The 230,686-nt window shown below is 34.5% G+C and carries 192 protein-coding genes, 3 tRNA genes and 1 riboswitch (2 of these 196 only partly in view); of the genes, 97 read left to right on the top strand and 98 right to left on the bottom strand.

Going from position 1 to position 230,686, the window contains the following annotated elements; genetic code table 11:
• A protein-coding gene (locus WFZ86_RS06275) for a sensor histidine kinase (protein ID WP_342691145.1) crosses the window boundary here: on the bottom strand, positions 1-760 show its 5' portion. The gene continues 422 nt to the left of window position 1, outside the view; only the first 760 of its 1,182 coding nucleotides appear in the window; it begins with the start codon at positions 758-760; the stop codon falls past the left edge of the window.
• Between the two features lie 150 nt (positions 761-910).
• A complete protein-coding gene (locus WFZ86_RS06270) occupies positions 911-2,272 on the bottom strand; it encodes a sigma-54-dependent transcriptional regulator (protein WP_342691144.1) in 1,362 nt (453 codons plus the stop codon).
• Between the two features lie 229 nt (positions 2,273-2,501).
• Between WFZ86_RS06270 and WFZ86_RS06265 the strand changes: the two genes are divergently transcribed.
• From WFZ86_RS06265 to WFZ86_RS06195, 15 genes are all read left to right on the top strand, one after another.
• Positions 2,502-3,740, top strand: coding sequence for an efflux RND transporter periplasmic adaptor subunit (locus tag WFZ86_RS06265; protein WP_342691143.1), 1,239 nt, complete (start codon positions 2,502-2,504; stop codon positions 3,738-3,740).
• A 43-nt stretch (positions 3,741-3,783) separates the two neighbouring features.
• A complete protein-coding gene (locus WFZ86_RS06260; protein ID WP_342691142.1) occupies positions 3,784-4,485 on the top strand; it encodes an ABC transporter ATP-binding protein in 702 nt (233 codons plus the stop codon).
• Positions 4,486-4,512: 27 nt separating this feature from the next.
• Positions 4,513-6,939, top strand: a complete 2,427-nt coding sequence (locus WFZ86_RS06255) for an ABC transporter permease (RefSeq protein ID WP_342691141.1) — start codon at positions 4,513-4,515, stop codon at positions 6,937-6,939.
• A gap of 2 nt (positions 6,940-6,941) precedes the next feature.
• Positions 6,942-9,371 (top strand): ABC transporter permease, encoded by a 2,430-nt coding sequence (locus WFZ86_RS06250; protein WP_342691140.1) that lies wholly within the window; start codon positions 6,942-6,944, stop codon positions 9,369-9,371.
• Positions 9,364-10,665 (top strand): TolC family protein, encoded by a 1,302-nt coding sequence (locus tag WFZ86_RS06245; RefSeq protein ID WP_342691139.1) that lies wholly within the window; start codon positions 9,364-9,366, stop codon positions 10,663-10,665. Before WFZ86_RS06250 ends, WFZ86_RS06245 begins: the two co-directional genes overlap by 8 nt.
• Before the next feature lie 127 nt (positions 10,666-10,792).
• Positions 10,793-11,920, top strand: a complete 1,128-nt coding sequence (locus WFZ86_RS06240) for an Mrp/NBP35 family ATP-binding protein (protein WP_342691138.1) — start codon at positions 10,793-10,795, stop codon at positions 11,918-11,920.
• A 59-nt stretch (positions 11,921-11,979) separates the two neighbouring features.
• Positions 11,980-12,219 carry a NifU family protein gene (locus WFZ86_RS06235; protein WP_342691137.1) on the top strand — a complete coding sequence of 80 codons (240 nt, stop codon included), beginning with the start codon at positions 11,980-11,982 and terminating at the stop codon, positions 12,217-12,219.
• 262 nt (positions 12,220-12,481) lie between these two features.
• Positions 12,482-12,952: a hypothetical protein gene (locus WFZ86_RS06230; protein WP_342691136.1), complete on the top strand. Its 471-nt coding sequence runs from the start codon at positions 12,482-12,484 to the stop codon at positions 12,950-12,952.
• A 19-nt stretch (positions 12,953-12,971) separates the two neighbouring features.
• Entirely contained in the window at positions 12,972-13,289 is a 318-nt protein-coding gene (locus WFZ86_RS06225; RefSeq protein ID WP_035717200.1) for a 2Fe-2S iron-sulfur cluster-binding family protein, read from the top strand.
• Positions 13,290-13,529: 240 nt separating this feature from the next.
• Positions 13,530-14,123 (top strand): RNA polymerase sigma-70 factor, encoded by a 594-nt coding sequence (locus tag WFZ86_RS06220; protein ID WP_342691135.1) that lies wholly within the window; start codon positions 13,530-13,532, stop codon positions 14,121-14,123.
• A gap of 73 nt (positions 14,124-14,196) precedes the next feature.
• Entirely contained in the window at positions 14,197-15,300 is a 1,104-nt protein-coding gene (locus WFZ86_RS06215) for a FecR family protein (protein WP_342691134.1), read from the top strand.
• 9 nt (positions 15,301-15,309) lie between these two features.
• Positions 15,310-18,669, top strand: coding sequence for a SusC/RagA family TonB-linked outer membrane protein (locus WFZ86_RS06210; protein ID WP_342691133.1), 3,360 nt, complete (start codon positions 15,310-15,312; stop codon positions 18,667-18,669).
• Positions 18,670-18,771: 102 nt separating this feature from the next.
• Positions 18,772-20,232, top strand: a complete 1,461-nt coding sequence (locus WFZ86_RS06205; RefSeq protein WP_342691132.1) for a RagB/SusD family nutrient uptake outer membrane protein — start codon at positions 18,772-18,774, stop codon at positions 20,230-20,232.
• A complete protein-coding gene (locus tag WFZ86_RS06200; protein ID WP_342691131.1) occupies positions 20,219-21,685 on the top strand; it encodes a hypothetical protein in 1,467 nt (488 codons plus the stop codon). The genes WFZ86_RS06205 and WFZ86_RS06200 overlap by 14 nt, the downstream gene beginning before the upstream one ends.
• Before the next feature lie 34 nt (positions 21,686-21,719).
• Positions 21,720-22,895 (top strand): cytochrome-c peroxidase, encoded by a 1,176-nt coding sequence (locus tag WFZ86_RS06195; RefSeq protein WP_342691130.1) that lies wholly within the window; start codon positions 21,720-21,722, stop codon positions 22,893-22,895.
• Positions 22,896-22,952: 57 nt separating this feature from the next.
• On the opposite strand, the gene WFZ86_RS06190 is transcribed toward WFZ86_RS06195, so the two are convergent.
• The 3 genes from WFZ86_RS06190 to WFZ86_RS06180 all read right to left on the bottom strand — a co-directional run bounded on the left by WFZ86_RS06190 (position 22,953) and on the right by WFZ86_RS06180 (position 25,780).
• A complete protein-coding gene (locus WFZ86_RS06190) occupies positions 22,953-23,711 on the bottom strand; it encodes an SGNH/GDSL hydrolase family protein (RefSeq protein ID WP_342691129.1) in 759 nt (252 codons plus the stop codon).
• A gap of 21 nt (positions 23,712-23,732) precedes the next feature.
• Positions 23,733-24,515 carry a DUF3050 domain-containing protein gene (locus WFZ86_RS06185; RefSeq protein ID WP_342691128.1) on the bottom strand — a complete coding sequence of 261 codons (783 nt, stop codon included), beginning with the start codon at positions 24,513-24,515 and terminating at the stop codon, positions 23,733-23,735.
• An 86-nt stretch (positions 24,516-24,601) separates the two neighbouring features.
• On the bottom strand, positions 24,602-25,780 hold the full coding sequence (locus WFZ86_RS06180) for an acyl-CoA dehydrogenase family protein (RefSeq protein WP_064715446.1): 1,179 nt from the start codon (positions 25,778-25,780) through the stop codon (positions 24,602-24,604).
• 145 nt (positions 25,781-25,925) lie between these two features.
• Here WFZ86_RS06180 and WFZ86_RS06175 point away from each other — a divergent pair, with 145 nt between their 5' ends.
• A complete protein-coding gene (locus WFZ86_RS06175; protein WP_342691127.1) occupies positions 25,926-27,656 on the top strand; it encodes an AraC family transcriptional regulator in 1,731 nt (576 codons plus the stop codon).
• 51 nt (positions 27,657-27,707) lie between these two features.
• Here WFZ86_RS06175 and WFZ86_RS06170 read toward each other — a convergent pair whose 3' ends face one another.
• A complete protein-coding gene (locus WFZ86_RS06170; protein ID WP_342691126.1) occupies positions 27,708-27,956 on the bottom strand; it encodes a hypothetical protein in 249 nt (82 codons plus the stop codon).
• 243 nt (positions 27,957-28,199) lie between these two features.
• On the opposite strand from WFZ86_RS06170, the gene WFZ86_RS06165 reads away from it, so the two are divergent.
• The 6 genes from WFZ86_RS06165 to WFZ86_RS06140 all read left to right on the top strand — a co-directional run bounded on the left by WFZ86_RS06165 (position 28,200) and on the right by WFZ86_RS06140 (position 34,522).
• Positions 28,200-29,765: a vitamin K epoxide reductase family protein gene (locus WFZ86_RS06165; RefSeq protein WP_342691125.1), complete on the top strand. Its 1,566-nt coding sequence runs from the start codon at positions 28,200-28,202 to the stop codon at positions 29,763-29,765.
• Positions 29,766-29,845: 80 nt separating this feature from the next.
• Positions 29,846-30,070, top strand: a complete 225-nt coding sequence (locus WFZ86_RS06160; RefSeq protein ID WP_342691124.1) for a hypothetical protein — start codon at positions 29,846-29,848, stop codon at positions 30,068-30,070.
• 365 nt (positions 30,071-30,435) lie between these two features.
• Complete coding sequence (locus WFZ86_RS06155) at positions 30,436-30,654, top strand: hypothetical protein (protein ID WP_342691123.1); 219 nt, start codon at positions 30,436-30,438, stop codon at positions 30,652-30,654.
• Between the two features lie 19 nt (positions 30,655-30,673).
• Entirely contained in the window at positions 30,674-30,904 is a 231-nt protein-coding gene (locus tag WFZ86_RS06150; protein ID WP_342691122.1) for a hypothetical protein, read from the top strand.
• Between the two features lie 94 nt (positions 30,905-30,998).
• On the top strand, positions 30,999-33,191 hold the full coding sequence (locus tag WFZ86_RS06145; RefSeq protein WP_342691121.1) for a peptidase domain-containing ABC transporter: 2,193 nt from the start codon (positions 30,999-31,001) through the stop codon (positions 33,189-33,191).
• Between the two features lie 5 nt (positions 33,192-33,196).
• Positions 33,197-34,522, top strand: a complete 1,326-nt coding sequence (locus WFZ86_RS06140) for an HlyD family secretion protein (protein ID WP_342691120.1) — start codon at positions 33,197-33,199, stop codon at positions 34,520-34,522.
• Here WFZ86_RS06140 and WFZ86_RS06135 read toward each other — a convergent pair.
• The 3 genes from WFZ86_RS06135 to WFZ86_RS06125 are packed head-to-tail and all read right to left on the bottom strand — an operon-like array spanning position 34,497 to position 36,362.
• Positions 34,497-35,210: a tRNA1(Val) (adenine(37)-N6)-methyltransferase gene (locus WFZ86_RS06135; protein ID WP_342691119.1), complete on the bottom strand. Its 714-nt coding sequence runs from the start codon at positions 35,208-35,210 to the stop codon at positions 34,497-34,499. The two genes, WFZ86_RS06140 and WFZ86_RS06135, sit on opposite strands and share 26 nt — an antisense overlap.
• A 57-nt stretch (positions 35,211-35,267) precedes the next feature.
• Positions 35,268-35,792 carry a ribosome maturation factor RimM gene (gene rimM / locus WFZ86_RS06130; protein WP_342691118.1) on the bottom strand — a complete coding sequence of 175 codons (525 nt, stop codon included), beginning with the start codon at positions 35,790-35,792 and terminating at the stop codon, positions 35,268-35,270.
• 15 nt (positions 35,793-35,807) lie between these two features.
• Positions 35,808-36,362, bottom strand: coding sequence for a 30S ribosomal protein S16 (locus WFZ86_RS06125; RefSeq protein WP_064715449.1), 555 nt, complete (start codon positions 36,360-36,362; stop codon positions 35,808-35,810).
• A 195-nt stretch (positions 36,363-36,557) separates the two neighbouring features.
• Between WFZ86_RS06125 and WFZ86_RS06120 the strand changes: the two genes are divergently transcribed.
• A complete protein-coding gene (locus WFZ86_RS06120) occupies positions 36,558-37,049 on the top strand; it encodes a DUF6252 domain-containing protein (protein WP_342691117.1) in 492 nt (163 codons plus the stop codon).
• 130 nt (positions 37,050-37,179) lie between these two features.
• The gene (locus tag WFZ86_RS06115; RefSeq protein WP_064715451.1) at positions 37,180-37,521 is read left to right on the top strand and encodes an RNA recognition motif domain-containing protein; all 342 of its coding nucleotides are present in this window, start codon (positions 37,180-37,182) and stop codon (positions 37,519-37,521) included.
• An 84-nt stretch (positions 37,522-37,605) separates the two neighbouring features.
• Here the strand turns inward: WFZ86_RS06115 and leuB are convergent, their stop codons facing one another.
• From leuB to leuC, 4 genes are all read right to left on the bottom strand, one after another.
• Positions 37,606-38,667, bottom strand: coding sequence for a 3-isopropylmalate dehydrogenase (gene leuB, locus WFZ86_RS06110; RefSeq protein ID WP_342691116.1), 1,062 nt, complete (start codon positions 38,665-38,667; stop codon positions 37,606-37,608).
• Between the two features lie 68 nt (positions 38,668-38,735).
• Positions 38,736-40,259 carry an alpha-isopropylmalate synthase regulatory domain-containing protein gene (locus WFZ86_RS06105; protein WP_342691115.1) on the bottom strand — a complete coding sequence of 508 codons (1,524 nt, stop codon included), beginning with the start codon at positions 40,257-40,259 and terminating at the stop codon, positions 38,736-38,738.
• Positions 40,260-40,369: 110 nt separating this feature from the next.
• Complete coding sequence (leuD, locus tag WFZ86_RS06100) at positions 40,370-40,966, bottom strand: 3-isopropylmalate dehydratase small subunit (protein WP_342691114.1); 597 nt, start codon at positions 40,964-40,966, stop codon at positions 40,370-40,372.
• Positions 40,967-41,075: 109 nt separating this feature from the next.
• Positions 41,076-42,470: a 3-isopropylmalate dehydratase large subunit gene (gene leuC, locus WFZ86_RS06095; protein WP_342691113.1), complete on the bottom strand. Its 1,395-nt coding sequence runs from the start codon at positions 42,468-42,470 to the stop codon at positions 41,076-41,078.
• Positions 42,471-43,169: 699 nt separating this feature from the next.
• On the opposite strand from leuC, the gene dnaE reads away from it, so the two are divergent.
• From dnaE to WFZ86_RS06070, 5 genes are all read left to right on the top strand, one after another.
• A complete protein-coding gene (gene dnaE / locus WFZ86_RS06090) occupies positions 43,170-47,714 on the top strand; it encodes a DNA polymerase III subunit alpha (protein ID WP_342691112.1) in 4,545 nt (1,514 codons plus the stop codon).
• 175 nt (positions 47,715-47,889) lie between these two features.
• Positions 47,890-48,834, top strand: coding sequence for an outer membrane beta-barrel protein (locus WFZ86_RS06085; protein WP_342691111.1), 945 nt, complete (start codon positions 47,890-47,892; stop codon positions 48,832-48,834).
• A gap of 210 nt (positions 48,835-49,044) precedes the next feature.
• Positions 49,045-49,362 carry a thioredoxin gene (gene trxA / locus WFZ86_RS06080; RefSeq protein WP_024980008.1) on the top strand — a complete coding sequence of 106 codons (318 nt, stop codon included), beginning with the start codon at positions 49,045-49,047 and terminating at the stop codon, positions 49,360-49,362.
• A gap of 243 nt (positions 49,363-49,605) precedes the next feature.
• Complete coding sequence (locus WFZ86_RS06075) at positions 49,606-50,544, top strand: DUF58 domain-containing protein (protein ID WP_342691110.1); 939 nt, start codon at positions 49,606-49,608, stop codon at positions 50,542-50,544.
• A gap of 86 nt (positions 50,545-50,630) precedes the next feature.
• Positions 50,631-50,704, top strand: a tRNA-Asp gene (locus WFZ86_RS06070).
• Positions 50,705-50,920: 216 nt separating this feature from the next.
• On the opposite strand, the gene WFZ86_RS06065 is transcribed toward WFZ86_RS06070, so the two are convergent.
• A complete protein-coding gene (locus tag WFZ86_RS06065; protein ID WP_342691109.1) occupies positions 50,921-51,421 on the bottom strand; it encodes a DUF456 domain-containing protein in 501 nt (166 codons plus the stop codon).
• Between the two features lie 227 nt (positions 51,422-51,648).
• Here WFZ86_RS06065 and WFZ86_RS06060 point away from each other — a divergent pair, with 227 nt between their 5' ends.
• Positions 51,649-52,125 (top strand): hypothetical protein, encoded by a 477-nt coding sequence (locus WFZ86_RS06060; protein ID WP_342691108.1) that lies wholly within the window; start codon positions 51,649-51,651, stop codon positions 52,123-52,125.
• 143 nt (positions 52,126-52,268) lie between these two features.
• Here the strand turns inward: WFZ86_RS06060 and WFZ86_RS06055 are convergent, their stop codons facing one another.
• Together WFZ86_RS06055 and WFZ86_RS06050 are read right to left on the bottom strand one after the other, a co-directional pair.
• Positions 52,269-53,372, bottom strand: a complete 1,104-nt coding sequence (locus tag WFZ86_RS06055) for a glycosyltransferase family 2 protein (protein WP_342691107.1) — start codon at positions 53,370-53,372, stop codon at positions 52,269-52,271.
• On the bottom strand, positions 53,369-54,346 hold the full coding sequence (locus WFZ86_RS06050) for a hypothetical protein (RefSeq protein ID WP_342691106.1): 978 nt from the start codon (positions 54,344-54,346) through the stop codon (positions 53,369-53,371). The genes WFZ86_RS06055 and WFZ86_RS06050 overlap by 4 nt, the downstream gene beginning before the upstream one ends.
• Before the next feature lie 138 nt (positions 54,347-54,484).
• On the opposite strand from WFZ86_RS06050, the gene ruvC reads away from it, so the two are divergent.
• The 8 genes from ruvC to WFZ86_RS06010 all read left to right on the top strand — a co-directional run bounded on the left by ruvC (position 54,485) and on the right by WFZ86_RS06010 (position 59,309).
• The gene (ruvC, locus tag WFZ86_RS06045; RefSeq protein WP_159691043.1) at positions 54,485-55,039 is read left to right on the top strand and encodes a crossover junction endodeoxyribonuclease RuvC; all 555 of its coding nucleotides are present in this window, start codon (positions 54,485-54,487) and stop codon (positions 55,037-55,039) included.
• Between the two features lie 98 nt (positions 55,040-55,137).
• Complete coding sequence (locus WFZ86_RS06040) at positions 55,138-55,509, top strand: four helix bundle protein (RefSeq protein ID WP_342691105.1); 372 nt, start codon at positions 55,138-55,140, stop codon at positions 55,507-55,509.
• Positions 55,510-55,620: 111 nt separating this feature from the next.
• On the top strand, positions 55,621-56,757 hold the full coding sequence (hemW, locus tag WFZ86_RS06035; RefSeq protein WP_342691104.1) for a radical SAM family heme chaperone HemW: 1,137 nt from the start codon (positions 55,621-55,623) through the stop codon (positions 56,755-56,757).
• A gap of 238 nt (positions 56,758-56,995) precedes the next feature.
• The gene (locus WFZ86_RS06030) at positions 56,996-57,373 is read left to right on the top strand and encodes a GxxExxY protein (RefSeq protein WP_342691103.1); all 378 of its coding nucleotides are present in this window, start codon (positions 56,996-56,998) and stop codon (positions 57,371-57,373) included.
• 57 nt (positions 57,374-57,430) lie between these two features.
• Positions 57,431-58,186 carry a cyclase family protein gene (locus WFZ86_RS06025; protein ID WP_342691102.1) on the top strand — a complete coding sequence of 252 codons (756 nt, stop codon included), beginning with the start codon at positions 57,431-57,433 and terminating at the stop codon, positions 58,184-58,186.
• Positions 58,183-58,590 carry a GNAT family N-acetyltransferase gene (locus tag WFZ86_RS06020; RefSeq protein WP_342691101.1) on the top strand — a complete coding sequence of 136 codons (408 nt, stop codon included), beginning with the start codon at positions 58,183-58,185 and terminating at the stop codon, positions 58,588-58,590. The genes WFZ86_RS06025 and WFZ86_RS06020 overlap by 4 nt, the downstream gene beginning before the upstream one ends.
• Positions 58,591-58,592: 2 nt before the next feature.
• A complete protein-coding gene (locus WFZ86_RS06015) occupies positions 58,593-58,943 on the top strand; it encodes a DUF4260 domain-containing protein (protein WP_342691100.1) in 351 nt (116 codons plus the stop codon).
• Between the two features lie 6 nt (positions 58,944-58,949).
• Positions 58,950-59,309 carry an MmcQ/YjbR family DNA-binding protein gene (locus tag WFZ86_RS06010; RefSeq protein WP_342691099.1) on the top strand — a complete coding sequence of 120 codons (360 nt, stop codon included), beginning with the start codon at positions 58,950-58,952 and terminating at the stop codon, positions 59,307-59,309.
• Between the two features lie 71 nt (positions 59,310-59,380).
• On the opposite strand, the gene WFZ86_RS06005 is transcribed toward WFZ86_RS06010, so the two are convergent.
• From WFZ86_RS06005 to WFZ86_RS05960, 10 genes are all read right to left on the bottom strand, one after another.
• Positions 59,381-62,677: an Ig-like domain-containing protein gene (locus tag WFZ86_RS06005; RefSeq protein WP_342691098.1), complete on the bottom strand. Its 3,297-nt coding sequence runs from the start codon at positions 62,675-62,677 to the stop codon at positions 59,381-59,383.
• Positions 62,678-63,264: 587 nt separating this feature from the next.
• Positions 63,265-63,843, bottom strand: coding sequence for a hypothetical protein (locus WFZ86_RS06000; RefSeq protein ID WP_342691097.1), 579 nt, complete (start codon positions 63,841-63,843; stop codon positions 63,265-63,267).
• 423 nt (positions 63,844-64,266) lie between these two features.
• Positions 64,267-65,337 (bottom strand): glycosyltransferase family 4 protein, encoded by a 1,071-nt coding sequence (locus WFZ86_RS05995; RefSeq protein ID WP_342691096.1) that lies wholly within the window; start codon positions 65,335-65,337, stop codon positions 64,267-64,269.
• 394 nt (positions 65,338-65,731) lie between these two features.
• Positions 65,732-66,964, bottom strand: a complete 1,233-nt coding sequence (locus WFZ86_RS05990) for a glycosyltransferase family 4 protein (RefSeq protein ID WP_342691095.1) — start codon at positions 66,962-66,964, stop codon at positions 65,732-65,734.
• Between the two features lie 313 nt (positions 66,965-67,277).
• Positions 67,278-69,659 carry a hypothetical protein gene (locus tag WFZ86_RS05985; protein WP_342691094.1) on the bottom strand — a complete coding sequence of 794 codons (2,382 nt, stop codon included), beginning with the start codon at positions 69,657-69,659 and terminating at the stop codon, positions 67,278-67,280.
• A gap of 509 nt (positions 69,660-70,168) precedes the next feature.
• Positions 70,169-70,546: a hypothetical protein gene (locus WFZ86_RS05980; RefSeq protein WP_342691093.1), complete on the bottom strand. Its 378-nt coding sequence runs from the start codon at positions 70,544-70,546 to the stop codon at positions 70,169-70,171.
• Positions 70,547-70,568: 22 nt separating this feature from the next.
• Complete coding sequence (locus tag WFZ86_RS05975) at positions 70,569-71,003, bottom strand: response regulator (RefSeq protein ID WP_342691092.1); 435 nt, start codon at positions 71,001-71,003, stop codon at positions 70,569-70,571.
• A 126-nt stretch (positions 71,004-71,129) separates the two neighbouring features.
• Positions 71,130-74,948: a PAS domain S-box protein gene (locus tag WFZ86_RS05970; RefSeq protein WP_342691091.1), complete on the bottom strand. Its 3,819-nt coding sequence runs from the start codon at positions 74,946-74,948 to the stop codon at positions 71,130-71,132.
• Positions 74,949-74,951: 3 nt separating this feature from the next.
• A complete protein-coding gene (locus WFZ86_RS05965; RefSeq protein ID WP_342691090.1) occupies positions 74,952-76,091 on the bottom strand; it encodes an FIST signal transduction protein in 1,140 nt (379 codons plus the stop codon).
• 6 nt (positions 76,092-76,097) lie between these two features.
• Positions 76,098-77,447: a sigma-54-dependent transcriptional regulator gene (locus WFZ86_RS05960; RefSeq protein ID WP_342691089.1), complete on the bottom strand. Its 1,350-nt coding sequence runs from the start codon at positions 77,445-77,447 to the stop codon at positions 76,098-76,100.
• A gap of 264 nt (positions 77,448-77,711) precedes the next feature.
• Between WFZ86_RS05960 and WFZ86_RS05955 the strand changes: the two genes are divergently transcribed.
• Positions 77,712-78,386 (top strand): PH domain-containing protein, encoded by a 675-nt coding sequence (locus WFZ86_RS05955; protein ID WP_342691088.1) that lies wholly within the window; start codon positions 77,712-77,714, stop codon positions 78,384-78,386.
• Between the two features lie 67 nt (positions 78,387-78,453).
• Here the strand turns inward: WFZ86_RS05955 and WFZ86_RS05950 are convergent, their stop codons facing one another.
• Positions 78,454-79,554, bottom strand: coding sequence for a DUF4407 domain-containing protein (locus WFZ86_RS05950; protein WP_342691087.1), 1,101 nt, complete (start codon positions 79,552-79,554; stop codon positions 78,454-78,456).
• A 268-nt stretch (positions 79,555-79,822) separates the two neighbouring features.
• On the opposite strand from WFZ86_RS05950, the gene WFZ86_RS05945 reads away from it, so the two are divergent.
• Together WFZ86_RS05945 and WFZ86_RS05940 are read left to right on the top strand one after the other, a co-directional pair.
• Positions 79,823-82,639, top strand: coding sequence for a TonB-dependent receptor (locus WFZ86_RS05945; protein WP_342691086.1), 2,817 nt, complete (start codon positions 79,823-79,825; stop codon positions 82,637-82,639).
• Between the two features lie 242 nt (positions 82,640-82,881).
• Positions 82,882-83,934: a phytase gene (locus WFZ86_RS05940; RefSeq protein ID WP_342691085.1), complete on the top strand. Its 1,053-nt coding sequence runs from the start codon at positions 82,882-82,884 to the stop codon at positions 83,932-83,934.
• 92 nt (positions 83,935-84,026) lie between these two features.
• Here WFZ86_RS05940 and pckA read toward each other — a convergent pair whose 3' ends face one another.
• Both pckA and WFZ86_RS05930 read right to left on the bottom strand, forming a co-directional pair.
• Positions 84,027-85,628: a phosphoenolpyruvate carboxykinase (ATP) gene (gene pckA / locus WFZ86_RS05935; RefSeq protein ID WP_342691084.1), complete on the bottom strand. Its 1,602-nt coding sequence runs from the start codon at positions 85,626-85,628 to the stop codon at positions 84,027-84,029.
• 69 nt (positions 85,629-85,697) lie between these two features.
• Complete coding sequence (locus WFZ86_RS05930) at positions 85,698-86,093, bottom strand: DUF423 domain-containing protein (RefSeq protein WP_342691083.1); 396 nt, start codon at positions 86,091-86,093, stop codon at positions 85,698-85,700.
• 153 nt (positions 86,094-86,246) lie between these two features.
• On the opposite strand from WFZ86_RS05930, the gene WFZ86_RS05925 reads away from it, so the two are divergent.
• From WFZ86_RS05925 to WFZ86_RS05905, 5 genes are all read left to right on the top strand, one after another.
• Positions 86,247-87,617, top strand: a complete 1,371-nt coding sequence (locus tag WFZ86_RS05925; protein ID WP_342691082.1) for a saccharopine dehydrogenase family protein — start codon at positions 86,247-86,249, stop codon at positions 87,615-87,617.
• 317 nt (positions 87,618-87,934) lie between these two features.
• Positions 87,935-88,108 carry a hypothetical protein gene (locus WFZ86_RS05920; RefSeq protein ID WP_342691081.1) on the top strand — a complete coding sequence of 58 codons (174 nt, stop codon included), beginning with the start codon at positions 87,935-87,937 and terminating at the stop codon, positions 88,106-88,108.
• Positions 88,109-88,428: 320 nt separating this feature from the next.
• A complete protein-coding gene (locus WFZ86_RS05915; protein ID WP_342691080.1) occupies positions 88,429-89,481 on the top strand; it encodes an SDH family Clp fold serine proteinase in 1,053 nt (350 codons plus the stop codon).
• The gene (locus WFZ86_RS05910; RefSeq protein ID WP_342691079.1) at positions 89,453-89,632 is read left to right on the top strand and encodes a hypothetical protein; all 180 of its coding nucleotides are present in this window, start codon (positions 89,453-89,455) and stop codon (positions 89,630-89,632) included. Before WFZ86_RS05915 ends, WFZ86_RS05910 begins: the two co-directional genes overlap by 29 nt.
• 436 nt (positions 89,633-90,068) lie before the next feature.
• Positions 90,069-91,406 carry a hypothetical protein gene (locus WFZ86_RS05905; RefSeq protein ID WP_342691078.1) on the top strand — a complete coding sequence of 446 codons (1,338 nt, stop codon included), beginning with the start codon at positions 90,069-90,071 and terminating at the stop codon, positions 91,404-91,406.
• A gap of 45 nt (positions 91,407-91,451) precedes the next feature.
• On the opposite strand, the gene WFZ86_RS05900 is transcribed toward WFZ86_RS05905, so the two are convergent.
• The 8 genes from WFZ86_RS05900 to WFZ86_RS05865 form a co-directional block, all read right to left on the bottom strand.
• Complete coding sequence (locus WFZ86_RS05900) at positions 91,452-91,709, bottom strand: hypothetical protein (RefSeq protein ID WP_342691077.1); 258 nt, start codon at positions 91,707-91,709, stop codon at positions 91,452-91,454.
• A gap of 27 nt (positions 91,710-91,736) precedes the next feature.
• Entirely contained in the window at positions 91,737-92,546 is an 810-nt protein-coding gene (locus WFZ86_RS05895) for a hypothetical protein (protein WP_342691076.1), read from the bottom strand.
• Between the two features lie 156 nt (positions 92,547-92,702).
• The gene (locus WFZ86_RS05890) at positions 92,703-92,843 is read right to left on the bottom strand and encodes a hypothetical protein (protein ID WP_342691075.1); all 141 of its coding nucleotides are present in this window, start codon (positions 92,841-92,843) and stop codon (positions 92,703-92,705) included.
• A 644-nt stretch (positions 92,844-93,487) separates the two neighbouring features.
• Positions 93,488-94,441 (bottom strand): IS1595 family transposase, encoded by a 954-nt coding sequence (locus WFZ86_RS05885; RefSeq protein ID WP_425402860.1) that lies wholly within the window; start codon positions 94,439-94,441, stop codon positions 93,488-93,490.
• Between the two features lie 633 nt (positions 94,442-95,074).
• Positions 95,075-96,385, bottom strand: a complete 1,311-nt coding sequence (locus WFZ86_RS05880) for a M56 family metallopeptidase (RefSeq protein ID WP_342691074.1) — start codon at positions 96,383-96,385, stop codon at positions 95,075-95,077.
• Entirely contained in the window at positions 96,382-96,756 is a 375-nt protein-coding gene (locus WFZ86_RS05875; protein ID WP_342691073.1) for a BlaI/MecI/CopY family transcriptional regulator, read from the bottom strand. The genes WFZ86_RS05880 and WFZ86_RS05875 overlap by 4 nt, the downstream gene beginning before the upstream one ends.
• 3 nt (positions 96,757-96,759) lie before the next feature.
• On the bottom strand, positions 96,760-97,191 hold the full coding sequence (locus WFZ86_RS05870) for a toxin-antitoxin system YwqK family antitoxin (protein WP_342691072.1): 432 nt from the start codon (positions 97,189-97,191) through the stop codon (positions 96,760-96,762).
• A 262-nt stretch (positions 97,192-97,453) separates the two neighbouring features.
• Positions 97,454-98,842 (bottom strand): dipeptidase, encoded by a 1,389-nt coding sequence (locus WFZ86_RS05865; protein ID WP_342691071.1) that lies wholly within the window; start codon positions 98,840-98,842, stop codon positions 97,454-97,456.
• A gap of 155 nt (positions 98,843-98,997) precedes the next feature.
• Here WFZ86_RS05865 and WFZ86_RS05860 point away from each other — a divergent pair.
• Positions 98,998-99,079, top strand: a tRNA-Leu gene (locus WFZ86_RS05860).
• Positions 99,080-99,116: 37 nt separating this feature from the next.
• Here WFZ86_RS05860 and WFZ86_RS05855 read toward each other — a convergent pair.
• Positions 99,117-99,821, bottom strand: a complete 705-nt coding sequence (locus WFZ86_RS05855) for a hypothetical protein (RefSeq protein WP_342691070.1) — start codon at positions 99,819-99,821, stop codon at positions 99,117-99,119.
• A 288-nt stretch (positions 99,822-100,109) separates the two neighbouring features.
• Here WFZ86_RS05855 and WFZ86_RS05850 point away from each other — a divergent pair, with 288 nt between their 5' ends.
• On the top strand, positions 100,110-100,607 hold the full coding sequence (locus WFZ86_RS05850) for a hypothetical protein (RefSeq protein WP_342691069.1): 498 nt from the start codon (positions 100,110-100,112) through the stop codon (positions 100,605-100,607).
• Between the two features lie 95 nt (positions 100,608-100,702).
• On the opposite strand, the gene WFZ86_RS05845 is transcribed toward WFZ86_RS05850, so the two are convergent.
• The 8 genes from WFZ86_RS05845 to WFZ86_RS05810 all read right to left on the bottom strand — a co-directional run bounded on the left by WFZ86_RS05845 (position 100,703) and on the right by WFZ86_RS05810 (position 107,701).
• Positions 100,703-102,463 (bottom strand): DUF885 domain-containing protein, encoded by a 1,761-nt coding sequence (locus tag WFZ86_RS05845; RefSeq protein ID WP_342691068.1) that lies wholly within the window; start codon positions 102,461-102,463, stop codon positions 100,703-100,705.
• A gap of 49 nt (positions 102,464-102,512) precedes the next feature.
• On the bottom strand, positions 102,513-102,875 hold the full coding sequence (locus WFZ86_RS05840; RefSeq protein ID WP_024982192.1) for a nuclear transport factor 2 family protein: 363 nt from the start codon (positions 102,873-102,875) through the stop codon (positions 102,513-102,515).
• 65 nt (positions 102,876-102,940) lie between these two features.
• On the bottom strand, positions 102,941-103,843 hold the full coding sequence (locus tag WFZ86_RS05835) for a pseudouridine synthase (RefSeq protein ID WP_315155358.1): 903 nt from the start codon (positions 103,841-103,843) through the stop codon (positions 102,941-102,943).
• A 241-nt stretch (positions 103,844-104,084) separates the two neighbouring features.
• On the bottom strand, positions 104,085-105,041 hold the full coding sequence (locus WFZ86_RS05830; protein WP_342691067.1) for a geranylgeranylglycerol-phosphate geranylgeranyltransferase: 957 nt from the start codon (positions 105,039-105,041) through the stop codon (positions 104,085-104,087).
• 21 nt (positions 105,042-105,062) lie between these two features.
• A complete protein-coding gene (locus WFZ86_RS05825; protein ID WP_342691066.1) occupies positions 105,063-106,001 on the bottom strand; it encodes a mevalonate kinase family protein in 939 nt (312 codons plus the stop codon).
• Positions 106,002-106,014: 13 nt separating this feature from the next.
• Positions 106,015-106,317, bottom strand: a complete 303-nt coding sequence (locus WFZ86_RS05820; protein ID WP_342691065.1) for a type II toxin-antitoxin system RelE/ParE family toxin — start codon at positions 106,315-106,317, stop codon at positions 106,015-106,017.
• The gene (locus WFZ86_RS05815; RefSeq protein ID WP_342691064.1) at positions 106,317-106,538 is read right to left on the bottom strand and encodes a hypothetical protein; all 222 of its coding nucleotides are present in this window, start codon (positions 106,536-106,538) and stop codon (positions 106,317-106,319) included. The genes WFZ86_RS05820 and WFZ86_RS05815 overlap by 1 nt, the downstream gene beginning before the upstream one ends.
• A 44-nt stretch (positions 106,539-106,582) precedes the next feature.
• A complete protein-coding gene (locus WFZ86_RS05810) occupies positions 106,583-107,701 on the bottom strand; it encodes a diphosphomevalonate decarboxylase (RefSeq protein ID WP_342691063.1) in 1,119 nt (372 codons plus the stop codon).
• Positions 107,702-107,906: 205 nt separating this feature from the next.
• Here WFZ86_RS05810 and WFZ86_RS05805 point away from each other — a divergent pair, with 205 nt between their 5' ends.
• A complete protein-coding gene (locus tag WFZ86_RS05805; protein ID WP_342691062.1) occupies positions 107,907-108,332 on the top strand; it encodes a QcrA and Rieske domain-containing protein in 426 nt (141 codons plus the stop codon).
• Between the two features lie 62 nt (positions 108,333-108,394).
• Complete coding sequence (locus tag WFZ86_RS05800; protein ID WP_342691061.1) at positions 108,395-108,871, top strand: TspO/MBR family protein; 477 nt, start codon at positions 108,395-108,397, stop codon at positions 108,869-108,871.
• A gap of 11 nt (positions 108,872-108,882) precedes the next feature.
• On the opposite strand, the gene WFZ86_RS05795 is transcribed toward WFZ86_RS05800, so the two are convergent.
• From WFZ86_RS05795 to WFZ86_RS05755, 9 genes are all read right to left on the bottom strand, one after another.
• Entirely contained in the window at positions 108,883-110,088 is a 1,206-nt protein-coding gene (locus WFZ86_RS05795; RefSeq protein WP_425402859.1) for a BaiN/RdsA family NAD(P)/FAD-dependent oxidoreductase, read from the bottom strand.
• Positions 110,085-110,828, bottom strand: coding sequence for a glycerophosphodiester phosphodiesterase (locus WFZ86_RS05790; protein ID WP_342691060.1), 744 nt, complete (start codon positions 110,826-110,828; stop codon positions 110,085-110,087). The genes WFZ86_RS05795 and WFZ86_RS05790 overlap by 4 nt, the downstream gene beginning before the upstream one ends.
• A gap of 246 nt (positions 110,829-111,074) precedes the next feature.
• The gene (locus WFZ86_RS05785) at positions 111,075-112,739 is read right to left on the bottom strand and encodes an alpha-amylase family glycosyl hydrolase (protein WP_342691059.1); all 1,665 of its coding nucleotides are present in this window, start codon (positions 112,737-112,739) and stop codon (positions 111,075-111,077) included.
• Positions 112,740-112,742: 3 nt separating this feature from the next.
• A complete protein-coding gene (locus WFZ86_RS05780) occupies positions 112,743-115,106 on the bottom strand; it encodes a glycoside hydrolase family 31 protein (RefSeq protein WP_342691058.1) in 2,364 nt (787 codons plus the stop codon).
• 34 nt (positions 115,107-115,140) lie between these two features.
• Positions 115,141-116,979, bottom strand: coding sequence for a glycoside hydrolase family 13 protein (locus tag WFZ86_RS05775; protein ID WP_342691057.1), 1,839 nt, complete (start codon positions 116,977-116,979; stop codon positions 115,141-115,143).
• Positions 116,980-117,045: 66 nt separating this feature from the next.
• A complete protein-coding gene (locus WFZ86_RS05770) occupies positions 117,046-119,352 on the bottom strand; it encodes a glycoside hydrolase family 65 protein (protein WP_342691056.1) in 2,307 nt (768 codons plus the stop codon).
• 60 nt (positions 119,353-119,412) lie between these two features.
• Positions 119,413-120,072 carry a beta-phosphoglucomutase gene (gene pgmB / locus WFZ86_RS05765; protein ID WP_342691055.1) on the bottom strand — a complete coding sequence of 220 codons (660 nt, stop codon included), beginning with the start codon at positions 120,070-120,072 and terminating at the stop codon, positions 119,413-119,415.
• A gap of 13 nt (positions 120,073-120,085) precedes the next feature.
• On the bottom strand, positions 120,086-121,414 hold the full coding sequence (locus WFZ86_RS05760; protein ID WP_342691054.1) for an MFS transporter: 1,329 nt from the start codon (positions 121,412-121,414) through the stop codon (positions 120,086-120,088).
• A gap of 532 nt (positions 121,415-121,946) precedes the next feature.
• Positions 121,947-122,972: a LacI family DNA-binding transcriptional regulator gene (locus tag WFZ86_RS05755; protein ID WP_342691053.1), complete on the bottom strand. Its 1,026-nt coding sequence runs from the start codon at positions 122,970-122,972 to the stop codon at positions 121,947-121,949.
• A gap of 236 nt (positions 122,973-123,208) precedes the next feature.
• Here WFZ86_RS05755 and WFZ86_RS05750 point away from each other — a divergent pair, with 236 nt between their 5' ends.
• The 4 genes from WFZ86_RS05750 (at position 123,209) to WFZ86_RS05735 (ending at position 131,782) form a co-directional block, all read left to right on the top strand.
• Positions 123,209-126,148, top strand: a complete 2,940-nt coding sequence (locus tag WFZ86_RS05750) for a SusC/RagA family TonB-linked outer membrane protein (RefSeq protein ID WP_342691052.1) — start codon at positions 123,209-123,211, stop codon at positions 126,146-126,148.
• Between the two features lie 16 nt (positions 126,149-126,164).
• On the top strand, positions 126,165-127,757 hold the full coding sequence (locus tag WFZ86_RS05745) for a RagB/SusD family nutrient uptake outer membrane protein (protein ID WP_342691051.1): 1,593 nt from the start codon (positions 126,165-126,167) through the stop codon (positions 127,755-127,757).
• 26 nt (positions 127,758-127,783) lie between these two features.
• Complete coding sequence (locus WFZ86_RS05740; protein ID WP_342691050.1) at positions 127,784-128,827, top strand: SusE domain-containing protein; 1,044 nt, start codon at positions 127,784-127,786, stop codon at positions 128,825-128,827.
• A 75-nt stretch (positions 128,828-128,902) separates the two neighbouring features.
• Positions 128,903-131,782: an alpha-amylase family glycosyl hydrolase gene (locus WFZ86_RS05735; protein ID WP_342691049.1), complete on the top strand. Its 2,880-nt coding sequence runs from the start codon at positions 128,903-128,905 to the stop codon at positions 131,780-131,782.
• A 128-nt stretch (positions 131,783-131,910) separates the two neighbouring features.
• Here the strand turns inward: WFZ86_RS05735 and acs are convergent, their stop codons facing one another.
• The 8 genes from acs to WFZ86_RS05695 all read right to left on the bottom strand — a co-directional run bounded on the left by acs (position 131,911) and on the right by WFZ86_RS05695 (position 141,138).
• Complete coding sequence (gene acs, locus WFZ86_RS05730) at positions 131,911-133,818, bottom strand: acetate--CoA ligase (RefSeq protein WP_342691048.1); 1,908 nt, start codon at positions 133,816-133,818, stop codon at positions 131,911-131,913.
• 20 nt (positions 133,819-133,838) lie between these two features.
• Entirely contained in the window at positions 133,839-134,198 is a 360-nt protein-coding gene (locus WFZ86_RS05725) for a response regulator transcription factor (RefSeq protein WP_315171006.1), read from the bottom strand.
• Positions 134,195-136,906 (bottom strand): ATP-binding protein, encoded by a 2,712-nt coding sequence (locus WFZ86_RS05720; protein ID WP_342691047.1) that lies wholly within the window; start codon positions 136,904-136,906, stop codon positions 134,195-134,197. Before WFZ86_RS05720 ends, WFZ86_RS05725 begins: the two co-directional genes overlap by 4 nt.
• 268 nt (positions 136,907-137,174) lie before the next feature.
• Positions 137,175-137,402, bottom strand: coding sequence for a DUF6814 family protein (locus tag WFZ86_RS05715; protein ID WP_342691046.1), 228 nt, complete (start codon positions 137,400-137,402; stop codon positions 137,175-137,177).
• 11 nt (positions 137,403-137,413) lie between these two features.
• Complete coding sequence (locus WFZ86_RS05710) at positions 137,414-138,946, bottom strand: MFS transporter (protein WP_342691045.1); 1,533 nt, start codon at positions 138,944-138,946, stop codon at positions 137,414-137,416.
• An 18-nt stretch (positions 138,947-138,964) separates the two neighbouring features.
• Entirely contained in the window at positions 138,965-140,344 is a 1,380-nt protein-coding gene (locus tag WFZ86_RS05705; protein WP_342691044.1) for a porin, read from the bottom strand.
• A 92-nt stretch (positions 140,345-140,436) separates the two neighbouring features.
• Entirely contained in the window at positions 140,437-140,856 is a 420-nt protein-coding gene (locus WFZ86_RS05700; RefSeq protein WP_342691043.1) for a transposase-like zinc-binding domain-containing protein, read from the bottom strand.
• Between the two features lie 209 nt (positions 140,857-141,065).
• Positions 141,066-141,138 (bottom strand) — tRNA-Phe (locus WFZ86_RS05695).
• Positions 141,139-141,260: 122 nt separating this feature from the next.
• Between WFZ86_RS05695 and WFZ86_RS05690 the strand changes: the two genes are divergently transcribed.
• The 6 genes from WFZ86_RS05690 to WFZ86_RS05665 all read left to right on the top strand — a co-directional run bounded on the left by WFZ86_RS05690 (position 141,261) and on the right by WFZ86_RS05665 (position 146,990).
• Complete coding sequence (locus WFZ86_RS05690; RefSeq protein ID WP_342691042.1) at positions 141,261-141,995, top strand: type III pantothenate kinase; 735 nt, start codon at positions 141,261-141,263, stop codon at positions 141,993-141,995.
• A complete protein-coding gene (gene bamG, locus WFZ86_RS05685) occupies positions 141,988-143,235 on the top strand; it encodes a BamG family beta-barrel-assembly machinery protein (RefSeq protein ID WP_342691041.1) in 1,248 nt (415 codons plus the stop codon). Before WFZ86_RS05690 ends, bamG begins: the two co-directional genes overlap by 8 nt.
• Before the next feature lie 22 nt (positions 143,236-143,257).
• A complete protein-coding gene (gene lptC / locus WFZ86_RS05680; RefSeq protein WP_342691040.1) occupies positions 143,258-143,812 on the top strand; it encodes an LPS export ABC transporter periplasmic protein LptC in 555 nt (184 codons plus the stop codon).
• A 12-nt stretch (positions 143,813-143,824) separates the two neighbouring features.
• Positions 143,825-144,019, top strand: a complete 195-nt coding sequence (locus tag WFZ86_RS05675; protein WP_342691039.1) for a hypothetical protein — start codon at positions 143,825-143,827, stop codon at positions 144,017-144,019.
• A gap of 213 nt (positions 144,020-144,232) precedes the next feature.
• Positions 144,233-146,332, top strand: a complete 2,100-nt coding sequence (locus tag WFZ86_RS05670) for a peptidylprolyl isomerase (protein ID WP_342691038.1) — start codon at positions 144,233-144,235, stop codon at positions 146,330-146,332.
• 247 nt (positions 146,333-146,579) lie between these two features.
• Positions 146,580-146,990 (top strand): hypothetical protein, encoded by a 411-nt coding sequence (locus tag WFZ86_RS05665; protein ID WP_342691037.1) that lies wholly within the window; start codon positions 146,580-146,582, stop codon positions 146,988-146,990.
• On the opposite strand, the gene WFZ86_RS05660 is transcribed toward WFZ86_RS05665, so the two are convergent.
• Both WFZ86_RS05660 and WFZ86_RS05655 read right to left on the bottom strand, forming a co-directional pair.
• Positions 146,987-147,907, bottom strand: coding sequence for a GYDIA family GHMP kinase (locus WFZ86_RS05660; RefSeq protein WP_342691036.1), 921 nt, complete (start codon positions 147,905-147,907; stop codon positions 146,987-146,989). The two genes, WFZ86_RS05665 and WFZ86_RS05660, sit on opposite strands and share 4 nt — an antisense overlap.
• 25 nt (positions 147,908-147,932) lie before the next feature.
• The gene (locus WFZ86_RS05655) at positions 147,933-149,249 is read right to left on the bottom strand and encodes a hydroxymethylglutaryl-CoA reductase, degradative (protein ID WP_342691035.1); all 1,317 of its coding nucleotides are present in this window, start codon (positions 149,247-149,249) and stop codon (positions 147,933-147,935) included.
• 335 nt (positions 149,250-149,584) lie between these two features.
• Here WFZ86_RS05655 and WFZ86_RS05650 point away from each other — a divergent pair, with 335 nt between their 5' ends.
• The 5 genes from WFZ86_RS05650 to WFZ86_RS05630 all read left to right on the top strand — a co-directional run bounded on the left by WFZ86_RS05650 (position 149,585) and on the right by WFZ86_RS05630 (position 157,250).
• Positions 149,585-151,756 (top strand): S9 family peptidase, encoded by a 2,172-nt coding sequence (locus WFZ86_RS05650; RefSeq protein WP_342691034.1) that lies wholly within the window; start codon positions 149,585-149,587, stop codon positions 151,754-151,756.
• Between the two features lie 37 nt (positions 151,757-151,793).
• On the top strand, positions 151,794-153,485 hold the full coding sequence (locus WFZ86_RS05645; RefSeq protein ID WP_342691033.1) for a peptide MFS transporter: 1,692 nt from the start codon (positions 151,794-151,796) through the stop codon (positions 153,483-153,485).
• 64 nt (positions 153,486-153,549) lie between these two features.
• Complete coding sequence (locus WFZ86_RS05640; protein ID WP_342691032.1) at positions 153,550-155,208, top strand: peptide MFS transporter; 1,659 nt, start codon at positions 153,550-153,552, stop codon at positions 155,206-155,208.
• Between the two features lie 9 nt (positions 155,209-155,217).
• Complete coding sequence (locus WFZ86_RS05635) at positions 155,218-156,729, top strand: peptide MFS transporter (RefSeq protein WP_342691031.1); 1,512 nt, start codon at positions 155,218-155,220, stop codon at positions 156,727-156,729.
• Positions 156,730-156,782: 53 nt separating this feature from the next.
• Entirely contained in the window at positions 156,783-157,250 is a 468-nt protein-coding gene (locus WFZ86_RS05630) for a thioredoxin family protein (RefSeq protein WP_342691030.1), read from the top strand.
• 13 nt (positions 157,251-157,263) lie between these two features.
• Here WFZ86_RS05630 and WFZ86_RS05625 read toward each other — a convergent pair whose 3' ends face one another.
• From WFZ86_RS05625 to surE, 6 genes are all read right to left on the bottom strand, one after another.
• Positions 157,264-159,300: a ComEC/Rec2 family competence protein gene (locus tag WFZ86_RS05625; protein WP_342691178.1), complete on the bottom strand. Its 2,037-nt coding sequence runs from the start codon at positions 159,298-159,300 to the stop codon at positions 157,264-157,266.
• A 43-nt stretch (positions 159,301-159,343) separates the two neighbouring features.
• A complete protein-coding gene (lpxB, locus tag WFZ86_RS05620) occupies positions 159,344-160,456 on the bottom strand; it encodes a lipid-A-disaccharide synthase (RefSeq protein WP_342691029.1) in 1,113 nt (370 codons plus the stop codon).
• 192 nt (positions 160,457-160,648) lie between these two features.
• Complete coding sequence (locus tag WFZ86_RS05615) at positions 160,649-162,361, bottom strand: hypothetical protein (protein ID WP_342691028.1); 1,713 nt, start codon at positions 162,359-162,361, stop codon at positions 160,649-160,651.
• Positions 162,362-162,375: 14 nt separating this feature from the next.
• Entirely contained in the window at positions 162,376-163,362 is a 987-nt protein-coding gene (locus tag WFZ86_RS05610) for an SDR family NAD(P)-dependent oxidoreductase (RefSeq protein WP_342691027.1), read from the bottom strand.
• Between the two features lie 160 nt (positions 163,363-163,522).
• A complete protein-coding gene (locus tag WFZ86_RS05605) occupies positions 163,523-163,798 on the bottom strand; it encodes a hypothetical protein (RefSeq protein ID WP_342691026.1) in 276 nt (91 codons plus the stop codon).
• The gene (gene surE / locus WFZ86_RS05600; RefSeq protein ID WP_342691025.1) at positions 163,791-164,570 is read right to left on the bottom strand and encodes a 5'/3'-nucleotidase SurE; all 780 of its coding nucleotides are present in this window, start codon (positions 164,568-164,570) and stop codon (positions 163,791-163,793) included. The genes WFZ86_RS05605 and surE overlap by 8 nt, the downstream gene beginning before the upstream one ends.
• A 182-nt stretch (positions 164,571-164,752) precedes the next feature.
• Here surE and WFZ86_RS05595 point away from each other — a divergent pair, with 182 nt between their 5' ends.
• Together WFZ86_RS05595 and WFZ86_RS05590 are read left to right on the top strand one after the other, a co-directional pair.
• Positions 164,753-167,005 carry a carboxy terminal-processing peptidase gene (locus WFZ86_RS05595; protein ID WP_342691024.1) on the top strand — a complete coding sequence of 751 codons (2,253 nt, stop codon included), beginning with the start codon at positions 164,753-164,755 and terminating at the stop codon, positions 167,003-167,005.
• Between the two features lie 77 nt (positions 167,006-167,082).
• On the top strand, positions 167,083-167,898 hold the full coding sequence (locus tag WFZ86_RS05590) for a DNA/RNA non-specific endonuclease (RefSeq protein WP_342691023.1): 816 nt from the start codon (positions 167,083-167,085) through the stop codon (positions 167,896-167,898).
• Position 167,899: 1 nt separating this feature from the next.
• Here WFZ86_RS05590 and rodA read toward each other — a convergent pair whose 3' ends face one another.
• From rodA to purH, 6 genes are all read right to left on the bottom strand, one after another.
• On the bottom strand, positions 167,900-169,135 hold the full coding sequence (gene rodA / locus WFZ86_RS05585; RefSeq protein WP_342691022.1) for a rod shape-determining protein RodA: 1,236 nt from the start codon (positions 169,133-169,135) through the stop codon (positions 167,900-167,902).
• Positions 169,136-169,150: 15 nt separating this feature from the next.
• Positions 169,151-171,100, bottom strand: a complete 1,950-nt coding sequence (gene mrdA, locus WFZ86_RS05580; protein WP_342691021.1) for a penicillin-binding protein 2 — start codon at positions 171,098-171,100, stop codon at positions 169,151-169,153.
• Positions 171,097-171,603: a rod shape-determining protein MreD gene (locus tag WFZ86_RS05575; RefSeq protein WP_342691020.1), complete on the bottom strand. Its 507-nt coding sequence runs from the start codon at positions 171,601-171,603 to the stop codon at positions 171,097-171,099. The genes mrdA and WFZ86_RS05575 overlap by 4 nt, the downstream gene beginning before the upstream one ends.
• Complete coding sequence (gene mreC, locus WFZ86_RS05570) at positions 171,596-172,429, bottom strand: rod shape-determining protein MreC (RefSeq protein WP_342691019.1); 834 nt, start codon at positions 172,427-172,429, stop codon at positions 171,596-171,598. Before mreC ends, WFZ86_RS05575 begins: the two co-directional genes overlap by 8 nt.
• A 64-nt stretch (positions 172,430-172,493) precedes the next feature.
• A complete protein-coding gene (locus tag WFZ86_RS05565; RefSeq protein WP_342691018.1) occupies positions 172,494-173,522 on the bottom strand; it encodes a rod shape-determining protein in 1,029 nt (342 codons plus the stop codon).
• A 44-nt stretch (positions 173,523-173,566) separates the two neighbouring features.
• Positions 173,567-175,093: a bifunctional phosphoribosylaminoimidazolecarboxamide formyltransferase/IMP cyclohydrolase gene (gene purH, locus WFZ86_RS05560; RefSeq protein WP_342691017.1), complete on the bottom strand. Its 1,527-nt coding sequence runs from the start codon at positions 175,091-175,093 to the stop codon at positions 173,567-173,569.
• A 163-nt stretch (positions 175,094-175,256) separates the two neighbouring features.
• On the opposite strand from purH, the gene WFZ86_RS05555 reads away from it, so the two are divergent.
• A complete protein-coding gene (locus WFZ86_RS05555; RefSeq protein ID WP_342691016.1) occupies positions 175,257-176,504 on the top strand; it encodes an ABC transporter permease in 1,248 nt (415 codons plus the stop codon).
• Positions 176,505-176,510: 6 nt separating this feature from the next.
• Here the strand turns inward: WFZ86_RS05555 and WFZ86_RS05550 are convergent, their stop codons facing one another.
• The 5 genes from WFZ86_RS05550 to tamL form a co-directional block, all read right to left on the bottom strand.
• Positions 176,511-176,876 (bottom strand): hypothetical protein, encoded by a 366-nt coding sequence (locus WFZ86_RS05550; RefSeq protein WP_342691015.1) that lies wholly within the window; start codon positions 176,874-176,876, stop codon positions 176,511-176,513.
• 80 nt (positions 176,877-176,956) lie between these two features.
• Complete coding sequence (locus tag WFZ86_RS05545) at positions 176,957-177,142, bottom strand: hypothetical protein (RefSeq protein ID WP_342691014.1); 186 nt, start codon at positions 177,140-177,142, stop codon at positions 176,957-176,959.
• A gap of 81 nt (positions 177,143-177,223) precedes the next feature.
• Positions 177,224-178,078, bottom strand: coding sequence for an acetyl-CoA carboxylase, carboxyltransferase subunit beta (gene accD / locus WFZ86_RS05540; RefSeq protein WP_342691013.1), 855 nt, complete (start codon positions 178,076-178,078; stop codon positions 177,224-177,226).
• A 110-nt stretch (positions 178,079-178,188) separates the two neighbouring features.
• Positions 178,189-179,256, bottom strand: a complete 1,068-nt coding sequence (gene fbaA, locus WFZ86_RS05535) for a class II fructose-bisphosphate aldolase (RefSeq protein ID WP_342691012.1) — start codon at positions 179,254-179,256, stop codon at positions 178,189-178,191.
• 63 nt (positions 179,257-179,319) lie between these two features.
• Positions 179,320-181,875 (bottom strand): translocation and assembly module lipoprotein TamL, encoded by a 2,556-nt coding sequence (tamL, locus tag WFZ86_RS05530; RefSeq protein ID WP_342691011.1) that lies wholly within the window; start codon positions 181,873-181,875, stop codon positions 179,320-179,322.
• Positions 181,876-181,913: 38 nt separating this feature from the next.
• On the opposite strand from tamL, the gene WFZ86_RS05525 reads away from it, so the two are divergent.
• Complete coding sequence (locus WFZ86_RS05525; protein ID WP_342691010.1) at positions 181,914-182,654, top strand: TrmH family RNA methyltransferase; 741 nt, start codon at positions 181,914-181,916, stop codon at positions 182,652-182,654.
• On the opposite strand, the gene porT is transcribed toward WFZ86_RS05525, so the two are convergent.
• A complete protein-coding gene (gene porT, locus WFZ86_RS05520) occupies positions 182,641-183,360 on the bottom strand; it encodes a type IX secretion/gliding motility protein PorT/SprT (RefSeq protein WP_342691009.1) in 720 nt (239 codons plus the stop codon). The genes WFZ86_RS05525 and porT overlap by 14 nt on opposite strands.
• Positions 183,361-183,381: 21 nt before the next feature.
• Complete coding sequence (gene ubiE / locus WFZ86_RS05515) at positions 183,382-184,113, bottom strand: bifunctional demethylmenaquinone methyltransferase/2-methoxy-6-polyprenyl-1,4-benzoquinol methylase UbiE (protein WP_342691008.1); 732 nt, start codon at positions 184,111-184,113, stop codon at positions 183,382-183,384.
• A 196-nt stretch (positions 184,114-184,309) separates the two neighbouring features.
• Between ubiE and WFZ86_RS05510 the strand changes: the two genes are divergently transcribed.
• On the top strand, positions 184,310-184,627 hold the full coding sequence (locus WFZ86_RS05510; protein ID WP_342691007.1) for a hypothetical protein: 318 nt from the start codon (positions 184,310-184,312) through the stop codon (positions 184,625-184,627).
• Positions 184,628-184,702: 75 nt separating this feature from the next.
• On the opposite strand, the gene WFZ86_RS05505 is transcribed toward WFZ86_RS05510, so the two are convergent.
• Positions 184,703-185,188, bottom strand: coding sequence for a dihydrofolate reductase (locus WFZ86_RS05505; protein WP_342691006.1), 486 nt, complete (start codon positions 185,186-185,188; stop codon positions 184,703-184,705).
• 8 nt (positions 185,189-185,196) lie between these two features.
• Positions 185,197-185,526, bottom strand: a complete 330-nt coding sequence (locus WFZ86_RS05500) for a 2TM domain-containing protein (protein ID WP_342691005.1) — start codon at positions 185,524-185,526, stop codon at positions 185,197-185,199.
• A gap of 234 nt (positions 185,527-185,760) precedes the next feature.
• Here WFZ86_RS05500 and WFZ86_RS05495 point away from each other — a divergent pair, with 234 nt between their 5' ends.
• Positions 185,761-186,057 (top strand): isoamylase early set domain-containing protein, encoded by a 297-nt coding sequence (locus WFZ86_RS05495; RefSeq protein ID WP_342691004.1) that lies wholly within the window; start codon positions 185,761-185,763, stop codon positions 186,055-186,057.
• 31 nt (positions 186,058-186,088) lie between these two features.
• On the opposite strand, the gene WFZ86_RS05490 is transcribed toward WFZ86_RS05495, so the two are convergent.
• The 5 genes from WFZ86_RS05490 to WFZ86_RS05470 form a co-directional block, all read right to left on the bottom strand.
• Complete coding sequence (locus WFZ86_RS05490) at positions 186,089-186,913, bottom strand: thymidylate synthase (RefSeq protein WP_342691003.1); 825 nt, start codon at positions 186,911-186,913, stop codon at positions 186,089-186,091.
• Between the two features lie 17 nt (positions 186,914-186,930).
• Complete coding sequence (locus WFZ86_RS05485) at positions 186,931-188,217, bottom strand: metal-dependent hydrolase family protein (RefSeq protein ID WP_342691002.1); 1,287 nt, start codon at positions 188,215-188,217, stop codon at positions 186,931-186,933.
• Between the two features lie 75 nt (positions 188,218-188,292).
• A complete protein-coding gene (locus tag WFZ86_RS05480) occupies positions 188,293-188,916 on the bottom strand; it encodes a bifunctional nuclease family protein (RefSeq protein ID WP_342691001.1) in 624 nt (207 codons plus the stop codon).
• A gap of 249 nt (positions 188,917-189,165) precedes the next feature.
• A complete protein-coding gene (locus tag WFZ86_RS05475; RefSeq protein ID WP_342691000.1) occupies positions 189,166-190,134 on the bottom strand; it encodes an electron transfer flavoprotein subunit alpha/FixB family protein in 969 nt (322 codons plus the stop codon).
• Positions 190,135-190,252: 118 nt separating this feature from the next.
• Entirely contained in the window at positions 190,253-190,999 is a 747-nt protein-coding gene (locus WFZ86_RS05470; RefSeq protein ID WP_342690999.1) for an electron transfer flavoprotein subunit beta/FixA family protein, read from the bottom strand.
• A 658-nt stretch (positions 191,000-191,657) separates the two neighbouring features.
• Between WFZ86_RS05470 and WFZ86_RS05465 the strand changes: the two genes are divergently transcribed.
• The 6 genes from WFZ86_RS05465 (at position 191,658) to WFZ86_RS05440 (ending at position 200,800) form a co-directional block, all read left to right on the top strand.
• On the top strand, positions 191,658-192,956 hold the full coding sequence (locus WFZ86_RS05465) for a YCF48-related protein (RefSeq protein WP_342690998.1): 1,299 nt from the start codon (positions 191,658-191,660) through the stop codon (positions 192,954-192,956).
• Positions 192,957-193,195: 239 nt separating this feature from the next.
• Entirely contained in the window at positions 193,196-194,176 is a 981-nt protein-coding gene (locus WFZ86_RS05460; protein WP_342690997.1) for a pyruvate dehydrogenase complex E1 component subunit beta, read from the top strand.
• 128 nt (positions 194,177-194,304) lie between these two features.
• A complete protein-coding gene (locus tag WFZ86_RS05455) occupies positions 194,305-196,806 on the top strand; it encodes a DUF5686 and carboxypeptidase-like regulatory domain-containing protein (protein WP_342690996.1) in 2,502 nt (833 codons plus the stop codon).
• 85 nt (positions 196,807-196,891) lie between these two features.
• Entirely contained in the window at positions 196,892-197,500 is a 609-nt protein-coding gene (locus WFZ86_RS05450; protein WP_342690995.1) for a DNA-3-methyladenine glycosylase family protein, read from the top strand.
• A gap of 103 nt (positions 197,501-197,603) precedes the next feature.
• A complete protein-coding gene (locus tag WFZ86_RS05445) occupies positions 197,604-198,134 on the top strand; it encodes an inorganic diphosphatase (protein WP_342690994.1) in 531 nt (176 codons plus the stop codon).
• 113 nt (positions 198,135-198,247) lie between these two features.
• The gene (locus WFZ86_RS05440; RefSeq protein WP_342690993.1) at positions 198,248-200,800 is read left to right on the top strand and encodes a sodium-translocating pyrophosphatase; all 2,553 of its coding nucleotides are present in this window, start codon (positions 198,248-198,250) and stop codon (positions 200,798-200,800) included.
• A 163-nt stretch (positions 200,801-200,963) separates the two neighbouring features.
• On the opposite strand, the gene WFZ86_RS05435 is transcribed toward WFZ86_RS05440, so the two are convergent.
• Together WFZ86_RS05435 and WFZ86_RS05430 are read right to left on the bottom strand one after the other, a co-directional pair.
• The gene (locus tag WFZ86_RS05435) at positions 200,964-201,578 is read right to left on the bottom strand and encodes a deoxynucleoside kinase (RefSeq protein ID WP_064715574.1); all 615 of its coding nucleotides are present in this window, start codon (positions 201,576-201,578) and stop codon (positions 200,964-200,966) included.
• On the bottom strand, positions 201,578-202,378 hold the full coding sequence (locus tag WFZ86_RS05430; RefSeq protein WP_342690992.1) for a hypothetical protein: 801 nt from the start codon (positions 202,376-202,378) through the stop codon (positions 201,578-201,580). The genes WFZ86_RS05435 and WFZ86_RS05430 overlap by 1 nt, the downstream gene beginning before the upstream one ends.
• A 111-nt stretch (positions 202,379-202,489) precedes the next feature.
• Between WFZ86_RS05430 and WFZ86_RS05425 the strand changes: the two genes are divergently transcribed.
• Both WFZ86_RS05425 and WFZ86_RS05420 read left to right on the top strand, forming a co-directional pair.
• Complete coding sequence (locus tag WFZ86_RS05425) at positions 202,490-203,386, top strand: GLPGLI family protein (RefSeq protein WP_342690991.1); 897 nt, start codon at positions 202,490-202,492, stop codon at positions 203,384-203,386.
• Positions 203,387-203,583: 197 nt separating this feature from the next.
• Positions 203,584-206,286, top strand: coding sequence for a carboxypeptidase-like regulatory domain-containing protein (locus WFZ86_RS05420; protein WP_342690990.1), 2,703 nt, complete (start codon positions 203,584-203,586; stop codon positions 206,284-206,286).
• A gap of 184 nt (positions 206,287-206,470) precedes the next feature.
• Here WFZ86_RS05420 and metK read toward each other — a convergent pair whose 3' ends face one another.
• The gene (gene metK / locus WFZ86_RS05415; protein ID WP_342690989.1) at positions 206,471-207,721 is read right to left on the bottom strand and encodes a methionine adenosyltransferase; all 1,251 of its coding nucleotides are present in this window, start codon (positions 207,719-207,721) and stop codon (positions 206,471-206,473) included.
• A gap of 731 nt (positions 207,722-208,452) precedes the next feature.
• Between metK and WFZ86_RS05410 the strand changes: the two genes are divergently transcribed.
• The 10 genes from WFZ86_RS05410 to WFZ86_RS05365 all read left to right on the top strand — a co-directional run bounded on the left by WFZ86_RS05410 (position 208,453) and on the right by WFZ86_RS05365 (position 219,118).
• On the top strand, positions 208,453-209,730 hold the full coding sequence (locus tag WFZ86_RS05410) for an O-acetylhomoserine aminocarboxypropyltransferase/cysteine synthase family protein (RefSeq protein ID WP_342690988.1): 1,278 nt from the start codon (positions 208,453-208,455) through the stop codon (positions 209,728-209,730).
• Positions 209,731-209,764: 34 nt separating this feature from the next.
• Positions 209,765-209,974 (top strand): hypothetical protein, encoded by a 210-nt coding sequence (locus WFZ86_RS05405; protein WP_342690987.1) that lies wholly within the window; start codon positions 209,765-209,767, stop codon positions 209,972-209,974.
• A 131-nt stretch (positions 209,975-210,105) separates the two neighbouring features.
• Positions 210,106-210,210: riboswitch (SAM riboswitch) on the top strand.
• A gap of 77 nt (positions 210,211-210,287) precedes the next feature.
• Positions 210,288-211,253, top strand: coding sequence for an alpha/beta fold hydrolase (locus WFZ86_RS05400; protein WP_342690986.1), 966 nt, complete (start codon positions 210,288-210,290; stop codon positions 211,251-211,253).
• A 225-nt stretch (positions 211,254-211,478) separates the two neighbouring features.
• A complete protein-coding gene (thrA, locus tag WFZ86_RS05395) occupies positions 211,479-213,890 on the top strand; it encodes a bifunctional aspartate kinase/homoserine dehydrogenase I (RefSeq protein WP_342690985.1) in 2,412 nt (803 codons plus the stop codon).
• A 225-nt stretch (positions 213,891-214,115) separates the two neighbouring features.
• Positions 214,116-215,204 (top strand): PDDEXK nuclease domain-containing protein, encoded by a 1,089-nt coding sequence (locus tag WFZ86_RS05390; RefSeq protein WP_342690984.1) that lies wholly within the window; start codon positions 214,116-214,118, stop codon positions 215,202-215,204.
• Between the two features lie 91 nt (positions 215,205-215,295).
• A complete protein-coding gene (locus tag WFZ86_RS05385) occupies positions 215,296-215,721 on the top strand; it encodes an OsmC family protein (protein WP_342690983.1) in 426 nt (141 codons plus the stop codon).
• Between the two features lie 124 nt (positions 215,722-215,845).
• Positions 215,846-217,021 (top strand): trans-sulfuration enzyme family protein, encoded by a 1,176-nt coding sequence (locus WFZ86_RS05380; RefSeq protein ID WP_342690982.1) that lies wholly within the window; start codon positions 215,846-215,848, stop codon positions 217,019-217,021.
• A 114-nt stretch (positions 217,022-217,135) separates the two neighbouring features.
• Complete coding sequence (locus WFZ86_RS05375) at positions 217,136-217,735, top strand: Uma2 family endonuclease (RefSeq protein WP_342690981.1); 600 nt, start codon at positions 217,136-217,138, stop codon at positions 217,733-217,735.
• Between the two features lie 323 nt (positions 217,736-218,058).
• Entirely contained in the window at positions 218,059-218,514 is a 456-nt protein-coding gene (locus WFZ86_RS05370) for an alpha/beta hydrolase (protein WP_342690980.1), read from the top strand.
• Positions 218,515-218,707: 193 nt separating this feature from the next.
• Positions 218,708-219,118: an RrF2 family transcriptional regulator gene (locus WFZ86_RS05365; protein WP_159687688.1), complete on the top strand. Its 411-nt coding sequence runs from the start codon at positions 218,708-218,710 to the stop codon at positions 219,116-219,118.
• A 74-nt stretch (positions 219,119-219,192) separates the two neighbouring features.
• Here WFZ86_RS05365 and WFZ86_RS05360 read toward each other — a convergent pair whose 3' ends face one another.
• The 3 genes from WFZ86_RS05360 to WFZ86_RS05350 all read right to left on the bottom strand — a co-directional run bounded on the left by WFZ86_RS05360 (position 219,193) and on the right by WFZ86_RS05350 (position 220,443).
• Positions 219,193-219,567 carry a TM2 domain-containing protein gene (locus WFZ86_RS05360; RefSeq protein WP_315174966.1) on the bottom strand — a complete coding sequence of 125 codons (375 nt, stop codon included), beginning with the start codon at positions 219,565-219,567 and terminating at the stop codon, positions 219,193-219,195.
• Between the two features lie 184 nt (positions 219,568-219,751).
• Complete coding sequence (locus WFZ86_RS05355) at positions 219,752-220,066, bottom strand: DUF2752 domain-containing protein (RefSeq protein ID WP_315174964.1); 315 nt, start codon at positions 220,064-220,066, stop codon at positions 219,752-219,754.
• Between the two features lie 2 nt (positions 220,067-220,068).
• Entirely contained in the window at positions 220,069-220,443 is a 375-nt protein-coding gene (locus WFZ86_RS05350; RefSeq protein WP_315174961.1) for a TM2 domain-containing protein, read from the bottom strand.
• Between the two features lie 55 nt (positions 220,444-220,498).
• On the opposite strand from WFZ86_RS05350, the gene WFZ86_RS05345 reads away from it, so the two are divergent.
• Positions 220,499-221,374, top strand: a complete 876-nt coding sequence (locus WFZ86_RS05345; RefSeq protein WP_342690979.1) for a hypothetical protein — start codon at positions 220,499-220,501, stop codon at positions 221,372-221,374.
• Between the two features lie 318 nt (positions 221,375-221,692).
• Here WFZ86_RS05345 and WFZ86_RS05340 read toward each other — a convergent pair whose 3' ends face one another.
• Positions 221,693-222,475 (bottom strand): sulfite exporter TauE/SafE family protein, encoded by a 783-nt coding sequence (locus tag WFZ86_RS05340; protein WP_159687685.1) that lies wholly within the window; start codon positions 222,473-222,475, stop codon positions 221,693-221,695.
• Positions 222,476-222,848: 373 nt separating this feature from the next.
• Here WFZ86_RS05340 and WFZ86_RS05335 point away from each other — a divergent pair, with 373 nt between their 5' ends.
• From WFZ86_RS05335 to WFZ86_RS05305, 7 genes are all read left to right on the top strand, one after another.
• Positions 222,849-223,550 carry a phosphoadenylyl-sulfate reductase gene (locus WFZ86_RS05335; protein ID WP_342690978.1) on the top strand — a complete coding sequence of 234 codons (702 nt, stop codon included), beginning with the start codon at positions 222,849-222,851 and terminating at the stop codon, positions 223,548-223,550.
• A gap of 117 nt (positions 223,551-223,667) precedes the next feature.
• Entirely contained in the window at positions 223,668-224,567 is a 900-nt protein-coding gene (gene cysD / locus WFZ86_RS05330) for a sulfate adenylyltransferase subunit CysD (RefSeq protein ID WP_159687674.1), read from the top strand.
• A 92-nt stretch (positions 224,568-224,659) separates the two neighbouring features.
• Positions 224,660-225,904, top strand: coding sequence for a sulfate adenylyltransferase subunit 1 (locus tag WFZ86_RS05325; protein WP_342690977.1), 1,245 nt, complete (start codon positions 224,660-224,662; stop codon positions 225,902-225,904).
• Between the two features lie 111 nt (positions 225,905-226,015).
• Positions 226,016-228,106 carry a nitrite reductase gene (locus WFZ86_RS05320; protein ID WP_342690976.1) on the top strand — a complete coding sequence of 697 codons (2,091 nt, stop codon included), beginning with the start codon at positions 226,016-226,018 and terminating at the stop codon, positions 228,104-228,106.
• Between the two features lie 11 nt (positions 228,107-228,117).
• The gene (gene cobA / locus WFZ86_RS05315; protein WP_342690975.1) at positions 228,118-228,939 is read left to right on the top strand and encodes a uroporphyrinogen-III C-methyltransferase; all 822 of its coding nucleotides are present in this window, start codon (positions 228,118-228,120) and stop codon (positions 228,937-228,939) included.
• A gap of 285 nt (positions 228,940-229,224) precedes the next feature.
• The gene (locus WFZ86_RS05310) at positions 229,225-229,806 is read left to right on the top strand and encodes a precorrin-2 dehydrogenase/sirohydrochlorin ferrochelatase family protein (protein WP_342690974.1); all 582 of its coding nucleotides are present in this window, start codon (positions 229,225-229,227) and stop codon (positions 229,804-229,806) included.
• A gap of 236 nt (positions 229,807-230,042) precedes the next feature.
• Positions 230,043-230,686 carry the 5' portion of an NAD(P)/FAD-dependent oxidoreductase gene (locus tag WFZ86_RS05305; protein WP_024981950.1) on the top strand. It continues 412 nt past the right edge of the window, so 644 of the gene's 1,056 nt are visible here — the first part of the coding sequence; its start codon is at positions 230,043-230,045; its stop codon lies off the right edge, out of view.

The following is a 230,686-nucleotide window of genomic DNA, read 5'->3' as shown; positions in this document are numbered from 1 at the left end:
GTTCTGATTTTTCTTTTTTAGGTGTCGGTAACATGGCCAATATTCTATAGCTTTCAACGAATTCTTGAAGGTGGTTGCTCCGATTATGCATTGTTATTACACTCTGTTTTATATCTTCTAAATCCTCGTTAGATAAACTATCTTGCTGAATGAGTTCATTTAAGTTTTGAGAAAGTGAGCGTATTGGAGTGAGTGAATTTAAGAGCTCGTGTGAAATGACTTTCATTAGGTTGATCCAAGCTTCTTTCTCTTTCTTATCGACTACTTTCTGTATGCTATCTAGTAAAATGACGTAATATTCGTTGTTTAGTGTTTTGGTAGCAGAAGTTTGAATTACAAAAGTTTGGGTTTCTTTTTTGTCAACTTGTATTTGTATCGGACTTTTCATTTCCTTAAATTCTTGGCCTTCGATAAACTCACAAAGAGATGGTAATAACGTTTTAAGATAGTGCCATTTGGTTACTTTAGGCACCAGAAAGTGCTTGGAAAAATAGTTATTCATCAAGAAAACGGTCCAATCGCTTTCGCTTTTTTCCAAGATGAGGATGCCACTTTCTATGTTGTTTAAAATGCTGCTATATACTATATCTTTTGAGAAGGTATCGTTTTCTTTGTCTTTTAGTTTTTCATACAATTGATAGATAGCAGTATAGTTTGTGTTGGTGGATAGTTTGGAGAAGTCTGAAGTGAAATCGTTATTCAGGATTAATGAAATGATTCTGTCATAGAATTGCATGGCATTTTTAAGAAAAAAATACATTTCTATCAGTAGTAAAAAACTAAGAAGAGATGACAGAAAACAAGAATATAATAAGTTTTTTGAAAAAAGAAAAAAACTTAGAACTACTCCAGAAAAAAGGACGAGTAGTCGTAAGAATAAATAGTGATGTGTTTTTTGTGTTTTGAACATTTACGAATTATTAATATTATATTTTTCCATTCTTCGATATAAAGCGGCTCTTGATAAACCTAATTCTTCTGCTGATTTACTTATATTACATTCGTTTTTAGTTAATACTTTTTCGATGGTTATTTTTTCAATTTCCGATAATTGTAAATCTTCCTGATTTTCTTCATAACGAGTTATGATCTCAAGATCTAAATCTGAGACTTTGATGATGTCATTTTCACAAAGAATAATGGCGCGCTCAATTCGGTTTTCCATTTCACGAATGTTTCCATTCCAAGCGTGTTCTTTGATTTGATGAAGTGATTTTTCGTCGAAAGTGATTTTTCCTTTTTCGTATTTAAGAATCATTTTATTTAGTAAAAATTCAGCTAACGGAATTTTATCTTCTAAACGTTCGCGTAAAGGAGGTAGCTTGATTTCCATAGTATTAATACGATAGTATAAATCTTCCCGAAAATGTTTAGTAAGAACTTCTTGTTTTAAATCTAAATTAGTAGCTGTAATTATTCGAACATCAAGTGCTCTTGGTTTTGATTCTCCTAGTCGGGTGACGGTTTTGGTTTGAATGATTTGTAGCAATTTTGCTTGTAAATGACTGGGAACATTGCCAATTTCATCTAGAAATATGGTTCCGTTTTGTGCTTTTTCAAACCGACCTGCGGTATCGATTTTAGCATCTGTAAAAGCCCCTTTGGCATAACCAAAAAGTTCACTTTCAAATAAATTGTCATTGAGTGCCCCTAGATCAACATGAACAAAGGCATTGTTGCTTCTATCGGATTGTTGATGGATGTAATGTGCTAAAACAAATTTTCCTGTTCCGTTTTCTCCAAGAATTAAAACATTTGCATCCGTTTTTGCTACTTTTTCGGCTAACGAATATGCCTTTTTAATAAGTGTTGAATTGCCAATAAAAAATCGATTACTAGTCATCTCACTTACTATTTTTTTTCTTTTTTTTCGGGCTTCAATACGTGAGTTCTCAACGGCTTGTTTTACAGTTTGTACTAATTTTTCATTTTCCCATGGTTTCAAAACATAATCAAAAGCACCAGATTTTAAGCCCTCAACAGCGGTCTCGACTTTGCCAAACGCGGTCATTAGAATTACAATAGTGTGAGGTGAAATTTTTTTTATTTCCTTTAAGAAATAGAGTCCTTCACGACCATCTTCAAAACCAATGCGATAATTCATGTCTAGAAGCACAACTTCTATTTCATTTTCGGCAAGTAGTTTTAGAATGTTTTTTGGGTTATTGGCCGTATAAATGTTTTCGAAATGTTTTTTCAAAAGCATTTTTGCAGCGAAAAGTATATCTTCTTGGTCATCGATAACCAAAATTTGGGCATTTGTTTTTTTCATTTTAAGCTACTATTAGCATTCTTGACGGTTAAATACACCACTGTTTCCATGTTTTTAGTTCTAATTTTAAAAAATTAAAATTCCGCAGGTGTTCATTTCCGATCGAACACTGTTCGTAAATGAACACTACTTGTTTTTGATTTTTTTCAAGAACCAATAAAATCAAGCCCTTGACTGTTTTTAAAAATATGGCATGAAATTGTTGATGTACCAGACAAAGAAAATTATAATGGACACAATCATCACTCGTAAAAATAACAAAAAAAAGTATCTAACCCTTGCAGTAATTGGAATTGTAATTTTGAGTTATGGGGCTTTTGCAATGATTAATAAAAAAAGAAGCCTCAATGTAAAAAAACAAGAGATAACCATTAAGGCTGTAGCACAAGATTTTTTTGAAGATTTTTTGGTTTTTCAAGCTCGGGTGGAGCCTATGAATTCTATGTTAGTTAATATAATAGAAGGAGGTTCAGTTCAAGAAATATTTGTGAGTAATGGAGATAATGTTACAAAGGGACAAGCTTTAGCCCGATTGTATAATCCCAATACGGAACTGAATTATATGCAGCAAGAAACAGCAATTATTGAACAAATAAATAATTTGAATAAAGCCAAATTAGATTTGAGAAATCAAGAATTAAATTTTGCCAAAGATTTGGTGGCAATAAGTCATGATTTTCAAGATGCAAAAAGCTTGTATGATTTGAATAAAAAGTTATTCGAACAAGATATTTTGTCTCAAAATGAATGGGACAAAACACAAGAGAATTACCGTTTTCAAAAAGAGCGGATCAATATTATAAAGCAAAGTATGACCAAAGAGAAACAAGCCAATCAAATTCAGATTGTACACCTTAATCAATCCATAGGAATTATGGAAAAAAGCCTAGCTGTTTTGCGATCCAACAAGAAAAACTTTTTAATAATTGCACCAGTCTCTGGACGACTGTCTTCGTTTGAACCCGTTTTAGGACAGACTTATCAGCAAGGGCAAACTTTAGCTAAAATAGATGTTATGAAAGGATACAAATTGATGGCGCAAGTGGATGAGTTTTATCTTTCTAAAATCAATCAAGGACAAAAAGGGAATGTCGATTTTAACGGTAAAGAGGTTGAAGTTGTCATTAATAAAGTGATACCAGAAATAAAAAACGGACAATTTTTGGTGGAACTGAATTTTGCACAAGGGGAGAAAATGGATTTGCGACAAGGATTGAGTTTTGGAGTGAGATTAACGCTATCTGAAAAGACAAAATCTATAGTACTCTCAAAAGGAAGTTTTAATCAAGAGACTTCAGGCAAATGGATTTTTGTTGTAAACGGAAATAAAGCAGAGAGAAGAAAAATTACAATGGGTAGAGAAAATCCTTTATATTTTGAAGTTCTCAAAGGGCTTCAGCCTGGTGAGCAAGTAATTACATCATCCTATAAGGATTATCTTGAAGCTGAAATATTAAACATAGAATAATAGTAGTCAATAAAAATAAATAAATCACTAATCAAAAAACACTATGATACACATTACAAATCTTTCGAAAATATTCCGAACAGAAGAATTAGAAACCAAAGCGTTGAGCGACATTTCAATTACAATCAATCAAGGTGAATTTGTTACCATAATGGGAGCATCTGGGAGTGGCAAATCAACACTGTTGAATATTGTAGGTCTTTTGGATAGTGCCACAAGTGGTAGTTATGAGTTGCTTAATGAGCAAATGATAGGGCTAAAAGAACGAGAAAAATCTAAAGTTAGAAAACAGAACATTGGTTTCATTTTTCAAAATTTTAATTTGATTGATGAACTAACCGTTTTTGATAATATCGAATTGCCATTGATTTATAATAATGTTTCGGCAGCTGAAAGAAAGAAAAAAGTAATGGCGATTGCTGAGCGATTAAATATTTCACATCGTTTAAAGCATTATCCTCAACAACTTTCTGGAGGACAGCAGCAAAGAGTAGCTGTTGCACGTGCGCTAATTAATGATCCAAAAATTGTTTTGGCCGATGAACCAACAGGGAATTTAGATAGTAAGAATGGTAACGAAGTAATGGAGTTGCTTACTGATTTACACGCTCAGGGAGCGACAATATTGATGGTAACACATTCTGATTACGATGCTTCTTTTTCGCAAAGAACGATTTTAATGAAAGACGGAATGGTGCTTTCTGAAAAAGTAAATAACAAAAATGTAGCTGTTTTTACTTCCTAAAATCATCAATCAAAAAACGAATAAATCATGCTAAAAAATTGGACAAATATATTTTTATATCACATCAAAAATAATAAGCTTTTTACCATTTTAAATGTTCTAGGACTGAGCATTGGTATTGCAGGATTAATTTTTGCTATTTTATACTGGAATGATGAACATAGTTATGATGCTTGGAATCCTGAAAGGGAAAAAGTATTTAAGGTTTTTTCAGACCTCGGGAAAGAGGTTATTTGGACTTCAAATCCTGCAACATTAGAAACCTATTTAAAAAAGGATTCACGTATTGAAAGTTTTGTTTACCATGATTGGTATCAAGCAGAAACTTTTAAATATAATGGGAAAGTACATACAATAAGTAAAAGTTTCAATACTCAAAATGATTTTTTCAAACTATTTCCTTTTGAAAATAAGTTAGGTACTATTACTACCGCTTTATCAAAAGAGAATAGTGTTGCGATGAATGAAAATACAGCAACACTATTATTTGGAAAAGAAAATCCTATTGGAAAACAAATTCTTTATGGTACTAAATTGTTAACCGTAACCTGCGTTTATAATGTTCCAGGTAATTCGTCTGTCAATCCAGCAATTGTAATCAATCAGATGAAAGAAAGATTACTTGAAGAGAAAGATAATTGGGGGACTTTCAATCAGTCATTAATGATTAAGCTAAAAGATCCAAAAGATAAAGAAGCGATAACAAAAAAGATAAACGATTTATATTATAGTCACAAAGCGGTCAGAGAGGCAAAGGAGGAAGGAATGACTATTGATGAATATGTTGAAAAATATGGTGTAATAAAGACCATATTGAATCCATTAAGCACTTTAAGATTACATGCTGTTGCACCAGGAGCTCCAGAAGGAAAAGGTAACTATCAGTTTTTATTGATAATGGTAGGATTGTCAATATTGATTTTGTTGCTTTCTATAGTAAACTATGTTAATCTGGCTACTGCCAATGCAATAAAACGTGCCAAAGAAGTAGGAGTTCGTAAAATTATTGGTGCTTCAAAAATGGATATTATAAAACAATTTATTTTTGAAACCGTAGTAATAACCTTATTTTCTATTCTCCTTTCTTTGGTAATTGTAGAACTGTCGTTGCCTTATTATAATGAATTTTTAGGTAAAAAGTTAGTTATTTTTGGAGATCAATTTTATTTACAATTACTATTAATTTTTGTTATTGTAATTGTTGTAGCAGGAGTTTTTCCCGCTGTTTATGTGTCCAATTTTGAAGCGCTAAAAGTGCTGAAAGGAAATTTTGGACGAAGTAAAAGTGGTATTTGGTTGCGTAACGGAATGTTGATTTTTCAATTTTCAATCGCATCATTCTTTATAATAGGCTCCTACATTGTTTATCAACAAGTAAATTATCTTTCGAATAAAGATTTGGGTTTCAAAGGAGATCAAGTTGGAACGGTGTATTGGAATAAGTCAAATCTAGCCGTAAATGGAATTGTAACCAATACAATTATTTATAATAAATATAAAACACTAAAAACCGAGTTAGAAAATATTGAAGGAGTACAGAAAGTATCAACCGGGACGTTCCGATTTGGTGGAGGTAATGATTCAAGTAGTAGTTTTTCTTATAATGGGAACAGCATTCAAGCTCAGAATATGGCTGTCGATTATGATATGCTTTCTGTTATGCAGATTAAAATTGTAAAGGGCAGAGATTTATCTGAAAAGTTAGCTTCGGACACTATTAATTCGATTTTGATAAACGAGACTACTTTGAAAATGATGAATGAAAAAAATCCGTTAGGAAAAACTATTGATTGGGGTGATAAGCAGTTTAAAGTGATTGGTGTCGTAAAAGATTTTAATCTATTTAGTCCACAAGGGAAAGTGCCACCAATGGTATTTTTTCATCTAAAAACGGTGGATTGGATGATGGAAAATATCAGCGATTTGTATGTGAAAATTGACAGTGAGAAATCAGAAAAAACCATTTCAGACCTTGAGAATTTTTGGAAAAAGAAGGTTGATGCTGAGTTTCCTTTTGAGTTTAGTTTTGTAGATAAAACCTTTGCAAGAACTTTTGAAGCCTACGTCAAACAAAAGAATTTATTTTCTTTGTTGAATGTAGTTGTCATCTTAATTGCTCTTTTCGGATTGTTTGCTTTAGCATCGTATTCGATAGAAAGACGCATGAAAGAAATTGCGATCCGAAAAACACTTGGAGCAGAAACCAATGTTCTACTAAAAGAATTATCAAAACAATACATCATTTACTGTATCCTAGGGTTTTTACTGGCGCTATTTCCAGTGTATTATTTGCTCAATATGTGGTTGGAGAATTTTGCTAATAGAATAACTATTTCAATAACTCCATTTATTATAGGATTCTTTACCTTATTGGCTTTAACATTGATAGTGGTACTTTCTAGAGCATATAGTGCCACAAAAGTTGCTGTTTTGAAATACTTAAAATACGAATAGCCATGCTGAAAAATTGGACAAACATATTTTTATACCACATCAAAAACAACAAGCTTTTTACCGCTTTAAATGTTTTGGGATTGAGCATTGGTATTGCAGGATTAATTTTTGCTATTCTGTATTGGAACGACGAACATAGTTATAACGATTGGAATCCAGAGAAAGAAAGAGTTTTTCTAGTGGTTAATGATCTTGGAGATGATGTTATTTGGGCAAATTCACCAGGGCCTATTGGTACTGTTTTGCAAAAAAACACCACTGAAGTTGACTCACATTGCTACATGAATTTAGGTTATTATGAAGAACGTGTTCAGTATAAAAATAAAAAAGAAAAATTTGTGATCACTGATGCACAAAAGAACTTCTTTGAATTTTTTCCATTTGAATTTATAAAAGGAAACCCGAAAAATTGTCTTTCTAAAACTAGTGTTGCTATTTCAGATGAGGTTGCAAAAAAACTATTTGGAAATGAAAATCCAATGAACAAAATCATTGACTATTCAGGCAAAAAATTAGCAGTTAAGGGTGTTTATATATCAAACAAGAAATCAGTAATTGCTCCCGAAATGGTAACTAATTTTATTGATGATAAGCTAAATCCAGAAAGTAATCCTTGGGGTAATTTCAATTTTGGCCTTTTTGTAAAACTTAAAAATGTCGATTCAAAACAAAAAGTTGAAGCAGTAATTGAGGAATTGCATTATAAAAACAATTTACTTCGATGGGCAAAAGATGAAGGATTAACCCCCGGAGAATATTTGAAAAAATATGATGAAGAACCTATGAAAATAGTTTTAGAATCACTAAAAGATTCTCGACTTCATTCAATTACAAATGATTATCCTGAAGGCAAAGGAAATTTTCAGCTTTTAATCATTATGATGGGATTATCCCTTTTAATTTTAGTTCTTTCTATTGTAAATTACATCAATCTTGCTACAGCAAATGCTATAAAACGGGCAAAAGAAGTAGGCGTTAGAAAAATTATTGGAGCTTCAAAATCAAATATTATCAAGCAATTTATTTTTGAAACAATATTGATTACTGCATTTTCAATTCTGCTAGCATTAGTTATTGTAGAATTATCATTGCCATACTATAATGAATTTCTTGGGAAAAAATTAATCATTTTCGGAAGTCAATTTTACTTGCAATTGCTGCTAATTTTTATCATTACCATTGTTGTAGCGGGAATTTTTCCTGCCGTATATGTATCTAATTTTGAGACTTTAAAAGTATTGAAAGGTAATTTTGGTCGAAGTAAAAACGGCATTTGGTTGCGCAACGGAATGTTGGTCTTTCAATTTGCAATCGCTACTTTTTTTATTGTTGGTTTTTATATTGTTTTTCAACAAATAAAATATATTTCTAATAAAGATTTAGGATTTAAAGGTGATCAAGTACTTTCCATAAATTACAGAAATAAATACGACTGGAGAGAAAAAGGATACGAGAAAAAAATATACGATAGATACAATATGGTTAAAACCGAAATTTCAAAAATTAAAGGTGTTGAGCAAGTAGCTACAGGTGCTTTTTCATTTGGAAATGGTTCGGGAAGTTCTTCAAGTTTTCAATATAAAAAGGCAAATATCCAAAGCCAAAATATGGGTGTTGACTTTGGAATGTTAGAAATGATGCAAATCAAAATCAAAGAAGGAAGAAGTTTATCCGACAAATTTGCTTCTGATACTATTAATTCAATGTTGATAAATGAAGTGTCAATGAAAATGATGGGTGAAAAAAAACCAATAGGAAAAGAAATAGATTGGAATGGAAAAAAATTAAAAATAGTAGGCGTTGTAAAAAATTTCAATTTATACGGTCCACAAGCTGAAATCCCGCCAATGGTGTTTTTTCATTTTAAAACTATTGACTGGATGTTGCAAAACAGTAATAAAATTCATGTGAAAGTAAAGAGCGAAAACATGGAACAAACTATTGCCAATATTGAAAAATTCTGGGTTAAAAACGTTGATAATGAGGATCCTTTTACCTATGATTTTGTAGATAAACAGTATGCTCGAACCTACGAAACATATGTGAAGCAAAAGAACTTATTCTCCTTATTGAATGTAGTTGTCATCTTGATTGCTCTTTTCGGATTATTTGCTTTGGCATCATTTTCAATTGAAAGACGTATGAAAGAAATCGCTATCCGAAAAACACTTGGAGCAGAAACCAATGTTCTACTAAAAGAATTATCTAAACAATACATCATTTATTGTGTTATTGGGTTTTTACTGGCTTTATTTCCAGTGTATTATTTGCTTAATATGTGGCTAGAAAATTTTGCTTTTAGAATTACTATCTCAGTGTTGCCTTTTTTACTTGGTTTTGTAATTCTATTAAGCTTAACATTAGTTATAGTGCTCTCTAGAGCGTATCAAGCCACACGATTAGATGTACTGAAATATTTGAAATATGAATAAAATAATCTTTTTATTAATAGCTTTCTTTTTTTACTGTTTTTCTCTTTTGGGGCAAGAGCAGCATTGGTCTCTGCAGCAATGTATTGAAGCAGGAAAGAAAAATTCTATCGCCATTAAAATTCAGCAATTGGATATTAAAAAAGCACAGAAAGAACATAATTCAGTTGGTAATCAATTCTTACCTACAGTTTCTTTTACTGGAAATCAAAGTTATAATTTTGGTTCAACCATTAATCCTTCCACCAATGGAAGGGAAAGTTCAAATATCCAAAATGATAATTTTAATTTGAATGCACAAATGAGTTTACTTGATTTTAAAGCTATTGCGAATGCTCAAAAGAGTAAAATAGCTATTGAATTGTCAAAAGAAACTTTAAAAATTGTTGAGAACGAATACCAACTTCAAATCTTGGAGAGTTATTATCAAACACTTTTTACCCAAGAATTACTTAAAATTCAAGAAGAGCAATTCAAGAATTCTGAATTTAATCTGGAGAGAGTGAAAAAAGAGGTTGATATTGGTTCCAAATCAAAAAGTGATTGGTATGATATGCAATTAAGTTTCGCTCAGGAAGAGAAAAGGATATTAGAGACAAAACAATTGTTACTGTATCAAAAGAAGCAACTTTTTCAGTTAATTAATATTGAAAATACAGCCATAGAAGCTGTGCTCTTGAATGTTTTGATTGAAACAACTTTTAGCCAAACAATAACTATTGATAATAATCCAAAGTTGAGATATGCGAAGTTAAATTATGAAAGTAGTTTAGCAGACGCTAAAATTGAAAGAGCTAATAACTTGCCTTCTTTGATTTCCTTTTATAGTTTTTCTACTTTTTATTTTAAAACACTTAATCGACTCAATGTTCAAACGGTTGATTTTGGTAAACAAATCAAAGATAATAAGAATCAACAAGTTGGAATCCAGCTTGATATTCCCGTTTTTAATGGTTTTCGTAATTCGAAAAGATTGTCTGCCTTGAAAATTGAAGCCGAAAAAACAAGATTATTAATTGAACAAGAAACTTTAAAAGTTAAAAATCAGATTGATCTAGAGAATCAGAATAAACAAAATTATATAAAACTCTCTGCAAAGTTGCAAGAAATGAAGGGTTTTGCCGAAGTTTCTTTTAGGTCGTCTCAAGCCAAGTTTTCAACGGGTATCATTGATGCTGTAGTTTTTTCGACGGTAAAAAATCAATTACTTACCACGGCTTATGATTGGTTAAAAAATCAGTTGCAAGTAAAGTACGTTGATCAGAAAATTGCACTTCTTAAAGGTGAAATGTATTAAAATGGTTTTCCCTATTTTTCTATCAATATTTTCAATTCAATCCTAATTGATTCCATAAATTTCCTATTATCTTTGCAATCCAAAATCCATCTTATTAAAAGATTAGCGATTGTATAAAATAATAATAATGAAATTAGATAGAAAAGAAATACTAAAAGCATTAGAAACGATTACTATTGCTGGAGAAGGAAAAAATATGGTAGAAAGCGGAGCTATCGCAAATGTAGTTACTTTTGGTGATGAGGTAGTGGTGGATTTAGTATTACACACACCCGCTATGCATATAAAAAAACGTGCAGAAGACGATATTAAAAAAACGATTTTAGAGAAAGTTTCTGCCGAAGCTAAAATCAAAATCAATAGCAAAGTTGAAGTGCCAGATAAACCAGAAATTAAAGGTAAAGCCATTCCTGGTATCAAAAATATTATTGCTGTAGCCTCTGGTAAAGGAGGAGTAGGAAAATCTACTGTTACGGCTAACTTAGCTGTTTCCTTGGCTAAAATGGGGTTTAGTGTGGGAGTTTTAGATGCTGATATCTACGGTCCTTCTATGCCTATTATGTTTGATGTAGAAAACGAAAAACCAATTTCTATTGAGGTTGATGGAAAATCAAAAATGAAACCGATTGAAAGTTATGAAGTAAAAATGCTTTCGATTGGATTCTTTACCTCGCCTAGCCAAGCCGTAATCTGGAGAGGTCCGATGGCATCTAAAGCCTTGAATCAAATGATTTTTGATGCGAACTGGGGTGAATTGGATTTTATGTTAATTGATTTACCTCCAGGAACAGGCGATATTCACTTGTCTATCATGCAGTCTTTGCCAGTAACCGGTGCAGTGGTAGTAAGTACGCCTCAAGCTGTTGCTTTGGCTGATGCAAGAAAAGGTGTTGCCATGTTCTTATCTGATGCAATCAATGTTCCGGTTCTGGGAATTATTGAAAATATGGCTTATTTTACACCGGAAGAACTTCCTGAGAATAAATACTATATCTTTGGTAAAGAAGGCGCTCGAGATTTGGCTGCCGATTTAAATGTTCCATTCCTAGGAGAAGTCCCAATTGTACAATCTATTCGTGAAGCGGGTGATTATGGGCGCCCAGCAGCTTTACAAACGGATTCTATTATTGGAACTGTTTTCGAAAGTATCACTCGAAATGTAGTGCAAGAAACGGTAAATAGAAATGAGAATTTACCAGCTACCGAAGCCATAAAAATTACAACAATGGCGGGTTGTTCAGCAGTAAAAAAATAATAATTAAAACTCAACCTTCAGGGCTTTTCTTTGAAGGCTGAATGGTTAAATAGTTCACTATGACAACAGAAGAAATAACCGAGAATGTAATTAAAGCATTAGACGAAATCAGACCATTTCTTAAATCGGATGGAGGTGATATAACGCTCATCTCTATAGAGGAAGACAAACATGTAAAGGTTAGACTCGAAGGTGCTTGTACCAGTTGTAGCGTCAATCAGATGACTTTGCGTGCTGGTGTAGAAACAACGATCAAAAAATTTGCACCTCAAATTGAGACCGTAGTTAATGTGATGTAGTAGTTCCTTTTTTGGTAGTATAGTTTATAAGTTCTTTGGAGGGAGTAGGTTTTGCAGTATTAAGATCTAAATTTAAAGTATAAGCTATTTTTATAATTGAATAAATATAACGATGTAGTTCGTAATCTTTATTGATTTCGTTTTTTGGTTTCGTTTTTTTTCTTGTTTTGATAGAAAAATGTGCGAATAATTCATTTTTATTTTTCCCCTTTATTTGGGTAAAAATTTATATTTGATTTATTAACCTTAAACCTAACTAATTATGAAAAAGCAGTACTTACTTTTTATTTTGTTATTGTCAATTTGTAACAGCTATGGACAGGAACTTATTCAGGAAGCAGAGGTTTCAAAAGCCTATGTTGGATATGCTGATGGATGGCAAAATACATCTTTTAAAACTCCAGTAAAAGTATTTTCTAATCGATTAGGCTTTTTAAAAATTTCTGGAGCTAATTTTTTAATTGAGTTCAGTGGAGATAAAGCCAAACTTGAGGAAAATACAGCTTTTGATTCAGCAGAATTAACTGCTCAAGAGCTTGTAAGTTCAAAAAACGAAAAAAATGGTTTGGTAAGTACTACCTATAAAGGTAAATTGGTTTATAATACCTTTGATGGTGTCTATTCTCCAGATGTTTCTGTCGTGTATACGATCAATCAAGCGGATATACTTCGTTTGAAAATTAGTAATAACAAAAATAGTAAACAATATATTTTTGATCTTGTGATCAAATAAATAATAGGAATTATAAATAATGGATGTTTTAATAAAGATTAAAGATAGAGAAGGGGTTGTTCACGAATTACAAGCGCCAACAGATATGGCAATGAACATTATGGAATTGTGCAAAGCTTATGAGTTGCCAGTAGAAGGAACTTGTGGAGGGATGGCCATGTGTGCATCTTGCCAGTGTTATGTGCTCAATGATGTTGAACTGCCACCTATGGGCGATGATGAAGAAGCCATGCTGTCCGAAGCTTTTTATGTAAAATCCAATAGCCGTTTAGGTTGTCAAATTCCAATAACGGAAAGTCTTGAAGGACTTGAGTTAGAATTGGCTCCAGAAAATTAAAAATCCCTTTATGGGATTTTTTTATGCTTAGAAATACAGTTATTTTTATAAATTATTTTTTGTATCTAACGTATCTTAATGCAATAAAACTCATAAAAAAACAACTTCGTACTTTTAAGAATCTTAAAGTAATTGTTTTATTTAGAATTAATATAAATAATATTATATTTGCATCGGAATTCTGGCCAATACCACAAGGGCTTTATCCAATTTCTTTAATTACTCTTAGAGTCAAATATAATGAATAGCAATAGTCACTTTGAATCCAAAACCTTTACTGCATTTAAAGAAGGAGATCAGGCGGCATTTTCTTATTTCTATTCTAAGTATTTTTTAAAAATACAATCTTTTAGCCTTCAATTTCTTTATGATTCAAATGATGCTGAAAATCTAGCACAAGAGGCTTTTGTCTATTTATGGGAAAAGAGAGAGGGTATTGAATCTATCGGTGGTATTCCTTCCTTTTTATACACTTTTACTAAATCAAAATGTCTCAATATGATTAGACATAAAAAAGTAAAAGATAAATTTCAAAGCAATTTTTTAAATGAGAAGCAGAGAGAATTAGATGTTGAGATACTAAATACAATTCAGTTAGATACTTTAGAATTGACCGAATTAGAAAGTATAATTCAAGAATCTATTAGCAATTTACCGCCCAAAACCAGAGAAATTTTTATAAAAAAACGGTTTGAAAATAAAAAAAATGCCGAAATCGCTCAAGAAATGGGAGTGAGCTTGAAAGCTGTTGAAGCCCATGTAACTAAGGCTTTAAGGATTTTGAAAGCCAAATTGTCTGATTATTTGTTCTTGATTATTTGTTTTTATTTATAATAATTAAAAATAGAAGATAGGGTATTTTAATTTTAAGGTGTACTTATAATGGAAGAAGTTTTAAATCACATATATGTCATCGGAAATAATAAATAAATACCTTTCTAACGAGGCTTCAGAACAAGAAGTTCAGGAGCTTTTTGATTGGATTGATGCATCAGAAGAAAATAAGAATCAATTTATAGCAGCAAAGAAACTATGGGTCTTGACTACTCTTTCTTCTGATGTACCAATTGAAACGGTTCCTGTAGTTCAGTTGATGTCTAAAAAAAGTTTCAGAACGTATTTTCAATATGCTGCAATATTTTTGGTACTTCTAGGATTAGGATCAACTATTTTTTTATTTAATACTAAATCTAAAGCTTCAAAAGAAGTTGTTTTGGAATTAGGCGACGGCCGTTTAGAATTTTTTTCTGGAAAAACTCAGACGATTTTGTTAAATGATAAAGGCGATTTGGTTGCTAAAAAATTTCCAGACAAAATGGTTTACTTTGGTAAAGTTCAGGATGAAGAAGTTGTTTATAATACACTTTCGGTTCCATATGGAAAACGTTTCAAACTTCAATTATCAGATGGCACCGTTGTGAGTTTAAATTCAGGAACTACCTTTCGTTATCCAGAGCAGTTTGGGATAAGCGAAAATCGAAATGTTTACCTCTCTGGAGAGGCATTTTTTGAAGTAGCCAAAGACAAAGAACATCCATTTGTCGTTCATGCAAATCAGGCATCGGTTGAAGTTCTTGGTACTACATTTAATGTGAGCGCCTACCCCGAAAACCCTACCGTTAATAGTACATTAATTGAAGGAAGTATTCGAATGTATGAGGTACTTAATCCATCTAATGCTGTTTTGTTAAAGCCCAATCAAATGGTAACATGGCAGAATAATTCTAAGAAACTTGTTTTAAAAGAAGTCGACCCCACATTATATGCAGCGTGGACAAAAGGTGAACTTGCTTTTAAAGATACTCCATTTTCTATTATTGCTAAAATTCTTCAGCGAACCTACGATGTAGAAATTATCAATGAAAATTCTGATTTGGCCAGACAGAATTTTACGGGTACCATTAGGATTAGCGAATCTAGTGTCGAAAATATTTTAGACTTGCTAAAACGCGATACGCCTTTTAATTATTCCATTCAACAAAAAACAATTACAATTACCAATCTTCGTTAAATAAGCAAAATGACATTTACGACACAACCTATTTTAAGAAAAATTCTGTTTTTCTTGGCCATTTTCATATTTGGTTTTAAAGGATTTTCTCAGAATAAATTAATTACGATACAAGTTAAAAACAAACCATTAGGTTTAATTATCAAATCTATTGAAGAACAAAGTGATTTTAAAATAATCTATAATACCCGTAAAATAGACGCGGAGCAATTGGCAGAATTAGAAGTTAAAAATGCCACTTTAGAAATGGCTTTAACACAGTTATTAAAAGGTAAAAAAATTTCGTTTTACATTCAGAAAAAGCAGGTTTTATTAACGAGTTCAATTTCGGATATATTAGATACCAACGGACAGGAAACACAAAGACTAATTAGTGGCATGGTTTATAGTGCTAAAGACAAACTTCCGCTTCCAGGGGCTTCAATCCGTATAAAAGGAACTGGAATGGGGGCAGTAACCGATTTTAACGGAGAGTTTGTGTACCAATTAAAAGGAAACAATATTCCAGATTTGGTACTTGAAGCAGGTTTTTTAGGGATGGAAACCCAGTCTCAAAAAGCCGATAATAAAAAATCTTTTGTTTTTTATCTTCATGAAACTACAGATGAATTGAATCCAGTAGTGATTACGTCATCTTATGGTACTACAAAATTGAAAGAGGAAATTGTAGGAAGTATTTCAACTTTAGAAGCTAAAGATATTGCGATAGCACAAGCCTCTGAAAGTTTCGACAAAATGATTTCTGGACAAATTGCAGGTGTCTTGGTTGAAAATACAACAGGTGTTGGCGGTCCAGTAAAGATTAATATTCGCGGGCAAGGGACATTATCTTCATTAACTGGAGCAATTACAGGAACATCATCTCAGCCTCTTATTATTGTTGATGGTGTAGTAATGAGCGAAGAATATGCGATAGATAGTGGTGATTTTGATGGATCTGGAATTTATGCTGAAAATTTAGCTAATCCATTAATGAAAATTGCACCCGAAAATATTGAAACTATCTCAGTCTTAAAAGATGCGGCAGCAGTAGGTATTTATGGAGCTGATGGTGCAAACGGTGTAATTTTAATTACGACAAAAAAAGGGATAAAAGGAAAAACACAATTTGGTTTTTCTAATCAGCTTGGAATTTCTTCTGCAATTAATCAAATTAAATATTTGAACGGAGAGCAGTATACAGCAGTACGAAACGAATATTTAAAGAACACCACGACAAATTATGTCCCAGTTACTTATAACGGAGTTAATACTGACTGGTTTGATTTGTTGAATAAAGCTGGGATTTATAATAAATACAATTTTAATGTTTCTGGATCATCTTCAAAATTTTCGTATCGGACAAATGTTAGCTATACAAAAATTGACGAGCCTCAAATGGGAAATGAATCAAAACAGTTAAATGCTGGAATCAATTTAGGGTTTGGTTCTGGTAAATGGGATGTCAATTTAATGCTGAATCCTAGTTTTGTTCAGAAAGATGCGCCTAATATCTTTTACAGTTTTGCTTATCTTCCTACACTTTCTCCTTACAATACAGATGGCTCTTTTGCAAATTTAGGCGTGAGCGGAGCTACTGCTGGGAATCCATTGGCTGCCATAGAGCAAAATAAAAATGAAACACAGACATTTGGTTTGTTGGGAAGTTTTAATGTATCCTATAAACTCAATGATAATATCAAGTTCTCTACTCTTTTTGGGATGGATTATAGTGATAAAGATCAAGATCGATACTTCTCTGGAGCTAATGAAAGCGGTCAGTCTAATGGGTCATTTACTCTTAATGGTATTCTATATCCAGCTTGGGGACGACGTTTATTAAATGAAAGGAATGCAACAAAATGGAACTGGCAAGGACAAGTATTGTTTAATAAAAACATTGCAGAAAATCATACTATTGATGGCGTGATTGGTTTTGAATTGAGTGAGGATAAAACCAATTTTGAGTATTCCTCTGGGGTTGGATTTGTAAATCCAAATGTAATAAATCCAATTACTGACGCAATAAGAGATGATAATGCTGCTACACCAAATGTTGATGAATCTAAGGCTGGACAATCTTATAGAAGTGAAATCAGCTATAATTCTAGAGTTTCATTGTTCTCACAGTTAAATTATAACTATAAAAAACGATATTATTTACTAGGCAATTATCGTCGTGACCAAAGTTCTGTTTTTGGTGACGATACCGATGTGGCGCATAACGGAGGATTGGGTGCAGCATGGATTGTAAGTAACGAAGACTTTTTGAACGCTTCATCATGGATTGATTTCTTAAAGCTAAAAGCTAGTTATGGTACTACCGGAAATTCTAGAATTGGATCTTACCGATCTAAAGGTTTGTACAATGTTTCTCAAAACGAGTATAATGGAGGCATTGGTGCAACTACAGGAGCTGCTCCAAATGGAAATTTGAGCTGGGAAAAAAATACCAAGTTCAATGCTGGTTTTGACTTTACTATTTTCAACAGAATTGAGCTGACTTTAGAATACTACAATGACAATAAAAGTGATTTGATTACAACAAGAGAAATCCCTACAGAAACGGGCTACAGCTCTGTGCAATTAAACGCTGCAAGCATGTACAATAGAGGTTTAGAGCTTACAACTAGGATCAAATGGGTGAAAAACAATGCTTTTAAATGGACAACCGTATTTAATATTGCGACTGTAGACAGTAAAGTAACTGAATTAAAGGGATTAGGAGAAGATTATTCTTTAGCGAATTTAGCTTTAGCACAAAAAATCGGGTATAGTACTAGTACTTTTTGGGGAATCAAATGGGTTGGTGTAGATCCTGCAACGGGTAGAGATCTTGTCGAAAAAAATGGTAAAATATATGATACCAAGACTTACAGTGATCTATACACTATTGCAGATTGGGAACCAATTGGAGACAAACAGGCAGATGCTTATGGTGGTTTTTATAATGATTTTACTTTTTTTGACAAATTAACCCTTTCTATTAGAGGGGAATATCAAATTGGCGGTGATTTTTTTGTGTCGGATGCTTTGGTAGATAAATATTCTAACACATTTAACAGGAATCTTTCGGTAAATGCTTATGATTACTGGAGAAATCCAGGAGATGTCGTTTCGCAGGCTGCAGTTACGTCTTCACCTCTGATGTCAAATTTAAGTAAATATGTATATGATGCTACTTATGTCAGAATCAGTAATATTAATTTGAGCTATAATGTGCCGATAAAAAACACATTCTTGGACCATCTTTCTGTTTTTGCTGATGCTTCAAATGTAGCATATTGGTACAAAGAAAAGAGCCCAAAAGGAATGAATGGAATAAGAGAATACAGTTTTGCTTACCCTCAGGCTAGAACTATCTCGCTGGGAGTTAATGCTAAATTTTAAAATTTTGAAATCGCCATAAATCTGAAGTTTACCTATATAAACACCAATGAATAATAAGGCGATAGTAAATATGAACTAAAGACAAATAAAATTTTATACCTAATGAAATATTCAAAATACTTTTTTATTTTTTTTCTTGTTTTTTCCTTGCAAAGCTGCAGTGACTTCTTGGATCAAGAACCCGGAACGCAAACCTCTATAGATGAACTTCTACAGCATAAGAAAGGAGTTTTACAAGCTTTAACTGGGCTTTATTCTGAGTTAGAGGCTAATGTACGCGGAGAGCGTTTTGCTGTGTATGCCGATTTACAAGGAGGGAATATTAAATTTTCTCCAACTTCTTCAGGAAGTAATAGAGGTCAAATTTCCCCTCCATCAAATCTTGAAGAGGTGTATGCTTTTGATGATTTGGCGCTAACTAGTAATTTTAAAACATTTTATGATGGAAGTTATGATATCATAAATCAGGCGAATTTAATCCTAGAATATACTCCTGCTTTAAAAGATGCTACAGATGCAGAGAAAAATCAAATCATTGCTGAAGCATTAACCATTAGAGCTTATGCTCATTTTCTGTTGTCTTTAGTGTATAGTCAAGAGTATAAGTTTACGGCTGATGCTTCTCATTTAGGAATCGTTTACGCTACAGCCTCTGTTAAAGAGGGGATTCAATATCCTGCAAGAAAAACTGTAGCAGAAACGTATTCATTAATTATAAATGATTTAGAAACTGCAATTGGCAGTTATGCATCTAAGTCACTTCTTCCTGGGCAAGTGTATTCTTTATTTAATCGAAATAATACAAAAGCTCTACTCGCCAGGGTTTATCTTCAAAAAGGGGATTGGAATAATGCTTATGCAACAGCAAATGATGTAATTATAAATTCTGGCGTATCTTTAACTAGCGCTGCTGATTATGTTGGACAATGGACACGTACTAATCTTCCCGTATCTGAAATTTTATTGGAATTTTCTGTTCCAATAGATTCCGAAGGAATTGTTTCTTCATCCATGTCACAAGTTTATGGCTATACAACATCTACAAGTTATCAAAAATATGTGGCTTCAGATGATTTAGTTAATTTATACGAAAACAACGATTTACGAAAACAATTATTCTTAGGTGTATCACTACAGACTTTAGTAAATGGTGTTTTGACACCTGTGAATTATAATTTTACTAAAAAATTTCAAGACAATGCGGGTTATGTAGCTTTCAGACTTAGTGAAATGTATTTGATTCGCGCTGAAGCTGCTTTAAAGACGAATAGAGCCGAGGTGGCAATGGCAGATATAAACATTATTAGAGCTCGTTCCAATGCTTCTCTGTTAACTAGCACAACCAATCTTGAAGAGAATATCCTCTTAGAGAGAAGAAAAGAACTTTGCTTTGAAGGCCATTTGTTTTTTGATTTAGTGCGTCATCATAAAAATGTTACAAGAAATGACGGCTGTATTTCCTCAAATTGCAATATGACCTATCCTTCCTTAAAATTTGTATTGCCAATACCCACATTCAACACTAGTCTTAACCCTAATTTAAAACAAAATGACTCGTATTAAGATATTATGCCTATTGTTTATAGCAGTGTTATTTTTTTCCTGCTCTAAAGATGATTATAAATTAGGCACTCAAGTTGATCCTCACATAAGATTTCATTTCTTGGTTAAAAGCGATAATACACCGGTTGAATACCCAACGGTAAACGGAAGTTTAGTGCCTCAATCTAGTTATGTAAATACTTCTGTCAAAACTTTAAAAGTGCCAGTTGCATTAACGGCATATAATTTAAAAAATACAATAACTGCCAATTTTAGTGCAGTTTCATCAATTGGTGATAACCAAAGTTTCACAGTTAATCCAGTGAATGAATTACGCTTTAATGGATCGAAATTAACGGATACTATCGCTGTGTCTTTCAATAAGAGATGGACAACAAACCAAAGCATAACTTTGAAATTAGAAACTATTTCAGATCCTGAAATTCATATTGGAAATCTCAATACAGAATATACAAATGATACTTTCAAAATCGATTTGGCGCCCATCACAACAAATTATACTTTCCCTGTTAATCAATTTGTTGTTAAGGGCGAAGCTGGCGAAACTATAGATTTTAAAGTGAACTTTCCTAATGGTTTCTTCCCTTCTGAAATAGAAAAAGCTTCCATCTTTAAATTTCAAAATGGTTTTGAATATGTTTTAACACGCGATGATTTTGGAGATAATAGAAGTTCAATTACTTATCATTTAACCCTTCTAAAAGATATTCAAAATAATGATGCTCGTTATGAATCAAAAATTACTTTAGTAAATAGTCCAAACTATAACGCCACAGGAAATCTTACTTTGACGGTTGTAAAACCAATAAAATCAACTAGAGATATCCAAGCATATCCTGCATCTAAATTTACAGACCCTACTAATGCCTTTTATTTAACATATGGTGAGCATTGGTTCAATAACAATGGGAATTGTTCTTGGCAAACTTTTAATGCTCTGACTTTTCCTGTTATTGTTGCAAAAGATCATGAAAACGCGATTTTGTATAGCGATAAAGGAACTGCCAATCCAAATGATGATGTGTATCACGATGCTTTCAAAATTGGATTTAATGTCGCTAGCGGAACAAATACCGTAAATTCTTTTGGTTTAAAAAGATGGTTTTCTAACGAGAGCAATTCAGCTGCTATATCACCTGGATTTAATATTACGTCTGCTTTAGAGTTTTTTCCAGCAAATGGAAACAGCAAAACTCAGGGAACAGTTCTGGTAATTCCTCAGGATATTACCATTGGATCGAGCGCTACAAATACTTATCAGATTGCTATTTCAGGAGAAGGAACGTATAAAGAAATAAGCAACGGGTTGTTTGAAATTTCATTTGAATTAAAGTTAACAAATGATAAACTATTTGGAGGAACGGTTTCTACACAATACAGAATGTACAACAACAGAACCTATACAAAACCAGCAGCTTTAAGTATTCCATGCCCTAAAGAAGTTACGCTTTAGGTTTCGGGCTTGGAACTGTTATGAAATATGAAATATGAAACCCATCAAATTAAAAAAAAATATTAAAGTGAAAAAAATAATCTTCCTTGTGTTATTGCTCGTGTGTATGACGGCTTATAAAAGCATTGATCAACCTAATTATATTGCTATTCAGGAATTACGCAAGATGTATTCCAGTGGAGATACATCAAAATGGCCTCAAGCAGAATTACATGAAAGTATAGATAAATCCAAGTTTAAAGATATTGGTGTTTTGCCAGATGTTATTTATCCCAGTTATAATCCTTACTCCAAGGAAAAAGAAAGTTTAGGTAAGATTTTATTTTTTGATCCGAGGTTATCTAAAAGTGGGCAAATTGCTTGTGCTTCTTGTCATAATCCAGAATTAGGTTGGACGGATAATTTAACACGTTCTTTTGGCCACGATCGTCAAACAGGTAAAAGAAATGCAATGACAATTTTAAATTCTGCTTATGCGACTTCGTTGTTTTGGGACGGACGCGCTAAAAGTCTTGAAGATCAAGCTCAGTTTCCTATCAGTGATCCATTAGAAATGAACCAAGATTTAACTTTAGCCGTAAATACAATCGCTAAGATTAAAGGTTATAATTCTCTTTTTGAAGCTGCTTTTGGGGATAAAAAAGTTTCACTACAAAGAATTCAATATGCTATTGCCACTTTCGAACGATCAGTCAATAGTCCCAAAAGCAAATTTGACCAGTTTGTAAGCGGTAAGTCTGATGTTTATACTGATCAACAGGTAAACGGTTTGCATTTATTTAGAACTAAAGCACAATGCATCAACTGTCATAATACCCCGTATTTTAGTGATAACCAGTTTCATAATGATGGACAAACGTTATTCGGAACTAAAAATGAGGATTTTGGTCGCTATGCCATTACAAAAGATGTGAAAGATATTGGCAAATTTAGAACACCAACATTGCGGGAAGTACTCAACACAAGACCATGGATGCATCATGGTCATTTTCCTTCCTTGTTAGATGTTGTAGAGTTCTATAATTTAGGAAATCCTTCTCCTGTACAGAAAAAGTATTTGGGAACGGCAAGAGATTCTTTAATTCCAAAAGTAGATCCGGCTCTTAAAAAATTAAACTTGACTAAAGGGGAAATAGTAGATTTATTGGCATTTATTGAGACTTTAAGTACTCCAAATTCTAGGATTACTATTCCTATCTTACCGAAATAAGGTTATCGATTTTGTTTAGTTTTTGATTTTATGCTCTTAATGAATAGGTTATTTTTATCAGTTTTTTTGAACAATTACTTTAGCTTTTGGAGCTATTCTGTCAATAAATAAGGAATAGGCTTTTTCCGAAGGATGAAGTCCGTCAGTGGCTACCAAATAAGTTTCTTTTAGTCCTTGTCTCGTAATGTCGGTGATGTTGATAAAAGTGATACCATTGGCATCGCAATAACTTTTTGCGAATGCATTATAGCGATCAATTTCTGTTGAAATTTTGGTTGTATTTCCAGATTGTTGGCCAAATTGTGTGTAAGCATAATCAGGAATTGAAACCACAATAACATTGTCCTTATTCCCTTTGGCTAAAGTGATGGCTGTTTGTGCCAATTGGGGAAACTCTCTTTCATAAATCCCAAATTCTCTATTTTGATATTGGTTGTTTACTCCAATAAGTAGGGTTACCAAGTTATAATTGGTTGTTGGTTGCTGTTCTTTAATTGTATGGATTAAATTAGAAGTGGTCCATCCTGTTTGTGCAATGATTTTTAGGTCTACGGATAAATTAGGGATTGTTGTTTCAAGGTTTTTCTTTAACTGTTCCGGAAAACGACAAGAAACACATACGCTTTGTCCAATCGTATAACTATCTCCAAGAGCGATATACGATACTTTTTTATTTACGGGTTCTGATGGTTGCTGAGGTGTTGGATTATTTTGTGGTTGGGGAGCAATCGTTGTGTTTTCGCTAGAACATTGGCTGGAAAACAGCACTACGACCACCAAAATAAAGAGCTGTAGTACTGTTTTTATATGTTTCAAAAAGTGTCCCATTATATGTTTTTAAGCAGTTTCCATCTTAAAACTCAATTGTTCTTCAATACCATTCCAAAGTCCTATTCTTTTTTCTAAGGCTAAGATGGATATGTTTTCTACCTCTTCCCATTTTTTTGGGTCATTGCCGCAAAGCTCGGTAATCATTTGCATTGCCATTGGTCCGTGTTCGTCTGCATCCAATTCGATATGTCTTTCGAAATAGTAAATCAATTGTTTTAAATCCGTTTCTGGGAAGTTTTTTTGGAAGTTTTGAAGGATTTCTGTGAACATACTAGGAATTAAATCTTCTCTTCCGAAGGTGAATGCAGCGGCTATTTCATGTGCTTTGCCATGTTCAATTACCTGAAAAGTAAAATCTAAAAATGATTTCGTATTCGGGTATAGTTGACTTTTTTTAATGGCTACAAAAATGTTCTGTATGGATTGTACTTCTTCAAGGAAAGTAGTAATTCCTGTGGTAGTTGCGCCACAAGCATGCATGGCTTCTAGGTACATTTCAAAGTGGCTTATGTGTCTTCCGTCCATGCTAAGGTCGGTTTCTTCGGCTAAAACAATTTCGTTAATCAAATAGCGTGTTTCTGGATTGGTAGTAGCAAACCATGGAGTTGTTGTACACGTTAATTTGGATTGTAAGGATTTCAAAAGCGACATAAAATCCCATACAGCATACACGTGGGTTTCTAAAAAACAATGTAAATCTTCTAGAGTTTGTACTTTTTTATACAAACTATGGTTTAAAAGCTGTTCTTTTTGAGTCGCTATTTTTGAATTGATGTAGTCAATGTTCATTGGAATTTTTTTGTAAAATTAAAAAAGCTTCCTGTTTCCAAGAAGCTTTTATCATTGATTTTATCAATACTTTAATATTTGTTTATTTATTTAAAAGCTGCTATTCCAGTGATATCCATCCCTGTTATAAGGAGATGTATGTCATGTGTACCTTCGTATGTAATCACTGATTCTAAATTCATCATATGTCGCATGATAGAATATTCTCCCGTGATTCCCATTCCACCAAGCATTTGTCTGGCTTCACGAGCAATATGTATTGCCATATCAACATTGTTTCTTTTGGCCATTGAGATTTGAGCCGAAGTCGCTCTGCCTTCATTTCTCAAGACGCCTAATCGCCAAGTTAACAATTGTGCTTTGGTGATTTCTGTAATCATTTCGGCCAATTTTTTTTGTTGCAATTGGGTTCCTGCGATAGGTTTGTCAAATTGAATACGCTCTTTAGCATAACGCAAAGCTGTATCATAACAATCCATAGCGGCTCCAATAGCGCCCCAAGCAATTCCGTAACGAGCAGAATCAAGACAACCTAGAGGTGCGCCTAATCCTGATTTGTTTGGTAACAAGTTTTCTTTTGGAACTTTTACATTATCAAAAATCAATTCTCCTGTAGCCGAAGCTCTCAAAGACCATTTGTTATGCGTTTCTGGAGTGGTAAATCCTTCCATGCCACGCTCTACGATTAAACCGTGAATTCGTCCTTCTTCATTCTTTGCCCAAACTACAGCAATATCTGCAAAAGGTGCGTTAGAAATCCACATTTTGGCACCATTTAATAAATAATGATCACCTTTATCTTTAAAGTTGGTGGTCATTCCGCCGGGATTAGATCCGTGGTCAGGTTCTGTCAATCCAAAACAGCCCATGAATTCTCCAGTAGCTAGTTTAGGTAAATATTTCATGCGTTGTTCTTCGTTGCCGTATTTCCAAATTGGATACATCACTAAAGAAGATTGTACAGATGAGGTAGAACGAACGCCAGAATCCCCGCGTTCAATCTCTTGCATGATGAGTCCGTAAGATATTTGATCCAATCCAGCACCACCATATTCAACAGGAATGTAGGGGCCAAAACCTCCAATTTCTCCTAAACCTTTGATGATTTGTTTAGGAAATTCTGCTTTTTGAGCATAGTCTTCTATGATAGGGGATACTTCTCTTTTTACCCAAGCTCGTGCAGCGTCACGTACTAACTTGTGCTCTTCGGTTAATAAATCGTCAAGATTGTAATAATCAGGAGATTGAAATAAGTCTGGTTTCATGGTTCGAAAATTTTATGGCAACAAATCTACATAAAGAAATATAACATTTCAATTAATAATTGTGAAATTTTACGTATTTTGATATTTTAATGTTTAATTCATTTTATAGATTACCAATGAAATTCTTGTAATTTTTTTTAAAAAAATGAGTTCCTTTGTTGGTTCAAAAAAACAACAAATGAAAGTCTATCTGTTATTATTCTTTAACTTTATTATTTCTAATGGTTTTTCACAATCAAAATCTTTTTTCAGTGCAAAAGAGTACGCATTACTTCAAAATGAAATAAGAAAGTCTACGGTAGATGATGCTTTAAAACTAGCCTCTAAACTTGAAAAATCTCAAGTAACTGAGCAAAAGCTATTTGCAAAAGCGACGATATCTTATTTTTTGCAACTTAAGGGGGAACAAAAAATAGCTGATCAAAAAATGGAGGAAGCGGTTTTGTTGTCTAAAACTATGCCTGATTCAAAGGAAAAATGGCAGTCTTTAGCTTATATCAATAATTATACTGGTTTAATTTATTGGCAAAGACGCAAACTCAGCGATGCATTAGTTAAACTACAAAAAGGAATAGAGTACTCTAAAAAAACAGGAGATATAAAGCAAATCATAAAACTCGAAATAAATGTTGCAACGATTAATAATGAAATTGAAAATTACTACTTAGCAATTAATTCTCTGAAAAAATCAGATAAAATGATTAAAGAGAATAATTTTTTATTTGATGAAGATGAGACTTTGCTTATTAAATCGGCTTTGTTTTTGAATTTAGGAAAGAACTACGAATTCTTATATAAAAGCAATAGTGAGAATAGGATTTATCTAGATTCAGCTTTGATATGTTATAAAAGGGCTATAGCCTATTCTAAACCTTCAATTATCAATAAATTAAGAGCTCAAAACAATATTGCTGGATTGTATTTAGAACAAAATAAATACGACGACGCTATCAAAATCTATCAAAATGTTTTAGTAGAATGCTCAGAGAATCATCTAGACAATGATTTTTATGTGGTTTCTTATAATCTAGGGTATTCGTTTTTTAAAAAAAATAAGTTTGATAAGGCTCTTGTTTATTTTGACAAGGTTGATTCCCTATTTCAAAATGATAAATCGAAGGTTAATGAATACATCAAGTCGAAATACTTCCAATCTAAAATTTATGAAAATTTTAAAAATTATGAGAAAGCATCTGAATTCGCCTCACTTTATTTAGAAAACTTGGAAAAAAATGAGTTAAAACTGAATGAAGAAAAAGAAATTATTAATAATATTCAAAATGATCAATCATTAAAAAAAGAAATGATTGAATTAAAAGAAAAGTACAAATTCCAAATTTTAATAAAGAAACTCGTTTTCTATTTTGTATTATTTATAACAGCATTTTTGATTTATATAATTATTAAAAATTACAAATCAAAAAAAGTAATTGAGGCTAGGTTTAGTTTGGTTTTAAATGAGTATCGTGAAAGGGTTGAGGAACTTAAAAAGAAGAATGCGACATTGGAGCAAGAGACTCAGACCATACAATCTATTCCGCAAGGTTTAACGCTAGATGAGGAAAAGGAAGCAGAAATATTAAAAAAACTTAAGGATATAGAATTAAAGAAAGTGTTTTTAAACCAAGATTTTACACTTCAATTTGTGGCAAAAAAAATTAAAACAAATACAACTTACTTATCTTACATTGTAAATAAAAATTTTGAAAAATCATTTAGTGAGTATGCAAATGAGTTAAAAATCAATTATGTTATAAATGAAATGATATCTAATGCTAAATATAGAAAATATTCTACGCAAGCAATTGCTGAAAGTGTAGGCTATAAAAATGCAACATCATTCGCCAGATCATTTAATAAAAAAAACTGGACTTAGTCCAGTTCAATTTGCGCAAAAATTAGATACTCACGATATTTCCATCTAGTTTTATGGTTTAATTACAATAGGTTTAATTATCTCTACAGCTAGTTTAATAACACCAGTTGATAGTGGTGATGAACTAGGTCCACCTGTCCCATTATTTGGTTCTGGATCTTCTTCTGTTAAAATAATATCGTCATTAGGGTCATTTGTTTCGTTCCAACCTTCAGGTAAACCACCTTTGACGTTAATCTTATTTGCATTTGTTAAACTGTATTTTTCAAATGCATAAATTGTCAGTTTGTTTTTTTTCATAATAGTTTCTTTTTGAGTATTCCAAATTTATAAAATCAAATGATGTGTTTTGAGGTTGAGTAAGTCTTGTTAGATTGATATGATTTAAGTTGTTGTTTTATAGGTGTTTTTGTTGTTTTTTTACGTTGTTAATTTATAAATTGTATCGCTTATAATTTACAAATAGTAAACTAGTCTGTTTTGTTTTAATATAAAATAAGCCAAGTTTTGTCTCAGAAATCAATTTTAAATGAGACAAGCATTATGCTAAATGTAGTTAAAAAATATTTGGACATAAATTATTACTATGATCAAAAAGAATTATTTGAGGAGTCTTTTTTATCCCATCCCAATTATCCAAGTCTGTATGCAATCACAGATTCTTTAAATTATTTATCAATTGACAATATAGCTGCAAAAATTCCAAAAGAGCAATTTGTTGAATTGCCAGATTTGTTTTTGTCTTTCTTCGAAGGAGAATTAGTTCTTGTAAGAAAAAACAATTCTTCGGTTGTGATAGAAAAGGAAAAGGGAAATTCAGTACCCCTTTCTTCTAATGAATTTCTTGAAAAATGGAATCAGGTTATAGTGTTGATTGAACCTAATTCTAAATTAAATAATTATCAAATTCAAAAAACATATTCAAAATGGTTGTTGTATTTATTATCTGTTATTTCATTTATTTTATTATCAGTATTTTTAACTAGTTTTTCTCTAGAACGGCTGATTCTTTTGACTACAACCGCTGTAGGTCTTGCGGTAAGTGTATTAATTCTTCAAGAAAAATTTGGGATAAAAACAGAACTTGGTTCAAAATTATGTAATATCTCAACAAATACTTCATGTGATTCAGTAATTACCTCAAGCAATAGTGTTATTTATAAAAATATAAGTTTTTATGATTTGCCCATTTTGTTTTTTGGGATTAATCTCTTCGCAATCTTATTAGATAATGAATCAGCTGGTTTTGTGATTTCTTTCCTAAGTATACTTGCAATTCCATTTTTACTTTATTCAATATGGCTTCAAAAAGTTAAAATAAAAAAATGGTGTTTTTTATGTTTGTTAGTTTCATTGATTATTGTAATTCAAGCAGGATTTTTTCCATTTATAAATACAGCTTTTTTCCAAATTACTTTAGTCTCAATTGTAAATTATCTTCTCGCTTCCGCTATGGTTGTAACCGCGTGGTTTTTTTTCAAGTTTTTGTTTGAAAATAATGGAAAATTAAAAGCAGAATTAAATAGTCATAAAAGATTCAAAAGAAATTTCAAAGTTTTTGCATCCTTTTTGAAAGAGATTGAAGTTTTAGAAGGTCTTCAAGGTTTAAAAGGGATAAAATTTGGGAGTTCAGACAGTATTATTAAAATAAAACTTTTCTTAAGCCCAAGTTGTGGCCATTGCCATAAAGTGTTTAACGATGCAAAATCAATATATGAAAAGTATCCCGATAAAATAAGTCTAGATATAGTATTTAATGTTAATCCTGAAAATGTCGAAAACCCATATTTGCCTGTAGTCGAAACTATTCTTGCCTTAAACTTTACAAATAAAGAAAACGCTATAGATGCGTTAAATGACTGGCATATTAAAAAAATGGGATTAAATGAATGGAAAGAAAAATGGCCAATCATAAATAATAGTATGCTAGTTATTGGTCAAATTCAAAAACAATACGAGTGGTGTATTACAAATAATTTTAATTACACCCCAGTAAAAATCGTAAATGACATGCTTTTTCCTAATGAATATGAGTTAAGTGATTTAAATTATTTTATTAATGATTACTTGCATGTAAAGGAAAACAGTGAAAATCTTAAAATAGTATAAAAGTATTCTTGGCCAAGAATAGACAGAGACTCAACTGTCTTTAAATGATTGAGAATGAATTAAATTAATAATTTTTTTTTATGTTAAGAAACATTTTAAAATTAAATGGAATTCAAGAAATTTCTAAAGAAGAACAAAAAAGTATTAATGGTGGTTATATTCATGATATGGGTAGGTATTCGTCATGTAGCTATCATGTATTGAGAATGACTGAAAGCCAATGTTTATCTGATTTATCATTATATCCTATTTACCTAGGAGGTTCTAAATGTTCTCTTTTAGGAACTGGTCCTTGTAATGAATAAGAATAAGGGAATGAGACTGTATAAGCAAATACATAAAGCCCAAGTGTCTTAAAATGAACCGGGTATTAACTATTTATTAAAAACAATTATTATGTTAAAAGACATTTTAAATTTAGAGAACGTTCAGACTTTATCAAAAAGTGAACAAAAAAAGATCAAAGGAAAGGGAGGTTATCCAATTGAAACTTGTTGGTGTGATTCACTTCAAATAGAGATAGAAATTCATTTGTGTTACACGTGTCCATAAGTGAAATATCTTTTTCATAAATAAATGAAAGTGAATAGTTTGTAATACGAGGAAGTTGTAATGCTTTAGGATTACTTACCATTAACTATAAATAATTTAAACAATTAAATAAATAATCATGTTAAAAAACATTTTAAACTTAGAAGGAGCTCAACAATTGAGCAAAAATGACCAAAAAACAATCAATGGAGGAATTAGAGCTGATCAGTGTATAGTTACAGTTTTTAGTCAAGCTGAATGCGATGAATGGATGGGAAAATGGACAGCGCCTAATAGATGCTTAATTACTAAGCCAGTAGCAGGGCCAGGTGAGAATTTCGAATTTATTCTTTGTTAATTCATTAAATTATTAAATCATGTTAAAAAACATTTTAAACTTAGAAGGCGCTCAACAATTATCGAATAATGAGCAAAAAGAAATTAACGGAGGTATTCCTTCTGGATGCGCTTATCAAACCTGGTCAGGTGGGAGTTTAGCAAACTGTAAAGTAACTAATCCAGGGGGATTTAATTACTCTTACATGTCAGGGACTTGTAGAGCATTTTTTTGTTCTCCAGTAGATCCAATCGAAATTTTTGTACCATAATTTTGTAAGGAAAGAGAAACTTTTGTTTCTCTTTCCTTGTTATTCGATTTTAATATTTAGCTACATTTGTATATAACAAACAAACCAAAATTTTTTGAAAAAGTTTCCATCATACATTCAAGCGGATGCAAAAGATTGTGGACCTACCTGTTTAAAAATAGTTTCGAAATACTATGGTAGAACAATTAATATTCAGCAATTACGCGATTATTCTGAAACTACCCGAGAAGGTAGTAATTTGCTTTTTTTGAGCGATGCCGCAGATCGTGTGGGCTTTAGAACTTTAGGAGTAAAACTTGATTTAGAAAGTCTTAAAGAGGCGCCTTTGCCATGTGTGCTTCATTGGAATAAAGAGCATTATGTGGTTTTGTATGATATTAAAAAAGGGCAATTTCGTATATCAGATCCAGGTTTTGGGTTAATAGAGTATAATGAAAATGAATTCTTGAAATTTTGGATTGGTAACAATGCTGATGACAAAACTCAGGAAGGAGTTGCTTTATTGTTAGAAACTACACCCAAATTTTTTGAAACTGATTTTGATAAGGAAGAAAAGAAAGCTTTAGGTTTTGGTATTCTTTATCAATATTTATGGAAATATAAATCCTTTTTAGTGCAGTTAAGTATTGGCTTACTAGCAGGAACTTTATTACAATTAGTTTTTCCATTTCTAAATCAGAGTTTGGTTGATATAGGTATCCAAAATCAAAACATGGGTTTTGTATATCTTATTCTCTTTGCGCAAATTTTTTTATTTGTAGGGAGAACAGGAATCGAACTCATACGAAGTTGGATTCTACTACATTTATCTACAAGAATTAACATATCGTTAATTTCTGATTTTTTCATTAAGCTGATGAATTTGCCAATTTCGTTTTTTGATGTGCGAATGACAGGAGATATCATGCAGCGTATCAATGACCATCGTAGAATTGAAAGAATTTTGACTACTTCATCACTAAATGTGATTTTTTCTGTCATTAACATGATTGTCATGGGTGGGGTTTTGGCCTATTATAATCTTCAGATTTTCTTTATATTTTTTGTAGGTAGTTTATTGTATTTTATCTGGATTACTTTGTTTTTAAAACGTAGAGAAGCCTTGGATTATAAGCGGTTTTCAGAAGTGAGTCAGGAGCAAAGTAAAGTTATGGAGCTTATTAACGGTATGCAGGAAATAAAATTGCATAACGCTGAAAAACAAAAAAGGTGGGGTTGGGAACATGTTCAAGCAAGGTTGTTTAAAGTTTCTATGAAAGGTTTAGTGCTTGAACAAACTCAAAGTATAGGATCTTCTACTATAAACGAATTGAAAAATATCATGATTACTTTTGTTTCAGCAAAATTAGTTATTGATGGGCAGTTGACTTTCGGGATGATGTTAGCAATAAATGGAATCGTAGGTACATTAAATGGTCCAATAGCCCAATTAATTGGTTTTGTTAGAGAATTGCAAGATGCTAAAATATCTTTAGCACGCTTATCAGAGATTCATGAAAAGGAGGATGAGGTACAACAAGAAGAATTTCAAATGCATGACGTACCAAGTAATCAAGATATTTATATAAAAAATTTAACTTATAGATATTTAGGTTCAGATGTGCCTGTTCTAGAAGACTTAAGTTTGGTGATTCCTGCTAAGAAAGTAACTGCAATTGTGGGTGTTAGTGGAAGCGGTAAAACTACTTTAATGAAATTACTTTTAAAATTCTATGAACCAGAGAAAGGAGAAGTCCTTGTGGGTAATGCGCAACTTAAAAATATTTCTCAGAGGGCTTGGAGAAATTGTATTGGAGCGGTTATGCAAGAAGGATTTATCTTTAATGATACTATTGCAAATAATATTGCGGTAGGTGTTGATAAAGTCAATAAAGACCGCTTAGTGTATGCAGCAGATGTGGCTAATATTAGCGATTATATTAATGGTCTTCCATTAGGATACAATACTAAAATTGGCTCAGAAGGAGTAGGAATGAGTACTGGGCAAAAGCAGCGATTGCTTATTGCTAGAGCAGTATACAAAAACCCAGAAATGTTGTTTTTTGATGAGGCTACTTCGGCTTTGGATGCTAATAATGAAAAAGTAATTATGAGTAAATTAGATCTTTTTTTCAAAAACAAAACAGTAGTGGTTATAGCACACCGCTTGAGTACCGTAATGAATGCAGATCAAATTGTAGTACTCGATAAAGGAAAAATCATTGAAGTAGGAAGCCATTCTGAATTGGTAGAACAAAAAGGAAATTATTTTGAATTGGTTCGAAATCAATTGCAATTAGGAAATTAATAACCATGGAAGAAAATAATACTACTTTCGAACTAAGAAGTGAAGAAGTTCAAGATATTCTTACTCGTGTTCCACATTGGATGATTCGTTGGGGAACCGTTTTGATTTTTGCTGTCATTATGATGCTCTTTTTTGTGTCTTGGTTTTTGAAATATCCAGATATCGTTCGTACAGAGGTGGTAATTACGACTAATATTCCGCCTGAGAAGATAGTGGCTAAAACTACAGGAAGAATCGAGGCTATTTTAGTAAAAGATAAAGAGGTAATTATACGGAATGCAACACTTGCTATAATTGAGAATAATGCTAATTATAAAGATGTATTTGTTTTGAAGAACTGTATTGAGCATTTTGATTTAAACGGGACTGCAAAATTTCCTTTTCATTTATTAGATAATGCACAATTAGGAGATGTAGAAAACGCATATGCTATTTTTCAAAAAGAGTATATTGCCGAGGAGTTGAATTCTCAATTGCAACCTTTTCAATTGGAGAATAATTCGCAACGTTTAGAGAATGCTCAGATAAAAGAACGTTTACGATTATTAGAGCAACAAAAAACAATTAATGAAAGTGAATTACAGCTTCAAAAAAATGATGTCAATCGTTATGAAATTCTATATAACAAAGGAGTGGTTTCTACACAGGATCTTGAAAATAAAAAATTAGGATATCTTCAGGCTGACAAGAATTATAGGAGCTTATTGTCTTCAATTTCTCAATTAAAGTCATCCTTGATTGACAATACAAGGTCAAGTCAAAGCTCACAAATAAATGGAACAAGAGAAACTGTAAACCTAGATCGTAATGTTACCCAGGCTTTTTACCAATTAAAAAAAGCAATAAAAGATTGGGAATTGACTTACACTTTAAAATCCTCTGTTGGCGGAACTGTTTCTTTTTTGCAAGTTTGGAGTAAAAATCAGACTATCGTTTCAGGAGATAATGTGTTTTCTGTTATACCCACAATAAAAGAAGGTTATGTTGGTAAAGTAAAAGCAGCTTCATTAAATTCTGGTAAAATTAAAGTAGGGCAAAAAGTAAATATTCGCTTGTTTAACTTTCCAGATAGGGAATTTGGTGTTTTGAGCGGTAAAGTAAGTAATATTTCTCTGGTACCAGACAAAGATGGTAATTTACTAATAGATGTGTCTCTGCCAAAAGGATTGGAGTCTTCTTATAAAAAGCAAATCCCTTTTCAGCAAGAAATGAAGGGGTCAGCAGATATCGTGACCGAAGATTTGAGATTAATTGAACGTTTGTTGTATCAGTTTAGAGATGTGTTTAATAGGCAAAGTGAAATACCTACATCTTCAAATAAAAATCCTTAGTTAGTTTAATATATTCTGGGGTGTAGACGTGTCTTGCGGCTTCGATAGTCAATTCATCAATTGCCAAGTCAGTTGTTTCATTTCGGCTAAAAGCCAGTAAGCTACGTTTGATTTTCGTAGTTGGCGTTCCTTTGATACGAGTAATTTTCAAAGGATATAATTCGAATTCGTTGGCCAAAGCAATAAAGTTTTCTTCTTCTTTAAAAGGAATGATTACGGCGAATATTCCGTTTTCAGAAAGTAATAAATCTGCCGCTTCTAGTAATTGCTCAAAAGGCATGGCGTCTTGAAATCGGGCTAAATCTCGTGATTCGTTTTCGGTTTTGTAATCTTCGGAATAGAAAGGAGGATTGGAGACAATCAAATCATATTCGTCTTCAGGTTCTTCTATGAATTCGTCTAAACCGGCATGAAAACAGAACAAACGATCGTTCCAAGGTGAATTTTCAAAATTATCGGTTGCTTGCTCGTAAGCAGCTTCGTCAATTTCTAAAGCGTCAATTTGCTGTGCTGCGCTTCTTTGTGCCAACATCAAAGCGACAATTCCAGTTCCAGTGCCAATGTCTAAAACGCTGAAAGGATGATTGTCAATAGGAGCCCAAGCGCCCAATAAAACACCATCGGTACCAATTTTCATAGCGCAACGGTCTTGTTCAACAAAAAAGTTTTTGAATTGGAATTTAGACATAACGATTTCAGATTTTTGAACTACTGAATACTAAAAACTGTAGACTGAGTACTTCGATTAAAGGTACATCTCAATCAATCCCTCAGGCAAATCCATAATGATTTTTTTATTTTCACGGTCTACTTTTACCAAGAAATGGTCAATCATTGGGATTAAGATTTCGGCGTCGCCTTTTAGTACTTCAAATAAAGGTTGTGCAGTGGTGTCGTTGATAGATTGAATTTCTCCAACATAGCCTAAGCGTTGGTCTTCTACTTCAAAACCAATTACTTCGTGAAAATAGAATTTGTTGCCGCTTAATTTGGGCAACATTTTTAAGGGAAGATAAAGGTCGCATCCAATAAGTGCATCGGCTTGTTCTTCGGTAGCGATGTCTTCAAAACGGATGCGTAGAAAGTCGTTTTTGTGAAGGGAACTACTTTCAATAAAAAAAGGAACCAAGTGTTTGTTGTGATCAACAAACACTGATTCCAAGTTTTCGTATAACTCAGGTTCGTCCGTGTCTAGATAAGCTAGGACTTCCCCTTTGAAACTAAATTTTTTAGCGATTTTACCTAAATAGAAACAGTCCTCTTTACGCATTGTCGCTTGTTAAAATTAAGCCTCAGTTGTTTCGTTATTCTCTTCTGCAGCTGGAGCTTCTTCAGCTTCAACTTCAGCAACTTCTTCAGCAGGAGTTGCAGCAGCAATAGCAGCAGCTTCAGCTTCAGCTTGTGCAGCTAAACGTTTCGCGTTAACTTCTTGTTCTGCTTTCAAAGCTTTTGCTTTATCAGCAGCTTGAGCTTTAGTCAAACCTTCTTTTTTAGCAACAACTTTGTTTGCTTTTTCCTCTAACCAAGCTGCCAATTTAGCATCTGCTTGTTCTTGAGTCAAAGCTCCTTTGCGAACACCTCCATCAAGGTGGTGTTTCAATAAAGCACCTTTGTAAGAAAGAATTGCTTTAGCAGTATCGGTTGGTTGAGCACCATTGTGCAACCATTTCACTGCACTATCCAAATTTAATTCGATAGTTGCTGGGTTAGTGTTTGGATTGTAAGTACCGATTTTCTCTAAGTATTTACCATCTCTTTTTGAGCGAGCATCTGCTGCTACAACCCAGTAAAAAGGTTTTTGTTTTTTACCGTGTCTTTGTAATCTAATTTTTACTGACATAATCTTGTGATTAAATTTTGAGGTACACGACCTCGATTAATTAAGGGTGCAAAGATACATTTTTTATTTAAAAAAACTATAGTGGGCTATAATATTCATATTTAGATTTTTAATAAGGGCTACTTGTGTCTTTTTTTATTGTTTGAAATAAAAAAACTATAGATTTGTACCGAATCAAATTCACTAATTAATAGAATGAAAAAAATACTTTTTTTTGTTGCTTTAGCTTTAGTTATGAGTTCTTGCTCAGACGATGTGGTTTTCAATAATCCTTCTGTTCAAGGTTTGAAGGACAATGTTTTTTGGCGTGCTTTACAAAGCAAAGCGGTTGTGTCTAATGATGGTACAGTTGCAATTGAAGCTGTAACATTGAAGGAAAATTTAACTTTGCATCTTTCTTCTGTTCAAGAAAAAACGTATTTATTGGACAATAGTGCTGTGGATTATGTTACGTATACTTCTAGAGAGTCTTCGCCCGAGATTTCACTCACCTCTAAAAATGGAATGGGAAAAGGGAAGGTCATTGTTTCAGAATACGATGAAGTAAATAAAACAATTACTGGAACTTTTACTTTTGTAATCACTACTCCTGTAACAGGAACGCAAGAAGTTAAAGAATTTTATTTTTCGCAAGGTGTTTTTTACAAAGTTCCAGTATCTCCAGAAGTGGTGACTTTGGTCAAATAGTCTAGTTATTAATTTGTTACGATACTAATGAAATTGTTTTTTTTTCATAATTATTACATAAATCTTATAATAGATAGTAGATTAGAATAAAATAAGACTACATTTGTTGCATTATTATAAATAAGTACATATGAACATTTTTGTTGGAAGCCTTCCATTCAGTATTGAGGAAGCAGATTTAAGAGAGTCTTTCGAAGCTTACGGAGCAGTAGATTCAGTTAAAATTATAACGGATAAATTTACTGGTAGAAGTAAAGGTTTTGGTTTCGTAGAGATGCCAAATGACGCGGAAGCTCAAAAAGCAATTGACGAATTAAACGGTGCTACCGTTCAAGGACGTGCAATTGTGGTAAACAAATCTGAGCCAAAACCAGAAGGCGAAAGAAGAAGTTTCAACAACAACCGTGGTGGTGATTCACGCGGAGGTTACGGAAACAACCGCGGTGGTGGTGACAGAGGAGGAAGATATTAATATTTTTTTCTAGTATAAAAAAAGGGAACAATTGAAAAATTGTTCCCTTTTTTGTTATTTACTTTTCTTTCGATTGAAAGCGATTTATAAATTGGCCACTAACCAATCACCCACTTCGCTTGTTTTATAGGCTTTACTTCCTTTGGCAGCTAAGTCTTCGGTGACAATACCTTCTTCCAAAGATTTGTTGACTACGGCTCTTATGGCTTGTGCTTCTTCTTTTAATCCAAAGGCGTCTTCGAACATCATTGCGGCAGATAAAATAGTAGCCAATGGGTTTGCAATGTTTAGTCCTGTTGCTTGTGGGTACGACCCGTGAATGGGCTCGTATAATGAAGTGTGTTCTCCAACAGAAGCTGAAGGCATTAATCCCATAGAACCTGAAATTACAGAAGCTTCATCGGTTAATATGTCTCCAAATAGATTTTCGGTAATCAATACATCATAAGAGTTAGGCCATTGCACCAAACGCATAGCGACAGCATCAACAAATTCATAACTCACTTCTACTTCTGGATAATCTTTGGCCATAGTTTGAACCGTTTCTCTCCAAAGGCGAGAGGTTTCTAAAACATTGGCTTTATCTACACAGCATAATTTCTTAGAACGTGTCATCGCTAATTCGAAACCTTTTTTAGCCAAACGTTGTACTTCAGCTCTTGTGTACACACAATTGTCAAAAGCAGTTTCTCCATCATCTCTTCTTCCTTTTTCACCAAAATAAATTCCACCAGTAAGTTCTCTTAAGAAAACTAAATCTGTTCCTTCGATACGCTCTCTTTTTAAAGGAGAATTGTCAATCAATGAAGGAAAAGTAAATGTTGGACGTACATTGGCAAATAAACCTAGTTTTTTACGCATTAAAAGCAAACCTTGCTCAGGACGAACGGGTGCGCTTGGGTCATTATCGTATTTTGGGTGTCCAATAGCGCCAAACAAAACCGCATCGGCTTTCATGCATATTTCGTGTGTTTCGTCTGGGTAAGGAACGCCAACAGCATCTATGGCACAAGCACCTGTTAAGGCTGGTGTCCAAGTGATGTCGTGGTTAAATTTTTTGGCAATAGCATCAGCTACTTTTACGGCTTCGTTAATGACTTCTGGTCCGATGCCGTCTCCGGCTAAAAGGGCAATATTTAATTTCATGTGTTGGAAATTGTGATAGTTATGTAATGAATCCAAATGGTTGAGATTTGGAGTTTTATTTTTGAAATTTATACGGTTACAACATTAAGCATTTTTTGCGTAGCTACAATGGCTGCTACAGTTTGGTCGGAGTCTAATCCTCGTGTTTTGAATTCCTTTCCGTTTGCTGTCCAGGTGATAACCGTTTCACACAAAGCATCGGAGCTACTTCCTGGAGGGATTCTAACGGCGTAATCAACGAGCTTAGGTAAAGTCATTTTTTTGCTTTTGTAAATTTTGTTCAGAGCATTCATAAAAGCATCAAATTGTCCGTCTCCTTGTGCGTTTTCTTCGATTATTTCTCCATCAATTTTAAGACAAAGTGTAGTTGAAGGGCGCATTCCTTTAGCATGAACCAAAACATAGGATTGCACCACAACACGTTCTTGATAGGACTGACTGTCCAAAACATCGGAAATGATATAAGGTAGGTCTTCTTTGGTGACCGTTTCTTTTTTGTCGCCCAATTCAATGATGCGTTGTGTAACGAGTTTTAAATCTTCGGCATTGAGTTGTAGTCCAAGCTCTTGAAGGTTTTTTTCGATATTGGCTTTGCCTGATGTTTTTCCAAGCGCATATTTTCGTTTTCTTCCAAAACGCTCTGGTAATAAGTCGTTGAAATACAGATTGTTTTTGTTGTCTCCATCAGCATGAATACCAGCGGTTTGAGTAAAAACATTATCTCCAACAATGGGTTTGTTCGCCGGAATTCTATATCCAGTAAAAGTTTCTACAAGTTTGCTAACTGAGTATAGAGAAGTTTCTTTGATATTGATTTTTACTTGAGGTAAAAAATCATTGATAACGGCAACGGTACTCTCCAAAGGAGCATTTCCGGCGCGTTCTCCCATTCCATTTACAGTTACGTGTAAACCGCTGATTCCTGCTTTTATGGCTTCCATAACATTGGCTACACTAAGGTCATAATCGTTGTGAGCGTGAAAATCAAAGTGAATGTCAGGGTATTTTTGTGTTATTTTAGAAATGAATTCAAAAGTATCCGAAGGAATTAAAACACCTAGTGTATCGGGTAATAAAATTCTTTTAACGGGTTGTTGAGTGATAAAATCCAAGTATTGAAATACATAATCAGGAGAATTGCGCATACCGTTACTCCAATCTTCGAGGTAAACATTGGTGGCAATTCCGTTTTGATTCGCGAGTTCGATTGCTTGTGCAATTTCTGCAAAATGCTGTTCAGGTGTTTTTTTTAATTGGTGGGTTAAGTGGTTCAAAGAACCTTTGGTTAAAAGATTTTGAACTTTGGCCCCTGCTTTTTTCATCCATTCAATAGAAATCCCTCCATCAACAAATGATAAAACTTCTATTCTGTCAGTATATCCCTTGTTAATAGCCCAGTCCATAATACCTTTTACCCCTTGAAATTCTCCTTCACTCACACGTGCCGAAGCAATTTCGATGCGGTCAATGTGTAATTCTTCTAATAATAATTGAGCAATGGTTAGTTTTTCTGCAGCCGAAAACGATACGCCCGAAGTTTGTTCTCCGTCGCGTAAGGTCGTATCCATTATTTCAATCTTTTTCTGTTCCATTGGGGAATTATTTTCGGATTAAAGTATCCTTTTTTTTATTTAAAGCGAATCCTATATCATTTTAGAAACGATATAGGACAGCACTATTGGGTTGTAAGTAACTTAAGGTTCTATATCAATTGTTTACTGGCAAAATCAACAATTTCTTCTTTGATATTGTTTAGATAATCGATGTCATCAAAACCATTAATCATGTTGTTCTTTTTGTATCCGTTGATGTCAAAAGATTCTTTTTGACCAGTAGACAATAAAGTAATGGTTTGTTCAGGTAAATTGATTTCTAGCGCTGTTTTTGGATCTGCTTCTATTGCTTTAAAAATAGTATCAGCAAATTCTGGGCTTACTTGTACTGGTAAAACTCCAATATTTAAACAGTTTCCCTTGAAAATGTCTGCAAAGAAACTTGAAACGACCGCTCTAAATCCGTAATCATAAACTGCCCAAGCAGCGTGCTCTCTTGAAGACCCAGAACCGAAGTTTTTTCCTCCAATTAAGATCTTTCCAGAATAAGTAGAATCATTTAAAACGAAATCGGCTTTTGGTGTGTCGTCTCCATTATATCTCCAGTCACGAAATAGGTTGTCTCCAAAACCTTCACGTTTTGTGGCTTTCAAGAAACGAGCAGGTATGATTTGATCTGTGTCTACGTTTTCTATCGGTAGTGGCACTGCACTACTGGTAAGGATGGTAAATTTATCGTATGCCATTTGACTTTATTTTGGTTTAGCCCTCAATTTCCGAATGGGAGTAGTAAGAGGACTTATGTTGTTGTAAAATATTTTTAGTTCTTTGGTAATTTCCCTTTGCGGTGAAAAATTACATCAATTCCCGTGGATCTGTTAGTTTTCCTGTCACAGCTGCAGCAGCGGCCATTATTGGAGAGGCTAACATTGTTCTTGATCCAGGACCCTGACGGCCTTCAAAGTTTCTGTTAGAAGTACTTACGGCATATTTTCCAGCTGGAACTTTATCATCGTTCATTGCTAAACAAGCCGAACAGCCTGGCTGACGCAATACAAAACCAGCTTCTGTTAGAATGTCTAAAAGTCCTTCTTCTTTTATTTGTGCTTCAACAACATGTGAGCCAGGTACTAACCAAGCCGTAACATTATCTGCTTTTTTGCGGCCTTTAACAATTTCTGTAAAAGCTCTAAAATCTTCAATACGACCGTTGGTGCAGCTTCCTAAGAAAACGTAATCGATTGTTTTGCCAATCATAGTATCAGCTTCATTGAAGCCCATATAGGCCAAAGATTTTTTGTAGGTTTCCTCGCCACCTTCTACTTGATCTGCACTTGGAATAGATGCTGAAATTCCAATTCCCATTCCAGGATTGGTTCCATAAGTAATCATTGGTTCAATATCAGCAGCATCAATAGTTAATTCTGCATCGAAAACTGCATCGGCATCCGTTTTCAAAGTTTTCCAGTATTCAACTGCTTTAGTCCAAGCTTCTCCTTTTGGGGCATATAATCTGCCTTCCAAGAAATCAAATGTTTTTTGATCGGGAGCAATCATACCTCCACGAGCACCCATTTCTATACTTAGATTACAAACTGTCATACGGCCTTCCATTGACATTTCTTCAAAAACATTTCCAGCATATTCAACAAAGTAACCGGTTCCTCCAGAAGTTGTTAGTTTTGAAATGATGTACAAAGCCACGTCTTTTGGTCCCACACCTTTGCTCAAAGTTCCGTTTACGTTGATACGCATTTTTTTGGGTTTCGGTTGCATAATGCATTGCGTAGAAAGTACCATTTCTACCTCCGAAGTTCCGATTCCAAAGGCAATGGCTCCAAATGCACCGTGAGTTGAAGTATGTGAGTCACCACAAACAATAGTAGCACCTGGTAAAGTAATTCCGTTTTCAGGTCCTACCACGTGAACAATTCCATTTTTTTGGTGTCCTAAACCCCAATGGGAAATACCGTATTCTGCAGCGTTATCTTCTAATGCTTTCAATTGATTAGCCGATAGAGGATCTTCTACTGGTAAATGTTGGTTTATTGTCGGGGTGTTGTGATCGGCAGTGGCAAAAGTACGTTCTGGATATAATACCTTAACGCCTCTAGCTTTTAAACCTAAAAAAGCAACGGGACTAGTCACTTCGTGAATGAAATGACGGTCAATAAAAAACACATCTGGTCCATCCTCAATTTTACGCACCACGTGCGAATCCCATACTTTGTCGAATAATGTAGTACTCATTGTTAACTATTTTTTTAAGTGTATTGGTCTTTTTTGTTGGGTTGCTACCCAAAAAGTATAACTTGGAAGGCAAATGTAGCAAACGAATAAAAAGTGTCAATTTTGAAATTTCATTATATACGATACCCAAATTCTTTTTCTACGGCAGATTAGAATTAATAACTTTCTTTTTTAAGGAAAAAATTGGATTGGTTTTACTATTGATTTGAAAAAAGGAAACGTCTTTTTTTAAAATTAAAATCCTTTTTAGATATGGGATTTTTGTTGTGTTATTTTTAAAACAAACCGTTTTTTCAATGATTTCACTGCGTTTTTTCTATCTAAATCTCGTTTTTTGATTAAAAACAGTCAGCAAAGTGCTGTTTTTGTGCTAAGTGAAAGTGGTGCTATTTAGAAGTAAAATCGATAAAATGAGTTCTTTAAAACACTTTTTTTTTAATTGAAAACTACGACATCCAAAAATGAGATTTGCTGTTTTTTTAATGAAAATGGTGTAGATTTATTTGGCTTTGGTGCTAAAATTTTAACCTTGATTTAGATTGGAATAAAAAAACAAATTGCCTCTAGTTTCTTTAAAAAAAAACTAAATTTGAACTTCCGCCAATTTGTATTGTACTGTTTTTTATACTCCATAAAACCAATGTTTTAAGGAGTTTCAAAATTGGATTTTGGAATTTTTAATCTTTGTTATTTTAACTTATGTACTTAATATTCGATACCGAAACCACCGGATTACCCAAGCGTTGGGGCGCACCCTTATCTGACACAGATAACTGGCCAAGATGTATACAAATCGCTTGGCAGTTGCATGATGACATGGGGAATTTGGTGGAGCATCAAGATTATTTGGTGCAGCCAGAAGGGTTTAATATTCCTTATGACGCTGAGCGAATCCACGGAATTTCTACCGAATTGGCGCAAGCAGAGGGAATTCCATTGGCGGAAGTATTAGAGAAGTTCAATATAGCTTTAGGCAAAGCCAAATTTATTGTAGGTCAAAATGTAGGTTTTGATGTCAATATTATGGGTTGCGAGTTCTATCGTTTGGGTGTAGCTTCGCCTATGGGGGAGATGCTGATTCTAGACACGTGTACAGAAGTAACCGCTTCCTTACTAAAATTGCCTGGAGGTCGAGGAGGTAAATTCAAATTACCGACGCTTACCGAGTTGCATCAGTATTTGTTTGACCAACCGTTTGCAGAAGCACACAACGCTACTGCCGACGTTGAGGCAACCACAAGATGTTTTCTAGAATTAATTAGAAAAGAAGTTTTTACCAAAGAAGAGTTGGAGGTGGAACCCATTTACTTCAAGGAATTCCAAAGTAAAAATCCAGACCCTTTTCCGCTAATTGGATTAAAGCACATCAATCTTAAGAAGGCTTCTGATGCGATTCGGGAACAACTTAAAGCCTCAGGTGTTGTTACCGATGCACCAATTTTAACCGAAACAGAAAAGAAAGATTTTTCGGCAGCAGCTTTTGCTCATTTGCATAATCACACACAGTTTTCTGTTTTGCAATCCACCATTGCGATTGGTGGTTTGGTGGCGGCTACAGCCAAAAATAAGTTTCCTGCAATAGCCATGACGGATACGGGTAATATGATGGGTGCTTTTCATTTTGTGAGTGCCGTTATGAATTACAACAAATCGGCGTCGGCTAAAAATAAAGCATTGGTAGAAAGTGGAGAAGAGCCTACTGAAACCGAAATAAAACCCATTGTAGGTTGTGAATTTAATATCTGTGACAACCATTTGGATAAAACCAAAAAAGACAATGGCTATCAAGTAGTTTTATTAGCAAAGAATAAAAAAGGCTATCACAATCTTGCCAAAATGGCTTCTATTGCTTACACCGCTGGTTTTTATTATGTCCCAAGAATTGACAGAACTATAGTCGAACAGTACAAAGAAGACATTATGGTGTTGTCTGGAAATTTATACGGAGAAATTCCAAGTAAAATTCTGAATGTAGGGGAGAACCAAGCAGAGGATGCATTGCTTTGGTGGAAAGCACAATTTGGAGACGATTTGTATCTCGAAATCATGCGCCACAATCAAGAAGATGAAAATAGGGTGAATAAAACACTCATTGAATTCTCTAAAAAACATCAAGTCAAGCTTATTGCCACCAACAATACCTATTATTTAAATAAAGAAGATGCCAATGCACACGATATTTTGTTGTGTGTAAAAGATGGTGAAAAACAAGCTACGCCCATTGGTAGAGGGCGAGGCTATCGTTATGGATTGCCAAATCAGGAATATTATTATAAGTCAGGTGAGGAAATGAAAAAACTCTTTGCCGATTTGCCTGATGCGATTATCAACATTCAAGAAATTGTAGATAAAGTTGAAATTTACTCCTTGTACCGTGACGTACTGTTGCCTAAATACGATATTCCACAAGAATTTGTGGTGGCAGAAGATGAAGCTGATGGTGGCGTTAGAGGTGAAAATGCCTATTTGCGACACCTTACGATGGAAGGAGCAAAGCGACGTTATGGCGAAATCACGGAGTCGATTCAAGAACGATTGGATTTTGAATTATTGACCATTTCCAATTCGGGTTATCCAGGTTATTTCTTAATTGTACAAGATTTTATCGCCGAAGCACGAAAAATGGACGTTTCTGTGGGACCTGGTCGTGGTTCGGCAGCGGGTTCGGCGGTAGCGTATTGTTTAGGAATTACCAATATTGACCCCATTAAATACGATTTGCTTTTTGAGCGTTTCCTAAATCCGGATCGTGTGTCCATGCCCGATATTGATATCGATTTTGATGACGAGGGCCGTGGTCGTGTAATGGATTATGTTATCAATAAATATGGTGCCAATCAAGTAGCGCAAATTATTACCTACGGTAAAATGGCTACGAAGTCGGCTATTCGAGATACGGCTCGTGTTTTGGATTTGCCTTTGTTTGAAGCGGATAGAATTGCGAAGCTAATTCCAGGGATGATGCCATCAAAATGGAATTTGGCGCGTTTTATTTCTGAAAAAGAAGAGGACGTAAAAAAAGCGTTGCGTTCGGATGAGTTTGATAGTGTAAAAGAATTGATTGCCATTGCCAATGGAGGAGATTTGGCTGGAGAAACCATTCAGCAAGCCAAGATATTGGAAGGTTCGATGCGAAACACGGGTATTCACGCTTGTGGGGTGATTATTACGCCATCAGATATTACCAATTACGTTCCAGTAACAACAGCTAAAGATTCGGATTTGTATGTTACCCAGTTCGACAACTCGGTGGCTGAAAGTGCAGGATTGTTGAAAATGGACTTCTTGGGGTTGAAAACCCTAACATTGATAAAGGACACGGTTAAGTTGGTCAAATACCGAACAGGAATTCAGCTCGACCCCGATACGTTTCCTATTGATGATGTCAAAACCTATGAGCTGTTCCAAAGAGGAGAAACAGTAGGGATATTCCAATACGAGTCACCCGGAATGCAAAAATACATGAAGGACTTGAAGCCTACTGTTTTTGGGGATTTGATTGCGATGAATGCCTTGTATCGTCCAGGGCCGTTAGAGTATATTCCGTCTTTCGTTCGAAGAAAAAATGGCGAAGAAGAAATCAAATACGATTTAGAGGCTTGTGCTGAATATTTGTCTGAAACCTACGGAATTACGGTATACCAAGAGCAGGTGATGCTTTTGTCTCAATCTTTGGCTGGTTTTACCAAAGGTGAGGCCGACGTTTTGCGTAAGGCAATGGGTAAAAAACAAAAAGACGTATTGGACAAAATGAAGCCGAAGTTTGTGGAACAAGCAGCTGCCAAAGGTCATGATGCAACGGTTTTAGAAAAAATCTGGAAAGACTGGGAAGCTTTTGCGAGTTATGCTTTTAATAAATCGCACTCAACTTGTTATGCTTGGATTGCGTACCAAACGGCTTATTTGAAAGCGCATTACCCTGCTGAATACATGGCCGCAGTACTTTCGAATAATATGAGTGATATCAAACAAGTTTCGTTCTTTATGGAAGAATGTAAGCGTATGGGATTGCAGGTTTTAGGACCTGACGTGAATGAGTCTTTCTATAAGTTTACCGTAAATGAAGAATATGCCGTTCGTTTTGGAATGGGAGCCATCAAGGGCGTTGGTTCAGGTGCTGTGGCAACAATTGTTGAAAACAGGAAAGACGGTAAATACAAATCTATTTTTGATTTAGCCAAACGTATCGATTTGAGAGCGGCGAATAAAAAGGCCATCGAGAATTTGGCTTTGGCAGGAGGATTCGATTCGTTTGAAGGTACCACACGAGCACAATATTTTCATGACGATGGTGATGGTATTACCTTTTATGAAAAAGCAATGCGTTATGGGGCGAAATACCAAGAGAATGAAAATTCTTCGCAAGTGAGTTTGTTTGGTGAAACCAGCGAAGTGCAAATTGCTGAACCAGTTGTGCCGCCATGCGAAGATTGGAGCACGATGGAGAAATTAGCCAAAGAGAAAGAAGTAGTTGGTATCTACATTTCAGGTCATCCATTAGATGATTATAAATTTGAGATGAAGTACTTCTGCAATGTTAGGTTAGAGGCTCTTAAAAATTTAGAGCAACATGTTGGAAAAAACTTGACGTTTGGTGGTATTATTAATAACGTCCAGCATCGAGTAGCCAAAAATGGAAAAGGATGGGGAATGTTTACGCTCGAAGGTTATGATGAAAATTTTGAGTTCCGAATCTTTGGAGAAGAATACTTGAAGTTTCGTCATTTCTTTATCCAAAACAATTTCACTTATATAAAGATACTAGTTAAAGAAGGTTGGGTCAATCAAGAAACAGGTAAACGAGCCGACCCTAGAATTCAGTTTGTTGAGGTAAAACAATTGCAAGATGTATTAGAGGCGTATGCTAAGAAATTAGTCTTACTTTTAAATATTAAGGATATAGAGACTGAGTTTATTTATAGGCTCAATCAGTTGTTTTTACAAAATAAAGGAGAGCATACGGTAACCTTTGAAGTAATGGAGTTGGAACGAGTGCGCAGAATGGTAGAAAGAACGACTGCCATTGAGGGAATAGAGGATGCTGATTTTGTTGATGGTAATGAGACTGAAGAAGGAGAGAATCTTGAGAATCCTGTGTCAAGTACTGCGACAAAAGTAGAGGAAATAGAGGAAATTAAAGTTGTGACCAAACTAGCTATGCCTAGCCGAAAAGTAAAAATTAAAATTTCGAATGAGCTTTTATTTGAATTAGAGAAAATGCAAATCAACTTCAAATTGAATTAATTTTAAGAGTTAAAAAAATAGAACATGCCATGTAATTTAACATAATAAAAATGGATTAAAAATTCTTTTCTTAATAAAAATATCAAGAAAACGTTTTCGAGGGTTCTAGAATTGTTGGTCTCTTTGAAATGACTTAAATTATTATAAGTTTGCAGCGTTAAACAAAATTACTATTATGAAAAAGAATTTATTTTTATTTGGTTTCGTTTTGATCGCTACTGCTATGATGGCGCAAACCGAAAAAAGTGAGAGCTGGTATTTTAAAATAGGCGGGTCTTATTTTATGCAAACTGCGGCTACTGAATTTCCTACAGTTGGGGGTAATCTTCCATTAAGTAAGGTTTATCAAGGAGGGAAGTTAGTTTCAGAAGAAAGTGTAACTGGGTCTTTTGGAGAAGGTTTTAGAACAGGATTAACAGCTGGATACAGATTTAACAAACGTGTTGGGGTAGAGATGGGTGTGAACTATTACTCTAGCAAAGATAAAACGATGGCTCAAACTAAATCTGATTTGCCAATCACGCCTGAAGGTGTGTATAGTTTTAAATCAGTAGGTCAAATTACTGCATTTGATTTGGCGCCATCTTTAGTGTTGTTTTTAGGTGAGCACAAAGGATTTGAACCATATACAAAAGTTGGGATTTTGGTTCCTATTCACGGTGATTTAGAAATTACTTCAGATGCTTACGCTCCAATTGCGTTTAGTGCGACAGGTGTTCCTACAGCTTTTGGTAATGTGCATAGTGTTGATGTAGTGAAACCAAATCCAACGATTGGTTTTTCTGCTGTAATGGGAACTTCTTATAAAATTGGAAAAAATCTATCGCTTTTTGCGGAGTTAGAATATCGTAACTTTACAGTTCACGGAAAAACAAAAGAGACTACCGAGTTCACAGTAAATGGTGCGGATGCTTTAGCGACTAGAACAAAAGCTCAAATACATACTAATTATAGAGATAGATTGGATGTTAATTCTAATAATCCTTTATTTAATCCTAATACGGCAACAGTAATTGATAGAAAAGATACAACTAGGCCTAATGAAGCATTGGATGAATTAAGTTCATATGTTGGAATTAGTGGTTTAGGATTGACTTTAGGCTTGAAATACAGTTTGTAATCCTTACTAGGGAATTATTAAGATTGAAAAGAGTTGCTCGGATAGAGCAGCTCTTTTTTTGCAAATAAGCACAAACAATGGAATGATAGCCAAAACTAATTTACAGATGCTTTGGGATTGATTTTTAATTCCTAAATTTGAGCCTTATTTAAGAAAAATATCAACCGACGCCGAAATCAGTAGAGGAGGAGTCACTTAAACAAATAGAAAATGGCTTTAGCAATAACAGATGCTACTTTTGAAGAAGTAGTTTTGAAATCAGACAAACCTGTAATGGTTGACTTTTGGGCTGCATGGTGTGGGCCATGTAGAATGGTTGGACCTATCATTGATGAATTAAGCAATGAATACGAAGGAAAAGTTGTAGTAGGAAAAGTAGACGTTGATGCTAATCAAGAATTTGCTGCCAAATACGGAGTTCGTAACATTCCAACGGTTTTGGTTTTTCATAACGGCGAAGTAGTTGGAAAACAAGTAGGGGTTGCTCCAAAACAAACGTATGCAGATAGTTTAGATGCTTTGTTGTAATCTAGAGATTCTAAAACATAGAAAGGTTTGATGAAAGTCAAGCCTTTTTTTATGCCCAAAAATGAGTGTCCGTTGCTCCAAAAGGGTACAATGTTTCTCTCTAGCCCCGATGGGAGCGGCATCCTGTGACTCTGGGGTTCAGAGTCACAGATATAGCGGACAGCGGGAACAATGATGGTAAAAAAAGCCTTTGTTTCTGCTTCAAAAAAAGAATCTAACGTTGATTTTTGATATATTTGGAAGATGAAGATGGAATCACAAATAGATAAGATAAGTAGGTTTCAGCATTTGGAATTGCTGGCCAATCAAGTCGTAGAGGGCTTTATATCGGGTATGCATAAAAGTCCGTTTCATGGTTTTTCGGCAGAGTTTTCGGAACATAAAGTGTATAATGCTGGCGAAAGCACTAAGCACATGGATTGGAAATTGTATGCTAAGACGGATCGTTTGTATACTAAGCGGTATGAGGAAGAGACGAATATGCGTTGTCATATTATTATTGATAATTCGTCGTCTATGCATTATCCGAAACTAACAAGCGGCCAGTTGTTTTATGAGAATAAGATTGGTTTCTCGGTTTTAGCTTCGGCGGTGTTGATGAATATTTTAAAAAAGCAACGTGATGCGGTGGGGTTGAGTGTTTTTTCGGATTCGTATGAATATTATGCTCCTGAAAAAGGTAGTGATCGTCATCATAGAATGTTGTTGAATACGCTCGAAAATTTACTCGAAAACCAAACGCCAAAGAAAACGACTGATACGGTTACTTATTTGCATCAAATTGCAGAAAAAATGCACCGTAGATCGATGATATTGCTTTTTACGGACATGTTTCAGTCAAATGAGGCGAGTTCCTCGGATGAGAAGTTATTTGCAGCCTTGCAGCATTTGAAGCATAATAAGCATAAAGTGGTTCTTTTTCATGTTATGGATTATAAAACAGAACTGAATTTTGACTTCGATGCGACTCCAAGACGATTCGTAGATTTAGAATCTGGTGAAGAAATTGCTGTTTTTGCCGATACTATTAAAGAATCCTACGAGAAAAAGATGCAGGAATACTTCGAAAAAGTAGTTATGACGTGTGCACAGAACAAGATTAAGTATATTCCGGTGAGTGTGGGTGAAAATTTTGAAAAAATTTTAACGACCTATTTAATTGAAAAACAAAACTTTGGATAATAATCGTTATTTTTATTTAAATTTTTTTTCAAAAACGCTTGGAAAACTAGAAATCTGTTGTATCTTTGCCACCGCAATAACGCAGAGGTTTGGTAGTTCAGTTGGTTAGAATACATGCCTGTCACGCATGGGGTCGCGGGTTCGAGTCCCGTCCAGACCGCAATATTGGGGAAAGCACTTCAGAGATGAAGTGCTTTTTTGCCCAAATACGGTATCTAAAGTTAGTTGTGTTGTTTGCTGCGAATTTGTAACTCGTAGCGCGGTTTAGTAGTTAGACCAATGAAAAGCTTTTCGCCTCGGCGAATGGCTTTTTTGATTTTAGAGTGTTTTGTGTTTTTGAAAAAATTCTCTAAAGCGTGTCTTAACTTTTCAAATCTTACAGTAAGTTGGCTTTATGTTGCCAAACTATCCAAACAAAAACACCTAAGTGTACACTGCAAACAATAAACTTAAGAAAGCTTGAAGCTAGAAAGCCTATAAAAGAACCAGTGGCAGCTTTTAAAGCACGTTGGTGATCTTTGTTATCATATAGCATTTCGCCAATAAAAGCGCCTAAAAAAGGCCCGATGATGAATCCAAAAGGAATAGGTGTTAGTAATCCAATCACTAAACCGATATTGGTGCCCCAAATACCATAGGTACTTCCTCCAAATTTTTTGGTTCCCTTGGCTGGAATCACATAGTCTAAAATGGTTAAAAGCAAAGTAAGTCCTAAGCTGATGCTCAAAATCCAATAATTTACAGGAATTGCATCGGTACAATATAATAAAAGTAAGCCTATAAAACTCAGACTAGGACCAGGGAGTAATGGTAAAAAGCTGCCTAAAATTCCTAAAATAACAAATAAAAACCCGACGCTTAAAAGCAGTATGTCCATAAATTTATTTTTAGTAATTTTGAAATCAGATTTGTGGTATTTTGGGAGTATTGTAAAAGTATTAAATTTCTTTGAAAAAGAATTTTATTAAGAGCAATATTGCGGTTCTTAAGTATAAAAAAATGGTTGTAGAGAACTATAAAATCATTTACAACTCAAACTACAGTCGAAGTTAATTATAATAAAGTGTATTTTTGTTTAATATTAGTCCAATCCAAACAACTGCTTTGAGTAAAAGTTACTGTTATCTATTGTTGCTGGTGTTCGCCTCTTGTCAATATTTTGAGAAGCAAGTTCCCTCTGAAAAGGAATTGCTTCAAAAGGAATTGAAATCCATTAATTGGAAAGAAGTTGACGAATATCCCTCTTTGGTAGATTGTGAAAGCGTGACCGACAAGAAGCAACAACAGCAGTGCTTTTTTGAACGATTGACACAATTGATTCAAGAAAAATTGAGTGTAGACACCTTGGCGGTACTGTATCCAGAGCTTGATACCATCGAAGTCAAAGTCACCGTTTTTCCCAATTCAACACTAAAATTTGAACCCCAATTTTCCAAGGATTCTGTGGCTTACGATACCATCAAAATTGATAGTATTCTTCGCGCCCGTTTGGTCGATTTTCCTAAGGTAAATCCCGCGATTAAACGGGGAATTCCTGTGAAAACACAATTTATTTTGCCAGTAATTTTAAAAGTAGAATAATAGCTTATCCTGAGTTGAACTGTACTGAGCCAAGTCGAAGTGAGGAGCTATTTCCAGCTGTCCACTATATCTGTCGCTCCGAACCCCGGAGCCACAGGATTCCGTTCCCATCTGGGCTATGGCAGTCGAGTGTAACCAAACGATTATTTTTCAAATCGTCTCCCTTTCCATTCGTAAGAACCAAAAACAGCATACAAAGCCACACTAGTGCTGAAAAAAGGATAAAGTAAGCTACTGGCTAATCCATAGCGTATTTTGGAAGGACTCAAAAAACGATGGGTGGTGTAGAGCAATATCGAGTCTACAATAAATTTAGCAAGCCAAAGTAATGCTACATAGAGAAAAGGAATCCAACCCAAAAATCCCAATACCAATACCAGAATCAAACTAAGATTACCTGCAAAAACGACTAATCCTAATCCTATTCCAAACCGACTCTGGTAGGAGCTGGTTTTAGAAGCCCATCGCACGCGCTGATGAAACAAGGCTTTCCAGCTATCCGTAGGTTGTGTTCGGACAATGGTGTCCTTCGATTTTAAATAATGTACTTTTTCTGGAAATTTAGTTATGGCTTTTTGTAATAAGAAAACATCATCGCCACTAGCTATTTTGTCATTACCGGCAAATCCATTCAATTTTTGAAAAAGTGATTGGGTATAAGCAAAATTGGCACCATTACACATAAAACCTTTGTTAATCCCAAAACTTCCAATGGTAGCCCCTTGTAAACTCGTCAAATCCAATTGCTGAAAATGATGCAAAAACGAAGGCTTGCAGTCATAAGTTACCGCCCCAGCAATCATTTCAACTTTATGATTTTGGATATAATCATCCAGTGTTTGTAACCAATTTTCGGGAACAATACAATCGGCATCGGTGGTCACTATCCACTCGTTGTTGGCCAAAGGAATGCCTGTGGTAATAGCGTCTTTTTTGGGTGAATTCGATTGTCGAATAGTGTTGATGATGCTCACTGAGAACTGAGAACTGAGAACTGAGAACTTTTCTTCTGATGCATCATCAATCAATAGCACTTCAAATAAATCCGTTGGATACTTTAGTTTGGAAATGCTTTCTAGTAAAATCGGCAAATTTTCGGTTTCATTGCGAAAAGGTACTAAAATAGAGAACGTGGTTTTTGGAGTCACCTCTTGTTTTTTATACAACGGGACTTGAGTAAAACCATAAATCAGCCAACTTATAGTCAGCACATAAACGATTACTATGCTTAGTAAAACAAAAATCATTGTTTTTCTTTGAGATTAATGTTTCCACCTTCCGGGGTTAGGGGGCTTTTAAATTTCAAAACAAAATAACTTCCAATGGCTACTGGTAATACTACATTCAAAAACCACATCAAAGTCGAAATGAAAACCACAATCCACTCGTTAACGCCCAAAATTCCAAAGAAAAAAACCGCCACACTTCCTTTTACCGCAAAATCCAAAAACTGAAAAGTAGGTAAAGACGAAGCCAGAAAATAGACCGAAGCAATCGCAGCCATCATTGTCAAATAGGGTAAATCCACATCAAAAGCCAAAAACAAAAAATAGTATTGATGCGAGAAAACCAAGTAGCGACACGTACCTAACAGTATGTTTTTTTGATGAATCGCTTTTGGGATTTCGTTGATTTTGTGAATTAGTTTTTCTATGGAGTAACCTTTAATGTTGATTTTCTTTGAAAAGAAAAAAATCAGTACGATTAGCAAAAGCCCTCCAAAGAGCAATAGCACGGTTTTGGGTTTGATAATGGCGAAAATAGCGTTGAAATACAACAAGCCGAAAATGCCAAAAACGATACTCAAAATCATTTGGATTCCGTTGCAAATCAGATTTAAAAATATGATTTTTTTGGTTGATTTTTTGTCGAAATACAAGGCTTTTCCAGCGTATTCGCCCACGCCGTTTGGGGTAAACAAACCCGCAGTTAAAGCGGCTAATACTTGTTTGGTAGATTCGCCTATCGAAATAGGATGCAGAAAACGGACTAAGTTTTGCCATTTCAAAATTTCGAAATAGCGATTCAAGACACTAAACGAGAGAATGAAAAGAATGCCTCCCACGGATTGATTTTTGCGAAACAGCACGATAAACTTCTCCCAATCGAGCTGGTCATTATTGGCGAGTTGGTTGTAGATAAAATAAAACGCTCCCCCAACTATCGAAAGTTTGACTAGAAGTACAAGGAATTGTTTAGTTTTGTGTGGAATTGAAATCATACCGTAGAAACTATTGCGCAAAGAAACGCAAAGAGACACAGAGTTTCACAAAGAATCTTGAATTTTATCCAATAAAGAAAGCTTTGTGAATCTTCGTGTTAGCTTGGAGCAACTTAGCGTAACAATTAAACAAAAAAATTGTCAAACGAACGCATCATATTAGGCATCGACCCAGGAACTACCATAATGGGGTTTGGATTGATTCGGGTTATCAACAAGAAAATGGAATTCATTCAGCTCAATGAGTTGATTTTGTCCAAATACGACAACCATTACCAAAAATTGAAAGTCATTTTTGAGCGCACTATTGAGTTGATTGAAACGCACCATCCCGACGAAATCGCGATTGAAGCGCCTTTCTTTGGCAAAAACGTACAATCGATGTTGAAATTAGGGCGCGCGCAAGGTGTGGCGATGGCTGCTGGACTTTCCAGAGATATTCCCATTACCGAATACGAACCCAAAAAGATAAAAATGGCCATCACAGGCAACGGAAACGCCAGCAAAGAACAAGTGGCCAAAATGCTACAACAACTTTTAGGACTAAAAGAATTGCCCAAAAACCTCGACTCAACCGATGGTTTGGCTGCGGCAGTTTGTCATTTTTTTAATTCTGGAAAAACAATCGGAGAAAAAAGTTACTCGGGTTGGGATGCTTTCGTGAAGAATAATGAAGATAGAATTAAGAAGTAGTGTTCAGTGTTCAGCTTTTAGTGTTCAGGTTGTGTAATGTAAAAAAATAGTGATTAGTTTTTAAGTGTTCATTTAAAGTAATTAGTTAGATAAAACAGATGAAATTTCAAGATTTATTAAGTTATAAAAAAGGGTTTGATGTTGCTATGGCCGTTTTTGAATTATCGAAAAGTTTTCCAAAAGAAGAAACCTATTCTTTAACAGATCAAATCAGAAGAAGTTCGAGAAGCGTAACAATTACAATTGCTGAAGCCTATCGAAAAAGAGAATATCCTAAATATTTTCATAGCAAATTGACCGATGCTGATGCCGAAAATTCTGAGACACAAGGTTGGCTTGAATATGCATTAGCTTGCAAGTATATAACAATAGAGTCGTTTAATAGTTTAACTGAAAGTTCCAAAGAAGTTGGAAGATTGATAAATTATATGATACTAAATCCTGAAAAGTTTGGAGTAAAAAAAGAGTAATCAGTATTCGGTAAATAATATTCAGTGAATAAACTGAATATTATTTACCGAATACTGACCACATTTTTCTGACTACTGATCACTAAATCCTGACCACTGAACACTTAATCTATGAGCGGCATCTACATCCACATTCCTTTTTGCAAACAGGCTTGTCACTATTGCGATTTTCATTTTTCGACGTCAATGAAGAAAAAAGAGGAGATGGTTTTGGCTTTGGTTAAAGAAATAGAACTGCGTAATAATGAGTTTCAAGACGAAGTAATTGAAACGATTTATTTTGGAGGAGGGACCCCAACCAGATTGCAAATAGCAGATTTGAGAATGCAGATGGATTCGATTTATGAAAACTATAAAGTTGCAGAGAATCCCGAAATCACCCTCGAAGCCAATCCAGATGATTTGTCGGAAGACTATTTGGTCGAACTTTCAAAAATTGGAATTAACCGATTAAGCATCGGAATTCAGTCTTTTTTTGAAGCCGATTTAGCGATGATGAATCGCGCGCACAATTCGGAAGAAGCCCAAAAATGTTTGGAGCTTGCCACCCAATATTTCGATAATATTTCGATCGATTTGATTTATGGTATTCCGGGGATGAGTAATGCGCAATGGCAACAAAATATCGAAACCGCTTTGCGTTTTGGTGTACCTCATATTTCGAGTTATGCCTTGACGGTAGAGCCCAAAACTGCTTTGAATACACTGATCCAAAAGGGTAAAATAGACGCTCCTAAAGACGAAGTAGCCGAAGCGCATTTCCAAATACTAATCGAAACCCTCGAGAAAAATGGTTTTATTCATTATGAGTTGTCCAATTTTGGAAAAGAAAATTATTTCTCGAAGAACAATTCGGCGTATTGGTTGGGCAAAAAATACATCGGAATTGGTCCTTCGGCGCACAGTTATGATGGGATTTCGAGAAGTTGGAATGTGGCGAATAATGCTTTGTATTTGAAAGCCATTCAACAAGATCAATTGCCCAATGAAGTTGAAATTTTATCGACGGCCGACCGTTATAACGAATACATTATGACAGGATTGCGAACGATTTGGGGCGTTGCATTAGATAAAATTGAAAGAGAATTTGGGCTTGATTATTTGGACTATCTAATTAAACAGTCAGAGAAATTCATAAAGGATGAGTTGCTTTCTATTGAAAACAACATTCTAAAACCTACCCCAAAAGGAAAATTCTTGACGGATGGAATCGCGAGTGATTTGTTTTATATAAATTCGGAGGTTTAACCGCAAAGAGCGCAAAGGGTTACGCAAGGTTCACAAGGATTTTTTTGGTAAAATAATATTATAGACGATGTTTTTAAATTTGAATAAGCTTAACCACAAGGGGCGCAAAGGGTTATTCAAGGTCAGCAAGGATTAAATTTTTTCTTATATTTATTTTAAAAACAACAAAGACAAAGCTTAGCGACCTTTGCGTAATCCTTTGCGTTCTTTGCGGTTAAAAAATCACAATAACTAAATTATGACTGAAAACGAATTATCAAGAGTTGTTTTTGATTGTGCATTAAAAGTCCATCAAACGTTAGGCCCAGGACTTTTGGAAAGTGCTTATGAAGAATGTTTGTTCTATGAATTAAAAAAATCAGGATTAGCCGTTCAAAAACAGAAACCATTGCCTTTGATTTATGAAGAAGTTAAATTAGATGTTGGGTATCGCATTGATATAGTAGTTGAAGATAAATTAATACTAGAAATAAAATCAGTGGACGCCTTAAATGAAGTTCATTTTGCTCAATTACTAACTTATTTGAAATTAACGAATTGCAAATTAGGTTTACTTATGAATTTTAATGTTGTATTAATCAAAAACGGAATTAAAAGAGTGGCAAATAATCTTTAGATAAATAATTACTTTGCGAACTTTGCGTAAAACTTTGCGAACCTTGCGGTTAAAAATATGAAAGCAACCATCAACAACGAATATACAATCGACCTATCAAAACCCATTGATATTTCGATTCCTTTGACCAATACAGACGAAAATCCTATTGCTTGGTATATCGAAAAACCCGTCATAGAACCCGTGGTTTTTGGGGATTGGGTAGGGAAAGTATCCGAAGGAAGCTCATCGACCAATTTTAATAACATCTTTTTCAATCCGCACGGGCACGGCACGCATACCGAATGTTTGGGACACATCACACGTGAATTTTACAGTGTGAATCAATGTTTGCAACAGTTTTTCTTTCGAGCCGAATTGATTTCTGTGGTTCCAGAAGTGCAGGGCGAAGATTTAGTCATTACTAGAAATCAGCTAAAAAAAGCACTTGGCGGTACAATGCCAGAAGCTATAATAATTAGGACTTTGCCCAATTTCAAACGAAAAAAACACCTAAACTATTCGAATACCAATCCACCGTATCTGACGGAAGAAGCGGCGCATTTTATACGTGAAAACGGCATTCAACATTTGCTAATCGATTTGCCTAGTGTAGATAAAGAGAAAGATGAGGGGAAATTATTGGCACACAAAGCGTTTTGGAATGTAAAAGATGTGAATAACCTTAATGCAGATGCAAGATTGAATTGCACCATCACCGAAATGATTTACGTGCCCGATGAAGTACTAGATGGTGCTTATGTGTTGAATTTGCAAATCGCTTCTTTTGAAAATGATGCCAGTCCAAGTAAACCAATTTTATACCAAATATGATTCACGTTTCTACCGATAAAGCAAAGTTGGATGTTCTTTTTATTCAAAATTTTTTGAAGGATATTTATTGGGCGGCAGGTCGAACAATTGCTGAGGTTCAAATATGTATTGATAGTTCGGTGTGTTTTGGTATTTATGAGAACGATACCCAAATTGGGTTTGCCAGAGTAATTACTGATTATGTGGTTTTTGCCTATGTTATGGATGTTTTTATCGCTGAGGAGTATCGAGGGAACGGATATGCTTCGATTTTGATACAAGCTATGATAGAAGATCCTCAATTGCAACAAGTGAAAATCTGGCGATTGGCCACGACAGATGCTCATTTTTTATATCAAAAATTTGGATTTACATCCTTAGCTCATCCTGAAAAAATGATGGAAAAAATGATGGAAAAAATATAGTAATGGAAAAGATTATAAAACTAGAAGAGTTGGGGTTATTGCTCCTTGGAATTTATTTATTCAATCAGTTGGAGTATGCGTGGTGGTGGTTTTTGGTGTTGATTTTAGCGCCTGATTTTTCGATGATTGGCTATTTGTTTGGAAATAGGATAGGGGCGATTTGTTACAACATTGCACATCACAGAGGTATTGCAATTGTATTGTATTTTGTAGGGATATATACTTCTACTACTATTTTGCAGCTTTTGGCAGTGATTCTATTTGCTCATTCTGCTATGGATAGGATGTTAGGATATGGGTTGAAGTATGAAAAGGGATTCAAGTATACGCACTTAGGAGAAATTGAAAAATAAATAGCGATGAATTTAGAAACATTTTATGAATACTGCTTGTCAAAAAAAGCAGTAACAGAGCATTTCCCTTTTGATGAGGAAACACTAGTATTCAAAGTAGGAGGCAAAATGTTTGCATTGTCCTCATTAAAACAATGGGAAAAGCAAGAGCCTTCGGTTAATCTTAAGTGTGATCCTGAGCGCGCTTTAGAATTGCGTGCCAATTATGATGCCATTAAAGAAGGGTATCATATGAGTAAAATACATTGGAACACCGTTGCGATTAATCAAGATGTACCAGATACTATGCTTAAATCATTAATAGATCACTCGTATGACTTGGTTTATAAAAGTCTTACAAGAAAAATTAAAGAAGGATTGGTTTAGATGAAATACATACATGAAAATTGAAATAAAAATGCCATAGCTTTACTACTATGGCATTTTTGGGTTTAAAACTAGTTGATAATTAGTTTTGTGCTTTTGACTTCATTACCTTCAACTTTTATTATGTAAGTTCCTGATTTCAAATTTTCTGTCGAAGCTATTGGAAGATTAAATGCTCCGGAATCATCTATTAAGATTTGATTGGAGTAAACTACTAACCCTGTTAGGTTATATATCTGTATACTGATGGTTTCATGGATTTGAAAATCTGAACCTGAGAGCGTAACAATATTGTTTTTTGCTGGGTTTGGATATGCAAATATCCTGGATATTTTTGAGTTTGTAGTAGCAGACGGACTATAAGTTTTTGTAGTACTACTACTGATAGGACTCGCAGTACATTTACCACCTATAACCCATCCCCATCCACTTTGTGAGTGTGTAGCAGTAAATGGATCGCCCGCAGAACTATTCCATGAGTTGTTCGAAGTATAATTTTGGTTATTAAATACTACAACCGTGCCAATAGTATAGTTTGTATTTGCCTGCCAGGTTGGACAATCAGAAGGTGTAACAGTAATAGTACAAGTTGCTTTGAAACTACCGTCTTGAGTTGTAGCAGTAATATTTGCAGATCCAACAGCAATACCAGTTACAACCCCATTGTTGCTTACTGTGGCGACAGCAGTATTATTTGATATCCAATTTATATTTTTATTAGAGGCGTTATTAGGGGTAATAGTTGGAATTAATGCACTTGATGCACCAACACCTAATGAGGTTGTTGGAGCCATGCTAATTCCCGTTGTGTTAACGGGAGTTGTACTTCCTCCTATGATTTCAATCCAGTTGATATTAAAACCTCCAGTTAAAGCGTTAATACCTAAATCATAAGATCCTCCATTTAAAGACATTTGAACGCTAACTGTTTGCCAATTTTGCCATCCAGAAGTATTCGGGATTATGGTAGAACCAAATACTATTGCGCCTGCATTTGCATCCAAACGGACTTGGGTATTGTTATTTGGAGAAGACACTCTGAAATTTACAGTGTAAACACCTGTTGAAGGTATGTTTACTGCATATTTCATCCAATCACCAGTGCCAATCCATCCCATATTTAATCCTCCTTCGGAACAAGCTTCTGATTTTGGGGCTGTTGATTTTAAATTATAAGATTCTGCTTCAATTTTCAAAGAGAAAGAGGGAGCATTTGATACATCTACGGTACATGTTGCATAGCATTTACCATCTGCACTAGTTGCTGTTATGTAAGCTGATCCTGTATTTATAGCATTTATAAGTCCAGTTCCACTTACAGTAACAATTGCTGTATTACTTGATGTATAAGTTACACTTTTGTTAGTGGCATTTGTAGGGAGTATTGTTGCTAATAATTGACTTGTTGTTCCCTTTATCATACTTAAAGTTCCTGGATTGATGTTTACTCCAGTACAAGGAATATTTAAAACTGTTATAGTGCTAGTTGCTTTTAATGAACCATCTGTAGTTGTAGCAGTTATTATAGCTGTTCCAGGTGTAATACCAGTTACAATACCACTAGTGTTTACTGTAGCCACAGCTGTGTTGCTTGAGGACCAACTTACAGTTAAATCTGTTGAGTTTGTTGGTAAAACATTAGCAATTAATGTGGTAGTCGAGCCTGTAAATATAGAGGTAGTTGTTGGAGTAATACTTACACTTGTTGGAGGTATGGCGGTACCAAGAGTTCCATAAACTTCAAATTCATAAATAGAAAATCCATAAACAGATGTTCTTGCAGTACCATTGATTTTAATATAGCGGCAAGTTCCATTTATTGCAAGATTATCTATTCTTGCTCCTGTTGCCATGTTTGTTTGAGTAGCAATAGTAGTCCAGTTAGTTCCATTTGATGAAATTTGTATGGTATACTCTTTTGCGGATGCAACCTCCCAGTTGATAGAAATACTTGAAATTGTATAAGAGGCTCCCAGATCTACTTGTAAAGATTGAGGGTCATTTGCAACACTTGACCAACGAGTTGAAGTATTTCCATCGACAGCATTTGAACCAATCACACTAACAGTTGCGCCAGTTTCAACGGATGAAACTGTAACGGGTTTGTTTAAAGCTATATTTACTAGGTTTTTAACTGTTATGTTTGATGTGCCTGTAATGTTTTTTCCGTCTTTGTCTTTAGAAGTTACAGTTATTGTGGCTGATCCGACACCGATGGCTGTTACAACACCTGCCGCATTTACGGTTGCAATTGCTGTATTACTTGAAGACCAAGTTGCATTTGTTTCAGTAGTATTTGCAGGTACAAAAGATTTTGATAATTGTGTTGTTCCTCCTAAAGTTAAAATGGTTGCATTTGCCGGACTAATAGAAACAGAAGTTGGATATATTTTTGTAACAACAGGAGTTGGCCAACTTAATAATTTGCTTTTGTAATAATTACCGACACAAGTTAAACCGTCCAAATTGTTGGTAAATATGGACCAAGCTTCCACTTTGTCATTAGCAGACCAAGCACACATGCTAATACCATTATCTTGGCACCATTTGATAGCAGTAGAAGTATTCGTATTTTCGCAAAATTTGGCACCGTACTCAGTAACAAACACTGCATTACCCATATCCATTGCTGCTTTTACATTGTTTTGTAATTGAGTTAGATGAGATGGTTCGTTGTCAAAATAACCATGAAAAGTAAAAGCAACATTTTTGCCAGGGTCATTAATAGTGTATGAGTTAGGATATTGTGACCATGTTTGAGAGCCACATATTATTAATTTACTTGTGTGACCGTATTTTGCTTCTTCACTACGAATATGATTGGTTAATTCTTGGCAATATGCTTGAATGGTTGATGTAGGTGAATTTGTAGGCTCATTCCATACTTCGTACATTACGTTGTTGTACCGACCATAATCTCGAATCATATCCGAAAAGAATGATTTTGCCTGTTGTTTGTAAGGAGTTAAGTCACCTTCACTATGCCAATCAATGATTACATATATACCTCTAGCAATGGCAGCCTCAATAATGTTTCGAACATCTTGAACATTACCTTGTGGACCAGGTAATCCTGGTGGATCTACATGGGTAGGAACACCATAAGCAGCACGTACGATGGAAGATTTCATATTATCAACCAAATAATTTACAGTATTGGCGTTATAGTATTTTGTAGACCAACCACTCCAGAACATACTAACGCCTCCTAGACTGATTTGAGTTCCGTTTTCAGCACAAACATGTGCGTTTTTAACTTGTAGACGACCGAAGCTATTTACAATGTTGGCACCGCCTTGAGCAGATGCTTTTCCAAAGAGCCCTCCTATCAAAAGGGAAAAGATAAACGATAGATAAAAATTTTTCATAAATTAGTTAGTTTTAGATTTGGGAAAATAATACTAAGTGTTGCAACTGAATATAATTCAGTGTTTTAGGTTAATAAATATATTTTATTGTAAATATACACCGAATGAAGTGTTTTTAAATGATTTAGTACTATTACAAAAACACATCAAAAATGTGTTTTTGACTATTAAACCACTAATTAAATACGCTTTTTGTCAAATAAATATGAAAAACGTTTTTTAAAATTTATCTAAAAGCGTCAATACGAATTAATTTTTTTCATGGTGTATTGTTATGCCAAATTGCTTTTGAAATTACAAAAAGGAAAAAAGTAATATTGTAAGAAGTAAGATTTACTAATTCAAGCAAAAGCTGCTTTCGAGGAAGTAATGAAATAAAATATCGATGAATCTAAAGTGTGATTCAAAGTTATCTTTGAAATAGTTTTCTTGTTTATTAAAATTATAAATGGGCATAGTATCATAACATCTTGATTAATCAAGACGCTATGATACTATGCCCAAAGTATTAAAGACCAACTAATCGTTTGATTGGTCTTTAAAAGCTTATGAGAAATGCAGCTTGAAATTACTGCTTTATCAAATGATTAGACGACGATATGTCCCCAGTTTTCCCCAGATTTAATGCGGAAAATTTGCATTTCACTGACACCAAATTGCTTGGCAATCATTTTAATCCTAGTTTTTCTGTTAGGATTTTGCAACATTTTTTTGATACGCATCACTTTGGTCACCGTCAATTTTCTACCATCAGACTTGATGTTGTGTTCAAGCAAATTTTTTCTTGCTTGAATCACGTGTGGACTTTTTCGGTTGTGTTCCAAAAATTCTTCGCGTGTAGCCCATTTCAAGTTTCGAAGAGAATCGTTATCACGCACATAATCTAAATGTAACACGTGAACCTGATCTTCGGAATGTTTAGGGATAAAATGCTCCGCAATGAGTTTGTAAAAAAAGAGATGTCGGTTGACTGGTTTCTCACCAGAATTGATTTTGTAGCGAAAGATACGGTAGCCGTCTATCATGCTTCCTTTTAATTCGCGACCTTCTTCAATTCGGTCTTTAAAACTAATCAGCCTTCCTCGGCTGGTAATTGCATAGCGCAATTGCAAGGATTCGTGTACGTCGAATTCTTTAATTTGTTCGTTTGGATATAATCGAATCATATGTGGCTTAGATTGATTTAAAACAAATATAGCTAAATATTTATTTGGTTAATAAAAAATAAAAAGAGAAGAGGTTTTTTTTTTAAAGAAAAAAATGCTATTAATTTCTAGTTTTTTTTAGAATTGATTTCCATTCTAGTAATGTATTGGTCAAAAGTTAAAATGGAATAATGAACTATAAAGACTCCAAGCTTAGTAAAGAAAATGATTGAAGTTTAAAAATGGTTAACCAAACCGAAACAGAAACCCAAAATCCAAATAGAAAAGCACAATGATAGTTTTGTTTTTGTGGGTTAATCCTCTTCGTAGTAAGAAATGATGCTAATGCGATTTCTCAGCTTTGAAAGAAGGATTTACCTGATTGTAGATGGGGGGCAAAAAGGGTGATGCTTGAGTATTGAGAATAGGTTTCTTTTTGGTTTTTTAATTAAGAAGAATTCTAGTAGACTCGTTTTCGAAATAATCTTCGCAAAAAAATCGACTGTATTCTATGGCTGTTGCACTCATTTTTTGGTAAACCGCATTGTTTTGAAGTACTTCATTCAATCTTTTAGACAGCAATGGAATATTTTTGCTATCAATTAAATAGCCATTTTCGCCTTCTTTTACTAATTCGACTACTCCGCCTACAGGAGGTACAATTGTAGGTAATCCATAAGCCATAGCTTCTAGAACTGTTAAGCCAAAGGTTTCTATCGATAATCTAGTATCGGACAAATTTAGTACAATACTGGCTTCTTTATAAAAGCAATGTGTGTCTTTTTGAGTAGGATAAATGAATAAATTTTCGGGGAGTACTTCTTTTTTAAAATAATTGTCAATTTCTTTTTGCGAAGCATTCACTACCAACTTGAAAGTGTATTTTCGATTCAAATGTGCTAGATGTAAAAATTCATTCACGCCTTTGTAAGCTTTCAGTGAGCAAATCATCAATACAATTTTATCGATTTTTTGGCTAGGTTTAATACCTTTACATTGTTTCAAAAAGTCTTTTTCGAGTACGTTGTAAATGACGTTGGATTTTATCTTCAATGGTTCTTGATTGGCTAAGAAATTTGAAACATACACAACTTCGTTGGCTGTCCATTTTACAACTTCAAAAAGAAAAAATTTAAAAATTTTTGGAGTCATACTAGTATCATGTATGTGGAACATGATTTTGCATCCTCTTATTTTTCCTGCGATTGCAGCTCCAAAAGGCAACACAGTGTTGATATAAAGAATATCGGTTTTTTTTAAATTAAAAAGAAGTTTAAAAAACAGTATAAATTGACTAATAATAATAGAGATCAATCTAAAAATTGGATTTTTAAAGGATGAATACCAGTAATGATGTGTAGTAGATTGAGGTGTATTTGACAATAAACCTTTTCTGCCTCTTCCCATGTAAAGTTCGGTATTGATATTGTTTTTGGTCCAACCTTTTACTAATTGTTTCAAAACTTTTGAACTTTCACTAAAATCGTTTAATAAATGTATGGCTATAATTTTCATAATGTAGTTTTGATATTAATGTTATGTAAATAGTTTTTTCTCTTAGTTACTTGTAATGGTTTTATGCCATTGTTCTTTTTAGCTATGCCAAGAATTATGCTAGAGTTATAAAAACCAGTAAACACTGGGGGTTCCTTTTTTTTGGCACTAAAAAAATTCCAAATTTTGGATTATAGAATGGTAATTGGAAAAAATTAAATTAGTTTTACTTTTAGAATGAATTTGATAAATAAGTGGGAATAATCTATTCGAAGAGAGGGAGTTTTCTTTCTAACATTATAGTTAAAAACAGCTTAAATTATTGAACGCAGCTTTTTATAATGCTTCGCTTACTGGTGCAGATAGACAAGTCTCTTCATATTAGAAGTGTTTACAGCAACTCATGCTTCGTTTACTATTCTTCAATTTGATTGTAGATGTTGTGTAAATAAGATTCTCTACTTTCCCAACTGAATTTGTTTTCATAGTGTTTTCGTGCTCGATCGCTCATTATATTTGTAAGATGTGGAATTTTGTAAAGTTTGAGCAGTGCTTGTTTTAAAGCGATTATTGTATCAGCGTAGTTTTGTTCTGGGACACTAATGCCTAATGATTCGTCAATGTAATGTCCAAGTCCCTCATTCTCTAAGCAGATAATTGGTAACCCAAACGAAAGCGCTTCTGCGACAACCATTCCAGAAGCTTCATGGGATGGGAACAGGAATACTGTTGCTTCTTGGTATTGTTTCATCAACGATTGATGATCCATCCATTCGGTCATTTCAACGAAATCATCGGCTTGATTTTCTTGAATGATTCTTTGGTATAATTTTCTTTCTGGACCCGTTCCTACAAGAGTGAGTTTACATAGTTTTTGTTCTGTAATAGGTAAAGATTTTACAAATCCAATAAAAGAATGTAACGCTAAGTCAAAACCATTTGTCGCTACAAAGCGCCCCACACTTAAAACACGAAAGTAATTATTCGTATCTTTTTTCTCAGTGTAAAAATCTTTTGATGCTACTGAGGGATAGATGGAGTAATTATTTCCTTTTAGTCCTAATGTTGCTGGGACACTATGATTCAAGCACCAAATATGTGCGCTATTATCAATTGTTTTATGCAAATCCCAAGAGTATTTCCAGTATGTTTTTTTTATTAACCAACTCAATTCATTGGTCAAATGTTGCTTTTTGGAATAAAGTTTTAGATATTGCTTTGGAATACGTTGGGGGTGTCCAACGGGCCCCCAAACCATAGGTTTTTTCAATTTCCATAGAAAAACAGGCATCCAGTCATTATGAAAGTTGAGGTTGTGTACAATATCATAACAAAGCGTTTGCCTTTTTATGAAAGATACAATGCCACGCTGCCACATATAATAATGTAACAAGCCTCCTTTTTCTCCTTTTTTACAAAAACGCATCCAATAGGGTAAGTCAAAATATAAGAAAGTGATATTGCTGAATATTGGATTTATATTCTCGCTAAGGTACTTTTCTATGGCGGCTTGATTGTTTTTCCTAGTTATGGCAATGACTTTTTGATAGCGTGCAATTTGAAGGATAAAGTTCCATTCCATTCCGTCTTCTAATCTTTTATAAGGGTTTACGGCATAACAAGTGACTAAAATTGTTTTGATTGACATAGTTTCGGGTTGTTAGTATTTTGGTGATTACTTCACTAAGTTGTAGTGCTCCCTTGAAAGGATTTCGATAGTATTCTGTAAACCAATTTAATCAACGGTTGTCATTATGCTGATTATAAAGAAATTCGAGTTTGCATGTCATTTTACCAAACAACATCCCCTTTGGATTTATAAATAGAAACTGGATTTTTCTGTAACAAATAAATTAACCCAATTTATTCCAAAGGGACTGATGTAAGGCAGCGGTATTTATCAGGATTAAATTAAAATGCGTATTTATTAAATCGAATAATTTTATCTTGTTACGATGTCATTAGTTCATTATGGTTAGCGTTTTTAATACTTGATTCATAGTGATATCAGAGTCTACGATATTGATAGATTGATATATACTTAAACTCCTTCTTTTTTGTTGTCTTTCGAACAACTGTTTGTAATCTGAAGTAAGTTCCTCAATAGCATTTTTAATAGGTTCTTGTTTTTTTTTCATAATGGTAGAAGCATCTGAAAAAAGAAAGAAATTAAAATCAGGTAGCATTAAAAAATCATAACCAAAGACGGTCAGTTTTTTTGGCAAAAGGATATCACTTTGTTTGTGGTCATTGATAAAATCAAAATAGTATCGATCATACACCACGACATATCCACGAATAATGTATTTGAAATAAATCACAAATTGGCCAATGATGTAATTCAAATAGTAATAAGAAAATGGAAGCAACGAATCAATAGTAGTTTTGTTTTTTTCTTGACTAGAAGGAATATTTATAGTTGCTAATTGTGTTACTTCTTTTGATAGGTTCCATTTACTTAACAATGGTAGTATTGAGGGGCGTTGACGTAAGACTACTACTGGTTTACGAAGCTGTTTTTGTATACGTTGGGCTATTTGTTCAATAGCTGTTGATTGTTCAGTATCATCTATACCGTTAAAAGTAATGACATATCCGCTGTTGTTGGCATAATTTTTCAACGTATCAAGAACATACATAAGCATATTATTGAAATATAAAAAGGATTGGTTTTTAGGATTTTTCTTGATGAATTGTAATAATCTTGATGTGTCACTATTGTTGTTTTGAATGCAATAGCTAATCTGCAAGTCTAATACGTTTTGAGATTTTTCTAGTAATGGTATATAATGGCTATATCGGCTAGGCACGTTGGTGTTGTTTAACAAACACGATAAAGCTGTAAATCTAGCAGAATCTATAGTGCGCGCTTGCTTAATTCCAAAAGGGGACAATGGATTGTTTTTATAAACCTCATGCGCATTCATAACCTCTAATCCTCGAACTTTTATTTGCCAAATTAAATCCAAAGCCAAAATACTTCCATCTATAAGAATAGCTTGAATTGCATACATGAACGATTTTTTTTGAACCGAAACATGACTCACCAAATGATGATTCATCAGGAGGTGAAGTAATTTTTTAGCTCCTTTTTTTTCAATAACAAGATCAATTTGTGATGTTTCACTAAGTTTTTCGGGAACATAATTTGGGAACTTTAAGGCACCATATTCAGTGTTTTGAATACTGTCAAAGATTTCCATAATTACTAATTCTCTGGGTACTTTTTCTTCTTCAAAGAATAAATCTAATCCTTCATTCCATAGATTCAATAACCTTTCGATTTTATTTTGCCATTTTTCTTGTGCTGCATATTCTTTTAGGTAATGCATACAGTTGGTTAAGAAATACCATTTTAGTTGTGTCTTGAACGTATCTAAATCATTATGGAAAAGACAGTTTCCTTGGCTATCTACGCATTGTTCTTTTAAGTCTTTGTATATGCTAGACCAATTTTTGCTATCAACTAGTACTCCTTGTTGAATAACAAAATGAAAATAATCAAATGCAAATGGACGATCTAATCGCGCTAATTCCCAATCATACAAAGCGATAGTGTCGCCTTGTTGAAATTGATTCCAAGGGGTGAAATCTCCTTGTGAGAACCCAATTGTGACTCTTTGTTTATTGGTTACTGTATTTAATAAAAATTCTATTTTGCGTACCAAGTTTTGAGGGATTCTTGAGTCTTGAATCTCTAAAAAGTTAGATTTTAATTGATGGAACCAATTCCAGTTTTCTACAATAATGGTTTGTTTTTTTATCAAGGCCATTTCATTCAATACTTTCAAATGGCTATCTGAAATTTTGGTCTTTCTTTTGCCGTTTATTGAGACATCAGAAAGTTGTATAATTTGTTTGTTAATTTTACGTACCAATGGGGTTGTAAAACCTTTTGGGGTTAGTTGCAATTCTTTCATTACTTTGTATTCGTTTTCTATTAATTGAGCTGCATTTTCAGTAGAAGCAATTTTATAGAAAGTCTTATTAGCATATAAAATAGCTTTATTGTTTGAGCCTACTGTGCCTGTAAATAACGCCCAACTGCTTTTGCAATCAAATAGAGGATTTTTGTCAACAGAATAGAACCATTTTTTTTGCTTGAAAAAAAGACGTTGTAATTGTAATGCAAAAACGATTTGAATTAATTTTGCATAAAGCCAAGAACTTTTGCTACCTACATTGTAGAATTTTAAGAAAAGAGGTTCATTATTCTCGGAGTTCCAAATCCATCTTGGCGAACCATCTCGGTTAGCGATATAGGATAGTAATATACTTTCTTCGTTTCCAGTTATTTTTTTTGGAGAGAAATCGTAGCCAGTTAATTTTAAAATAGTTTTCATCTTCATAGTGTTTTGTTCTATACCTATTTGAAAAACTATGCCAAAACAAAAAACCCTTGATTTCACAAGGGTTTTAGCGTTCTCAGGGCTGATTGTTTTTCCATATTTTGGAAAAAAGTTATTTTTTGGAAATTTTTAAAGACCAATCTGATCTTCTTTTTTGGTGAAATAGTATTTAAAACGAGGTAAGGTGGTATTGCTTTTTATATAGTGTATAGACAAGCTGTCTGTTTGATAAATTTAGTCTGTTATAATTGCTTTCACTAAAAAACATCTAATTCAGTAAGCTAATAAATGTTAATTAGAATCATAATTTCGATAAGCATAAGTCGAGTTTGTTTGTTCTTTGAGTTAAAACGAGTAAAGTTGTGAGGGTTAATCTTTGTATAATCAAAGTTTTCAAAAAGATAATCTAAGATTTCTTATGAGGATTTTTTGTCACAGTTTTGAGGATTATTTGCTGTGGCGTAAATGCACTATACATAATATTTTTGGGAGTCAATAATGGACTAGTATAACTGCGCTAAAAATTTTCCTTCATTTTTAGGAAAAGGGGTTACAATACTTTCTTTATAAATAAGCAAACACTCTTTTTTAGAAAGTAATTGAAAACCTTGGCGCTTATAAAGACCTTTTATACTTACAAATGTTCCATCTATTTCTATTGAGAAATTTTCGGAAAATTTAGTAGAAAGCACTTCAGCTTTGTGACACATGTCCTTATCTAGAGGAAGTCCTTTGGTGGTTTTTGTTGTCCAAGCAAATGATTCGAGTGCTTTAATTTCGGGAGCAATTAGTTTTTTTTGGTCTTTATATTCAAAAATGTTATAGGTTTTATAACTGCTTAAGAGTATAAGTAGTAGAGTTAATGGTATCAATGTTTTCATAATTGTATTGCAAGGTTATCATTTATAAAAAGCCCATGAGTTTCTTGAATATTGTTGGATTTGAATAGTTTAATTCTGTTTTTACTTGACTAATTTTGTTGATTATTTGTGTGATTTTTTCACACACAAAAGCGTTTTTGGTTACATAATCAAAAGCACCATGTTTTAAAGCATCAACAGCAGTTTTGATATTTTCTTGACCCGAAACCATCACGACATAAACATTAGGATTGTATCGTTTGATTTTTTTTAATACTTCAAATCCTGTCAAATCATCCATATTATAGTCTAAAAAAATGATGTCGGGATTTTGATCAAGATTGCTCAGGCAGTCTTTACCATTGCTGAAATAAGTAATATCAGTATAGTTCAGGTTCGACAAATATTGTTCATATACATTGGCACAAAAAATATCATCGTCTACAATAAAGAATTTGAATTGAGTTGAATTTTCCATAGAATAAAATTTTTATATTGACTATACCAATTTCAAGCCAAAAAGCACCAACCCTTATAAATAAAGGGATTGGTGCTTTTTAGCTTGTTCTTTTTTTCCAAAAATTGGAATATTATTCCAATAGAATTACTGTTTTAATTCATTTTCTTGGAGCTGTGTGATGGCTTGTGTTAAAACGAGTTTTATGTTATAAAGTAAAGTCGTTACTTCCTTTAGGTTTGATTTTGTCTTAATTGATTTTTCTAGTGTTGTAATATTTGTTAAGGCACTGTTTATTCCTAGACTTTCTACACTTGGTTTTAGTTTGTGTATCAAGCGATTGATGTTCGTAAAGTTGTTTTCTTGTAGTGAGATATCCAGATCTATCAAAATTTGAGAAGTTTGCTCCACAAATATGAGTATCATTTTTTGGACAAAATCTTCATTTCCTCTACTCAAGTTTCTCAATACAGTTAGGTTATAAATGTTAGGAACGCGGTCTGTTGTTTTTAAAGAAAGACTATTTTTTGGACGGTTTACAGTGAGTTTAGCAATAGTTTCTACCAATAAAAATTCATCAAATGGTTTGGTTACATAGTCATCCATGCCCGCATTTTTGCAGTTTTCAATTTCTGATTTGAAGGCATTTGCGGTCAAAGCGATAATAGGTGTATTGAGTTTGAATTCGTTTCGTATAATTTTCGTAGCTTCAATTCCGTCCATTTCTGGCATTTGTATATCCATTAAGATAATATCAAAAGTTTGATGTTTTAAAAGTTCAAGTGCTTCAATTCCGTTTTCGGCTTCGGTTACAGAACAATTAAAATAATACATAGAATTTTGAATCACCATGCGGTTCATTTTGTTGTCTTCTACCAATAAAATCGAAAGTCCCGAGATATTTACATTGACTTCCTTATGGTATTCTTTTACTTTGTCTGGATTTCCTTTTTCTAATGCTAGTGTAATAAAAAAAGTGGTACCTGCACCTTTTTCGCTTTCTATTTTTATATCGCCATGCATTAATGTAACCAATTCTTTGGTTATAGCCATTCCTAAACCAGTTCCGCCAAACTTTCTAGTGATGGCTTTGTCTTCTTGGGAGAATTTTCTAAAGATGGTTTCGATGTAGTTTTGATCCATCCCAATTCCGGTGTCGGTAACTTTGATTTGAATTTTTTGAAAATTAGCTAGATCAGCTATGACTTCGCATTTCAAATCTATTCTTCCATTTTGGGTGAATTTTATTGAATTTCCGACTAAGTTAAATAGAATTTGTTCTATGCGTAACGAATCAGCTTTTAACACTGGATGAACTTTTGTATCAATACTAGCCGAAAGTTTTAATCCTTTTTGTTCGGCTAAAGGATGTAATACTTTGATAACTTTGTCTATCGATTCTTCAAAAACAAAATCTTCATTTTCGAGTTCCATTTCGCCGGCTTCTATTTTAGAAATGTCTAAAATGTTATTTAGTATAGCTAGTAAATGTCTAGAAGCAATCGTGCTATTGTCAATGTATTTTTTTTGTAAATCGCTAAGTTCTTGCTTGCCCAACTCTCTCAAGAACCCAATAATAGCGTTGAGTGGTGTTCGAATTTCATGACTCATATTGGCTAAGAATACTTCTTTGGCTTTAGATGCTTCTTCCGCTTTCTGTTTTTGTTCATTCAGTTCGATCTCGAGTTGTTTTTGATCCGTTATATCGAGATGAATTCCCACTGAACCTACCAAATTTCCTTGATCATCATAATTAGGAGCACCGCTTATGGCCCACCATTTGAGTTCGCCTCTTTTGTCTTTTATAGGGATTTGATATACATCCGAAATGCCTTGTGTACGTAATTCTTTTTTATGTTGCATTTTGTCGAAATACTCACCAAATACAAAAATTTCCGACGGATTTTTGCCTATCAAATCCTCAATATCATAGCCAGACATTTCTGCAAAACTATGATTCACAAACTGAATAATTTCTTCATTATCAACTTCTATGAGTCCAAGGTTCATGTTAGAGATAATGTTGCGGTATTTTTCTTCTTGGTATTTTAGTTTATTCTCTGCTTTTTTTCTTTCAGAAATATCTTGAATGAAGGAGCAAAAAAAGGATTCCCCATTTAATTTTAAAGGAATAATGGCGATTTCTACTGGGAACTCTTTTCCTTCTCGGTTAACGGCAGGGAGTTCAATGTTTTTATTCAATGCGGGGCCTTCTCCAGTGGCTAAATAATGTTTCATGCCATTATTATGCCCTTGGTGATGTTGCTTAGGAATGATAGTTTCGGTTAGGGGTTTGCCCATTACTTCTTCTTTTTTCCAACCAAAAATAACCTCCGCTTGGTTGTTCCAAAACGTTATTTTCCCTTTTTGATCAATATTGATAATCGCATTCAATGAGGCATTCATGATGTTTCGGTTGCGTTCTTCACTTTGTTCCAAAAGTATTTGGTTGTGAATGCGCTCCGTAACATCGGTATATTTCCAGAGATGTCCTTTGTATTCTTGTGCGATGATAATAGGAATGTAGTCTCTTTCGTAAAATAAGTTGGTTTTGGTTTCAATCAATTCTCGAACCACAATTTTTTTTGCTGTAATAATTTCATTTACCCGTTCTACAAATTCTTCTTCATTTTTAAAAAGGAGTTTGGTATTACTGATTAGTTCTCTGCAGTCTCTTCCAATCATTTCGTTTGGCGAAAGGGTAATGTTGCGCATGTCACAAAAAAGCTGATTGGTAAACACAATTTTACGATCCATATCTTCGACCATAATACCCGATTGAAGGTTGGCCAAGAGCGTTTTTAGTAAAACTAAATTTTCTGAAAGTTGGTTTTCGGCTTCTTTTCTTTTGGAAATATCTTGTAAAAAAGCACAAAAGAAGGTTTCACCATTTTGAGTAATTGGGATGATGGATATTTCAGCTAAGAATTCGTCTCCTGATTTTTTAACCCCAATAAGTTCAACATTTTTATTCAAAAATTCGTTATATCCTTCTGTTAAATATTGATAAATAGAATGTTCCCATTGTGTTTTGTTGCGCTCAGGAATCATGAATTCAGTAAAAATTTTGCCTAATACTTCTTTGGCTTCATAACCAAAAATTGCCCGAGCCTGTTCGTTCCAAAATGTTATTTTGCCGGTATGATCTACAGTAATGATTGCATTCAAAGAAGAATTCATTACAATTCGACTACGCTCCTCGCTTTGTTCTAATAAAATTTGATTTTCTATACGTTGGGTCACATTGGTATATTTCCAGAGGTGTCCTTTGTACTCATTGGCGATGAATATGGGGATATAATCGCGCTCAAAGAAACGACCGTCGACCATTTCTAAAAGTTCATTGGTCACTACTTCTCTTTTCGAGAGTGTTGTTACAATTCCTTCGCTAAACGAGTCTGGATCTTTAAACAAATGTTTCGATTGTTCTGCAGAGTTCGTGCAATCTATACCAACCATATCGTCAGGGCTTACTGGTATCGAAAATATTTTGCAAAATAGATGATTGGTAAAAAGAATCGTTCTGTTTTCATCTTCAACCAAAATTCCAGATCGGAGGTTGGCTAAAAGTGTTTTTAAGAGTTCAACAGTTCTCAAAAGGTCTTTTTCAGTATTCTTTCTATTTTCTATTTGCTGATTTAAGTATTTTGAAATGAATAAAATATCATCCACAGCATCATCTGCTTTAATACTCTTATAATCGTCTTCTAGAGCTTCTAAACTATCATATAAATTGGAAATAGATTGCTGCTTAAGTTCATACTCTTTTTTGAGATTTTGATGAATTTCATTGTATTCTTTTTCGCTTTCTATAAAAGAGTGATTCATTAAATCTCTGTCCCTTTCATAGGAGGCATATGACTCGTTTACAGCATTCAAAAAGGTCACCATTGATGGATTTTGTATGCAATCAGGAGAAAGATGTTTATTAATTTGCTTTTGTAAAAGTTTATGAAAAGTAGTCATAAATCAGAGTTCATTTAAACAAGTGATGGTCATGGTTTGGTTGTGTAATTCACAACCCGAAAAAGGGCGAAGTGGTGAAATTTCTCCATAGGAGTAAAAGCCCGTTAGTAAAGTGGTGTTATTGAAAATATCAGAAACAGCTTCTACTTCTTCGTCAATTCTATTGTTAAGGATTACTTTTCTTCCTACGCAACTTATTAATAAAGCCACTTTGGGTGACATAGTATTCATTCGTAAGCAATGATTAGCCGCATCGCTAGCTGCGTCGATGAGTTTGTCAAAATTGGCTTTCATGAAACGTACTTTGCTGCCAAGAGGTAAATCTCCAGCAAAAGTCATTGATTGGTTTTGTTCATCTATAGACAAAATGGTGCGTACAATGACATCTTCTTTATCGTTTAGCTTTATCGAAAGAGGGAATAATAAGGCAGAGCCAGGTAATTCTTGAGCGTATTTTCCTAAGTAGTTTTTGTATAGCTCTAATGCGCTTTTATTGTCAATTTCATAAAGAATGTTTTTGTCTGATTTGGTTACGGTACGCTCCAATCCAAAGCTTTCCCACCCACCAATCGAACCATGCGATACTTGTAGTTTCTCGCCATAAAAACCTATGGCTGCGATTTTGCCTGAAGTGGGTACTTGATTTAATCCTACATAGGTCTTTTCGAATTTAGAACCGTCCCCAGCCAATCCTCCAGTAACTAGAATTTTACTTTCGGTAGCTTCATTAATGCCTTTTACCAGCTCGCTTCCGTTTACTTTTCCACCATCTGAGAGTACAAAGATTAGTTTAAGTTCTGCTTTTGGGAGTTGTGCTACTAGTGCTTTTCCAGCATCAAAACTGCTAGTATAATCTTCAATATTTACCTCAGAGGTGTTGATTTTTGTATCGTCAAACTGCATAGCAACCAGCGAAATCGTGTTGTCAAGAACTTCTTTGTCAAAAATTTCACCCGCTGACGAGGCCATGGCTAGAACAGCGTTGGGAAATTTTTCCCTAATGGCATTGTAATGAGATTGATCCGCAACTAAGTCTCTGGCACCAAAACCAATAACTAAATTTGTCTTTTCTACAGACAGTTGTTCATTGTTGATTTCTTTTGTAAAATCTTGATTTTCGTACAAAAAGGATGCTACTTTCATGATTAGTTATTTTTTTAGTTCAACGGTTTGTAAAAGATTATAAATAGTAGATTTTCCGATGTCTAATTTTTTGGCGGTTTTGAGGACATCATTATTGTTTTTTTTCAAAAAATGAAGAATAATTTCTTCCGTGTATTGCTTTAATGTTTTCTCTTGAGAGAGGAACATATCATTCGAGTTGATACTAATAAAACTCAAATCATCATCAGAAATTTCATTTCCGTCACACATTACGCAAGCCAAATCGATTACCGATTTTAGCTCTCGAATATTACCAGGGAAAGCGTATTCCAAGAGTTTATCTTTGGCATTTTTAGTTAAAGAAAGAGACGACATTTTGTTTTCTTTCACAAATAAATCAATAAAATGTTTGGCGAGAAGCAAGGTATCGTTCTCTCGTTCTCTTAGCGGTGGAAGTTCTATAGGCAATCCGATAATTCGATAGTAGAGATCTTCTCTGAAATTCCCTTTTTTTACTTCTTGTGCCAAGTCTCTATGAGTAGCAATAATGAGTCGTGCATTGAATTTTATTTTGGTAGTACCACCAAGCCGAACGACTTCTCTTTCTTGTAGAACACGTAGAAGCTTGCTTTGTAGGTTTAAATCCAATTCGGCTATTTCATCAAGAAAAATAGTACCGCCGTCGGCTTGTTCAAATTTTCCAATCTTTCTTTCATTTGCACCAGTGAAGGCTCCTTTTTCATGACCAAAAAATTCGCTTTCTACTAACTCTCGTGGAATAGCAGCCATGTTTACGGCAATAAAAGGTTTGTTTTTTCGATCAGAATTATAGTGTATGGCGTTGGCTACGACTTCTTTTCCAGTTCCAGTTTCGCCTGTAATAGAAACGTTGATGTTGTTGTTTAGGGCCTTATTTATTTTAGCAAATACATTTTTTATAGCACTACTTTGACCAATAATAGTTTTCTCGAAACTGAATTTTTGTTCAAGCTTTTCTTTTAAGATTTCAACTTCTTGAACAAGATTGCGGTTTTCTTTTATTTTTAGAATAGAATTCCACAGCAAATCTTTGGTATGATTACTTTTTACTATATAGTCCGTAGCACCAGATTTTAAAAAATCAACAGCTACCTCAATATCTTCTTGTCCACTAATAATTATTATTGGAATACTGTTGTTGATTTCTTTTATTTTTTTAAGTAATATATCACCTGTAATATCCGGAAGACCAAAATCCAGACAAATAATAGCTGGTTTTAGGTGTAAATTGTTAAGGCATTCTTTGCCTGACCCATATAAAAAAACATTGAAATCAGGATTTAACTTTAGATGGTATTTTAAAGTTTCTCCAAAGAAAGGGTCGTCTTCTACGATGAAAATTTTTAATTCTTCCATGTCTTTTAAGGATAATTACCGTCTAAATTAGTAAAAATTAACATATTATGGTGTTTTTTTTTGTAAGATTATTTTTTGACACCAGCAATTGTTTTTAAAAAATCTTTCAACTACTTTTAATAATTATTATATTTTAGTGAAGTAATGGTTTGGGATAATCAAGAATCCAATTAAGGCATTACTTTTGTTAAGGTATTTTAGTGATACCCCTAAATAAGGTTTTGATAAACAAAGAAATAATTATTCTAGTAACATTGTATTATAATGAAAGAACAAATCAAAAAATTTTTGAACGAAGAACAAGATCCAAAAGCTATCGAAAAAGTAACGGCAAAGTTGAATGATATTTTGATGACAAACGAAGAGGTAGGCTATATTGCTGTGCAAAAGAAACCAGCTTTAACCGTTTTGCCTGATAGTATCGTTTTGACTAATAAAAGAATCATCATTTGCCAACCCAAAAACTTAGGACTTTCGATGCATTTTATTGATTACACTTGGGATGAGATAGATGGGGCTTTTGTAAAAGAGAATATTTTAGGTTCAGAGTTTACTTTTTCCACCAAAACAGAATTGCAAGTAACAATCGATTATATTCCAAAAATTCAGGCACGCAAAATTTATACTTACGCCAAAGAACAATTGGATAGTTTGAAAAATGGAGCAGCCACTCCTATTGTCGATGCAGTCATTGCTCCCGAAGCTGAAATTATTGAAGAAGTAGAAACTGAGGAAGTAACTAATTTTGCTGAGATTATGCCAGCAACAACCACTATCGAGGCTAGTTTTGTAACCGAATCAGAGCCTGTTACTAATGCAGGCTTGAATCAAGACGAATTGTTTGCGAAATTACAGAATTATAAAAAATTATTAGACAACGGTTTGATTTTGCAAGGCGAGTACGATGCTTTCAAGAAAGAAATTTTGAGTCAGATGTAATTAAAGTTTTATATTATTCCCACAAAAAAACATCCGTAAGGATGTTTTTTTGTGGGAATATATCTGATTATAAAGTACTTTTTTGTTTTTCTACAAAAGTATTCGATTGTAATTCCAGTAGATCTGTTGCGTTTTTTCGTTGCAACTCATATAATTTTTTATCTTCTGCAATATCCGCATACACTTTGTCGTGCATACTGGCGCTGGTTTGTACCAAAAGAGTGCGTTGGTATTTGTCTTGTTCTATTGTCGCTTTCAGCGCTGTTTCGAGCTCTTCTAGTTTATAATCATATTCGCCTTTGGGAGATAATAATTTGGCAATAATAGGCGAAGTTTCTATGGCTAAAAACAGCAACATAATGAAAAAAGAAGGCAACCAAGGCAAACTATTCAAAGCATTGATTCTCGCCATTAGCCCATCAAAACCATCAATAATAGGTTGGGTTTGAGTCACCTTTTTGTCTAAATCGGCTTCCAATTTTTTGTTTTCTTTTTCTAGCACCGCAATTTTAGCCAAATTGGTTTTTTGTAAGGTATCCAATTCTTTTTTAGACAAATCATGTTTGGTAATTTTTTCTTTAAACACGGGGCCTTTGCCTAGTTTTTTGGTGCCTGCTGTTCCTTCGGCTTCAGCAATATAGGTTTCATAAAGCGTATTGACTTCTTTTTCTTTCTTACTGATTTCGGTTTTCAAATTGGTAATCTCGGCTTTGTTTTTATCCAAATCGGTTTTGAAATAATCAGCGACTTCTTTTTTGTTTTTCAGAGCCATCGCATTTTTCTCTTTTAAAAGGACCGTGTTGATTTCTTTTTCAAAGATTTTAATTTCTAAAGGTTTTGAAATTACAATTGCAATGATAATTGCTAATAAAATACGAGGAGTGGCTTGCAAAAATTCGGCACTAAGTTGGTCTCTTTTTCTGATGGTCGATACTATAAAACGATCTAAGTTAAAAATAAGTAAACTCCAAACTACCCCAAAAACGATTGCTGGATATACATTATCGAAAACAGTAAATAGGGCATAGGCACTCGCCAAAAAAGCCATCACAGCAGTAAAAAAAACGGTGGCTCCAATACCCACAAATTTGGTTTTTTCACCTTGGGAGCAACCTTCTAGTAGGTTTTTGTCAGCTCCTGAACATAAAATAAAAAAGGATTGTAACATGATTGATTGATTTTTTGATTGATGAATACAAATTTAACGCCAAAAATGATTCAAACGATAAAATACTGATTGTATTTTAGTTACAACAGGGTTTTTTTGGGCATTTTACGTGGATGTTATGGCTATGTTGCAACTAGGTTATAGTTATGTTAGAGTTTTGTTACGAATATCACTTCGTATGATTGATTCATAACAAATTGTTAAAACCTACGTAAAATTGTATTAAATAGAACAGTCTAGTTTTGCATTTTAACCATTAAATACTTGTATGAAAACAAAATTACTGTTGCTGTTTTTATTTACTTTTCTATTTTCTCAGGCTCAAAAGGGTGTGATTTCTGGGAAAGTGATTGATGTTGATGATAAGTTGCCTTTGCCCGGAGCATTGGTACAAATAGTTGGTATGAATAAATATGCGGTTACTGATTATACCGGGCGTTATGAATTTTTGAATTTATCCCCAGGAGATTATTCTTTGCAAATAAAATACATGGGATATGCTTCTATCACTAACGAAGTACAAGTTAACGAAGGAAAAAATGCAGTTATTGATTTTAGTTTAAAAGCTGCAGGAACAGAATTGAATGAAGTAGTGGTTGGGGATATCTTAAAAGGACAAGCAAAGGCTTTAAACCAACAAAAGAATAATAAAAACATTGGTAACATAATTTCCTCTGACCAAGTAGGTCGTTTTCCAGATGCGAATATTGGAGATGCCTTAAAAAGAGTTTCAGGTGTGACAATGCAGTATGATCAAGGAGAGGCAAGAAATATCATCATTAGAGGTTTGGCCCCTTCTTTGAACTCAGTTAGTTTGAATGGTGACAGGATTCCTTCTGCCGAAGGAGACAATCGTAATGTTCAAATGGATTTAATTCCATCGGATATGATTTCTACTATCGAGGTAAACAAAACCCTTACTTCTGATATGGATGCTGATGCTATTGGTGGTTCTGTAAATTTAATTACGAGAGCAACGCCAAACAAAGAGCGTATTTCTGCGACATTGGCGGGTGGTTATTTGCCTATTCGTGAAAAAGGTAGTTACACTGCTGGTTTTGTATATGGTAATCGTTTTTTGGATTCCAAACTTGGAGCAGTTTTAAGTGCTTCGTATAATAATGTGGATTATGGATCTGATAATATCGAAAACGAATGGGTTAAAGATGAATTTGGTAATGAATTTCTTCAAGCTGCTGAAATTAGAAAATATGATGTGCAAAGAATTAGAAGAAGTTCTTCTTTGGCTTTAGACTATAAGTTTGATGATAACAACTCTATTTTTGCTAATGCCATTTACAATTGGAGAGATGATAAAGAAAATAGATTTAGAACGACTTATGATGATATTGAAGCGGTTTATGATGCTGTTGATGCCCAAAAAGTTATCGGTTTTGAAGGAAGGGTAAGACGCCAAACCAAAGGTGGAGTTGACAATAGTAGAAATGATAACCGAAGACTAGAGGATCAACGCGTTCAAAACTATTCTTTACGAGGTGAGCATTTAATTAAATCTTCGCTTGATTTAGATTGGTCTGCCAATTACTCTAAAGCAAGAGAATACCGTCCAGGGGAGCGATATATTGAGTATCGCCAAAAAGGGGTTGATATGGCTCAAGATTTTTCTGAAAGCAAATTTCCATTATTGACTACTTCAGGTGAATCTATTGATCAATTTAAATTTGATTCGGTTACGGAAAATACAGACGATACAAGCGAAAGTGAGTTTGGAGCAAAAGTTAATATTCGTGTACCGTTTACTGTAGTTCCTTCTCAAAAAGGAAGACTTAGAGCAGGTTTAAGATTAAGAATAAAAGAGAAATCAAGAGACAATAAGTTTTTCGCTTACGAGCCAGTGAATAGTGGCATGGAACTTTTGACTGATGTTAACACGGTTACTTTTGATGGAAAAGGATTCAATCCGGGTGCCAAATACATCCCAGGAACATTTGTTTCAGCTGCTTACTTAGGAAAATTAGATTTGAACAATGCTTCATTATTTGATAAAGAAGAAGATCCAGCAGAATTTTTGACAGTAAATTACAACGCCAAAGAAAAGATATATGCTACTTACTTAAGATGGGATCAGGATTTTAATGATAAACTTTCGATGGTTCTTGGATTTCGTGTAGAAAACACTAAAATTGATTATACAGGAAACCGAGTATTGGACGAAGAAACTTTAGAAGGACAAATTAACAATACTAATTCGTATACTAATCTTTTGCCTAGTTTAACCTTGCAATACAAAGCCAACAAAGATTTGGTAATTAGAGCGGCCGCTACTACTGCTTTGGCAAGACCTGATTATTATGCTTTAGCGCCTTATGTAAATAATATTGCTGCTGATAGAGAAATTGCTGCAGGAAATCCAAACTTGGATGTAACCTTTTCTAATAATTATGATTTGATGGTAGAAAATTACTTCAAATCTGTCGGAATCATTTCTGGAGGTGTTTTTTATAAAAAGTTAGATGATTTCATTTATAATTTTAGTGATAATCAATATACCACCGAGAAGTTTGCAAAAGATTTTCCAGGACAGGTAAATCCAATTCCAACAGGTGAAAATTGGTCATTTATTCAGCCAAAAAATGGAGACAAAGTAAACGTTTTTGGTTTTGAAGTAGCATTTCAACGTCAGCTAGACTTTTTACCTGGTGATTTCTTGAAAGGATTTGGTATCTACTTGAATTACACTTATACCAATTCAGAAGCCAAAGGAATTGCAGATGAAGATGGAAATGAACGTAAAAATATCAGTTTACCAGGAACTGCACCTCATATGTTTAACGGTTCTTTGTCTTGGGAAAACAAACGTTTTTCGGCTAGAATTTCTACTAATTTCACCTCAGATTATTTAGACGAGTTAGGTTCTGAGGCATACAATGATAGTTATTATGACAAACAGTTCTTCTTAGATGCTAATGCCTCATTTAAGATAACATCAAAATTGCGAATTTTTGCAGAAGCGAATAATTTAACCAACCAACCATTGCGTTATTATCAAGGTGTGGTTGCGAATACTAAACAAGTTGAGTACTACCAAGCTCGATATAATTTCGGCTTGAAGTTTGACTTGTAGTTTGTTGTCAATAGGTGTTTTGTTAGACAAACAGGAAGTATTTCCTGTTTGTTTTTTTAATTTATCTCCTATTTTTGAGCATTATTATTAATATCCGATGTATATGATTGGTTGATTAGGATTAAATTGAAGTAGGATAAGTTTTTTTGTTTTATCTAAAGTTTATTTTAAGTTTTGTTAGTGCAAATTAGATTTAGATACTTTCTTTAGAGATTAGCTAATATTGATAAAAAAAATATAAAATGAATAAATATAGTAGTTTGATAGTTGTTGCGGTTTTTGCAACTTCTTGTTCCAGTTCATTAGCTCCTTTGCGAAAAGATGGGCTAAAACCAACAGTAGTAACCGAAACTGTTTTGCATGATACCGATGATCCAGCCATTTGGATTCATCCAACAAACCCTCAAGAAAGTCTTGTTATTGGTACAGATAAAGATACTGATGGTGGTTTGTATGTGTTTAATTTACAAGGCAAAATCATAAAAAAATCAGAAACCATCAAGAGACCTAATAATGTGGATATTGCTTATGGTTTACAGATTGATGGTGTACTTACTGACATAGCAGTTACAACAGAACGCGAAACGAATAAAATTCGCATTTTTAGTCTGCCTGACTTGAAGCCTTTGGATAACGGTGGTATTCCTGTTTTTGAAGGGGAATTGGAAAGAGATCCAATGGGAATTGCGATCTATACACGTCCATCAGATAAAGCTGTTTTTGCCATTGTAGGGAGAAAATCTGGGACTTCAGGTTCTTATTTATGGCAATATGAATTGAAAGGTACTTCGAATGCTAAAGTAGAAGCTACATTGGTACGTAAATTTGGTGCCTACAGTGGAAAAAAAGAAATCGAAGCTATTGCAGTTGATAACGAATTGGGAGCAGTTTATTATTGCGACGAGCAATTTGGAATTCGAAAATACAAAGCCGATCCTTCTTTAAATGACAATCAAGAATTAGCGTTGTTTGGACAAAAAGATTTTAAATCCGATCATGAGGGAATGGCTATTTATAAATCTTCTGCTACTACGGGATACATTTTGGTTTCTAATCAGCAGGCCAATTCTTTTATGGTGTATCCAAGAGAAGGAAGTAATGGCAATCCTAATGAGTATCAACTATTAGCAGAAATACCTGTTTCTACCATAGAATGCGATGGTGCCGATGTTACGGCTATTAATCTCGGTAAACCTTTCGATAAAGGATTATTTGTAGCCATGAGTAACGGAAAAACGTTTCATTTCTACGATTGGAAAATCATTCAAGAAGCTATTGATAAGAATAAAAAATAGAAGGCTGTGTTTGTAATAAAAAAAGAGCTGTTCCGCAAAGAACAGCTCTTTTTAGTTTTGGTTAGTTTATTTTGGTTTAGTTTTGGTAATTTTTATGCTTTTGGAGCACCAGCCAAAATTTCTTCGTTGGCAAATTCTTCAAATTTCTCAAAGTTTGCTTTGAATTTTTGAGCTAGTTCTACCGCTTTTACGTCATATAGCGCTTTGTCTTCCCAAGTATTTCTAGGATTTAAAATTTCGGCTGGAACATTTGGACATTCTTGTGGTATCGCAATTCCAAATACGTCATGATTTACAAACGGAACCGCATCCAATTCTGCATTTAATGCTGCTGTAATCATAGCACGAGTGTATTTCAATTTCATTCGGCTTCCTGTTCCATAGGCACCACCTGTCCATCCTGTGTTGATCAACCATACGGTAACATTGGCGTCTTTCATTTTTTTGCTTAACATCTCAGCGTATTTAGTAGGATGTAATGGCATGAATGGAGCACCAAAACAAGCTGAGAAATTAGGCTGTGGTTCTGTCACTCCTGCTTCAGTTCCAGCTACTTTTGCAGTATAACCAGATATAAAGTGATAAGCTGCTTGACCAGGAGTAAGTTTTGATATTGGAGGAATAATTCCAAAAGAATCAGCTGTCAAAAAGAATATATTCTTTGGGTTTTCACCAATAGACCCTGGTTGAATATTGTCGATATGCGTAATAGGATAGCTTACTCGAGTGTTTTGAGTAATAGATACATCATCAAAATCTACTTCGTTAGTACCTGCTTTAAACACAACATTCTCTAAAATAGCTCCTCTTGTGATGGCTCTAAAAATATCTGGTTCATTTTCTTCTGACAAGTTGATGACTTTTGCATAACAACCTCCTTCAAAGTTGAATACAGTATTTTCGTTTGTCCAACCATGTTCGTCATCACCAATTAGTTTTCTTTCTGGATCGGCAGATAAAGTTGTTTTTCCTGTTCCTGAAAGACCAAAGAAGATAGCAGTATCTCCATTTTTGCCCACATTGGCACTACAGTGCATAGGTAAAGTGTTTTTGTAAACAGGTAAGATAAAGTTTAATGCAGAGAAAATTCCTTTTTTCATTTCTCCTGTATACCCTGTACCTCCAATAAGTGCAATTTTTTTAGTAAAATCTAAAATAGCAAAATTACTCTGACGTGTTCCGTCTATCGCTGGATCTGCATCAAAGCTTGGTGCACAAATCACGGTCCATTCAGGAGTAAAGTTCACTAATTCTTGTTCGGTTGGTCTCAAAAACATATTGTAGCAAAATAGATTTGCCCAAGGCGTTTCGGTTACTACTCGTACATTCAATTTATAATTAGCATCGGCACATACATAAGCATCTCTTACAAAAACTTCTTTGTTAGACAAGTGAGTCGTTACTTTTTGGTATAAAGCATCAAATGCTGCTGGTTCGAATGGGATATTAACTTTTCCCCACCATACTTTGTCTTCTGTAATGCTGTCTTTTACGATAAAGCGGTCTTGTGGTGAGCGACCTGTAAAACTTCCCGTGTTGATGGCTAAGGCTCCAGTAGAGTTTTCTATTCCTTGACCAGAAGTAATGGTTAAATCGTGTAATTCATCTGGAGTTAATTGATACTGAATTTTGGCATTCTCAATTCCTAATTTTTCTAACGAAATCGATTTCGTAAAAAGGGTGTTAGTGTCCATAAAATTGATGTTGGTTTTTATTTGTTTCGATGTAAAAGTATAGATTAATTTTAAATAGCTTTTTTTGTTTTAAATTTTCCTTTTATTGTTTTTTAAAAAGTCAAATAGTAAAACGACCCAAGCTGAAATCAGAAGGACTCCTCCGATGGGAGTAATAAAGCCAATTTTTTTAAAATCGAAGGATGTTAAAGAGTTTGTCGCTAATAAATAGATTGAGCCCGAAAATAAAAGTACTCCAGATAGCGTAAGATAATAAATGATTTTTTGTGACTTTATAGACAAGCAAGAGCTTAGACCAATAAATAAAAGAAATAAAGCATGATACATTTGGTAGCGAACACCTGTTTCGAAGGTAACGAGTTCTTCAGTTGAAAGTACTTTTTTTAAGGCGTGTGCACCAAAGGCTCCTAAAATGATGGCTATCATTCCTAAAAGGGCAGCAGTCGAAATTACTTTTTTGCTCATAGTTCCTATTTAGAATCTACTGCAAAAGTATTTATTACATTTCAAACAAAAAGGGTTATTTCTGTTTTATTTTTAAATTTTTCATGTTTTAACATAATCTGTTTGTTGTGAATACAACAAAATAGTATGTTTGTGTTAAATAAATATATTTTTATGAGAACTATACTCATTATTGGTGCAGGTAGATCTGCTTCGTCGTTGATTCAATACTTACTTTCTAAGTCAGAAACAGAGCAATTGCATCTTGTTATTGGAGATTTATCGCTAGAATTGGCTCAGAAAAAAACCAACAATCATCCCAATGCGACTCCAATAGCTTTAGATATATTTAATATGCAACAACGACAAGATGCGATTCAAAAAGCCACTATCGTTATCTCTATGTTGCCCGCCCATTTGCATATCGAAGTTGCCAAAGATTGTGTTTTGTTCCAAAAACACATGGTTACCGCATCTTATATTAGCGAGGCGATGCAATCTTTGGATGCAGAAGTCAAAGCCAAAGGATTGATTTTTATGAATGAAATTGGTTTGGATCCTGGAATCGATCATATGAGTGCCATGAAAGTTATTGATGAGATCAAAGAAAAAGGAGGTAAAATGCTTTTATTCGAATCCTTTTGTGGTGGATTAGTCGCACCTGAATCGGATGACAATATTTGGAATTACAAATTTACATGGGCACCAAGAAATGTGGTGTTAGCAGGTCAAGGTGGTGCGGCCAAATTCATTCAAGAAGGCGCTTACAAATACATCCCCTATTGCAATTTGTTTCGTAGAACCGAATTCTTAGAAGTGGAAGGGTACGGCAGATTCGAAGCTTATTCTAATCGAGATTCTTTAAAATATCGTTCAGTTTACGGATTAGATGATGTGCTGACTTTGTATCGCGGAACCATACGTAGAGTTGGTTTTTCCAAGGCATGGAATATGTTTGTGCAATTAGGAATGACCGATGATAGCTATATCATGGAAGGTTCTGAAGAAATGACCTATCGACAGTTTGTGAATTCCTTTTTGCCTTATCATCCCACCGATTCAGTAGAGCTAAAAATGCGACACATTCTCAAAATCGATCAAGACGATATTATGTGGGATAAACTAGTGGAGTTGGATTTATTCAGCCGTATCAAGAAAGTAGGTTTGAAGGATGCAACACCTGCTCAAATTTTAGAAAAAATTCTTTCTGATAGTTGGACTTTACAACCCGAGGATAAAGATATGATTGTGATGTATCATAAATTTGGTTACGAATTGAATGGTATAACTTCTCAAATCGATTCCAAAATGGTGTGTATAGGCGATGACCAAATGTACACGGCTATGGCAAAAACAGTTGGACTTCCCGTTGCAATGGCTGCATTGTTAATTTTAAATGGTAAAATACAAACTAGCGGTGTCCAGCTTCCTATCCAAAAAGAAGTTTACGAACCCATCCTTAACGAATTAGAATTATACGGCGTTGTTTTTAATGAACAAGCCATGCCTTATATGGGCTACAATCCAGATAAAGTTTTCAATTAGTTTTCTTTTTAATTATTTTTTTTGATTTAATTTGTTAACCGCTTCTCTAAACTTGTACTTGAAGAGAAGCGGTTTTTTTTGGAGCAGTAGTATTTTGCTTTTTTGGAAACATCGTCCCGTGATCCGCTATATCTTTTTCTTTTTAAAGAAAAAAGAAAAAGGATGCCGCTTCTCCCGGGGCTAGTAGGAAGCATTATTCTTTCTAGGTTAGAAATTAAATTAGACACCTATATACTTGAGTGTACCAACTCCAAATCAGTACCCAAAACATAGGATTGGTTTTTAAATGATATATATATAATACAAAAATATACATTATGAAGCCACTATCACAACATATTCAAGAAACACTTAATAATGAATCATTAAAAGAAGCTTTCAATGAAAAGCTTGTAGATGAAGAGTTGGATGCTTTAACTCGTACAGCACCTGCAACTAAGGTTGAGAAGAAAGACGGGAAGTCTTTGGTGGATACTGCGGTTGGAGGATAGTTATATATTATAAATTGCCCAACAAAGAACAAATAGATTATGTGTTAATCTGTAATTTTTATCCTTATATTTATTTTTAATTTTATTAATCAAATAACAAGTAAAACTACGTGTTCTATTTAAATTAACTATATGTATATTTACATTTATATGAGACATCGAATGTTCTATTACCATTAATAGTAATTTAATATAATTAAATTGTCAATCAGATCATAAATAAATAACTATTTTGATTGTATAAATCATATATTTGCGCTACATTTATAATGTATTGTGTTATTTTTAAGTACTTTAGGTTAATTAAGTAAAAAAAATGCATGAGTAAAAAATTAAAAATTTTAGATTTAATTGAAGCTTTGTCGGAAATAAGAGAAGGAATTCCTCAATTCTTATTTGCAGACGCAATTCATCCAAACACTATGATCCAAGTTAGAGATGAAATACTTTCCTATAAAAAAGAATTTCCTGATACAAATGAAATAGATTTTATAATTAATTCTCCAGGTGGACAACCTGCAGATGCGTATAGGATTATAAGAACCTTAAGAAATAATTTTGAAACAGTAAATGTAATAGTTCCTTTTTGGGCTAAAAGTGCTGCAACCTTACTTAGTTTAGGTGCTACTAAGATAATAATGGATGAATTTGGAGAATTTGGACCGTTAGATATTCAAATTGCTGTCGAGAGAGATGATAGTCCTGAAATTGATAGAGAAAGTGCGCTAAATGATGAATATTCAGTAAGAAGAATTGAAGCGAGATCACAAGAATTATATTATCAGATGTTTACAAATTTATATTCTAGTAATGACATCAAAATAAATAAAATCGAATTATCAAAACAGCTTTTAGAATATTTAGCTTCTTTTTACAAGCCTTTGTTGAGTCAAATTAATCCTTACCATTTAGGAAGAAAAAAGAGAATGTTGGAAATAGGTCATCATTATGCAGACAGGATACTTTCTACTTATTATCCTACATTGCCAGAAAGAAACAAAACTTATTTAATTGATTATTTAGTAAATGGATGCCCTGATCATGGATATGTTATTGATTATAACTTAATCTCACAGTTTTTAACAAATGTATTAAAATCCAATGAATTAGGCATAGTTTATGAGAGTCTACTAACAGAAATTTCTACAGAATTAATAACGCTTGAAGATTTTACCTTTATAGGTTTTGTAATCAAAGAAGAAAAAGAAAAAGAAGAAGAAGAAAAAATACTACCGATTCCTAAAGAATTATTAAATAACGGATTAGATCATGAAACTGTTGAACAACAGCAATCTAAAGATAAAATAATCTCCAAAAAAGCTACTACTAAAAAAATCAATCACAATGGAAAGAAAAATGATCCCACCAACTGATACCTCTGCTTTAAAAAAAGCTTTGTATGAAGATCCGAATGCTGGCTTCAGAATTAAGATCGAAAATTCTAAAAGACAATTTGAAAAACCAAAAGAAGATAGGTTTAAGAATACATTACCATCTCAACAGAAAAATAATTTATTTTTTTAAAGTAATAAAAATAGCCACTCATTGAGTGGCTATTTTTATTACTATTACAGATTATTTATTGCAATCTAAATTCTATATTTTTTTTGCCCTCTTGTTTATGTTATTCATAATGTAAAATAGCAAGTTTGTCACAAATGAAACTTTTATTTATAAGAGGAAAAACATTCTATACTTTCATTGTTCTGCCTCGTTCTTTTTATTTATTTTTGTATTGTAAAAATATTCGTGCTTAATTACGTTATTGCTAAATCCGAATTACCACTCTGAAGCCCAACGGCTTCTCGATTTAACAAGCAAATAATGTATATGAGGTACGCCGTCATGGCGTGGCTTGTATCATTGCTTGTTTAAGGGTGTGGTAATCCTGGATTTAGTGTGGTGCAATGTCCACGCCTATTTTTTGAACTAAACATTTATAAATCCTAATTACCACACAATGAAAAAGCACTATCAAAAGTACTGCATGCATTTGGCATGCACCATTATTTCAACTTCCTCATTTTTATTTACTACACGGGTATCAGCTCAGGAAAAACTAGCCATCACTCCCGAAATGACAAAACAAATTGTAGAAAAGTATAAAATAGAGCCGTTTAAGATTTACCCGGTTGTAACAAAAAAAATTGAATATTATTCGTATGTTGATGGAGAGATTGCAACAAATGAATATAAAAATGAGTTACGGAAACTTGAACAATACAAACCCGCATTTGATGAATACAACAATGCTTTAAAAGCAAATTTAGAAAAGGAGCAAGCTATCAAAACTATATCACAAAATATTGATACGTTTTTATCTTCTAATGAAAAATATGATGTTAAAGAAAGGTTGCTGATTGATTCTCAAACATTAGCCGACAAATATGATATAAAAGTTGAAGTTGTTGATGACAGGATGAAGCTTAGTAGTTTTATTAATACTCCAACTGCAGGATTTCAGAAACAATCAATGCGATTTATCCATCTTTATGAAAAAGGCAAGCGAGCAAACAAGACTGATTTAAGAGCCTTTAAAACAGAAATTCAAAAAATCAAAATATCGGAGCCTGAGATAACCAATAATTATAGATGGTATTTAGATTCACAAAAAGAATTATCTACAATTCAAAAAACTGAAACGGGAAAGATATTATCAGACAAACTTTCCAAGAAATTAGTATATCTTATTGAAGAAAACTCTGTTGATGTAACAGCTTTATCAGGGGATTTCACAAAATTACCTGACAATTATATGCTTGTTGATAAAGAAGTTGCAAACACATTTATAAAAAACGAACTTATCACAGAAAAACATGATAATTACACTAAATTAAGAGGAAGCTTTGACAGATTTCCGATTATTAAAAAGTTAGATACTGATGAAATGTTTTATGTTATGTCCGATAAATTCATTGGACAATTAGAAATTGTACTTAATGAAATAAAATTTAAAAATCTTGGAAATACAGATGAATATAAAACATGGAAAAGTAAATATTTGAGTTTATTGCAATCAGCACAAACAAATGTAAATTCTTGCAATGCCATCATTAAAAAATATACTTACTTGAATCGTATAGGTCAAAAAAGATATGATTCGGATAAATTCTCGAAACAAGAAAAAGGAAGCTTTAATCAGAATCTGGATTCCTTAAAAGCGAAATTAGAAAAGATTAGAGTGTTAGAAAGTGAACGAGATAATTTATCATTTTATAATGAGAAAGCATCTGATGCAGAAGCTGTCAAGTCTTACAGCATTTCGAATTTTTATAATAGCACGAGTAGATGTTATTAAAACAAAAACTCCCGCTCAATGAGCGGGAGTTTTTGTTTTAATAAGTTAAATTAATTCCCAATCTATGGATGCAGTATTTTCGTTTTTAACATCTGCAATCCATGCATGTCTATAATTTTTAGTGGCAAATTTTTTTAATTCGTCTCTATCTAAATCAAAGTTGTCTTTTATAGCAATAAACATTTTATGATCTCTACCATCAGCCTTGACGAAATAATTATTGTCAGTAAATTTGACATTAGAAAAACCGTTTTTACCTAACCATTTTTCAACTACAACTTTTTTTTCCTCTATACTATTCATACATTTTTATTTAAAATGTTAATACTCTTACTCTATTGTAATATTCAAAGCTTTCGCAGTGAATTTTTTGATTGTTGTTTTGTAACCTTCCAAACTATGATGACTAGGTTGTTTATATATTTTCTTTATATCAATAAAATCTTGATATGAAGCATTTATTTCTTCAAAATAGATATGTTCACGTTTCAATACCAAAATTTTCATATGATCTTCTGTGTACACAGGTGAAATTGACGGCAAATATAAATCAAAAATTTTTGTTGAACTTAAAAACATTTTATTAACAGAAAGTAATGACCCTAAAAAGCGTTCAAATTTTTTAGCTCTAATCCATTCATCGGAAAAAGCAGTTGAACCTTTAAAATTTAATTCCCAATATGTATCTATATCATAGTCTTTAATCTCTTTTAAATATAAAGCTACGTAAAAATCTGCTTCGATATCTATCAAACTCATAAAATCTGATCCAAAATAATCTTTAATTTTTACAGCATCGTCTTTATTTGGTACTTTTTGAACAACGAGATGAAAGTATTCATGTAAAATTACAACCTCAAAGAAATCATATCCCCAAGCATTAAGATTAAGAGGATTGAATGAAACTTTTTGAGCCCCATCACTATTATAAACTTTCATAATCCAATCTCCTGAGCCTGGTGGTTCTATGGTTACATCTTTAATATTAAATAAAGATTCTGTAACTTTTTCATTAATTAACCATTTATTGAATTTTTCTAATTCTTGTAATAATCTATCCCTGTCGTTTGGTGGGATTTCTAACTGATCATCAAAATTAGCTAATTCATCGTGAGGATTACCCTTATCTATATCTTTCATAAAAAACAAATATAATTTTTAAAAGTACTTAAATGTTATTTGTAAAGATATAATAAATAAGAAAATATTAACAATAAAAACAATATAGACACCTGATTATTGTTAATAAATTGTAATATTCTAAAGAAAAATTTTCAATTATAAAAAAAACCGCCTTTACTCAGACGGTTTTTCTTTTTCTACAGTTTCATTCTCATTAACAACTTCTTCATTGTTGTCAATTAGATTCTCTATAACTGTTTGTTCCTCTTCTTTAGTAGCAAAGCTTTCTTGGATATGATCTGAAAGATTTTTCATGGTATATTTGTTTAAAATTATAGTTTATATATAATTAAACAAATATCACTGTTATGACCTGAAGGAATTCGAGGTGGTAATTGTTACATTGATGTAATAAAATATGCTACATAGTAATATATTGTATTACTATGTAGCATATTTTGCTACTTTTAATTACTTTTGTAAAGAAACCACCAGAGCCTGCAAACAGGTCTAGTGGTTTAAAAGTTAATTACTTTTTAAATGCAAGGACTAATTTTCTAATTTCCTTGACAAGGTGGGTGACCTGAGATAATATCAAAGACCCACACATTGCATATAGTATTTTCATAAGACCGAAAATAAAAGGGATTTATAATTCCAACTTTAAAACCAAAAGTCGCAAGCTTTTGGTTTTTTTATGGCTTCAGATGACTTACTCGTCTGCATTACAAATATACCCTATTATTAGAGAAAAATCTAATGCATGCATAATGCTAAAAACGATGTAATAATTACGAAAAAATGCACTTTAATTGCACCCCCTAATGCAATATAGTATTCGTTTTCATTCGTTTTCGTGCACTTTTTTGCTTTCTAATGTTTTAGAATTGTTATCAACATAATTGTTAACAATCATGCGAGTTATTACTATATATTTTTATATAAATCTTCATCATTTACTAAGCAATTAACTGCTTATACATTAAACGTTCATTTGCATTTAATAAGGATAAATTAAATCTTTCACCATCTGTGATCTTACGTGTATTATATCGATATGCAAATTCATCACAATATCTATGTAGGTGTTTCGGGCTTGTTACATGATAAACTCCAATAATACCTCTTTTTAAATGACTCCAGAATCCTTCTATAGTATTAGTATGGTATGGTCCCATTTTATATACACCTTTGTTATGTTTAATAACTTTGTGTTTGTAATCTTTTGAAAGACCATTGTAAGCTAACCATCCATCAGTTACAACAATTGAGCCTTCTGTAACCATTGCTCTAATTATTGGTTTTAATGTCTTGCCTTTAGTATTTGGTACAACCTTCGTATATACAAGACCATTACAAATCATACCAAATACAGGAACTTTTGTTTTAAGACTTCTACCTTGTGTGTTTTTTACTCTTTTCTTTTTGCTTTTATTTTTACCTCCAACATAAGTTTCATCAATTTGTGTAAGCCCATCAAAAGGAACTACAATAGTGTCTATGAAAGAATTACGTATTCTACTTAACATATACCAAGCTGTCTTTTGTGTAACGTCTAAATCACGATGTAACTGTAAACTGCTAATTCCTTTCTTATGTGAAGTGAATATGTAAATAGCCATAAACCATTTACGCAATGATATATGTGAACTTTCAAACATTGTTCCAACTCTTACAGTAAATCTTGATCTACAATCTTTACATTTGTAAAGTCCTTTGAATACTCCTCTTGTTTTTAATTTGTAGTGATATTCGTTTTTGCTTCCGCAATGAGGGCAAACTGGTTCGTATTGCCATCTTAGTTTTTCTAAAAATTCTCGACATGCAGTTTCAGTATTCAGTTCGTCAATCATATGCATCATAGATTTAAAAACCTTTGCATTATCTAATTCATTATCAATTATATGGGTCATTTATGTTTTATTAAAATTAATAAATATTGATTAAGCGTGTACAAATCGCACTACAACTTGTTAACAGATTTCGAAATCAAAGTACTGTAAATCTGAGGCTTAACTCAATGATGTTGTTTAATTTCTTATAATTGAAAAACCAACTTACTGCCAGGTAAGTTGGTTTTCAAAAACAATTAGAAAATTAGACTTAGTAAATACTCCAAGATTATTGAAAGTAAAGCTTGAGGCATGTGTTTAAAAAGAATGGTTTTCCAATTTGACTTAATCAGATTGAATAAGGTTTTCAATTGATTTTCGATTTGCTGTCTCACAGCGGAAATGTAATTGCGCATAGTTTAATTGATTTAATAATTCAACCAATTGAACTACATTGTCAAAAATTTTAATTCAGTTTTGAAAAGTTTGAAAACCAGTTCGTAATGAGCTGGTTTTGTAGCGTTTAATGTGTTTTTATTTGATTTTAAAATGATGTAAAACAAAAAATCCAGCTCGAAGTGAGCTGGATTTTTTGTTATAAACGCGAGGTAAACGCTATTTTGAGTATTTTTGAGAATGAATATATACTAAAAACAAAACCTATGTTTTAAGGATGTGCTGTGTTGGTACATTCAAGTATATAGGTATCTTAAATTATTCTTGTATTGCTATTGGTAAACTGTATTCAACACGAACAGGAACACCAGCTTTTTTAGCAGGAATCCATTTTGGAGAAAGTTTGATTACACGAGCAGCTTCTTCTCCAGTGCCAAATCCCATATCTCTCACGATATTTACATTAGTGATAGTTCCATCTTTTTCGACTATAAATGTTGTGTATATTTTTCCACTGCCTTTGAAACCATCTGGTAGGTTGTAATTTTGTCCAACAAATTGGTAAAACTTCTCCATGCCTCCCGGGAAATTGGGTTTTTCAGTTACCTGTGTGGTGTTTAGAATTCTTGTTATTGGTGCTTTAGGAATTACTTTTTTTATGGTAGCTTTATTTGATTTGTTACTACTTTTTTGAATCAAATTGTTTTTCGGTTCTTTTGTCTTTTCATTTCCTTTGATTGTTTTCTCTTTTTGGTTTTGTTTTTTCGTTTGTACTTGTGCTACACTATCAATGCAGAAATAGCAGAAAAGTGCCGTAAAAATTGGTAATAGCGCCAGCTGTTTGCCTAGTATTATTCGTTTCGAAGAATTTCGACTCATCATTAGAAAGCGTTTTTTGGTGACTTGAAAATTTAAATTACTGGCTAGATACAAAGGAGGGTTGCAACTCGCTTTGGATAACAATAGCGATTGATAAAATGGAATGTTTTTGTACGATTGCACCACTTTTTCATCAGCTAGGAATTCATGATTGAGTTGTATGGCTTTTTTGTATAAAATAAACAAGGGATTGAACCAAAAGATAGTTTTTATCAATTCTATAAATAGAACGTCTAAGGTGTGCTTTTGATTGACATGGGTCATTTCGTGTGCAAACAATTCTTTTTCAATTTTACGTTCTTGGTATTCCGCTTCATTGATGAAAATGGAATTCATAAAAGTATGTGGTAATACGGGTTCTTGAAGCAATACTAAAGTTGCGTTTTGAAACGATAGTGTTGCGTTATTCTTTTTTAATTGATAAAAAGTGATAATATTTCGAGTAAATCTAAATATCAGAATCGCAGTTACTAAGACATAAATACCCCATAGTGTTTGTTCTAGATAGCTTGTTTCTTCAGCAAGTATCATAGTTCCACCTGAAAAGCTCATTGGAATTGGAGCAGCAACAGGAGTAGTGATTTCTTCAATAATTTCAATCGAAATAAAAGGAATTAGAAGTGAAAAAAGTAAACTAGTTAATAGGTAAAACCGATTGAAGTGGTGCATCTTTTCTTTTTCTAGAAAAAGCTGATATACTACCAATAGGATAGTCGCAGCGATAGTTGAAGTTAGCAAGTACTGTATCATGATTTCTTTTTTTGGATTTCGTTATCGATGATTTTTTTTAATTCCTCAAGTTCTCTGGCGGTTAGGTTCGTTTCTTTGGTAAAAAACGAAGCAAATTGAGAAGCTGAATTATTGAAGAAATTACTAATTAGGCCATTGACGTGTTTAGAGAAATAATCGTTTTTGTCAATCAATGGGTAATACTCTCTAGAGTTGCCATATTCTCTGTAAGCTACAAACTGCTTGTCAATCATTCTTTTTAATAAGGTAGCAATCGTTGTTGTAGCAGGTTTTGGTTCTGGGTAGGCTTCAAGTAGGTCTTTCATAAAGGCTTTTTCGAGTTGCCACAAATGCTGCATCACTTGTTCTTCGGCGTTGGTGAGTTGTTGCATAGTTTATTGTTTTGTGTTTTTTATTTCTTTTTCTGAGATAAGTTCTCCATGGTCATACAAGCGGGTCATGATTAAATTTTTCTTGGTGTCGAAATACTCCCATTGGCCGGAGTAAAACCAATGAATGTCTTTGTCTTTTTCAATCAATTTTGTAATTCCTTTGGCTTGAAGCGCTCCATTCGGATGGTAATGGAGGACTTTGCAATACTCTTTCTTATAGGTTTCTTTTTTGATGATTTTGCCATTGGCATAATATTTCCATTTTTTGACTGGCTCTCCTTCTTTATATCTTCCAATGGATTTGTATCGAATAGTGTCCAAAGTATACTCTTCGATCCATTTGCCGTGCATTTTCTTGTCTTTCTTTTGATTGATGTGTTGTACTTGGCAACTACATAAAAGAAACAGTACAAATAGTAAGATTGGTTTTGTCATTGCTCTACAGAATAATACATTGCTCTACAAATGTAGAATAAAAAATAATATGTGCAACAAAATGATTAACTTTTTTTAAATGAGTGGTTTATAAACGGTTTTGCGTAAGGGGTAGGAGCGGCATCCTTTTTGGGACTCGCTTTTTCGGCGAGGGCCAAAAAGATATAGCGGATGACCCGACCCGCTTTTTCTGCGGGTTACGCCCAAAAAAAAACATCCGCTCATTCTGGAGAACGAGCGGATGTTTATGTAAAAAGAGTGTTTATTTGCTTAACTCTACAAAATATTTATAGAAAAGTGGAATGGTTTCGATTCCTTTAAGGTAATTGAAAATTCCGAAATGTTCGTTTGGTGAATGAATCGCATCGGAGTCTAAACCAAATCCCATCAGGATAGTTTTGCTTTTCAATTCTTTCTCAAACAAGGCTACAATTGGAATACTACCTCCAGAACGAACAGGAATGGCTGGTACACCAAAGGTTTCGGTGTAGGCTTTATTAGCGGCTTGATATCCAATGCTGTCGATAGGAGTCACATAACCTTGACCACCGTGATGAGGTTTAACCACTACGCTAACTCCAGCTGGAGCAATACTTATAAAGTGTTTCGTGAACAAATCGGTAATCACTTCCCAATCTTGATTAGGTACTAAACGCATCGAGATTTTCGCATAAGCTTTGCTAGCAATGACCGTTTTGGCGCCTTCTCCTGTATAACCTCCCCAGATTCCATTTACATCTAGAGTGGGACGGATTGAATTACGCTCATTTGTTGTGTAGCCTGTTTCGCCATATACATCGTTAATGTCAAGTGCTTTTTTGTAGTTTTCTAAGCTAAAAGGTGCTTTGCCCATTTCGGCTCTTTCTTCCAGAGATAATTCTTCTACATTATCATAGAAACCTGGAATGGTGATATGATTGTTTTCGTCGTGAAGCGAAGCAATCATTTTGGATAAGATGTTGATTGGGTTGGCTACAGCTCCACCGTATAAACCAGAATGTAAATCACGGTTTGGACCAGTCACTTCGACTTCTACATAACTCAATCCGCGTAATCCTGTAGTGATGGATGGTTGCTGATTAGAAATCATTCCCGTATCTGAAATTAAAATCACATCATTTTTTAATTTCTCGGTATTGTTTTCTACAAACGTTTTCAAGTTGACGCTACCTACTTCTTCTTCACCTTCTATCATAAATTTGACATTACAAGGTAATGTATTGCTTTGAACCATGTATTCAAAAGCTTTCACGTGCATATACATTTGGCCTTTGTCATCGCAAGAGCCACGAGCAAAAATAGCCCCTTCTGGGTGAATAGTAGTGGGTTTAATTACGGGTTCGAAAGGAGGAGATGTCCACAATTCAATAGGATCTGCGGGTTGTACATCGTAGTGTCCGTAAACTAAAACCGTTGGTAAATTAGTGTCAATGATCTTTTCACCATAAACAATAGGATAACCTGCTGTTTCGCAAATTTCAACGAAATCACAGCCTGCTTTTTCTAAACTAATTTTTACTGCTTCTGCTGTGTCTAGTACATCTTGAGAAAAAGCGGTATCAGCACTAACTGATGGAATTCTTAATAATTCGACTAACTCATTGATAAAGCGTTCTTTATTTTCTTGAACGTAACTTGTTCTGTTTTCCATTTGGATGATTAATTTTATCAATTCAAAAGTACAAAAAATAGATTATTAATTTTTTACAAAATTTACTTTGAAAATTGGAACTTATGCTTATATTTGCACCCACAAACAGTAGTTCACCGAACGCCTCTTTAAAATAAAAGTTTAGTTATGTAATCGCGGATATGGCGAAATTGGTAGACGTGCCAGACTTAGGATCTGGTGCCGCAAGGCGTGTAGGTTCGAGTCCTATTATCCGCACAAAAAAGCTTCTCATTTGAGAAGCTTTTTTTATGTTTTAAAGTGTGCTCAAAAAATGAGTGGTTTTTATCATGTCACTTTCATCAGATAAATCAATTTTATTGTCTTTTAAATAGGATTTGATTTCATTGGTATGTGAAGGGTATAAAGCAAGTAATTTTGATTTTGACGAAGGAAATTCAATAATTTTTTTGTCTTTTTGCTCCAATAGATAAGTGCTTTTAATTGAGGTAAATTGTGGTTTGCTGTTCAATTCAAAAGAGGTTTTTGCTACTTTACCTTCTTTAAAATCGATTTTATCACGTCGTAACAAAGCCAACTTGTTGTTGTTTATTAACTCAAAAGCATAAGCCAAAGCCTCCTCACTTTTTTTATCTACTATGGTAATTAATCTAAGTTTTTTACGATCATAATTCATGTATATAACACCATAAGCAGGATCTTTTGATACAGTGTATATTTCATTAGGATTTTTTTCTACTTCGATTACATCGTCAAAAGCATTGTATCGTAAATTCATTTTTGATTTTACTCCCTCTATTTCAGAAGGAACGAATTCTTTGTAGATGTAAGGAGTACCTTCTATATCTTTAAAGAAAGTCGCTCTATAATCTTTATTGGCTTGTATTACGCTTAAATTATAGTAGATTGGTGCAATGTTTTGATCGGTACCACCTAAAGTTTGAGCGAAAGAAAAGTTGCTAATAATAATAAATAAACAAATTAGTGCATTTGGTTTCATGGATGTCGATTTTGTTTTTTGTTAATATTGTACAAACTATAATTCAATATTACATATATTTTGATTAATAAACCATCTATTTTTGTTTATTATGATTCAATTTATTTTTTGTTCAAATAAAAAAACAGTACATTTAGCACTTCAACGATAAAATATCACACTTTGTCGATTATTTAAAACAAATTTACATAACTAGCCCTGCTTTTAACTGACGTTTCCATGACGAATCTGGTAAATCATTTTAAAAATTTAATCTCAAACGATTTGTTTTTGAAATTGTCGATTTACTTGGATGAAAGAGATTCTCAGCTAAGAAAAACCATTGAAGCTAGCATTTGTACTGTTTTAGTTGGAATCATGAAGACTAAAGATTTTGATAGTTTTTTACTTTCATTGAATGAACTAGATACTGCTTTTGAACATCAATTAAATGACTGTTATTCAAAAGAAAATTTGTTTTCCTCTGGACTAGTGTATTTAGAAAAACTTTTTCCATCCAAAAAAGAAAGAATTTCAGAGATGATTTCTAATGAAATTTGTGTAAAGAGTGAAACAGCTCGAGCTATTTTGAATTTGGCATCTATTTTAGTTATAAATAATTTAAAGAAAGATCCACCGAAAAATTTACTTCCGCTTTTAGAGTCTCAAACCGAAAATTTATATAGGTTTCTGCCAAGAGGTGTTAAGCTTATTCTTGGTTTGCCAAATGAAGAGTATACTCCAAATTCCTCTTTTGAAAAAGAATCCACCCTTTTTGGTTTCTCATTTTTTCGTTTAAGAAAGTAGTGTTTTTTTATATAGATTTCTAATTTATAGTTAATTATAGTAGCCATTAAAGGGATATTGATTACTTCAATATCCCTTTTTTTATATGTAAAAAATTATTTTTTTTCAATCCAATTATTAATTTTTGTTTCTAGTAAGGCTAAGGGCAAGCAACCCGATTCTAATACTTTTTCATGATATTTTTTAATATCAAATTCATTTCTCATTTTGGTTTTTGCACTTTCTCGAAGCTCTTTTATTTTGAGCTGTCCCATTTTATATGAAAGAGCTTGACCTGGTATAGCCATGTAACGTTCTATTTCTGCAATTATGCTAGCTTCGTTCTCGGCTTCGTTTTCTAGTGAATATTTGATGGCTTGCTCTCTGGTCCAGCCTTTGCTGTGAAGTCCTGTATCGACCACCAAACGGATGGCGCGATGCATTTCGTTGCCTAACATCCCAAAATATTGATATGGGTCTTTATATAATCCCAATTCTTTGCCTAAACTTTCTGTATATAATGCCCAGCCTTCTCCATACGCGCCAAACCAATTGTATTTTCTGAAATCAGGTAAATTAGAATTTTCTTGTTGTAACGATACTTGAAAATGATGCCCTGGGATGGCTTCATGTAAAAACAAATCTTCATCACCATACACATTGTAGTTTTTAACATCTGGAATTGGGACGTAAAAAATTCCCGGACGGCTACCATCTGCTGTGCCTTGATTATATTCGGCACTAGCAGTTTTTTCTCGAAAGGCTTCGGTTCTTCTTACTTCAAATTTAGTTTTGGGTTGTAGTGAAAATAACTGATTGACTTTTGGTTCAATAATTTTATGAATGCGATTGAAATTAGCAATTACTTCTTCAGGTTGATTAAAAGGCATCAATTCTTTTTTGTTTCTCACTTCATCAAAAAAGGCTAATAAGCTTCCTTTGAATCCCACTTGTGCTTTTACTTTCTCCATTTCTCCTCGAATTCGCGCTACTTCTTTCATACCCAATTCGTGAATGGCTTCTGGAGTGGTGGTAGTTGTAGTCCACTGTTTGGCATAGCTTGCGTATAATTGCTTACCAAATCGCAGACTGCCTATTCCACTCGTAGTCCTTGAAGCGGGTAGGTATTTAGTTTTTAAAAAAGCAGTCATTTTTTGATACTGTGGAATCAGTTTTGTGGTAATTACCGAATTGTATTTGTTGGCAATATCTTGTTTTGTACTAGCAGAGAAGGTAGATGGTATTAGTTTTACCGCTGAATAAAATAAATTATCCTCAACTTTCGCGGTAGGCATTTGTTCAAATTGAGGAATCATTTTCTGTGTTAAAGCTTTGGGTAACACTACTCCTTCTTTGATGCCTTTTTTCATGTAGACCATTGCTGAATCAATCCATTGACTATATAATTCCATTCTTTTTAAGAAGTTGTTATAGTCTTTTTCGGTTTTAAAAGGTTGAGCTCCAGTACCACCAGCCATTTGTCCGATTGTTAAATGCGTGCCTTCAAACTGGCTGATAGGTATTAAATTAGTTGGGTATTCTAACATCTCTTTGCCCATAGCAATTTCCCATTTTATAATCTCAAAACTGTTAAGCTCTTCCTCTGAGAGTGAGGTGGTATCTATTTCGTTCAACGCTTTTTCGTATTTTTCATAAAAAGCTTCTTGTTTTTTTCGGAACGAATCGGTCATTTCAAATTGCAATTGGTCATTGTATTCGTTTTGACCATTTTGTGTGGCGCCAAGTGGATTTAAAACATTTTTGTCATCAAAGTAACTCTTGGTTAGTGCAGTAAAATCAGTAGCATTCGCTTCTTTTTTGCAGCTAATAAAAAGTATAGATAGCGCAAAAGTTAATAGGAATAGGTTTTTTCTCATTTTGATTAGTTTAAAACAACAGTAAAGCTACTTTATTTTTTTGTTAATTTTATCCGTGATAGACTCTCGAAGCTATAATTTTTTCGTTTTTAACTTCTAAAACTTCGGCTACAAGCATATTGTCTTCATTGTCGACCATTCGAATGTATTCCATAAATACTCGATCGCCATTAGCAGTAAGCGAGGTTACTTTGTAGTGCAAACTCGGAAGTCTTTCAAAAGCCTCCTGCCACCATGCTCTTAAGGCATGTTTTCCGGATATTAGACCTTGGGTTTCAGGTTGACGTACTTTGAGTTTTGGACTAAAGTGTATGGCTTCGTCATCATAAAGCGACAACAATTTTTCTAACTCTTTATTATTAAAACAGTCAAACCATTTGAAAGCAATAGAGTTTAATTTTTCTGGACTCATAAGTTTTGAATTAAAAAATCCCATTGCAATTGGATTGTAATGGGATTGTTTAGTATTTATTTTTGTTAAACGTTTTTCAAATTGATGATTTCTTGATCCGTTAGTAATCGCCAATTCCCTCTTGGCAAATTTTTCTTGGTCAAACCAGCAAACGAAACACGATCGATGCGTAACACATCATAACTGAATTGTTCAAAAATAGAACGTACTACTTTTACATTGGCAGAACGTAGTTTTAAACCCACTTCGCTTTTTGCCTCGTTTTCTATGTAGCTAACATCTTCTACAAAAACACGGTGTCCATCAATAACCAAACCTTTGTTGATTTTTTCTAAATCTTCAAATTTCAAGTTTTTATCTAAGGAAACTTGGTATATTTTGGAGGATTTCTGATTCGGTAAAGTGAATTTTCGAATCATATCGGTGTCATTGGTAAATAATAACAAGCCTGTAGTATTTTTGTCCATTCTGCCAATCGGTGCAATTTTGGCTGTAGTAGAACCTTTTACCAATTCCAAAACATTACGGTATTCTTGACCTTCATCAAGTGCAGTGGTAAAGTTTTTAGGTTTGTTCAATAAGATGTACACTTTCTTCTCTGGCGTTAAAACTTTTCCGTCAAAGTTCACTACATCTGTTGGTTTTACTAGGTATCCCATTTCGGTTACGGGAACACCATTTACCTTTACATTACCAGATTGAATGTAAATATCCGCATCACGTCTCGAACAAACGCCTGAGTTAGAGATGTATTTATTCAAACGAATTTCGTCTTTTTCTTTAAGTCTTTTAGCTACTTGATTGGGTTTTTTAACCACTTTGTCTGCTTCTTCAATTTTAGCAGTAGGTTTTGCTTTTTTAGGCCCTTGTGCCCTTTTTTGCATCGCAGGTTTTGGCTTATTCGAATTGGGTCTTGAACCTGCTGGCCTTGCTCCGCCTCGTTTGTTGTTGCCTTCCTTATTATTCATAATAATCTCTAATTTGGTGCAAAGATACTATTTATATCCTTGTGAAACGATTTTCGATAATTAGAAAACGATAACTAACTAATTTATAGTAGTTAAGTAGGATTTTTTAGTAAGGAGATTTGTTTTAGGAGCTGTTTCCTGCTGTCCACTATATCTTTACTGCCGAACCCCGGCAGTAAAGGATGCCGTTCCCATCAGGGCTAGGGAATCCTGCAATAAATAAGGTTTTGGATCAAAGAAGTTACTGCTTCAATAACCAATTTTTGCCGTGCCAAAGTACACTTGGGTTAATCAAAACAATACAAAAAACTCCCGCTACAATCAAAAATTTCAAGATGTTGTGCAATCTAATGTAGTGCGGTTTGTTGTTTGATTGCCACAATAAAAGCAGAAAAAATAACAGTACAATTAAACAGCTATAAAAGTAAATATCCATATACCCCACATCATACAGCTCTATCAAAATATATACAGGAACCAACGTCAATAGCGTTAATCCCGTACTGATTTTTTTGGACCAATTTTCTCCATAAAAAACAGGAATAGTGTGATAATTATTAGCCAAATCGCCTTTCAAATTTTCTAAATCTTTTATCAGTTCCCGAATCAAAATCAATAAAAATAAAAAGGAAGCGTGGGCGAAGATTACTGCAAAATGATCTTTGTGACTTTCCAAGTCTTCAATCGAAGTGGGTTGATAATAATACAAAAGAATGGCGAAAAACGGCCAAACCGCCAGCAAGGCCGCTGATAAATTTCCGGCAAAGACAATTTTCTTCAGCTTATGTGAATAAAACCAAATCAAAAAAATGTAAAGTGAAAAGAATAAAAAGGCGCGCCAAGAAATGAATAGTGCCATTAATGCTACGATGAAATTCAAGGCAAAATACACTTGAAGTTTCGTTTTCTGACTCACCAAACGATCCAACATCGATTTGTTAGGTCGGTTGATTAAGTCCTTTTGACTGTCATAAAAGTTATTGATGATGTATCCTGAGGCTATGGCAATTGCTGAAGCAAATACTAAAATAAAGATATTAAAATCCAATAAAATACTGAGTGCACGTTGCTCTGGCGCCATAATAAAAATAGCTGACAAATATTGCGCAATAATTATGATTGGAATGTTGTACCCTCGAATAACAGAGAACAAACTAACGATTTTTGATAACAATAGCTTTTGCTCTCGTTGCATCATGAATGGCTTCTGAAAGTTTTTTTAGAATTGGTACACTACTTCAAGTTTGTAGTCTTTTAAAGATGCTTTGGCACGTTCCAAGTCTTGAGTAAAACCAAGAATGTAACCGCCGCCTCCAGAACCGCAAAGTTTTAAGTAATAGTCATTCGTCTCAATTCCTTTTTGCCAAATACCATGAAATTCTTCTGGAATCATTGGTTTAAAATGACTCAACACTACTTTAGATAATTTTTTAGTGTTGGTAAACAAGGATTTGATGTCGCCACCTAAGAAATTTTCTACACAAGCATCTGTGTATTTTACAAACTGTGTTTTTAGCATAGTTCTGAACCCTTGGTCTTTTAGGTTTTCCATAAAGATATTTACCATAGGAGCTGTTTCTCCTACAATCCCAGAATCTAGTAAAAACACAGCGCCTTTACCGTCAAAACTTTGAGTTGGAATACCTGTGGCTTCAATATTATCTTTAGAATTGATTAAAATCGGAATGCTTAAGTAGCTATTCAACGGGTCTAAACCAGAACTTTTTCCGTGAAAAAAGCTTTCCATTTGAGAGAAAATAGTTTTTAAAGCTAATAATTTCTCACGCGTTAAGTTTTCTAAAACAGTGATTTTATGTTGTGCGTATTTGTCATAAATAGCAGCTACCAAAGCTCCACTACTTCCCACACCATAGCCTTGTGGAATGCTAGAATCAAAAAACATTCCCTCGTTCACGTCTTTTTGTAAAGTAGCAATGTCAAATTGTACCAAATCAGGTTGCTCTGTTTGTAAGGACTCTAAATAGCTTACAAATCGTTTCAAGTGACCATTGGACGCTATCGCCTCTTGCGAAGGATTGTCCTCTTTTTTAAGGGCACCATTGTAAAAGTTATAAGGAATCGATAATCCTTTGGAATCTTGAATGATTCCGTACTCTCCGAAAAGTAATATTTTGGAGTAAAATAAAGGTCCTTTCATACGTATAGTGCTATTATTTTATTTTCTTAATTTTTGTTGGGTCTTGTCTAGTGTCAAACACAGCCACGACAACGATATGCTTTTGGTTAAAATGATAAAAAAGACTAGTTTGTTTGGTAATTACTCCTTTTCGGATTTTTTTATTAAGACGCGAAATAGGAAATAATTCTGGATTCTCAACTAGTAGTTGTAAGGTATCATTTATTTTATTTGCAAATTTTATTTTCGTGTTTTCATTCCATCTTGATTGTAAATAATCAAAAATAGTTATCATCTCCAATTGAGCCTTTGGAGTGATTACAACCGTTCTTTTCATTACTTCAAATAAGGTTTGATAAATTCATCAAACGAAACGAATTCTCCATTTTCATATTCTTTCAATGACTCATTGATTTCAAACTGTTGCTCTTGTGTCAGTTCTTCCCAAAAATCTTTTTTCGAAGCATTGAAAATCTTTTTAATGGCGGCAACAATAGTTACATCTTGCGTTGCTTCCAATAATTTTATTAATTCCAGTTTTTCTAATTCAATATCCATAACCGTTTCATTAGAGATAGGTGTCAAAGATAGCAAAAAACAGTTTACAATGTTGCAGCACCAAACCCAATTTGGTCACAAAGGTACTGACCATTTTGACAATAGCCAACTAATTCACTTTGAATAAATTGTAAAACAGATTCTTTTACGTTTTCAGGGTACAAAACGTGTACATTTGCCCCTGCATCTAAGGTAAAGCAGACAGGTATTTTGGTGGCCGCTCTGAATTTCCAAATGGCGTTGATAATCTGTAGCGTGTTAGGTTTCATTAGAATGAAATACGGCATCGAAGTCATCATCATCGCGTGCAAGGTCAACGCCTCGCTTTCTACAATTTTGATGAAAGCCTCCAAATCACCATTCTCGAAAATTGGAATTAATTGGTCAATATTCTCATGTGCTTGTTCAAAACGACGTGCAGCGAAAGGATGATTGTGCATTAAATCATGACCCACTGTACTCGATACTTGTTTTTCGCCTTTGTCAACTAACAAAATAGTGTCTTGGTAGTTTTCAAAAACCGAATGTACTTTTCCTGAAAAAGGTACACCAAAAAGGTTCGAACTTCCTTCAATATTGGCTTGGTTTCCCCAAACTACCAAATTTCCTTTCACGCTTCTGCAAGCACTTCCTGAACCTAAACGTGCCAGAAAAGAAGCTTTTTGATAAAAATAATCTTCGGTCATTTCAGGGTTTAATGCTTTTTCAATACTCATAAAATTCATAGCCAAAGCCGCCATCCCCGAAGCCGAAGAAGCAATTCCAGAACTGTGCGGAAAGGTATTTTGTGTATTGATTGTAAAATGATAGTCTTTTAAAAAGGGCATAAATGGAGCAATTCGCTCTAAAAATTTCTGAATCTTTGGCTTAAATTCCTCTTTGGGCTGACCTTCAAAAAGCAAGTCAAAAGAGTAATCGATTGGATTGGTTTCGTTGATAGAAGTCGAAAGGTCTTTCTTTTCAAAAGCTACACTAGTAATGGTTTTACAGTTATTTAGTGTAAAACTGATAGAAGGATTGGCTGGTATTTGATGTCCCAAATCGTCTCTTTTTCCCCAGTATTTGACTAAAGCAATATTACTTGGTGCACTCCATTGAAAAATGCCTTTTTCTATGTTGTGTGTATAGGCCGATGTTGGAATAAAAGCGTTGGTTGTAGTCATGAAAAATAAATTTGAGCAAAGATACTTTTTTTGATTTATAGTACTTTAAAATTATTTTTTATAACTTTCTTCTTGCTATTTTTATTTTGTAAATAATCAATTTTAATTCGATACTATTTATTTGTAATTTAGGCTGTTGATTTATTGCTGTTTATCTCTTTTGGTTTTTTGCATTCATTTAGTTTTAAATTTAAAAACAGGAAGTATGACTAGAAAAGAATTTTTTGCTCGTGTAGGTTTTGGTGCTGCAGCTGTATTAGTTCCAGTTTGTATAACAGGTATAGCTACAAGTTGTTCCAGTGATAATTCGATTGGGGGTAATCCTCCACCAACAGGAGTTGATTTTTTGGTCGATGTGAGTACTGGCTCATTAGCGACTAATGGTGGATTTATGGTTACCAAAGAAATTGTAATTGCTCGTACTTTGACTGGTGATTTTCTTGCGGTTTCAGCTTCATGTACCCATGCAGCTACCAATGTAAATTATAGCGCTAGTGGTAATAAATTTGTTTGTCCTACTCATGGATCTGAATTTAGTAGTACAGGCGTAGTGACATCGGGTCCAGCTACCAGAAACTTGACAGTGTACAATACCACATTAAATGGGAACTCGCTAAGGGTTTTTTCTTAAGTAATAGTCTGCTATTTATTTTACAATTTATACATTTGGAGAAATTTCTTTATAGTCTTCAAATGAATAAAATTACTCGAATCCTTACCGTAGTTGTTACTTGTCTTGCAATAGGCTATTTTTCTGGAATGGTTACACGTCAGGCTATATTGGATTGGTATCCTACGCTTGTAAAACCTTCTTTTAATCCACCGAATTGGGTTTTTGCGCCTGTTTGGAGTTTGTTGTATGTGATGATGGGTGTTGCCGCGGGTTTGGTTTGGGATAAAATCGAATGGAATCGACCGATTATCAAAAAGGCTTTGACGCTTTTCGCGATACAATTAGCGTTGAATGCCTTGTGGTCGTATTTGTTTTTTGGTTTGCATAATCCTTTTTTAGCGGGAATCGAGATTGTCTTATTGTGGTTGATGATTTATGAAACCTATCTTCAGTTTGCTAAAATCAATAAAATTGCAGGCTATTTATTGTTGCCTTATTTTGCTTGGGTAAGTTTTGCTACGGTATTAAATATAAGTATTTGGTGGTTGAACAAATAGTTTTTTTAAATTTAACCCACCGCATTCGCCACAATAAACCCACTCGTCCAAGCATTTTGGAAATTGAATCCGCCTGTGATGGCGTCGATATTGACAATTTCGCCTGCAAAATAAAGGTTGGGGTGAATTTTACTTTCCATAGTTTTAAAGTTGATTTCCTTTAAATCAATACCACCAGCAGTAACGAATTCTTCTTTGAAAGTACTTTTACCATTGATGGGGAAAACACTATTAGTGAGCTGTTGTGCCAAGTGTTGCAACTGGGTTTTGGACAAATCGGCCCATTTGGTTTCATTGCTGATACCAGCGGCAAGCACCAAACTTTCCCATAAGCGGTTGGTGAGTTCAAACGGTGATTTTTTGGCGACTGTTTTTTTAGCTTGTTCTTGTTTTAGAGTTTTCAATTGCGCGATGGCTTCTTCGGTATCGATAGTATTGAGCCAATTCACCAAAAGCGTAAATTGATAGTTTTTGTCGTGCAAAATGCGCGCACCCCAAGCGGATAGTTTCAAAATAGCGGGGCCACTCATTCCCCAATGGGTAATTAAAAGTGGTCCAGTAGCTTCGAGTTTGGTGTCCTTCACTCTTACGGTTACTTTTGCTGAAACACCTGGCAATTCTTTGATTCGGGGGTCTTTGGTGTTAAAAGTGAATAAAGAGGGCACGGGTGGAATGATGGCGTGGCCAAATTCCTGTAGCATCTCCCAAATTTTCGGGTTACTTCCCGTAGCTAAAATCAAATTTTCGGCTTGATAATTTTGATTTTGGGTGTCAATTTTCCAGTAGTTATCTTTTTTGAAAATAGATTGCACACTCTGACCTGTGAGGACTTTGATGCCCAACTGTTGGGTGGCTTTTAGAAAACAATCAATGATGGTTTGAGAAGAGTTCGAAACGGGAAACATTCGGCCGTCGTCTTCAATTTTGAGGGCTACACCGTGGCGTTCAAACCACTCGATAGTGTCCCCAGAGCAAAATTGATGGAAAGGACCTCGCAATTCTTTTTCGCCTCTTGGATAAAATTTTACGAGTTCGTTAGGTTCAAAACAAGCGTGGGTCACATTGCAACGACCGCCACCTGAAATGCGTACTTTGCCTAGCACTTCGGCGCCACGTTCTAAAATGGCTACTTTGGCTTTTGGATTTCTTTCTACAATGTTGATGGCAGTAAAAAAACCTGCAGCGCCACCTCCCACAATTAAACAGTTGTACATCATCGTAATCTTTCGGGAAAATTACAAAAAATTCCATCGACACCCAATGCGATTACTTTTTTAATGTCTTCAGGTTCGTTGACGGTGTACGTATTGATTTTAAATCCTTCTTGGTGAATGCGTTTTACATTTTCGGGTGTGAGGGTTTTGAACCACGGATTGATGGATTGTGCCTTTAATTGCCGTGCCATTGGGAGTGCGTCTAGCGGATTTTCTTCTGTTAAGACGTCAATGGCTATTTTGGAATCGAGTTTTCGATAGGTTTCTAATTCGTTCCAAAGGAAACTGGAGATGATGAAATCGGTTTTATTCCAACCTTTTTTGCCAAAAGCAGAAACAATTTTATGTGTAGCTTCGGCGGTATTTTTGCCTTTTAATTCGATATTCAAAGGGACTTTTCGGTCGATGGTGGTGATGATTTCTTCTAGCGTTGGAATGTGATGTCCGCCTTTTACGATTACTTTTTGCAAGGCTTCGAAGGTGTAGTTTTCTATCGGACCTTTTGCATTGGTGAGGCTATCCAAAATATCATCGTGAAAGACCATAACTTCTCCTGTTTTGATGACAAATACATCAATTTCGATGCGGTCGACGCCCATCGCTAATGCTTTTTTAATCGCGGGAATGGTGTTTTGGGTTTCGTGTCCCATAGCGCCTCTATGGCCTATGTTGAGTGGTTTGTGCATAGTAGTACAACTGGTTAATCCAATAAAAATAAGCCAAAGATACGGTTGAAGTTTCATTTTTTTCTTTTGGTCTAAAATAGGAAAAAGCAATTACTTCTTGATTAAATACGAGGTTATCATTGTTTTATGTTTTTTGTAAAATTAACCGCAAGGTTCGCAAAGATTTACGCAAGGAACGCAAAGTACAAAAGCATTGCTTCTTGTTTCTTCTTGGTAAAAAAAAACACCACAAATTCGCAAATTATACTCCCTACTTGGGAAATGAATTTGCGAATTTGCGGTGTTTAAACTTTTATGAAATTTCTATTTTTTGGCCTCTAAAAGCACAAAAGTAAAAGTAGAATTGATCGTTACTTTTCCATTGGTCACTTTTGCTTCTTGATTAGAATAAGCATCGCGAAGAAGGGTTCCCTCTGCGAAAATTGTGCCTACGGGTATTTCTTTGGTTCCAAGATTCACATCTAAAGCAATGACCACTTGGTCGGTGAAGTTTCCATTTGAAAAATAACGGCTAAAGGTATAAGGAGTAGCCGAGATTTGTTTGTGAACTCCAGCTCCGATTGCAGGATGGTTTTTTCTGAACTGTCCTAGTTTTTGCCAATGCGCCAATGTTTTTTGGGTTTCGGGATTGGTTTTGATGGCTTTCCAATTCATAAACGAGCGTAAAGTGGCATCGCCTTGTGTACCTTCGATTACCAAGGAACGCCCAGATTCATCACCATAATACACTTGAGAAATTCCGGGAGAAAGCAATAGTTTTGTCCCGCTTTCGATGGTTTTTTCTCTTTTGGCATCGAATGGACCACCATCGTCGTGAGAGGATAAATAATTCAGCACGCTATACCCTTGCAACTCGTTGTTCAGCTTGGAAGAGTATTTAGAAAAAATGAATTCATAGTCTTTTTGAGCATCCCATTTGAACTCAAAATTGATCATATTGTTGAAGCCATTTTGGAAGTAATTGATTTTTTTGTCTCCAAAATCAAAATCTTGTCCACCACTAATACCGTAGTTATATACCTCGGCAATGGTGTAAAAAGAGTTGTTGTCTAATACTTTTGACGGGTTGTTTTTCTTCCAAACCTCAAAAGCATAATTGCATTCTTTTTGGAAGGCTGCCCATACTTTTTCGTCTGTATGTTTTACGGTATCGGCACGGTAGCCATCAATTCCAAATTCAACGATATAATCTGTCAACCATTTGATGATGTAGTATTTTGGCGCTCTTGGATAGCCGGTTCTTTTGAAAAAAGCATCTAATGAAGCCATTTCTTTTTCGTAACGGCCTTCTTTTTTCCATTTTTGAATTAAGAAAGTAGGAAGGGCTACTTCTTTTTCGCTTTCGGTTTTTACGTCTGGAAGATTGGCTACTAGCGTACAAGCGGTAGTTCCTTCGAAAGTTTTGTAATCGCATTGAGGAGAAGTTCTAACCCACTCGCTTGGCCATACGGGATCATTTGCTGTTACAGGTCCGGTGTGGTTAATTACGCCGTCTAATACAATTCGGATTCCTTTGGCGTGCGCTTTTTTAACTAAATCTGCTAAGTCTTTTTTGGTTCCAAAATTAGGATCTAAAGCCGTCCAATCTTTGGCCCAATACCCGTGGAAACCATAGCTTAAACCCGTTCCTTCGTCTACACCATCGTGAATTTGTTCTACAATTGGTGTCAACCAAATGGCATTAATTCCTAGTTTAGTAAAGTAGCCTTCTTCTATTTTTTTGGTGATTCCTTTAATATTTCCTCCCTCAAATCCGCGTAGTTTTCCCGTAGTTTTGGTTCGGTCAAAATAAATTTCTTTCTTATTGTTATCGTCATTAAAACGGTCGGTTAGTAGGAAATACAAATTGGCACCTTCCCAAACAAAGGGAGTAGTTTCTTTTTTTGAAGAACCCTTTTTTTGAGCATTAGTATATCCGCAGAATAATGAGGATAGGGCGAGTGTTATGGCTAAAGCTTGTTTTTTCATTATTTATTGAATTTGAATGATGGTTGATTTGTCTTTGGTTACAGGAATCGAAACAGTGATGGTGTTCGATTCTTTTGTAAATGGTGTTACGACTCCGTTTACTTTTATTTGAGTGGTAGTAGTAGCGTTGTGCAACACCAGATTCGCTTTTTTGTCTTTTGAACTATAGGTTTTTCCAACTTGTGTTGCTACGGTAATGGTAGTCACTTTGTCTTTAGAGTTGGCTTTGAAATTGAGTATTTCATAATTCCCTTTTTCAAAAGCATTCGCCGTTAATCCGTCGTCGTTGTAGAGCTTGCCTTCGCTGTTTGGTGTTTTCTCATCCATAAAATAATGCAAGTCAAAAGTGTCCAAACTATATTTTGTGGTATTTTGAATGGTTTTTATTCTTGGAATAAAAGCGCCTCCGCGAACAAAAACTAGAATATGATCTGTGGCAGTAGCTACTTCGGCAAAGGAACCGCCAATGTATTTGCTGTCGTTGTAAAAATCGAACCAATTGTTGTTTTTTGGAAAGTACACCGTAGCCGATGTTTTTCCAGAATCAGTTATGGGTTGCACTAAGAAATCATTCCCCCATAAATACGTGTTAGCTGTAGTTTGTAATTGTTGATTATCGGGTTCTTCAAAGAATAAAGGACGCATCAATGGTGTTCCTTTTTGGTTATTCTCGAAAGCCAAAGTGTAATTGTAAGGCAGCAATTGGTATCTCAATTCCACTTGTTTTTTAGCATTGGCTTTGGTTACAATATCTTTAAAAACAGGTTCAGAAGCCACATCTTCTTGCGCGTGAGGTCTGAAAATAGGTTGGAAAACACCGTATTGTAGCCATCTAGTATACAATTCATTGTCAAAATAATCTCCTGCAAAACCGCCTAAATCCGAATGCATATAGCCCATTCCTTGCATTCCCATTTGTAAAGAAATTTCGGTTTGAGGTTTTAATCCTCCCCAAGAACGGCTTACATCTCCAGACCAAGGGATCATACCAAAACGTTGTGAGCCTGAATATCCAGCACGCATTAAGATAAAAGGTCTAGTGTTAGTGAATTCTTTTTGATACCCTTCTGCAATGAGTTGGGCCCAATTGTGTCCGTAAATATTATGTACTTCATCTGCCGAACCGCCGCTTGTAATTGCGGCAGATGGGAAAACTTCGGGTTCGCCCAAATCGCCCCACAAACCACCAACTCCTTGATTGATCAACGTTTTGTAAATATTCCAAAACCATTGTTTTCCTTCAGGTTTAAAAATATCGACTATTCCAGTGTTGCCAAAATAAAAATCATACGTAAATGGTTTTCCTTCTTTGTCAACGGCTAAGACTTTTTTGTCTGTGGCTTCTTTCCATTTTGACGAAGTCGTTAAAATAAATGGTTCGGTTATTACTACTGTTTTAACTCCTTTTTTATTTAAATCGTCCATCATTTTAGTGGGATTAGGAAAATTGTCTTTGTCCCAATCTAAATTTCCCATCGTTCCTTGCACGGTTTTTCCAAACCAATATAAATCCAAAATAATGGCATCTACTGGAATTTCGTCTTTGATGTATTTGTCGATGGTTTTATTGACTTCGTCTTCGGTATGGTAACCAAAACGGCTAGAAAAATTACCCAAAGTCCAACGAGCAGGTAATGGTTGTTTTCCTGTCAAGTTGGTGTAGTTGTCAATCAAATCTATCCAATTGTCCCCTGCAATTACTTGATAGGTCTTTCTTCCAGAAATGGTTTCGTAAGCTAGAGTGTTGTTTTTTTGGCTGTCCAAATCCAAATAGCCGATTGGTGCATTGTCAAAATGAACCGCATATATTTTGGATGAAAGGACCAAAGGCATAGTGAAATTCATCAATTCAGAACGTGTTTCATAACCATAATGCGCTCTGTTGTACAACTGAAGGCGATTGCCACGACGGTTCATTCCTAAAACTCTTGCGCCTCCTCCATATAAAACCTCGGTAGCGTCTAAGTTGAAATCTAGAATTTCATTGTTTTCTTTTTTGAAATAGCCTGTTTTTTCCGAAATCAGTTCTTTGTTGTTGAACCAATAACTTATTTTGAAAGGAGATTTTTGAATAATGACTTTAATTCCTTTTGTTGCCAATTGTAATTCGGTAGTTGTTTCGTTGATTTTTCCAATCCCTTTTTCGGGCTTTACTACTACTGCGTGAGAAACAGGATTTTGTTTTTCTCCGTTGGGCACAAAAGAGGTTGCTATAATTTTATCCGAATAAGGCTGAATAAAATAGACTCCATCCGAAGTTGTGATCTCTAGTATTTGATTGTTTTTCTTGTAACTCTCGAATTTTCTATTGGCATTTTGTGCCAATGCGATACTAGAGATTAAAAGAAATAGAATTATTTTCTTCATGGTATTTCATTTAAAATAATAAAGAAGCTCCTTTTTAATTGAGTTCTAAAATGATAGCGGTTTCTCCTTCGAGAGTAAGTTCTTTGGTCAAATCGATTGTTTTGTTGTCTAACACTGATTTTCCGGAAGTGGTGTTTTGAAGGTTTTCTTTAAAACGGGCTAAATTTATTGTTTGAGATTTGCTGTTATTGTTCAAAACAACCATAACTGTTTTTTTGTCCGTGTGTCTAAAATAGACATAGACATTGTTTTCTGGGATGTAGTGGGTTGTTTTGCCAAAATGAATGGCGTCATTGGTTTTTCGCCATTGGAATAATTTGGAAGTAAACACAAAGAATTTTTCTTGTTCTGGCGTTCTTCCTGAAGCTGAGAAAGCATTATTTGTATCTCCTTTCCAGCCTCCCGGGAAGTCCTGACGAATAGCTGCATCACCATCTTTGTCTTTATTTCCTGCCATTCCAATTTCAGAACCATAATAAAGTTGTGGAATCCCTCTACTGGTAGCTAATAGCGTCATAGCCATTTGGTACTTTTTAAAATCATTTTTGTAGATTTCATTGAAACGCATCGTATCGTGATTTTCTACAAAAGTTAGAATGTTATTGATGTTTGGATACAGAAAATCGTTAGTAAAATTATCATATACTTTCACTATTCCTTTGTCCCAAGATGCCTCGTTTTCGTTGAATACAGTACTCACGGCATCATGTAAAGTAAAATCCATTACTGAGGGTAAGTACGAATTGTAATTTTGTATCGCACCTATTTTACTGTCTTTTTGCCAATATGCCATTTGCGCTTGTTGGTGCATCCAAACTTCGCCCACAATGTTGAAGTTGGGGTATTCGTCTGTAATGGCTTTGGTCCATTTGGAGATCCCTTCTTTGTCGCAGTAGGAGTATGTATCTACTCTAAAACCATCTAAATCGGCATATTCTATCCACCAAATTGCATTTTGAATAAGATAGTTTAAAACTAGAGGATTGGATTGATTTAAATCTGGCATTGATTTTACAAACCAGCCATCCATACACATTTTGGCGTCTATTTTTGATGCATTGCTGTCAAATTGAGTGGTCATTTTATAATTGGTTTGTGCGTAACCCGGAAATTGATGTAACCAATCATAAGTTGGTAAATCTTTGATCATCCAGTGTTCGGCTCCCCAGTGATTGGTCACGTAGTCCATGATTAATTTCATGTCTCGTTTGTGTAATTCTGCCGCCAGTTGAACATATTCTTCATTGGTGCCAAATCTTGGGTCAATTTTGTATACATCAGATTGACCATAGGTATGATACGAATAAGCTTTGTCATTGTCTTCACAAAGAGGAGTTGGCCATATTGCTGTAGCCCCAAGTTCTTTGATATAGTCTAAATGCTGAATCATCCCTGCGATATCGCCTCCATGTCTCCCGCCTGGTTTAGTTCGGTCGTATTTTTCAGTAACAGTTGGATCGCTATCATTTTTTGGGTTACCATTTGCAAAACGATCCGACATGATAAGGTAAACGACATCTGAGGCATCAAAACCTTTGCGTTGTGAAGAATTTGTTTTTCTTTCTTTAATACTATATTTTTTTGTAAAACTTGTTTTTTTGTTTTTGCTGAATGTGAAGAGAAGTTCTTGAGCAGGAATGTTTTTGGTGTCAATAGTGACAAAAAGATAATTAGGATTTTCAGTTTTTTTGATTTCTTTTATGGGAATGTTATTCGAAACTGAAACCTCATTTTCGGCAATATTTTTGCCATAAAATAAGATTTGAACTTCTGATTTATGCATTCCAGTATACCAAAATGGGGGTTCCACTCTACTAATTTGAGCGAATAATGGACTAGTCATGATAAGACAAAATAGGAGTATTTTTTTCATTTTTATATAAATTTTAAACCCTTTCAAAGTAAACTCTGAAAGGGTTAGTATTTGTTTTTGAACCGTCTAGTTTTTTACTAACTGATTGGGTTGAACCACAATGGCGTTTCCGTTTACAAAAACAGTAAGTTCTTTGTCACCTTCTAATGAAAATTGAGTTTCAGTATGACTAACATCAATTTTTACTATTTGGTGTCTGAAGTTAATTTTAAAGGAATAACCTTCCCATTCTTTTGGGATTTTTGGAGCAAAATGTAAGGCGTCATTTTTGATACGCATTCCTCCAAAACCTTCTACAATACTCATCCATGTTCCTGCCATAGAGGTGATGTGGCAGCCTTCTTCCACTTCTTTGTTGTAGTCATCTAAATCTAGACGAGAAGTTCTTAGATAGAAAGCATAAGCCATATCCATTTTGTCTAATTTAGCCGCTTGGATAGAGTGAACACATGGCGAAAGAGAACTTTCGTGAACTGTAAATGATTCATAAAATTCAAAATTCTTTCTTAATTCTTCGGTAGTAAAATGATCTTCGAAGAAATAGAATCCTTGAAGAACGTCCGCTTGCTTGATGTATGGTGAACGCAATACTCTATCCCAAGACCATTTTTGATTGATTGGTCGTTGTGATTTGTCTAGGTCTTTTACTGGAACCAAATCTTTGTCTAAGAAACCATCTTGCTGCAAGTAAATCCCTAATTCTTCTGATTTTGGAAAATATATATTGCCAGCAACTTTTTTCCAATCTTGTAATTCAGCATCCGATAGAGTTACTTTTTCAATCACACGTTTGTGGTCTGATGGGTACTCAGTCGCTACTTTTTGGATTTGTTCGTAAGTATAATCAATACACCATTTAGCAATATAATTGGTGTAGAAGTTATTATTAATGTTGTTCTCATATTCGTTAGGTCCAGTTACTCCTAGAATAACAAATTGGTTTTTGTCTTTTGAGAAAGAAGCTCTTTGGTGCCAGAAACGAGCGATTCCAATCAAAACTTCTAATCCTTTTTCAGGGATATAAGAATAATCTCCTGTAAAGCGGTAGTAATTAAAAATGGCAAAAGCGATAGCTCCATTACGGTGAATTTCTTCATGCGTAATTTCCCATTCGTTGTGGCACTCTTCTCCATTCATGGTAACCATTGGGTATAAAGCAGCTCCGTTTTTGAATCCTAAATTATCTTTAGCATTTTCGATGGCTTTGTCCAATTGATTATAGCGATACGTCAATAAGTTGCGCGCTACTTCTTGGTCTTTGGTCGCCATGTAAAACGGAATGCAATAGGCTTCAGTATCCCAGTACGTTGATCCACCATATTTTTCTCCGGTAAATCCTTTTGGCCCAATGTTTAAGCGAGAATCTTTTCCTAGATAGGTTTGATTCAGTTGGAAAATATTAAAACGAATACCTTGTTGTGCTTTTACATCACCTGCGATAGTGATGTCCGACATTTCCCAAATTTTAGCCCAAGCTTCAATTTGTTCTTGTAACAACAACTCGTATCCTTTAGTTAAAGCCGTTTGGATTACTTTTTCGGCAGCCGCTAATGTATTGTCATGGTTTAAAGAAACGGTATAACCACCAATTTTTTGGATAGAAGATACTTCTCCTTTAGCCACCAATGTATCATATGTGTACTGTACTTTGTCGTTTGTAGATTCAATAGATGAAGCAGAAATGTGAGAAGCAACACCATTAATCAAAATGGTATTGTGCATAAAAGTGGTGACCTTAAAATGTGTTTTGAAAGTTTGAGCGGTTACAAAAGCATCATGAGTCGCTTTTTTAACTTCTAATGGTTCCCAAAATTTTTCTTCCCAATTGGCATCCTCATTGGTTATTCCTGCATCAATATAGGGTTTGTAAACTATTTTTGCGTCTTTGTTTAGTGGAGTGATTTCGTAATTAATGAATCCTGCTTCGTCTAAATTTAAACTTAAAAAACGACGCACATTTACAGCAATCTCAGTTCCGTTGGCCAAAGTAGCTTCGAAGGAACGGTTGTACCATCCTTCTTTCATGTTTAATTCTCTTTTGAAATTTTTAACTTGAGAACAAGTAAATAAATCAAAATTTTCACCATTAATTTCTATATCAATTCCAATCCAGTTTGGGGCATTTAATACTTTGGCAAAGTATTTTGGGTATCCGTTTTTCCACCACCCCACTTTAGTTTTATCTGGGTAGTAAATTCCAGCAATATAACTTCCTTGAAAAGTTGGTCCGGAGTAACTTTCTTCAAAATTCGCTCTTTGTCCCATAGCGCCATTTCCTATACTGAAAAGACTTTCGGATGATTTTACTCTTTCGACATCAAATTCTTCTTCAATGATGGACCAATTGTCTGGTTTTATATAATCTTGGTTCATTTTAATTTATTTTAATTTCTATTGTTATTTACTGTAGGCTTTTAAAGATTAAAAAACTCTTTATTTTTCGATTAGCTCGCTCAAAAATGGAGTTCCAATAAAGGTAAAGTCTTTAAAGTTGTGTTGCGCTTCATACAAAATAGTATCATCGCCAATTCCAATACTCGTCATGTTAGCAATATTAGCAGCTTGAACTCCCGCTACAGAATCTTCGAAAACAATAGCTTCTGAAGGAGAAGTATTTAATAATTTTGCTGCAATCAAAAACACTTCGGGATCTGGTTTTGCATTCGAGACATCATTTCCGTCTACAATGGCATCAAAGTAGGATAGTATTCCTGTTTTTTCTAGAATAGGTCTAGCGTTTTTACTGGCCGATCCCAATGCAATAAATTGTTTGTTTTCTTTGAGGTAGTTCAAAACAGGCAATACTCCGGGAAGAATCTCGCTTTCGTCCATGTCTACTAGGTAAGAAAGGTACTCTTCATTTTTTTGAACCAACCATAGCTCTTTTTGTTCCTGAGTAGTTTGTACGTCTCCTAGTTCTAATATAATGTCTAGTGATCGTACTCGGCTAACTCCTTTTAATAATTCATTATGTTCGTGTGTAAATTCGATATTTAAGCTGTCGGCAATTTTCTTCCAAGCTAAATAATGGTATTTTGCAGTATCTACAATTACACCATCTAAATCGAAAATAAATCCTTTTTTCTTTTTCATTTTAAAATATATTTTAGTGGCCTGTGTTTTTCTCTTTAATGAAAATAACTCCTAAGCCTGCAATCAACATTGAAGTTCCAGCAATAACAATAATGGCCATTGGGAAACCTCCAAAAAGGGCAATCAAAGTACTTCCTAATAATCCTGCTGCAATTTGTGGTAAAGTAATCGTGGCATTGAATAATCCCATATAAACTCCCATTTTATCTGCGGGTAATGATCCAGAAAGCATGGCATAGGGCATAGCTAAAATAGCTGCCCAAGCTAATCCAACGCCAACCATAGATAATAGTAATGTATTTTTGTCTTCTATTAAAAACATGGATATTAATCCTAAGCCTCCTAATATTAGAGAGAAAGAATATGTTTTTTTACGCCCAATAGATTTTGCAATAGAAGGTATAAGTAGCGAATAAATAGCGGCTACTGCACTGTAAAAGGCAAATAAAACACCTGTCCAATCTCCTGCTTCATTAAATCCTACTGATTTTGCATCGAGTGCATCGGGACCCCAAACCTGATTGGCAATAGCTCGCGTAGTATATACCCACATTAAAAACAAAGCAAACCAAGAAAAAAATTGTACGAACCCTAGCTGCCAAAAGATTTTTGGGGCAGTAGTAATAAGTTTGATAATGTTTGTTTTTTCTTTTTTAACCTCAGCATCCAAGTCAATTTTGTTGTAAAGCGCATGTTCTTTTGGGGCATATTCTTTGGTTTTGAATACTGTCCAAAGCACACTCAATAATAAAATAGTGCCTCCAATATAAAACGACCAAATTACAGAGTCGGCTACTTTTTCACCTGGAGCAGGAACATTTGCAATTCCTGATTTGGTTAAAATCCATGGAAGTAAAGAGCCAAATACTGCTCCAAAATTAATTAAAGCACTTTGGAGCGAATACCCTAAGTTGCGTTGGTCATCATTAACCATGTCGCCCACCAAGGCTCTAAAAGGTTGCATAGTCACATTAAAGGATGTGTCCATCAATAATAACATTAATCCTCCAAAAAACAATGGAGGTAACAAATAAGCAAAATACTCAGCATTAGGCATAAAAAACATAGCTAGTGCCGATACTATTGCTCCAAAAAATATAAATGGGATTCTTCGTCCAAGTTTGGTCCAAGTTTTATCGCTCGAAAGTCCAATGATTGGCTGAACAATTAGTCCCGCCAATGGGGCTGCTAACCAAAAATATCCAATACTGTGAACATCTGCTCCAAGAGCTTCTAAAATTCTACTGGTATTTCCATTTTGAAGTGAGTACCCAATTTGTACTCCCAAAAAGCCAAAACTTAGATTCCAAATTTGCCAAAAACTTAATTTTGGTTTTTCCATATGATCCATTTTAAAAGTTAAATATTACAAACGCTATCGTGTTTGTTTAGGTCTAATGCTGTTTTTGCACAAGCTTATTCGTTTTAAACTTGAAGGCATAGTTTGGTAATATTATTTCTTTTTTAATGGGGTGCTTAATTTTAAAAAACTAGTCTAAAAATCTATCAATTATAGATTATAGAAGTATTGAAAATTTTGAGTACCATTAGAATTCATACCTATACCAAAGTATTCTTTCAGTCAAATTTATTCAGTATCTTTCCTAATTAATTAGAAATTTGAAAGTTACAAAAAAATAAGTTTGTTTTGCTTTTGTTAAGCAAGGTTTGGTTGATTAGGAAATGTTTCCGAAGAGAATTGATTTAAAATATAATCAATGTGGAAGGAAACAATAAAGAACAAAACTTTACTTAATTTTCGAAGTAAAAGAAAAAGTTTTGACAAGTGTAAATATAGAGAATTATTTACTTGAGGGTTTAGTTCTCAAGTAAATAATTAGTACTCCAACGTTTTTTGTTGATAAATCATCAATTTAATCAGTAGATTCTCTTTCGATCAAATGAGTTTCTATTATTTCGGTTTTGTAGATTTCATCTTCATCATCATGTTCTTCAGACTCTAGTCTTTGAATGAGCATTTCGGCTGCTTTTTTACCCATTTTGGCCCCACTTTGACTCACGGTAGTAATGGTTGGGGTAGAGTATTTGGATATAATTCCGTCAGTAAAAGCAATAATGGCTAGGTCTTTTGGAACGTTGAGTCCAATTTTATGTGCAGTTTTTAAAATAGTAACCGCAAAAAGTTCATTAACCGCAAATACAGCATCTATGGCTTTGTCTTCTAATAATTTGCCAATAGTGATTTCGGAAGTATCAACATCTTCTATTTTAATGATGAGTTGTTCGTCAAAAGGTATCGAATTGTCTAATAAAGCTTTGGTATATCCATCAGTTCTTAGTTTACCAACGCTTACATAATCTACAGTGGTTACTAGTGCAATTCTTTTTCTTCCTAGTTTAATCAGATATTCAACCGCTTCATAGGCTGCTTTTTTGTCGTCTATGATGACTTTGTCGCAATGTACTTCATCGGTTATTCTATCAAACATCACTACAGGCATTCCTTGGTCAATGACTTCGGTGATGTGATGAAAATCTTTTTTGAATTGGGTTTCTTTGGATAATGACATAATAAACCCGTCAGTACTTCCGTGTGCCAATAATTCCATATTCATTACTTCTTTATCAAAAGAATCATCAGATAGACAAATGATAACACTGTATCCTTTTTCGTTGGCAACTTGTTCGATACCATTAATTACTGTTGAGAAAAAGTAATGTACAATTTCCGGTATAATAATACCTATAGTTTTGGTTCTTCTGTTTTTTAAACTTAAAGCAATATTGTTGGGTTTATAATTGTAAAACTTTGCAAAGGCTTGGACTTTTAAACGGGTTTCTTCACCAATTTCTAAACTATTACGCAGTGATTTTGATACAGTTGAAATAGATACATCCAGTTCTTTCGCAATTTGTTTTAATGTTACTTTTTTTTTCATCGGTTGTTTTTCTAAAAAAATGATATTCTATTTTAGAGTAGGTTTTTTATTTATTTATAGTAAAATTTAGTTAAAAATAATAAATATATTTCAAAGTTTTCAACACTATCACGTTTTCGTAACCGTATCTGATTTTTGTCATGTTGTTGGTGTTATTATTCTGTTAATTTTGAAATTCGAAGTAAAAGAAAAGCTTAATTAAAAACCAAAATTAAACATTAATTTAAACAAAAAGTATGAAAACAATTTATAAAAAGTTGTTATTTTTATTGTTACTCCTTCCTTTCAGTCTTCTGGCTCAGAATACTGTTACGGGGTCTGTTGTTGAAAAAGCAACAGGACAACCAATACCAGGAGCCAATGTAAATATACAAGGAGCTGCAAATGGTGTTTCTACCGACTTTGATGGTAAATTTAAATTATCCAATGTTAAAAAAGGGGATAAGATTGTATTTTCTTTCATAGGATTTAGAAATGTTGTTTTAACTTATGATGGACAAGCAGCATTGAATGCTTCTTTAGAAGAAGATGCAAACGAATTGAAAGAGGTTGTAGTTCAAGTAGGGTACGGTTCTGTTAAAAAGAAAGATGCGACAGGATCTGTAACTGTTTTAGGTGCAAAAGACTTTAATAAGGGGCCAGTTACTTCAGCTGACCAAATGATTCAAGGTAAGGTTGCGGGTCTACAAATTACTAATGGAGGAGGTTCTCCTGGTGAAGGAGCAACCATTCGTATTCGAAGTGGATCTTCTTTAAATGCAAACAATGACCCTTTGTATGTAATTGATGGTGTACCAGTAGCGGCAGGAGGAGTTAGTGGAGGGAGGAATCCATTGACTACAATTAATCAAAATAACATTGAATCTATTACTGTTTTGAAAGATGCTTCGGCAACCGCTATTTATGGTTCTAGAGCATCAAATGGAGTTATTATTATCACTACTAAAAAAGGGAAAGCTGGTGATTTGCAAGTGAATTATAATGCAACTTTTCAAGTTTCAGAAGTTACAAAAACGGTAGATGCTTTGTCTCCAACTCAATTTAGAGATTTGGTAAATACTAGAGGTAATACATCACAAATTGCTTTGATGGGTACATCAAATACGGATTGGCAAAAAGAGATTTATAGAACGGCTTTAGGAACAGATCACAACGTATCTGTAAGTGGAGGTGCTGATAATATTACCTATAGAGCTTCTGTTGGTTATGCTAATTTGAATGGGATTTTGTTAAAGGATAATCTGCAAAGATCAACAATCTCAACTGCATTGGTTGGTGATTTTTTTGATAAGCATTTGAAAATTCAAGTATCAAACAACACTTCAATTATGGACAGTGACTATAGTAACAGAGGTGCTATTGGATCAGCTGTGCGTTTTGATCCAACGCAATCGATTAAGAATGCTGATGGAACCTATTTTCAATGGTTATTATCTCCAACGCAAATTAATACTTTGGCTGGAAAAAACCCTGTTTCTTTAATAGAACAGCAAAATAATTATGGAACTTCATTTAGAAGTATTGGTAACTTACAAATTGATTATAAATTACATTTTTTACCTGAATTAAAGGCAGTAGCAAATTTTGGTTATGATGAATTGAGTGGTCGTTCTTTTGGAGATACAGACGCAAATTACCTTAATGGATTACCAGGGTCAGGGTTTAAAAATTCTTATTTAAACTTTTCTAAAAGGAATAATAAGTTAATGGATTTGTACTTTAATTATAACAAAAAAGTAGAAGCTATTAATACTCAATTTGATGTTACAGGAGGTTATTCTTATCAAGACTTTAGAGATAACAATGGAGGTTTTTCGATAAACTTTCAAAATAATCAGAATACACCAAACATTTCTGTACCTTCAAGAGTAAATTTACAATCTTTCTTTGCGAGAGCCAACTTTACTGTTGCGGATAAATATATTTTGACCGCTTCATTAAGACGTGATGGTACCTCTAGATTTACAAAAGAAAACCGTTGGAGTAATTTTCCTGCATTTGCATTAGCATGGAAAATGAGTGATGAAAATTTTCTAAAAGAAGTAGAGGCTGTTTCAACACTTAAATTAAGAGCAGGTTGGGGTATAACAGGTCAACAAGATATAGGTGTGAGTTATCCTTCTATACCATTATATTTAGGATCTAATCCGCAAGCACAATACCAATTTGGTAATGTATTTTATGCAACGTTCAGGCCTCAGCCTTATAACAGTAATTTGAAATGGGAACAAACTACAACGATTAATGCTGGTATTGATTTCGGATTCTTTAGTAACAGAATTACTGGAACAATTGATGTTTATCAAAGAGATACTAAAGATTTGCTGTTATACACTCAAAATCCTCCTTTCTTTGGCTTTTCAAACTACGATAATTACAATGTTGGATCAATTAGAAATAGAGGTATAGAAATTTCGGGAAGTGTTATTCCTGTTAAAACTGATGATTTAGAATGGTCAATTGGAGGAAATATTACTTTCCAAAATTCAGAAATAACAAAATTGGCTAGCAATGATCCTAATTCTCCAGGCTATAATGTAGGAGGGTATGATGGTGGAACTGGTAATACTATTCAAAATCATCAAATTGGGTATGCTCCATCTTCATTTTACGTTTACGAACAAGCGTATGGAGCTGATGGAAAACCTCTTGATGGAGTATTTATTGATAGAAATCAAGATGGTGTAATAAACGAACAAGATAAATATCGTTTCCACAAACCTGCAGCCGATGTATTTTATGGATTTAATACTAATTTGACATACAAAAACTGGGATTTTACTGCGGCTTTTAGAGGCTCATGGGGTAATTATATGTACAATAATGTAGATTCAAGTCAAGGTTCTTTAGCTAATGTATTTATTAGAAATACTGATTTATCTAACTCAGTAGTAAATGTACTTGAAACTGGTTTCACAACTAATGATACTAAACGATATGAATCTGATTATTATATCCAAGATGCTGCATTCTTGCGTTTGGATAATGTTAGTGTCGGGTACACTTTTAATCAAAAACCAGATTCTAAGTCATTGGTAAAATTGACTTTAGCAGCTCAGAATGTATTTGTAATTACAAAATATGAAGGGCTTGATCCAGAGATAGCTGGTGGTATTGATAATAATTTATACCCAAGACCTATCACTTTTACGTTAGGTTTAAACGTTAATTTCTAATCCAAATTTAAGAAAAATGAAAAACTCAATAAAATTATTAGGATTGATGTTGGTGATGATGGTTGTTTTATTTCCATCATGTACTAATGATTTAAATCAATCCCCTGAGGGCAATAATGATGCTGTAAATGGAGAGGAATTTTTTAAGAATCCAACTTCTTATAAACAATTTTTAGCAAAATTATATGCAGGATATGCCACAACTGGTCAACAAGGTCCAGCTGGATCAGGTGATATTGCTGGTATTGATGAAGGAGCCAGTCAATACATCAGAGGTTTTTGGTTAATGCAAGAATTAACTACTGATGAAGCAGTTATTGCTTGGAATGATGGAACAATACATGATTTTCATAACCAAAGCTGGTCTTCATTGGATACATTTATTGCTGCAACTTTTGCTCGTTTCTCTTTTCAAATTGTAAACTGTAACGAGTTTTTGAGACAAACTACAGATGAAAAATTAGCAACTAGAGGAATAGACGCAGCAACAATTGCTGAAATTAAAACTTATAGAGCAGAGGCTCGCTTTTTGAGAGCCTTGACCTACTGGCATTTATTAGATGCGTTTGGTGGAGGTTCAATTGTTACAGAAAACGCACCAACAACTTTTTACTATCCAGATTATGCTTCTAGTGCAGAGATTTTTAAATTTATTGATGATGAGATTACTGCTTTTACACCTGATTTAAAAGCGCCTAAGACCAATGAATTAAATCGTGTTGGACAGGCTGCAGCTTGGATGTTGCAAGCAAAATTGTATATGAATTCAAAAGCATACATAGGAACAGATAAATACGCTGAAGCACTGCCTCTAATTAATAAAGTTATAGCTACGGGTTATTCAATTAATCCAAGTTACAAAGATTTGTTTTTAGCAGACAATGATAGCAATGGTGCTCAAAATGAATTTATTTTTGCTATTGCTTTTGATGGTTTGAATACTAAAACTTATGGAGGTACTACCTTCTTGGTTCATGCTTCTGTTGGAGGAGATATGAAGCCAGAAAATTATGGAGTTAACGGTGGATGGGCTGGTATTAGAACTACTTCCGCTTTTGTAAATAAATTTAATGGCACTTCTGGTGATGTTAGAGGCAATTTCTTTACAAATGGACAATCTAAGGAAATCAAAGAAATTGGTAACTTTAAAGATGGTTATGCTATTCAAAAGTTTAGTAATTTGACCAAAGCTGGCGTTCAAGGTTCTGATAAGGCGGGTGATTTCGTGGATACAGATTTTCCAATTTTCCGTTTAGCTGATGCTTATTTAATGTATGCTGAATGTAATTTAAGAGGCGCAGGTGGTGTCAATACAACTGCTTTACAATATATAAATGCATTAAGAACAAGATCTAATGCTCCAACTATTTCTCTTGGTGAAATGAATCTTGATTTTATTTTAGATGAAAGAGCAAGAGAATTACACTGGGAAGGACATCGTAGAACAGACTTAATCCGTTTTGGTAAATTTACTGGCGGTGCTTACTTGTGGCCTTGGAAAGGTGGTATTGCTACTGGAACTGCTACTCCTTCTTTCAGAAATGTATTTCCAATACCTGCTAATTCAATTGCGGCAAATCCTAAACTAAAACAAAACCCTGGATATTAATTTAACTAACAAAAAAAATTAAAACAATGAAAAATATATCGAAACTAATTTTAGCTTTATTTGCACTAGTGATGTTCTCATGTAGTGTTGAGGATGTACAAGATCGTCCTGTAATTGAAGCAAGTGACGCTCCTGTAATAACAGCTCCTACAACAGGTTCTAGTTATGTAATTACTCCAGCAACTTCTGATAAATTATTGGATCGTTTTGCTTGGGCACCAGCAAATTTTAATGCTGATGTAGTTGTTACTTACCAAGTTGAAATTGCAAAATTGACTGATAAAGAGTTTACAAAACCTCAACTAGTTCAATCTTCTAAAACTAATAATGTTGCTGTAACTGGTGATAACTTAAACAAAGCAGCCATTGATTTAGGATTGACACCATTCGTTCCTACAACTGTACTTGCTCGTGTAAAAGCGGTTGTTGGTACACAAGTTATTGGTTCAGATCCAATTGAGATTGCTGTGAACCCATTCAAAGTTGCTCCATTATTAGGTCTTGTTGGTAATCATCAAGGATGGAATCCAGCTGGATTGACAAGTGCTTATCAAATGAAACCTTCTGCTAAAGGTAATTCTGACTTTGAAGGTTATGCTTATTTAGATGGTGGATTTAAATTTTTAGAAGCTGATGATAACTTGAAATTTGATTGGGCTAACGTAGCATATGGAAGTGGTGGATCTGGAGTTCTTGATGCTAAAGGTGGAGATGTTACTGCTGCTGCTGGTTATTATTATGTGAAAGCTGACACTCAAAAATTAACTTATAGTCTTTTGAAACAAGATTGGGGAATCATCGGAGATGCAACACCAGGTGGATGGGGTACTAGTACTCCTATGACTTTTGATAAAGCTACTAATACATGGGAAATTACAGCTACTTTAACTGCAAATGAGTTGAAATTTAGACCAAACAATGACTGGCCTGGTAACTTTGGTGATAATGGAGGCGATAACATATTAGAAGGTGATGGTGCTAATATTAAAATTCCATCTGCTGGTACATATAAGATTACTCTTGATTTAAGTAAATCTAGAGCTTACACTTACACTTTAGTAAAACAATAAAATAATAGTAGTTATAAAAAGGGTTGTCTCTATGGCAACCCTTTTTTTCATTAATTTTTTATAAATTCAAATAGAATGAGAAAAATTTTACTTTTAGGGTTCATCCTGCTAGGTAGTATTGCTTTTTCACAGCAACAAAACGTTTCGTATACTATTACTCCTGCCACTTTTGAAGAAACTACTTCAATTACGATAACCATCAATGGGTCTAGTATTAATGAAGCAGCGTGGGGAGTTACAGGAAATGCTTTGTACATGTGGGCTTGGGCTTTTGACACCAATGATACTACACCTAAAGGAACACCATTAAACGGTTCTTGGACTGCTTCAGATGAATCGGCAAGATTTACCTATAATGCGGGTTCGGATACCTATACCAAAACAATTACTCCAGCCACTTATTACAGTGCAACGGGTATTGGTAAAATCGGTTTTTTAATTAAAGCAAAAGATGGTAGTGGGGATAAAAAATCCCAAGATATTTTAGTTGAAGTTGGTTCTTTTCAAGTAACATTAAATACACCAGCTCAAAACAGTACTACTATTTTAGCCTCTGGAGGTAGTTTGAATATAACAGCCTCAAATACTAATGGTGTTGCGAATTACAATTTGAAAGCCAATGGGACATCTATCAATACTGCTGCGGCTACAGCTAGTTATGCTTTTAATCATACCAATATTACTGGAAATCAAAACTATGAATTAGAAGTAACTCAAGGTACAACAACAATTGTAAATAGGTTTGCTGTAGTGGTAAATCCAAATACAATTTCTCAGACAATTCCAGCTGGTTTAGTAGACGGAATTAACTATAATCCGAATGATGCTACCAAAGCTACTTTGGTGTTGGATGCTCCATTAAAAGATTTTGTATATGTTGCAGGTAGCTTTAATAATTGGCAACCTACTGCAGCTTATGCAATGAAAAAAGATGCAACAGCTGGTTCGACTAAATTCTGGTTAGAACTAACTGGACTTACTGCGGGAGTTAATTATACTTACCAATATTGGGTAGTGGATCAAACTCCTTTGGCAGGTTCTCCAAGTTTAGTAAAAGCTGCGGATCCTTATTCTACCTTGGTTTTGTCACCTTATGATGATTCAGGAATTCCATCAGCTTCTTTTCCTAATTTGCCAGCCTATCCTTCTGGACAAGAAAGAGAAGTAACATGGTTTAAAACAGGTCAAACACCCTTTGTGTGGAGTCAAGCAACGACTAATTTTGTGAAACCAGCTAAAGAAAAATTAGTGGTTTATGAAGTGTTGGTTCGTGATTTTGATGCCAAAAGAAATTATCAAGACCTAATTGATAAAATTGATTATTTCAAGAATCTAAAGGTAAACGCTATTCAATTGATGCCTGTAATGGAATTTGAAGGCAACGAAAGTTGGGGGTATAATACTTCTTTTCATATGGCTTTGGATAAATTTTATGGAACACCTGAGAAGTTAAAAGAGCTTATTGACTTATATCATCAAAACGGAATAGCAGTAATTTTAGATGTGGCTTTGAATCATGCTTTTGGAAGAAATCCTATGGTTCGTATGTGGATGAATGATCCTGACGGTGATGGGTTCGGTTCTCCAACTACAGAAAACCCATATTTTAATACAGTGGCTAAACATAGTTATAGTGTAGGAGAAGATTTTAATCATCAGCAAGCTCGCACGAAATACTATGTAAAACGTGTTATTAAACAATGGATAGAAGAATTTAAAATTGATGGCTTTCGTTGGGATTTAACCAAAGGGTTTACTCAAAATGCACAAGGATCAGATACACAAACTAATGCTTATCAGCAAGATCGTGTTGATGTCTTGAAAGAGTATGCTGATTATTCTTGGTCTTTAGATCCTACTCATTATGTGATTTTCGAACATTTAGGAACAGATACTGAGGAAAGACAATGGGCGGATTATCGCATCAATGACCCAATTAGTAAAGGAATCATGACTTGGGGTAAAATGACGGATGAGTACAATGAATTGACGATGGGCTGGCCTAACAAGAATATTGCAAGAATGTCTAGTAGTAGTAGAGGATTTGCTGGACAACGCTTAATGGGTTATGCCGAAAGTCATGATGAAGAACGTTTGATGTACAAAAACCTACAATTTGGAAACAGTGCTGGAAGTTATAATGTTAAAACATTGAGTACTGCGTTGTCAAGAATGTCGGCATTGGGTGCAGTTTCTCTTTTGGTTCCAGGGCCAAAAATGATATGGCATTTTGGTGAACTAGGCTGGGAGCAGTCCATATTTGCTTGTAATAATGGAGTTGTGAATACACCTTCTGATGCTACAGCTGGCGATTGTAAATTAGATACCAAACCACAACCTCAATGGACAGGTAATTGGTTAGGTGCATCAGATCGTGGTAAGATTTATAACGACTGGGCAAAAATGATTACTTTAAAAATCAATGAGCCAGTATTTTTGGGCAGTGTAACGATTTCTAGCACAAATAGTGTTACCCCAAATATTAAAATTACCAATGCTGCACTAGCAAATACGGAGTTAAAAGACGTGTTGATTATTTCAAATTTTGGCGTGGTAGCCAATGCTGTAGCCACTGGTTTTCCTTATACAGGAACTTGGTATGATTTGATGGATAATACGACCTTAAATGTTACCGACGTAAATCAAACGATTACCTTGCAACCAGGAGAATATAAAATTTTGGGTAATAAAACAGCTACTTTGGCCATTGCCGATTTTGAAAAAGAAGCTACCATAAAATTGTATCCTAATCCTGCGTCAAACTATTTTACCTTGAATACTGAAACCACAAAAGTTGAAATTTATTCTATATCAGGTCAAAAAGTAAAGCAATTTGATGCGATTAAGTCTGTTGATCAACAGTTTAATATAAACGATTTGAGTAGAGGTTTTTATTTAGTAAAAGCATACAATGATAAAAATCAAACACAAGTCTTGAAGTTGATTAAAAGCTAAAAATTTGTTTTAAAAAGAAGTACAATCCATCATGAGGAGTATAGTGTATTTATTTTGAGTGTTCTTTGTTACTTTAAAACATAAAAACGGTTGTTTCATTAGTCATGAGACAACCGTTTTTTTTTAAACTAAAGTTTTTCATTTTTTATTTCATCGACAATTTCTGGATTTAATAAAGTGGTCGTGTCACCAAAATTAGAGAAATCCCCCTCAGCAATTTTACGGAGAATTCTACGCATAATTTTTCCTGAACGTGTTTTAGGCAATCCACTAACAAATTGTATTTTATCCAATTTTGCTATAGGTCCGATATGATCTGATATGTATTGATTAATTTCTTTACTCAAATTGTCTCGATCGCGATATTCTCCTGTTTCTTTTAAAATGACAAAGCCATATAAAGCATTTCCTTTTATATCATGAGGAAAACCTACAATAGCTGATTCTGCGACAGCTGGATGTTCATTTATGGCATCCTCAATTGGAGCTGTACCTAAATTATGTCCCGATACTATTACCACATCGTCCACACGGCCGGTGATTCTATAATAACCAACTTCATCCCTTAAGGCACCGTCTCCAGTGAAGTATTTTCCTGGAAATGCGGAAAAATAAGTTTCTTTATAGCGTTGATGATCCCCCCAAATGGTGCGTGCGATACCAGGCCACGGAAATTTGATACACAAACTTCCCGTTATTTGATTGTCTTCAATCTCATTTCTTTTATCGTCCATAAGAACGGGTTGTATACCTGGTAAAGGGAGAGAAGCATAGGTGGGTTTTGTGGGGGTTACAAAGGCTATAGGGGAGATCAAAATTCCTCCCGTTTCGGTTTGCCACCAAGTATCTACGACAGGACAACGTTTGCCTCCCACATGGTCATTGTACCAATGCCAGGCTTCTTCATTAATAGGTTCCCCAACGGAACCTATAACTTTAAGCGAAGCCAAAGGGTATTTTTGTACATACTCTAGTTTCTCTTTTGCCAATGCTCGAATGGCGGTGGGCGCTGTATAAAAATGAGTTACACGATGTTTTTCTATGGTTTCCCAAAAGCGACTAAAAGTTGGATAAGAAGGAATGCCTTCAAACAAAACGGTTGTCGCTCCATTTAACAAAGGCCCATACAAAATATAAGAATGTCCCGTAATCCATCCTATATCGGCAGTACACCAAAACACATCATTGTCTTGGTAATTGAATACATTTTTGAACGTATAGGCGGTATAAACCATGTAGCCAGCCGTTGTGTGTACCATCCCTTTTGGTTTTCCGGTAGAACCTGAAGTGTATAATATAAATAAGGGATCTTCAGCATCCATAATTTCAGCCACATTATTATCCGAGGCTTTGTCTAATAAAGGTTGTAGCCATAAGTCTCGCCCTTCTTGCATAGTAATTTGTGTGTTTGTTCTTTTGGCTACCAAGACCTTGGTTACAGAGGGACATTTTTTTAAGGCTTCGTCAATAATTCCTTTCAAGTCAATGGTTTTGTTGCCGCGATATCCTCCATCAGAAGTGATAACCATTTTGCATTCACTATCATTGATTCTTGCGGCGACAGCTGAATCTGAAAAACCTGCGAAAACAACAGAATGTATGGCGCCAATTCGGGCACATGCTAATACAGCAACCGCCAATTCAGGAATCATTGGGAGGTAGATACATACGCGATCTCCTTTTTGAATTCCTTGACTTTGTAACACATTAGCCATCTTGTTTACTCTTTCAGAAAGCTCGTTATAGCTAATATGTAACGCCGACTCATTTGGATCTTTTGGCTCAAAAATAATAGCGGTACGAGTACCATTTTTTGCTAAATGACGATCGATGCAATTTTTTGTAATATTCACTTTTGCGTTTACAAACCATTTAATATCGGCTTGAGACATATTAAAATCGATTACTTTTTCCCATTCTTGATACCATACAAAATTTTCGCTAGCTATTTTGTTCCAAAACTTTTTAGGCTCTCGAATTGATTTTTTATAATGTTTAAAGTATTCTTCTAAGGTGTTGATTTTGAAATAACTCATAGTTGTATTTTTTTGGTTTTTTAAATCAATTCGTGTACTTGCTCTATTAATTTTTTTATTGAAAAAGGTTTCAAAACATAGAGATCTGCGCCAAGAGCTAACCCTTTTTCAATATCCTTTTCTTTGTTTTTTGCCGTTAAAAAAATCACTTTGCAATGTGTTAATCGTGGGTCTTTTTTTATTTGTTCTAGGGTGTCATATCCATCTACTAGAGGCATCATCACGTCTAGAATGATGACATCCGGAAGTTGGTCTTTCAATATTTCTAGCGCTTCTTGTCCGTCTCGCGCAATGTAAACTTGAAAGTTATTTTTTTTAAAGGTATATTCTAACGTCATTAGAATATTTGGTTCATCGTCTACTAAGAGTATTTTTTTCATAAACTGATGGGTTCAGAGGTGTTATAGTTTGGTAATGTAAAAGTAAAAGTGACGCCTTCTAGATTAGCATTAGACGCCCATATTTTTCCTTTGTGGTGCTCGATAATCTGTTTGCAAATGGCAAGTCCTAGCCCGCTTCCTATAGGCTTTTTTACATTTTGATTTCTGGATTGGTAGAATTTGTCAAAAATAGCTTCATAGTCTTCTTCATTAATTTTTTTACCATTATTGTGGATGCTTACAACGACAAATGATAGCTCCTCGCTAACCGAAATTGTTATTTCTCCATTAGGTTGCGCACAGAACTTTATGGCATTAGAAATTAAATTATGCACTACCTGAATTATGCGTTCTTCGTCATAAAACGCCCTGATGTTTTGGGATGGTGTTTCAAATATGACGTTAATTTTTTTGTTTTGTATTAATTGTTGCAAGGACTGTAGCGTTTTATTGATGGTTTCAGTCAAATTGTTTTTTGATAAATAAATTTTTTGTTTTCCAGTTTCGAATTTTTCTAAATCCAAAATTTTATCAATCAAACGATTCAAACGGTCCGATTCCGAAATTATATTTTGAAGAAATTGTTGTCGCATTTCAGTTGGGATATCTTCATCGTCATGCAATATTTCACTCGCCGCTCGGATGGCAGTTATAGGTGTGCGTAATTCGTGAGTAACTGTATCTAAGAATTCATCTTTTTGAACATCTTTGTTACGAAGCTCTTGATTGGCTTGTTGGAGTTGCACTGATGTTTTTTGAAGAGCATTAGTTGTTTCACTGAGTTTTTTATTTACAATAATATTTTCTTGTGATTCTTCTAGTATTCTTAAAACTTCTGGCAAGGCTATTTTTTCTTCTTTGACTACGCTGGCAATAAGTATTTTAGAAGAAGCTGTTCCAATATGTCCTGTCAGTAAATTTTCGGCAAATTTGATAAACCTAGCATCAGCCGTTACAATATTTTTGTCAATATTGTATTTGGTGTGAAATAAGGAAAGCGCTCTTTTGGTTCTTACTTCTCCTAAAAATCGCTCCAAAACTTTTTGAATATCGGCTACATAAGCCACTCCTTTCCATACAAAGGCGTTTTCTAAATTACTACTATATTTTTCAATATCGACAAACATTTCGGCATAATTGCGTTCGCGATAGTTGCCTTTAAAACTCACTGAAACAATCATATAGCCTGTTGAATTAAAGAATAAACTCCAAAAAACGGCTTGTGGAATTGGATCTAAATAATCTAAACCAAAAAGCTGAAAAGGTTTTAGTAAGGTTATTCCCCATGGACCATTTTGAATAAATGAGCTGCTAATTTCATTTATACCCAAGGCAAAAGGAATGATTAAGGTATAGCAACAAGTTATAAAGCCAAGAAACAAGCCAGTTATTGCTCCTTTGCTTGATCCTCTTCGCCAAAAAAGCGCCCCAAAAAAAGCGGGTGCCAGTTGTGCAATAACTACAAAAGAAACTAAACCGATGGAATAGAGCGAATAGTCTAAAATAAACACTTTGTAAATAATATAAGCCAAAACAATAAGGGCGAGAATACCGATACGACGGCTATTTACAATTCTACTACTGTTTTTTTCTTGTAATTTGTTTTCTAATGAACCAATGAAACCATAGGGGATTAAAAGGTTGTTACTGACCATAGTGGCTAAGGCAATAGAGGAAACAATGATCATGGAGATAGCTGCCGAAAATCCCCCTAAAAATACTAAGACTGTTAATGTGTTATTGTTGAAGAATTGCGGAATTAATAATGAAAAAGTATCCGAATTTAAATTTTGACCGTGAAACAAAATTGTGCCACCCCAAGCAATTGGAAATACAAAAACGTTGAAAAGCAAAAGATACAATGGAAATAGCCAAGCAGCTGTTTTTAGATGTTTACTATGATTGTTTTCTACAATGCTAGTATGAAATTGTCTGGGTAACAAAAACATGGCGAACATTGAAATCAAACATAAAAAAAACCAATTTAAGGCATTTTCAATACTACCAATCGTGTTTTTTTCTTTAAAGTCTGAAAGCGTTACTGCTTTGGTATAAATATCATCAAATCCGTCAAAAACAACATAAGTTACATAACAGCCCAAAATGATAAAAAACACTAATTTCAAAATAGATTCTAAAGCAACTGCTAAAACAATTCCGCGCCTTTTTTCAGAAGCATCCACATAACGAGTGCCATAATAGGAAGCAAATAGCCCCAAGGCCAAACATACATAAGTAGTTGTGTCTAAAAAAATGTTTTCTGTAGATTGTGTTCGTGTTACAATATGAAACGTATCCGAGATAGCTTTGAGTTGTAAAGCAATGTAGGGCAAAACTCCAATTACACATACCATAGTAACTAGAGCGCCTAGAAATCTACTATTGCCATAGCGTAACGAAATAAAATCGGCTACGCTTGAAATTTTATTGACTTTCGAAATTTGAATTATTTTCCTCAAAATCAAAATCCAAGCTGGAATAATTATTATTGGTCCGATGTAGATTGGTAAATAACTTAATCCTGAATTTGCAGCCACACCAATACTTCCATAATAAGTCCACGCCGTACAATATACCGCTAAGGATAAGGAATACACATAGGGATTATTAGTCCATTTGAAGTGTTGTTTTTTTTCTGCCCAATGCGCAATAAAGAACAAAATCGAAACATATATCGCTAATACAAATAAAAGACCAATACTATTCATGATACTTTTTGATAAGGATATAACTCATTACAATTGAAAATAACCAAACAAGAAATAGATATACATAAATTTTGGGTAAACCCAAAAAATCCTTTTCACTATCAAACAATAAAACCAAAGGGAAATTGACTGCTAGAAATAATAGCAAACTTAAAATTATAAATTTCTGTTCGTGTCTTTTTTTCATAGTGGTTTTTATTTGTCAATTGCAATAGTTGTATTAAATCCGCTATTTCTTTAGATGAAAGAAATAGCGGATCCCAACTGCTTATCGTTTAGAATGGTCATATTCCCCCATAAGAGAATAATACCCAAAAATCCCCATTCCTAATACAACAAGAGGTGTTAGAGCACATAATATTATAATTCCGAAGACTAAATCTTCTTGTTTACCAGAAGCAAACTTGGGAAGTCCAAATTCAAAAATACAAAAATAGGCTGCTGCTATAGCTAAGGCAATCCATATCATACCTAAAGCTCTTTTTAATTGATCCATAATAATAAGAATTAAATGTGTTTATTTTTTTTAGAATTATCAAGATAAATCATTCCAATCACAAAACAGACAGAAGCAATGATTATTGGGTACCATAATCCTTCTAAATAATAATCGGATTGGCCTGCGTCTTTTGCATTGGTAACTAAATAGGTTGATATTGCGGGTAGTAATCCTCCAAATATTCCGTTCCCTACATGATAAGGAAGCGACATAGAAGTGTATCTTATTTTTACAGGAAACATTTCCACCAAAAAGGCAGCTATTGGGCCATAGACCATGGTTACAAATATCACTTGTATAAAGATATAAAATATAAGCATCCACTTGTCGCTTTCGTTAATTGTAATCGTTGTTTTTGTATCAACTTTTGGCTTACCATCAATGATTTTAGCGACACCATTTTCTAGAGCTACAGTTTTTGTTTCTACCCATTTAGTTCCATCTTCAAACTCTTTCGTAGTGGTGTATACAGAGTCTATAGCTTGTTTATTGGTCTTTGTTTCGGCTAATACAGTTGTTTTTTGTATGATTTCTGTTTTATTCTTTATGTTGGTAGTTTCGAACATTGCTTTGTAAATGGGACGATACAAAAGAATAGCAATTAACATTCCTCCCATCATAATGTATTTTCTCCCTATTTTATCACTTAGCCATCCAAAAAATATAAAGAAAGGGGTGCCAAGTATTAATGCAATTCCTAAAAGTGTATCTACTTGTGAGGAGTCTATTGTCATTACTGTTTTTAGGAAACTCATCGCATAGAATTGACCAGTATACCAAACGACACCTTGTCCCATAGTTGCTCCAAAAAGAGCAAGTAAAACAAATTTTAAGTTGTATCGGTTACCAAAACTTTCTTTTAATGGATTGGTGCTTGTTTTTCCTTCTGATTTTGCCTTCGCGAATACAGGTGATTCATCCATGTTCTTACGAATCAGATAAGAAACACCTACCATTACGATGGAAACCCAAAAAGGTACGCGCCATCCCCAATCGTCAAATTGTTCTGGCGTTAATACATTTCTAGTGGCCAATATTACCATTAGCGATATAAATAATCCTACTGTAGCAGTGGTTTGTATCCATGATGTCCAATAACCTCTTTGTCCCAAAGGAGCATGCTCTGCTACATAGGTTGCGGCGCCTCCGTATTCACCACCAAGAGCCAAGCCTTGGAGCATTCTTAGTACCAATACTAATAATGGCGCTACGAATCCTATTGTTTCATAACTTGGGATACAGCCAATTAAAAAGGTAGCGCCACCCATTAAAAGTAAGGTAACCATGAAAGTGTATTTTCTACCAATAATGTCTCCTAGTCTACCGAAAAATAATGCGCCAAAGGGACGAACGATGAATCCTACTGCAAATGTTGCTAGTGTTGCCAAGAAGGCAGCTGTTGGGTTATCGGCTGGGAAAAATTTTGTCGAAATGACCACTGCTAAACTTCCGAAGATATAGAAGTCATACCATTCAATCATGGTACCCATGGATGAAGCTGAAATTACTTTCCAGATTCCTTTTGTTGATTTGTTACTCATTTGGTTGTTTTTTTGGGTTTATAAATAGATTTGTAGTTGCACGATAAACTCTCCTTTGCTGTTCTCTTTAACGCCGGGAGCGCTATAAACAGGTCGAGTAGAATATTGTGTAGTTATTTTAGAATGATGTCCGTCAAGAAGGAAATTCGCGCCTAAATCATATTGTGTACTAGATTTTTGAAGTGCGTCAAAGTCTTTGTAGGTGACTGCGCCAAAGGGTTGTATTCTAACTTTTGGTTTTTCATTTTTATTAGGTAATAAAAAACCAGCTTGTGTGTACCAAATTGATCCACTACCTATTGTAGGTTGTGCATTTCCTGGCCCAGCAAGTGCTCTGTTGCCTGTGAAATTAGGATCACTAGCTCCAATATTCATGATTCCAATATTTCTTAAATAGTTAGGGCCAAAATCATAATTATAGAAAACACTGTATGCTGTAACGGCCATTTTTTGTTCTTTTTTTCCTATAGGAAGATCTAGAAAGACATCTGCGGCAAAAAGATTCATATCGTGTTTTTGAATTTGATTATTTACCGACGATTTTGTAGCATCTGGAGCAGTATAAAAACCAAGACCAATATTGAATACTTTTTTGGTACCAACATAAGTGCCTACTTTAAAAGGAAGCAAATTAGATTCTTGATCCAAAAATTGGTATTCAAAATAACCTGCAGTAGACCATTTTGCATTTCCATTATTATCAACAGCAATAGCATTAGCGGCATTATTCACATTTGTTGGAGTTACATTTGTAGCAAAGGGTTTATTGTGACTCAAACGATATTCGAATTTTCCGTATTTTCCTTTAGCAAAAAGGCCTACTTGACGCGCAAATTGATCGGAATTTTCAATTAATGGCCAGTTAAATATTGGTGCGTCAATAGTCAGGAAGTTAAGTGTTGACGCCATTGTTTCTCTAGAAAGCCCCATGTAGTAATGTAATCCTCCTCCTAATGAAAGACTAAATTTTTTATCTTTTTGAGGTAAAACTACAGCATACTCATTCCACGCATCGTGAAAAAAAAGGCCAGGTTTTTTTCCTGCTCCATAACCCCCAGTTCCTGCAGATCCTGAGGCGCCACCACTTGTAAAGGATTGATTGTTGATCCCAAAATGAGTTACAATCATATAACGAGGTGATAATTGAGAATAAGCCAAAAAACGCAGTCTTCTATTACCGATATCACTTGTGCTTGTAGTAGCTTCATTGCCTACTGCTGTGCCTGGATTCATTTGCGAAGAGCGAAACCAAATTTGATTCCATACAATAAAGCGCATGTATTTTGAACCGTTATCATTCAAATTAAATTTCATTCCGCCACCGTATTCACTTGCTCCTTGAGCGAGAGCGATTGTAGTAAAGAGTAGCGCTAGTACCAGGGGAAATTTTTTTTTCATAAAAATTAGTTTTGGTTGGTTTTTACAGTGCCAAATTCTAATTTAATTTTAGAAAAAAAAATAATGCTATATTTTTTTGTAAACCAGTATAGTTAGTCTTTAAAACGTTCCCATTTAATAAGCATAAATTTATCTCCAAGCTCGGTTATTATCATTCCTGCTCCTACCAAAAGACTTTTGTTTTTGAGATACTCTATTAGTTCAGAATGATTTAAAATACGATATGTAGGGTGGTAGTTAGCGTGCGATGGTTTTTTAATATTATAGGATTTAACCCAATTACTAATAGTTACGTGAGAAACGCCCAAAATACGTTCAATTTCACGATAACTTAAGCCTTCCAAATAGAGCTGCAATGCTTTGGAAACATAATAATCGTCAATTTTTTTCCCCAATTTATTTACGGTGAAAAAATAATTACATTTTTTGCAAGAGTATCTTTGTTTATTGCTAATAATACCGCTTTTAATTATGCGATCACTTTGGCATTTTGGACAGCTTAAAAGTTCCATGTATATATAATTTGCATAAATATAGCAAATTAGCAACATTATAAAAGAACAATATTAATTTTAATTCCTATTTTTTTATGCAATTCGTAATTTTAAACTAAAAAAAGTGAGTATTTATTAGCTTTGGAGGGAATATGGAAAATCTTGATTTCGATTTATTTCGGTAGTAGGTAAAAACAAAAAACCCGAATATTGCTATTCGGGTTTCGTGGTACCTCCAGGGATCGAACCAGGGACACATGGATTTTCAGTCCATTGCTCTACCATCTGAGCTAAGGTACCTTTACAATTTTGAGCAGTAGTGCTTGTTCATTGCGGGTGCAAATATAGAACCATTTTTAATTTATCCAAAACAATTTTAAAAAAAAATCTATTCGTACCTTAGCTCCCGCTAATTATTACATATGATTTTAACCGTAGACATTGGAAATACAAGGATTAAAGGCGCTGTTTTTGAGCAGTATACACTTGTTGAATTTTTTGTTTTTGAAGTAGAAGAACTTCAAAAAAAAATTGAAAATATTTTAAAGAAATATCCAAAACTCAAGTATTTGGTCGTTTCTTCGGTTGGAAATTTAGAAAAAGCCTTCTTTTTAGCTTTTGAATCTAGGCTTAAAGTTCATTTTGTAACCCATAATGATGCTTTTCCATTTGAAAACAAATATGCAACACCCAAGACGCTCGGAATTGACCGAATGGTTTTAGCCGCTGGGGCAACGCTTCAGTTTCCGGGACAGAATAGATTGGTCATCGATGCGGGGACATGTGTAACTTATGATTGTATTGATGCTAAAGATAATTATCTAGGAGGTGCTATATCTCCAGGGATTCGATTGCGATATGAATCATTACATAATTATACAGCGAAATTACCGTTGTTAACGAAGGAATTACCAAACGACTTTATTGGCGATTCAACAGTTAAGGCTATTCATTCTGGAGTTGTAAATGGATTGGTCTATGAAATTGACGGTTTCATAGACGAATTCAAAGCAAAGTATTCAAAATTTATAATAATTTTAACGGGGGGTGATGCAGATTTTTTGGCTATGCGATTAAAAAATACCATATTTGCCAATTCAAATTTCCTTTTAGAGAGTTTGAATCAAACATTTCAATATACAATCAACAATGATTAAAAAAATCTTTATAGCAGCTAGTTTGCTTTTTTCATTAGTATCCTTGGCTCAACAAGGGACTTCTTCCCCTTACTCATATTACGGAATTGGTGATATCAGATATAGAGGAATGTTAGAAAATCGATCGATGGGAGGCGTTGCAATTGAACAAGATAGTATTCATATCAATGTTGAAAATGCCGCTAGCTATGCTAATCTAAAATTAACTACACTTACAATGGGAGGTACTTATGGTACTAAAACACTTAAAGATGATACTAATAGCGCTTCTGCAAAAAGAACAACGTTAGATTACATGGTGGTTGCTATTCCGATTGGTAAACTGGGTGTTGGGTTTGGTTTGATGCCTTTTTCTTCCGTAGGATACAAAATTCAATCGATAAGTCCAGATGGCTCTCAAAATAACAAACGATTAGAGGGTACAGGAGGTGTAAATAAAGTTTTTTTTGGTACTGGATATAAATTGACTAAAAACTTCAGTATTGGTGCTGATGTTCAGTACAATTTTGGTAAAATTGAAACGGATAATTTAGAATATGTTACGGAAGTTCCGGTTGGTACTAGAGAGACGAATGTGGCTTATATTTCAGGTCTTAACTTTAATGTTGGGGCTATGTATCAGGCCAAAATTACTCCTAAATTGAATCTTTATTCTAGTGTGAATTATACTTTTCAAGGGAACTTAACTTCTGAAAACACCAGAACCATTTCTACTGTGGATTATGAGGGGACTTTTGATATTGATCCTGAGGGATTTGATGAAGTAACAACCACTAGAGAATTAGAGTTGCCTAGTAAAGTAACGTTAGGTTTAGGTTTTGGAGTATCTAGAAAATGGATGCTTGGGGCTGAAGTAGCCATGAGAGAAGCTGGGAATTTGGCAAACAACTATAATAATGTAGCTGGTGTGACTTTTAAGAAATACAGTCGCTATAGTGTGGGTGGATATTACATCCCAAATTATAATTCTTTCACTAGTTACGCAAAACGGATTGTGTATAGAGGGGGATTTCGTTATGAAAAAACAGGTTTGATGGTTCAAAATCATAGCATTGATGATAAATCAGTAACTTTAGGTTTTGGGTTACCTTCAGTAGGATCTTTTTCTAATTTCAATATAGGATTAGAATATGGTATAAAAGGGACTACCGTTGCTGGTTTAATTCAAGAAAATTATTTCAATGCTAGTGTTAGTTTCTCTTTGAGTGATAAGTGGTTTGTTAAAAGAAAATTCTACTAAAAGTAGTTTCTAATTCAGTAAAATGACTTTTTCCATAAAACCATTTTTTGCTTCGCTACTTTTTGTTTCTCTCCTTTTGAGCTTGTTTTCTTGTGAAAGTAATTTCAAAGAAGTGCAAAAAATTAATGTTTCAGAGTTTAATCCTACTGGAGAAGCTGATTCCATTAATGTAAAATACACCGACTCGGGACGAATTTCGGCTGTTTTGGTTAGTTCCAAAATGCTTGACTTTTCTGGAGTCGATTTTCCTTTTACAGAATTTCCTAAAGGAATTGATGTAACTTTATTTGATGCCAAAGGAAAGAAAACGTTTGTGAAGTCCAATTATGCTATCTCTTATAAAAGAACAGGGATTATTGATTTGCAAGGAAAAGTCAAAATTACTACACAAGATGGACAGGTTTTAGAAACAGAACAATTATACTTTGATCAAAAAAACGAATGGTTTTATACGGAAAGGCGTTTTACTTTTTCTAGTCCCAAAGGCTCATCAAGTGGTCAAGGGATTGATTTTAGTAAGGATTTTAAAGTTATAAATTCTCAAAAAATCTCAGGAGAGGTTGATACCAACAATTAAAATTTACTCATAATGAAATATTTAAAATTTACTTCCTACGCTTATTTGGCTTTTGCCTTGTTTTTTGTGTATGATGGTGTAACCAAATGGAATGAGCCCACTCAAGGACCATGGCTGAGTTTTGGAATAGCAGCAGTAGCTGTGTTTATGTTCTTTTTTAGAACTAAATACTCTAAACGTTTCGAAGATCGTAATTCGAATCAATAGTTTTTTTGCTATAAAATAGTAGAACAAGAATAGAAAATACTATTTTCTAGGGAAGCAGTTTGGAAAAATAAGATAGCGTTCGTTAAAATAACTGCAATCGCATATTTTTTTTAAAACTTTAAAAAAACTTCTAAAATAAAACCGTCCAAGTGTTATTATTAACTAGATAATTGTATTTTCGCAAACTGAATATAAAAATTAACAACAATAGAAATGGCAGTTTTAGCAAAAATTAGACAACGTTCCGCTTTATTGATTGGAGCAATCGCAATTGCATTGTTTGCATTTATAATTCAAGACCTTATTGGTAAAGGTGGTCTTGGTCAAAATACAAAAGATGTTGGGAGTATTAATGAAAAGGATATCGCTTTTGAAGATTTCAGACTTAAAGTAAGTAATCTTGAAAAAAGTGGTCAAGGAATTACTCCAACTGAAGCCGCTAACAGAGTATGGGAACAAGAAGTTACATTAGCTTTGTTGTCTACTGAATTTGAAAAATTAGGATTAAGAGTAGGTGAGAAGCACATCGTTGAAGTATTTAAAGCGGATCAAAATATTGGTAAAAACCCAATGTTCTTAAATGCTGCTGGACTGTTTGATTTAGCAAAGTTTAAAGATTTTTTCAAATCAAATCCAGAACAAGCTCAGTATTTGAAGGATAGAGAGAAAGATGCTGAAATCAATGCGAAGTATCAAATCTACAACACATTAATTAAGTCAGCACTTTATACTACAGAGACTGAAGGTAAGTTCAAGTATGAAGCAGAAGCTAATAAAGTAAACTTTGCTTATGTAGCTGGTTTGTATTCTACTATTAAGGATAGCGATGTTAAAGTTACTGATGCTGAAATTACTGAGTACATGAGTAATAACAAAAAGAAATTCAAAGCAGACGAGTCTCGTGAAATTTCTTATGTTTTAATCGAAGATAAAGCTTCAGTGCAAGATGAAGCAGAAGTGAAAAATAAAATTACAAGTTTGTTATCAGGGAGTGTAGTGTACAATCAAGCAACAGCTAAAAATGATACGGTTCCAGGATTTAAAAATGCTAAAAATGCAATTGACTTCGTTAATGCAAATTCTGACGTTCCTTACGATTCTACTTATATTGCTAAAAAAGATTTACCAGCAGTAGATGCTGATCGTTTGTTTAGTTTGCCAGCAGGGGCTGTTTATGGACCATACAAGTTTGGAAACTACTATTGTTTGTCTAAATCTTTAGGTTTTAAATCAGGAGTAAATGCTAAAGCAAGTCATATCTTAATTAGTTATGAAGGGACTCAAGTACCAAACAAACGTGAAGTAAGAACTAAAGAAGAAGCTAAAGCAAAAGCAGAGTCTATTTTGGCTCAAGTTACTGCGAATCCAGATAGTTTCTTGATGTTAGCTTTTACTGCTTCTGATGATTCATCTGCACAACAAGGCGGAGATTTAGGTTATTTTGGACCAAATGCTATGGTTAAACCATTTAACGATTTTGTTTTTGGAAACGGTATTGGAAAAATAGGCTTAGTAGAAACTCCTTTCGGTTTTCATATTATCAAAATTACCGATAAGCAAGATGGAATTCGTTTGGCAACAGTTGCTCAACGTATTGAAGCTTCTGAAGCTACTTCTGATAAATTATTTGCTCAAGCAACACAATTCGAAATGGAAGCAGCAGAGAAAGATTTTGATAAATTAGCTAAAGACATGAAATTAACAGTTGCTCCTGTGGTTACTGTAAAGGCAATGGATGAAAACTTTGGTTCTTTAGGAAATCAAAGAGCAATCGTAAGATGGGCTTTTGAAGAAGATTCAAAAGTTGGATCTATCAAACGTTTTGAAGTGGCAAATGTAGGTCACGTCATTGCAAAAGTGAAAAGTGTAGATAATTCAGGTTTAGTAGCAGTGTCTTTGGCAAGACCTTACGTGGAGCCAATTCTTAAAAACAAAAAGAAAGCTGAGATTATCAAAGCTAAAATGACAGGAAGCTCATTAGAAACAATAGCTAAAACAGTAGGAGCTCCAGTTCAACAAGCAACAGGTTTGACATTAGAAAATGCTGTACTTCCTGGTGGAGTTGGGCAGGAAGCTAAAGTTGTTGGTAATGCATTAGCATTAGCTGCTAACAAAATGTCTGCTCCAATTGAAGGAAATACTGGAGTTTATGTTGTGAAAAACGTAAGCACAGTTAAGGCTCCAGCTTTGAAAAGTCATGCAGCTTATGTTACTAAAGTAAAAGCTCAAAACAGTGGAGATAGCAATAGAGCTATTCCAGCTTTGAAAGCTTCTGCTACGATTGAAGATAATAGAAAACAATTTAGTTTCTAGCAAAAAAAAACTAGTTGTTATATTATAAAAAAAGCCAGATACATTGATTTGTATCTGGCTTTTTTATTTTAGGACAATTGCTTTTTTTGACTTATTTTGTACATATTCTGAATAATTTGTTAAATCAAAAATAATACTGTTAATTTGCCAAAAAATTGTCTTTGAGACTTTTATCTTGATAGAATATAATTGGTAAATAATACAATGAGAGAAAATCGTTTTAGTACCTTGATTTATAATTATGAAAATGCTTAGTTTTTTTAAAAGAAAGCCTAAAGAGTATTCCAAAATTGAAAATCATATTTATGGAATAATAACAGAGCTGTTAAAGGTTAGTGCTACCGATATTAATTGTGATGAATTAGGTGGAAAGTACTATCTAAGCAATGAAGAGCAGCATTTTAAAGTTACTATATTGGGAAATGATTCGGTGATTCGTTTAACCAATACAAGGGATTCTGTTGCAGAGAAGTACGATAAGGTTTTTGTAGAAGATGTTTTGAGAGCCGTAAAAGAAGAAAAACATCGTCGAATGGAGTTGGTCTACGATTCAATTACCAATAGCATTGAAAAAATGGCTGAAAGACTTCATAATACACTTATCGAATCTAATGAGCAAGAGCAGTCGAATGAGCAGAATGTTCTAAGTGGATTTTAAGCCCCTAAAATCATCTCTTTGTAAGGAATAACAGTTGAGTATCCTTTACTTGTAAAGTATGCTGTGGGATCCTCTAAAGCTATTGCTAAGACAAAATCACCTCCCCAAGCGCCCAAGCTTTTTACTACTCCATCAAAATCCGAGAAAAGAGCTTCTTGAACAGTTAATAATTCTAAAATAGCACTCATTTCGTTTTCGTGTAATTGTAGTGCGTTAGCAAAAGAGCGTACTGAGCTTGCTTGTGCAACAGCATTGGTCAATTTGTTAATTGATGAAATGTTCTGTTTTAGATTTTGATTTTTATTATTGTAATACGCTGCTATGGCACTTTTACTACTCTGTTTTTGATTTAAATACACAAAGTAAAGATTTGAAGCAAACTTTGGGTGGAAATCGACTGGTGTAACATTCGGTTTTTGATTTTCTAATTGATAGAAAATAGGAGTGTTGTTTTGAGCACAAGCAATATCATAGCCGCTTCCTCCAAAGCTATTATTGAGCAATTCAAATGCATCTACTTTAAGCCATTGTGCTAGATTATTGATCAAAGTAGATGATGTTCCCAATCCCCATTTTTTTGGAAAAGTAAGTGCTGTTTCGATTTGATAACCCGTTTCTTTTTGGAAAGCACTGGGTTGTAATAACTGAGCATGATGTAAAATAGTCAACAAGGTGTTTCTTACCGAAGATTCTGAAATTTCTTTGTAATTTACAATGGCTTCCAATTCCAGTTCGTCTTCAAACCAAATTGTGCCATCTGCATCAAAACTTCTCCACGAAATGGTTGGTTTATCATGAGTAATAACTTGTAGGTTTTGTCCCATTTTTGTTGGGAGCGCCAAAGCATTGGCTCCATCCAGAACTAGGTATTCTCCAGTAAGTAATAGTTTTCCGTTGCTGTAAAAAGTTTGTCTCATGGAACATCAGGATTCTAGTCAGTCTTTATTTTCGTAATTCTTCAATATAATTCACTACGGCACTATGGGAAATTGTGTGGTGTTTGAAGTGTCTTTTTATGTTATGGCGTTCTTCTTCGGTGACATTAAATTGATTTAAAATGTTGTTCAAATGCATTTTCATATGTCCTTCTTGTATGCCAGTAGTGGTTAAAGAACGAAGTGCTGCAAAATTTTGTGCTAAACCAGCAACAGCTACAAATTGCATCAATTCTTGTGCGGAAGGTTTTTCAAGCATTTCGAGGCAAAATTTCACTAAAGGATGTAGCGAGGTTAAACCTCCAACTGTTCCTAATGCTAATGGAATTTCTAACCAAAAAGTGAATTGTCCGTTTTCTATTTTAGCGTGAGACAAACTACTGTATTGTCCCTCTTTTGAAGCATAGGCATGAACGCCAGCTTCTACAGCTCTAAAATCATTTCCTGTGGCTAAAACTACGGCGTCAATGCCATTCATAATGCCTTTGTTGTGTGTAACTGCTCGATAAGGTTCTACTTCTGCAATTCGAACGGCTTGCACAAATCGTTTTGCGAAATCTTCAGGATTAGGGATATGTTTTTCGGCTAAGTCTTCTATTGGGCAAGAAACTTCAGCTCGAACCAAGCAATTGGGAACATAATTAGAGAGGATACTCATAATTACTTCAATTTCCTTTTCCTCAGCCGTAAATGATTCGTAGTTTTCTGCTTTTTCTTTTAAGGTTTTAGCAAATTGTTCCAAGCAAGAATTGATGAAGTTCGCTCCCATACTATCTTTAGTTTCAAAAGTAGCGTGCAATTGATAGTAATCAGGAATCAATTCTGTTTTATCTCTCAACTCGATATCTAAAATTCCGCCTCCGCGTTGTCTCATATTTTTGGTCAACGCTTCGGTGTCTGAAAAAAAAGTGTTTTTTATGTTGGCAAAAAAATCTTTTAATTTTTTAGCATCTCCTTTGTAGATGAAATGAACTTGACCAATTTTCTCGGTATTGATTATAGTTGCTTTGAATCCGCCTCTTGTAGCCCAAAATTTGGCTGATTTTGCTGCTGCTGCCACAACGGAACTTTCTTCAATAGCCATTGGTATTGAGCTGTTTTTGCCGTTGATTAAAAAATTTGGAGCAACTCCAAGAGGAATATAAAAGTTAGTAATAGTATTTTCAATGAATTCGTCGTGTAATTGCTGTAAAATGCTGTCAGAATTCCAGTATTTTTTTAGTAAATCAATTGCTTCAGATGGTGTTGAAAAATAGTTGTTGGCAATCCAGTTTATTTTTTCTTCTTTAGATAGTTTTGAAAATCCTGCGATGGTATTGTTCATTTTCAATTGATTAATGATTTTGACAGCAAATATACGGTTTTGCTTTTTTTTTATACCATTACTTTTGGCATTCTTGATGGAAGTTCTTCTATGTGGGATTGGTAAGTTTTAACACATTTCATAAAGCTTTATTGCAATTTTTTTACTAAAATTGGCATCGTTTTAAATATAACTCAATTGAATGTGTTTTTATGTTTTTTTGTCTGAAGGAACAAAAATGCGTTGAAAAAAAATAGTTTATGAAATCGCCATTGACAATAGGTTTGTTGTAAACAAACACCGATAAATAAAAGGCGATACCATATATGACCTATTAAAAAATAAATTTTATATATATGAAATTAAAAAAATTGGCTTTATTGTTTTTTATCGGAATGTCTTCCGTTTTTGGGCAACAAAAAATAACGGTAGAATCTATTTTTAGTGGTGCTTTTAGAACCAAAGGTATGGACGCTTTGCAGGCTATGGCAAATACTAATCAGTACACCGTTTTGAATCCAAATCAGGCTCGTAATGGCCAACAAATTGATTTGTATGATTATGCTTCATTGAAGAAAGTAGCCACTTTAATTGATACAAAAGATTTTCCTCAATTATCAGACGGAATCGACAGTTACACCTTTAGTGAAGACGAAAAACTAATGTTGATTGCCAATAATACTCAGCCAATTTTTCGTCATTCTTTTACAGCCGATTATTTTTTATACAATATAACTTCTAAGCAATTAGTCAAATTATTTGATTTTCCTGTTCAAGAGCCAACGCTTTCGCCAGATGGTAAAAAGATAGCTTATGCAAAAGACAATAATTTGTTTGTTTACGACATTGCTTCAAAAACGACAACCTCAATTACTTCAGACGGAAAAAAGAATAGTATTATCAATGGTATTACCGACTGGGTGTATGAAGAAGAATTTGCTTTTGTAAAAGCTTTTGACTGGAGTGCCGATAGCAAAAAAATTGCTTTTATCCGTTTTGACGAATCAGAAGTCCCTGAGTTTTCAATGTCGATTTTTCAAAAGGAGTTGTACCCAAAAGTAGAGACATTTAAATATCCTAAAGCTGGTGAAAAAAACGCAGTAGTGTCTTTGCATATTTATGATGTAGCGTCTCAAGCTAAAAAAGACGTGAATTTAGGTAACTATAATGATTTTTATATTGCAAGAATGCAATGGACAAACGATGCTAATGTGCTTTCGGCTCAAGTGTTGAATCGTCATCAAGATAATATAGATTTGTTGTTTATTGATGGTGCTACAGGTGTAGCAAAAGTAGCATTGAACGAAAAAGACAAAGCTTATATTGATGTTACAGACAACTTGACTTTCCTAAAAGACAACAGCTTTATCTGGACAAGTGAAAAAGATGGCTTCAATCATATTTATTTATATGATAAAACAGGAAAGTTAATTAATCAAGTGACCAAAGGCAATTGGGAAGTAACTAATTATTATGGGTTTGATGAAAAAACAAAAACTATTTTTTATCAATCGGTAGAAAATGGCTCTATCAATCGAGACATTTATCGCATTGGTTTAGATGGTAAAAACAAAGTACGTTTGTCTTCTAAGGTAGGTACTAGTGCAGCTACTTTTAGTCCAAATTTCCAATATTTTATTACTACATTTTCAAGCGCAACTCAGCCTCCAGTTTATACTTTGAACGAAGCCAAAGCTGGAAAGCAATTGCAAATGATTGAGGAGAATCAAACCTTATCCAATAATTTAAAAGGCTATAATTTGCCTACAAAAGAATTCTCTGTTTTGAAAACAGAAAAAGGAATTGAACTCAATATGTGGATGATAAAACCTAAAGATTTTGATCCTAATAAAAAATATCCTGTGTTTATGTTCCAATATTCAGGGCCAGGTTCACAACAAGTCAATAATGATTGGAACAGTCCTGATGATTATTGGTTTGTTTCGCTTACTCAAAAAGGATACATTGTGGCCTGTGTTGACGGAAGAGGTACAGGTTTTAAAGGAGCGGCATTCAAAAAAGTGACTCAAAAAGAATTGGGGAAATACGAAGTAATCGACCAAATTGATGCGGCCAAAGTATTGGGTTCTTATTCTTTTGTGGACAAATCAAGAATAGGAATTTTTGGTTGGTCGTTTGGTGGATTTATGGCATCGAATTGTATTTTGAAAGGAAATGATGTTTTCAAAATGGCTATCGCAGTGGCCCCAGTTACCAATTGGCGTTTTTATGATAGTATTTATACGGAACGTTATATGCAAACCCCGCAAGAAAACCCTAGTGGTTATGATGATAACTCGCCAATTAATCACGTACAAAAATTAAAAGGCAAGTTTTTATTAATACACGGCTCGGCAGATGATAATGTGCACGTTCAAAATTCAATGCAAATGATGGAGGCCTTGATTCAAGCCAATAAACAGTTCGATTCTCAGATTTATCCAGACAAAAATCACGGTATTTTTGGGGGCTATACCCGAATTCAACTTTACAATAAAATGACTAACTTTATCCTTGAAAATTTATAATAACTAACCTCAATCATATAATTTAAACTAGACTACAATGACAGAAACTCAAGAGAAAACAGCACATCCAAAAGGACTTTGGGTATTGTTTGGAACAGAAATGTGGGAACGATTCAACTTCTATGGAATGCGAACCCTATTAGTGCTGTTCTTAGTAAATTCTTTATTAATGAAAGAAGAAGATGCTTCTTTAATCTATGGTGGTTTTCTAGGATTATGTTATTTAACACCTATGTTAGGTGGTTTCATTGCCGACCGTTATTTTGGAAACAGAAATTGTATTTTATTAGGTGGTCTGATGATGGCAATCGGGCAATTGTTATTGTTTTTTAGTGGCAGTATTTTTCCTTCTAATATATCATTGGCTACTACATTAATGTATAGCGCATTGGGAATTATTGTTTTTGGTAATGGATTTTTTAAGCCAAATATTTCTAGTATGGTGGGTAGTTTGTATCCAAAGCAAGAAAAAAGCAAATTGGATACTGCTTTTACTATTTTCTATATGGGAATTAATTTAGGAGCATTTTTAGGCCAATTTATTTGCCCTTATTTAGGAGATGTAAAAGATACAGGCGGAATCAGAGATATTTACGCTTTTAAATGGGGATTCCTAGCAGCAGCAGCAGCTATGTTGATTGGAACCGTTTTGTTTTATTTCTTAAAAGATAAATATGTTGTTTCTCCAGAAGGGAAGCCATTAGGAGGATTGCCTTCTAAAAATGAATCTTCTGATTATGAAGAAGGAGAAGCTCAAAGTGCTGTTTTCTCAACAAAAGCTTTAGCTTTTTCTGTAGTGGCGTTCGTTGGAATGTTTCTAGCTTTCCATTTTTCTGTAGATGGAACCAATGTTGTAAAAACAATCATCTATCCAATTATTTATGCTGCGGGTATCACATTGGCAGGATTGATTTTATCGGATAGTTCGTTGACCAAAATAGAACGCGACCGTATTTTGGTAATTTATATTATTTCTTTTTTCATTATTTTCTTTTGGGCAGCTTTCGAACAAGCAGGTTCTTCATTGACCTTCATTGCCGATTACCAAACTGATAGAAATTTCTTTGGCTTCCAAATGCCAGCTTCTATGGTTCAAATTTTCAATGGATTGTTCGTTGTGGCTTTAGCAGTTCCTTTTAGTATGCTATGGGATAAATTAAGAGCGAATGATAAAGAACCAATTTCGCCAGTAAAATTAGCGATTGGTTTGTTTTTGATTGCAGTAAGTTTTTATATGATTGCTACTCAAGTAAAAGATTTAGGAACTTCTGGATTATTGGCGATTAAATGGTTAATTCTTTTATACTTAATCAATACTTGTGCAGAGTTGTGTTTATCTCCAATTGGACTTTCATTAGTTGGTAAATTGTCTCCAAAACGTTTTTCTTCATTGTTGTACGGCGTTTTCTTTTTGTCTAATGCTTCAGGATATGCTTTGGCTGGAACTTTAGGTTCTATTCTTCCTGCTACTGGAGATAAGTTTATTAAAGCGAAAGAGCTTGGAATCGATTTACAAGCAATTTTGGATAAAAAAATAGTGCCAACTCCAGAGCAATTACAACTTTTAGAAACAAATCAAATTAGTCCAAATAATCCTGTTTTTGTAGGTTTTGAAATCCATAATCTTTTTGAATTTTTTATGGTATTTGTTATCTCTACAGGAGTTGCTGCAATAATTCTATTTTTATTGACGCCATTTTTGAAAAAAATGATGCACGGTATCCGTTAATTTATTTATACTCTTCTTAAACCTACAAGTATTTCTTGTAGGTTTATTTTTTAATACTATTTCTATGTGGAAAAATCATCCTAAAGCCTTGCCTTATTTGTTTTTGTCTGAAATGTGGGAACGTTTCGGTTATTATTTAATGATTGGAATTTTCACGCTTTATCTGAAAGACGTAGAAGCTGGATTTTCAATGACCGAAAAAGAAGCTTCGGATTTGTATGGAACATTTATCGCTTTGGTATTCTTGACTCCCTTTATTGGTGGATTAATTGCTGACCGTTATTTGGGTTATAAAAAATCCATTATACTTGGTGGATTAATGATGGGAGTGGGGTACCTGATTATGGGAGTGCACAGCATTCCAATGTTGTACACTGCGATGACGTTGGTCATTGTAGGTAATGGTTTTTTTAAGCCTAATATTTCTACGTTATTGGGTAATTTCTATAACGATGAGCAATACAAAGACCGAAAAGATGAAGGGTATAACATTTTCTATATGGGTATCAATGTTGGGGCTTTCATTTGTAATTTCTTCGGTGCGGCACTAAAAATTCTTTTTGGCTGGCAAGAAGCTTTTATGGCTGCTGGTGTGGGGATGTTTATTGGTGTTTTGGTATTTATGTTGGGCACCAAACATTATGGGGATAAAACCGAAAAGAAAGGAGTTCAAGAAGGGGATATGCCTTTTTATAAAATTGTTCTTTTTATTTTAGTGCCTTCGTTGATTTTTGGAGTGATTGGTTGGTTAATCAAAGGAATTACTTCGGATAGTAATCTAGACAGTTCCATTTTTGGTTCGGATAGTACCGATGCTTTTGTGTTCGCTTGTATTCCTGTGATTTTCTTTTATGCAAGTCTTTACTTTAAAGCTAAGGTAGAAGATAAACGACCTATTGGAGCTTTGCTTTCAATTTTTGCAGTCGTGATTTTATTTTGGGCGGTTTTTAAATTGAATGGTTCTGCTTTAAATAATTGGGGCGATAAATATACTGATAGAGAGTTAACGGGTGTGGCACAACAAATTGGTTCAAAGTTGGTACTTACTGACACGCTAACCTATAAAAAAGACTCTGTTGCCTTGTATGATGCTGCTTTTAGAATTCAGAAAGAAGATGGAAAAGTCATCAAAGTGGTGGATTATCCTTTGTATTTTAGAAATGTAGCCAAAGAAAAATTGCCTAAAGAAGAAAGTAAAATCTATACTTGGTCGGCGAACCTGAGCCAATCGATTAATCCGGGTTGGGTAATTCTTCTGACGCCTTTGGTCGTGGCGTTTTTTACTTTTTTGCGTAGCAGAAAAAAAGAACCCTCAACACCTACCAAAATTGCTTTCGGTTTGTTGATTTCAGCTTTATCGGTCTTGGTTATGGTGGCTGCTGTTCATATTGGTAATAATGGCGCAGAAAAAGTCTCCGTATGGTGGTTGGTGGCCAATTATGGTGTAATTACCATTGGAGAATTATTCTTAAGTCCGATGGGATTATCTGTGGTCTCAAAATTAAGTCCAAAAAACATCACCTCTTTGATGATGGGAGGTTGGTTTTTGGCCACTTCAATTGGTAATAAATTAAGCGGCGTTTTGGCCAGTATGTGGGATTCTTATGAAAACAAAGCTAATTTTTTCTGGATTAATTTTAGTCTTTTAATCTTCGCAACATTACTGATGTTCGCTTTGGTAAAGGAATTGAATAAGGTTATGAAAGAAAAAGGAATTAATTAAATCAAGTAGATGGAATCAAATATAACATTAGAACAAATTCAGAATTTTAAAGGGAAATACCCAAAACAGTTGTGGTATTTGTTCTTTAGTGAAATGTGGGAGCGCTTTTGCTTTTACGGAATGCGCGGTATGTTGGTGGTCTTTATGGTGAGTCATCTTGGAATGAATGAAAAGGTTGCCAATTTGCAATACGGAGCGACTCAAGCTTGGGTATATGCGTTTACTTTTATTGGAGGTTTGTTTGCCGATAAGATTTTAGGTCTTCGAAAATCACTCTTTTGGGGTGGTATTCTAATGATTATTGGGAGTGTTATTTTGGCTGTTGACCCCAAGAATTTTTTCTTTATTGGTCTTGGTTTTACGATTGTAGGAACTGGTTTTTTTAAACCCAATATTTCATCGATGGTGGGGCAATTGTATCCTGATGGAGACCCTAGACGTGATGCGGGATTTTCTTTCTTTTATATGGGGGTAAATTTAGGTGCCTTGATTGGTGGTTATATCTGTATCGCTGTTGCCGAAGGATCCATGTGGCAATCAATTGTTCCTGAACATTTGCGTTGGAATGTTGGTTTTGGTTTCGCTGCGATTGTAATGATTATTAGTTTATTGACTTTTACTCAAACCCAAAAAAGTTTAGGTCCAATTGGTCTTTCTCCATTAAAAGAGATGATGGTCTCTAAACGCAAGCAATTAGAAATAGTAACTTATGTAGGGTCATTACTTGTTATTCCTTTGATTATTGTGATGGTAGCCAATACGCATTATACCGATTACTTTATGATTTGTATCGGACCCGCTTCCATTTTGTATTTGTTATACGAAATGAAAAACTTCACTTTAGCGGAGAATAAAAAGTTATTTGCAGCACTGATTTTCATTATTTTCTCCATTTTCTTCTGGGCTTTTTTCGAACAAAGTGGAGGGTCTTTAAGTTTGTTTGCTGTAAATAATTTGAATAACACTATTGCTGGTGTAGAATTGAGTCCTAATGGAGTGAACAATTCTGCGAATTCCTTTTTCGTAATTGGTTTTGCAGCTTTGGTTGGCTTGGTTTGGCTTTGGTTAGATAAAAGAAAAATAGAACCTAACACTGTAATTAAGTTTGGCCTTGCCTTTTTATTCTTAGCTGGTGGCTTTTGGGTATTTTATTATACGAAGTTTTTTGCTGATGGTTTTGGGAGAACTTCTTTAGGTATTTTTACTTTTGGATGGTTTGTGATTACTTTGGGTGAATTGTGTTTGTCACCTATCGGAATGTCTGCAATGACGAAATTATCACCTTCCAAAACGCAAGCCGTAATTATGGGGATGTGGTTCTTGGCTAGTGCCTACGGGCAGTATTTTGCAGGTATTTTGGGTGCTAACATTGCAGAAGCTTCGGAGCAATCGAGCAATATAGAGAAGCTTAATGTTTATGCCGATGGCTATTTACAATTAGCTATTTATGCCTTAATTGCTGGTGTGGTTTTGATTGTACTTTCACCATTGGTTAGAAAATTAATGCAAGAAGTAAAATAGCCGACATTTAAACATTATAATTTTATATATTTTTGTCAAAAATAATTCATCGTATGAAAAAAATAATTGTATTTCTGTTGTTTACATTTTGTGTAATCGAAGGACAAGCGCAAGAACTAAAATGGTTTACCGATGTGAAAGAAGCTGTTGCCATTGGTAACAAAGAGAAAAAACCACTTATGCTTTTTTTTACTGGTAGTGATTGGTGTGGCTGGTGTATCCGTTTGCAAAAAGAAGTTTTAAAAACGCCTGAATTTGCTAAGTGGGCTAAAGAAAATGTTATTTTAGTTGAATTGGATTATCCCAGAAAGCAATATCAAACCGCTGAAATTAGAAGGCAAAACGCTGAATTACAACAAGCATTTGGTGTGCAAGGATATCCAACGGTGTTTTTTGCAAAAGGAGTTACTAAGAATGGTAAAACCAATTTTGAAGGTTTAGGAAGTACGGGTTATGTAGCTGGAGGTCCAGCTGCTTGGTTGGCCGTAGCCAATGGGTTTTTAGCGCAAAAGAAAAAATAGTTTTTAGCTAGCATTACTCTTTGATGTAAAAATATCCCTTTTCACGAGTTGAGTGGAAAGGGATATTTTGTTGATTACAGGTTTGTTCCCATAAGGTTACCAATGATTTGTAATTGGAAGCATCTGCCACGACCATCTTTGGCTTATTGGTTTTTATGATGCGTTCTAAATTTACTTTTGGTGATGCTGTTAGTAGTAAAATATCTGTTGCTTTATTTGGAAAATAGACACTGCTACTGTCTAAAATAAGAATGCGATTTCCGTTAAAATAGGCTACATTTTTTAAGATACTTTGTTTTGTAATTGTACTAAATGTCCCTGTTGCATAATTTTGTAAGGTCATATTTTTTTGAGTTTCTTCACTTTGAAGGCCATTCGAAATGACTTCTATTTCATTTCCTATTCGTTGACAAATAATCGTTTTTTTCGAAGCATTCAGTACAACCCACTCTTTGCTGTTACCAAATTCTAGTTTGTTTTTGATTAGAACCAGTTGAAAAATGATTATTGATGACAAGAAGAAAGTAATTCTAGTAAAAGAGTTTTTCTTCCACCATAAAACCATCGCAATTAGAAAGAAGTAGGAGGCAAGCATTAAGTTAAACGTACTTGGAATATTGGTAAAAATGAAGCTTTCAAACGAAGCGACCCAATGAATTATTGAATTCATTACTGAAATACCCCATTCTAAAGGTTTGATACACCAAATAGGCAAGGCTGAAAAAGAAGCTATTGTCATTACGATTACCCCAAGAAGCATTATGACACTTAATAGCGGTAACACTAATAGATTGGTTACAAAAAATAACCCAGGGAATTGATGAAAATAATAAACACTTAACGGTAATGTTCCTAGTTGCGCGGCAAAAGAAACCGTAATAATATCCCAGAAGAATTGTAGAATTTTGTTTTTAGGTGTCCAGTAATTTGCCAACATTGGTTGCAGCCAAACAATAAAAAACAAAGCCGCATAACTCAATTGAAAGCCTACATCGAATAGAAAATAGGGTTGAAACAATAGTATTAAAAATATTGAAACAACTAGAGTATGATAAATATTCGTGCTTCGTCTCCAATAGTGTCCTAAGGCAACAAAAGAAAACATAGTGATAGAACGAACAACAGAGGGGGCCAATCCTGCTAAAATACCAAAAAGTGCTAAGCTTAGTAAAGAGATGGATAGCTTAAGGAATCTTCCTTTTTGGGTATTGGGTATGGGGCGCATCAAAAAATTGATAAACAGTACTATAAAGCCAATATGTAATCCAGAAACCGAAAGTATATGTACTGCACCCGCGTATTGATAATCCTTTGTAATGTTGGGGTCTATATCTTGTTGTTGCCCCAATAGTAATGCCATCGCTACTGGCAAAGCTTTTTTGTCAAACCCACTTTGTTCAAGATGAGTCACAATGGTGTTTCTTAAAGTAGCGCTATAATACCAAATGTCTTTTAAAAGGGTTTTACGATAGAGAATGTCTTCAGGCTCAATGTATACTTGCGCGAAGATTTGTTTGTTTTTGAGATAAGCCGAGTAATCAAACTGATTGGGGTTTTTAGGCTTTTCAGTGTTTATCAATTTTGTCTTAAATCTTAGTCTATGCCCAACTACAACTTTTTTGGTTTTGTTGGTCTTTGGTATTGTAATTAAAATTTTGCCTTCGAGACTTTGATTGTTTATCTTTTGAACATAAGCAATATATCTATTGTTTTGAGGTGAACTTTTGAGTTTCTCTCTGACAACAACTTCTATCCAATTTGCTTTTTCGTAAACTGTCGGATGATTTGAATAATTGTTTTTACGATTACTATCAGTATGAGTTACTAAAATACCAATTCCTACAGCAAATGAAAGCAATAGAATTGAGGTTTCAAATACTAAGTTTTTCTTTGTAGTAGTTGTGAATTTATATACTAGAAGTACAATTGCAAACGCAATTAGTATAAACACAAATGCAAAATTTGCGGATGTACTTATGTAATAAGCTGAAATGATGCCTATTATAAATCCAATTGTAATTTTAATAAGTGGGAATTGTAACACATTCATGGTACTAAAATACAAATTTTAGTAAGAAATAGTGCTTGTTAAATTATTTTAAGTCGGCTACAATTAATTTCGCGGTAACACTACTTGCTCCTTTTCCTCCCAATTTTTCTTCAAGGATAGTATAGTTTTCTAGTACAGCTTTTCGATGCTCTGGGTCTAGAATTTTTTGTAATTCTGATGCAATACGTTTGGTGTTGCAATCGTCTTGAATCAACTCAGTAACCACCTCTTTGTCCATAATCAAGTTGACAAGCGAAATGTATTTTAGTGTGATAATACGTTTGGCTATTTGGTACGAAATCCAATTTCCTTTGTAACAAACAACTTCAGGTACTTTAAACAATGCGGTTTCAAGTGTTGCTGTTCCTGAGGTAACAAGGGCTGCAGTAGCGTGTTGCAACAAATCATAGGTTTTGTTCGATAAAAATTTAATGTTATCTGAAGTGATGAATTGTTGGTAAAAAGAATATTCCTGACTTGGCGCTCCAGCGATTACAAATTGATAACTTTTAAAATCATCGGCTACGCTCAGCATAACACTGAGCATTTTGGTGATTTCTTGTTTGCGGCTACCTGGCAATAGCGCAATAATTGGTAAATCGTTCAATTGGTTTTCTTTTCTAAAAGTAGCATCATCGATTACTGGATGCGCTTGTATGGCATCTATAAGCGGATGGCCTACAAATGAAACTGGAAAATGATGCTTGTCTTCGTAAAATGTTTTTTCAAACGGAAGAATCACATACATTTTATCAATATCTCGCTTGATTTCCTTTATTCTGCTTTCTTTCCAAGCCCAAATTTGTGGAGAAATATAATAGTGATTTTTGAACCCTAAGGCTTTTGACCATTTAGCAATTCTTAAGTTAAAACCAGGATAGTCTATAAAAACGATGACATCAGGTTGAAAGGCTAGAATATCAGTTTTGCAAATTTTGATGTTGTTGAGAATGGTTTTTAAATTCATAACGACTTCTGCAAATCCCATAAAGGCTAAATCGCGGTAGTGCTTCACTAAGGTGCCACCTACTTTTTGCATTAAGTCGCCACCCCAAAAACGAATTTCGGCAGTTGAATCTTCCTGGTAAATTGATTTCATCAAGTTAGAACCGTGCAAATCTCCTGAGGCTTCTCCAGCAATAATGTAGTATTTCATAAATAGTTGATTCTAAGTTTTTTTAATGACCAAGCTCCTGATGTTGTTCGTTTTTTTTAGAAATTTTGTCAAAATTCTTTAACTCTAAAAAAACTGGACTTAATAACAAAAGGCAAAGGTAATAAAAACACTTTGCCTCTTGTTAGTTGTTACGGATTCAAATAAGCAATTTCTGCTGCAGAATTTAAATTTTTAATTCAATGAATACCTAAAAAATAGCATAGCGCTAAACCATGAATTGGCATCCCCTCCAAGAGCTTCCTTTACCCCGGCACCTGGAATCGTTTGCGCAAAATGTCCGTGAAAATACCATTTTCTAGAATGAAAATATTTCCAGGTGAGATTGACTTCTTGTCCGTATGCTTTTTGTGGCATATAACTCAATGCTGGATTTCCTCCTACATTGTTGTTATTGGCCGCCTTAAAATAAAAATATTGGGGAACTAATTCAATTTTTTTGCTTACTCTCAAACTAGCTTGAATTTTATGAGCAATTAAATTGCTGTTTTGCACAATTTTAAAATGATTGGCACCCAATACCCAATCTTCTCCATTTCCGCCAGTTAACAATGGATCCCATCTTTCGAATGTTGTTGTATTAGGATCGTCTCCAGAAAAATATGAAAAGCGATACATAAAGGTTGGTGAGGCTTTAGCTTTTGCGAAACTCCATCCTATTTCTCCATAGCCTGCAAAAGCTGACATTTTGAAATTAGAATTGGTTTCGTGAGCTACTTCAGTTTTAATTAAAAGTCCTGCTTTTCCTTGGGTCAAATTTTTATAATATCTGATGTTATAGAGATTAAGACCGTTGCGTCTAAATACATCACCAGTAGGTGTATAATAACCAAAATCTGAACGAGAAACATTCAAATAAGTAAAACCAACTTTATGACCTAAGTTAATGCCATATTCTGTATTGAAACCATTCATCACTGTTCGTGAATCTATAATAGGTAATTCATCAGGATTGATTTGAAAAACTTGTAACATTAAATTATTGTACTTAATAGTCGCTAAGCCTAAATAATCTGCTGCCCATCTTGGATTGAGTTGTAAACCGGCTCTATTTCCTCCATTTGAAGCTGTATTTCGAATAATAAAACCGTTCCCAATGGTAAATTGCTGTCTTCCAACGGAAAAGTTATAACTCAATAAATTACCATTTGAAAAAGATTTAACTCCAAAAAAGCCAACATAAGCATCATCGAAGGCGGTGTGAATTCTTGATTCATCTGTAAATAATTCTCTACCCGCTGTTCCACTCATAATGAGATTTGCACCACCGTATAGATAAACGTTGCTCTTGTTTGATAGAGTAGTAATTCCATATATACCTGCTGATGCCCATCCTTCTGCCCAACCTGTATATCCTTTTCCAGCAGGGCCATCGACCAAAGGGTTTCCATTAAGCATTGCATCGTCTCGACCGTACCAAGAATTGTTGTTTGAATACAACATTTCAGCCATTGCTATTCTTGAAGTCAACAAAGATTTGTTATCCATATATAAAATTGGAAAATCCTTTCCGCCAATAAGTGCACCACTCTTGGCAGGCTTATCCTTTAATGTATCGCTTAGTTTTATTTTTAAAGTTACCGTAATATCTCCTGTTAGGGATGGTCGCAGTTCATAAAAGGTATTCTCTACTTCGGGTAGTTGTTTTACTTTGGCAGAATAGGCATCCAATAAGATGGTTCTTACAGTGGTTTGTGGATAGACAGGAAATAGCATATTGATTTTTGCTAACAAACTACTTTGTTTTTGAGCGTCCTCTAATGGATTCTCAAATTCAATAAAAACAGATTGAATATTTTCTCCTTCTAAATAATTCCCGCTTTCCTGAGCAAAAACTGTATTTATTCCTAAAAACAAGAATAGGAATAGTAAGCCAATATTTTTCACGATAGAGTTTTGGGTTAATAAGCAGTCCATCCTCCATCAGTTGCGTAAGTTCCTCCAGTCAAATTAGAAGCTTCATCTGAAAGTAAAAATAAAATTACTGATGCTTGTTCCCAGGGAGTAGACATTCTGTGCTTGCTGTCGTTTAGCATCAATAAACTTTCGGTTTTGGCACCACCCATTCCGGTAATTCCTCTTTTTTTTACTTCTTTTACAAACTCAAAGGCTTTATCAGTCATTGGTGTTTTGGTTGCTGCCATGTTTACTGAGTTCACTCGAATTCCAAATGGTGCATAATCAATAGCAGCACTTTTTGTTAACCCATTTACGGCATATTTACTTGCTACATAGGCTGTATTTCCGGCTAGTCCTGTTAATCCTGCAATGGAACCTACAGTCACAAGTGCACCACCTTTTCCTTCTTTAAGTAATTGTTTCAAAACGGAACGCATCGATTTGAAAGTACCTGTAGCATTGACGTCAAAAACAAAATCCCAATATTCATCCGTTGCTGTATCTACAGCCGAAGGTAACAAAGCTTTTTGTTTGTCATAATCCAAAGGATCACCAGAATGTATACCGTCCATAACTCCTGCATTCAAAACCGCTCCGTCTAATTTCCCAAATTTTTTGATAGTTTCAGCCACTAATTTATTACAATCCTCTGTACTTCGAATATCTGTTTTTATAAATAATACTTTTCCTCCATTAGCTTCAATAGTTTTTGCTGTCGCATTACCTTCTTTTTCTAACCAATCAGCAATTACTACTGATGCTCCTTCTTTTGCGGCTCTAATGGCTGTTGAGCGACCAATTCCTCTTGCCCCACCAGTAATTATTACAACTTTACCTTTCAATCGATCTTTAGCAAAATAAGCTGAATCGATTGGTGTGATATCATTCTTTTTAGGAGCTGATTGAGAATATGTCAAAGTGAACATAAAAAAGACAGATAATACTAGTGCTTTTTTTATAAACGGTTTAACGATAATAAAAGTTTTCATATTTTGATGTTTTAGTTGAACGTAAATTATTGTATAACATAAATTTAAATCAAATAATTTACTTCTTCCTTGATAAACTTTAGAAATAATGAAAAAATAATTTAATAGTGTTTCTCTTCTTTATTTAGTCCTAATCATTTTGAAATTGAAATAATTTCGACTACATATAAAACAAAGTAATTATCGTTAAAACGAAAACAGCTAAGACCACACCTCTTGCCATAAGTTCTTTATTCATTTTTAGTAAAATCCCAAATGCTGCCAAATCTAACAATGAGCCAACCGTGATTAGTTTTCCTAAGTAGCCTTGTGATTTTAATATTCCGACTCCTTCAATGAATTCATAATCCGTAAAAAAAGTCATAAACAAAAAAGAGCCAAGCAATGAGGCAATTAATCCAATAAGGAAACCGTATAATAAATCTATCTTATTCATTCCAATTCCAAGTGTTGAGTTGTTGTATTGTGTGATGTGCTGTCAAGTCAAATTGAACAGGGACTACCGAAATGTATCCATTTTCTAAAGCCCACTCATCGGTGTCTTCTCCTTTATCTTGGTTAACGAATTCACCACTTAACCAATAGTATTCTTTTCCGAAAGGTGTTTTTCTTTTGTCGAATTTTTCCACCCACTGTGCTTTGGCTTGTCGACAAATTTTGATGCCTTTAATTTCTTTCTCTTCTAATTTTGGGAAATTCACATTCAAAACGACTCCAGCGGGAAGCCCTTTCTCTAGAGTTTCGAGTGCTATTTTTTTTACGAAAGACAAAGTCGGCGAAAAATCAGCATCCCAATTATAATCCAAAAGCGAAAATCCAATGGCAGGAATACCTTCGATACCAGCTTCAACAGCCGCGCTCATTGTTCCTGAATAAATGACATTAATGGATGAATTAGATCCATGATTGATGCCTGAAACACACAAATCTGGTTTTTGTTTCATAATTTCATTAGTTGCCATCTTCACACAATCTACTGGAGTTCCAGAACAGCTGTATTGTGTGATGGCATTGCCCTCTTTCGAAAGTTTATTCAAATACAAAGTGCTGTTGATGGTGATAGCATGTCCCATCGCACTCTGAGGTTTATCTGGAGCTACAACGATTACATTGCCAATTTGGGACATTACACTAATTAAGGCTTGGATTCCAGGAGCTGAAATTCCATCATCATTGGTGATTAATATTAATGGTTTTTTGGATGCCATTTTTTCAATTTAAAGATGCGCAAATATACTAGCGCTTTGTCTTAAAAAGCAGCTAAAACCTTTTTTTTGTTAACTTTTTTTATAAAAATTAAATCGTGTCAACATTTTTATATCTTTAACAAAAATTTATAAAGAGGCAATGTTTCTTGGCTTTATCTTTACATAAATTACACTTTTGATTGATGAATGCAATTATTACTTATATGAAAAAGAATTTTAAAATTGTACTTGCAATATTATGCTTGTCAGGTGCCTTGTTTGCTTTTAAAATAAATGGTTCGAAGCAGAACACCGCGGATCCCGAAAAAGATAGACTCCTGCTGGAGTTGTTGACTTTTGTAATTGAAAAAGCGCATTATGACCCTTCGGTTATGGATGATGAATTTTCTAAAGGAGTTTATAAAGATTATATACAAGCTTTAGATCCTTCTAAACGCTTTTTCTTACAATCAGATATCGATGAATTTGCTAAGTACGAATTGGATTTAGATGACCAAATCAACAATAAAGAATTGACTTTTTTCGAGTTGACCTATTCTCGTTTAATGGTTCGTATGGAAGAAAGTAAAAAAATCTACAAAGGATTGCTAGGAACTCCTAATGATTTTTCGATAGACGAAAGCTTTGATACCGATTATGATAAAATGCCATATGCCAAAAACAATAAAGAGTTGGTAGACAGATGGCGTAAGCAAATGAAGTTATCTGCTTTATCTTCCATTACAGAGCGTTTGCGTATGCAAGAAAATAAGACCAAAACCGCAGAAATTACTGAAGCGACAAAAGCTGATGAATTAAGCTCAGATTTGGGTATGGATGCTAATTTAAAAGCAGATAAAAATATCAAAACAAAGACTTTTGTGGAACTAGAGGCTGAAAGTAGAGTCAATATTGGTAAGTCTTTAGATGAATCTTTTGGTTTTATCAAAGAATTGACCAGGGATGATTGGTTTACCGTTTATATCAATTCAATTATGACGCGATTCGATCCTCATACAAGCTATTTTGCACCTGAAGAAAAAGAGCGATTCGATGTAAGTATGAGCGGAAAACTTGAGGGAATTGGTGCACGTTTGCAAAAGAAAAATGACTTTACAGAAATTAGTGAGCTAATTTCTGGTGGCCCAGCTTGGAGAGGTCGACAATTAGAAGCGGGTGATGTTGTTTTGAAAGTTGGTCAAGGAAGTGCTGAGCCTGTTGATGTCGTTGGTATGCGCTTAGATGATGTCGTTAAGAAAATAAAAGGACCAAAAGGAACTATTGTTCGTTTGACTGTAAAAAAAGTAGATGGGACAATAAAAAATATTTCTATTGTTCGTGATATCGTTGAAATTGAAGAAACTTATGCAAAATCAAGTGTAGTTGAGAAAAACGGATTACGTTATGGGGTAATTTACTTACCTAAGTTCTATATTGATTTTGAAAATCGTGATGGACGTGATGCAGGTAAAGATATTGCCCTTGAAGTGGAACGTTTGAAAGAAGCTAAAGTGAATGGAATTGTTTTAGACGTTAGAGACGACGGAGGAGGTTCTCTATCAACTGTTGTTGATATTGCAGGTCTGTTTATTCATGAAGGTCCAATTGTTCAAGTTAAGTCTTCTGGTAAGAAGAAGGAAATTTTGTATGATACGGATCCTAAGATAGAGTGGGATGGTCCATTAGTAATTATGGTGAATAGTTTTTCTGCATCAGCTTCAGAGATTTTAGCAGCTGCCATTCAGGATTATAAACGTGGAATTATCATCGGTAGCAAGCAAACCTACGGGAAAGGGACTGTTCAAAATGTAATTGATTTAAATCAATTTGTACGTAATAGTTCTGTGGGTGATTTGGGAGCTCTAAAAACTACCACTCAGAAATTTTATAGAATTAATGGAGGGTCAACGCAGCGTGAAGGAGTTAGTAGTGATGTAGTAATGCCAGATCGTTATGCCTATTTAAAAATGGGAGAGCGTGATGTTGATAATGCTATGCCTTGGGATAAAATAGATGCTGCTCCTTTCACACAATGGAAAGATACTCAGGATTTTGAAAAAGCTATTGCTAAAAGTAAGGTAAGAATTGCCGAAAATCCTCAGTTTAAATTAATCGAAGAGAACGCTAAATGGATTGATAGCAAAAGTAATGAAAATACGTATAGCTTAAATATTGATAAATTTAGAACGGTACAAAATAGTGTTGAAGAAACGGCTAAAAAATATAAGTCAATTTTTGAGTATAATAATCAATTGAAATTTAATTCTTTACCTTATGAAGAAGAAGAATACAAAAAAGACCCTACTCTTAAAGAAAAAAGACAAAGATGGCATGAGAATTTGTCTAAAGATATTTATGTAGAAGAGGCTCTTAATATTCTTGACGATTTGCAACCCAAGACTATTGTAAAATCGATGCCTTCAAAAGCCTTGAATAGTAAGTTAGTCAAATCATAAATTAATATTAATACCAAGAAAAGACTCAAAATGAATAGATGATTTTGAGTCTTTTTTTGTTTATACTTTTTTGAATTATGACTCATGTTAATTTTTTTGTTTTATTGGTTTTTATTTCTTCCTTTTTAGCTATTAATGTTGAAAAAAAGACGTGTCTTGATGTACAGCCTTCAAAGATTGCTTCTTTTGTAGATTCATTTCAGCCAAACAAAACGCAACTAAATTTTCTTCCTAAATCTACTACCAAAACGGTCGTTTTTCATGATTTTTATGCATTATCTTATAATGAAAAGTATGAACAAGCCGAGTGGGTGGCCTATGAATTAAAAAAAGAACAAGTAGTAAATGCGAACTTTAAACGCCCTTATTTTGTTCAAGATAACAAAGTCAGAACAAATTCAGCCGATTGGCGCAACTACAAGAGATCAGGCTATGACAAAGGGCATTTGTGTCCCGCAGCTGACAGAGAGTTTAATAGAAAAGCCTATGAATCAACTTTTTTAACTTCGAATATTTCGCCACAAAAGCATGAATTCAACAGTGGCATATGGAATCGTTTAGAAGAAAAAATACGGTATTGGGCAATAAAATACGATGGCATATATGTTGTTACAGCTGGTGTTCTGTCATCCAATTTAAAAACTATTGGTGAAGAAAAAGTAGCAGTACCCAATTATTTTTATAAAATTGTTTTAGATGAAAATCATGGAAAATATCGAATGATTGCTTTTTTGATGCCCAATGATCCATCTAATAGGCCTTTGTATGAGTTTGTGGTCTCGGTAGATAAAATAGAACAACTAACAGGGATTGATTTTTTTTATCAACTTCCTGATGTTTTAGAAAATCAATTGGAAAAATCAAGTAACTATAAGGATTGGAGTTTTAATTGATTTACCATTCATTAACCTTATTGGCATCCATTTTAATGAAAATAAAAAGGAGAATGGTGAATCCCCATAAACCTGAACCTCCATATGAGAAAAAAGGTAAAGGAATACCAATAGTTGGGAAAATTCCTGCTACCATTGCAATATTCACAAAAAAGTGGAGAAATAAAATAGCAGCAACAGAATAGCCATAGACACGACTAAATTTTGTCTTTTGTCTCTCTGCCAAATAAATAATTCGTAGTAAGAGGATGACAAAGAGTGAAATCACGACTGTAGCGCCCAAAAAGCCCCATTCTTCACCAACAGTGGTAAAAATATAATCGGTATGTTGTTCTGGTACAAAACCTCCTTTTGTTTGAGTGCCTTCTAAGAAACCTTTTCCAAGCCATCCTCCAGAGCCAATAGCAATTTCTGATTGATTGGTGTTGTATCCAATTCCTTTCATGTCTACTGCTTTGCCTAATAATATATTAAAACGATCTCTATGATGTTGTTTGAATACATGTTCGAATACATAATTAACTGATAAGACAAATCCAGAAATAAACGCTAATAATAAGCCGCTTCTAAGAATGTTTCGGTCCACTAATCTTGATTTGAAATGTATAGCGACGAGTAATAACGCCACAATTAGAATAACTACATATGATTCTAAAACTAGTGTTAACACGAATAAAGCAATAGCTGAAAATCCAGTCCAAACGTACCAACTTGGTAATCCTTCTCTATAAAGCACTATTATAAAAATACTATAAACTAATGCGCTACCAGGATCAGGTTGAGGTAAAATAAGTAATACAGGCAAGAAGATTATTGCTAAAGCTTGAAATTGTCTATTTAAGTCCTTGAGATTGATTTGTGGGTCACTCAGATATTTTGATAATGCTAGTGCAGTGGCTGCTTTAGCAAATTCGGAGGGTTGCAAAGTAAAACTGCCAATGGCATACCAACATCTTTGACCAGCTATAGTTTTACCAAACGCAAATAAACCAAGCAGTGAGACTAAGGAAAGTGCAAAGATAATCGAGGCATATTTTTCATAAAACTTACCATCAACATATAGTACAGTGAAGATTAATGGGATAGCAAATAATATGAATATCAATTGTTTGTCCGAGGTTCCTTCTTCAGAGGAAAGAGAAGAGGAATAAATATTTAGCCATCCTAAAACAACTAGTAGTATATATATTATTACACAAATCCAGTCGATATTGCTAGTTATACTTTGGTTTTTCATTTTATTGCAAATGATTTAGTTTTTCTTGGTACTGTCTTTTTTTACAGTAACTGTTGGTGTAGGATTCTGTTTTTTTAACTTTAGTTGTGCGATAGAATCCTTAATTCGTAACTCTCTTTTTACATCTTCATTCAATCCCCCTAATTTTGCATATTGACTTTGCAAACTTGTATTCAATATCCTAGTTTCGAGATCAGTTCTAGTGATTTTTTTCTTTAAATATTTTTCAATCATCAAACTTGCTATTGGTCCTGCAATGGTAGAACCAAATCCACCATTTTCAATCATAATTGCAATAGCGATTTTTGGGTTGTCTTTTGGGGCAAAAGCCACAAATATAGAGTGATCTTTTAGTTGTGTTCTAACACCATTAATTTTAGCAAAATTTTCAGCAGTACCAGTTTTTCCACAAATGTCAATCCCTTCCACTCTCAAACCAGCAGCTGTTCCCATATTATATACGTCAAATAATCCGCTGATGATGGGTTTAAAATGGCTTTTATCTATGGTAGTAACATGCTTAGTAGTGAATTTTTTGTCAATGGTTGTGCCAGCAATTTTTTTAATGATGTGAGGGGTATAGTAATACCCTTCGTTAGCAACTGCTGCCATCATATTGGCTAATTGAATGGGTGTCATTAGAACTTCGCCTTGACCAATTGCATTCGAAATAATAGTTTTGCCACTCCATCCCCAATCTGGATACATTTTTTTATAAGTTTTTGAATTTGGTATTTTTCCTCTTTTTCCTGTGGGTAAATCGTAGCCCATAAATTCTCCTAGTCCAAAACTTTTTATGTGATTACTCCATACATCGACCGCATAGGGTGCTTTATATTTGCCAATAGTACGTAAGAAAACATTTGAAAAATAGGCATTACAAGATTTATAAATTCCTACATGCAAATCACGACTACCTCCACCACAGTGACATCTTTGAAAACGCCCCGGGGCATACGCAAAACCATGATTACACATAAAAGTTGTTTTCTCATCGATCACTCCTTCTTGCAGTCCAACAAGTCCAGTTAGAATTTTGAATGGTGATCCTGGGGGATATTGGGCTAATAGGCCTCTATCATATAAAGGATTTGCAATAGAATCGTTATACAATTTGGTGTAGTTTTTAGAACGTTGCCTTCCTACTAGAATACCAGGGTCATAGGTAGGTGCGGTAATTAAAGCCAAAATTTCTCCAGTTTTTGGCTCTATGGCTACAATTCCACCTCTTTTATTGATCATCAACTGTTCTCCATACTTTTGGATTTCGGCATCAATGGTTAAAGTAATGTCTTTTCCAGGAATAGCGATTGTATCATAGCGTCCCTCTTTATAAGAGCCTATCTCACGATTATACTTGTCTTTTTGTGTGTAAGTTACTCCTTTAACACCTCTAAGGATTTCTTCATAGCTTTCTTCTACACCTTGTTTTCCAATCAAGTCGCCACTTTTATAGTAAGGATTTTTTTTGATTAGATTATCGTTTACTTGGGTTATAAAACCAAAAATATTTGCACCATAATCGGCTTCATAGTCTCTTAATGATCTCTTTTGAAAATAGAAACCTTCAAAATTTCTTATCTTTTCTTGAAAAGCCGCAAACTCAACCTTATTCAATTGTGGCAAAAATACAGATGGAAGCCTTGGGCTATATACTTTGGCTTTTTCTATTATTTTGATAAAATCCTCTTTTTGAATATTTAAAAGTTGACAAAACTCTAACGTATCTAAGTTTTTGATTTCCCTTGGTATTACCATGATGTCATAGGAAGCTTGATTGGCTACTAAAAGTTTTCCATAACGGTCATAGATATATCCTCGTTCTGGGTAATCGTATTTTATCTTTATTGCATTATTCTCTGACTGCAACTTAAAGGTGTCGTCAATGATTTGAAGATAAAAAATTCGAATTACAAGCAGAGCGGCTGCAATAATAATTAAAGCAGGCAACAAGACTTTTCTCATCGTTTATTTGGCTTAATAAGGTAAATGATGGTAATGCACAACAATAATGTAAAAACTGAACTGAGTAATGTTCTTAATAATACATCTAGTATAAAACTAAATTCGAAAGCTTCTAAAGTAAATAGAATAATATGATGTAATAGGATGGATATCAATAAAAAAGAGAAGCGTTCTGGAGTTAAAACATCATTTAATTTTACAGTTTGGTATTCGTAGCTAAGACCAAATGAAAATTTAAAAATGTACGGTCTGTAGTAGGCCAAAATCAAACATGCCGTTGCATGAACTCCACCTGAGTTAGTAAACGTGTCCATAATCAAGCCAAGCATAAAACTTGAAGCTAGTAAAACTGTTTTGTTACCGTTTACAGGATATAAAATTATAAAAAGGATATAAGGAAAGGGACTAATATAACCATAAAAATTCATGTTATTGAAGACAATTGTTTGTATTGCCAACAATAATATAAAACGGAAAAAATTCACAATCAATGTACTATTCATCCTTTTTTCTTTGGTTTTCTAATTTTGTAATCTCTTCTTTTCCTTTGCTCTTGAGGATGTATACATGACCTAAGTTGGTCATGTCATTGAATAGTTTAATTTCTAAAGTGTAGAAATTTGTTTGATTATCTTTATCACGGAAAATTCTGTGAATTGTACCAATATTTATGTTTTCCGGAAATATTACAGATTGACCTCCAGTAACAACTGTGTCGCCTTTATGTATGGCTGCAAGTCTGGGAACATCAATCAACTGAACAAAGCCGGTACTTTTTCCATTCCAAATCAAAGAACCAAAATGATTAGATTTTTTGATTTTGGCATTGATTCTTGATTTTTTGTTTAAAATGCTTGCAACCGTTGCGTAGTTTTCGGATGTGTCATCTATGATGCCAACAATTCCTAAACTATTAATTACTCCCATGTCTGGTTTTACGCCTTGTTTGTTGCCTGCATCTAAAGTGAGATAATTTTCATATACGTTGTAGGAATTTTTAATCACCTTCGCAACGACAATATCTGATGGTTTTATTCCCTTAAAACTATCTAGTTTTGACATGAAAGAGGAATCTTTAACTTGAAAAAGTAGGCTTCTTAGCATTGCATTTTCTAACGCTAAGTTTTCGTTTTCTTTTCTCAGGTTAAGGTATTCTTTAACGTTGTTTATTTCTTTATAAACACTACCACTTACCACATTAGCAGAGCTAATTACTTTGCTTCTATGGAAGGAATGAAATTGAATAGTAAGTGTTAACGATATACCCAAAAGCAGCAAAAACAGTATTCTATAACTGTTTCTTGAAATAAAATTAAATATTTGCTGCATTTTGTAATGGTATAATTATGTGTTTATTAGTGAATTATTTTAATAGGTAGACTCCAGGAAATCCTTACTTAATTAAGATACTTTTAAATTTAGTAATGTTTTTTAAAGCCATTCCAGTTCCTCGTACGACTGCTCTCAATGGGTCTTCTGCAATGTAAACAGGTAAATCTGTTTTTTGAGAAATTCTTTTGTCTAATCCCCTTAGCATAGAACCTCCTCCAGCGAGATAGATACCTGTGTTGTATATATCTGCGGCTAACTCTGGAGGGGTTTGCGATAAGGTTTCCATTACCGCATCCTCAATTCTTTGAATCGATTTGTCTAGTGCTTTTGCGATTTCTCGATAAGAAACTTCTACTTGTTTTGGTTTTCCTGTTAATAAATCACGTCCTTGTACTGACATGTCTTCTGGTGGACTTTCTAAATCTTCTATTGCAGCACCAATTTGGATTTTTATTTTCTCGGCGGTACTTTCTCCAACGAAAAGGTTATGTTGTGTACGCATGTAATAAACGATGTCATTTGTAAATACATCCCCTGCAATTTTTACAGATTTGTCACAAACTATTCCGCCCAAAGCAATTACAGCAATTTCGGTAGTACCTCCTCCTATATCAACAATCATGTTTCCTTTTGGTTGCATAATATCAATCCCGATACCAATTGCGGCTGCCATTGGTTCATGAATTAAGTATACTTCTTTTCCGTTAACTCGCTCACAAGATTCTTTTACCGCGCGCATTTCAACTTCGGTAATTCCAGAAGGAATGCAAATTACCATACGCAAAGCTGGAGTAAACATTTTTTTGTTTAGAGCAGGGATGCTTTTGATGAACATGCTGATCATTTTCTCTGAGGCATCAAAATCTGCAATTACACCATCTTTTAATGGTCTAATCGTTTTAATGTTTTCATGCGTTTTCCCTTGCATCATGTTGGCTTCTTTACCAACTGCAATGATTTTGCCTGATATTCTGTCTCTTGCCACAATAGAAGGACTGTCAATAACTACCTTATCATTGTGAATGATTAAAGTGTTTGCGGTACCAAGGTCTATCGCGATATCCTCAGTCATGAAATCAAAAAATCCCATACGTTTTTATGTATTGTAAAAATTATTTAACAAAGTTAAACAAATTAATGTTTAAAATGACGCGTTCCTGTAAATACCATTGCCAAATTGTTTTCGTTGCAATAATTGATACTCAACTCATCTTTAATAGATCCTCCAGGTTGAATTACAGCTGTAATTCCAGCTTTTTTTGCTAACTCTACACAATCTGGAAAAGGGAAGAATGCATCACTTGCCATTGAGGCACCTTCTAAACTAAATCCAAATGCTTTTGCTTTTTCTACAGCTTGCATTAAAGCATCAACTCTAGAGGTTTGACCCGTTCCCGAAGCAATAAGTGTGCCGTTTTTTGCAAAAACGATTGTGTTTGATTTGGTGTTTTTGCACACTTTTGAAGCAAAAATTAAATCTTTAACTTCTTGTTCGGTTGGAGCGGTTACAGTTACAGTTTTCAAATCTGATGCTTGATCTGTAATGTTGTTTCGGTCTTGAATTAATAATCCATTCAAACAAGTTCGCACTTGTCTTTCAGCTAAGGCTACTTCATTTTGAGCCAATATGATTCTGTTTTTCTTTTCTTGTAAAATAGTCAAAGCTTCTGCCTCATAAGCTGGAGCAATTACAACTTCGCAGAATAATTTGTTGATTTCTGTAGCTGTAGCAACATCTATTTTGGTGTTGGATATAAGAATGCCACCAAAAGCAGAGGTTGGGTCGCAAGCTAATGCAGCATTGTAAGCATCACAAATGCTGTTTCTAGTTGCTAGTCCACAAGCGTTATTGTGTTTCAAAATGGCAAATGTAGGGCCATCGTTTTTGAATTCATTGATTAAGTTTACGGCAGCATCTACATCTAGTAAGTTATTGTATGATAACTCTTTTCCGTGAATTTTATTAAACATTGCCTCAAAATCACCAAAAAAGAATCCTTTTTGATGTGGATTTTCTCCATAACGAAGTACTTGTCCGTTGGCTATGCTTTCTTTGTAAATGGTTTCGTCGGTGTTGAAATATTTGAAAATGGCTCCGTCATAATGAGAAGAAACATGAAATGCTTTTGTAGCCAAAAGTTTTCTGTCTTCTAATGTAGTACTTCCATTTTGATTGGTAATCATATCTAAAAATAAACCATATTGGTCCATTGAGGAAACAATTACGGTGTCTTTAAAATTCTTTGCACCTGCACGAATCAATGAAATACCACCAATATCAATTTTTTCAATAATATCTGCTTCGCTTGCGCCAGAAGCAACCGTTTTTTCAAAAGGATACAAATCAACAATTACTAAATCTATTTGAGGGATTTCAAATTCCTTCATTTGTTGCACATCACTTTCGTTGTCTTGACGATTTAAGATGCCGCCAAATACTTTTGGATGCAACGTTTTTACTCTTCCTCCAAGGATTGAAGGATAAGAGGTTACGTCTTCTACAGCGATTACTGGAATGCCTAAGTTTTTGATGTACTCTTCGGTTCCTCCAGTAGAATAAAAAACAACATTTTGTTCGTGTAATTTTCTAACAATTGGCTCTAATCCATCTTTGGAAAAGACTGAAATTAAGGCCGATTGTATTTTTTTAGTAGTGCTCATGTGTAGTAGTTTTTTTGAAAGTGCAAAAATAGTTAATTTTTATAAATATATTCACAGGAAATGCTGTAACATTTTTATTTAAATTCGTACTTATGGAAGTATTATATTTATTAGGTTTTTGAATTAAATTTAATGAATTTTATCTAACACAATTTTTAAGTCTATGCTAGTTTATCTTCGGTTGTTGAAAGAGAGTTTTAGCTTTGCAATGAATGCATTATTGGCTAATAAATTAAGGACTTTGCTTTCCTTATTGGGCGTTACTATTGGTATTTTTTCAATAATTGCAGTTTTGGCTGCGGTAGATTCATTGGATAGAAAAATATCTAAAGATTTGAGTAGTTTAGATAAAAACACGATCTACTTGATGAAGTTTTCTTTTGGTCCTTCAGAAATTCCACAATGGAAAAGAGAGCAGTTTCCAAATGTGAAGTATGATGAATACGTTTATATGAAAGGGGTAATGACTGATACAGATCAAATGGGTTATCAGATTTTTACCAAAAGAGAATCCATAAAACATGAATCTAAAACTGTCAGCGATGTAAATATTGTGCCTGTTTCTCATGAGTTTATTGATATTCAGGGGTTAGAATTTGAACAAGGACGTTTTTACAATGAGTCTGAGGCTAACTCCGGTGCTGCGGTCATTGTTTTAGGTGATGAAGTCGCTTCGTCGTTATTCGAAGGAAGTGATCCAATTGGCAAAACGGTACGCTTGTACGGTAAACGTTTTACAGTAATTGGGGTGCTAAAGAAAAAAGGCTCTGGAATTTTTGATGAAGACGATACTTCGGCTTTTATTCCTGTGAATTTTGTGCGTCAATTGTATGGTGATAATAACGATGGATTGACGAATGTAATCATATTTAAACCCGAAAAAGGAGTAGATATGGATGCTTATAAAGGAGAAATCACTCAAAAACTCAGAGCATTTCGAGGGTTAAAAGCAGGAGAAATTGATAACTTTTTCATCAATGTGTTTTCTGGTTTTACGGATTTCATCGATGGAATTATTGGGCAAATGAATTTTGTTGGCTGGGTAATTAGTGGTTTTTCTTTGTTGGTGGGAGGTTTTGGTATCGCCAATATTATGTTTGTTTCGGTGAAAGAACGTACAAATCTTATTGGAATTCAAAAATCATTGGGGGCTAAAAATCGATTTATTTTATTTCAGTTTTTGTTTGAGGCGATTATTCTTTCTTTAATTGGTGGATTAATTGGATTGTTTTTTGTTTGGGTTATAGCTATTGTGTTGACCAATGCGTTGGATTTCGAATTTGTATTAGGTTTTGGTAATATTCTTTTAGGGACAAGTTTAGCGGCCTTTATTGGTTTGCTTTCGGGTATTTTGCCTGCTATATCGGCGGCTAATCTAGATCCTGTTGAGGCAATTCGTACAGGAATGTAGGAATGTTTATAAATAAGTTTTTATTGAAGGTTGACCATTTAGTAGATTCTGTTTTGGAAATTTAATTTTGGTTTTATCCCATTTAATTTGATTATGATGATAATATAGATTCCTTTTATTGTAGTAAAGAACAGTATCTTCTTCTTGAGTCGTTCTTCTAAATACGCATGTTGGAACCTTCATATTATATAAAAAAGACAAGATCTTTTTATCTTTAATGGTGTCATTTTGTGATCCTACAATTAAAAGTTGTCTTCTTTTTTCTTTAGTCATTACGTTTTCATTGATAAAGCTTTCAATACAAGATTTAGGTATTTTGATTAAGTCTTTTGGATGTAAGTCAATAAATTTTGGAATTGTGTCGTTTTCCATGCCATAGTTGCAAAATACTTCTCTTTTATTTCTTTGATAAAAGTATATATTCGATTGTTTGTCGATTATTATGTTACTTTCTAAAGAAATCCCATTCGGAATAAATGGAGGGGGTACATTGTTTTTTTTATCTCTTTCGTTATTTTTTTATTTTCTTGAGAAATAATATAGGGTTTTGGAATTGTATTGCTTTCCTTGACCGCTTCTTCTTTTTTATTACAACCGTAAAGCAAATTGATAACTATCAAAACTATTAAATTCTTCATATTCCAAAATTTGAAATAAAGATACACAAAAAAAAATCCCGAGAATTTCTCGGGATTTTTGTATTTAAAAAGTAAAAAGACTTATCGAATATCGTTGTTTTGAATCAAATCGATATATAGGTTGATTTTATCTTTCAATTCTTTTCTTGGCGTAATGAAATCTAAGAAACCATGTTCCAATAGAAATTCCGCGGTTTGGAAACCTTCTGGCAAATCTTTTCCTGTCGTATCTCTTACTACACGAGGTCCTGCAAATCCAATTAAGGCTCCCGGTTCAGAGATGTTGATGTCTCCTAGCATAGCGTAAGAAGCAGTCGTTCCTCCCGTGGTTGGGTCTGTACATAAAGAGATGTAAGGTAATCCAGCTTCTGCTAATTGTGCTAATTTTACCGATGTTTTGGCTAATTGCATCAATGAATAGGCGGCTTCCATCATACGAGCACCTCCTGATTTCGAAATCATTACAAAAGGTAATTTGTTTTGGATGGCATAGTCAATTCCTCTAGCAATTTTTTCTCCTACTACAGCTCCCATAGATCCTCCGATGAAAGCAAAATCCATAGAGCAAATTACTAACTCTTTACCTTTAGATTTTCCAACTCCAGTTCTAACAGCATCTTTGAGTTGTGTTTTGTCCATCACATCTTTTAGACGGTCTGAATATTTTTTGGTGTCTACGAAATGTAAAGTGTCTTTCGAGGTCATGTTTTTATCTAATTCAACAAATTCGTTGTTGTCAAATAAAATTTCAAAATAGGTAGCACTACCAATTCGAACATGAAAATCATCTTCAGGGCTAACATATAAGTTACGGGCTAACTCATCAGCATCAATAATTTTTCCTGTAGGTGATTTGTACCAAAGCCCTTTTGGAATGTCCATTTTGTCTTCGGTAGCGGTAGTAATTCCTTTTTCTTTTCTTTTAAACCAAGCCATTTATATAGTATTCAGTGTTCAGTAATCAAGTATTCTGTTTAATAATCAATAAAGTGTTCAATTATCAGTTTTGATAGCTGAACACTTAATATTGAAAGTGAATCACTTTTTTATAGTGTATTTACATTGTTTAAGTCAGCAAATGCTTGTTCTAATCTAGCATTAAAAGTCACTTCGCTTTCTCTTAACCATTTTCTTGGGTCATAATATTTTTTATTTGGAGCATCAGCGCCTTCTGGGTTACCAATTTGAGTTTTTAAGTACTCTAAATTATTAACCATATAATCACGAATTCCTTCAGTGAAAGCAAACTGTAAATCAGTGTCAATGTTCATTTTAATTACACCATAGCCAATTGCTTCTCTGATCTCTTCTAATGTAGATCCAGAACCACCGTGGAATACAAAGTCAACAGGGTTGTGTTCTGTGTTGAATTTCTCTTGAACATAGTCTTGAGAATTTTTCAAGATTTTTGGAGTTAATTTTACGTTTCCTGGTTTGTAAACACCGTGAACGTTACCAAATGAAGCTGCAATGGTAAAACGTGGACTTACTTTTGATAATTCTTCGTATGCATAAGATACTTCAGAAGGTTGAGTGTATAATTTTGAACTATCTACGTCAGAATTATCTACACCATCTTCTTCTCCACCTGTAATGCCTAACTCAATTTCTAGCGTCATTCCCATTTTGCTCATACGAGCTAAATAACCTTTGCATATTTCGATGTTTTCTTCGATTGGTTCTTCAGATAAGTCAATCATGTGCGAAGAGAATAATGGTTTTCCTGTTGCAGCGAAGTGTGCTTCAGAGGCGTCTAATAAACCATCAATCCAAGGCAGTAATTTTTTTGCACAGTGGTCTGTGTGTAGGATTACAGTTGCTCCGTATGCTTCTGCTAAAGTGTGAATATGTTTTGCACCAGCGATTCCACCAGCGATTGCTGCTTTTTCACCAGCGTTTGAAAGTCCTTTTCCAGCGTTGAATTGTGCTCCACCATTAGAGAATTGAATAATAACTGGGGCATTTAATTTTGCAGCTGTTTCTAACACTCCGTTGATGGTGTTTGATCCAGTTACGTTTACTGCTGGAAGCGCAAAGCCTTTCTCTTTTGCATATCTAAATATCTCTTGTACTTGGTCTCCAGTAGCAACTCCTGGTTTTATGTTGTGTGCCATTTTACTTATTTTTTAAGTTATCTATTTTTTATATATAGTTTGCAAAATTAATCATTTCTAACTTTAGAACGGGTAATTAATTCCAAAATTTAAGACCGATTTTGTGAAATTTAAATCTTTAAACCAACGGTTTCCAATCGGGTAAGCAGGGTTGTAGGTTTTGAAGCCTAAGTCAAATCGAACGACAAAGAAACTAAGGTCATATCGTAATCCAAATCCAGTTCCTAACGCTAGTTCTTTTAAGTCTTTAAGGTTTGTAAAGGTTGCACTTTCTAGGGTAACTGCATCCGATACATTCCATATGTTTCCAGCATCGGCAAATAAAGCTCCTTTTACACTTCCAATAATTTTAAATCGGTACTCAGCGCTAAATGCAATCTTCATATTTGCTTCGTTGAAATCAAGAATAGAGCCAGTACTTCCAGGACCTAAGCTATACGGTTGCCAAGCCCTATTGTCATTGGTTCCTCCAGAAAAATAACTTCTAGAAAAAGGCACATAGTCTGCATTGCCAAATGGGAGGGCAATGCCAAAGAAGCTTCTAAAAGCAAGAATGTTTTCTTTAGAAAAATCCCAATGTTTGATATAATCTAGTTCTAGTTTCAGGTATTCTGAATAAGGAAGGTTGAAGATTTCATATTGACTAGATGAATTTTTGGGTAAGTTGCTGGCTTTGGCTATCAAGCTCAATAAAGTTCCTGCAGATTCAATTTTGGTTCTAAATTGATAAAATTCGTTGTCTTGAATGTCTTTTTTAGTAGTTTGAGTAAAAGTGTAACTAGTTCCTAGAATAAAGTCGTTTTCAGTCAATCTTTCTCTTCTTTCCTCAATACTTAATACTTCTTTATATTCTTTGGTGTCGAATTTTATAGGCGTTTTTAGAGTTATAACATCATCTATAAAACCATCAGTCCCAGAATTTATAATTAGATTTTTGTCGGAATTTATATAAGAAGTATTGGTGTTGTAGTCTTTTGCAATTTTATTTAAGGCATTGTAGGAGGAACCGTAAACATTAAAATAATTGTCCGGATTTAGATTTCTTACAAATTGTACGTTTAATAGATCTACTCTGGCGGTATTGTTGCGAATGGGATTCCAGTTATACGTAATTAAGGCTGTGAAATTTTCTTTGTCTAAACCAATATTTCTTTGTTTGTTAAATCCCGATGAGATTTGTGTATAAGGAATCATTCGTTTTGGAATGAATTTATCGGTGTTGATAGGAAATAAAATTCTAGGGAAGTTTAGTTTTAAATTGATGCCGTATTCAGTTACATTGAAAAAAGCATCATTGGGGTTAGCAAAATCTTTTGAAGAACCAATGTTGCCTCTAAAACCAATTTCCAACGTTTCGGCTCTGTTAAAAACATTTCTAATTGTTTCGGTTACACTAGCTCCAATTCCAAAATCTTGAATATTGGAATGGGTTAAGTCTAAAGTGGTGCCGAAGCTAAATTTTTTCCTTGGCGAAAGATATATTTTTGCTATAAGGGATTGCGCGGTACTGTCTCTTTTGTCTACTTCGTATTGGATACTTGGGTAGCCAAAGATTTTTAAATTGTTTAAAGAACGATTAGAAAGTACGGTTTTATAGTCGCCAAAATAAGAGCCTTTTGTTAGGAAAACAGCATCTGTAATTGCTGATGGCTTGTATTTTAGTTTTCCATGACTGTAAAGATGAAAACCTTTATATTCAGAACTGTCAGTTACGGTTTCTGGAGGGGTCTTTGCAGAAAAGTCGGTGTAGATTTTCACATCGCTTATTTTGAAAAGTTTAAATGGAACAGTGTAAGTGGAGTCTTCTTTTTGATAAGAATAATTTTTGATGATCATTTTTACATTGGCTTTATCTTTTTTGCCAATGGTATCTATGTCAAAAGTGACATTGTTAGGTTGGAAGTGATAAGCGCCGTTGTTTCTAAAAAAAGTGGTGATTCTGTTTTTTTCTTCTTCAAAATCAATGGTTTTATATTGTTTTCCGGATTTGATAAAACTACTTTCTTGAGTTGTATTGTAGAGTGAGTCCAAGGCTGGTGACGTAATCAAGTGGTTGACTGTATCTAAAATAAAAGGATTTGACAAAGCAATATTGTATTTAACTTTTGCTTTTTTAAAGCCTACGCTATCAATAGAGTAGGAGGTTTTAGCGTTGAAATATCCATTGTTGAAATAGTAATTATTTAATCGATTGACTGTTTTTTGGATCTTGATCGTGTCAATAATTACAGGAGGTTCTCCGACTTTTTTTAGAAATTGATGAATGCCTTTATAGTAAAATGATTCTCCAAGGCGGTCTACTTGCTTTGCAGATAACCACTTGGCTTTTCTTTCGTATTTACCTGGTTTATTTGTAAATTTAGCTTGATAAGTAGAATCTGGATTTAAGTTGGCAGCATTGTAAAGTGCTAGTCTTAATCTAAATCCGCCAATAGTTCCGTTTGGATTTTGATACATTTGATCGAATGCCGTTTGATCCTTGATGGCTTTATTATTTACTACTATTTGGTTTTTTGTTAGTAAAAATTTGCCTTCTGGAACTCGTTTTACAGCATTACATGCTGAAATAATTATTGCAATTAGAAGAAATGCAACTACTTTTGTGGAATTCTTTTTCAAGTGATCTTAATAAATTTAATTCAAAAGTACATTTTTTTATGGTTAGTAAAAACCAAATAAAACTTATATCGAGTTTGCATCAAAAAAAATACAGAATAGCTCATCAATTGTTTATTGCCGAAGGCGTAAAAGGGATTCATGAGTTATTGAGTTCTAATTTCGAGTTGGAGCATTTATATGTAACCGTTGATGATTTTAGAACTGTAGCTTCAACGCAAAAAACGTTGATTTCTGATGTCGATTTAAAAAAAATCAGTGCTTTAACTACTCCCAATACTTGCTTAGCTGTTTTTAAAATTCCAAATGAAAGAGCTGTTGTAAGTGAGGGATTGATAGTTGCTTTAGATACTATTCGAGATCCCGGAAATATGGGGACGATATTGAGATTGTGCGATTGGTTTGGGATTAATCAAGTGATTTGTTCAAAAGAAACTGTTGACTTATACAACCCAAAAGTAGTTCAGGCTACAATGGGCTCTATTGCAAGAGTAAACGTCAACTATTTAAACTTGAACACTTTTTTAGAAACGACATCACTACCCGTTTATGGAACTTTTATGGATGGAGAAGATATATATAACTCTGAAATTACTAATGAGGGAATTATCATCCTAGGTAACGAGGCTAACGGAATTTCAAAAGAAATCGAAGCACTGGTTACTAAGCGCATTACAATCCCTCGATTTGGAAATTTACAACAAACTGAAAGCCTAAATGTTGCCACCGCTACTGCGATTGTTTTGAGTGAATTTAAGCGTAGGGTTTTTAATGAAAAGTGAAGTTGATAAAAATAGCCCTGCTTTTTATGGATTCAATATTGCTAGTCCATGGGCTATTAGGATCTTTATCTCTTATTAATTCATCGTTTATGCCGAAAACCCCACGAATGGATGGAGAAAAGATGAAATACTCAGAAAAGATATCAATCCCAAAGCCTAGTTCATAGTTGGGCGTCCATGATTTCATTCTGAATCTTCCTTCTGCATTGTCGTCCAAAGATTTGGAATTACTTGATAAATTTAGCGTAAGTGAGCCACCGCCTATTAAATAAGGTCTTACATTTCCCGTTCGTAGTGCAGAAAATTTAACCAACAATGGGAAATGGATGTAAGTACTGTTTACCTCTCTTAATCGATCACTTGCAGTAGGTGTAGATGGGAAATAGCTATTTGGGTAATACAAATCCCTTTTGGTATAATATAATCCTGGTTCGAATCTCAAGTTGATGTATTCTTGTATTCTTAAATCTGACACAAGCCCTACATTAAAGCCAGTACTTCTTTTGACTAATACATCAGGAATATTGTTTTTGTAATCAATTTTGAAGTCATAACCATTCAAACCCATATAGAACCCAAAATACAATTTTTGCTTTTGAAAGTTTTCTAAGTTGATGATAGGGTCTTTACTGAAAAGACGTTTGTTCCCTTGTGCATTAGCAAAGGTGGTGCAAAGGATAAAAAGGAAAACAATGATTTTTTTCATAGGAAACAGGACAGTTTCTAATTATTTTTTGGATGCATAATAAATGGAAGCCACCCCAAAAGTTTGAGGCATATCTTTTACATCTATAAACCCTGTTTTTCTCAAAATATTGTTCAATCGTTCACCATAAGGAAAAACTGCCGAAGATTCAGATAAATAACCGTAAGCAGTATTGTCTTTTGAAAATAATTTTCCAATCAAAGGAAGTATGTTTTTACTGTAAAAGTGATAGCCTTGTTTGTAGGGTGTTTTTTCTGGAACAGAAGTCTCTAGAATAACGAAAGTGCCACCAGGCTTTAATACTCTTAAAATTTCGGATAATCCTTTTTCTAGATTTTCAAAGTTTCTAACCCCAAAAGCCACGGTAATGGCATCAAAGTAGTTGTCTTCAAAAGGCATGTTTTCTGAGTCCCCTAAAAGCATCTCGATACGGTTGGAAAGTTTCTTTGTCGCTATTTTTTCAACTCCCACGGCTAACATTCCTGCTGAGATATCTAACCCTATGATTTTTTTAGCTTGAGTTTGTGCCATCAAAATGGCTAAATCTCCCGTGCCAGTGGCTATGTCAAGTATAGTTTCTGGATTGGATTTTGTTACTAAATTCAGAACTTTTTTACGCCATTTAATATCAATACCAAAAGATATGACACGGTTTAAATTATCATAATTACCTGAAATTGTGTTGAACATGGTGGCTACCTGTTCTTTTTTGCTTAATTGTGAATCTTTATAGGGAGTGACTTTTTCTGACATCGTTTTTTAATTTGCACAAATATAGTATAAACTCCATTAACACAGCACTTGATTTGATTTTGAACGTGCTTTTTTGTAATTGTGACTTTCTTTGGAGTTAGTTTTTGATTTTAACAAAAAAAATGAAATATCACTAAAAGTGGGTATTGTGCAGTATGAAAATATTATTCAAATTTGCCATGTAAAAGAAAAATAAATGGTTAGTATTAATTTAATGACTCAAATCAAATGGTTTATTATTGCGCTGATAATCGCGTTTGTTCTTGTTAGCAGTTTTGAAAATATCGCTTTTGCGAGTGGTACTTTTTTTGAAGCGCAAAATACGTTCTTAGGATTAAATTTGTTTTTGGAAATTTTAATTTTTTTGGTCTTTAGTATCTTTGTGGTATTTGGTATTAAAGGCTACTTTGAGTTTTACTCAAAAAAGATATCAAACATTATTATTTCAGTCTCTGGATCAATATTGTTTCTTGGTATTTTAATATTGTTGTCTCAAATACTGTTACAAGAGTGAGTCATTAACAAAATCATATCTTTTACAAAAAGAAAACATCCTGAAAGGGATGTTTTTTTGTTTGGTATATTAGTGTTATTTAATTTTTAAATACGTTTCAAAACTATAATCATAAAGGTGTTTCTCGTCTTTCAAATGTTTTTCGGACTCTGATAATTGCCACTTTTTGGGGTTAATTTCTGGAAAAAAAGTATCGGCTTCAAAATGGTGGTGAACCCTTGTTATATCCAGTTGATCGGCAAATGGCATGGCTAAGTTATATATTTCTCCTCCTCCAATCACAAAAATAGTTTCTGTTTTAGGGCAGGCTTCAATGGCTTTTTCTATTGAATCTACGACAATACAACCTTCAGGATGGTAATTTTTTTGTCGAGTAATAATGACATGAGTTCTATTTGGTAATGGTTTAGGGAAGCTTTCAAAAGTTTTTCGCCCCATGATAATGTAGTGTCCTGAAGTTATTGCTTTGAATCGTTTAAAATCATTAGGAAGGTGCCAAATTAAATCGTTGTTTTTGCCCAAGGCAAGATTATCAGCCACAGCGGCAATAAGTGTAATCATGAGTTTTTTTATTGGTTATCTTTTTCGATTTGACGTTCTAGTTGGCTTATCTTTTTTTGTTGTAAAGCAACCAATCTGTCGATTTGATCTCTTTCCCAGTTTTTATCCATGAAACGATCTGTAATAAACACTTTTATAAAGTGAAGTACGAATAAAAAAGCCCAAAAAGTAATAATCCAAATACACCAATTGTTTTCTGCTCCAATAGAAAAGAAGCGATGTGCTATGAATAAAAAAATACTAGTCAATGCAAAAAGTACAAAGTGAAAGTACAATCTTTTTTTTTGCTTGATTCTTCGTCTGGCATATTCGTATTGTTCGTGAATGACTTGATCCATGTTTTTTTTGTAGATAAAGATAAAATTTATTTTGCATAACTGATAATCTATCTCATGTTTTGCATGATTTTAGAAACTTTTAAATTTTGAATATGAATTTTTAATTGCCTTTAAATTATCGTTTTATTTGTTTTTTAACATTCATTTGTGTTAAATTGTAAAAATGAATATAATGTATTTGTAGTTCTGTTGAAATTGTTTAACTTGTTGTAGAATTTTAAAAATCATGGAGTTATGGCTATTAAAAAGCAATTTGTTAAGACAAAACCAGTTTGTAAAGTTACTTTTTCTATTTTAGCAAAAGAAGCTGCTTCTGCGGCAGTAGTTGGTGATTTTAACAACTGGAATATAGAAGAAGGTACAATGGAAAAATTAAAAAACGGTACTTTTAAAGGCGTTTTTGATTTGCCTAAAGATTCTTCCTATGAGTTCAAGTATTTGATAGATGGAAACTATATGAATGATCCTGAAGCTGATGGATTAAAATGGAATGATTATGCTGGTGCCGAAAATTCTGTTTTAGCTTTATAGATAATAAAAAACCGCTTTAGCGGTTTTTTTATTATACAGCAACACTTCCTTTTATTGTAGGATGCGGGTCGTAATCTTCTAAGGTAAAATCTTCATAAGTAAAATCGAAGATGTCTTTTACATTGGGGTTTAGCGTCATTTTTGGCAAAGGTCTTGGCTCTCTTGAGAGTTGCAATTCAATTTGTTCAAAATGATTGTTATAGATGTGTGCGTCACCAAATGTATGAATGAATTCGCCTGGAGCTAAGTTGCAAACTTGCGCTATCATTAGTGTTAATAGGGCATAGGAAGCAATATTAAATGGTACTCCTAAGAAAATATCAGCACTACGTTGGTACAATTGACAGGATAGTTTTCCATCGGCTACATAAAATTGAAAAAAAGCATGACATGGAGGTAATGCAGCTTTGTTGTTGGTTACATTTTCTTCAAAGCTTTTCTTAGTGTCTGGTAATACAGAAGGATTCCATGCCGAAACTAATAGTCTTCGGCTATTAGGATTGGTTTTTAGCTCCGTTATTAAGTCAGAAATTTGATCAATTTCTTCACTGTTCCAATTACGCCATTGATGGCCATAAACGGGACCCAAATTTCCATTACTGTCTGCCCAAGCATCCCATATTTTTACACCGTGCTCTTGTAGGTAAGCAATGTTAGTTTCACCTTTTAAAAACCATAACAATTCATGAATAATGGATTTCAAATGTAGTTTTTTGGTGGTTACCATTGGGAATCCGTCGGCTAAATCAAAACGCATTTGATAGCCAAAAACACTTTTGGTACCCGTTCCAGTACGATCTCCTTTTTGTGTGCCGTTCTCCAAAACGTGTTTAACTAAGTCATGGTATTGTTTCATAGTATGTACCGCTTGTTTTATTGTTTTTTATAAATTTTTCCGTCTTTCATTACAAAAGAAACTTCTTCTAATGTTTTAATATTTTTGAGAGGATTATCATTTACAGCGATAATGTCTGCCCAAAAAGATTCTTTTAGTTGACCAGCTTCTTTATCGATTCCAAGCAACTGAGCGTTAGTTATTGTAGCGGCTTGAATGGTTTCTATTTCTGGCATACCAGCTTCTACCATATAACCAAATTCTTTACCATTTATGCCATGTGGAAACACACCAGCATCTGTACCAAAGGCAATTTTCACTCCTTTTTTGTAGGCTTTGGCAAAAGTTGATTTAATTTGAGGGCCTACTTCACGTGCTTTAGGTACAACAATTTCAGGGTAAAAGCCCGGTATTTCAGCGTTTTTTTCTACTTCTTTTGCAGCAGTAAGCGTTGGAACTAAGTAAGTATCGTACTTTTTCATGAGTTCCATAGTCTCTTCACTCATAAAAGTACCATGCTCAATGGTTTTGATGCCACCAAGTATCGCCCTTTGCATTCCCTCATCTCCATGAGCGTGTGCAGCGGTTAGCATATTGTAATCTTTCGCCGTTGCAGTAATTGCTTTTATTTCTTCAATAGAGAATTGTGGATTTTTTCCGCTTTTGGCTACACTTAAAACACCACCAGTTGCAGTGATTTTAATTACATCTGCTCCTTCTTTATAGCGTCCCCTTACGGCTTTTACAGCATCTTCTGGTGAATTGATTACGCCTTCATGAGGCCCAGGATCGCCTACTAGTTTTCTGTTGCTTCCGTTTGTTGGGTCGGCATGACCACCTGTTGTTGCAATAGCTTTTCCTGCGGTATAAACTCTAGGTCCTTTAATCAGTCCTTTATTGATGGCATTTCGTAAAGAAACATTAACTCCTGTTCCTCCTAAATCTCTAACGGTAGTAAAACCAGCTAGTAAGGTGATTTCTGCACAATTCACGGCTTGAAAAGCGACATCGGCTTCGTTGTCAATATATTTTGAGACGTAGCTTTTTGAATTAAGTTCTCCTTCGATATGAACATGAAGATCAATCAGTCCTGGTAAAACGAATTTGTTTTTTAAATCAACTTCAATATCGTTTGGATTGGCTTTGGAGATAAAACCTTCTTGTATTTTTATGATTTTGTTTTTGGCAATTACAATGGTTTTGTTGGAAAGCATTTTGCCTGATTTGGTATCTAGTATGGATCCGCAATGCAAATAATAGTCCTGCGCCAAAGTAACTTGTGCTGTAAGAAATACAAAGACAAAAAGAAGTTGTTTTAGTTTCATAGGAATACAATTAGTGGTGTGCAATTATATATTGCTTAGTTTATAGCTATTCAATCGAAAAAAACAATACTAGAATTATCGTTTGGATATTTCGTCTCTTATTTTAGCAGCTTTCTCATAATCTTCATTGGCTACAGCTTGTTCTAAAAGCTCATTTAATTCCTGAAGACTATGATTTGCATAGGTAGGGCCTGATTGATTAGTTTCCTCACCGTGACCAAATGTTTGTGGATTCGATAGGATACTATCGATCTCTTCAGTATCAGGGTCGGTGGGATTTGGGTTGGATTTTAAGTAGATTCCTGCCTTATCCAAAATATTTTTATAAGTAAAAATTGGTGCATGAAATCGAAGTGCTAAAGCTATAGCGTCTGATGTTCTTGCATCGATAATTTCTTCAATTTTATCTCGTTCACAGATGATACTAGAATAAAATACGCCATCGACCAACTTGTGAATAATCACTTGCTTTACTACTATATCAAAGCGTTCTGCAAAATTTTTAAATAAATCATGTGTTAACGGACGTGGTGGTTTGATTTCTTTTTCTAATGCAATAGCAATAGACTGAGCTTCAAAAGCTCCAATAACAATTGGTAGTTTTCGCTCGCCATCCACTTCATTCAAAATTAAAGCATAAGCTCCGTTTTGTGTTTGACTGTATGAAATTCCTTTTATGGTTAATTTTACTAAGCTCATGGATTTTTTTATGGAAAAACAACTATTGATTTAGCTAGTTATTTGGTTTTTTAAAGGTGCAATTTTAATCAAAAAAAGGCATAAAAAAAAGAGCTACCTAAAGCAAAGATACAATTATCTTGTTTTTAGGTAGCCTTATTGTGATTTAAATTAGTACTTAGTTACGAGTCTTTAGTGATTAGTCCTTTTTGTAAGAGTTAACTAATAGCTAATTTATAAGCTTAAGTACTAAAAGCCGAGTACTAAGAACTATGAATGTTGTGCTTTGAAGGCTTTGAATTTTTCAATCAGTTGAGGCACAATTTCGAAAGCATCTCCAACAATTCCATAATCAGCCACTTTAAAGAAAGGTGCTTCTGGATCACTATTGATTACTACTTTTACTTTTGAAGAGTTAATACCCGCAATGTGTTGAATCGCTCCAGAAATACCTACGGCAATGTATAAATTAGTAGCAACTGGTTTTCCGGTTTGTCCTACGTGTTCTCCGTGAGGTCTCCATCCTAAATCAGATACTGGTTTTGAACAAGCCGTAGCAGCACCTAAAACACCTGCTAATTCTTCGATCATTCCCCAGTTTTCTGGGCCTTTCATTCCGCGTCCTGCAGACACCACAATATCAGCATCGGCAATAGAAATTTTTCCTGAACTTTTTTCAACTGAAGTCACTTTTACACCAAAATCGTTAGCATCGATTGTTGGATTAAAATCTTCTTCTGTTAACGAACTTGTATTTTCGAAAATACCGTAAGAATTTTTAGCAATTCCTAATACTTTTACTTCAGTATTAATTTCGGTAGTATTGAACGCTTTGTTCGAAAAAGCAGTTCTTTTTACTTGAAATGGCGTTGTACTTAATGGTAAACCTACAACATTTGAGGCAAAACCAGCTTCTAAGCCAACTGCTACCAAAGATGATAAATAGATGCTATCTGTTGTAGAAGATAGAACAACAACTTTTGTATTCTCTTTTTGAGCGGCTTGTTTGATTACATCGGCGTAAGCTTTTGCTGAAAAAGCCTCCAATTGACTATTGGTTACTTTTAAAACTTTGTCTACTCCATATTTTGATAGTTCCGAAACATCTCCCGCGTTTACAGTAACAGCCGTTACCGTTGTGCCTAAGCTTTCAGCTACTTTTTTCGCATAAGAAGCTAATTCTAATGCTACTTTTTTAAATTTTCCTTCTGCAGATTCTGCGTATATTAGTATTGACATGATTTTTTTGTTTAAAAGTTAAAAGTTTAATATTTAAAGTTTTACAACTGAAAACAGAAACTAAAAACTGAATTATTTTAGATTTTTAAACGGAACACTAAAAACTGATAACTGAATACTAAATTACTTTAGCTTCGTTATGTAATAAACTGATTAGTTCATCTAAATTATCCGCTGCTACTAATTTAACCGCAGATTTTGGAGCTGGTTTATCAAATTTTACTGCTTTAGTAGCTACATTAGCATCTACAGGCTCTAAAATAGTTAACGCTTTAGTTCTTGCAGTCATAATTCCTCTCATGTTTGGAATACGCAAATCTTTCTCCTCAACTAATCCTTTTTGACCTCCAATGATTAATGGTAAAGTTGTAGCTACAGTTTCTTTTCCACCATCGATTTCTCTTGATGCAGTAACTGTTGTTCCGTCAATAGTTAAGCTAACGCAAGAGTTCAGAAAATTGTACCCTAATATTCCAGCAATCATTCCAGGAACCATTCCGCCGTTGTAATCTAAAGATTCTTTTCCAGCGATTACTAAATCGTATCCGTCATTTTTAATTACTTCAGCCAATTGTTTGGCTACGAAGAAACCATCCGTTGGATTGGCATTTACACGAATTGCTTCGTTGGCTCCAATAGCTAATGCTTTTCTTAAAGTAGGTTCTGTGTCTGGTCCACCAACATTTACAACAGTTACCGTTGCGCCTTGTTGTTCTTGAAACCAGATGGCTCTAGTTAATCCAAATTCGTCATTTGGATTGATAACGTACTGAACGCCATTGGTGTCGAATTCTGAATCACCGTTAACGAAATTGATTTTTGAAGTAGTATCAGGAACGTGACTGATGCAAACTAATATTTTCATAAGACTTATTTTTTTTGATAAAGCTTGACAAATTTAAAATAATAATTGGAATATTTACTATGCGTGCATAATATTTTTTCAAAACTATTACGATTTCGTTTCTTTTTTTGATGTTCTACTTTTTTCTGACTGTATCAAAGGTCTTGTTTTTGTTTGTAAGCGGGCTTTTTGGCTTTATGTGATTAATAGTCAGTGGAGAAGAAAGATTTATGCTAAGTAGGTTAGGAGTGTAGTAATAGTTTTATTTAGGTTGGTTCCTGTTTGTTTACTTTTTTACTAAGGTTAAATAATACTCATATGCGCCATATACACGTCATATATACGTCATATATACGTCATATATACGCCATATATACGCTATATATACGTCATATAAGGGTTGTGTCTTTTAAGGGTTTAACGTTTGAAGTTTAGGAATTCTTCTAGGGTAGTGGATTTTTGGAATTTCATTAAGGATTTTATAATGTGGGTTTTTCCGACAGTGTTTTTTGGTGCTTCTGTAAGCTAAATGTCTATTTCATAAGTAATTGTGTTCTTCCTGAAATTGTATTAATTGAATTGATGTCTCGCTCTTTACTACAGGCTGATTAAATAAATTAAATTTTATGCGTTTTTTATTATAAAAAGAATTAGTTTAGCGATTCTTTGAGCTTAATTTATGAGAAAATTCTACTTTATTTTACTTTTTGTTGCTTTTTGTCTGGAAACGAATGCCCAATATACTTGGACTAGTATACCAAACATTCCCGGTTTAGATTATGATATTACTGATGTTGAAGTTATTGATGCAAACACTCTTTATGTTGCGAGTAGTTACTACCAAAGTTACCCTAGAGCCAGATTGCATTTTAGTAATGACGGAGGTCAAACATGGACAGAAAAATACAATACTTCTACAACATATCCCAATGGAGTTGGTGTGACTTTTAAAGTCAGTTTTATCAACCAAAATATTGGATTCTTCATCATGTCTAAAACTTCCTATAAAATCTTTGGAAAAACAACAGATGGTGGTGCAACTTGGACAACGAAAACTTTGAATTTTTGTGGTAGTTGCGGTGATAACATGTATGATTTGTTTTTTAAAGATGCTAATAATGGTGTTGTTATTACAAATGTCGGTATCATGTACACCAATAACGGAGGTGACTCTTGGAGTCTGAGTAATTCAAGTGATAAGCCAGTTAATATGAAAATTAATAGAGCGACAGGTTTAGGTTATGCTGTTAAAAGCGGATCTACTGTAAGTGCCGTTAGGACTAGCGATTATGGATTAACATGGGATACAGTTTTAACATTACCTGTAAATGGGTCGGTTAGCCGTTATTTTAATGATGCAGATTCTGGGGTTTTCGTTGGTATTTATGATTATGGTAATAGTGGATTTCCTAGTGGGACCGAAGGAGCGATATACAGAACGCCAATTGGTAGTGGTGTTTCTCAAAGGTTGTATCAAAATGTTTTGGAATATACAGCTGTAGGGGTATTGGATAATAGTACTATGTTTTTATATAATCGTCAGAACAACAAAGTGTATGATGTATATAATTACCGAAATGTTAATCCGGCGCCTACATTTGTGGAAAATTTTACCGCTCCAGAGGCAATAAATCAGTTTGTTATGAAAGACGGTTATGGCTATGCATATACCTTTAATAAATTAATATATAAGTTAAATAATGCCAATTTAGGTGTTGATGATAATGTGTTTTCTCCTGATGATTTAGTTGTTAGTTCTGATGAAAACGGCTTTACAGTTGGTATTAATAATGCCTACTTTGGTAAGGTTGAAACAACATTGTTTGATATAAATGGAAAATTGATTAAAAAAACAGAAGTAAATAAAAACGCAATGAATTTCTTCTATACTATTGAATGTGCTGAGGAGTCAAAAGGTGTGTACATATTAAAAACCACTATGGGCAACGAGGTGATTACCAAAAAAGGAGTGAAATAATTGTGGTGTTATGTTTTTTTTTTTTATTAATTATTCTTTGGATTTGGAAAGTGTTGAATGATGAGATATTCAAAAGGGAGTTCTATTTTTTAGTCTTGCTGAGCGGAGGCAAATGTCCAAAAAACTAACAGTCTAAGCGGTTTGATACTCTAACGTTCTAAAAATCTAATAATCTCACCTTCTAACTCATTTTAATTTTTTATTTTTGCGTTTTAATTTTACAGAGATACATATAATATATGAGAACTATACAGTTTAGAGAAGCGGTTTGCGAAGCGATGAGCGAAGAAATGCGTCGCGATGAGTCCATATACTTAATGGGTGAAGAAGTTGCTGAATACAATGGTGCCTACAAAGCATCGAAAGGAATGTTGGCCGAATTTGGTGAAAAACGTGTAATTGATACTCCTATTGCGGAGCTTGGTTTTACAGGTATTGCGGTAGGTTCAGCCATGAATGGATGTCGTCCGATTGTAGAATACATGACCTTCAACTTTTGTATGGTTGGTATTGATCAAATTATTAATAATGCTGCCAAGATGCGTCAAATGTCTGGTGGACAATTCAATATTCCAATTGTATTTAGAGGACCAACAGCTTCTGCTGGACAATTAGGAGCGACTCACTCTCAAGCTATCGAGAATTGGTTTGCTAATACTCCAGGTCTAAAAGTTGTAGTACCTTCGAATGTATATGATGCCAAAGGATTGTTGAAATCTGCCATTCGTGATAATGATCCTGTAATTTTTATGGAATCAGAGCAAATGTATGGCGACAAGGGCGAAGTGCCTGATGGTGAGTACACTATTCCGTTGGGAGTAGCTGATGTGGTGAGAGAAGGAACTGATGTAACAATTGTTTCTTTTGGAAAAATTATCAAAGAAGCTTTTAAAGCAGCAGATGATTTAGCGAAAGAAGGAATCTCTTGTGAAGTAATCGATTTGAGAACGGTACGTCCTATGGATACAGAAGCGATTTTGAAATCGGTTAAGAAAACCAATCGTTTGGTAATTTTAGAAGAAGCTTGGCCTTTTGCTAGTGTATCTTCAGAGATTACATATTTGGTTCAAGAACAAGCTTTTGATTTCTTGGATGCGCCAATTCAAAGAATCACAACAGCTGATACACCAGCACCTTATTCTCCTGTTCTCTTAAAAGAATGGTTGCCAAACTCTGATGACGTTGTAAAAGCAGTCAAAAAAGTATTGTACAAAAAATAAGCAAAGTTAAAAATCATAAAATAGGTTTTTTTTAACATTCCTAGTGGCGGTTTAAGACTACTACTTGTCATCTAATTATTATATTTGGGGCTTCATCGATACGCATTCGATGAGGCCCTTTTTTACTTATGAAAAAATCAATTTTATATTTCTTTATACTCGTAATTGCATTAGTCACCGTTGCAAAAGCACAAACGAAGGTTAGCGGTATTGTGGTCGATAAATCCAATCAACCTATTCCTTATGCTAATGTTGTTTTTAAAAACTCAAATGTAGGAATTGTAACCAATGAAGATGGTCGATTTTACATTGAGTCTCCACAAAATTATACTGTTTTGGTAATTACTTCGGCTGGCTTTTCTGACAAGGAAGTGACCTTAGAAAAAGCAGTGAATTACAATTTCAAAATTGTATTGAAGGAGATGCAAGAATTGAATGAAGTGGTCGTTTTTACGGGAAAAACGTCAAAGAAAAACAATCCTGCTCTAGATATTTTGCGCAAAATTTGGGAACGCAAACGCAAAAATGGTTTGTATCAATTCAATCAATACCAAATGGAGAAGTATGAGAAGATTGAATTTGATATGAATACTATTGACAGTGCTTTTATGAAAAATAAAATTTTCAAAGGGATGGAATTCATCTTCAAGCAAGTCGATACCTCTAAAGTTACTGGTAAAACCTATTTGCCTATTTTTATCAACGAAGCTTTGTATGATGTGTATGGGGACAATACTATCAAGAAAGTTAAAGAAATCAATAAAGCCAATAAAACCTCTGGATTTAATGGAAATCAACAAATTTTAGCTTTTGTTAAAGATTTGTATTCTGATTATAATATATATGATAATCACTTGACTTTTTTTGACAAAAGTTTTACCAGTCCACTTTCTAAAACAGGGATTGATGTCTATAATTATGTGTTGCGTGATAGCGCATTAATCGACAACAAATGGTGTTTTAATATCGTTTTCTATCCAAGACGTAAAAACGAATTGACCTTCAAAGGAGATTTTTGGGTAAACGATACCACTTTTGCCATTAAGAAAATTAATATGGCGGTAACCAAGAGCGCCAATATTAACTGGGTAAAAGACATTTATATCGAGCAAGAATTTGAGGTAATGAACGATTCTGTTTTTCTCTTGACTCGAGATTATTTGATGTCGGATTTTGCTTTAAACAAAAAAGAAAAATCAAAAGGTGTTTATGGCAAAAGAACTTCTTTTTATCGCAATCACGAGTTCAACAAACCTAAACCTACTACTTTTTACAAAGACGAAGTCAATTTTATAGACAACGAGGTCTACAATAAATCCGAGGAGTATTGGGAAGAGAACCGCTTTGAAAAGCTCTCCAAAGATGAAAAAGGAATTTATAAAATGCTCGATACGTTGCAAACCGTCAAAAAATTCAAGCAATTGTACAGCTTGGTTTCTATCTTAGGAAGTGGTTATGTAGAATTCAAAAATTTTGATTTCGGAAGCGTTTTTTCCACCTTTGGCTACAACGAAGTAGAGGGTGTACGTCTTCGTCTAGGCGGAAGGACTTATTTTGGACCTAATGACCCTTGGCGTGTTCAGGCTTTTACGGCTTATGGTTTTGAAGATCAAAAAATCAAATATGGTGTTTCGGGAAAATGGATGGTCGATAAGAAAAATCGAATCATCATTTCGGGAGGAAATCGACGTGACATTGAGCAAATTGGCGCCAGTTTGACCACAACGAATGATGTGTTGGGTCGCAGTTTTGCGTCTTCGGCTTTGTTTACGACGGGAAGTAATGGTAAATTAACCAATATCAATCTGACCAATGTTTCGTTTGAAATAGAGCCTATTAAGAATTGGACGTTTCAAGCCGGAATTTCACATCGCACCTTAGTTTCTGCATCACCGACCTTTAGTTTGGACTACTATACCACGTTGCCGTCGGCAGCCAATCCTGCGGGAGTGGTTAAAAGTGATGTAAGGCAATCTGAAGCTAATCTTCAAATTGAGTACACTCCCAACCGTAAAACGATTGGTTTTGGTGTAGAACGTGATATTGTTGACAGTCCGTACAGTCGTGTTTTTATCAATTACAGTCACGGATTCGAGGGTATTCTGAACAGCGATATTCGATACGACAAGATTCAGTTGTATTACAAACAGCCGTTCATTATCGGACCACTGGGAAGAACCAACCTAATTTTAGAGGCTGGGAAAACATTTGGCACCATTCCTTTAGGTTTGATGAGCGTTATTCCTGGAAATCAAACGTATTTCAGTATCGAGAATACCTTCAATAATCTGAATTTCTACGAATTTATAAGCGATCAATACGTAACCTTACAATGGAATCACAATTTCCAAGGGCGTTTGTTTGCTCGAATTCCATTTATGCGAAAACTCAATTGGCGAGAGGTAGTGGGGGTAAAAGGCGTTTACGGAACGATCTCAGATGCCAACCGAGCCATCAATGCCTCTGGATTACCTTATGTGGCGCCTGAGAACATCTATTGGGAATACAGTGCCGGAATTGGGAATATTTTCAAAGTATTTAGAATAGATTTTGCTTGGCGTGGCAGTTATCTCAATACACCCGATGCACAAAATTTCACGGTCAAAGGAACCTTTGGGTTTAATTTTTAGGAGCTCATCCAGCTGTACGCTATATCTCTAGTGGCGAACCCCGCCACTAGAGGATGCCGCTTCCATCTGGGCTAAACAATCGATTATGCAAGAACCTTTTTCGTTATTAATTGCCCAAGAACCCGTTTTCAAAACTATAGTGGAAAAATACGGTTTGCCCACTATTCCAGAACGTCCCGAAGGTTTCGAGACACTCGTGCTCTTAATTCTAGAACAGCAAGTTTCTATTGATTCTGCCAAAGCGACTTATTTGCGAGTAAAAGAAGCGGCAAAACCTTTTCTTCCTGAAACGGTTGTGCAGCTAAGTGATGAGCAATTGAAGACTGTGGGTGTTAGTCGTCAAAAAATAACCTATATCAAAGCTTTGGCTACTGCACTCCTTTCAAAAGAATTGGTTTTAGAAGAATTGTCTTCACTTTCTGCCGAAGTGGTTCGCGAAAAATTAATCAAAATAAAAGGAATCGGTCATTGGACTATTGATATTTATTTGATGTTTTCCTTACAAGCACCAGATTTGTTACCTCTTGGTGATATTGCCGTGGTAAATACCTTCAAAGAATTATTTGATATACACGACAAAGACATGATGGAGCAGCGTGCTCAACATTGGCAACCTTATCGTTCTTTTGCTACGTATTTATTATGGCATCATTATTTGTGTAAACGCAACCGAAAAGTAGTTTACAATCCTTAATTGGCGAAAACGATATAGTTACATATCCTTATTTTTTTCTTGTAAAAACGTTCGGTTTGTATACTTTTGCAAAAAAATTATAAAAAGCTAAGACTTAATAAAAATGACTGCAGACAAATTAAAAACTTTCGATGTATTGATCGAAATACCAAGAGGAAGTAGAAACAAATACGAGTACGATTTTGCCATCAAAAGAATGCGTTTCGATAGAATGTTATTCTCTTCTATGATGTATCCAGCAGACTACGGATTTATTCCTGAAACATTAGCCTTAGATGGCGATCCATTGGATGTATTGGTATTGGTAAACGAGCCAACTTTTCCTGGATGTGTGATGGAAGTAAAACCAATTGGAGTTTTTCATATGGCAGACGATAAAGGACCAGACGAAAAAGTGATCTGTGTACCCGTTTCTGATCCAATTTGGAATTCATTAGAAGATCTCTCAGATGTAAATCCACACTTATTAAAAGAGATTGAACATTTCTTTCAAGTTTACAAAGATTTAGAGCACAAGAAAGTAGATGTAGAAGGTTGGGGTGATGTGAATGAAGCCTATGCTATCATCAAAGAATGTACACAGCGTTTTGATGAAATCGAAAATAAACCAGAAGGATTATTTAGTATTAAATAAAATTACCCTTCATTTTTTATAAAAAAAGCAATACTCAGCAATGAGTGTTGCTTTTTTTTGCTTAAATTCGTTACCAACAAGATTTTATGATTAATTAAAAATAATATTTCTCTATGAATACATTTATGATTTTTGTGCCAATTGTTATGGCGCTTATTGGACTTCTGTTCATGTTCGCAAAACGAGCTTGGGTGCTCAAACAAGATGCTGGTGACGGCAAAATGAAAGAAATATCAGATTACATTTATGAAGGGGCTTTGGCCTTTTTAAAAGCAGAATATAGATTATTAGCTGTATTTGTCTTTTTAGCAAGTGCAGTATTGGCAGGGATAACTTTCTTACCTGGCGTAAAAACCCATCTTTTAATAGTTATCGCTTTTATCTTTGGTGCTTTTTTCTCCGCTTTGGCTGGAAATATGGGAATGAAAATCGCCACCAAAACCAACGTCAGAACAACACAAGCAGCACGTACTAGTTTACCTCAAGCTTTAAAAGTGTCTTTTGGTGGAGGAACCGTAATGGGATTAGGTGTAGCCGGTTTAGCTGTTTTAGGGTTGACCGGTTTTTTTATTGTCTTTTTCAGAATCTTTATGAACGGAGAATGGACTTCTACTGAAGATATGACGATTGTTCTGGAAACCTTAGCTGGTTTTTCTTTAGGAGCTGAATCTATTGCGTTGTTTGCTCGTGTAGGTGGTGGAATTTACACCAAAGCGGCCGATGTTGGTGCCGATTTAGTTGGTAAAGTAGAAGCTGGAATCCCTGAAGACGATCCAAGAAACCCTGCTACAATCGCTGATAACGTTGGGGATAATGTTGGAGACGTTGCCGGTATGGGTGCCGATTTATTTGGTTCGTATGTTGCGACTGTATTGGCTGCAATGGTTCTTGGAAACTACGTGATTAAAGATATGGGTGGTAAAATTGATGATGCCTTTGGAGGAATTGGTCCAATTTTATTGCCGATGGCGATTGCTGGTTTTGGAATTTTGTTTTCTATTATCGGAACGATGTTGGTGAAAATTAGTAGTGATGATGCCAAAGAAGCTCAAGTACAAAAAGCCTTAAACATCGGAAACTGGGTGTCTATTGTTTTAACCTTGGTTTCTTGTTACTTTTTAGTACAATATATGTTGCCTACGACTATGAAAATGGAGTTTTATGGCGAAGGTATTAAGGATATCGATTCTATGCGTGTTTTCTATGCTACGATTGTTGGTTTGGTTGTAGGTGGAACCATTTCTTCCGTAACGGAATATTACACTGGTTTGGGTACAAAACCGGTAATGGCGATTGTTCAAAAATCAAGTACAGGTGCAGGAACTAACGTTATTGCTGGTTTAGCAACAGGAATGATTTCAACTTTCCCAACGGTTTTATTATTTGCAGCTGCTATTTGGGCTTCTTATGCTTTAGCTGGATTTTATGGTGTGGCTTTAGCCGCTTCAGCGATGATGGCGACTACCGCTATGCAATTAGCAATCGATGCGTTTGGACCTATTTCAGACAACGCAGGAGGAATTGCTGAAATGAGTGAATTACCAAAAGAAGTTCGTACCAGAACCGATATTTTGGATTCTGTTGGAAACACGACAGCTGCTACAGGAAAAGGTTTTGCGATTGCTTCTGCAGCACTAACTTCATTGGCTTTGTTTGCAGCTTATGTAACTTTTACAGGAATTGATGGAATCAATATTTTTAAAGCTCCTGTTTTAGCAATGTTATTTGTGGGTGGCATGATTCCAGTGGTTTTCTCTGCTTTAGCAATGAATTCTGTTGGAAAAGCTGCAATGGATATGGTTTACGAAGTACGTCGTCAGTTCAAAGAAATTCCAGGAATTATGGAAGGAACAGGAAGACCAGAATACGGTAAATGTGTGGAGATTTCAACCAAAGCTGCTTTACGCGAAATGATGTTGCCTGGTATATTGACCATTGGTTTTCCTATCGCTATTGTGTTACTAGGAAAATTAGTTTACGGTGATAACAACCAATTGATTGCTGAAATGTTAGGAGGCTATATGGCTGGAGTAACTGTATCTGGAGTATTATGGGCAGTTTTCCAAAATAACGCTGGAGGTGCTTGGGACAATGCTAAGAAATCTTTCGAAGCTGGGGTTATGATTAATGGAGTAATGACGTACAAAGGTTCTGATGCACACAAAGCGGCGGTAACTGGAGATACCGTTGGAGACCCTTTCAAAGATACCTCTGGGCCATCTATGAATATTTTAATCAAATTGACTTGTTTGATTGGATTGGTTATTGCTCCGATTTTAGGAAGTGGGCATACTGATACCGCTGCAACGGCGTCTTGTTGCGCAGGTGGAGCTACCACAGAAATGATGTGCGAAGCCAAAAAATGCGACCCTGCAAAAATGGCTACTATGACCAAAGACGAGTGCGCAGCGATGTGCAAAGAAAATGGTTGTTCAGAAGAATGTACTGCTAAATGTTTGTCAATGTACGATGCCAATGGAAAATTTGTGGGTGAAAAAACACAAACCATTAAATTGACTACGATGAAAGATGTTCATGTGGAAATGACCAGTGATAAAGGTAAAACTAAAGCTACAGTAACTACTACGGCTAACGGAACGACTACCACTCAAACTTTCGAAGGAACTGAGGAAGAAGTGAAAGCGAAAATCAAAGCTTTGAAATAATAGTATCGATGTGTCAAAGTAATTGCTTTGGCATAAGCGCAAACTAAAAACACCTCACAACATTATTTTGTTGTGAGGTGTTTTTTTTAGAGTAATACAAACAAAAAAGCCTTGCATCTGCAAAACTTTTTTGTTTTTTATAAATCTTAGGTAATCTGTGTTTCTAAAACAATCCGTTCAATTCTGCATCAATTCTGTTGATGATGTTTCCTAAGTCTTCTGGGTTATCCACAAAATTGATATTATCCACATCAATCACCAAAAGTTTCCCTTTGGTATAACTTTGAATCCACGCTTCGTATCGTTCGTTCAAACGGCTCAAATAGTCAATAGAAATGGAGTTTTCGTATTCACGCCCGCGTTTGTGAATTTGTCCTACCAAATTAGGAATGGAGCTTCTTAAGTAAATCAACAAATCTGGTGGTTGCACCATCGTTTCCATCAATTCAAATAAGGAAGTATAATTCTGAAAATCTCGATTGGTCATCAATCCCATCGCGTGTAAGTTGGGAGCAAAAATATGCGCGTCTTCATAAATTGTACGGTCTTGAATGATTTTTTTACCACTTTGGCGAATTTGCATTACTTGACGAAAACGGCTGTTCAAGAAATAAATTTGCAGGTTAAAAGACCAGCGTTCCATTTGGTGGTAAAAATCGTCCAAATAAGGGTTGTCAACTACGTCCTCGTAATGTGGTTCCCATTTAAAATGTTTCGACAATAATTGTGTTAAGGTAGTTTTTCCTGAACCTATGTTTCCTGCTACTGCTATGTGCATTACGGTAGTATGATTTTAAAATTATAAATTCCTTCGGTTGTAAAAATAGCTAAAATTTGGGCTTGGTAATAGAATTTTTCAAACCTTTTTTCAGGAAGTTGAAGGGTAGTGCTTGCCCAAGATTTATCTTTTTGTCGAGTCAATAGTGTTATTTTTTGGTCTATACTGTAAAGCATCTGATTGGAGCTGATGATTTGGAGTTGGTCAGCAGCTGGAAATTTTCCTAAATTCTCGATGGCGCCAAATAACGAACAAGAATAGCCTTCTCCATTGTCAGCCATCCATATAAATGAATTGAAGTCTGTGGTGTAGTTTTTGATTTTTCCCGACAGAGGAGTACTAATGGTTTTGTACTCGTTTTTGAGATAGTCATACAATCCAATTTGTTGATTGAGGTTGTTGTAGATCCACAATTGATTTTGAGAAGCAATACCCACTGCCGTAGCATTGATTGGCGTAGGGTGCTCAGAAAAATTAATTTTTTGACTTTCGTTGAGTTGGTTGTCTAATAGGATTACCGTATTGAAATCCTCATAAAACAATACTATCTTGAGTGGATTTTGAAGGTCGACTTTGGTGATTTTTCCTAAGGTCACGTTTTTGTATTCCCAGTTTTCGGAGTCTTTGCTTTTCTTGAAAACGTTATTTTCTATTGTATAGGCATAATCAAAAGCGTCGTGAGCCAAAAACGTGACTGTTTTGGGAGCGACCTCCATTGCTTGCATAGGAATCCCTTTGATTTGGGAGTGGCATTGGGTTAAAAACGAAAATGCTACCAAAAACATCAAATACTTCTTCATTTCGCTAATTTACAATTAAACCTTTTCGTTTTTCTTATGTCTATAGTTATTTATGAACTAATGCTGTAACAAATGAATTTGAATCTCGTCTTATTGAAAAATTTGGAAACTATGTATAAAATTATTTTGCTTTTGACCGCGCTTGTATTGAGCAGTGTTGGGCTTAGAGCTCAGGAATTTCAAGGTATGGCAGTGTATGAGTCTAAAACGAGTACAGCTGATTTTAAGACCAGAATGGAAGGAAATAAAAACATTACTCCCGAAATGATGAAAAACATCGAGGATCGAATGAAGAAAATGTTTGAAAAAACATTCATTCTAAATTTTGATAAATCGGCGTCTATTTATAAAGAAGAAGAGAAATTAGAGGCGCCTGGACAAGATGGTGGCGGCGGAATGCGAATGATGGCTTCTATGACTGGAGGCGGCGGTACGTATTACAAAAATGTAAAGGATAAAAGCTATACGGTCGATAAAGAATTTATGGGCAAAGAGTTCTTGGTCAAAGATACCCTTACCAACCTAAAGTGGAAAATGGAAGGAGAGACGAGAGTAATTGGCGGTTATAATTGTTACAAAGCTACAGCCGTTCGTCCGGTTAGTAAAACCGATTTTAGAAATTTTAGACCAAAGGACGAGAAAAAAGAGGCTACTGAGAAAGCGGGTGAACCTAAGAAAATCAGTCTTATGGATGAGTTAGATATTCCCAATGAAGTTACGATTACGGCGTGGTACACTCCAGAAATTCCAGTAAATCAAGGGCCTGAAGGCTATTGGGGATTGCCTGGTTTGATTTTGGAAGTTAATGATGGTAAAACTGTGATTTTATGTTCTAAAGTGGTTTTGAATCCGAAAGAAAAAGCAGCTATAAAACCCGCTACGAATGGCAAAGTAATCAATCAAAAAGATTTTGACGAAACGGTGATTAAAAAAATGGATGAATTTCGTGAGATGAATCGTGGAAGAGGAGGAAATAATGGCGGATTTAGAATGAGAGTAGGAGGTTGATGCTTTCTTTTTATCAGTTTAAATAATAACCAATACAAAATAATGCCACCTTCTAGCCCCGGTGGAAGCGGTATCCTTTGCCTTTTTTCTTTACAAAAGGCAAAGATATAGCGGACGACGGGACTTTGTTGGTCAAAAAGCCCATTGTTGTTGCTCCAAAATAAAGTAATACCACTATCACATTCAATAACCACTCTATGAAAGCATTGCTTCGAATTGCTCTTTTTCTTTTTTCTATTGTATCTTTTGCACAAACCATTAAACTCGATGGTTTGATTACCGACTCTAAAAACGCGGGACTTGAAATGGCCAATGTTATGGCGGTCAATAAAAGCACTAAAGCCATGGATGGTTATGCCATAACGAATGATAAAGGAAAATTTAGTTTGAATTTGAAACCGAATACTACCTATATAATCAAAGTGAGCTTTTTGGGGATGCAAAATAAAGAGGTAGAAGTGACTACGGCTACCACTAATTTAGTCAAAAATATTGCTTTGGACGCGGGTGGTATTGAATTGGACGGGGTTGAGATTGTACGCGAAATGCCTGTTTCTATTAAAGGCGACACGATTGTGTACAATGCCGATTCGTTTAAATCCGGAACAGAAAGAAAACTAGAAGATGTATTGAAAAAATTGCCTGGAGTGGAAGTCAATGCCGACGGCGAAATTGAAGTGGAGGGTAAAAAAGTAACCAAATTGATGGTGGAAGGCAAAGACTTTTTTGATGGTGATACCAAATTGGGAGTAAAAAACATCCCTGCCGATGCGATTGATAAGATTCAAGTATTACGCAATTACAACGAAAACTCGATATTAAAAGGGGTGGAAAACAACCAAGACAATATTGGAATGAATATCAAATTGAAATCAGGTAAGAAGAACTTTTGGTTTGGAGATGTCAACGCGGGTGTTGGGGTGGCCCACAAAGAAAGCAGGTATGTGATTAATCCGAAATTGTTTTATTACAATCCAAAGTACAGTGTGAATTTGATTTCGAATTTCAATAACATAGGCGAATTACCTTTGACGATTCAGGATTATTTTAAGTTTACCGGTGGATTTCGTGGATTGTCGGCTAAGGGAGGTTCAAGTTTTAACGTGTCTTCTAATGATTTGGGTATTGCTTTAGCAAGAAATAATAGAGCCAAGGAAATTGATACGAAGTTTGGCGCGACCAATTTCTCGTACAATGTAAATAAAGCTTGGAGTTTTAGTGGTTTTGGAATTGTTTCTTCTTCGATTACCGATTTAGAAACCATTTCTCAAAATAATATCTTGAAACCGAATTCCTCAGAAGTGGCTTCTACTGAAAACCGAAAAGAAGTAGCGCACCAAACCAGTAATTTAGGTTTATTTAAATTGAGTACGACCTACAAACCCTCGACTAATTTTCAGTTGGATTATGATGTGCTAACCAAGTTGTCCAAACAAGATGAAAACACTTCGTTGCTTCGTGAATCAATAGTGCAAAATATTTCGGCTACGGAATCTATAGCTACGCTAAAAAAGCAAGATCCTATTTCGGTAAATCAGAATTTGAGTGCCTATTTTACCTTGAATGAAAAAAATGTCTTTGCGGTAGAAATGCAAAGTTTATACCAAGAAGAAGATCCTTTTTATAATGCCAATTTGCAGTCGCGACCTTTTACTTTAAGCGGTTATCAACCAGGTCAAAATAGAAACGACATCAACCAAACTCGATTTGTAAAAACGAACAAACTCGACGCCAAGTTGGATTATTACTATATGTTGACGCCAAAAAGCAATATCAATTTGACTTTAGGCAATACGTATTCGTATCAAAATTTTAATTCCTCTATTTTTCAGCTTTTGGATAATGGCACAATAAACGATTTAAATGCTTCCGAAAACACCAACGATGTAGACTATCGTTTTAATGATGTGTTTTTGGGATTGCATTATAAGATACTTACGGGGAAATTTACGTTTACTCCCGGAGTTAGTTTGCACAGTTACAATATGACCAATGCGCAATTAGGAACCGAATTCAGTCAGAAATTCTTCAGAGCCTTACCTGACTTTGTAGCGATTTACCAAATCAAAAAAGCCGAGACCTTGACCTATAACTTCTCGTATACTAACAATTTTACCGACATCAATAAATTGGTAGAAGGTTATGTCTTCTCGAACTACAATAGTTTAACTCGCGGTTTCAGAGCACTAGAAAATGCTACGGCACAACAACATTCGCTGCGTTACTTCAAATACAATATGTTCAATATGGAAAACATTACCGCTTTTGTAAATTACACCAAAACGGTAGATGCCATTAAAACAGATGCTACTTTTGATGGGGTGAACCAAACTTCAGTGCCTTTTAACTCTCCTTTTGCCGACGAAACCATCTCGGGACGTGCTTCTTATGGGCGTTCGTTTTTGAAAAATTACAAAGCTTCTTTTGATACTAATTTGAATTGGTCGAAATTTAATAACAAGCAGAACAATGTAACTATCGCTAATGAGAGTTTTACACAAAGTTATACTTTGAGAGCTTCTACCAATTACAAGAGCTTACCCAATCTAGAAGTAGGATACAATATAGTAATCAATGACTATAACAATAATACTTTTTATACCGATCGTCCTTTTGCCAAGCTAGATTACTATTTCTTAGACAGTTTCTCATTTGTAGCCGAGTATGAATTCTATCATTATTACAACAACGACAAAACCGTTAATAATGAATATGATTTCTTGAATGCGAGTTTGATTTACCAAAAGAAGAACAGCAAATTAGAGTATAAAATAAGCGGTACGAATTTATTGAATACTACCTCACTCAACGACGATAGTTTTTCACAATTCGCTACAAGAACCTCGCAATATACCGTACAACCTCGTTATTTGATTTTCTCTGTGAAGTATAATTTGTAGGGAGTAGATTGTTTTATATCAAACCATAAGCAATCTACTGAAAAGGCTTTTTGTTATAGGTTTGTTTAAATCAAATTTTAAAACTAATGAATAAAGTATAGTGTTAACTTAACTCTAGGAGTTTAAAAAAAGCCTTCTCGTTTACTATAACAAGAAGGCTTTTACTTTATTAAAAGCTTTGATCTTATAATCCAAAAGCAGTTTTTACTTGATCTACAAAATCTAATTTTTCCCAAGTAAACAAATCTACAGTAACGGTTTTTGTTAATCCGCCTGGAGCAGAGAAAGTTTTGGTTACGGTTTCAGGAGTACGTCCCATGTGTCCGTATGCTGCTGTTTCGCTATAAATCGGGTTTCTTAATTTCAATCGTTGTTCGATGAAGTAAGGACGCATGTCGAAAATTTCTTCTACTTTTTTAGCGATTTCACCATTTGTCAAATTCACTTTTGAAGTTCCGTAGGTTTCGATGAAAACCCCCATTGGTTTAGCTACACCAATCGCGTAAGAAACTTGTACTAAAATTTCGTCAGCTACACCAGCGGCTACTAAGTTTTTAGCAATATGACGAGTTGCATAAGCTGCACTACGGTCTACTTTACTTGGATCTTTTCCTGAGAAAGCACCACCACCGTGAGCGCCTTTCCCACCGTAAGTATCTACAATGATTTTTCTTCCGGTTAAACCGGTATCTCCGTGAGGTCCTCCAATTACGAATTTTCCTGTTGGGTTGATATGGTATTGGATTTTATCATTGAATAAATGAGCGTGTTCTGGATTTTTGGCGATAATTCTAGGAATCAAAATGTCAACAATATCTTTTTTGATTTTAGCTAACATAGCAGCTTCTTCATCAAAATCGTCATGTTGTGTAGAGATAACAATCGCATCGATACGAGTCGGTTTGTTATCATCGCTGTATTCTAAAGTTACTTGAGATTTAGCATCAGGACGCAAATACGTGATTTCGTTGTTTTCACGTCTTAAAATCGCTAATTCTTGCAGTAATTTGTGCGATAAATCAAGTGCCAATGGCATGAAGTTTTCGGTTTCGTTAGTAGCGTAACCAAACATCATTCCTTGGTCACCTGCTCCTTGTTCTTCTTTACTGGCTCTATCAACCCCTTGATTAATGTCAGCTGATTGTTCGTGAATAGCAGAAAGAATACCACAAGAATTGGCTTCAAACATATATTCGCTTTTTGTATATCCAATCTTGCGAATTACTTCACGAGCAATTTGTTGTACATCTAAGTACGTATTTGATTTTACTTCACCAGCCAAAATTACTTGACCTGTAGTTACTAAAGTTTCACATGCTACTTTGGAGTCTGCATCAAAAGCTAAAAAGTTATCAATTAATGCGTCCGATATTTGATCAGCAACTTTGTCTGGATGTCCTTCACTTACAGACTCTGACGTAAATAAATAAGCCATAATAAAAAATGTATTTTAAAATTAAGCGAGGAAAAGGTAATTGCTATAAAAAACTAAAGGGAAGTGTTCCTGCTTTAGCATTTTTTATATCGAAGTTTGTTTTCGATATCCACAATGAAATATTTCATTATGAAGAGGTTGCAATCAGTTCAAATTTTTCCTCTGTATTCGGGCGCAAAGGTATGAAACCATTTTTAATTTCAAATTAATCTTAACTTTTTTTTGAATTTATGTTAAGCTAATCACTTTGTCTACACGATTTTGTTATCTTTAGTATAAACATTTCTTAAAAGCTTGTAAATTGTTTGGTTTTTCGGAATTTAGTTTGCACTTTTGTTAAAACAAAAAAAACAACAATGAATTTAGTCTCTTGTAAAATGATGAAAGCCATTCAGGATAATTCCTGCGGGTTGTCTATTGCACGTATTTAAATTCATTCAAAATATAGCAAAAGCCTCCCGCCAAAACGGGAGGCTTTTTTATTTACAACAAAAGAAAACAATACTAAAAATTTGAATGTAATGAAACAAATCAATCAACCTCAGTCTAAATCTCTAAATGTCAAGTCTATTAAGAATGCCAAGGTAATGGTTATGAGTATGTGTATGATTGATATGTGCTGATTCTGAAAGTAAGTTTATAAATAACTTTTTTAAACCCTTTTGGATTTTTTCTAAAAGGGTTTTTTGTTACCACAATAGATAAAAAATATAATTTAAAAAATAAAAAAAATGAGTACTACTAAATTCGCCACTAAGGCATTACATACAGGACACGATACTACTAAAACTGCTGGAACACGTGCGGTTCCTATTTTTCAAACCAGTTCTTATGTTTTTAATAATTCTGAACACGCTTCTAATTTATTCAGTTTGTCAGAAGCTGGTTTTATTTACACTCGATTGAATAACCCAACAAACGATATTTTAGAGCAACGTTTAGCAGCGCTTGAAGGAGGTATTGGAGCTGTAGTTACAGCATCGGGGACGGCTGCTATTGCGACTACTTTATTGGTGCTCTTAAAAGCGGGTGATCATGTTGTGGCTTCTAACAGTTTGTATGGAGGGACGTATAATCTTTTGAGTGTGACTTTGCCAAGACTTGGAATTACTACCACTTTCGTTGATCCTTCAAAGGCAGAGAATTTTAATAAAGCCGCTAAAGAAAATACGAAAGTCTTTTTTGCCGAGTCGTTAGGGAATCCAAAATTAGATGTTTTGGATCTAAAAGCTATTTCATCTGAGGCTCAATCGCTTAAAATTCCTTTCATTGTAGATAACACCGTTCCTTCTCCCTATTTACTCAATCCGATTGAATTTGGCGCGAATATTGTAATTCACTCTTTGACGAAATACATTTCGGGAAATGGGACTTCGCTGGGTGGAGTCATCATAGATGCTGGAACTTTTGACTGGAGTAGCGGGAAGTTTCCTGAATTCACAGAACCTTCTGCAGGTTATCACGGATTAGTGTATCACGAAGCGTTAGGGAATGCTGCTTTTATCGCCAAAGTTCGTATCGAAGGATTACGAGATTACGGAGCAGCACTGAGCCCGTTCAATGCTTTTCAAATCATTCAAGGTCTAGAAACTTTGCCAATCCGAGTCCAGAAGCACAGTGAAAATGCGTTGGCCTTGGCCCAATGGCTAGAACAACAAGATGCTGTTGCTTGGGTCAATTATCCAGGTCTGCCATCGAGTAAATATTATGATTTGGTAACGCGATATTTACCTAAGGGTCAGAGTGGTATCGTAACTTTCGGACTCAAAGGAGGATTTGAAGCAGCGAAAAAAGTAGCCGATGAAACCCAACTTTTTTCACTCTTGGCCAACATCGGAGATACGAAGTCGTTAATCATTCATCCCGCGAGTACAACACATCAACAATTGTCTGATGACGATCAAGTCACAACAGGAGTGACCAAAGATTTGATTCGACTCTCGGTCGGATTAGAAGATATAGAGGATTTAAAAGCCGATTTAAAAGCTGTGTTTGACAGCTTCGGTTAAATAAAAAAGAAAAACCAAATAAAAAACAATCATCATGAAAACAAATATAACCTTCAGCAAAATAGTTTCTTTCTTTAGTAGAAAAAACATCAAAAATAAAATAGAAAAAGTAGATCAAACCGTACACGAGTTGATTCATCCGCGTTTCATTATGGATAAATCTTCTGAAGCTACAAATGAAACTACTAAGAAATCAATGTTGTTTCATTTGTATTCTAATGAAAACGATACGCTTTTCATTTAAAGAGTATCCATTCAAAGAGCTAGCAATAACCAAGTTTGCAATTGATTTGTAACTTGGTTGTTGTTTTAAAAATTTGCGTGTTAAAAAAATAAATAGTTACTTTGCAGCTTTAAGTTCACAAACGTATTGAAATGTTATAAAGAAAGGCGGAGGGATTAGACCCAATGAAGCCTTAGCAACCCTTCGGAAATCGAAGAAGGTGCTACATTCTATTCGCCTAGCGAAAAAGATAACGCAACAAAATACCTCTAGTCTCCACTAGTTTTTCTTTCTAATATTCCAAATACAAATCAATAACATCAAAGATTTGAGATTGGAAAATAAACCCAACATACTTACCCTTACTAATTTTACCACCGAAAGTGGTGCTTTTTATGCTACCCTAAACTTAAGTTATCAAGTTTTTGGACCCGCTTTGCATACCGCTCCAATTGTGGTAGTAAATCACGCGTTGACAGGAAACTCACAAGTGATTGGCGCAACAGGCTGGTGGAACGATTTAATTGGACCTGCAAAAACTATCGACACTCAAAAATATACGGTTCTCGCCTTTAATGTTCCAGGCAATGGTTTTGATGGCAGTGTAATTGAATCCTATTTGGATTTTACCGCTCGCGATGTGGCACAGCTTTTTAATTTAGGTTTGCAACAACTCGAGATTAATCGTGTTTATGCCATTGTTGGAGGTTCTATTGGTGGAGGAATTGCTTGGGAAATGGCTGCTTTATCGCCACAACTCGCTCAGCATTTAATTCCAATTGCAACGGATTGGAAGGCGACCGATTGGTTGATGGCCAATTGCTATTTGCAAGAACAAATTCTGAATCACTCCTCTCGCCCTATTGAAGACGCAAGAATACACGCTATGTTGTGTTACCGCACTCCAGCATCGTTTGAAGCTAAATTCAACCGAACGATTAATAGCGAATTGGGTGTTTTTAATATCGAAAGTTGGTTGGCGCATCACGGAGAGAAATTGCAACAACGGTTTCAATTGGCTTCTTATAAATTGATGAATCAGTTGTTGAAAACCATTGATATCACTCGAGGAAGAGGTTCTTTTGAAAGTGTGGTAGCGCCAATAACGGCAAACATTCATATCATTGGAATCAATACCGATTTGTTTTTTACTCCAACGGAAAACCGAAAAACAAGTCTAGAATTACAACAATTACAACACCAAGTATCGTATCAAGAAATTGAATCGATTCACGGACACGATGCTTTTTTAATAGAATTTCAACAGTTGAATCGTTTGCTTGCAACGGTTTTTGATTAGTTGAAAAAATGAGATTCTACTAAAAGTTCTTGTGGAATTTTGCGTGAGGGATAGCAGTAGGCTACCGAAGTAGCACGTATAGCCCGACGCTGTTACAAAAAGGGGCTTTGTAAACGGTGCTATAGATAAGCCCCTTTTTTTAACAGGGTCACGCCCTAATTAATGAGGGGAAAGAGAAAAATAAAGTAAATAAAAGGAGTTGAATGACTCGTAAAATATAATAAAATGAAGATATTAAAATTCGGAGGAAAATCATTGGCCAATGGAGAAGGACTTCAAAAAGTTTTGGCAATCCTTACTGATAAAGTGTTGAAGGGAGAAGAATTTGCCGTTGTAGTTTCGGCAAGAGGGAATGCAACGGATGAGTTGGAAGATTTGTTAGCGATTGCGTCTAAGAATGAAAACTACAAACCTTTGTTCGAGAAATTTAAAGCCTATCAACAAGCGGATTTCCCAACGGTGGATTTGTCCGAGGAATTTACTGTGCTCGAAAAATTGTTCGAAGGAGTAAGTTTGATTGGTGATTATAGCGAAAAAATCAAAGACCAAGTTTTATCGCAAGGCGAATTGCTATCGGCTAAATTGATTACGGCTATTTTGAAGCAAAAAGGAGTCAATGCCAATTTTGCTGACGCTAGAGAATTGATAAAAACCGATGGAAAATTTGGCGATGCGCAGCCTATTGAGCAAGTTTCTAAGAAAAATGTGGTGCAGTTTTTTAAACAGCACAGCGATAAAGTCAATATAATTACAGGTTTTATTGGTTCGAATAGCAAAAATGAGGCAACGACTTTGGGTAGAAACGGAAGTAACTATACGGCATCACTTTTTTCTAATTATTTGAACGCATCCGAATTGCAGAATTTTACGCACGTGGACGGAATTTACACAGCCAATCCAGAATTAGTAGAAGATGCTAAAAAAATTGACTTTTTATCGTTTAACGAAGCCAATGAGCTAGCCAATTTTGGCGCTACTATTTTACACGCCAAAACCATTATTCCGCTTTTGGAAAAAAATATTCCGCTACGGATTTTAAATACCTTCAATCACGAAAACAAAGGGACTTTGATTACTTCGAATGCTGGTAAAGAAGGTATTAAAACCCTTTCGGTATTGGAGAATGTGGCATTGGTGAATTTAGAAGGCCGTGGTTTGCTTGGGAAAACGGGTGTTGATGCGCGTATTTTTAGAGTGATGGGCGATAATGATATTAGTGTTAGTATTATTTCACAAGGGTCATCTGAAAGAGGTATTGGTTTGGTAGTTGCCGCAGACAAAGCGAGTAAAGCGATGATAGAATTGGAAAAAGAATTCGAAAATGACTTTTATTCCAAAGACGTAAATAAAATTTCGGTTACCGATGAAGTTTCTGTAATCTCGATTATCGGGCAGGATTTGAGTACGTTTCACAAACCCTATACGGCTTTAATCAAAAACAAGATTGTTCCGATTTTGTTCAACAACACTGTGACTGGGAAGAACGTGAGTTTGGTGGTGCATAAATCTGAATTGAACCGTGCGTTGAACGTAATTCACGGTGAAATTTTTGGTGTTTCGAAGAAAATTAATATCGCGATTTTCGGTCACGGATTAGTAGGTGGAACCTTGATTAACCAAATTTTGGAATCGGCAGATGCCATTGAAAAACGAAAAGACATCCGATTGAATGTTTTTGCGATAGCCAATTCTAAAAATGTTTTGTTGAACAAAAATGGAGTATCGCCGAATTGGAGAAATGAAATTCAAACTAACGGACATTCTTACTCTATAGATGAGATTATCGCCTACGCGAAGGAGCATCATTTAGAGAATTTAATTGCTATAGATAATACCGCTAGTGCAGCTTTTGTTGAAAATTATATTCCATTAATTGAAAGCAGTTTCGACTTGATTTCTTCGAATAAAGTGGCCAATACGTTGAGCTATAGTTTTTATAAAAAATTGAGAAAGGTTTTGGATGATAATCAAAAAAGTTATTTGTACGAAACCAATGTTGGTGCAGGTTTGCCTTTGATTGATACCATCAAATTGTTGCATTTGTCGGGTGAAAACATCACCAAAATCAAAGGAGTGTTTTCAGGTACGTTAAGTTATTTGTTCAATAATTTCTCAGCCAAAGATGTTCCTTTTAGCGAAATTTTGAAAGAAGCAATCGACAACGGTTACACTGAACCCGACCCTAGAGAAGATTTATGTGGTAACGACGTAGGTAGAAAACTATTGATTTTGGCCAGAGAATTGGATTTGCAAAACGAATTTGATGAGATTGCTATTCAGAATTTAATTCCAGAGCATTTGCGTGAAGGCGATGTGTCGACTTTCTTGAATAAACTAAAAGAGTTCGACCCTATTTATGCCAAAATAAAAGCAGAACAGCAACCCAACCACGTTTTACGCTATATTGGAGAATTGTCTGGCGATTTGCAAAACGATAAAGGAAATCTGGAAGTAAAATTAGTTTCTGTACCTTCGGATACTGCTTTGGGAGGTTTGAAAGGTTCGGATTCTTTCTTCGAAATTTACACCGAATCCTACGGTGACCGACCTATTGTAATTCAAGGGGCAGGAGCAGGTTCGGCAGTAACGGCGAGAGGTGTGTTTGGCGATATTTTGAGGTTGTCGGATAAAGGGTAAAAGCCCCCTAGCCCCCGAAGGGGGAATGAAAAGATAAATGATTTTTGAATTAAGAGTAACGATTTTTGATTTTAGATGGAGAGGATGGAACATTGTTTTTCTGAGTTTGGCTTGTCCAAGTATAGTAGAATTATAAACATTATTATATAAAGTATTAATTATATAAAGACTTACCTCCAGTCTATGCTCCCTCCCCTTTTTAGGAGGGCTGTGGAGGGGCTTATTATGGAAATAACAACTACTGAATATAAAAATTGGCTTGTTGAGCTAAAAAGCAAAATTCGTTCTTCACAAATTAAAGCGGCAATTGCCGTAAATAGTGAGCTGATTGCGTTTTATTGGGAATTAGGAAAATCAATTAGTGAAAAAGAAAGCGTTTGGGGAAGCAAATTAATTGAAAAGGTAGCACAAGACTTAAAGGAAGAGTTTCCTGAAATGAAAGGACTTTCAAGAAGAAACCTTTTTAATTGTAAGCAATTTTATAAATTTTACGCTTCCGATTTAGTGCAACAAGCTGTTGCACTAATGGAGCAACTAGCAAGCCCTGAGTTGCAAAGCTCAAGCAATCAGTCATTAAACAAAATGCAGCAACTGTTAATTCAAGTGCCTTGGGGACATAATATCCTTATTTTTACGAAATCAAAGGATACAAATGAAGCGGTTTTTTACATCCAACAAACCATTGAAAACAATTGGAGTAGAGATATTTTAGACCTTCAAATTAAATCAAACTTATATGAAAGACAAGGCAAATCGATAACTAATTTCAAAAATACGTTGCCTGAACCTTTTTCAGATTTAGCCATTCAAACGCTAAAAGACCCTTATGTTTTTGATTTTATTGCTTTAGATACAAAATATAGAGAACGAGATATCGAAAACCAATTGGTACAACATATCACTAAGTTTTTGCTAGAATTGGGTAAAGGATTTGCATTTGTTGGACAACAATATCATTTGGTTATTGCCGATAATGATTATTATATCGATTTGCTCTTTTATCATACTCGGCTTAAATGTTATGTGGTGGTTGAATTAAAAAACACCAAATTTATACCAGAATTTGCAGGGAAATTAAATTTTTATTTGTCAGCAGTGGATAGTTTGGTCAAGCAAAATGACGACAATCCAACTATTGGTATTTTGCTTTGTAAAGATAAAAGTAATTTAGAAGCTGAATTTGCTTTACGAGACATAAACAAACCTATAGGGATAAGCGAATTGAAACTAACGGAAAATTTGCCAGATAACCTAAAAAGTAGCTTGCCTACCATTGAAGAAATTGAGCAAGAATTAAAAAGGCTTGATGTTTAAGTATTGGAAGAATAATTTTATAATTTAAAAAAGACTTACCTCCAGTCTTATACTCCCTCCCTTTTTGGGGAGGGTTGGGGAGGGGATTATTATGAAAGTAATATTAAACAGAGTAAACGAAAATTTCCATTTCGAGTTAAAAAATGACAGAGGTCATCTAGTAAATGTAGATGCGCGTCCTGAATTTGGTGGAAATGATATGGGACCAAGTCCAATGGAATTAGTATTGATGGGTGTGGCAGGTTGTAGCGGCATCGATATGATTTCGATTTTGAAAAAACAACGTCAGCAAATCACCTCTTTTAAAGCTGAGGTAGAAGGAGAACGCGTACAAGTGGGCGAAGCCAAACCCTTCAAAGACATTCACGTAGTGTTTTATTTGGAAGGTGACATTATCCCCGAAAAAGCGGCTCGTGCGGCACAACTTTCTTTTGAGAAATATTGTTCTGTTTCCAAAACATTAGAACCAACCGCAACCATTCACTACAAAGTGGTTTTGAATGGAGAGGAATTATAAATTATTCAAGCAAAAAAAACACAGATTGCACAGATTTACACAGATTTGTCAGTTTGTTTTTGAAATTTAAAACAATAAGAATTTGTGCAAATTCGTGCAATTCGTGTTAAAAACAAAAAAATAAATGAACGAACAAGATTTTGGTTTTGAAACCCAAGCCATTCGCGGTCAGATTGAACGATCACAATATTTAGAGCATTCGGTGCCTTTATACTTAACTTCAAGTTTTGTATTTGAGGATGCCGAAGATATGAGAGCTTCATTTGCAGAAGAAAAAGAGCGCAATGTATACAGCCGCTACAGCAACCCAAACACCATTGAGTTTATTGATAAAATTTGCAAAATGGAAGGCGCTGAGGCTGGATTTGCTTTTGCATCAGGAATGGCTGCTATTTATTCTACGTTTGCAGCTTTACTGAAGTCGGGCGACCATATTGTTTCGTCGAGTAGTGTTTTTGGTGCTTCGCATTCTTTGTTTATGAATTATTTTCCAAAGTGGAATATTCAAACGACCTATTTTGATATCAATCAACCTGAAACTATAGAAAGCTTTATTCAGCCCAACACTAAGATTCTTTATGCGGAATCCCCAACGAACCCAGCCATTGATATCATTGATTTGGAAGTATTGGGTGCTATTGCCAAAAAACACAATTTGATTTTGATTATCGATAATTGTTTTGCTACGCCATACATTCAACAACCTATCAAATGGGGAGCGGATTTGGTGATTCATTCGGCTACCAAATTAATCGATGGACAAGGCAGAGTGTTAGGAGGAATTACCGTTGGAAGATCCGATTTGATTAAAGATATTTATCTTTTTTCTCGATTGACAGGACCTTCTTTGTCGCCATTTAACGCTTGGGTATTGTCTAAAAGTTTAGAAACTTTGGCGGTTCGTGTAGATAGACATTGTGAAAACGCTTTGAAAGTAGCTGAGTTTTTAGAAAATCATCCACAAGTTAATAAAGTGAAATATCCTTTCTTGAAATCGCATCCGCAATACGAAATTGCCAAAAAGCAAATGAAATTGGGCGGTAACATCGTGGCCTTCGAAATCAAAGGCGGACTAGAAGCAGGAAGAGCCTTTTTGGATAAAATAAAATTGTGTTCGTTATCGCCTAATTTGGGAGACACTAGAACTATTGTAACGCATCCAGCCTCAACCACACATAGTAAATTATCTGTAGAAGAGCGTTTGGCCGTAAGCATCACCGATGGTTTGGTGCGTGTTTCCGTGGGATTAGAAACCGTAGAAGATGTGATTGCTGATTTGAATCAGGCATTAGCCCCCTAACCCCCGAAGGGGGAATTCAAAAATTTTGAATTATAGTAATATACCACGGTTTCAGCCGTGGGTTATGTTTTGTGAAAGATTTTTTAATTAAATTTGTATTCCAAAGCTGTTAAAATGAGTACTATTGTTAATAACATCAATCAATTAGATCCTAAAGGAAGTTATACTTATGCTGATTATTTGCTATGGCAATTCTCGGAAAGGGTAGAGTTGATTAAGGGGAAAATCTTAAAAATGAGTCCAGCTCCTAGCAGGAATCATCAAGAAATTTCTTGGATAATTGCGAGACAGTTAGATAAAATTTTCCGCAAAACATCCTGTAAAATGTATACAGCCCCATTTGATGTTCGATTGGTAGATTTTAAAAACAGTAGTGATGATAGTCAGATAGTTTCTGTGGTTCAACCTGATTTATGTGTTATTTGTGATCATAATAAATTAGATGAAAAAGGATGTATTGGCGCTCCCGATTTGATCATCGAAATTCTTTCGCCAGGGAATTCCACAAAAGAAATGGATTTGAAATTTGATCTCTACCAAGAAAATAAAGTTAAAGAGTATTGGATAGTTAATCCTATGGAAAAAATGATTTTGATCTACGTTCTCGAAAACGATAGATTCGTAGGATTAAAACCGATTACAGAAAAAAGCCTCCTCCAAAGTGCCGTTTTTCCAAACTTAAAATTTAAGGCAAAAGTCGTTTTTGATCTTTAATAGTTTTATAACAATTTTAAACCCACGCTTTCGGCTGTGGGTTTTGTGGTTATAAAAGGGATATTATAGTAAAACGATTAATTTGGAGCAGAAAGATTTGGCTTTTTTGGAGGGAAAGTTCCCGCTGTCATTCCAATCTTTTTTGAGTCGAAAAAAGATCGACTCAAAAAAGGATTTTCCCTTCCATCGGGGCTAAAAGGAAAGATTTTGCATTTTTGTTATCATCCAAAATGGTAGAAATACTATTTATCGAATTCAGACGATAGAATAATTGAGTTTTGATTTGTTAAAAGTGTAAATTTGGTTTTTAACATTAAAAGTAAATGAAACCAAGATTAATCATTTTATCGGATTTGTGGGGAAAAGAAAAATCAGACTGGGTTTCCGATTATGTTGAACAATTGAAAGATAAATTCGAAATTCAATTTTATGATTGTTGCGAGTTGGGAGCAATCGACAGCACCAATTATACTGAAGAAAGTCTCCACATCCAATTTGTCAATGGCGGAATCGAAAAGGTGATTGAAAATCTTTTGGAAGCAGAGAAAAATCAGATTGATATTTTAGCCTTTAGTGTTGGTGGAACAATTGCTTGGAAAGCTGCTTTGAAGGGATTGGATATTCGAAATTTATTTGCCGTTTCATCAACAAGATTGCGCTTTGAGGAAGATATTCCTAATGGAGTAATTAAGCTTTATTATGGAGAAAATGACATCAATAAACCAAGCAACAATTGGTTTGAAAAGCATTCGATAAATTTTGAAATCATAAAAAAATAAGGGGCACAATTTTTATACTCAAAAAGCATTTGCTATTTCAATTTGCAACGAATTTTTAAATTAGATTCATTCAATTTGGTAACAAAAGGATAAAGTTTGTAGTTTCGTAAACATAATTTAAAGACGATTTGTTTCGATTCTAAAAAAATTAAACATCAGTCCCGATTACTATTGGGATTAATTCAAATTCATTATGCTTTCAAAAAAAACGAAATACGGAATCAAAGCCCTTACTTTTTTGGCACGACAAAAGGACAATACACCTGTGCAAATTGCCGAAATTGCTAAAGCAGAGCATATTTCTTTGAAGTTTTTGGAAAGCATTTTATTGCTTTTGCGTCATTCGGGTTTTTTGGGTGCCAAAAAAGGAAAAGGCGGCGGATACTATTTAATCAAAGAACCCAAAGACATCAATATGGCCAAAGTCTATCGCATACTCGAAGGACCAATTGCCTTATTGCCTTGTGCTAGTCACAATTTTTATGAACCCTGCGACGATTGCAATGACGAAGCCACTTGTGCCGTTCGTAAACTGATGATGGAAGTGCGTGACAATACCTTAATGATTCTGGAGAACAACACCTTGGCAGACATTGCTTTTTAAAGTATAAAAATGACTGCTTAGGCAGTCATTTTTATATAAAATTGTTTATGAGTGGTTTTTTTATAATGTTTTTATTATAAAGTTTTGGAGTAACTTCCTCCTTTAGGTTGTAAATCACCAGTAATAATTCTGATAAGATCAATCAATGTCCAAATTCCAAATACTCCCAAAGTGAGTAATTGAACAATACCTTGCCAAGTATAGCCAAGATAAAAACGATGTATTCCTAGTACTCCCACAAAAACACAAAGAATTAGTGCTGCAACTTGACTTTTGCCAGAACCAAGTATTGCTGGTGAAACAAGCTCTTCTTTTTCAGTTGCATTTGTAATGGTGGTTTGACTTGTCGTATTACTTGTTGCTCTATTTTCTACAGGAAATGAGGCGTAAGAGGTAAACGAAGAGATGAAAAATAATACAATCAGCGAAAATAAAAATTGTTTTCTCATAAAAGTTTTTATTAAAGATTATTTGATACAACTAATTAACAATAAATAACTTAGCTTCGCAATTTTTTTTACTTAATTTTAAAAAATTATTTTCGAATTGAAAACTAGATTTAATTCCTCAACTTTTTTTATTAAAAAAAAAGCACTCTATTTCTAGAGTGCTAGTAATGTTTTGAATAATGCATTAAGTAAGTCTACCTAATACACCAGGCATCTTTTTACCTTGTATTTCATAAATTGCTTTTGCCCATAATGGAACCAACATTGGCACAACAATAAAGACTAATTTATTGTAACTCCATGCTTTTTCAAATTCAAAATGAATAAAATGCATAGTTGCTTTTGTTAATCCACAGGCATAACATTGATAGTTTAGAAGCATTTTTGATAAACAAATACTATCTCCTTGATCAAAATAATTAGCTGGTAAAAATAATAGAATGAAAGGAGATATTATTGTAATAATGACTCTTATATAAAATACAGTAGTTTTAATCATCACTATAGCGTTTCGGTATAGTTACCGTTTTTTGGTTGAAGATCGCCAGTAATAATTCTAATTAAATCTATTAATGACCAAATACCACAACCGCCTAGTGTTAATAGTTGAACTATACCTTGCCAAGTATAGCCTAAGTAAAAACGATGAATTCCAATTCCCCCTATTAAAATAGCAAGAATTAAGGCTGTAACTTGGCTTTTGCCTGATGCAGCTGCAGCTGGAGATGAGAGTTCATCATCATCATTAGTAGATTTAGTAATTGTACTTTGAGTTGTCCCGTTTTTTGTTGCTTGCTCAACAGGGAATGATGCATACGTAGAAAACGATGTTATAAATAACAACGCAATCATTGATAATAAAAATTTTAGTTTCATAATTTAAATTAAAAAATTAAGGTTATACTTGCAAATATAAATTTAAATTTGATTTATGAGAAAAATATGTTTTTTAATTCTTCTATTTTTTTGTTTCAAAAATTATTCACAAAAAAGATTCGAGTTTTTTGGTGGTTTGAAGTTGAATGGAAATGATAAAACTTTAATAACCTATCGCTTGGTTTTTGAACTATCTAATAATAAAATAAATGGATATTCAATTACTGATTTGGGTGGTGATAATGAAACTAAAAACTCCATTTCAGGTACTTTTGATAATAAAAATAAGATTTTAGAATTTAAGGAAGATGATATTTTATACACAAAATCTACATTTTCAGAAAAGAGTTTTTGTTTTGTTAATTTTAGTGGAAAAGTGAAGCTTAATGACAAGGCAACCAAAATCGATGGTGATTTTACAGGGCTTTATAAAAATAAAAGAAAATGTATTAATGGTACAATTACATTAGTAGGATCAGAGAGAATTTATAAAGTACTTAATAAAGTAAATAATAAAATACAGAAGAGCAAGAAATTGGATGTTACTACTAAAGCAAAGGCTAATCCAATTAGTTTACTCGATAGCCTAAAAGTGAACAATTTAGTTAAAGATCAAAATTTAAATGTTTTTGTGAAGTCTGAATCAGTTGAAATAGAAATTTTTGATTCAGAAAATGAAGATGGAGATAAGATAAATTTATATCAAGATGATAGGATTATTATATCTAACTATACTATACTAAATACAAAGAAAAGAATCCCTTTGTTTCTTAGTAAAGGGAATCACATTTTTAAAATAGAAGCATTGAATCAAGGGGATAAAGGATTAAATACTGTGACTATTAAAATTGTTGATGGAGAAAGAACATTTGATTTAAAAACAAGTTTAAAGTCAAACGAAAAAGCAAGTATAACATTCTTGAAAAATTAATTTGGGATGCAGTCCTTGATAATTAAAATTTTTGATTAAAGAGGTACTATTTTTTTATTATCTTTTCTAGTTAAAGTGCTCTCTTTCATGAGTCTTTAAAATACTAAGCCACTTGCGCCGTTCGTAAACTGATGATGGAAGTGCGTGACAATACTTTAATGATTTTGGAGAACAACACTTTGGCAGACATTGCTTTTTAAAAATTAACCGCAAATTCACAAATTTTAAATGGTTTTAAAATTTGCGAATTTGCGGTTCTTTGTTATGTTTTCAGTTACCGTTTCGGTTCTAGAAAGTTTATTTAGTGGTGTGAGAGAATTAAAAAATTAATTTATATCCCACAAAAAACAACATTACTGCAATGGAGTTTCTAAGTAACAAGTCAGGAACTTTTCCACTGAGCATACTCCCGATGTAGATACCTGGAAGTGAGCCCATAAGTAATTGACCTAGTAATGGCCAATCCATATTACCCATCGATGCGTGCCCAAAGCCAGCCACTAGCGTTAAAGGAACGGCGTGTGCAATTTCGGTTCCAACTAATTTGGGTGTAGGTAAAAGAGGGTACAAGAAAAATAAAGTAACAGTACCTAAAGCTCCAGCTCCGATAGAAGTCAATGTTACTGTTGCGCCTAGCATCACTCCAATAGCAACCGTCAGTAAATTTTGAGTTTTGCTTTCACTGTGAAATTTATCTCCCGCGTGCTTTTGTGAAAACACTAATAATTTTTGTTTGAAAACAATTGCAATTGAGGTAAACAATAAAGCCCAGCCTAAACTGTATTTAATTATAGTATTCAATCCCGTAATATCTGCCTTAAAGCTTTCCAAAATCCACAAGGTTACAGCAGCGGCAGGTACACTTCCTAGCGAAAGCCAACCCACAATGGTCCAGTTGATGTTTTTCTTTTTGTTATGGACAAAAATCCCACCCATTTTGGTAAAAGCAGCATACAATAAATCGGTACCAACCGCTGTAGTAGGAGGAATACCAAACCATAACAAAATAGGAGTCATCAATGACCCACCGCCAACACCGGTCATTCCGACCACAAAACCTACGACTAAACCTGCAATTACAAATCCTATATGAAAATCCATTGAAACTTTTTTTTTGCAAATGTAAAACAATTTTATAATAATCCTATGGATTAAGTAGAACTAAATTTTTTCGGAGCACGAATTGTTCTTTTTCATCACGTCTCCTCCCGTGATTCGCTATATCTTTGTTACCGAACCCCGGCAACAAAGGATGCCGCTACTCCCGGGGCTATAACAGAAGTATATTTTTTCAATTCACTTTTTTATTCTTTTTATTACTCTTAAATCTTTTAATTGCTTAATTGACTGGGTTTTTTGATAAAAAACTCAGCCTTATTTTTTTTAAAATAAATTTTGTGTTTTAGAAAATAATAGTACTTTTGCAAAGTAATCTACAAAGCCGATAGGGTAATAGATTTTTAAATTAAAAAATATGAGTGCTTTACTAGTAGAAGAGTTAATACAAAAAACAGAAAAGCTTTCCATCGAGGAAACGCTAGCTTTTTTGGCTAATGAATTTCCAGAAAAAGTAGTTTTCTCAACTTCTTTTGGGCAAGAAGACCAGGTAATAACAGCTTTAATTGCAACAAACGAGTTGCCCATAAATATATTTACCCTTGATACTGGAAGATTGTTTCAAGAAACTTATGATGTTTTTCATAAGACGTTAAAGAAATACAAAGTGACTCTTCAGACTTTCTATCCAGAAACGAGTCAAGTAGAAAACTTGTTGAATACCAAAGGACCTAACAGTTTTTATGAATCGGTAGAAAATAGAAAAGAATGCTGTTTTATTCGAAAAGTGGTGCCATTGAAAAAAGCATTATCAGGGAATCAAATCTGGGTTACAGGTTTGAGAGCAGAGCAGTCAGAGAATAGAAGTGACTTAGCCTTTTTTGAATACGATGCCCATTTTGACATCATCAAATTCAATCCTTTGCTGAAGTGGAGTCTAAAAGAGGTTCAAGAATATATTGATACCAATAATGTGCCACAAAACGCATTGCATAAAAAAGGATTTGTGAGCATCGGTTGTGCACCTTGTACGAGAGCGATTGCCGAGGGAGAAGACATCAGAGCCGGGAGATGGTCTTGGGAATCCAGTCACAAAGAATGTGGGTTGCACCAAAAATAGAAGGCAGATTTTAGAAAATAGAATAAAGAGAATAGAAAAAACAATAATAGTGGTAAGATTTTAGTCGAGGTCACAACAACCTTACACTTTAAACTTTAAACTCTTAAACTAAAAATAATGAGTTCAGTATTAAAAACAAATGCTTTAGAAAGCGAAGCTATTTACATATTCAGAGAAGTAATTGCTCAATTTGACCGACCTGTTTTGCTTTTTTCGGGCGGGAAAGATTCGATTACCTTGGTGCGTTTGGCACAAAAAGCCTTTTTTCCAGCCAAAATTCCTTTTCCGTTGTTGCACGTGGATACGGGACATAATTTCCCAGAAACTATCGAGTTTAGAGATAAATTGGTGGCAGAATTAGGATTAGAATTAATCGTTCGCAATGTACAAGATGCTATTGATGAAGGTAAAGTAGTGGAAGAAACAGGAAAGTATTCTAGTAGAAATACGTTGCAAACCACCACACTTTTGGATGCAATCGAAGAATTTAAATTCGATGCTTGTATCGGTGGGGCCCGTAGAGACGAGGAAAAAGCCAGAGCCAAAGAGCGTATTTTCTCGGTTCGTGATGATTTTGGTCAATGGGATGAAAAAAACCAACGTCCTGAATTGTTTGATTTGTTGAATGGTAAAATTGAAAATGGTCAAAACGTACGTGTTTTTCCAATTTCAAACTGGACCGAATTGGATGTTTGGAGTTATATCGAACAAGAACAAATCGAGATTCCGTCGATTTATTTTTCACACAAAAGAAAAGTTTTTTTGAGAGACGGTTTAATTTGGTCACACTCTCCTTATGTGTACCAAGAAGAAGACGAACAAATCGAAGAACGAATTGTTCGCTTCAGAACCGTTGGTGATATGAGTTGTACTGCTGCAGTAGAGTCGTATGCCGCCACTATTGCTGAAGTAGTTGGAGAAATTCGTTCTTCCACCATTTCTGAAAGAGGTGCCAGAATCGATGACAAACGTTCGGAAGCCGCTATGGAAAAAAGAAAACAACAAGGGTACTTTTAGAATAGCAATTGAAAGATTTAAGGATTTAAAAATTAAAAGATGTAAGGAGGAAGTTAAACAACTTTAAACCTTAAACTTTAAACAAAAAATAAATGGAAGTTTTAAAAATAGCAACAGCAGGAAGTGTAGACGACGGAAAAAGTACGTTAATCGGAAGATTATTATACGATACACAATCCTTGACTACCGATAAAATTGAAGCAATAGAAAAAAGCAGCAAGCAAAAAGGATACGATTACCTAGATTTTTCTTTGGCGACCGATGGTTTGGTGGCCGAGAGAGAGCAAGGAATTACGATAGATGTAGCGCATATTTATTTTTCGACTGCCAAAAAAAGTTACATCATTGCCGATACACCAGGGCACGTAGAATATACTCGTAATATGGTAACAGGTGCTTCTACTTCTCAAGTATCTATCATTTTGATTGATGCTAGAAAAGGAGTAATTGAGCAAACGTACCGTCACTTTTTTATCAATAATTTATTGAGAGTGAAAGATGTGATTGTTGCCATCAACAAAATGGATTTGGTGGAGTATTCCGAAGAAGTTTTCAATAAAATCAAAGCTGATTTCCAAGCCTTAAATGCAAAAAGTGCCTACAAAGAACAAAACGTAAGTTACATTCCATTGAGCGCTTTGACAGGAGATAATGTGGTAGAAACTTTAGGGAAAATGCCTTGGTATACCGGACAGACTATTTTGCAGCATTTAGAAGGTTTAGAGCCCAAAGATATTTACGATAATGGACAAGCGCGTTTCCCAGTGCAAACCGTAATTCGTCCAAAAACGGAAGAGTACCACGATTTTAGAGGATACGCTGGAAAATTATACGGAAACAATATTAAGGTTGGCGATGCGGTAACGGTACTGCCTTCTTTGACGGAATCTACAGTGACGAATATTCACTTTTTCGACAAACAATTTGATGAGGCGAGCGTTGGTTCTTCCATCACAATCGAATTGGAAAATGACATAAATGTAACAAGAGGCGATATGATTGTAAAATCAAGCGAGCTTCCTAGAATTGAAAAAGACATCACAACAACCGTTTGTTGGATGGATAGCAAAAAATTAGTGGCAGGAGCAAAGTATTTTGTGCAACACAACACCAATAGAGTTTTGGCCAAAATAGACAGTGTGAAAAACGTAATCGCAACCGATTATTCTGGAGTAACACCAGCAACTCAATTGGCTATAAACGAAATTGGAGAAGTAACTATAAAATTGAGTAAAGCCATTTATTTTGACGCTTACAACGATAACAAATCAAATGGAGCTTTTATTTTAATTGATGCTGCAACCAACACCACGGCAGGCGTTGGGTTTATAAAATAGGCAAGTCCCTAACCCCCAAAGGGGAATAAGTGGGAATAGCAATAAAAAAACAATATTAACTAAATACTAGACTCGGCTCCCTCCCTTTTGGGGAGGGCTGGGGTGGGGCTTATGGAAAGTTTTAGAACAGAAATAGAGAATCCGATTGTCCAAAAGGATATTATCGATTTAGAAAGAAAAATTGCTTTATTCCGCGATGGGAAAATCGATGACGAACGTTTTCGTTCTCTTCGTTTAGCAAGAGGTGTATACGGTCAGCGTCAAGAAGGTGTACAAATGATTCGTATCAAATTGCCTTTTGGTAAAGTGACAAGCGAACAATTACACCGTATCTGTAAAGTTTCTGAAGAATATTCTACGGGACGTTTGCACATCACTACGCGTCAGGATATTCAAATTCATTACGTGAGTTTGGATAGAACACCACAACTTTGGGCTGAGCTAGAGAAAGATGATGTTACCCTAAGAGAAGCTTGCGGGAATACGGTTAGAAATATTACGGCAAGCGAAACTGCGGGTATCGACCCAGACGAACCTTTCGATGTGTCTCCATATGCACACGCACTATTCGAATTTTTCTTGAGAAATCCAGTGTGTCAAGAAATGGGGCGTAAATTCAAAATGTCTTTTTCTTCTTCTGATAAAGATACCGCTTTGAGCTATTTGCACGATTTAGGATTTATTCCAAAGATTGTAAATGGAGAAAAAGGATTCAAAGTAATGCTTGGCGGTGGACTAGGATCTCAACCCCATCACGCCGAATTATTATCTGAATTTATTCCTGCCAATCAAATCATTCCAACAACTGAAGGGGTTCTAAGAATTTTTGACCGTTTTGGCGAAAGGGCCAAACGATTGAAAGCGAGAATGAAGTTTTTGATTAAAGAAATTGGGAAAGAGGAATTTTTGCGTTTGGTCGATGAAGAGAAAAAAGCCCTTTCGCATCAAGTAGTTGAAATTGATACTACAGCTTTCGAAAAAGCCATTCCAACGCCAATATTGGATGCTCCACAAGTTGTGATTGATGATGTCGCTGCCTTCGAAGCTTGGAAAAAAGCCAATGTTATTCCGCAGAAACAAGCGGGTTACGTGGCTATCGGAATCAAAGTAGCTCTTGGCGATTTTTATATTGATAAAGCACGACAATTGGCTGATTTAATTAAGAAATATGCAACCAACGAATTGCGTTTTACGTTGCGTCAAGATATTTTAATTCGTCATATAAAAGAAGAAGCGCTGCCTTTCTTCTATCAAGAATTAGCCAAATTAGATTTTGTTGCCTTAGGATACAATAGCACCGCAGATATTACCGCTTGTCCTGGAACCGACACTTGTAATTTAGGAATCGCGAGTAGTACTGGAATTGCAGTAGAATTAGAAAGAGTTTTAGCGACAGAATATCCACACTATGCCAATTCAAACGAAATCACGATTAAGATTAGTGGTTGTATGAACGCTTGTGGGCAACACAATATGGCCGAAATTGGTTTCCAAGGAATGTCTATCAATGCAGGTAAACTGGTTGCGCCAGCTTTGCAAGTATTGTTAGGTGGAGGAAATTTAGGAAATGGACAAGGACGTTTTTCCGATAAAGTAATCAAGATTCCGAGTCGTCGTGGTCCAGAAGCCTTGCGATTGATTTTGAATGATTTTGAAGCCAATGCCAACGGACAGTCCTTTTTGAATTATTATGATGCTAAAGGAGAGAAATATTTCTATGAATTTTTGAAACCTTTGGCCGATGTGACCAATTTAACCGAAGCTGATTTTGTAGATTGGGGCAACGCTGATAATTATGTGAAAGCAGTTGGAGTGGGCGAATGTGCGGGAGTGGTAATCGATTTAGTAGCGACTTTATTATATGAAGCCAAAGATAAATTGACGTTTGCACAAGAAGCTTTCGAAGATCAAAAATGGTCGGATGCGATTTATTTGGCCTACGCTGGATTTGTAAATGGAGCCAAAGCTTTGTTATTAGCCGAAAACCAAAAGACAAACCATCACGCAGGAATCATCGATTTGTTTGATACTGTTTTTGTGGAAACGAATAAAATTCAATTAGTCACTTCTTTTAAAGAATTGGTTTATAAAATAAAAGAAAACGAACCATCTGAAGCTTTTGCCAAAGAATACATTGCGACAGCAACTGCGTTTTTTGAAACAATCGAAAAATACAGAGCAGAGGATTTGTCTAAAAATTAAAGAAGAATCAGATGAGTTATAAAATAACAAGTATCAGTTCTTCCTCCCTCCCTATTGGGGAGGGCCGGGGTGGGGCTCCTAAAGTAACCTTAGTGGGAGCAGGTCCTGGTGATCCAGATTTGTTAACCATAAAAGGAGTAAAAGCCTTGGCTGAAGCCAATGTCGTTTTGTATGATGCTTTGGCTAACGAAGAGTTAATGGAGTTTGCGCCAAAATCTTCAATCAAGATATTTGTAGGTAAACGCAAAGGAAGTCACGCCTATTCGCAGGAGCAAATCAATCAGTTAATTGTTGATAATGCCTTGACTTACGGTCACGTTGTTCGATTAAAAGGAGGTGACCCCTTTATTTTTGGACGTGGAAGTGAAGAAATTGAGCACGCTGAAAGCTTTGGAATTCCTACCTTTGTCGTTCCAGGTATTTCATCATCAATTGCAGTTCCTGCTTATCAAGGGATTTCGTTGACAAAACGTGGTGTATCTGAGAGTTTTTGGGTAATTACTGGCACAACATCGGCTAGAAAATTATCAGATGATGTTCAGCTAGCTGCCAAATCAACGGCAACAGTGGTGATTTTAATGGGAATGAGTAAATTGGCTCAAATCGTGGCGCTATTTCAAGAGGAAAGCAAAGGTGAAACGCCGATTGCCATCATTCAAAACGGAACGACTCCAGAAGAAAGAATTGGAGTAGGAACGATTGATACTATAGAAGCTGTTGTAGCAACGCATAATTTGAGCAATCCCGCCATCATTGTAATTGGCGAAGTGGTAAAAGAAAGCAACAAATTAAAGGGATTTTACGAGGAATTCATTTCGAAAGAAATACGATAAATAAAAGTTCCATAGGAATAATTAATTGAATAGCGTCGGGTTTTAACCAGATGAAGTTAAAAGGATTTTACGAAGAATTCATTTCGAAAGAAATTCGATAAACAAAAGTTCCGAAGGAACAAATAATTGAATAGCGTCGGGTTTTAACCCGATGAAAATTAAAAGGTTTTTACGAGTAATTCATTTCGAAAGAAATTAAGTAACCTTTGATTTTGATACAATAAAATAATAATTTAAAACGACTCTACTCCCCTTTCCTTTGGAGAGGGGCTGGGGGTGAGGCTTATGGAAAGAAACGAATTATATCCCGTGTTTTTAAAACTACATCAATTAAATGTTTTGATTGTAGGTGGCGGAAATGTGGGTTTAGAAAAGTTATCTTTTATGTTGAAATCAAGCCCAAATGCGAATGTCGAAGTAGTCGCACCGCGATTTCTTCCCGAGTTGGAAGCCTTGGCCGAAAAACATGCATCAGTAAAATTAACGCCGAAAAAATTCAATCGTTGGATGCTTCGAAAGCGTAATTTAGTAATAGCTTGCACGGATGATTTGAAGGTGAACAAACGCGTGTATGATTTATCCAGAAAGCGTTATTTGATTTGTAATATTGCCGATACTCCCGATTTATGCGATTATTATTTGGGCGGAATTGTGACCAAAGGCAATGTGAAAATCGCCATTTCAACGAACGGAAAATCACCGACAACCGCCAAGCGATTGCGTGAATTTTTTGAAGAGGTCATTCCAGAAGATGTGAATAAAATGGTCGAAAATCTGAATGAATATCGTAAAACGTTGAAAGGTAATTTTGAAGAAAAAGTGCAACGTATGAATGAAATCACCGAGACGTTGAAAAACAAGGGATAAGTTCTGTAGGAACGTATAATTTTATAGCGTCGGGTTTCAACCCGATGCAACGTATGAATGAAATCACCGAGGCATTAAAATATAATAAATAATACGCATAGGGACAGGTCGTGACCTGTCCACCATCACAATAAAAAAAATACCCAAGTGATATTTATCACGAATCCTCAAATGAATTAATCGTTTATTTGAACAGTTTTAAAAAAAAAAGAAGTAATAAGTATAAATAAAAAAAAATGGTTAAAACAGATATATTAATAATAGGAGCAGGACCAACAGGGCTTTTTGCCGTTTTCGAAGCAGGATTATTAAAATTAAAATGTCATATTTTGGATGCCTTGCCACAGCCAGGCGGACAATTATCAGAATTGTATCCTAAGAAACCTATTTATGATATTCCAGGATTTCCAGAAGTACTAGCTGGAGATTTGGTGGATAATTTAATGGAACAAATCAAACAATTCGAGCCAGGATTTACCCTTGGAGAACGTGCCGAAACCATCGAAAAACAAGAAGATGGTAGCTTTATTGTAACCTCTAATAAAGGGAAAAAATTCCACGCTCCAGTTATTGCTATTGCAGGAGGCTTAGGAAGTTTTGAACCAAGAAAACCTTTAATCGAAGACATTGAGTTTTACGAAGACAAGGGAATTAAATACTTTATCAAGAATCCAGAAAAATTCCGTGATAAGAGAGTCGTGATTGCTGGTGGTGGAGATTCTGCTTTAGACTGGAGTATTTTCTTGTCGAATGTAGCATCAGAGGTAACTTTGATTCACCGTCGTAACGAATTCCGTGGCGCATTAGATTCTGTAGAGAAAGTACAAGAATTAAAATCTGCTGGAAAAATCAGATTGATAACTCCAGGAGAAGTAGTGGG

The organism is Flavobacterium polysaccharolyticum (assembly GCF_038739875.1).
GTDB lineage: Bacteria > Bacteroidota > Bacteroidia > Flavobacteriales > Flavobacteriaceae > Flavobacterium > Flavobacterium polysaccharolyticum.
Note: the sequence above shows the minus strand (reverse complement) of the source record. Positions and strands in the feature narration are given on the sequence as shown.

What these genes read in the sequence shown, in the direction of transcription:
- fbaA (WP_342691012.1), bottom strand. Translation starts at nt 179,256, where the DNA reads ATGGCACACAACATAAAACCAGGAGTTGCTACTGGAGACCAAGTACAA.
- WFZ86_RS05965 (WP_342691090.1), bottom strand. Translation starts at nt 76,091, where the DNA reads ATGAAAGTAGCATCCTTTTTGTACGAAAATCAAGATTTTACAAAAGAA.
- purH (WP_342691017.1), bottom strand. Translation starts at nt 175,093, where the DNA reads ATGAGCACTACTAAAAAAATACAATCGGCCTTAATTTCAGTCTTTTCC.
- WFZ86_RS05990 (WP_342691095.1), bottom strand. Translation starts at nt 66,964, where the DNA reads ATGTCAATCAAAACAATTTTAGTCACTTGTTATGCCGTAAACCCTTAT.
- WFZ86_RS05355 (WP_315174964.1), bottom strand. Translation starts at nt 220,066, where the DNA reads ATGATTAAAACTACTGTATTTTATATAAGAGTCATTATTACAATAATA.
- WFZ86_RS05455 (WP_342690996.1), top strand. Translation starts at nt 194,305, where the DNA reads ATGAAAAAATCAATTTTATATTTCTTTATACTCGTAATTGCATTAGTC.
- WFZ86_RS05340 (WP_159687685.1), bottom strand. Translation starts at nt 222,475, where the DNA reads ATGGATTTTCATATAGGATTTGTAATTGCAGGTTTAGTCGTAGGTTTT.
- WFZ86_RS06255 (WP_342691141.1), top strand. Translation starts at nt 4,513, where the DNA reads ATGCTAAAAAATTGGACAAATATATTTTTATATCACATCAAAAATAAT.
- WFZ86_RS05835 (WP_315155358.1), bottom strand. Translation starts at nt 103,843, where the DNA reads ATGAATAATAAGGAAGGCAACAACAAACGAGGCGGAGCAAGGCCAGCA.
- WFZ86_RS05975 (WP_342691092.1), bottom strand. Translation starts at nt 71,003, where the DNA reads ATGGAAAATTCAACTCAATTCAAATTCTTTATTGTAGACGATGATATT.
- WFZ86_RS05320 (WP_342690976.1), top strand. Translation starts at nt 226,016, where the DNA reads ATGGAAAGTTTTAGAACAGAAATAGAGAATCCGATTGTCCAAAAGGAT.
- WFZ86_RS05670 (WP_342691038.1), top strand. Translation starts at nt 144,233, where the DNA reads ATGGCAGTTTTAGCAAAAATTAGACAACGTTCCGCTTTATTGATTGGA.
- WFZ86_RS05410 (WP_342690988.1), top strand. Translation starts at nt 208,453, where the DNA reads ATGAGTACTACTAAATTCGCCACTAAGGCATTACATACAGGACACGAT.
- WFZ86_RS05840 (WP_024982192.1), bottom strand. Translation starts at nt 102,875, where the DNA reads ATGAGTCCAGAAAAATTAAACTCTATTGCTTTCAAATGGTTTGACTGT.
- mreC (WP_342691019.1), bottom strand. Translation starts at nt 172,429, where the DNA reads ATGCAGCAAATATTTAATTTTATTTCAAGAAACAGTTATAGAATACTG.
- WFZ86_RS06175 (WP_342691127.1), top strand. Translation starts at nt 25,926, where the DNA reads ATGAGTTCCTTTGTTGGTTCAAAAAAACAACAAATGAAAGTCTATCTG.
- WFZ86_RS06020 (WP_342691101.1), top strand. Translation starts at nt 58,183, where the DNA reads ATGATTCACGTTTCTACCGATAAAGCAAAGTTGGATGTTCTTTTTATT.
- WFZ86_RS05505 (WP_342691006.1), bottom strand. Translation starts at nt 185,188, where the DNA reads ATGATTACACTTATTGCCGCTGTGGCTGATAATCTTGCCTTGGGCAAA.
- cobA (WP_342690975.1), top strand. Translation starts at nt 228,118, where the DNA reads ATGAGTTATAAAATAACAAGTATCAGTTCTTCCTCCCTCCCTATTGGG.
- WFZ86_RS05995 (WP_342691096.1), bottom strand. Translation starts at nt 65,337, where the DNA reads ATGAAAATTATAGCCATACATTTATTAAACGATTTTAGTGAAAGTTCA.
- WFZ86_RS05665 (WP_342691037.1), top strand. Translation starts at nt 146,580, where the DNA reads ATGCTTAGTTTTTTTAAAAGAAAGCCTAAAGAGTATTCCAAAATTGAA.
- WFZ86_RS06260 (WP_342691142.1), top strand. Translation starts at nt 3,784, where the DNA reads ATGATACACATTACAAATCTTTCGAAAATATTCCGAACAGAAGAATTA.
- WFZ86_RS05745 (WP_342691051.1), top strand. Translation starts at nt 126,165, where the DNA reads ATGAAAAACTCAATAAAATTATTAGGATTGATGTTGGTGATGATGGTT.
- WFZ86_RS05435 (WP_064715574.1), bottom strand. Translation starts at nt 201,578, where the DNA reads ATGCACATAGCAGTAGCAGGAAACATAGGTTCAGGAAAAACTACCTTA.
- lpxB (WP_342691029.1), bottom strand. Translation starts at nt 160,456, where the DNA reads ATGAAATACTACATTATTGCTGGAGAAGCCTCAGGAGATTTGCACGGT.
- WFZ86_RS06220 (WP_342691135.1), top strand. Translation starts at nt 13,530, where the DNA reads ATGAATAGCAATAGTCACTTTGAATCCAAAACCTTTACTGCATTTAAA.
- WFZ86_RS06005 (WP_342691098.1), bottom strand. Translation starts at nt 62,677, where the DNA reads ATGAAAAATTTTTATCTATCGTTTATCTTTTCCCTTTTGATAGGAGGG.
- WFZ86_RS05805 (WP_342691062.1), top strand. Translation starts at nt 107,907, where the DNA reads ATGACTAGAAAAGAATTTTTTGCTCGTGTAGGTTTTGGTGCTGCAGCT.
- WFZ86_RS05325 (WP_342690977.1), top strand. Translation starts at nt 224,660, where the DNA reads ATGGAAGTTTTAAAAATAGCAACAGCAGGAAGTGTAGACGACGGAAAA.
- WFZ86_RS05605 (WP_342691026.1), bottom strand. Translation starts at nt 163,798, where the DNA reads ATGAATAAGATAGATTTATTATACGGTTTCCTTATTGGATTAATTGCC.
- pckA (WP_342691084.1), bottom strand. Translation starts at nt 85,628, where the DNA reads ATGGACACTAACACCCTTTTTACGAAATCGATTTCGTTAGAAAAATTA.
- WFZ86_RS05650 (WP_342691034.1), top strand. Translation starts at nt 149,585, where the DNA reads ATGAAATTAAAAAAATTGGCTTTATTGTTTTTTATCGGAATGTCTTCC.
- WFZ86_RS05800 (WP_342691061.1), top strand. Translation starts at nt 108,395, where the DNA reads ATGAATAAAATTACTCGAATCCTTACCGTAGTTGTTACTTGTCTTGCA.
- WFZ86_RS05880 (WP_342691074.1), bottom strand. Translation starts at nt 96,385, where the DNA reads ATGATACAGTACTTGCTAACTTCAACTATCGCTGCGACTATCCTATTG.
- WFZ86_RS05440 (WP_342690993.1), top strand. Translation starts at nt 198,248, where the DNA reads ATGAATACATTTATGATTTTTGTGCCAATTGTTATGGCGCTTATTGGA.
- leuC (WP_342691113.1), bottom strand. Translation starts at nt 42,470, where the DNA reads ATGAGTACTACATTATTCGACAAAGTATGGGATTCGCACGTGGTGCGT.
- WFZ86_RS05955 (WP_342691088.1), top strand. Translation starts at nt 77,712, where the DNA reads ATGAAAGAACAAATCAAAAAATTTTTGAACGAAGAACAAGATCCAAAA.
- WFZ86_RS05365 (WP_159687688.1), top strand. Translation starts at nt 218,708, where the DNA reads ATGCTTTCAAAAAAAACGAAATACGGAATCAAAGCCCTTACTTTTTTG.
- WFZ86_RS06105 (WP_342691115.1), bottom strand. Translation starts at nt 40,259, where the DNA reads ATGGAACAGAAAAAGATTGAAATAATGGATACGACCTTACGCGACGGA.
- WFZ86_RS05925 (WP_342691082.1), top strand. Translation starts at nt 86,247, where the DNA reads ATGAGAACTATACTCATTATTGGTGCAGGTAGATCTGCTTCGTCGTTG.
- WFZ86_RS06210 (WP_342691133.1), top strand. Translation starts at nt 15,310, where the DNA reads ATGACATTTACGACACAACCTATTTTAAGAAAAATTCTGTTTTTCTTG.
- cysD (WP_159687674.1), top strand. Translation starts at nt 223,668, where the DNA reads ATGAGTTCAGTATTAAAAACAAATGCTTTAGAAAGCGAAGCTATTTAC.
- leuD (WP_342691114.1), bottom strand. Translation starts at nt 40,966, where the DNA reads ATGGCATACGATAAATTTACCATCCTTACCAGTAGTGCAGTGCCACTA.
- WFZ86_RS05310 (WP_342690974.1), top strand. Translation starts at nt 229,225, where the DNA reads ATGGAAAGAAACGAATTATATCCCGTGTTTTTAAAACTACATCAATTA.
- WFZ86_RS05385 (WP_342690983.1), top strand. Translation starts at nt 215,296, where the DNA reads ATGAAAGTAATATTAAACAGAGTAAACGAAAATTTCCATTTCGAGTTA.
- WFZ86_RS06000 (WP_342691097.1), bottom strand. Translation starts at nt 63,843, where the DNA reads ATGATTCGATTATATCCAAACGAACAAATTAAAGAATTCGACGTACAC.
- WFZ86_RS06085 (WP_342691111.1), top strand. Translation starts at nt 47,890, where the DNA reads ATGAAAAAGAATTTATTTTTATTTGGTTTCGTTTTGATCGCTACTGCT.
- WFZ86_RS05420 (WP_342690990.1), top strand. Translation starts at nt 203,584, where the DNA reads ATGAAAGCATTGCTTCGAATTGCTCTTTTTCTTTTTTCTATTGTATCT.
- WFZ86_RS06270 (WP_342691144.1), bottom strand. Translation starts at nt 2,272, where the DNA reads ATGAAAAAAACAAATGCCCAAATTTTGGTTATCGATGACCAAGAAGAT.
- rodA (WP_342691022.1), bottom strand. Translation starts at nt 169,135, where the DNA reads ATGAAAAACCAAAGTATAACTAGCAATATCGACTGGATTTGTGTAATA.
- WFZ86_RS06200 (WP_342691131.1), top strand. Translation starts at nt 20,219, where the DNA reads ATGACTCGTATTAAGATATTATGCCTATTGTTTATAGCAGTGTTATTT.
- WFZ86_RS05855 (WP_342691070.1), bottom strand. Translation starts at nt 99,821, where the DNA reads ATGAAACCAAATGCACTAATTTGTTTATTTATTATTATTAGCAACTTT.
- WFZ86_RS06025 (WP_342691102.1), top strand. Translation starts at nt 57,431, where the DNA reads ATGAAAGCAACCATCAACAACGAATATACAATCGACCTATCAAAACCC.
- WFZ86_RS06135 (WP_342691119.1), bottom strand. Translation starts at nt 35,210, where the DNA reads ATGTCTAAATTCCAATTCAAAAACTTTTTTGTTGAACAAGACCGTTGC.
- WFZ86_RS05390 (WP_342690984.1), top strand. Translation starts at nt 214,116, where the DNA reads ATGGAAATAACAACTACTGAATATAAAAATTGGCTTGTTGAGCTAAAA.
- ubiE (WP_342691008.1), bottom strand. Translation starts at nt 184,113, where the DNA reads ATGTCAGAAAAAGTCACTCCCTATAAAGATTCACAATTAAGCAAAAAA.
- WFZ86_RS06075 (WP_342691110.1), top strand. Translation starts at nt 49,606, where the DNA reads ATGAAGATGGAATCACAAATAGATAAGATAAGTAGGTTTCAGCATTTG.
- pgmB (WP_342691055.1), bottom strand. Translation starts at nt 120,072, where the DNA reads ATGAAAAAGAAAAAAGGATTTATTTTCGATTTAGATGGTGTAATTGTA.
- acs (WP_342691048.1), bottom strand. Translation starts at nt 133,818, where the DNA reads ATGAGTTATTTCAAAATCAACACCTTAGAAGAATACTTTAAACATTAT.
- WFZ86_RS05655 (WP_342691035.1), bottom strand. Translation starts at nt 149,249, where the DNA reads ATGAACAATACCATCGCAGGATTTTCAAAACTATCTAAAGAAGAAAAA.
- WFZ86_RS05575 (WP_342691020.1), bottom strand. Translation starts at nt 171,603, where the DNA reads ATGAATAGTACATTGATTGTGAATTTTTTCCGTTTTATATTATTGTTG.
- WFZ86_RS06055 (WP_342691107.1), bottom strand. Translation starts at nt 53,372, where the DNA reads ATGATTTTTGTTTTACTAAGCATAGTAATCGTTTATGTGCTGACTATA.
- WFZ86_RS05775 (WP_342691057.1), bottom strand. Translation starts at nt 116,979, where the DNA reads ATGAAAAAAATACTCCTATTTTGTCTTATCATGACTAGTCCATTATTC.
- WFZ86_RS06180 (WP_064715446.1), bottom strand. Translation starts at nt 25,780, where the DNA reads ATGAAACCAGACTTATTTCAATCTCCTGATTATTACAATCTTGACGAT.
- trxA (WP_024980008.1), top strand. Translation starts at nt 49,045, where the DNA reads ATGGCTTTAGCAATAACAGATGCTACTTTTGAAGAAGTAGTTTTGAAA.
- WFZ86_RS05945 (WP_342691086.1), top strand. Translation starts at nt 79,823, where the DNA reads ATGAAAACAAAATTACTGTTGCTGTTTTTATTTACTTTTCTATTTTCT.
- WFZ86_RS05610 (WP_342691027.1), bottom strand. Translation starts at nt 163,362, where the DNA reads ATGAAAACTTTTATTATCGTTAAACCGTTTATAAAAAAAGCACTAGTA.
- WFZ86_RS05370 (WP_342690980.1), top strand. Translation starts at nt 218,059, where the DNA reads ATGAAACCAAGATTAATCATTTTATCGGATTTGTGGGGAAAAGAAAAA.
- WFZ86_RS05635 (WP_342691031.1), top strand. Translation starts at nt 155,218, where the DNA reads ATGGAATCAAATATAACATTAGAACAAATTCAGAATTTTAAAGGGAAA.
- WFZ86_RS05640 (WP_342691032.1), top strand. Translation starts at nt 153,550, where the DNA reads ATGTGGAAAAATCATCCTAAAGCCTTGCCTTATTTGTTTTTGTCTGAA.
- WFZ86_RS05865 (WP_342691071.1), bottom strand. Translation starts at nt 98,842, where the DNA reads ATGGAAAACAGAACAAGTTACGTTCAAGAAAATAAAGAACGCTTTATC.
- WFZ86_RS05480 (WP_342691001.1), bottom strand. Translation starts at nt 188,916, where the DNA reads ATGAGCTTAGTAAAATTAACCATAAAAGGAATTTCATACAGTCAAACA.
- leuB (WP_342691116.1), bottom strand. Translation starts at nt 38,667, where the DNA reads ATGAAATTAAATATTGCCCTTTTAGCCGGAGACGGCATCGGACCAGAA.
- WFZ86_RS05450 (WP_342690995.1), top strand. Translation starts at nt 196,892, where the DNA reads ATGCAAGAACCTTTTTCGTTATTAATTGCCCAAGAACCCGTTTTCAAA.
- WFZ86_RS05920 (WP_342691081.1), top strand. Translation starts at nt 87,935, where the DNA reads ATGAAGCCACTATCACAACATATTCAAGAAACACTTAATAATGAATCA.
- lptC (WP_342691040.1), top strand. Translation starts at nt 143,258, where the DNA reads ATGACTTTTTCCATAAAACCATTTTTTGCTTCGCTACTTTTTGTTTCT.
- WFZ86_RS06065 (WP_342691109.1), bottom strand. Translation starts at nt 51,421, where the DNA reads ATGGACATACTGCTTTTAAGCGTCGGGTTTTTATTTGTTATTTTAGGA.
- WFZ86_RS05380 (WP_342690982.1), top strand. Translation starts at nt 215,846, where the DNA reads ATGAACGAACAAGATTTTGGTTTTGAAACCCAAGCCATTCGCGGTCAG.
- WFZ86_RS05900 (WP_342691077.1), bottom strand. Translation starts at nt 91,709, where the DNA reads ATGAATAGTATAGAGGAAAAAAAAGTTGTAGTTGAAAAATGGTTAGGT.
- WFZ86_RS05845 (WP_342691068.1), bottom strand. Translation starts at nt 102,463, where the DNA reads ATGAGAAAAAACCTATTCCTATTAACTTTTGCGCTATCTATACTTTTT.
- WFZ86_RS06015 (WP_342691100.1), top strand. Translation starts at nt 58,593, where the DNA reads ATGGAAAAGATTATAAAACTAGAAGAGTTGGGGTTATTGCTCCTTGGA.
- WFZ86_RS05565 (WP_342691018.1), bottom strand. Translation starts at nt 173,522, where the DNA reads ATGGGATTTTTTGATTTCATGACTGAGGATATCGCGATAGACCTTGGT.
- WFZ86_RS05405 (WP_342690987.1), top strand. Translation starts at nt 209,765, where the DNA reads ATGAAAACAAATATAACCTTCAGCAAAATAGTTTCTTTCTTTAGTAGA.
- WFZ86_RS05740 (WP_342691050.1), top strand. Translation starts at nt 127,784, where the DNA reads ATGAAAAATATATCGAAACTAATTTTAGCTTTATTTGCACTAGTGATG.
- WFZ86_RS06155 (WP_342691123.1), top strand. Translation starts at nt 30,436, where the DNA reads ATGTTAAAAAACATTTTAAACTTAGAAGGAGCTCAACAATTGAGCAAA.
- WFZ86_RS06235 (WP_342691137.1), top strand. Translation starts at nt 11,980, where the DNA reads ATGACAACAGAAGAAATAACCGAGAATGTAATTAAAGCATTAGACGAA.
- WFZ86_RS05810 (WP_342691063.1), bottom strand. Translation starts at nt 107,701, where the DNA reads ATGACTACAACCAACGCTTTTATTCCAACATCGGCCTATACACACAAC.
- WFZ86_RS06120 (WP_342691117.1), top strand. Translation starts at nt 36,558, where the DNA reads ATGAAAAAAATACTTTTTTTTGTTGCTTTAGCTTTAGTTATGAGTTCT.
- WFZ86_RS05500 (WP_342691005.1), bottom strand. Translation starts at nt 185,526, where the DNA reads ATGGATCAAGTCATTCACGAACAATACGAATATGCCAGACGAAGAATC.
- WFZ86_RS05725 (WP_315171006.1), bottom strand. Translation starts at nt 134,198, where the DNA reads ATGAAAAAAATACTCTTAGTAGACGATGAACCAAATATTCTAATGACG.
- WFZ86_RS05475 (WP_342691000.1), bottom strand. Translation starts at nt 190,134, where the DNA reads ATGTCAATACTAATATACGCAGAATCTGCAGAAGGAAAATTTAAAAAA.
- WFZ86_RS05950 (WP_342691087.1), bottom strand. Translation starts at nt 79,554, where the DNA reads ATGTTACAATCCTTTTTTATTTTATGTTCAGGAGCTGACAAAAACCTA.
- WFZ86_RS06040 (WP_342691105.1), top strand. Translation starts at nt 55,138, where the DNA reads ATGAAATTTCAAGATTTATTAAGTTATAAAAAAGGGTTTGATGTTGCT.
- WFZ86_RS05985 (WP_342691094.1), bottom strand. Translation starts at nt 69,659, where the DNA reads ATGAAAACTATTTTAAAATTAACTGGCTACGATTTCTCTCCAAAAAAA.
- WFZ86_RS05980 (WP_342691093.1), bottom strand. Translation starts at nt 70,546, where the DNA reads ATGAAAACATTGATACCATTAACTCTACTACTTATACTCTTAAGCAGT.
- WFZ86_RS05545 (WP_342691014.1), bottom strand. Translation starts at nt 177,142, where the DNA reads ATGAAGAATTTAATAGTTTTGATAGTTATCAATTTGCTTTACGGTTGT.
- WFZ86_RS06125 (WP_064715449.1), bottom strand. Translation starts at nt 36,362, where the DNA reads ATGTCAGTAAAAATTAGATTACAAAGACACGGTAAAAAACAAAAACCT.
- WFZ86_RS06230 (WP_342691136.1), top strand. Translation starts at nt 12,482, where the DNA reads ATGAAAAAGCAGTACTTACTTTTTATTTTGTTATTGTCAATTTGTAAC.
- WFZ86_RS06170 (WP_342691126.1), bottom strand. Translation starts at nt 27,956, where the DNA reads ATGAAAAAAAACAAACTGACAATTTATGCATTTGAAAAATACAGTTTA.
- WFZ86_RS05720 (WP_342691047.1), bottom strand. Translation starts at nt 136,906, where the DNA reads ATGAATAGTATTGGTCTTTTATTTGTATTAGCGATATATGTTTCGATT.
- WFZ86_RS05785 (WP_342691059.1), bottom strand. Translation starts at nt 112,739, where the DNA reads ATGAAAAAACAAGCTTTAGCCATAACACTCGCCCTATCCTCATTATTC.
- WFZ86_RS05425 (WP_342690991.1), top strand. Translation starts at nt 202,490, where the DNA reads ATGTATAAAATTATTTTGCTTTTGACCGCGCTTGTATTGAGCAGTGTT.
- WFZ86_RS05960 (WP_342691089.1), bottom strand. Translation starts at nt 77,447, where the DNA reads ATGGAAGAATTAAAAATTTTCATCGTAGAAGACGACCCTTTCTTTGGA.
- WFZ86_RS05770 (WP_342691056.1), bottom strand. Translation starts at nt 119,352, where the DNA reads ATGAACCAAGATTATATAAAACCAGACAATTGGTCCATCATTGAAGAA.
- WFZ86_RS05735 (WP_342691049.1), top strand. Translation starts at nt 128,903, where the DNA reads ATGAGAAAAATTTTACTTTTAGGGTTCATCCTGCTAGGTAGTATTGCT.
- WFZ86_RS05700 (WP_342691043.1), bottom strand. Translation starts at nt 140,856, where the DNA reads ATGGAACTTTTAAGCTGTCCAAAATGCCAAAGTGATCGCATAATTAAA.
- WFZ86_RS05905 (WP_342691078.1), top strand. Translation starts at nt 90,069, where the DNA reads ATGAAAAAGCACTATCAAAAGTACTGCATGCATTTGGCATGCACCATT.
- mrdA (WP_342691021.1), bottom strand. Translation starts at nt 171,100, where the DNA reads ATGAGAAAAGTCTTGTTGCCTGCTTTAATTATTATTGCAGCCGCTCTG.
- WFZ86_RS05675 (WP_342691039.1), top strand. Translation starts at nt 143,825, where the DNA reads ATGAAATATTTAAAATTTACTTCCTACGCTTATTTGGCTTTTGCCTTG.
- WFZ86_RS05705 (WP_342691044.1), bottom strand. Translation starts at nt 140,344, where the DNA reads ATGAAAAAAAAATTTCCCCTGGTACTAGCGCTACTCTTTACTACAATC.
- WFZ86_RS05525 (WP_342691010.1), top strand. Translation starts at nt 181,914, where the DNA reads ATGGTTAGTAAAAACCAAATAAAACTTATATCGAGTTTGCATCAAAAA.
- WFZ86_RS05820 (WP_342691065.1), bottom strand. Translation starts at nt 106,317, where the DNA reads ATGAAAAGAACGGTTGTAATCACTCCAAAGGCTCAATTGGAGATGATA.
- WFZ86_RS05510 (WP_342691007.1), top strand. Translation starts at nt 184,310, where the DNA reads ATGGTTAGTATTAATTTAATGACTCAAATCAAATGGTTTATTATTGCG.
- WFZ86_RS06195 (WP_342691130.1), top strand. Translation starts at nt 21,720, where the DNA reads ATGAAACCCATCAAATTAAAAAAAAATATTAAAGTGAAAAAAATAATC.
- WFZ86_RS05495 (WP_342691004.1), top strand. Translation starts at nt 185,761, where the DNA reads ATGGCTATTAAAAAGCAATTTGTTAAGACAAAACCAGTTTGTAAAGTT.
- WFZ86_RS05375 (WP_342690981.1), top strand. Translation starts at nt 217,136, where the DNA reads ATGAGTACTATTGTTAATAACATCAATCAATTAGATCCTAAAGGAAGT.
- WFZ86_RS05940 (WP_342691085.1), top strand. Translation starts at nt 82,882, where the DNA reads ATGAATAAATATAGTAGTTTGATAGTTGTTGCGGTTTTTGCAACTTCT.
- WFZ86_RS05595 (WP_342691024.1), top strand. Translation starts at nt 164,753, where the DNA reads ATGAATGCAATTATTACTTATATGAAAAAGAATTTTAAAATTGTACTT.
- WFZ86_RS05795 (WP_425402859.1), bottom strand. Translation starts at nt 110,088, where the DNA reads ATGATGTACAACTGTTTAATTGTGGGAGGTGGCGCTGCAGGTTTTTTT.
- porT (WP_342691009.1), bottom strand. Translation starts at nt 183,360, where the DNA reads ATGAAAAAAATCATTGTTTTCCTTTTTATCCTTTGCACCACCTTTGCT.
- WFZ86_RS06165 (WP_342691125.1), top strand. Translation starts at nt 28,200, where the DNA reads ATGCTAAATGTAGTTAAAAAATATTTGGACATAAATTATTACTATGAT.
- WFZ86_RS06185 (WP_342691128.1), bottom strand. Translation starts at nt 24,515, where the DNA reads ATGAACATTGACTACATCAATTCAAAAATAGCGACTCAAAAAGAACAG.
- WFZ86_RS05345 (WP_342690979.1), top strand. Translation starts at nt 220,499, where the DNA reads ATGAGAAAAATATGTTTTTTAATTCTTCTATTTTTTTGTTTCAAAAAT.
- WFZ86_RS05830 (WP_342691067.1), bottom strand. Translation starts at nt 105,041, where the DNA reads ATGATGCAACGAGAGCAAAAGCTATTGTTATCAAAAATCGTTAGTTTG.
- WFZ86_RS06205 (WP_342691132.1), top strand. Translation starts at nt 18,772, where the DNA reads ATGAAATATTCAAAATACTTTTTTATTTTTTTTCTTGTTTTTTCCTTG.
- WFZ86_RS05930 (WP_342691083.1), bottom strand. Translation starts at nt 86,093, where the DNA reads ATGAGCAAAAAAGTAATTTCGACTGCTGCCCTTTTAGGAATGATAGCC.
- WFZ86_RS06215 (WP_342691134.1), top strand. Translation starts at nt 14,197, where the DNA reads ATGTCATCGGAAATAATAAATAAATACCTTTCTAACGAGGCTTCAGAA.
- metK (WP_342690989.1), bottom strand. Translation starts at nt 207,721, where the DNA reads ATGGCTTATTTATTTACGTCAGAGTCTGTAAGTGAAGGACATCCAGAC.
- WFZ86_RS06225 (WP_035717200.1), top strand. Translation starts at nt 12,972, where the DNA reads ATGGATGTTTTAATAAAGATTAAAGATAGAGAAGGGGTTGTTCACGAA.
- WFZ86_RS06245 (WP_342691139.1), top strand. Translation starts at nt 9,364, where the DNA reads ATGAATAAAATAATCTTTTTATTAATAGCTTTCTTTTTTTACTGTTTT.
- WFZ86_RS06160 (WP_342691124.1), top strand. Translation starts at nt 29,846, where the DNA reads ATGTTAAGAAACATTTTAAAATTAAATGGAATTCAAGAAATTTCTAAA.
- dnaE (WP_342691112.1), top strand. Translation starts at nt 43,170, where the DNA reads ATGTACTTAATATTCGATACCGAAACCACCGGATTACCCAAGCGTTGG.
- WFZ86_RS05970 (WP_342691091.1), bottom strand. Translation starts at nt 74,948, where the DNA reads ATGACTACTTTTCATAAACTTTTACAAAAGCAAATTAATAAACATCTT.
- WFZ86_RS05690 (WP_342691042.1), top strand. Translation starts at nt 141,261, where the DNA reads ATGATTTTAACCGTAGACATTGGAAATACAAGGATTAAAGGCGCTGTT.
- WFZ86_RS05790 (WP_342691060.1), bottom strand. Translation starts at nt 110,828, where the DNA reads ATGAAACTTCAACCGTATCTTTGGCTTATTTTTATTGGATTAACCAGT.
- WFZ86_RS06010 (WP_342691099.1), top strand. Translation starts at nt 58,950, where the DNA reads ATGAATTTAGAAACATTTTATGAATACTGCTTGTCAAAAAAAGCAGTA.
- WFZ86_RS05890 (WP_342691075.1), bottom strand. Translation starts at nt 92,843, where the DNA reads ATGAAAAATCTTTCAGATCATATCCAAGAAAGCTTTGCTACTAAAGAA.
- rimM (WP_342691118.1), bottom strand. Translation starts at nt 35,792, where the DNA reads ATGCGTAAAGAGGACTGTTTCTATTTAGGTAAAATCGCTAAAAAATTT.
- WFZ86_RS06240 (WP_342691138.1), top strand. Translation starts at nt 10,793, where the DNA reads ATGAAATTAGATAGAAAAGAAATACTAAAAGCATTAGAAACGATTACT.
- WFZ86_RS05590 (WP_342691023.1), top strand. Translation starts at nt 167,083, where the DNA reads ATGACTCATGTTAATTTTTTTGTTTTATTGGTTTTTATTTCTTCCTTT.
- WFZ86_RS05825 (WP_342691066.1), bottom strand. Translation starts at nt 106,001, where the DNA reads ATGAAAGGACCTTTATTTTACTCCAAAATATTACTTTTCGGAGAGTAC.
- accD (WP_342691013.1), bottom strand. Translation starts at nt 178,078, where the DNA reads ATGGCTTGGTTTAAAAGAAAAGAAAAAGGAATTACTACCGCTACCGAA.
- WFZ86_RS05645 (WP_342691033.1), top strand. Translation starts at nt 151,794, where the DNA reads ATGACAGAAACTCAAGAGAAAACAGCACATCCAAAAGGACTTTGGGTA.
- WFZ86_RS05430 (WP_342690992.1), bottom strand. Translation starts at nt 202,378, where the DNA reads ATGAAGAAGTATTTGATGTTTTTGGTAGCATTTTCGTTTTTAACCCAA.
- WFZ86_RS05750 (WP_342691052.1), top strand. Translation starts at nt 123,209, where the DNA reads ATGAAAACAATTTATAAAAAGTTGTTATTTTTATTGTTACTCCTTCCT.
- WFZ86_RS06150 (WP_342691122.1), top strand. Translation starts at nt 30,674, where the DNA reads ATGTTAAAAAACATTTTAAACTTAGAAGGCGCTCAACAATTATCGAAT.
- thrA (WP_342690985.1), top strand. Translation starts at nt 211,479, where the DNA reads ATGAAGATATTAAAATTCGGAGGAAAATCATTGGCCAATGGAGAAGGA.
- WFZ86_RS05460 (WP_342690997.1), top strand. Translation starts at nt 193,196, where the DNA reads ATGAGAACTATACAGTTTAGAGAAGCGGTTTGCGAAGCGATGAGCGAA.
- WFZ86_RS05485 (WP_342691002.1), bottom strand. Translation starts at nt 188,217, where the DNA reads ATGAAACTAAAACAACTTCTTTTTGTCTTTGTATTTCTTACAGCACAA.
- WFZ86_RS05550 (WP_342691015.1), bottom strand. Translation starts at nt 176,876, where the DNA reads ATGGAAAACGACACAATTCCAAAATTTATTGACTTACATCCAAAAGAC.
- WFZ86_RS05815 (WP_342691064.1), bottom strand. Translation starts at nt 106,538, where the DNA reads ATGGATATTGAATTAGAAAAACTGGAATTAATAAAATTATTGGAAGCA.
- WFZ86_RS05870 (WP_342691072.1), bottom strand. Translation starts at nt 97,191, where the DNA reads ATGACAAAACCAATCTTACTATTTGTACTGTTTCTTTTATGTAGTTGC.
- WFZ86_RS05335 (WP_342690978.1), top strand. Translation starts at nt 222,849, where the DNA reads ATGAGTGCTTTACTAGTAGAAGAGTTAATACAAAAAACAGAAAAGCTT.
- WFZ86_RS06250 (WP_342691140.1), top strand. Translation starts at nt 6,942, where the DNA reads ATGCTGAAAAATTGGACAAACATATTTTTATACCACATCAAAAACAAC.
- WFZ86_RS05490 (WP_342691003.1), bottom strand. Translation starts at nt 186,913, where the DNA reads ATGAAACAATACCATGACTTAGTTAAACACGTTTTGGAGAACGGCACA.
- WFZ86_RS05445 (WP_342690994.1), top strand. Translation starts at nt 197,604, where the DNA reads ATGACTGCAGACAAATTAAAAACTTTCGATGTATTGATCGAAATACCA.
- WFZ86_RS06140 (WP_342691120.1), top strand. Translation starts at nt 33,197, where the DNA reads ATGGAAGAAAATAATACTACTTTCGAACTAAGAAGTGAAGAAGTTCAA.
- WFZ86_RS05885 (WP_425402860.1), bottom strand. Translation starts at nt 94,441, where the DNA reads ATGACCCATATAATTGATAATGAATTAGATAATGCAAAGGTTTTTAAA.
- surE (WP_342691025.1), bottom strand. Translation starts at nt 164,570, where the DNA reads ATGGCATCCAAAAAACCATTAATATTAATCACCAATGATGATGGAATT.
- WFZ86_RS05910 (WP_342691079.1), top strand. Translation starts at nt 89,453, where the DNA reads ATGGAAAGAAAAATGATCCCACCAACTGATACCTCTGCTTTAAAAAAA.
- WFZ86_RS05350 (WP_315174961.1), bottom strand. Translation starts at nt 220,443, where the DNA reads ATGAAACTAAAATTTTTATTATCAATGATTGCGTTGTTATTTATAACA.
- WFZ86_RS05780 (WP_342691058.1), bottom strand. Translation starts at nt 115,106, where the DNA reads ATGAAGAAAATAATTCTATTTCTTTTAATCTCTAGTATCGCATTGGCA.
- WFZ86_RS05895 (WP_342691076.1), bottom strand. Translation starts at nt 92,546, where the DNA reads ATGAAAGATATAGATAAGGGTAATCCTCACGATGAATTAGCTAATTTT.
- WFZ86_RS05760 (WP_342691054.1), bottom strand. Translation starts at nt 121,414, where the DNA reads ATGGAAAAACCAAAATTAAGTTTTTGGCAAATTTGGAATCTAAGTTTT.
- WFZ86_RS06265 (WP_342691143.1), top strand. Translation starts at nt 2,502, where the DNA reads ATGGACACAATCATCACTCGTAAAAATAACAAAAAAAAGTATCTAACC.
- WFZ86_RS05555 (WP_342691016.1), top strand. Translation starts at nt 175,257, where the DNA reads ATGCTAGTTTATCTTCGGTTGTTGAAAGAGAGTTTTAGCTTTGCAATG.
- WFZ86_RS05465 (WP_342690998.1), top strand. Translation starts at nt 191,658, where the DNA reads ATGAGAAAATTCTACTTTATTTTACTTTTTGTTGCTTTTTGTCTGGAA.
- WFZ86_RS06115 (WP_064715451.1), top strand. Translation starts at nt 37,180, where the DNA reads ATGAACATTTTTGTTGGAAGCCTTCCATTCAGTATTGAGGAAGCAGAT.
- WFZ86_RS05660 (WP_342691036.1), bottom strand. Translation starts at nt 147,907, where the DNA reads ATGAGACAAACTTTTTACAGCAACGGAAAACTATTACTTACTGGAGAA.
- WFZ86_RS05915 (WP_342691080.1), top strand. Translation starts at nt 88,429, where the DNA reads ATGAGTAAAAAATTAAAAATTTTAGATTTAATTGAAGCTTTGTCGGAA.
- WFZ86_RS05715 (WP_342691046.1), bottom strand. Translation starts at nt 137,402, where the DNA reads ATGGATCAATTAAAAAGAGCTTTAGGTATGATATGGATTGCCTTAGCT.
- WFZ86_RS05755 (WP_342691053.1), bottom strand. Translation starts at nt 122,972, where the DNA reads ATGAAAAAAAAAGTAACATTAAAACAAATTGCGAAAGAACTGGATGTA.
- WFZ86_RS05630 (WP_342691030.1), top strand. Translation starts at nt 156,783, where the DNA reads ATGAAAAAAATAATTGTATTTCTGTTGTTTACATTTTGTGTAATCGAA.
- WFZ86_RS05625 (WP_342691178.1), bottom strand. Translation starts at nt 159,300, where the DNA reads ATGAATGTGTTACAATTCCCACTTATTAAAATTACAATTGGATTTATA.
- bamG (WP_342691041.1), top strand. Translation starts at nt 141,988, where the DNA reads ATGATTAAAAAAATCTTTATAGCAGCTAGTTTGCTTTTTTCATTAGTA.
- WFZ86_RS05710 (WP_342691045.1), bottom strand. Translation starts at nt 138,946, where the DNA reads ATGAGTAACAAATCAACAAAAGGAATCTGGAAAGTAATTTCAGCTTCA.
- WFZ86_RS06030 (WP_342691103.1), top strand. Translation starts at nt 56,996, where the DNA reads ATGACTGAAAACGAATTATCAAGAGTTGTTTTTGATTGTGCATTAAAA.
- hemW (WP_342691104.1), top strand. Translation starts at nt 55,621, where the DNA reads ATGAGCGGCATCTACATCCACATTCCTTTTTGCAAACAGGCTTGTCAC.
- WFZ86_RS06050 (WP_342691106.1), bottom strand. Translation starts at nt 54,346, where the DNA reads ATGATTTCAATTCCACACAAAACTAAACAATTCCTTGTACTTCTAGTC.
- WFZ86_RS05360 (WP_315174966.1), bottom strand. Translation starts at nt 219,567, where the DNA reads ATGAGAAAACAATTTTTATTTTCGCTGATTGTATTATTTTTCATCTCT.
- WFZ86_RS05470 (WP_342690999.1), bottom strand. Translation starts at nt 190,999, where the DNA reads ATGAAAATATTAGTTTGCATCAGTCACGTTCCTGATACTACTTCAAAA.
- WFZ86_RS05875 (WP_342691073.1), bottom strand. Translation starts at nt 96,756, where the DNA reads ATGCAACAACTCACCAACGCCGAAGAACAAGTGATGCAGCATTTGTGG.